Annotated in this window: 191 protein-coding genes, 2 tRNA genes, 2 pseudogenes and 1 other annotated feature (1 of these 196 running past the window's edge); of the genes and pseudogenes, 60 read left to right on the top strand and 135 right to left on the bottom strand. The window is 66.6% G+C overall.

The genetic code is table 11. The features are described from left to right. Positions 1–341 carry the end of an MFS transporter gene (locus tag H0X95_RS07415; RefSeq protein ID WP_006491594.1) on the top strand. Its footprint begins 898 nt before the window's first position, so only the last 341 of its 1,239 coding nucleotides appear in the window; its start codon lies off the left edge, out of view; it ends in the stop codon at positions 339–341. Positions 342–410: 69 nt separating this feature from the next. Here H0X95_RS07415 and H0X95_RS07410 read toward each other — a convergent pair whose 3' ends face one another. After that, positions 411–1,205, bottom strand: a complete 795-nt coding sequence (locus H0X95_RS07410) for a 5'-methylthioadenosine/adenosylhomocysteine nucleosidase (protein WP_374762762.1) — start codon at positions 1,203–1,205, stop codon at positions 411–413. Then, the gene (locus H0X95_RS07405; RefSeq protein WP_058901383.1) at positions 1,205–3,568 is read right to left on the bottom strand and encodes a UvrD-helicase domain-containing protein; all 2,364 of its coding nucleotides are present in this window, start codon (positions 3,566–3,568) and stop codon (positions 1,205–1,207) included. Before H0X95_RS07405 ends, H0X95_RS07410 begins: the two co-directional genes overlap by 1 nt. A 224-nt stretch (positions 3,569–3,792) precedes the next feature. Here H0X95_RS07405 and H0X95_RS07400 point away from each other — a divergent pair, with 224 nt between their 5' ends. Both H0X95_RS07400 and galU read left to right on the top strand, forming a co-directional pair. Next, complete coding sequence (locus H0X95_RS07400) at positions 3,793–6,660, top strand: valine--tRNA ligase (RefSeq protein ID WP_006497752.1); 2,868 nt, start codon at positions 3,793–3,795, stop codon at positions 6,658–6,660. 87 nt (positions 6,661–6,747) lie between these two features. Next, entirely contained in the window at positions 6,748–7,632 is an 885-nt protein-coding gene (gene galU / locus H0X95_RS07395; RefSeq protein ID WP_006490437.1) for a UTP--glucose-1-phosphate uridylyltransferase GalU, read from the top strand. A 52-nt stretch (positions 7,633–7,684) separates the two neighbouring features. Here the strand turns inward: galU and H0X95_RS07390 are convergent, their stop codons facing one another. The 7 genes from H0X95_RS07390 to H0X95_RS07360 form a co-directional block, all read right to left on the bottom strand. Beyond that, entirely contained in the window at positions 7,685–8,299 is a 615-nt protein-coding gene (locus H0X95_RS07390) for a DUF4136 domain-containing protein (protein WP_196446003.1), read from the bottom strand. A gap of 37 nt (positions 8,300–8,336) precedes the next feature. Beyond that, on the bottom strand, positions 8,337–10,724 hold the full coding sequence (locus H0X95_RS07385; RefSeq protein ID WP_196446002.1) for a CHASE2 domain-containing protein: 2,388 nt from the start codon (positions 10,722–10,724) through the stop codon (positions 8,337–8,339). Between the two features lie 10 nt (positions 10,725–10,734). After that, on the bottom strand, positions 10,735–12,096 hold the full coding sequence (locus H0X95_RS07380; RefSeq protein WP_058901381.1) for a FecR family protein: 1,362 nt from the start codon (positions 12,094–12,096) through the stop codon (positions 10,735–10,737). Then, on the bottom strand, positions 12,093–12,797 hold the full coding sequence (locus tag H0X95_RS07375) for a response regulator transcription factor (RefSeq protein ID WP_006490421.1): 705 nt from the start codon (positions 12,795–12,797) through the stop codon (positions 12,093–12,095). Before H0X95_RS07375 ends, H0X95_RS07380 begins: the two co-directional genes overlap by 4 nt. 267 nt (positions 12,798–13,064) lie before the next feature. Further along, a complete protein-coding gene (locus H0X95_RS07370; RefSeq protein ID WP_034200673.1) occupies positions 13,065–13,499 on the bottom strand; it encodes a hypothetical protein in 435 nt (144 codons plus the stop codon). Positions 13,500–13,726: 227 nt separating this feature from the next. After that, on the bottom strand, positions 13,727–13,954 hold the full coding sequence (locus H0X95_RS07365; protein WP_006402122.1) for a sulfurtransferase TusA family protein: 228 nt from the start codon (positions 13,952–13,954) through the stop codon (positions 13,727–13,729). 117 nt (positions 13,955–14,071) lie between these two features. Further along, positions 14,072–15,007, bottom strand: a complete 936-nt coding sequence (locus H0X95_RS07360; RefSeq protein ID WP_196446001.1) for a LysR family transcriptional regulator — start codon at positions 15,005–15,007, stop codon at positions 14,072–14,074. Between the two features lie 110 nt (positions 15,008–15,117). Here H0X95_RS07360 and H0X95_RS07355 point away from each other — a divergent pair, with 110 nt between their 5' ends. Continuing rightward, positions 15,118–16,638, top strand: coding sequence for a CoA-acylating methylmalonate-semialdehyde dehydrogenase (locus H0X95_RS07355; protein ID WP_006488924.1), 1,521 nt, complete (start codon positions 15,118–15,120; stop codon positions 16,636–16,638). A 57-nt stretch (positions 16,639–16,695) separates the two neighbouring features. Here the strand turns inward: H0X95_RS07355 and H0X95_RS07350 are convergent, their stop codons facing one another. From H0X95_RS07350 to H0X95_RS07315, 8 genes are all read right to left on the bottom strand, one after another. Then, a complete protein-coding gene (locus H0X95_RS07350) occupies positions 16,696–17,580 on the bottom strand; it encodes a MurR/RpiR family transcriptional regulator (RefSeq protein WP_196446000.1) in 885 nt (294 codons plus the stop codon). 294 nt (positions 17,581–17,874) lie between these two features. Further along, positions 17,875–19,047 (bottom strand): Gfo/Idh/MocA family protein, encoded by a 1,173-nt coding sequence (locus H0X95_RS07345; protein ID WP_006488917.1) that lies wholly within the window; start codon positions 19,045–19,047, stop codon positions 17,875–17,877. A gap of 32 nt (positions 19,048–19,079) precedes the next feature. After that, entirely contained in the window at positions 19,080–20,006 is a 927-nt protein-coding gene (locus H0X95_RS07340) for a TIM barrel protein (RefSeq protein WP_058901380.1), read from the bottom strand. 39 nt (positions 20,007–20,045) lie between these two features. Continuing rightward, complete coding sequence (locus H0X95_RS07335) at positions 20,046–21,059, bottom strand: Gfo/Idh/MocA family oxidoreductase (RefSeq protein WP_006497760.1); 1,014 nt, start codon at positions 21,057–21,059, stop codon at positions 20,046–20,048. A 74-nt stretch (positions 21,060–21,133) separates the two neighbouring features. Then, positions 21,134–22,045, bottom strand: a complete 912-nt coding sequence (locus tag H0X95_RS07330; protein ID WP_196445999.1) for a sugar phosphate isomerase/epimerase family protein — start codon at positions 22,043–22,045, stop codon at positions 21,134–21,136. Positions 22,046–22,088: 43 nt separating this feature from the next. Further along, positions 22,089–23,114, bottom strand: coding sequence for an ABC transporter permease (locus H0X95_RS07325; RefSeq protein WP_034200677.1), 1,026 nt, complete (start codon positions 23,112–23,114; stop codon positions 22,089–22,091). Positions 23,115–23,141: 27 nt separating this feature from the next. Continuing rightward, the gene (locus H0X95_RS07320) at positions 23,142–24,725 is read right to left on the bottom strand and encodes a sugar ABC transporter ATP-binding protein (RefSeq protein WP_012492539.1); all 1,584 of its coding nucleotides are present in this window, start codon (positions 24,723–24,725) and stop codon (positions 23,142–23,144) included. Between the two features lie 66 nt (positions 24,726–24,791). Next, positions 24,792–25,718: a sugar ABC transporter substrate-binding protein gene (locus H0X95_RS07315; RefSeq protein ID WP_012492538.1), complete on the bottom strand. Its 927-nt coding sequence runs from the start codon at positions 25,716–25,718 to the stop codon at positions 24,792–24,794. Positions 25,719–26,035: 317 nt separating this feature from the next. Here H0X95_RS07315 and H0X95_RS07310 point away from each other — a divergent pair, with 317 nt between their 5' ends. From H0X95_RS07310 to H0X95_RS07290, 5 genes are all read left to right on the top strand, one after another. Next, complete coding sequence (locus tag H0X95_RS07310) at positions 26,036–27,991, top strand: bifunctional 5-dehydro-2-deoxygluconokinase/5-dehydro-2-deoxyphosphogluconate aldolase (RefSeq protein ID WP_196445998.1); 1,956 nt, start codon at positions 26,036–26,038, stop codon at positions 27,989–27,991. A 46-nt stretch (positions 27,992–28,037) separates the two neighbouring features. Beyond that, the gene (gene iolD / locus H0X95_RS07305) at positions 28,038–29,921 is read left to right on the top strand and encodes a 3D-(3,5/4)-trihydroxycyclohexane-1,2-dione acylhydrolase (decyclizing) (protein ID WP_196445997.1); all 1,884 of its coding nucleotides are present in this window, start codon (positions 28,038–28,040) and stop codon (positions 29,919–29,921) included. A 59-nt stretch (positions 29,922–29,980) separates the two neighbouring features. Continuing rightward, positions 29,981–30,910, top strand: coding sequence for a myo-inosose-2 dehydratase (gene iolE, locus H0X95_RS07300; RefSeq protein ID WP_006481603.1), 930 nt, complete (start codon positions 29,981–29,983; stop codon positions 30,908–30,910). A 56-nt stretch (positions 30,911–30,966) separates the two neighbouring features. Continuing rightward, on the top strand, positions 30,967–31,785 hold the full coding sequence (iolB, locus tag H0X95_RS07295; RefSeq protein ID WP_060263238.1) for a 5-deoxy-glucuronate isomerase: 819 nt from the start codon (positions 30,967–30,969) through the stop codon (positions 31,783–31,785). Between the two features lie 122 nt (positions 31,786–31,907). Beyond that, a complete protein-coding gene (locus tag H0X95_RS07290; protein WP_006497766.1) occupies positions 31,908–32,402 on the top strand; it encodes a heme-degrading domain-containing protein in 495 nt (164 codons plus the stop codon). Positions 32,403–32,448: 46 nt separating this feature from the next. On the opposite strand, the gene H0X95_RS07285 is transcribed toward H0X95_RS07290, so the two are convergent. From H0X95_RS07285 to H0X95_RS07250, 8 genes are all read right to left on the bottom strand, one after another. Beyond that, positions 32,449–33,195 (bottom strand): SDR family NAD(P)-dependent oxidoreductase, encoded by a 747-nt coding sequence (locus H0X95_RS07285; RefSeq protein WP_006481604.1) that lies wholly within the window; start codon positions 33,193–33,195, stop codon positions 32,449–32,451. A 193-nt stretch (positions 33,196–33,388) separates the two neighbouring features. Beyond that, positions 33,389–34,093 carry an ABC transporter ATP-binding protein gene (locus H0X95_RS07280; RefSeq protein ID WP_194131257.1) on the bottom strand — a complete coding sequence of 235 codons (705 nt, stop codon included), beginning with the start codon at positions 34,091–34,093 and terminating at the stop codon, positions 33,389–33,391. Beyond that, positions 34,090–34,842, bottom strand: coding sequence for an ABC transporter ATP-binding protein (locus tag H0X95_RS07275; protein WP_058901375.1), 753 nt, complete (start codon positions 34,840–34,842; stop codon positions 34,090–34,092). The genes H0X95_RS07280 and H0X95_RS07275 overlap by 4 nt, the downstream gene beginning before the upstream one ends. Then, on the bottom strand, positions 34,839–36,068 hold the full coding sequence (locus H0X95_RS07270) for a branched-chain amino acid ABC transporter permease (protein ID WP_062910751.1): 1,230 nt from the start codon (positions 36,066–36,068) through the stop codon (positions 34,839–34,841). The genes H0X95_RS07275 and H0X95_RS07270 overlap by 4 nt, the downstream gene beginning before the upstream one ends. Next, positions 36,061–36,996, bottom strand: a complete 936-nt coding sequence (locus tag H0X95_RS07265) for a branched-chain amino acid ABC transporter permease (RefSeq protein ID WP_058901373.1) — start codon at positions 36,994–36,996, stop codon at positions 36,061–36,063. Before H0X95_RS07265 ends, H0X95_RS07270 begins: the two co-directional genes overlap by 8 nt. 9 nt (positions 36,997–37,005) lie before the next feature. Continuing rightward, a complete protein-coding gene (locus H0X95_RS07260; RefSeq protein WP_006485994.1) occupies positions 37,006–37,443 on the bottom strand; it encodes an acyl-CoA thioesterase in 438 nt (145 codons plus the stop codon). Positions 37,444–37,606: 163 nt separating this feature from the next. Further along, positions 37,607–38,143: an NUDIX domain-containing protein gene (locus H0X95_RS07255; RefSeq protein WP_006494058.1), complete on the bottom strand. Its 537-nt coding sequence runs from the start codon at positions 38,141–38,143 to the stop codon at positions 37,607–37,609. 112 nt (positions 38,144–38,255) lie between these two features. After that, positions 38,256–39,518 (bottom strand): YbfB/YjiJ family MFS transporter, encoded by a 1,263-nt coding sequence (locus H0X95_RS07250; protein ID WP_080331238.1) that lies wholly within the window; start codon positions 39,516–39,518, stop codon positions 38,256–38,258. 125 nt (positions 39,519–39,643) lie between these two features. Here H0X95_RS07250 and H0X95_RS07245 point away from each other — a divergent pair, with 125 nt between their 5' ends. Continuing rightward, a complete protein-coding gene (locus H0X95_RS07245; protein ID WP_006489674.1) occupies positions 39,644–40,558 on the top strand; it encodes a LysR family transcriptional regulator in 915 nt (304 codons plus the stop codon). A gap of 140 nt (positions 40,559–40,698) precedes the next feature. Here H0X95_RS07245 and alaS read toward each other — a convergent pair whose 3' ends face one another. Further along, the gene (alaS, locus tag H0X95_RS07240) at positions 40,699–43,323 is read right to left on the bottom strand and encodes an alanine--tRNA ligase (protein WP_006497726.1); all 2,625 of its coding nucleotides are present in this window, start codon (positions 43,321–43,323) and stop codon (positions 40,699–40,701) included. A gap of 243 nt (positions 43,324–43,566) precedes the next feature. Between alaS and H0X95_RS07235 the strand changes: the two genes are divergently transcribed. Further along, the gene (locus tag H0X95_RS07235; RefSeq protein WP_034200686.1) at positions 43,567–44,787 is read left to right on the top strand and encodes a CaiB/BaiF CoA transferase family protein; all 1,221 of its coding nucleotides are present in this window, start codon (positions 43,567–43,569) and stop codon (positions 44,785–44,787) included. Positions 44,788–44,820: 33 nt separating this feature from the next. Here H0X95_RS07235 and H0X95_RS07230 read toward each other — a convergent pair whose 3' ends face one another. Both H0X95_RS07230 and H0X95_RS07225 read right to left on the bottom strand, forming a co-directional pair. Further along, positions 44,821–45,369: an RBBP9/YdeN family alpha/beta hydrolase gene (locus tag H0X95_RS07230; protein ID WP_006489670.1), complete on the bottom strand. Its 549-nt coding sequence runs from the start codon at positions 45,367–45,369 to the stop codon at positions 44,821–44,823. A gap of 191 nt (positions 45,370–45,560) precedes the next feature. Then, complete coding sequence (locus H0X95_RS07225) at positions 45,561–45,770, bottom strand: ornithine acetyltransferase (RefSeq protein ID WP_006497729.1); 210 nt, start codon at positions 45,768–45,770, stop codon at positions 45,561–45,563. A gap of 253 nt (positions 45,771–46,023) precedes the next feature. Here H0X95_RS07225 and H0X95_RS07220 point away from each other — a divergent pair, with 253 nt between their 5' ends. After that, the gene (locus H0X95_RS07220) at positions 46,024–47,733 is read left to right on the top strand and encodes a glutamine--tRNA ligase/YqeY domain fusion protein (protein ID WP_006482253.1); all 1,710 of its coding nucleotides are present in this window, start codon (positions 46,024–46,026) and stop codon (positions 47,731–47,733) included. Between the two features lie 134 nt (positions 47,734–47,867). Here H0X95_RS07220 and H0X95_RS07215 read toward each other — a convergent pair whose 3' ends face one another. The 3 genes from H0X95_RS07215 to H0X95_RS07205 all read right to left on the bottom strand — a co-directional run bounded on the left by H0X95_RS07215 (position 47,868) and on the right by H0X95_RS07205 (position 50,195). Beyond that, the gene (locus tag H0X95_RS07215; RefSeq protein ID WP_034200688.1) at positions 47,868–48,341 is read right to left on the bottom strand and encodes an NUDIX hydrolase; all 474 of its coding nucleotides are present in this window, start codon (positions 48,339–48,341) and stop codon (positions 47,868–47,870) included. Between the two features lie 8 nt (positions 48,342–48,349). Next, positions 48,350–48,736 (bottom strand): hypothetical protein, encoded by a 387-nt coding sequence (locus H0X95_RS07210; RefSeq protein ID WP_006482251.1) that lies wholly within the window; start codon positions 48,734–48,736, stop codon positions 48,350–48,352. 109 nt (positions 48,737–48,845) lie between these two features. After that, entirely contained in the window at positions 48,846–50,195 is a 1,350-nt protein-coding gene (locus H0X95_RS07205; RefSeq protein WP_196445996.1) for a cytochrome-c peroxidase, read from the bottom strand. A gap of 222 nt (positions 50,196–50,417) precedes the next feature. Here H0X95_RS07205 and H0X95_RS07200 point away from each other — a divergent pair, with 222 nt between their 5' ends. Further along, a complete protein-coding gene (locus H0X95_RS07200; protein ID WP_006490385.1) occupies positions 50,418–52,004 on the top strand; it encodes an acid phosphatase in 1,587 nt (528 codons plus the stop codon). Between the two features lie 109 nt (positions 52,005–52,113). Here the strand turns inward: H0X95_RS07200 and H0X95_RS07195 are convergent, their stop codons facing one another. From H0X95_RS07195 to H0X95_RS07170, 6 genes are read right to left on the bottom strand one after another with little or no spacing between them, the layout of a single operon-like run. Next, positions 52,114–53,619: an alginate export family protein gene (locus tag H0X95_RS07195; protein WP_069352003.1), complete on the bottom strand. Its 1,506-nt coding sequence runs from the start codon at positions 53,617–53,619 to the stop codon at positions 52,114–52,116. Beyond that, positions 53,616–54,317 carry a YoaK family protein gene (locus H0X95_RS07190; RefSeq protein ID WP_006497734.1) on the bottom strand — a complete coding sequence of 234 codons (702 nt, stop codon included), beginning with the start codon at positions 54,315–54,317 and terminating at the stop codon, positions 53,616–53,618. The genes H0X95_RS07195 and H0X95_RS07190 overlap by 4 nt, the downstream gene beginning before the upstream one ends. Further along, a complete protein-coding gene (locus H0X95_RS07185) occupies positions 54,314–55,228 on the bottom strand; it encodes a glyoxalase (protein ID WP_196445995.1) in 915 nt (304 codons plus the stop codon). The genes H0X95_RS07190 and H0X95_RS07185 overlap by 4 nt, the downstream gene beginning before the upstream one ends. Before the next feature lie 26 nt (positions 55,229–55,254). Continuing rightward, a complete protein-coding gene (locus tag H0X95_RS07180; protein ID WP_196445994.1) occupies positions 55,255–55,716 on the bottom strand; it encodes a DoxX family protein in 462 nt (153 codons plus the stop codon). Between the two features lies 1 nt (position 55,717). Next, a complete protein-coding gene (locus H0X95_RS07175) occupies positions 55,718–57,610 on the bottom strand; it encodes an amidohydrolase (RefSeq protein WP_196445993.1) in 1,893 nt (630 codons plus the stop codon). Positions 57,611–57,628: 18 nt separating this feature from the next. Beyond that, positions 57,629–57,796, bottom strand: coding sequence for a DUF1427 family protein (locus H0X95_RS07170; RefSeq protein WP_006498993.1), 168 nt, complete (start codon positions 57,794–57,796; stop codon positions 57,629–57,631). 98 nt (positions 57,797–57,894) lie between these two features. Between H0X95_RS07170 and H0X95_RS07165 the strand changes: the two genes are divergently transcribed. Further along, entirely contained in the window at positions 57,895–58,818 is a 924-nt protein-coding gene (locus H0X95_RS07165; protein WP_006482668.1) for a LysR family transcriptional regulator, read from the top strand. 63 nt (positions 58,819–58,881) lie between these two features. Here the strand turns inward: H0X95_RS07165 and H0X95_RS07160 are convergent, their stop codons facing one another. Continuing rightward, positions 58,882–59,568: a hydrolase gene (locus H0X95_RS07160; RefSeq protein ID WP_006482670.1), complete on the bottom strand. Its 687-nt coding sequence runs from the start codon at positions 59,566–59,568 to the stop codon at positions 58,882–58,884. A gap of 275 nt (positions 59,569–59,843) precedes the next feature. Between H0X95_RS07160 and H0X95_RS07155 the strand changes: the two genes are divergently transcribed. The 4 genes from H0X95_RS07155 to H0X95_RS07140 are packed head-to-tail and all read left to right on the top strand — an operon-like array spanning position 59,844 to position 63,064. Continuing rightward, the gene (locus tag H0X95_RS07155) at positions 59,844–60,104 is read left to right on the top strand and encodes a XapX domain-containing protein (RefSeq protein ID WP_006482681.1); all 261 of its coding nucleotides are present in this window, start codon (positions 59,844–59,846) and stop codon (positions 60,102–60,104) included. A gap of 25 nt (positions 60,105–60,129) precedes the next feature. Continuing rightward, positions 60,130–61,710 (top strand): cation:proton antiporter, encoded by a 1,581-nt coding sequence (locus H0X95_RS07150; RefSeq protein WP_196445992.1) that lies wholly within the window; start codon positions 60,130–60,132, stop codon positions 61,708–61,710. A gap of 44 nt (positions 61,711–61,754) precedes the next feature. Continuing rightward, on the top strand, positions 61,755–62,147 hold the full coding sequence (locus H0X95_RS07145; protein WP_111442300.1) for an OsmC family protein: 393 nt from the start codon (positions 61,755–61,757) through the stop codon (positions 62,145–62,147). A gap of 32 nt (positions 62,148–62,179) precedes the next feature. Beyond that, positions 62,180–63,064: a pirin family protein gene (locus H0X95_RS07140; protein WP_112750285.1), complete on the top strand. Its 885-nt coding sequence runs from the start codon at positions 62,180–62,182 to the stop codon at positions 63,062–63,064. A gap of 55 nt (positions 63,065–63,119) precedes the next feature. Here H0X95_RS07140 and H0X95_RS07135 read toward each other — a convergent pair whose 3' ends face one another. The 13 genes from H0X95_RS07135 to H0X95_RS07075 all read right to left on the bottom strand — a co-directional run bounded on the left by H0X95_RS07135 (position 63,120) and on the right by H0X95_RS07075 (position 83,037). Further along, positions 63,120–63,317 (bottom strand): hypothetical protein, encoded by a 198-nt coding sequence (locus H0X95_RS07135; protein WP_006482672.1) that lies wholly within the window; start codon positions 63,315–63,317, stop codon positions 63,120–63,122. Then, the gene (gene bcsG / locus H0X95_RS07130) at positions 63,299–64,855 is read right to left on the bottom strand and encodes a cellulose biosynthesis protein BcsG (RefSeq protein ID WP_196445991.1); all 1,557 of its coding nucleotides are present in this window, start codon (positions 64,853–64,855) and stop codon (positions 63,299–63,301) included. The genes H0X95_RS07135 and bcsG overlap by 19 nt, the downstream gene beginning before the upstream one ends. 27 nt (positions 64,856–64,882) lie before the next feature. Continuing rightward, positions 64,883–67,420, bottom strand: coding sequence for a UDP-forming cellulose synthase catalytic subunit (gene bcsA, locus H0X95_RS07125; protein ID WP_196445990.1), 2,538 nt, complete (start codon positions 67,418–67,420; stop codon positions 64,883–64,885). After that, a complete protein-coding gene (gene bcsQ, locus H0X95_RS07120; protein ID WP_196445989.1) occupies positions 67,417–68,196 on the bottom strand; it encodes a cellulose biosynthesis protein BcsQ in 780 nt (259 codons plus the stop codon). Before bcsQ ends, bcsA begins: the two co-directional genes overlap by 4 nt. Further along, positions 68,193–68,426 (bottom strand): hypothetical protein, encoded by a 234-nt coding sequence (locus H0X95_RS07115; RefSeq protein ID WP_012492530.1) that lies wholly within the window; start codon positions 68,424–68,426, stop codon positions 68,193–68,195. Before H0X95_RS07115 ends, bcsQ begins: the two co-directional genes overlap by 4 nt. Then, positions 68,423–70,402 (bottom strand): cellulose biosynthesis protein BcsE, encoded by a 1,980-nt coding sequence (bcsE, locus tag H0X95_RS07110; protein ID WP_196445988.1) that lies wholly within the window; start codon positions 70,400–70,402, stop codon positions 68,423–68,425. The genes H0X95_RS07115 and bcsE overlap by 4 nt, the downstream gene beginning before the upstream one ends. Before the next feature lie 16 nt (positions 70,403–70,418). Beyond that, complete coding sequence (locus H0X95_RS07105; RefSeq protein WP_196445987.1) at positions 70,419–74,324, bottom strand: cellulose synthase subunit BcsC-related outer membrane protein; 3,906 nt, start codon at positions 74,322–74,324, stop codon at positions 70,419–70,421. Next, positions 74,309–75,538, bottom strand: coding sequence for a cellulose synthase complex periplasmic endoglucanase BcsZ (gene bcsZ, locus H0X95_RS07100; RefSeq protein WP_034195702.1), 1,230 nt, complete (start codon positions 75,536–75,538; stop codon positions 74,309–74,311). Before bcsZ ends, H0X95_RS07105 begins: the two co-directional genes overlap by 16 nt. Before the next feature lie 3 nt (positions 75,539–75,541). After that, positions 75,542–77,875: a cellulose biosynthesis cyclic di-GMP-binding regulatory protein BcsB gene (gene bcsB / locus H0X95_RS07095; RefSeq protein WP_196445986.1), complete on the bottom strand. Its 2,334-nt coding sequence runs from the start codon at positions 77,873–77,875 to the stop codon at positions 75,542–75,544. An 850-nt stretch (positions 77,876–78,725) separates the two neighbouring features. Further along, positions 78,726–79,178 (bottom strand): hypothetical protein, encoded by a 453-nt coding sequence (locus tag H0X95_RS07090; RefSeq protein ID WP_034200706.1) that lies wholly within the window; start codon positions 79,176–79,178, stop codon positions 78,726–78,728. Next, positions 79,178–80,587, bottom strand: a complete 1,410-nt coding sequence (locus tag H0X95_RS07085; protein WP_196445985.1) for a phosphatase PAP2/dual specificity phosphatase family protein — start codon at positions 80,585–80,587, stop codon at positions 79,178–79,180. The genes H0X95_RS07090 and H0X95_RS07085 overlap by 1 nt, the downstream gene beginning before the upstream one ends. Next, positions 80,584–82,353, bottom strand: a complete 1,770-nt coding sequence (locus H0X95_RS07080) for a bifunctional alpha/beta hydrolase/class I SAM-dependent methyltransferase (RefSeq protein WP_196445984.1) — start codon at positions 82,351–82,353, stop codon at positions 80,584–80,586. Before H0X95_RS07080 ends, H0X95_RS07085 begins: the two co-directional genes overlap by 4 nt. Positions 82,354–82,431: 78 nt before the next feature. After that, a complete protein-coding gene (locus tag H0X95_RS07075) occupies positions 82,432–83,037 on the bottom strand; it encodes a CDP-alcohol phosphatidyltransferase family protein (protein WP_006481852.1) in 606 nt (201 codons plus the stop codon). Positions 83,038–83,113: 76 nt separating this feature from the next. Between H0X95_RS07075 and H0X95_RS07070 the strand changes: the two genes are divergently transcribed. The 3 genes from H0X95_RS07070 to H0X95_RS07060 all read left to right on the top strand — a co-directional run bounded on the left by H0X95_RS07070 (position 83,114) and on the right by H0X95_RS07060 (position 85,103). After that, positions 83,114–83,401 carry a hypothetical protein gene (locus H0X95_RS07070; protein ID WP_153260034.1) on the top strand — a complete coding sequence of 96 codons (288 nt, stop codon included), beginning with the start codon at positions 83,114–83,116 and terminating at the stop codon, positions 83,399–83,401. Between the two features lie 102 nt (positions 83,402–83,503). Beyond that, positions 83,504–84,136 carry a lysophospholipid acyltransferase family protein gene (locus tag H0X95_RS07065; protein WP_006481857.1) on the top strand — a complete coding sequence of 211 codons (633 nt, stop codon included), beginning with the start codon at positions 83,504–83,506 and terminating at the stop codon, positions 84,134–84,136. 37 nt (positions 84,137–84,173) lie between these two features. Continuing rightward, positions 84,174–85,103 carry a phosphatidate cytidylyltransferase gene (locus tag H0X95_RS07060; protein WP_006481850.1) on the top strand — a complete coding sequence of 310 codons (930 nt, stop codon included), beginning with the start codon at positions 84,174–84,176 and terminating at the stop codon, positions 85,101–85,103. A 40-nt stretch (positions 85,104–85,143) separates the two neighbouring features. Here the strand turns inward: H0X95_RS07060 and H0X95_RS07055 are convergent, their stop codons facing one another. Beyond that, complete coding sequence (locus tag H0X95_RS07055; protein ID WP_006497539.1) at positions 85,144–85,968, bottom strand: hypothetical protein; 825 nt, start codon at positions 85,966–85,968, stop codon at positions 85,144–85,146. Positions 85,969–86,228: 260 nt separating this feature from the next. Here H0X95_RS07055 and H0X95_RS07050 point away from each other — a divergent pair, with 260 nt between their 5' ends. Beyond that, a complete protein-coding gene (locus H0X95_RS07050; protein WP_077191078.1) occupies positions 86,229–87,026 on the top strand; it encodes a helix-turn-helix transcriptional regulator in 798 nt (265 codons plus the stop codon). 387 nt (positions 87,027–87,413) lie between these two features. Continuing rightward, the gene (locus H0X95_RS07045) at positions 87,414–88,235 is read left to right on the top strand and encodes a carbon-nitrogen hydrolase family protein (RefSeq protein ID WP_080323700.1); all 822 of its coding nucleotides are present in this window, start codon (positions 87,414–87,416) and stop codon (positions 88,233–88,235) included. A gap of 33 nt (positions 88,236–88,268) precedes the next feature. On the opposite strand, the gene H0X95_RS07040 is transcribed toward H0X95_RS07045, so the two are convergent. From H0X95_RS07040 to H0X95_RS07030, 3 genes are read right to left on the bottom strand one after another with little or no spacing between them, the layout of a single operon-like run. Then, positions 88,269–88,580 carry an AtuA-related protein gene (locus tag H0X95_RS07040; RefSeq protein WP_006481849.1) on the bottom strand — a complete coding sequence of 104 codons (312 nt, stop codon included), beginning with the start codon at positions 88,578–88,580 and terminating at the stop codon, positions 88,269–88,271. Continuing rightward, positions 88,580–89,938, bottom strand: coding sequence for an acyclic terpene utilization AtuA family protein (locus H0X95_RS07035; protein WP_060263216.1), 1,359 nt, complete (start codon positions 89,936–89,938; stop codon positions 88,580–88,582). Before H0X95_RS07035 ends, H0X95_RS07040 begins: the two co-directional genes overlap by 1 nt. A gap of 39 nt (positions 89,939–89,977) precedes the next feature. Beyond that, entirely contained in the window at positions 89,978–91,276 is a 1,299-nt protein-coding gene (locus H0X95_RS07030; RefSeq protein ID WP_006497544.1) for a CitMHS family transporter, read from the bottom strand. Between the two features lie 97 nt (positions 91,277–91,373). Between H0X95_RS07030 and H0X95_RS07025 the strand changes: the two genes are divergently transcribed. Next, entirely contained in the window at positions 91,374–92,270 is an 897-nt protein-coding gene (locus H0X95_RS07025; protein ID WP_006497545.1) for a LysR family transcriptional regulator, read from the top strand. Between the two features lie 39 nt (positions 92,271–92,309). Here H0X95_RS07025 and H0X95_RS07020 read toward each other — a convergent pair whose 3' ends face one another. Together H0X95_RS07020 and H0X95_RS07015 are read right to left on the bottom strand one after the other, a co-directional pair. Beyond that, a complete protein-coding gene (locus H0X95_RS07020) occupies positions 92,310–92,894 on the bottom strand; it encodes a flavin reductase family protein (RefSeq protein WP_006481567.1) in 585 nt (194 codons plus the stop codon). A gap of 132 nt (positions 92,895–93,026) precedes the next feature. Further along, entirely contained in the window at positions 93,027–93,452 is a 426-nt protein-coding gene (locus H0X95_RS07015) for a VOC family protein (protein ID WP_006497547.1), read from the bottom strand. Between the two features lie 112 nt (positions 93,453–93,564). Between H0X95_RS07015 and H0X95_RS07010 the strand changes: the two genes are divergently transcribed. Beyond that, positions 93,565–94,455, top strand: coding sequence for a LysR family transcriptional regulator (locus tag H0X95_RS07010; protein ID WP_006481573.1), 891 nt, complete (start codon positions 93,565–93,567; stop codon positions 94,453–94,455). A 15-nt stretch (positions 94,456–94,470) separates the two neighbouring features. Here the strand turns inward: H0X95_RS07010 and H0X95_RS07005 are convergent, their stop codons facing one another. The 4 genes from H0X95_RS07005 to H0X95_RS06990 are packed head-to-tail and all read right to left on the bottom strand — an operon-like array spanning position 94,471 to position 99,394. After that, positions 94,471–95,220 (bottom strand): hypothetical protein, encoded by a 750-nt coding sequence (locus H0X95_RS07005; RefSeq protein ID WP_080323701.1) that lies wholly within the window; start codon positions 95,218–95,220, stop codon positions 94,471–94,473. Positions 95,221–95,275: 55 nt separating this feature from the next. After that, entirely contained in the window at positions 95,276–97,843 is a 2,568-nt protein-coding gene (locus H0X95_RS07000; protein ID WP_196445983.1) for a TonB-dependent siderophore receptor, read from the bottom strand. Between the two features lie 54 nt (positions 97,844–97,897). Then, positions 97,898–98,881, bottom strand: coding sequence for a FecR domain-containing protein (locus H0X95_RS06995; protein WP_077056255.1), 984 nt, complete (start codon positions 98,879–98,881; stop codon positions 97,898–97,900). Positions 98,882–98,884: 3 nt separating this feature from the next. Then, the gene (locus H0X95_RS06990; protein ID WP_077056254.1) at positions 98,885–99,394 is read right to left on the bottom strand and encodes a sigma-70 family RNA polymerase sigma factor; all 510 of its coding nucleotides are present in this window, start codon (positions 99,392–99,394) and stop codon (positions 98,885–98,887) included. Between the two features lie 487 nt (positions 99,395–99,881). Here H0X95_RS06990 and H0X95_RS06985 point away from each other — a divergent pair, with 487 nt between their 5' ends. From H0X95_RS06985 to H0X95_RS06975, 3 genes are all read left to right on the top strand, one after another. Next, positions 99,882–101,042 carry a porin gene (locus H0X95_RS06985; protein ID WP_034200718.1) on the top strand — a complete coding sequence of 387 codons (1,161 nt, stop codon included), beginning with the start codon at positions 99,882–99,884 and terminating at the stop codon, positions 101,040–101,042. A gap of 22 nt (positions 101,043–101,064) precedes the next feature. Further along, the gene (locus H0X95_RS06980; RefSeq protein ID WP_156908309.1) at positions 101,065–101,367 is read left to right on the top strand and encodes a hypothetical protein; all 303 of its coding nucleotides are present in this window, start codon (positions 101,065–101,067) and stop codon (positions 101,365–101,367) included. A gap of 87 nt (positions 101,368–101,454) precedes the next feature. Next, positions 101,455–102,684 carry a lytic transglycosylase domain-containing protein gene (locus tag H0X95_RS06975; RefSeq protein ID WP_006490616.1) on the top strand — a complete coding sequence of 410 codons (1,230 nt, stop codon included), beginning with the start codon at positions 101,455–101,457 and terminating at the stop codon, positions 102,682–102,684. A 65-nt stretch (positions 102,685–102,749) separates the two neighbouring features. On the opposite strand, the gene H0X95_RS06970 is transcribed toward H0X95_RS06975, so the two are convergent. From H0X95_RS06970 to H0X95_RS06915, 12 genes are all read right to left on the bottom strand, one after another. Then, positions 102,750–104,873 carry a phospholipase effector Tle1 domain-containing protein gene (locus H0X95_RS06970; RefSeq protein ID WP_048989005.1) on the bottom strand — a complete coding sequence of 708 codons (2,124 nt, stop codon included), beginning with the start codon at positions 104,871–104,873 and terminating at the stop codon, positions 102,750–102,752. Between the two features lie 5 nt (positions 104,874–104,878). Then, complete coding sequence (locus H0X95_RS06965; RefSeq protein WP_048989006.1) at positions 104,879–105,358, bottom strand: DUF3304 domain-containing protein; 480 nt, start codon at positions 105,356–105,358, stop codon at positions 104,879–104,881. 8 nt (positions 105,359–105,366) lie between these two features. After that, positions 105,367–105,741: a DUF805 domain-containing protein gene (locus tag H0X95_RS06960; RefSeq protein ID WP_006497556.1), complete on the bottom strand. Its 375-nt coding sequence runs from the start codon at positions 105,739–105,741 to the stop codon at positions 105,367–105,369. Then, the gene (locus H0X95_RS06955; RefSeq protein WP_206532957.1) at positions 105,738–106,628 is read right to left on the bottom strand and encodes a DUF4123 domain-containing protein; all 891 of its coding nucleotides are present in this window, start codon (positions 106,626–106,628) and stop codon (positions 105,738–105,740) included. The genes H0X95_RS06960 and H0X95_RS06955 overlap by 4 nt, the downstream gene beginning before the upstream one ends. Positions 106,629–106,633: 5 nt before the next feature. Next, positions 106,634–109,438 (bottom strand): type VI secretion system Vgr family protein, encoded by a 2,805-nt coding sequence (locus H0X95_RS06950; RefSeq protein ID WP_196445982.1) that lies wholly within the window; start codon positions 109,436–109,438, stop codon positions 106,634–106,636. A gap of 69 nt (positions 109,439–109,507) precedes the next feature. After that, positions 109,508–110,524, bottom strand: a complete 1,017-nt coding sequence (locus H0X95_RS06945) for a hypothetical protein (RefSeq protein ID WP_230205680.1) — start codon at positions 110,522–110,524, stop codon at positions 109,508–109,510. Position 110,525: 1 nt separating this feature from the next. Next, positions 110,526–111,431 carry a hypothetical protein gene (locus H0X95_RS06940; RefSeq protein ID WP_193759740.1) on the bottom strand — a complete coding sequence of 302 codons (906 nt, stop codon included), beginning with the start codon at positions 111,429–111,431 and terminating at the stop codon, positions 110,526–110,528. Positions 111,432–111,451: 20 nt separating this feature from the next. Beyond that, on the bottom strand, positions 111,452–115,132 hold the full coding sequence (locus H0X95_RS06935) for a type VI secretion system Vgr family protein (protein WP_196446011.1): 3,681 nt from the start codon (positions 115,130–115,132) through the stop codon (positions 111,452–111,454). A gap of 61 nt (positions 115,133–115,193) precedes the next feature. Then, complete coding sequence (locus tag H0X95_RS06930; protein ID WP_034200727.1) at positions 115,194–117,593, bottom strand: T6SS phospholipase effector Tle1-like catalytic domain-containing protein; 2,400 nt, start codon at positions 117,591–117,593, stop codon at positions 115,194–115,196. Beyond that, complete coding sequence (locus H0X95_RS06925) at positions 117,590–118,210, bottom strand: DUF3304 domain-containing protein (RefSeq protein ID WP_196445981.1); 621 nt, start codon at positions 118,208–118,210, stop codon at positions 117,590–117,592. The genes H0X95_RS06930 and H0X95_RS06925 overlap by 4 nt, the downstream gene beginning before the upstream one ends. Positions 118,211–118,294: 84 nt before the next feature. Then, a complete protein-coding gene (locus tag H0X95_RS06920; protein ID WP_034200729.1) occupies positions 118,295–119,149 on the bottom strand; it encodes a DUF4123 domain-containing protein in 855 nt (284 codons plus the stop codon). Positions 119,150–119,151: 2 nt separating this feature from the next. Continuing rightward, a complete protein-coding gene (locus H0X95_RS06915) occupies positions 119,152–121,947 on the bottom strand; it encodes a type VI secretion system Vgr family protein (RefSeq protein WP_080331228.1) in 2,796 nt (931 codons plus the stop codon). A 477-nt stretch (positions 121,948–122,424) separates the two neighbouring features. On the opposite strand from H0X95_RS06915, the gene H0X95_RS06910 reads away from it, so the two are divergent. Continuing rightward, positions 122,425–122,688 carry a PAAR domain-containing protein gene (locus H0X95_RS06910; RefSeq protein WP_006497567.1) on the top strand — a complete coding sequence of 88 codons (264 nt, stop codon included), beginning with the start codon at positions 122,425–122,427 and terminating at the stop codon, positions 122,686–122,688. A 36-nt stretch (positions 122,689–122,724) separates the two neighbouring features. After that, a complete protein-coding gene (locus tag H0X95_RS06905) occupies positions 122,725–124,122 on the top strand; it encodes a hypothetical protein (protein ID WP_196445980.1) in 1,398 nt (465 codons plus the stop codon). Positions 124,123–124,344: 222 nt separating this feature from the next. Here H0X95_RS06905 and H0X95_RS06900 read toward each other — a convergent pair whose 3' ends face one another. Next, complete coding sequence (locus H0X95_RS06900) at positions 124,345–124,680, bottom strand: hypothetical protein (RefSeq protein ID WP_012492516.1); 336 nt, start codon at positions 124,678–124,680, stop codon at positions 124,345–124,347. 273 nt (positions 124,681–124,953) lie between these two features. After that, a complete protein-coding gene (locus tag H0X95_RS06895) occupies positions 124,954–125,700 on the bottom strand; it encodes a MipA/OmpV family protein (protein ID WP_069351984.1) in 747 nt (248 codons plus the stop codon). A gap of 242 nt (positions 125,701–125,942) precedes the next feature. Here H0X95_RS06895 and H0X95_RS06890 point away from each other — a divergent pair, with 242 nt between their 5' ends. Together H0X95_RS06890 and H0X95_RS06885 are read left to right on the top strand one after the other, a co-directional pair. Then, positions 125,943–126,668 carry a response regulator gene (locus H0X95_RS06890; RefSeq protein ID WP_006490542.1) on the top strand — a complete coding sequence of 242 codons (726 nt, stop codon included), beginning with the start codon at positions 125,943–125,945 and terminating at the stop codon, positions 126,666–126,668. Continuing rightward, complete coding sequence (locus H0X95_RS06885; protein WP_196445979.1) at positions 126,669–128,054, top strand: ATP-binding protein; 1,386 nt, start codon at positions 126,669–126,671, stop codon at positions 128,052–128,054. A gap of 46 nt (positions 128,055–128,100) precedes the next feature. Here H0X95_RS06885 and H0X95_RS06880 read toward each other — a convergent pair whose 3' ends face one another. The 6 genes from H0X95_RS06880 to H0X95_RS06855 form a co-directional block, all read right to left on the bottom strand. Then, the gene (locus tag H0X95_RS06880; protein ID WP_196445978.1) at positions 128,101–129,141 is read right to left on the bottom strand and encodes a FecCD family ABC transporter permease; all 1,041 of its coding nucleotides are present in this window, start codon (positions 129,139–129,141) and stop codon (positions 128,101–128,103) included. Beyond that, positions 129,138–130,118 (bottom strand): ABC transporter substrate-binding protein, encoded by a 981-nt coding sequence (locus H0X95_RS06875; protein WP_006497573.1) that lies wholly within the window; start codon positions 130,116–130,118, stop codon positions 129,138–129,140. Before H0X95_RS06875 ends, H0X95_RS06880 begins: the two co-directional genes overlap by 4 nt. A 5-nt stretch (positions 130,119–130,123) precedes the next feature. Then, complete coding sequence (locus tag H0X95_RS06870; protein ID WP_043205766.1) at positions 130,124–130,909, bottom strand: ABC transporter ATP-binding protein; 786 nt, start codon at positions 130,907–130,909, stop codon at positions 130,124–130,126. Between the two features lie 11 nt (positions 130,910–130,920). Beyond that, entirely contained in the window at positions 130,921–133,011 is a 2,091-nt protein-coding gene (locus H0X95_RS06865) for a TonB-dependent receptor (RefSeq protein ID WP_196446010.1), read from the bottom strand. 258 nt (positions 133,012–133,269) lie between these two features. Then, positions 133,270–134,178: a SphA family protein gene (locus H0X95_RS06860; RefSeq protein WP_006497575.1), complete on the bottom strand. Its 909-nt coding sequence runs from the start codon at positions 134,176–134,178 to the stop codon at positions 133,270–133,272. 161 nt (positions 134,179–134,339) lie between these two features. Continuing rightward, positions 134,340–135,263, bottom strand: coding sequence for a LysR family transcriptional regulator (locus H0X95_RS06855; protein WP_006490514.1), 924 nt, complete (start codon positions 135,261–135,263; stop codon positions 134,340–134,342). Between the two features lie 119 nt (positions 135,264–135,382). On the opposite strand from H0X95_RS06855, the gene H0X95_RS06850 reads away from it, so the two are divergent. From H0X95_RS06850 to H0X95_RS06830, 5 genes are read left to right on the top strand one after another with little or no spacing between them, the layout of a single operon-like run. Further along, complete coding sequence (locus H0X95_RS06850; RefSeq protein WP_006490560.1) at positions 135,383–136,264, top strand: intradiol ring-cleavage dioxygenase; 882 nt, start codon at positions 135,383–135,385, stop codon at positions 136,262–136,264. Continuing rightward, positions 136,261–136,563 carry a Dabb family protein gene (locus tag H0X95_RS06845; RefSeq protein WP_034200735.1) on the top strand — a complete coding sequence of 101 codons (303 nt, stop codon included), beginning with the start codon at positions 136,261–136,263 and terminating at the stop codon, positions 136,561–136,563. The genes H0X95_RS06850 and H0X95_RS06845 overlap by 4 nt, the downstream gene beginning before the upstream one ends. A gap of 7 nt (positions 136,564–136,570) precedes the next feature. Then, the gene (locus H0X95_RS06840) at positions 136,571–137,638 is read left to right on the top strand and encodes a maleylacetate reductase (RefSeq protein ID WP_062884613.1); all 1,068 of its coding nucleotides are present in this window, start codon (positions 136,571–136,573) and stop codon (positions 137,636–137,638) included. 36 nt (positions 137,639–137,674) lie between these two features. Continuing rightward, the gene (gene mhpA / locus H0X95_RS06835) at positions 137,675–139,348 is read left to right on the top strand and encodes a bifunctional 3-(3-hydroxy-phenyl)propionate/3-hydroxycinnamic acid hydroxylase MhpA (protein ID WP_230878160.1); all 1,674 of its coding nucleotides are present in this window, start codon (positions 137,675–137,677) and stop codon (positions 139,346–139,348) included. Positions 139,349–139,361: 13 nt separating this feature from the next. Continuing rightward, positions 139,362–140,429 (top strand): alpha/beta hydrolase, encoded by a 1,068-nt coding sequence (locus tag H0X95_RS06830; RefSeq protein WP_034200738.1) that lies wholly within the window; start codon positions 139,362–139,364, stop codon positions 140,427–140,429. Between the two features lie 45 nt (positions 140,430–140,474). Here H0X95_RS06830 and H0X95_RS06825 read toward each other — a convergent pair whose 3' ends face one another. Then, positions 140,475–140,915 carry a nuclear transport factor 2 family protein gene (locus H0X95_RS06825; RefSeq protein ID WP_034200739.1) on the bottom strand — a complete coding sequence of 147 codons (441 nt, stop codon included), beginning with the start codon at positions 140,913–140,915 and terminating at the stop codon, positions 140,475–140,477. 47 nt (positions 140,916–140,962) lie between these two features. Beyond that, positions 140,963–142,987 (bottom strand): oxidoreductase, encoded by a 2,025-nt coding sequence (locus tag H0X95_RS06820; protein WP_196445977.1) that lies wholly within the window; start codon positions 142,985–142,987, stop codon positions 140,963–140,965. A 150-nt stretch (positions 142,988–143,137) separates the two neighbouring features. On the opposite strand from H0X95_RS06820, the gene H0X95_RS06815 reads away from it, so the two are divergent. After that, positions 143,138–143,719, top strand: a complete 582-nt coding sequence (locus tag H0X95_RS06815) for a PadR family transcriptional regulator (protein ID WP_058901335.1) — start codon at positions 143,138–143,140, stop codon at positions 143,717–143,719. 159 nt (positions 143,720–143,878) lie between these two features. On the opposite strand, the gene H0X95_RS06810 is transcribed toward H0X95_RS06815, so the two are convergent. The 7 genes from H0X95_RS06810 to wecB all read right to left on the bottom strand — a co-directional run bounded on the left by H0X95_RS06810 (position 143,879) and on the right by wecB (position 153,439). Next, positions 143,879–144,859: an NADPH:quinone oxidoreductase family protein gene (locus H0X95_RS06810; RefSeq protein ID WP_006490601.1), complete on the bottom strand. Its 981-nt coding sequence runs from the start codon at positions 144,857–144,859 to the stop codon at positions 143,879–143,881. Positions 144,860–144,998: 139 nt separating this feature from the next. Then, a complete protein-coding gene (locus H0X95_RS06805; protein ID WP_196445976.1) occupies positions 144,999–146,828 on the bottom strand; it encodes an acyl-CoA dehydrogenase in 1,830 nt (609 codons plus the stop codon). A gap of 109 nt (positions 146,829–146,937) precedes the next feature. Beyond that, a complete protein-coding gene (locus tag H0X95_RS06800) occupies positions 146,938–147,705 on the bottom strand; it encodes a class II aldolase/adducin family protein (RefSeq protein ID WP_006490608.1) in 768 nt (255 codons plus the stop codon). 73 nt (positions 147,706–147,778) lie between these two features. Further along, on the bottom strand, positions 147,779–150,103 hold the full coding sequence (locus tag H0X95_RS06795) for a xanthine dehydrogenase family protein molybdopterin-binding subunit (RefSeq protein ID WP_196445975.1): 2,325 nt from the start codon (positions 150,101–150,103) through the stop codon (positions 147,779–147,781). Next, a complete protein-coding gene (locus H0X95_RS06790) occupies positions 150,100–150,561 on the bottom strand; it encodes a (2Fe-2S)-binding protein (protein ID WP_196445974.1) in 462 nt (153 codons plus the stop codon). Before H0X95_RS06790 ends, H0X95_RS06795 begins: the two co-directional genes overlap by 4 nt. A 350-nt stretch (positions 150,562–150,911) precedes the next feature. Beyond that, positions 150,912–151,922: a zinc-binding dehydrogenase gene (locus H0X95_RS06785; protein ID WP_230878159.1), complete on the bottom strand. Its 1,011-nt coding sequence runs from the start codon at positions 151,920–151,922 to the stop codon at positions 150,912–150,914. Positions 151,923–152,221: 299 nt separating this feature from the next. Next, positions 152,222–153,439, bottom strand: a complete 1,218-nt coding sequence (gene wecB, locus H0X95_RS06780) for a non-hydrolyzing UDP-N-acetylglucosamine 2-epimerase (RefSeq protein WP_196445973.1) — start codon at positions 153,437–153,439, stop codon at positions 152,222–152,224. 1,178 nt (positions 153,440–154,617) lie between these two features. On the opposite strand from wecB, the gene H0X95_RS06775 reads away from it, so the two are divergent. The 7 genes from H0X95_RS06775 (at position 154,618) to glmS (ending at position 164,507) form a co-directional block, all read left to right on the top strand. After that, positions 154,618–156,180, top strand: a complete 1,563-nt coding sequence (locus tag H0X95_RS06775) for a glycosyltransferase family 2 protein (RefSeq protein ID WP_058901331.1) — start codon at positions 154,618–154,620, stop codon at positions 156,178–156,180. 3 nt (positions 156,181–156,183) lie between these two features. Further along, the gene (locus tag H0X95_RS06770; protein ID WP_062884618.1) at positions 156,184–157,179 is read left to right on the top strand and encodes a polymer-forming cytoskeletal protein; all 996 of its coding nucleotides are present in this window, start codon (positions 156,184–156,186) and stop codon (positions 157,177–157,179) included. Between the two features lie 10 nt (positions 157,180–157,189). Then, positions 157,190–158,203: a YaiO family outer membrane beta-barrel protein gene (locus tag H0X95_RS06765; RefSeq protein ID WP_006490613.1), complete on the top strand. Its 1,014-nt coding sequence runs from the start codon at positions 157,190–157,192 to the stop codon at positions 158,201–158,203. Between the two features lie 13 nt (positions 158,204–158,216). Beyond that, on the top strand, positions 158,217–158,987 hold the full coding sequence (locus tag H0X95_RS06760) for a hypothetical protein (RefSeq protein WP_048989024.1): 771 nt from the start codon (positions 158,217–158,219) through the stop codon (positions 158,985–158,987). 333 nt (positions 158,988–159,320) lie between these two features. Beyond that, positions 159,321–161,459, top strand: a complete 2,139-nt coding sequence (locus H0X95_RS06755; protein WP_059721271.1) for a polysaccharide deacetylase family protein — start codon at positions 159,321–159,323, stop codon at positions 161,457–161,459. A 92-nt stretch (positions 161,460–161,551) separates the two neighbouring features. Continuing rightward, on the top strand, positions 161,552–162,640 hold the full coding sequence (locus H0X95_RS06750) for a hypothetical protein (RefSeq protein ID WP_196445972.1): 1,089 nt from the start codon (positions 161,552–161,554) through the stop codon (positions 162,638–162,640). Positions 162,641–162,689: 49 nt separating this feature from the next. Next, complete coding sequence (glmS, locus tag H0X95_RS06745) at positions 162,690–164,507, top strand: glutamine--fructose-6-phosphate transaminase (isomerizing) (protein WP_006490513.1); 1,818 nt, start codon at positions 162,690–162,692, stop codon at positions 164,505–164,507. Between the two features lie 296 nt (positions 164,508–164,803). On the opposite strand, the gene H0X95_RS06740 is transcribed toward glmS, so the two are convergent. From H0X95_RS06740 to H0X95_RS06700, 10 genes and pseudogenes are all read right to left on the bottom strand, one after another. After that, on the bottom strand, positions 164,804–165,364 hold the full coding sequence (locus H0X95_RS06740; protein ID WP_006492112.1) for a hemerythrin domain-containing protein: 561 nt from the start codon (positions 165,362–165,364) through the stop codon (positions 164,804–164,806). A gap of 461 nt (positions 165,365–165,825) precedes the next feature. After that, a pseudogene (locus tag H0X95_RS36260) lies at positions 165,826–165,947 on the bottom strand (ABC transporter substrate-binding protein); the annotation flags it as partial. A 17-nt stretch (positions 165,948–165,964) separates the two neighbouring features. Beyond that, a complete protein-coding gene (locus H0X95_RS06735) occupies positions 165,965–166,807 on the bottom strand; it encodes a formate/nitrite transporter family protein (protein ID WP_196445971.1) in 843 nt (280 codons plus the stop codon). Positions 166,808–167,141: 334 nt separating this feature from the next. Then, complete coding sequence (locus H0X95_RS06730; RefSeq protein ID WP_084750149.1) at positions 167,142–168,497, bottom strand: nitrate regulatory protein; 1,356 nt, start codon at positions 168,495–168,497, stop codon at positions 167,142–167,144. A 127-nt stretch (positions 168,498–168,624) separates the two neighbouring features. Beyond that, positions 168,625–169,389, bottom strand: a pseudogene (locus H0X95_RS06725) (IS3 family transposase); the annotation flags it as partial. Continuing rightward, positions 169,068–169,184, bottom strand: a sequence feature (AL1L pseudoknot). Its footprint overlaps the pseudogene before it by 117 nt. 117 nt (positions 169,390–169,506) lie before the next feature. Beyond that, positions 169,507–170,097 (bottom strand): suppressor of fused domain protein, encoded by a 591-nt coding sequence (locus H0X95_RS06720; protein ID WP_230878158.1) that lies wholly within the window; start codon positions 170,095–170,097, stop codon positions 169,507–169,509. Positions 170,098–170,152: 55 nt separating this feature from the next. Beyond that, complete coding sequence (locus tag H0X95_RS06715; RefSeq protein WP_077056230.1) at positions 170,153–170,569, bottom strand: Imm70 family immunity protein; 417 nt, start codon at positions 170,567–170,569, stop codon at positions 170,153–170,155. Positions 170,570–170,572: 3 nt separating this feature from the next. Next, a complete protein-coding gene (locus tag H0X95_RS36160) occupies positions 170,573–172,315 on the bottom strand; it encodes a DUF4150 domain-containing protein (RefSeq protein ID WP_080331214.1) in 1,743 nt (580 codons plus the stop codon). Beyond that, positions 172,308–173,651, bottom strand: coding sequence for a DUF2169 family type VI secretion system accessory protein (locus H0X95_RS06705; protein ID WP_060263189.1), 1,344 nt, complete (start codon positions 173,649–173,651; stop codon positions 172,308–172,310). The genes H0X95_RS36160 and H0X95_RS06705 overlap by 8 nt, the downstream gene beginning before the upstream one ends. 11 nt (positions 173,652–173,662) lie before the next feature. Continuing rightward, positions 173,663–175,774, bottom strand: coding sequence for a type VI secretion system Vgr family protein (locus H0X95_RS06700; RefSeq protein ID WP_196433215.1), 2,112 nt, complete (start codon positions 175,772–175,774; stop codon positions 173,663–173,665). Positions 175,775–175,913: 139 nt separating this feature from the next. On the opposite strand from H0X95_RS06700, the gene tssF reads away from it, so the two are divergent. After that, entirely contained in the window at positions 175,914–177,791 is a 1,878-nt protein-coding gene (gene tssF / locus H0X95_RS06695; protein ID WP_062884624.1) for a type VI secretion system baseplate subunit TssF, read from the top strand. Between the two features lies 1 nt (position 177,792). Here the strand turns inward: tssF and H0X95_RS06690 are convergent, their stop codons facing one another. Continuing rightward, positions 177,793–178,365 (bottom strand): hypothetical protein, encoded by a 573-nt coding sequence (locus tag H0X95_RS06690; RefSeq protein WP_043205777.1) that lies wholly within the window; start codon positions 178,363–178,365, stop codon positions 177,793–177,795. A 24-nt stretch (positions 178,366–178,389) separates the two neighbouring features. Continuing rightward, the gene (locus tag H0X95_RS06685; protein ID WP_012492498.1) at positions 178,390–178,767 is read right to left on the bottom strand and encodes a DUF3592 domain-containing protein; all 378 of its coding nucleotides are present in this window, start codon (positions 178,765–178,767) and stop codon (positions 178,390–178,392) included. A gap of 747 nt (positions 178,768–179,514) precedes the next feature. On the opposite strand from H0X95_RS06685, the gene H0X95_RS06680 reads away from it, so the two are divergent. After that, positions 179,515–180,534, top strand: coding sequence for a site-specific integrase (locus tag H0X95_RS06680; protein WP_196445970.1), 1,020 nt, complete (start codon positions 179,515–179,517; stop codon positions 180,532–180,534). Between the two features lie 34 nt (positions 180,535–180,568). On the opposite strand, the gene H0X95_RS06675 is transcribed toward H0X95_RS06680, so the two are convergent. Next, positions 180,569–181,039 (bottom strand): hypothetical protein, encoded by a 471-nt coding sequence (locus tag H0X95_RS06675; RefSeq protein WP_196445969.1) that lies wholly within the window; start codon positions 181,037–181,039, stop codon positions 180,569–180,571. Positions 181,040–181,865: 826 nt separating this feature from the next. Beyond that, positions 181,866–182,135, bottom strand: coding sequence for a type II toxin-antitoxin system HicB family antitoxin (locus H0X95_RS06665; RefSeq protein ID WP_196445968.1), 270 nt, complete (start codon positions 182,133–182,135; stop codon positions 181,866–181,868). 1,123 nt (positions 182,136–183,258) lie between these two features. Here H0X95_RS06665 and H0X95_RS06660 point away from each other — a divergent pair. Further along, positions 183,259–185,334, top strand: coding sequence for a hypothetical protein (locus H0X95_RS06660; RefSeq protein ID WP_196445967.1), 2,076 nt, complete (start codon positions 183,259–183,261; stop codon positions 185,332–185,334). 447 nt (positions 185,335–185,781) lie between these two features. Then, on the top strand, positions 185,782–186,933 hold the full coding sequence (locus H0X95_RS06655; RefSeq protein WP_196445966.1) for a hypothetical protein: 1,152 nt from the start codon (positions 185,782–185,784) through the stop codon (positions 186,931–186,933). A 779-nt stretch (positions 186,934–187,712) separates the two neighbouring features. Here H0X95_RS06655 and H0X95_RS36255 read toward each other — a convergent pair. The 9 genes from H0X95_RS36255 to H0X95_RS06610 form a co-directional block, all read right to left on the bottom strand. Beyond that, the gene (locus tag H0X95_RS36255) at positions 187,713–187,946 is read right to left on the bottom strand and encodes an HNH endonuclease (RefSeq protein WP_330165495.1); all 234 of its coding nucleotides are present in this window, start codon (positions 187,944–187,946) and stop codon (positions 187,713–187,715) included. Positions 187,947–189,044: 1,098 nt separating this feature from the next. Then, positions 189,045–189,458 carry a hypothetical protein gene (locus H0X95_RS06645; protein ID WP_059594980.1) on the bottom strand — a complete coding sequence of 138 codons (414 nt, stop codon included), beginning with the start codon at positions 189,456–189,458 and terminating at the stop codon, positions 189,045–189,047. A gap of 301 nt (positions 189,459–189,759) precedes the next feature. Beyond that, positions 189,760–189,936 carry a hypothetical protein gene (locus tag H0X95_RS06640; RefSeq protein ID WP_154845220.1) on the bottom strand — a complete coding sequence of 59 codons (177 nt, stop codon included), beginning with the start codon at positions 189,934–189,936 and terminating at the stop codon, positions 189,760–189,762. 86 nt (positions 189,937–190,022) lie between these two features. Further along, on the bottom strand, positions 190,023–190,979 hold the full coding sequence (locus H0X95_RS06635; protein ID WP_196445964.1) for a hypothetical protein: 957 nt from the start codon (positions 190,977–190,979) through the stop codon (positions 190,023–190,025). Positions 190,980–191,066: 87 nt separating this feature from the next. Beyond that, complete coding sequence (locus tag H0X95_RS06630) at positions 191,067–193,691, bottom strand: phage tail length tape measure family protein (RefSeq protein WP_230878157.1); 2,625 nt, start codon at positions 193,689–193,691, stop codon at positions 191,067–191,069. A gap of 165 nt (positions 193,692–193,856) precedes the next feature. Beyond that, complete coding sequence (locus tag H0X95_RS06625; protein ID WP_230878156.1) at positions 193,857–194,120, bottom strand: hypothetical protein; 264 nt, start codon at positions 194,118–194,120, stop codon at positions 193,857–193,859. An 80-nt stretch (positions 194,121–194,200) separates the two neighbouring features. Further along, entirely contained in the window at positions 194,201–194,368 is a 168-nt protein-coding gene (locus H0X95_RS36380) for a ribbon-helix-helix protein, CopG family (protein WP_442859833.1), read from the bottom strand. Between the two features lie 140 nt (positions 194,369–194,508). Next, positions 194,509–194,814, bottom strand: a complete 306-nt coding sequence (locus tag H0X95_RS06615; protein WP_196446012.1) for a hypothetical protein — start codon at positions 194,812–194,814, stop codon at positions 194,509–194,511. A 674-nt stretch (positions 194,815–195,488) separates the two neighbouring features. After that, positions 195,489–195,896 (bottom strand): hypothetical protein, encoded by a 408-nt coding sequence (locus H0X95_RS06610; protein WP_196445962.1) that lies wholly within the window; start codon positions 195,894–195,896, stop codon positions 195,489–195,491. Between the two features lie 158 nt (positions 195,897–196,054). Here H0X95_RS06610 and H0X95_RS06605 point away from each other — a divergent pair, with 158 nt between their 5' ends. Next, entirely contained in the window at positions 196,055–196,576 is a 522-nt protein-coding gene (locus tag H0X95_RS06605; RefSeq protein ID WP_196445961.1) for a hypothetical protein, read from the top strand. 455 nt (positions 196,577–197,031) lie between these two features. Here H0X95_RS06605 and H0X95_RS06600 read toward each other — a convergent pair. Both H0X95_RS06600 and H0X95_RS06595 read right to left on the bottom strand, forming a co-directional pair. Beyond that, positions 197,032–197,108, bottom strand: a tRNA-Arg gene (locus H0X95_RS06600). Positions 197,109–197,288: 180 nt separating this feature from the next. Then, positions 197,289–198,119 carry an undecaprenyl-diphosphate phosphatase gene (locus tag H0X95_RS06595; protein WP_006490581.1) on the bottom strand — a complete coding sequence of 277 codons (831 nt, stop codon included), beginning with the start codon at positions 198,117–198,119 and terminating at the stop codon, positions 197,289–197,291. Positions 198,120–198,598: 479 nt separating this feature from the next. Between H0X95_RS06595 and H0X95_RS06590 the strand changes: the two genes are divergently transcribed. The 5 genes from H0X95_RS06590 (at position 198,599) to H0X95_RS06570 (ending at position 204,109) form a co-directional block, all read left to right on the top strand. Further along, positions 198,599–199,510 carry an aldose epimerase family protein gene (locus H0X95_RS06590; protein ID WP_062884628.1) on the top strand — a complete coding sequence of 304 codons (912 nt, stop codon included), beginning with the start codon at positions 198,599–198,601 and terminating at the stop codon, positions 199,508–199,510. Between the two features lie 132 nt (positions 199,511–199,642). Then, positions 199,643–200,335, top strand: a complete 693-nt coding sequence (locus H0X95_RS06585; protein WP_006490610.1) for a peptidoglycan DD-metalloendopeptidase family protein — start codon at positions 199,643–199,645, stop codon at positions 200,333–200,335. Between the two features lie 368 nt (positions 200,336–200,703). Continuing rightward, the gene (locus tag H0X95_RS06580; protein ID WP_196445960.1) at positions 200,704–202,323 is read left to right on the top strand and encodes an acyl-CoA synthetase; all 1,620 of its coding nucleotides are present in this window, start codon (positions 200,704–200,706) and stop codon (positions 202,321–202,323) included. Positions 202,324–202,395: 72 nt separating this feature from the next. Next, the gene (locus H0X95_RS06575; RefSeq protein WP_084750117.1) at positions 202,396–202,719 is read left to right on the top strand and encodes a DUF2288 domain-containing protein; all 324 of its coding nucleotides are present in this window, start codon (positions 202,396–202,398) and stop codon (positions 202,717–202,719) included. A gap of 10 nt (positions 202,720–202,729) precedes the next feature. Beyond that, on the top strand, positions 202,730–204,109 hold the full coding sequence (locus H0X95_RS06570; protein ID WP_080331317.1) for an MATE family efflux transporter: 1,380 nt from the start codon (positions 202,730–202,732) through the stop codon (positions 204,107–204,109). A gap of 19 nt (positions 204,110–204,128) precedes the next feature. Here H0X95_RS06570 and H0X95_RS06565 read toward each other — a convergent pair whose 3' ends face one another. Beyond that, on the bottom strand, positions 204,129–204,311 hold the full coding sequence (locus tag H0X95_RS06565) for a hypothetical protein (protein ID WP_006490588.1): 183 nt from the start codon (positions 204,309–204,311) through the stop codon (positions 204,129–204,131). Between the two features lie 136 nt (positions 204,312–204,447). Here H0X95_RS06565 and H0X95_RS06560 point away from each other — a divergent pair, with 136 nt between their 5' ends. After that, positions 204,448–204,618 carry a hypothetical protein gene (locus H0X95_RS06560; protein ID WP_006476323.1) on the top strand — a complete coding sequence of 57 codons (171 nt, stop codon included), beginning with the start codon at positions 204,448–204,450 and terminating at the stop codon, positions 204,616–204,618. Between the two features lie 207 nt (positions 204,619–204,825). Here the strand turns inward: H0X95_RS06560 and H0X95_RS06555 are convergent, their stop codons facing one another. Together H0X95_RS06555 and sixA are read right to left on the bottom strand one after the other, a co-directional pair. Further along, a complete protein-coding gene (locus tag H0X95_RS06555; RefSeq protein ID WP_006490555.1) occupies positions 204,826–205,632 on the bottom strand; it encodes a GNAT family N-acetyltransferase in 807 nt (268 codons plus the stop codon). 171 nt (positions 205,633–205,803) lie between these two features. Continuing rightward, positions 205,804–206,265, bottom strand: coding sequence for a phosphohistidine phosphatase SixA (sixA, locus tag H0X95_RS06550; RefSeq protein WP_062910843.1), 462 nt, complete (start codon positions 206,263–206,265; stop codon positions 205,804–205,806). 161 nt (positions 206,266–206,426) lie between these two features. Here sixA and H0X95_RS06545 point away from each other — a divergent pair. Continuing rightward, positions 206,427–206,503 (top strand) — tRNA-Pro (locus tag H0X95_RS06545). 217 nt (positions 206,504–206,720) lie between these two features. Next, complete coding sequence (locus tag H0X95_RS06540; protein WP_034200760.1) at positions 206,721–207,161, top strand: hypothetical protein; 441 nt, start codon at positions 206,721–206,723, stop codon at positions 207,159–207,161. Positions 207,162–207,267: 106 nt separating this feature from the next. On the opposite strand, the gene ppx is transcribed toward H0X95_RS06540, so the two are convergent. Further along, positions 207,268–208,782, bottom strand: a complete 1,515-nt coding sequence (gene ppx / locus H0X95_RS06535) for an exopolyphosphatase (RefSeq protein ID WP_006490522.1) — start codon at positions 208,780–208,782, stop codon at positions 207,268–207,270. Positions 208,783–209,061: 279 nt separating this feature from the next. Between ppx and ppk1 the strand changes: the two genes are divergently transcribed. Next, positions 209,062–211,125: a polyphosphate kinase 1 gene (gene ppk1, locus H0X95_RS06530; protein WP_006490552.1), complete on the top strand. Its 2,064-nt coding sequence runs from the start codon at positions 209,062–209,064 to the stop codon at positions 211,123–211,125. An 87-nt stretch (positions 211,126–211,212) separates the two neighbouring features. Here the strand turns inward: ppk1 and phoR are convergent, their stop codons facing one another. The 11 genes from phoR to H0X95_RS06475 all read right to left on the bottom strand — a co-directional run bounded on the left by phoR (position 211,213) and on the right by H0X95_RS06475 (position 223,437). Continuing rightward, positions 211,213–212,532 carry a phosphate regulon sensor histidine kinase PhoR gene (gene phoR, locus H0X95_RS06525; protein WP_006490622.1) on the bottom strand — a complete coding sequence of 440 codons (1,320 nt, stop codon included), beginning with the start codon at positions 212,530–212,532 and terminating at the stop codon, positions 211,213–211,215. 57 nt (positions 212,533–212,589) lie between these two features. Then, positions 212,590–213,291, bottom strand: coding sequence for a phosphate regulon transcriptional regulator PhoB (gene phoB, locus H0X95_RS06520; protein WP_006750313.1), 702 nt, complete (start codon positions 213,289–213,291; stop codon positions 212,590–212,592). Between the two features lie 31 nt (positions 213,292–213,322). Next, positions 213,323–214,027: a phosphate signaling complex protein PhoU gene (phoU, locus tag H0X95_RS06515; RefSeq protein ID WP_006490618.1), complete on the bottom strand. Its 705-nt coding sequence runs from the start codon at positions 214,025–214,027 to the stop codon at positions 213,323–213,325. Positions 214,028–214,045: 18 nt separating this feature from the next. Beyond that, positions 214,046–214,894 (bottom strand): phosphate ABC transporter ATP-binding protein PstB, encoded by an 849-nt coding sequence (pstB, locus tag H0X95_RS06510; RefSeq protein ID WP_006490515.1) that lies wholly within the window; start codon positions 214,892–214,894, stop codon positions 214,046–214,048. Between the two features lie 15 nt (positions 214,895–214,909). Beyond that, a complete protein-coding gene (pstA, locus tag H0X95_RS06505) occupies positions 214,910–215,803 on the bottom strand; it encodes a phosphate ABC transporter permease PstA (protein WP_034178403.1) in 894 nt (297 codons plus the stop codon). Continuing rightward, positions 215,800–216,786 carry a phosphate ABC transporter permease PstC gene (gene pstC, locus H0X95_RS06500; protein WP_006490596.1) on the bottom strand — a complete coding sequence of 329 codons (987 nt, stop codon included), beginning with the start codon at positions 216,784–216,786 and terminating at the stop codon, positions 215,800–215,802. Before pstC ends, pstA begins: the two co-directional genes overlap by 4 nt. A 94-nt stretch (positions 216,787–216,880) precedes the next feature. Next, a complete protein-coding gene (gene pstS, locus H0X95_RS06495; protein WP_006490565.1) occupies positions 216,881–217,915 on the bottom strand; it encodes a phosphate ABC transporter substrate-binding protein PstS in 1,035 nt (344 codons plus the stop codon). 441 nt (positions 217,916–218,356) lie between these two features. Next, entirely contained in the window at positions 218,357–219,712 is a 1,356-nt protein-coding gene (glmM, locus tag H0X95_RS06490) for a phosphoglucosamine mutase (RefSeq protein WP_006497611.1), read from the bottom strand. A gap of 27 nt (positions 219,713–219,739) precedes the next feature. Then, a complete protein-coding gene (gene folP / locus H0X95_RS06485) occupies positions 219,740–220,633 on the bottom strand; it encodes a dihydropteroate synthase (protein WP_442859832.1) in 894 nt (297 codons plus the stop codon). Positions 220,634–220,709: 76 nt separating this feature from the next. Further along, positions 220,710–222,608 (bottom strand): ATP-dependent zinc metalloprotease FtsH, encoded by a 1,899-nt coding sequence (gene ftsH, locus H0X95_RS06480; protein ID WP_006490511.1) that lies wholly within the window; start codon positions 222,606–222,608, stop codon positions 220,710–220,712. Positions 222,609–222,774: 166 nt separating this feature from the next. Next, positions 222,775–223,437: an RlmE family RNA methyltransferase gene (locus H0X95_RS06475; RefSeq protein WP_006497613.1), complete on the bottom strand. Its 663-nt coding sequence runs from the start codon at positions 223,435–223,437 to the stop codon at positions 222,775–222,777. A 193-nt stretch (positions 223,438–223,630) separates the two neighbouring features. Here H0X95_RS06475 and H0X95_RS06470 point away from each other — a divergent pair, with 193 nt between their 5' ends. Next, positions 223,631–224,158: a YhbY family RNA-binding protein gene (locus tag H0X95_RS06470; RefSeq protein WP_058901318.1), complete on the top strand. Its 528-nt coding sequence runs from the start codon at positions 223,631–223,633 to the stop codon at positions 224,156–224,158. Positions 224,159–224,226: 68 nt separating this feature from the next. On the opposite strand, the gene H0X95_RS06465 is transcribed toward H0X95_RS06470, so the two are convergent. The 5 genes from H0X95_RS06465 to carA all read right to left on the bottom strand — a co-directional run bounded on the left by H0X95_RS06465 (position 224,227) and on the right by carA (position 230,440). Beyond that, the gene (locus tag H0X95_RS06465) at positions 224,227–224,685 is read right to left on the bottom strand and encodes a DUF4149 domain-containing protein (protein WP_006497614.1); all 459 of its coding nucleotides are present in this window, start codon (positions 224,683–224,685) and stop codon (positions 224,227–224,229) included. 14 nt (positions 224,686–224,699) lie between these two features. Continuing rightward, entirely contained in the window at positions 224,700–225,176 is a 477-nt protein-coding gene (gene greA / locus H0X95_RS06460; protein WP_006476345.1) for a transcription elongation factor GreA, read from the bottom strand. A gap of 118 nt (positions 225,177–225,294) precedes the next feature. Beyond that, positions 225,295–228,549, bottom strand: a complete 3,255-nt coding sequence (gene carB, locus H0X95_RS06455) for a carbamoyl-phosphate synthase large subunit (RefSeq protein WP_006490587.1) — start codon at positions 228,547–228,549, stop codon at positions 225,295–225,297. A 49-nt stretch (positions 228,550–228,598) separates the two neighbouring features. Further along, positions 228,599–229,258 (bottom strand): leucine efflux protein LeuE, encoded by a 660-nt coding sequence (leuE, locus tag H0X95_RS06450; RefSeq protein ID WP_006490589.1) that lies wholly within the window; start codon positions 229,256–229,258, stop codon positions 228,599–228,601. Positions 229,259–229,294: 36 nt separating this feature from the next. Further along, on the bottom strand, positions 229,295–230,440 hold the full coding sequence (carA, locus tag H0X95_RS06445) for a glutamine-hydrolyzing carbamoyl-phosphate synthase small subunit (protein ID WP_006490550.1): 1,146 nt from the start codon (positions 230,438–230,440) through the stop codon (positions 229,295–229,297). Between the last annotated feature and the right edge of the window lie 246 nt (positions 230,441–230,686).

The following is a 230,686-nucleotide window of genomic DNA, read 5'->3' as shown; positions in this document are numbered from 1 at the left end:
TGTCGATCCTCGGCGTCGCGCCGTTCACGATGCTGCTGCCGTACGCGAACCTGTTCTGGACGAGCGTGCTGACCGTGATCATCGGCGTCGTGCTGGCGTCGGCGTTCGCCGCGATCCTCGTCTACGCGACGGAGCTGATGCCCGGCAAGGTGGGGATGGTCGCGGGCCTGTTCTTCGGCTTCGCGTTCGGCCTGGGCGGCGTCGGCGCGGCGGTGCTCGGCCAGCTCGCCGACGCGACCAGCATCCCGTTCGTCTACAAGGTGTGCTCGTTCCTGCCGCTGATCGGCGTGCTGACGGTGTTCCTGCCGAACCTCGAGAGCAGCGGGCGCAAGAAGGCGTGACGAACGACCAGCCGCGGCGTGCGCGCCGCGGCTGGTCGAACGGTACGAACGGAAAATTCGACGGCGGCTTCAGGCCGCCGTCGTCGCATGCAGCGTCAGGAAACGCTTGAGGATGCCGGACGAATAGCTGCTCGCGATCGCCGACAGGAAGTGCGAGAACGACTGCGTCGCGTGATCGTCGGCCGTATCGGAGATCGTGCGCACGAGCGCGAACGGCACGTCGTGTTCCGCGCACACCTGCGCGATCGCCGCGCCTTCCATTTCGACCGCGAGCGCGTCCGGCAACGCGTCGCGCAGCGCGACGACCTCCTGCTCGCTCGACACGAAGCGGTCGCCGCTGATGACGAGCCCCGCGTGCAGCGCCGCGCCGGCGAGCCCGAAGCGCTCGGCGAACTGCGCGCCCTCCTCCTCGACGAACAGCGCGCACGCGGCCGCCAAGCGGGCCGTCAGCGCCGCGTCGGTCGCGAAACGCGTGATGCCGAGCAGCGGCACCTCGTAACGCGGAAAGAGCGGCGACGCATCGAGATCGTGCTGCAGCAGCGTATCGGCCACGACGACGTCGCCGACCCGCACCGTGCGCGACACACCGCCCGCGACGCCGGTGAACACCACGCCCGACACGCCGAACACATGGATCAGCGCGCTGACCGTCGCGGCGGCCGCGACCTTGCCGACCCGCGCGAGCGTGACGACGCAGGCCGCGCCGTGCACGGTGCCGACGTGATAATCGCGGCGGCCGAGCGTGACCGTCTTCATCGCGCCGTCGGCGCGCATCGCGGCGATCAGGTCGCCGAGCTCCTCGGGCAGCGCGGCCAGGATGCCGAGCGGACGCGCGGCGGGCGTCACGATCATGTCGACGTCCATCATTCCACCGCCTGCAGTTTCGCGACCGCGAGCGCGAGCCATTTCTCGCCGTGGCGCTTGAACTTCACCTGCGCCTTCGCATCGGTGCCGTTGCCTTCGAGCGCGGTGACCGTGCCTTCGCCGAACTTGGTATGGAACACCTGCTGGCCGACCCGGAAGCCGGTGTCGGCCGCGCGCTGCTTGTCCGCGAACGCGGGCAGCGGCGCGGACACGGCCGCGTCGACGATCTGCTCGCGACTGCCGCCGCCCGGCCGCGCGAACCAGTCGCGCCCGTACCCGGCGTTGTCCGAACGTCCGCCCCAGCGCGAGCCGGCCTCGACCTTCGGCGTGAGCCACTTCAACACGTGCTCGGGCAACTCGTCGAAGAAGCGCGAGCGCACGTTGTAGCGGGTCTGGCCGTGCAGCATCCGGCTTTGCGCGAACGACAGGTAGAGCCGCTCCTTCGCGCGCGTGATCGCGACGTACATCAGCCGGCGCTCTTCCTCGAGGCCGTCCGATTCGAGCACGCTGTTCTCGTGCGGGAACAACCCTTCCTCGAGCCCCGTGATGAACACGGCCGAGAACTCGAGCCCCTTCGCCGCGTGCACCGTCATCAGTTGCACGGCGTCCTGGCCGGCCTGCGCCTGGTTGTCGCCGGCCTCCAGCGACGCATGCGACAGGAAGCCGGCGAGCGGCGTCATCGTGTCGGGGTTCTGTGCAGGGTCGGCGGGCGAGGCGGGATCGAGCACGTCGACCGACGGATCGTCCGTCGCGGTGCCGAGTTCGGGCGCCGCGATCGCCCCCGCGCGCAGCGGGATCGAGCGGGCCGGCGTGTCGAGCCCGTAACCTTCCTCGGCGATGAACGCGGTGGCCGCGTTCACGAGTTCCTGCAAGTTCTCGAGGCGATCCTGCCCTTCGCGCTCGCCCTGGTAGAAATCGGCGAGACCGCTCGCGCGTACGATGTGCTCGACGGTGTCGGGCAGGTTCATGTGCTGCGTGTCGGCGCGCATCTTCGCGATCAGGTTCGCGAACCCGCCGAGGCTCGTGCCGGCCTTGCCGGTCACGTACGGAATCGCCGCGGCCATCGAGCAGCCGTACAGGCGCGCGGCGTCGGCCAGTTGCTCGATCGAGCGCGCACCGATGCCGCGCGTCGGGAAATTCACGACGCGCGCGAATGCCGTGTCGTCGTTCGGATTGTCGATCAGGCGCAGGTACGCGAGCGCGTGCTTCACTTCCTGCCGCTCGAAAAAGCGCAGGCCGCCGTACACGCGGTACGGAATGCCCGACGACATCAGCGTGTGCTCGATCGAGCGCGACTGCGCGTTGCTGCGGTACAGGACGGCCACTTCGCTGCGCGCCATCCCGGTATTGATCAGCGAGCGGATCTCCTCGACGATCCAGCCGGCTTCCTGCGAATCCGTGCTGGCTTCGTACACGCGCACCGGTTCGCCGTGGCCGGCGTCGGTGCGCAGGTTCTTGCCGAGGCGGTGCGCGTTGTTCGAGATCAGCTGGTTCGCCGCGTCGAGGATGTTGCCGTGCGACCGGTAGTTCTGCTCGAGCTTGATCAGGTTGCGCACGCGGAATTCGTCTTCGAAGTCGCGCATGTTGCCGACGTTCGCGCCGCGGAACGCGTAGATCGACTGGTCGTCGTCGCCAACCGCGAAGATCGCGTTCTCGCCGCCCGCGAGCATCTTGAGCCACGCGTACTGCAGCTTGTTGGTGTCCTGGAACTCGTCGACGAGGATGTGCCGGAAGCGCGCCTGGTAGTGCGCGCGCAGCGGCGCGTTGTACGCGAGCAGTTCGTAGCAACGCAGCAGCAGCTCGGGGAAATCGACGACGCCTTCGCGCTGGCACTGCTGGTCGTACGCCTGGTACAGCTCGACGAACTTGCGGTTGAAGTTGTCGGTCGCGTCGACCTTGTCCGGGCGCAGCCCCTGCTCCTTCGCGTTGTTGATGAAGTACTGGACGTTCTTCGGCGGATACTTTTCGTCGTCGACGTTCGCCGCCTTCATCAGCCGCTTGATCGCGGACAGCTGGTCGGCCGTGTCGAGGATCTGGAAGGTCTGCGGCAGGCCGGCGTCGCGCCAGTGCGTACGCAGCATCCGGTTGCACAGGCCGTGGAACGTACCGATCCACATCCCGCGCGTGTCGATCGGCATCATCGCCGACAGGCGCGCCATCATCTCGCGCGCGGCCTTGTTCGTGAAGGTGACGGCGAGCACGGTGGGCGGCGACGCATAGCCCTGCTGGATCAGCCAAGCGATGCGCGTGATCAGCACGCGGGTCTTGCCGCTGCCCGCCCCTGCGAGGATCAGCGCCGGTTCGTTCGGCAACGTGACGGCGGCGAGTTGTTCGGGGTTCAGATTGGCGAGCAGATCGGGCATGGAGCGGCAGCTGGCGGGCGAGAAAAATGCGGACCCGACATTATAAGTCGGCCGCGCGATGCCGTTTCCGATCCGTCCGGTCGCAGGTCGCATGCGCGTTGCAGGCCGGTTGCGCACGCGTCCCGACAGGCCCGCGCCGGCAAGGCGATGGCTGGCCGATGGGCATCCATTTATAATTGTCAGATTCGGCATCCAATTCACGCATTTTTCGGCAGATTTCCAACATGAGCGACAACACGCTTGCGAAGAGCTTCGAGCCCCATACCATCGAGTCCCAATGGGGGCCGGAGTGGGAAAAACGCGGCTATGCCGCCCCGGCATTCGATCCGTCCCGCCCCGATTTCGCGATCCAGTTGCCGCCGCCGAACGTGACGGGCACGCTGCACATGGGCCACGCGTTCAACCAGACGATCATGGACGGCCTCGCCCGCTACCACCGGATGCTCGGCGAGAACACGCTGTGGGTGCCCGGCACCGACCACGCGGGGATCGCGACCCAGATCGTCGTCGAACGCCAGCTCGACGCGCAGGGCGTGTCGCGCCACGATCTCGGCCGCGAGAAGTTCGTCGAGCGCGTGTGGGAATGGAAGCAGAAATCCGGCTCGACGATCACCGACCAGGTGCGCCGCCTCGGCGCATCGACCGACTGGTCGCGCGAATACTTCACGATGGACGACAAGATGTCGGCCGCCGTGCGCGACGTGTTCGTCACGCTGTACGAACAAGGGCTGATCTACCGCGGCAAGCGCCTCGTCAACTGGGATCCGGTGCTGCTCACCGCCGTGTCGGACCTCGAAGTCGTCAGCGAAGAGGAAAACGGCCACCTGTGGCACATCCGCTACCCGCTCGTCGACGGCTCGGGCTCGCTGACCGTCGCCACCACGCGCCCCGAGACGATGCTCGGCGACGTCGCGCTGATGGTCCATCCGGAAGACGAACGCTACGCGCACCTGATCGGCCAACGCGTCACGCTGCCGCTGACCGGCCGCGAGATCCCGGTGATCGCCGACGACTACGTCGACCGCGAATTCGGCACGGGCGTCGTGAAGGTCACGCCCGCGCACGACTTCAACGACTACCAGGTCGGCGTGCGCCACAAGCTCGCACCGATCGAGATCCTGACGCTCGACGCGAAGATCAACGACAACGGCCCCGAGCAGTATCGCGGCCTCGACCGCTTCGACGCGCGCAAGGCGATCGTCGCCGACCTCGACGCGCAGGGCTTCCTCGACTCCGTGAAGCCGCACAAGCTGATGGTGCCGCGCGGCGACCGCACGGGCGTCGTGATCGAGCCGCTGCTGACCGACCAGTGGTTCGTCGCGATGACGAAGCCCGCGCCGGAAGGCACGTTCAATCCGGGCAAGTCGATCACCGAAGTATCGCTCGACGTGGTGCGCGACGGCCAGATCAAGTTCGTCCCGGAAAACTGGACGACCACCTACTACCAGTGGCTCGAGAACATCCAGGACTGGTGCATCTCGCGCCAGCTGTGGTGGGGCCACCAGATTCCCGCGTGGTACGGCGAGAACGGCGAGGTGTTCGTTGCGCGCAACGAGGAAGACGCGCGCGCGCAAGCCGCCGCGAAGGGTTACACGGGCGCGCTCAAGCGTGACGAAGACGTGCTCGACACGTGGTTCTCGTCGGCGCTCGTGCCGTTCTCGTCGCTCGGCTGGCCGAACGAAACGCCCGAACTGAAGCACTTCCTGCCGTCGTCGGTGCTCGTCACCGGCTTCGACATCATCTTCTTCTGGGTCGCCCGGATGGTGATGATGACCACGCACTTCACCGGCAAGGTGCCGTTCCATACCGTCTATATGCACGGCCTCGTGCGCGACGCGGAAGGCCAGAAGATGTCGAAGAGCAAGGGCAACACGCTCGACCCGATCGACATCGTCGACGGCATCGACCTCGAGTCGCTGGTCGCGAAGCGCACGACGGGCCTGATGAACCCGAAGCAGGCCGCGACCATCGAGAAGAAGACGCGCAAGGAATTCCCGGACGGCATCCCCGCGTTCGGCACCGACGCGCTGCGCTTCACGATGGCGTCGATGGCGACGCTCGGCCGCAACGTGAATTTCGACCTCGCGCGCTGCGAAGGCTATCGCAACTTCTGCAACAAGCTGTGGAACGCGACGCGCTTCGTGCTGATGAACTGCGAAGGCCACGACTGCGGCAACGACAAGCCGGAAGTGTGCGGCGCGGGCGACTGCGGCCCCGGCGGCTACCTCGACTTCTCCGCGGCCGACCGCTGGATCGTGTCGCTCTTGCAGCGCACCGAAGCCGACATCGCGAAGGGTTTCGCCGATTACCGCTTCGACAACATCGCGAGCAGCATCTACAAGTTCGTGTGGGACGAGTACTGCGACTGGTATCTCGAACTCGCGAAGGTGCAGATCCAGAACGGCACGCCGGAACAGCAGCGCGCCACCCGCCGCACGCTGCTGCGCGTGCTGGAAACGGTGCTGCGCCTCGCGCACCCGGTCATCCCGTTCATCACCGAAGCGCTCTGGCAGAAGGTCGCGCCGCTCGCCGGCCGCTATCCGCAGGGCAAGGCCGAAGGCGAAGCGTCGCTGATGACGCAGGCGTATCCGGTCGCGAACCTGCAGAAGCTCGACGAGGCGTCCGAGCAGTGGGCGGCCGACCTGAAGGCGATCGTCGACGCGTGCCGCAACCTGCGCGGCGAGATGAACCTGTCGCCGGCCACCAAGGTGCCGCTGCTCGCGGCGGGCGACGCCGAGCGCCTGCGCTCGTTCGCGCCGTACGTCCAGGCGCTCGCGCGCCTGTCGGAAGTACAGATCCTCGCGGACGAAGCGGCGCTCGACAAGGAAGCGCACGGCGCGCCGATCGCGATCGTCGGCCCGAACAAGCTGGTGCTGAAGGTGGAAATCGACGTCGCGGCCGAACGCGAGCGCCTGTCGAAGGAAATCACGCGCCTGACGGGCGAGATCGCGAAGTGCAACGCGAAGCTCGGCAACGAGGCTTTCGTCGCGAAAGCCCCGCCGGCCGTGGTCGAACAGGAGCAGAAACGCGTCGCGGAATTCCAGAGCACGCTCGAAAAACTGCGTGCGCAGCTCGATCGGTTGCCTGCGTAACAAACGGTAAGGTCGTTTGCGTTCACTATAATGCGGACGTGAACATAGACCGTCTGACAAGTCGATTACAGGAATAAAGGTTCGATCATGTTGAAAGTCACCAAGGCGGTATTCCCCGTTGCCGGTCTCGGCACGCGGTTCCTCCCGGCAACGAAGGCGAGCCCGAAGGAGATGCTGCCGGTCGTCGACAAGCCGCTGATCCAGTATGCGGTCGAGGAAGCGATCGCGGCGGGCATCACCGAGATGATCTTCGTCACCGGGCGCAGCAAGCGCGCGATCGAGGATCACTTCGACAAGTCGTACGAGATCGAGGCCGAACTCGAGGCGCGCGGCAAGGAAAAGCTGCTCGAACTGGTGCGCAGCATCAAGCCGAGCCACGTCGACTGCTTCTACGTGCGCCAGCCGGAGGCGCTCGGCCTCGGCCACGCGGTGCTGTGCGCGGAAAAGCTGGTTGCCGACAACCCGTTCGCGGTGATCCTCGCGGACGACCTGCTCGACGGCAACCCGCCGGTGATGAAGCAGATGGTCGACGTGTTCGACCACTATCACAGCTCGGTGATCGGCGTCGAAGAGATCCCGCCGTCGGAGACGAAGTCGTACGGCATCGTCGACGGCAAGGAATGGGAAGAGTCGATCGTCAAGATGTCGGCGATCGTCGAGAAGCCGGCGCCGGAAGTCGCGCCGTCGAACCTCGGCGTGGTCGGCCGCTACATCCTGAAGCCGCGGATTTTCGAGCACCTGCGCGCACTGAAGCCGGGCGCGGGCGGCGAGCTGCAGCTCACCGACGCGATCCAGGCGTTGCTCGCCGACGAACAGGTGCTGGCCTACAAGTATCAGGGCACGCGCTACGACTGCGGCAGCAAGCTCGGCTACCTGAAGGCGACGGTCGAATTCGCGCTGCGCCACCCGGAAGTCGGTGCGGAGTTCGAGACGTACCTGCGCACGCGCGACGGCGCTCAACCGACCGTCTGAACGCGGCAAGGGCGCGCCCCGGCGGGCCCGCCCTCACCTCACGGCCACCGCTTCAGCGCGCGTCGGCCGGCCTCACCGAGACGACGCCCGGCATGCCGCCCGCGTCGTCTTTTTTCGTCTTGACCAGCCAGCCGCTGCCGTCGCCGAACGGCACCTTCGCCAGCGCGCTCTTCACGAGCGCCGGCGCGGCCTGCTGCGTGCCCGGATCGCGGTCGCGCAGCGAGGCCGATACGCGATAGACGTCGGCGCCGGATTTCGCATCGACGAAACGCAGCGTCAGCACGTGGCGGTACACGCGCCCCATGAACGGCAGCGCGAGCGGCGCGGGCCCGTCGACCGTCACGCAGGCGCTGCTCGCCGCGCCGCACCGCTCGGCGATCGCCGCGACCGCCGCCGGCTGCGTCGCATACGCGATCGACAACCGGTAACGCGCGTCCTTGAGCGGCTGCGCATCGAAGCCGCGGCGCGCGAGCTCGTCGCGCACGAGCGTCTCGATCTGCCGGTACTCGGCATCGCCCGCCTGTGCGGCCGTCCGCACGAAATCGTAGCCGTGCGCACCGGATGCAAATGCATTCGGCTGCCCGACCGCGCTCACGCCGGTCGTCACGCCGGCGCAACCCGTCAACAGCGACGCCGCCAGCGCGGTCGCTGCCCATTGCTTTCTCATGACTTTCCCCAAATGCCTGCCGTCGCGCCCGGCCCTGTCAGGCGGACGGCTCGTCGATCGCGGGCAGCGACACCGTCACCGCGGTACCGACACCCACTTCGCTGTCGACCGACACGCTGCCCCCATAGCGCGTGACGACCGTCTTCACGAACGCCATGCCGAGCCCGGAACCCGAGATTTCGGGCCGCTCGCCGGCATGGAATCGCTTGAAACGCTCGAACAGATGCCGCTGATCTTCCGGCGCAATGCCGTACCCCTGATCGCGAATCGTACAGAACATCCGCTTCGATGCGTGCTCGACCGTCAGCGTACACGTGATCACCGTGTCGGACGGACTGTATTTGACCGCATTGTTCAGCAGGTTCACGAAGGCGCGCGTGATCAGCGAACGGTCCGCGCGCACCCAGCACATGTCGGTGCCCACGCCGGTCTCGACGCGGATGTGTTTCGCCTGCGCCTGCGGCCACACCTCGTCGCTCGCATCGATCAGCACGTCGACGAGGCTCGTCACCTCGAGCTGGTACGCCTGCGACTCGGCGCGCGCCAGCTGCACGAACTCGTCGGCGAGCGACAGCGCGCGGTGCGCATAGCGCTCGATCCGCGCGAGCAGCCCGCGCATCGCGTCGCTCTCGACGCGGTCGCGCTCGATCTCGACCAACGCGAGGATCGACGACTGCGGCGAGCGCATGTCGTGCGACAGCAGGTGCAGTGCTTCCTCGCGCTGCCGCTCGGCCGCGTGCAGCTCGGTCACGTCGACGAGGCCGGCAATCCAGCCGGTCACGCGCCCTTGCGCGTTGGTACACGCCGCGTAGCGTAGCAGATGGTCGAGCCCGTCGCGATCGCGCACCTCGATGCCGCGCGCCATCGCGTCGTGCTCGGCCTCGAGCGTCGGATCGAGCACGGCCGGCCAGTGCTCGCGGATCGCCGCGTCGTGCTCGGCGTTGCCGTCGACGGTCTTCATGAACGTCAGCTCGCCAAGCGCGGTGCGCAGCGGCCGCCCTTCCGGCAGCGGCAACGCGAGCCGCGACCCGTAGCGTTTCGCGGCATGGTTCGCGATCAGCACGGTGCCCGCGAGATCGGTCACGAAGATCGGCTCGGGCATGCTGTCGAGGCTGTCCCACACGAAGCGCTTCATGTCCTGCACGCGCTGCGCGGCCTGCGCCATCAGCGCCATCTGCCGCTCCAGCACGTCGCCGCCGACGCTGCGCGTACGCGGCGCCTCCGGCAGCAGGTGCGGTTCGTCGGCAAGCTTCTGCAGCTCGCGACGCAGGTACGACATCGTCATTTCGAGCCGCCGCCAGTTCCAGATCGGGTAGACGGCAATCAACCCGAAGATCGCCGGCGCCGGCGTGAGCCAGATGCGCGCCTCGAACAGCAGCACGAGGCTCGCGACGACGGCGAGCGCGGCCAGGCTCAGCGTCAGCAGCAGCGCGCGCCACGGCGACAGCATCAGGAAGCCGCCGAGCAACACGGCGAGCGGCAGCAGCGACGCGACGAACAGCCCCGCGCGCGACGCGGGCGAGATCGCGCTGCCGGTTGCCAGCATGTCGAGCACGTTCGCATGGATGTACACGCCGGCGAGCGGGCCGAACTCGCCGGACACCGGCGTCGCGAAGCGGTCGTACAGCCCCGACGCGGTCACGCCGACGACGACGATCTTGCCGCGCAGCGCGTCGGGCTTCACGCGCCCTTCGAGCACGTCGTCGAACGACAGCGTCGGATACGCGGGCGTATTGCGGCTGAACGGGATCAGGTAGCGGCCGTCGCCCGCCGCATCGCGCGACAGGTCGTGCGCGTTCGCGCCGGGCACGCCGCCGACCGGGTGCAGCCGGCCGGCCTGGATCGCCCGATAGACGGGCACCATCAGCTGCGGCCAGCGCACGCGCCCGTCGCTTTCGAACAGCGCGACGCTGCGCACGATGCCGTCGCGATCGACTTCGAGATTGATATGGCCGAGCCCCGTCGCGCGCGCGGCGAGCGCGGCGACCGGCGGATCGACCGAGCGCGTGCCGTCCGCCTGCTCGGGACTCAACAGCACCGGCAGGAAAGTCGGCACGCGGCTCATCGCATCCGCGAACGTGCGATCCTCCGGCGACGGTTCGGTAAACAGCACGTCGTAGACGACGGCGGCCGGCTGCGCGCGCGCGAGCGTGTCGAGCAGCCGTGCATGCACGTCGCGCGGCCACGGCCAGCGACCGAGCGCGGACACGCTCTGGTTGTCGATGTCGACGACGACCACGTCGGGCGACAGCGGCAGGCTGCGCAGCATCAGCAGCCGGTCGTAGATCAGCCCGTCGACGCTCGACGACAGGCGGCCGAGCGCGCACGCGAGAATCACCGCGATCCCGAGACAGCCGATCGCGATCCATTCGATCAGGAAGCGGCGGCCGAGGCGCCGCCGCGGAGAAACGGAGTCGGGTTTCATGCGCCGCGGGTCAGCGCGACAACGTGAACGCGCTGACCGGACTGGTCTTCTCGTAGAACTTGCCGCCTTCGAATTCCTCGACGGTCACGGCCCAGAAATAGTCGCCCGGCGGCAGGTGCGCGACGGTGATCTGGCGCGCGTGCAGGCCGACTTGGTCGACGACCGGCGCGCTCAGGTCCTTCGAGCGCGACAGCACGAACCGGTAACGCGCCCCCTTGCCCGAACCGTTCGGCGACCAGCGGAACTCGTAACCGCCCGCGCCTTGCGACGCGCTCGCGTCGAGCCCCATCACGCGGCGCTCGAACGCATAGGTGCGCGGCAGCCCTTCGAGGCCGTTCGCATCGATCGCGGCGATCCGCACGAAGTAATTCCCGTTCGGCACGTCGCGGAACACCGCACGCGGCGAATCGGTGCGCGTTTCGCGGAACAGGTCGAGCAGCCCCGCGTCGTGCGCGAGCTGCACGCGATACGCTTGCGCCTGCGGGAGCGGCGCGACGTCGAATGCGACATCGGGCTCGTCCTGCACCTTGTCGGGATGCGCGAGCGAGGGCGCGCCCAGCAGCTGGACGGGCGCACCGACCGCGCCGGACGACGTCGCGACGCTGCCGAAGTTCGCATGCACGAGGGTCGCGCCGGCCGGCTGCCGGCCGCCCGCGACGCCGACGGTGCCGTCGAGCACTTCGACGCGCGTCGCCGCATTGCCGGCCGCGTCGTAGTTCACGCGAAAACGCGTGCCGCGCACGCCGGCCACGACCGACGGCGAGCGGATCTGGAAGCGGTCGTCGCGCTTCTTCAGGTGGGTGACTTCGCTGTCGACCGAGCCGCGCGTGAGTTCGAACTCGCGATCGAGCGTGCCGGTCAGCACCGTGCGGCGCAGCGACTTCAGGTCGAGCTGGCTGTCGGGCGGCAGGCTCATGTGCGTGCCGTCGGTCAGCTCGATCGTCACGAAGCCGTTCGGGCCGGTGCGCACGCGGTCGCCTTCGGCGAGCGTCGCATCGTTCGCGAGCGGCGCGAAAGCCGCGCCGGACGCGCGCTCGGCCGTGCCCTGCACCGCGATCACGCGTGCGGTGAGCTTTTCCTTGCGCAGCCGCGCGACCGGCAGCTTCAGCGCGACGCCGGGCTGCAGGTGCTTCGGCGCCGGCACGCCGTTGATCTGCTGGAGCAGTTGCCAGTCGTCCGCGCCCTGCAGGTAGCGCGCGGCGACGTCGTACAGCGTGTCGCCCGCCTGCGTGCGATAGACGACCATCTTGCCCGCGGCGGCGGGCGGCTGCGCCGCGGCCTGCTGCGCGGTGAACGCCAACGCGACCGCGCAGGCGGCGCGCAGCGCCGCCGTGCGCACACTCGCCGTGCGCTGCGTGATTCGCATGGTCACTCCGGTTCCCCCTGGCCGACCCGCTCGAGCCGGTAGCCGTACCCATAGATCGGCGCCAGACGGTAGCCGTTTTCGGGCCGTAGGCCGAGCTTGGTACGCAGCATCGAAATATGCGTGTCCATCGTGCGCGACGGAATGTCGGTCGCCTGCTTCCACACGAGGTCAAGAATGTGCGCGCGCGACAGCGGCCGGTCGAGATGCTGGAACAGCAGCAGCGCGAGCTCGAATTCCTTTTGCGTGAGGCTCACGGCCTTGTCGCCGACGTACGCCTGCTTCAGGTTCACGTCGAAACGGAACTGGTCGAATTCGCGGACGGTCGCCTCGGCGTTGACCGGATACGCGCGGCGCAGCAGCGAACCGATGCGCGCGCGCAGGATCGGGCCCGACACGGGCTTGACCACGTAATCGTCGGCGCCGGCGTTGAGGATCTGCGTGATCCCCGCCTCGTCGTCGCGGCTCGTCATGAAGATGATCGGCAGGCTGTGCTCGGTTTGATTGGCGCGCACCCACTTGAGCACTTCCTCGCCGGACATGTCGGGCACGTTCCAGTCGAGCACCAGCAGATCGAACGTCTCGCGCTGCAGGCGCTTCTTCAGGGCCTTGCCTTCCTTGAACGCATAGCACGTATGGCCAACGGCCGTCAGCGTTTGACTGACGAAATCCGTCTGGGCCGGATCGTCATCCAGTACAGCAATTCTCATAGCACCCCGCAAATCGAAGTCGATTCGTCCATCCGGCTCCCGCGCCTGCCCCGGCCGCGCAGCCTGCGCGCGGCGTCCGGATACCGGCCGGCGAGCCGTCGTTCGCCGCTTGCGCCACCTGCGCAAACCGGCGACCCCGGTCAAATATCTCAAAAACGGGGCACGGACGAACCGGCGATTTCATCATAGTAGTATGAAATTCGCCAAGAAATTGCGCGGACTATCGCCCTTTCTTCGAATAATCCTTTCTGTTGCGCAACCGGGCGCCTATTCGGCGCCCGCGATGCCGGCCACCGGCTCGGCAAAATCGTCGATCGGCATGCGTGGCGACGGCGACTCCGACAGCGGCGGTTGCGCAAGCATCCGCTGCAGCTGGTCGCGCACCCGCTCCCAGGCATGGGCCGCATAGTCGGGCTGGCCTGCCGCCCATGCCTGCGCCAGATCGAACACGCGTTCGATCGTCGCACCGCAGTAGGTCAGGCCGGAGCCGTCGTCCCGCGCGGCGTCGCGCAGCCGTTCGTCGAGCCATTCGGCCAGCCACGGCATCTCGGCCGCGGCCGAATCCGCATACGCCTCCAGCGCGGCACGCGCGTGGCGGTCCTGTTGCGGATCGAGCTCGATCCGGCTCAATTCCGAGGTGCGCACGGGCGCAATGCTTTCCGCTCCGGACGGACTTCGAAGGGTCCCTGGTCTGAAGGACATGTCCTCTCCCCGTTGTACGACGGTAGCGTCAGGCATGGCCCCCGTGCCCGCCGTACGACGTACCGTGGCCGGCGCCTCCGCTGGGAGCGGACGACCGGCCGGGTCAGTATACGCAGCCGGTCACGCAACGAGGTTTAAGAATTGTCAGAGAGGGGCGCCCGGCTAGGGGCGCCCGGTCAAGCGCGCCGGCCAGGAGCCCGGCGCGGCGGGACGTGCGACGCGCGCCGTCAGCGGCGACGCATCAGGAACACGAAGGTCTTGTCCTGGGTCGTCGATTCGACGATCTCGTTGCCCGTCTGCTTCGCGAACGCGGCGAAATCGCGCTGCGAGCCCGGATCGGTCGCGAGCACCTTGAGGATCTGCCCGCTTTCCATATCGGCAAGCGCTTTCTTGGCACGCAGGATCGGCAACGGGCAATTGAGCCCGCGCGCGTCCACTTCCTTGTGAATCTGCATCGGCTGTCGACCTTCGAATGACGCGCCACACACGGCGCGGGAGGAAGCCGCGATTTTACCGCAGCGCCGCGGCGCCTGCCCGGCCCGCCCACGGCCGGGCGCCCGCCGGCGCCCGGCTCACGCGCCGGAAAAGCCGCCCGCGAGCCGTTCGCGCAGATGCCGCACGAGCGCGCGCACCGCGCTCGGCACGACCGGGCTGTACGGGCGGATCGCGAAAATGTGGTCGCCGAACGCGCCCGACGGCCGCCAGCCGTCGAGCAGCGCGACGAGCCGGCCGGCGTCGAGATCGCGCCGCGCGCTGAAGTCCGGCAGCAGCGCGATGCCGAGCCCGCCGAGCGCGGCCTCGCGCATCGCCTCGCTGTTGTTCGCTGCGAAACTGCCGCGCACCGGCACGCTCACGCGCTGGCGCCGGCGGCCGTCCGGCTCGAAGCTCCACGCGGCCGGCTCGTTGTCGCGCAGGTAGCACAGGCAGCTGTGATCGACGAGTTCGCTCGGGTGGCGCGGCGCGCCGCGCGCGTCGAGATAGTCGCGGCTCGCGACCAGCAGCGAACGCGTGTCGCACAGCTTCCATGCGACGTGGGTCTGCGGTGCGGTGGTCGTATGGCGGATCGCGAGGTCGAAGCCCTCCTGCGTCAGCGAATGCAGGCGGTCCGACAGGTCGAGCTCGATCTGTACGCCCGGATGCTGGCGCAGGAAATCGGGCAGGTGCGGCACGACCTGCTGGCGGCCAAGCGCGACCGGCGCCGTCACGCGCAGCAGCCCGCGCGGCTCGCCGGCGAGATCCTTCACGCGCGCGAAGTGCTGGCCGATCGACTCGAACGCGTCGCGCGTGCTGTCGACGAGCGTCTGGCCCGCGTCGGTGAGCCGCACGCTGCGCGTGGTGCGGCGCACGAGCGGCACGCCGGCCGCCTTTTCGAGATCGGCGATGCGCTGGCTCATCGCGGCCTTGCTGATGCCGAGCCGCTGCGCGGCAGCGGTGAAACTGCCGGCCGCGGCCAGCACCGTCAGTGAATGGATATGCGGCCAGAGCGCCTGGACATTTTGCTGATTCATCCACTGATTATTCAGAATTCTGAACAGTGAATCAAGTTTCGCGGTCTTCTCGCGCCCTGCCGCTTTGCCTAGACTAGGTTCCGTCCACCCCCTATTCCCAGGAGACACGCATGACCACGGTTCCCGCCTATACGTCCGACGCCGACGTCGGCCACTACCTCGACGGCGCGCCCGTCGCCGGCCGCAGCGGCCGCTTCCAGGACGTCTTCAATCCCGCGCTCGGTCGCGCGGTGCGCCGCGTCGCGCTCGCCGGCAACGACGAGGTCGAACGGGCCGTCGCGTCGGCCCGTGCCGCGTTCCCGGCCTGGGCCGACACGCCGCCGATCCGCCGCGCGCGCGTGCTGCACCGCTTCCTGCAGCTGATGAACGAGCACCGCGACACGCTCGCGGCGATCATCACCGCCGAGCACGGCAAGGTGTTCTCGGACGCGCAGGGTGAAGTCGCACGCGGCATCGACATCATCGAATTCGCGTGCGGCGTGCCGCAACTGCTGAAAGGCGACTTCACCGACCAGGTCAGCACCGGCATCGACAACTGGACGATGCGCCAGCCGCTCGGCGTCGTCGCGGGCATCACGCCGTTCAACTTCCCGTGCATGGTGCCGTGCTGGATGTTCCCGGTCGCGCTCGCGACGGGCAACACGTTCGTGCTGAAGCCGAGCGAGCGCGACCCGTCGGCCGCGCTGTTCATCGCCGACCTGCTCACGCAGGCAGGCCTGCCCGCCGGCGTGTTCAACGTCGTGCAGGGCGACAAGGGCGCGGTCGATGCCCTCCTCGACCACCCGGACGTGCAGGCCGTCAGCTTCGTCGGCTCGACGCCGATCGCGGCCTACGTGCAGCAGCGCGCGGTGCAGTCGGGCAAGCGCGTGCAGGCGCTCGGCGGCGCGAAGAACCACCTCGTCGTGATGCCCGATGCGAACATCGACCAGGCGGTCGACGCGCTGATCGGCGCCGCGTACGGCTCGGCCGGCGAGCGCTGCATGGCGATCAGCATCGCGGTGCTGGTCGGCGACGTGGCCGACAAGATCGTGCCGGCCGTCGCCGAGCGCGCGCGCAAGCTGGTGATCGGCGACGGAATGTCGCCGGAAGTCGAGATGGGCCCGATCGTCACCGGCGAAGCGTTGAAGCGCATCGAAGGCTATATCGAGCAAGGCGTGAACGAAGGTGCGCAACTGGTGGTCGACGGCCGCGGGCTGCGCGTGCCGGGCCGCGAGGCAGGCTTCTTCACCGGCGGCACGCTGTTCGATCACGTGAAACCCGACATGCGGATCTACAAGGAAGAGATCTTCGGGCCGGTGCTCGGCTGTGTGCGCGTGAAGGATTTCGGCGAAGCGGTCGACCTGATCAACGCGCACGAGTTCGGCAACGGCGTGTCGTGCTTCACGAGCGACGGCGGGATCGCGCGCGAATTCGCGCGGCGCATCCAGGTGGGGATGGTCGGCATCAACGTGCCGATTCCGGTGCCGATGGCATGGCACGGCTTCGGCGGCTGGAAGAAGAGCCTGTTCGGCGACATGCACGCGTACGGCGAGGAAGGCGTGCGCTTCTACACGCGCCAGAAGTCGGTGATGCAGCGCTGGTCGTCGAGCATCGGCAAGGGCGCCGAATTCGCGATGCCGACCGCGAAGTAAGCCGGCCGGAGCGCCCTCCGCCGCTGCGTTCGGCGGGCGGCGCACCGCCAGCCGGGATCAACCGGCCTTCGTGCCGTGCGCGCCGTCGGCGGTCGGCAGGTACGACAGCTCGAGCCGGTACGCGAGCGCGACGAACAGGCTCTGCGCGAGGCCCATCGTGGCCGTCAGTGCACGAAAACCGAACGTCGCGCTGTCCTGCACCATCAGCGTCACTTCCGCCTCCCGCGCGAGCGGGCTCATCCGGCTGTCGGTGATCGCGATCAACCGCGCGCCGCGCTGCGCGGCCTGCTGCGCGACCTGCACGGTCTCGTCCGCATACGGCATGAACGAGATCGCGATCATCACGTCGCCCTCGCGCACCGAGCGGATCTGGCCGAGATGCATGCTGCCGAGCGCGCTGAACAGCCCGATCCGCTTGTCCGTGTGCTGCAGCGCATAGTCGAGATACACGGCGATCGGGAACGCGCGCCGCGACCCGGCGATCCAGATCGCCTGCGTATCGGCGAGCAGGTCGACGGCCTGCGCGAGCGCCTGCGAATCGAGCGTCTGCCGCAACTGCTGCATCCCGGCAATGCTGCCCTTGATGAATTCGTCGGCGATCTGTTCGGGCTGCAGGCTCGACGAGCCGGCCTCGATCACGTCGCGCAGCCGCAGGTTGTACGCGCGCCCCGGCGCGATCTGCTGCGCGAGCCCTTCGCGGAACAGCCGCTGCATCTCGGAGAACCCGGAGAAGCCGAAGTGCTTCGCGAAGCGCACGACGGCCGACGGCTGCACGCCGCAGGCCTCCGCGAGCGACTGGATGCCTTCCAGCCCAAGCTGGTCCCGATGCGTTTCCACGTGGCGCGCAATCACCTTCAGGCGATTGCTGAGGCTGTCGTACTCCTGCGTCAGGTGCTGCAGGAACGCCTCGACGGTGGCGGGAGGTTTCTCGGATGAACTCATCGGATAGCGCGAAGTTGACGGCCCCGGTGCGCGCGCGTGGCTGGCCGGCACGGCCCGGGGCTCGACTGGATACATGCATGAAGGGCGAATTTAATCACGTTTGCGGCACGGCCCGCGCCGCCTGCTCGCTCCCACGCGCTCGATCATCACTTGCACACGCTCCACGGCAAGACTGAAAACGATTGTCCAACGCGCTCGCGGCGTCGTAAAGATTAGGGCGTCTACCGAGGCCGGCGGTCGCGAACAAACGCGACCAAACGCGACGACGCGCGGCGCAGCCGGCCCGCCCCCGTTTCAACGATAGTCGACCCACACGCTGCCCGCATCGGCCGAACGCACGCAATTCTCGACCCACCGTACGCCCTCGACACCGGCGTGCACGTCCGGAATACGGATGGCCTTCACCGCCGCCATGTCGCCGCGATCGGCCGCGTCCATTGCGAGCGCGAAGCGCGCGTAGAGGTTCGACCAGGCCTCGAACAACCCTTCCGGATGCCCGGCGCCGATGCGGTCTTCGCGCAATGCGTGCGGATGGAGGTACGGCATCCCGCGATCGAGCACCTGCGCGGGCTGCCCCTGGATTTCGTAGCGCAACTGGTTCGGATGCTCGTCCCACCATTCGATGCTCGCCTTCGAGCCGATCACGCGCACCTTCTGCCCGTGCATCGAGCCGGCATTCACCGCGCTCGACCATACGTAGCCGATCGCGCCGGTGTCGTATTCCATGATCGTGAACGCGTTGTCCTCGAGCGGCGCGCGGCTCTTCACGAAGCTCTGCCGCGAACACATCAGCCGCCGGATCTTCAGTGCCGGCGCCATCACCTCGGAGATGTACAGCGGATGCGTGCCGATGTCGCCGAGCACGTAGCTCGGGCCCGCGAACTTCGGATCGACGCGCCAGCGCGCGGCCGCGCTCGCGGCCTCGACGCCCTCGCTGTGGAAGCCGTGCGCGAACTGCATCTGCACGATGCGGATCTCGCCGAGATCGCCGCGCGCGATCATCTCGCGCGCCTGTTCGATCATCTGGTGTCCGGAATAGCCGTACGCGACGCCGACGATCCGGTTCTTCTCGACCGACAGACGCTGCAGCGCCTCGGCCTCTTCGGTCGTGAAGCACAGCGGCTTCTCGCAGACCACGTGCAGCCCCGCGTTCAGCGCGGCGCGGCAGATCTCGAAGTGCGTGTTGTTCGGCGTCGCGATCGACACCGCACGAATGCCGTCGGGGCGACGCGCCTCGGCGTCGAACATCGTCGCGTAGTCGGGATAGCAGCGCTCGGCCGCGACACCGAGCTTCACGCCGAACTGGCGGCCGCGCTCGGGATCGAGGTCGAATGCGCCGGCGACCAGCTGGAAGCTGCCGTCGCGCAGCGCGGCCGACCGGTGGCTGTAGCCGATCTGGCTGCCGAGACCGCCGCCGACCATGCCCCAGCGAATCGAATGGCCAAGCAGAATCTGTCCGTCAATCATGATGGTGGTGTTCCTGGTGCGGGTTCAGGGGATCATGCAAAACCGGCCGACGCGAGAAACGCGCGGCTCGCGGCGACGTCGCGCAGGCTCGTGCCGGCGTTGCGCGGGTCGCGCTCCTGTTCGATCGTGATGTAGCCCGCGTAGCCGATGTCGACGAGCGCCTGGCGGATCGCCGGGTAGTCGAGCACGCCGGTGCCGATCGGGCACATCACGCCGCGCGCGCAGGCCGCGAAGAACGCGATGTGCTCGCCCATCACCGCGTCGTATACGGCCGCGTCGATATCCTTGAAGTGCACGTAGTCGAGCCGTGCCGCATGGCGGCGCAACCACGTTTCGGGGTCCATGCCCGAGTAATACAGGTGGCCGGTGTCGAGACACAGGCCCGCCGTGTCGGCCGGCATATCGGCGACGATCCGGTCGATCTCGTCCGCGAACTCGATGTAGCCACCCGCATGCGGATGGATCACCGCGCGCACGCCGAACTCGTCGCGCGCGATCGTCGCGATCTGCCGGATATGGTCGACCATCCGCGCCCAGCGCTCGGCGGACAGCCGCGGCGCGCGATCGCCGTGGCCGGCCGCGTAGTCGCGTTCCTCGTGGCCCCAGTCCATCACGACCAGGTATGGCGCCGCGTAGCGCTGGCCGTCCTGCGTCGGCAGCTTCGGCAGTTGCGTGATCAGCGCGCAGATGTCGCGCGTCTGGCGCAGCAGGTTCGGCAGGTTCTCCGGCGACACGAGATCGTCGAAGATCGTGCCGGCCGTGATGCTCAGGCGTTGCCGTTCGAGCTCCGCGCTCACCGCGTCGAGATCGAGCGGGATGTAGCCGTACGGCCCGAGCTCGATGCCCGAGTAGCCGGCCTGCGCGGCCTCGGCAAGCACGTGCCGCCACGGCGGCAGGTGCGGGTTCTTCACGTCGTCGACGCCCCAGCAGCAGGGCGCGCAGCCAATCTTCATCGTCATGTCGGTCGGTCCGGCAAGTAAGCGGCGCGCAGCCGCGGGTCAGCCGCGATAGAACGCGGGACGCTCGGCCATCGCGATCGGCTCGACCGCGCCGCTCTGCTGGGCCCGCACGCACGCGTCGGCCGCGACCGCCGCCGCGTAGCCGTCCCACGCGGACGGCCCGGTCAGCGCGCCCTGCCGCACACCGTCGATGAACGCCTGCAACTCGACGTCGTACGACGCGATGAAGCGCTCCTTCCAGTCGGTCATGATCTCGACCGACTGCCGCGCCGCATGCTTGAGCCCGACGGCGGGCGGATCGGGCAGCTTCGCGATGCCCTGCTCGCCGACCACCTCGCACTGGATGTCGTAGCCGTACTGGCAGTTCACGAAGATCTCGACGTCGATGCGCACGCCGCTCGCGGTCTCCAGCAGCACGATCTGCGGATCGGCGAGATGCGCGCTCGCATGGCGCGTCTTCTTCGGATAGACGACCTGCGCGCTCGTGTAGTCCTCGCCGAGCAGCCAGCGCAGCACGTCGAGTTCGTGGATCAGCGTGTCGGTGATCGCCATGTCGGTCGTGTAGCGCTCGCCGACCGACTGGTTGCGGTGCGCGCAATGCAGCATCAGCGGCGCGCCGATCTGGCCGCTGTCGATCACGCGCTTGAGCGCGCGATAGCCTTCGTCGTACGGCCGCATGAAGCCGACCTGCACGAGCCGCTTGCCGTGCGCGACTTCCGCTTCGACGATCCGCATGCAGCCGTCGGCCGTGACGGCCAGCGGCTTCTCGCAGAACACCGGCTTGCCGTGCGCGATCGCGTCGAGCACGAACGCTTCGTGCGTCGGCCCCCACGACGTGACGAGCACGGCCTGCACGTCGGCGGCCGCGACCACTTCGTGGCCGTCGCCGTAGATCTCGGCGTCGAGCCCGTACTTCGTCACCGCATCGCGCGCCTGCTGCGGATCGATGTCGTTGACGGCCACGACGCGCGCGCCGGACAGCGTGCGGGTCAGTCTGCGGATGTGGTCCTGGCCGATCGCGCCGCAGCCGATCACGCCGATTTGCAAGGTCATGCAGTTCTCTCCAGTCGTTCGTTCATCAGCGACGCGGCCCGTGCCGCGCCGGTCAGTCATCGGTCATCAGCCGTTCAGCGCGCGGTGCGATCGAAATGGCGATCGACGTAGCGCTGGATCGCGTCGCGCATGTAGCGCGACGACGCTTCCGCGCGGTCTTCCCACGCGAACACGCACGACGACATCACGCCGTCGAAACCGGCCGCGCCGAGCGCGCGGAAAAACACGTCCCAGTCGATCTCGCCCTGCCCGATGTCGAGATGCTGGTGCACGCGGATCTGGTTCGAGCCGGGCGGGTTCACGATGTAGCGCAGCTGGCTGCTCTTGCGGTGGTCGAACGTGTCGGCCACGCGCACGTGCGCGAGGATCGGCGCGGCCTGCGCGATCATCGCGGCCATGTCGTCGCCGTAGTAGAACGTGTGCGGCGCGATGTACGACAGCTTCAGCGACGGCGAACCGAGGTTCGTGACGATGTCGATCGCCGGCTGCAACTGCTCGATCCAGTCCTCCGGATGCGGCTCGACCGACAGCACGATGCGTTCGCGCTCGAAGATCGGCAGCAGCTCGTCCATCGAGCGGAACCACGCGGCCTCGCACAGCTCCTTCGGGTTCGCGCCCGGCCGCTCGCCGACCGAGCGCTCGGGCGACGCGCCGCGCCCGAACTCCGACACCATCAGCGGGCACTCCATCTCGACTGCCACCTCGATCGCCTTCTTCCAGCAGCGCACCGACCATTGCCGCTCGTCGTCGAACGGGCTTGCCCAGCGGTACATCGGCTGCAGCGACGCGAGGCCGACGCCGCTCGCGCGCAGCGCCTGGCGGAACGCGGCCATGCGTTCCCGCGTCGCACGCGGCATCACCCACCAGTCGAGAAAGTCGCTGCGCGGCGACAGCTCGATCTGGTCGTAGCCGAGCTCGGCCACCGCGTGCGGCAGCCGGTCGAGCGGCAGATGGCGAATCATGTAGGGGTCCAGCGCGATCTTCATCGGGTGTCCTATGCGAAGTCTGATTTTGGGATCACGCGCGCGCTCAACGGCGCGACTTCTTGTTGCGGTACTGGTCGGCGATCACGGCCGCGACGATGATCGCGCCCTTCACCATCTCCTGGTAGTACGCGTCGATGCGGATGAACGTGAAGCCCGACGTCATCACGCCGAGGATCAGCACGCCGATCACGGTGCCCGTCACGCGGCCGAGGCCGCCCGACAGCGACGTGCCGCCGATCACGACGGCCGCGATCGCATCGAGCTCGTACATCACGCCCATGCCCGACTGGCCGGAGATCGCGCGCGCGGCCGTCACCGTGCCGGCGATCCCGCTCAGCAGGCCCGCGATCGCATAGACGAACACCAGGTGCCGCGTGACGTTGATGCCCGACACGACGGCCGCATGGCGGTTCGCGCCGATCGCATAGGTGTACTTGCCGAAGCGCGTATAGCGCAGCACGACGTGGAAGATCGCGGCGATCACGAGAAAGATGATCACCGGGTTGGCGCCCGCGCCGATCGCCGCGAACTGGTCGGTCAGCATCGACACCGGCATCCCGTTGGTGAACCACTTCGCGAAGCCGCGCGCGGCGACCATCGTGCCGAGCGTCGCGATGAACGGCGGGATGCCCGTCATCGCGATCAGCGAGCCGTTCAGCAGGCCGACCAGCAGCCCGACGCACACGCCGGCCAGCACCGGCCAGATGATCGGCAAGTCGGTGAGGTGCGGAAACACCGCGCGCGGGAAGTCGGACACCTGCGCGAGGCTCGCCGACACGACGGCCGCCGCCGCGACGACCGACCCCGACGACAGGTCGATCCCGCTGGTGATGATCACGAGGTTCACGCCGACCGCGATGATGCCGATCACGGCCATCTGCAGCACGATGATCTCGAGCCGCTCGGTATTGAACAGGAAGCTCTGGCCGACGACGATCCAGCCGACGATCTCGAAGAACAGGCTGATGCCGACCAGTACGAGGAAGATGCTCAGTTCGGGCGGCCACTTCGTATGCCGCGACTTGAGTGTCATGGTCTGCGCATCCGCGACCGGGTTCAGGTTGCCCATTTCAGTTGTCTCCAATCTTGTTTCGGCTCAGCGCGACGCGAGATCCATGATGCGGACCTGGTCGGCGTCCTTGCGATCGACGATGCCGGTCATGCGCCCTTCGTGCATCACCATCACGCGATCGCTCATCCCGAGCACTTCCGGCATTTCCGACGAGATCATCAGCACCGCGACGCCCTTGCCCGCGAGCGCGCTGACGAGCCGGTGAATCTCGGCCTTCGCGCCGACGTCGATGCCGCGGGTCGGTTCGTCGAGAATCAGGATGCGCGGCTGCGTGAGCAGCCACCGGCCGATCAGCACCTTCTGCTGGTTGCCGCCCGACAGGTTCTGGATTTCCTCGTGCAGCCCGGGCGATTTCACGCGCAGCATCCGGCTCATTTCCTCGCAGTCGCGCTTCAACTGCGCCTGCTGCACGAAATTGAACTTCACGTAGCGGTGGCTGAGCACCGCCGCTTCCATGTTCGCGAGCAGGTCGAGATTCAGGAAGCAGCCGGAATCCTTGCGGTCCTCGGTGAGGAACGCCATCCCGTGCTTCATCGCCTGCGCGGGCGTCGCGATCCGCACCGGCTTGCCGTCGATGCGGATTTCGCCCGAGGTGGCCGGCACGACGCCGAACAGCGCCTCCGCGACGTTCGAGCGCCCCGAGCCGACGAGGCCGGCGACGCCGAGAATTTCGCCCGCGCGCAGCTCGAAGCTCACGTCGCGGAACACGCCGTCGACGCAGAGATCCTTCACCGACAGCACGACGTCGCCGATCGGCACGTCCTCCTTCGGGAACATCTGCGTGATCTCGCGCCCGACCATCATGCGGATGATGTCGTCGCGCGTGACGTCGCTCGACGCATGCGTGCCGATGTACTTGCCGTCGCGGAACACCGAGAACTCGTCGGCGATCTCGAACAGCTCGTTCATCTTGTGCGTGATGTAGACGATGCCCTTGCCCTGCTCGCGCAGCTGGCGAATGATCCGGAACAGGTGCGTGACTTCCTTGTCGGTCAGCGCGGAGGTCGGCTCGTCCATGATCAGCACGTCCGAGTCGAACGACACGGCCTTCGCGATCTCGACCATCTGGCGGCTCGCGACCGTCAGCGTGCGCACGTCGGTTTCCGGATCGATGTCGATCGACAGCCGCTCGAACAGCGCGGCCGTGCGGCGGCGCAGCTCGGCGTGATCGATCAGGCCGAAGCGGTTCTTCGGTTCGCGGCGGATCCAGATGTTCTCCGCGACCGTCATGTACGGCATCAGGTTGAGTTCCTGATGGATCATCGCGATCCCGCGGTCGAGCGCGTCGAGCGGGCCGTTCAGCACGACCGGTTCGCCGTTGATCAGGATTTCGCCCTGGTCGGGCGTGTAGACGCCCGCGATGATCTTCATCAGCGTGGACTTGCCGGCGCCGTTCTCGCCCATCAGCGCATGAACGGTGCCGCGGCGCACGCGGAACTGCACGCCGTCGAGCGCGACGACGCCGGGAAAGGACTTGCCGACCCCGCGCACCTCGAGCACGCAGTCGGCCGCGGAAGGCGGCGGCGAACCGGACGCGCCGGCCGCCCCGGACGAAGCCGCCGGGGCGTCGCCGGCGGCCATCGGGCGCGCGATCCTGGCTGTAAACATGGACGTTCCTCGACAAGTCGCGCGAACCCGGCGTACCGGGCCCGCGCAGTTCAACGGAAAAACCGGTCAGTGCTTCGCGTACTGGTTCATGTTGTCGGGCGTCACGAGCTCGAACGGCACGTTCACGTAGCGATCGACGGGCTGCTTCTTCGCGAGCTTGAGCGCCGCGGCCACCGCCTGCGCGCCCTGCCCGGTCGCGTTCTGGTACACCGACACCTTCAGCTCGCCGGCCTTCATCGCGGCAAGCCCGTCCGGCGTCGCGTCGATGCCGGCGACGACGGTCTTCGGCGTGAGCTTGCGCGCGGCCTTCAGCGCGTTGATCGCGCCGATCGCCATTTCGTCGTTGTTCGACACGATCGCGTCGAACTTGGTCCCGGAGCTCAGCCAGTTCATCGTGATGTCCTGGCCCTGCGTGCGGCTCCACTTGCCTTCGCGCTTGTCGACGATCTTCATGCCCGCGCAATCCTTCGTCGCGATCACGTCCTCGATGTCCTTGGTGCGGGCGCGCGCCGATTCGTTGGACAGCTCGCCCATCAGCACGAGGATGTCGCCCTTGCCGCCGAGCAGCTTGCACACCTGGCGCGCCTGCAGCGTGCCCGACTGCTTTTCGTCGGAGGCGACGACCGCGACGCCGGCCGGCAGCTTGTCGAAATCGACCGGCTTGCGGTTCACGTAGACGAGCGGGATCTTCGCGGCGGTCACCATCTTCGTGATCTTCGGCGTCGCGTCGGTATCGACCGCGTTCACGATGATCGCGTCGACCTTCTGCGCGATCATGTTCTGGACCTGGCTCAACTGCTTGCCGACGTCGTTGCCGCCGTCCTCGATCTGCACCGTCGCGCCGTCCTTCTTCGCCGAATCGGCGATGCTGTTGCGCAGGATGGTCAGGAATGTGTCGTCGAACGATGCCATCGTCACGCCGATCTTCTCGGCATGCGCGAGCGGCGCAGCCAGGATCGCGGCGGCCGCGACGGCCATCAGCTTGGTCTTCATGATCAATCTGTCTCCTCATCTCCGGGGGGCGGAAGACGGCGCGTTGCGCGCCGCCGGGCCGAGTCCGATCGGGTCCGATCGGGACTGAAGCATCCGGATGAAACTGTAGATCACTTCCTCGAAAATTTGGAAATTTATTTCTACGTGATTTCACCTAGGGAACTGGATTTCCAAAAAGTCTAGACTCCGTTCCGTAGCCCGAATCCCGGCGACAGGCAGCCTCGCGTCGTGCAGCACCTGCTGCGGACAGCCGTCGCCGGATCGGTCCCCTAATCTGCCGGCAGCGCCGAACGCCGGCCGCGAGCGTGACACGTGATATGAGCCTGCTGAACTTTCCGAGTGACCGCCCCATCGATCTCGCCTGCCTCGGCCGCGTGGCCGTGGATCTCTATGCGCAGCAGTACGGCAGCCGCCTCGAGGACGCGCGCAGCTTCCAGATGTATCTCGGCGGCTCGTCGGGCAACGTCGCGTTCGGCGTCGCGCGGCTCGGGCTGAAGACCGCGATGATTTCGCGCGTCGGCGACGAGCAGATGGGCCGCTTCCTGCGCGAGACGCTCGAGCGCGAAGGCTGCGACACGAGCCAGTTGCAGACCGACCGCGAGCGCCTCACCGCGCTGGTGCTGCTCGGGCTGAGGGATCGCGATACGTTTCCGCTGCTGTTCGTGCGCGAGAACTGCGCGGACATGGCCGTGCGCGCCGACGAGATCCGCGAGGACTTCATCGCCGGTTGCCGCGCGCTCGCGATCACCGGCACGCATCTGTCGACGCCGGGTACGCGCGAGGCGTCGCTGACCGCGTTGACGTATGCGCGCAGCCACGGCACGGTGCGCATCCTCGACATCGACTACCGGCCGGTGCTGTGGGGACTGACCGCACGCGGCGCCGGCGAAAACCGCTACGTGCCCGACGCGCAGGTGACGCGGCAGTTGCAGCAGGTGCTCGGCGAATTCGACCTGCTGGTCGGCACGGAGGAAGAATTCCTGATCGCGGGCGGCGTACCGCACGACCTGGTCGGGTCGTTGCAGGCGGTGCGCGCGATCACGAACGCGACGCTGGTCGTCAAGCGCGGTGCGCTCGGCTGTTGCGTGATCGAAGGCGACATTCCGGCCAGCATCGACGCTGCGCCGACCTTTCTCGGCGAGCGCGTCGAGGTGCTCAACGTGCTCGGCGCGGGCGACGCATTCCTGTCGGGCCTGCTGTCGGGGCTGCTGCGCGGGCGCGACTGGGCCGAATCGACGCGCATCGCGAACGCGTGCGGCGCGATCGTCGTGTCGCGCCACGCGTGCTCGGCCGCGATGCCGACGCCGGCCGAACTCGCGCACTGGTTCGACGGCAGCCGCAATCCGGTAGTCGATGCCGACCGCACGCTCGCGCACCTGCATCGCGTGACGGTGCCGCGCCGCGACTGGGACGACCTGTGCGTGATGGCGTTCGACCATCGCAGCCAGTTCTACGAGCTCGCGGTGCAGGCCGGCGCGGACGAAGCGCGGATCAAGACGCTGAAGCGCCTGCTCGTGCGCGCGGTCGAACAGGTCGAGCGCGATCGCGGCATCGCCGGCCACGTCGGCGTGCTGATCGACGGCGGCGCGTACGGCAGCGACGCGCTCGCGTCGGCCACCGGGCGCGGCTGGTGGGTCGGCCGTCCGGTCGAGCTGCCGGGCTCGCGCCCGCTGCGGTTCGACGACACGCGCTCGGTCGGCTCGTCGCTCACGCACTGGCCGACCGAACAGGTCGTGAAGTGCCTGGTTCACTATCACCCCGACGACCCCGTCGACCTGCGTGTCGAGCAGGAGCAGCGCGTGCTGGAACTGTGGGAAGCCACGCGTGCGAGCGGCAACGAGCTGCTGCTGGAAATGATTCCGCCGCGCGCGGTCACGCCGGCCGGCACCGAGGACGACGCGGTGCTGCGCACGGTCGCGCGCTTCTACAACCTCGGCGTGAAACCCGAATGGTGGAAGCTCACGCCGCTCACCGCCGACGGCTGGACGCGGCTCGCCGCGCTGATCGCCGAGCGCGACCCGCATTGCCGCGGCGCGGTGATCCTCGGGCTGAACCAGCCGCTGCAATACCTCGTCGACAGCTTCCGCTCGGCGACCAACCCGATCGTCAAGGGCTTCATGGTCGGCCGCACGCTGTGGGCCGATGCGTCGCTGAACTGGTTCGCGGGCCGGATCGACGATCAGGCGCTGATCGACGAAGTGGCCGGCAATTTCGCGCAACTGGTCGACGCGTGGCTCGGCCGCCGGGCCGCCGCCCGCGCCGCCGCGGCCTGATGCCTCCGTTCGTGACGACCACCCGACTTCTCTCTATCGACCGACGATGACCACCACCGTAAGACTGACCGTCAGCCAGGCGCTCGTGCGCTACCTGGCCGCCCTGCGCGCCGAAGTCGTCCAGCCCGACGGCCGCACCGAGATCCTGCCGTACTGCGGCGGCGTATTCGCGATCTTCGGCCACGGCAACGTGGCCGGGCTCGGCGAAGCGCTGCACGCGGAGAAGGACCGGCTGCCGACGTTTCGCGCGCACAACGAACAAGGAATGGCCAACGCGGCCGTCGCGTTCGCGAAGGCGAATTTCCGCCAGCGGATGATGGCCGCGACGTCGAGCATCGGCCCCGGCGCGACCAACATGCTGACCTCGGCCGCGCTCGCGCACGTCGGCCGCCTGCCGCTGCTGCTGCTGCCCGGCGACGTGTTCGTGTCGCGGCTGCCCGACCCCGTGTTGCAGCAGGTCGAGGATTTCGAACAGGGCGACGTCAGCGCGAACGACTGCTTCCGGCCCGTGACACGCTACTTCGACCGCATCACGTCGCCCGAGCAACTGCTCGTCGCGCTGCCGCGCGCGATCCAGGTGATGACCGATCCCGCGCAGTGCGGCCCCGTCTGTCTCGCGCTGCCGCAGGACGTGCAGACCTTCGCGTACGACTGGCCCGAGGCGTTCTTCGCGCCGCCGCTGATCCGGATGCGCCGGCCGCCGGCCGACGCGCTCGAGCTCGCCGATGCGCTCGACGTGCTGAAGGCCGCGAAGAAGCCGCTGATCGTCGCCGGCGGCGGCGTGCTGTACAGCCAGGCGTGGGACGCGCTGCGCGCGTTCGCCGACACGCATGGCGTACCGGTCGCCGAATCGCAGGCCGGCAAGGGCAGCCTCGCGTGGGATCACCCGCTGAACCTCGGCTCGATCGGCGTGACGGGCTCGCCCGCCGCGAACCGCGCGGCCGCGCAGGCCGACGTCGTGTTCGCGGTCGGCACGCGGCTGCAGGATTTCACGACCGGTTCGCACGCGCTCTACGGCGACGCGACGCTGCTGAGCCTGAACGTGCAGCCGTTCGACGCGGGCAAGAAACGCGGCCGGCAACTGGTGGCCGATGCGCGCACGGGCCTCGGCCAATTGTCGGCCGCGCTGGCCGGCTGGCGCGCCGACCCGGCGTGGATCGCCGCGAGCCGCGACCAGGCCGCCGCGTGGAACGCGCGCGTGACGGAGCTGACCACGCGGATTCCGACGGACACGCTGCCGTACGACGCGGAAGTGATCGGCGCGGTGCGCGACTCCGCGGCCGACGCGGGCCTCGACAGCGCGCGCGACGATCTCGTCGTGTGCGCGGCCGGCACGCTGCCGGCGGAGTTGCACAAGCTGTGGCGCAGCGGCGTGCCGGGCAACTACCACATGGATTACGCGTATTCGTGCATGGGCTACGAAGTCGCGGGCGGCCTCGGCGCGAAGCTCGCGCGGCCCGAGCGCGAAGTGATCGTGATCGTCGGCGACGGCTCGTACATGATGCTCAACGCCGAACTCGCGACCTCCGTGATGCTCGGCCGCAAGCTGATCGTCGTGATCCTCGACAACCGCGGCTACGGCTGCATCGAGCGGCTGCAACTGAATTGCGGCGGCGCGAGCTTCAACAACATGCTCGACGACTGCGTGCCCGAAGGCGGCGAACGCTCGACGATCGACTTCGCGATGCACGCGCGCGCGATGGGCGCCGAAGCCGTGCACGTGCGCGACATCGGCGAATTGCGCGACGAAATGAAACGCGCCCGCGCGGCGAAGAAGAGCCAGGTGCTCGTGATCGACACCACGCACCGTCGCACGACCGACGACGGCGGCGCATGGTGGGAAGTCGCGGTGCCGCAGGTGTCCGAACGCGCGGGCGTCGTGGACGCACACCGCGCGTATCTCGACGCGAAAACCCGCCAGCGACGCTGAGCCGCCCCCTTTCCATCGGCCGCGCCGAGACAACAACATTCGAATCAAGGAAGCACGTCATGAGCTGGAACGTCCGCATCGGTATCAACCCCCTGTCGTGGATGAACGACGACCTGCCGTCGCTCGGCGGCGAGACGCCGCTCGAAACGGCGCTGAAGGAAGGCGCCGAAATCGGCTATGCGGGCTTCGAGCTCGGCAACAAGTTTCCGAAGACCGGCCCCGAACTGAAGGCGAAACTCGCCGAATTCGGGCTCGTATGCGTGTCGGGCTGGTATTCGGGCTTCCTCGCGGAGCTCGCGCCGGGCATGACCGACGCCGATGCGGTCGCCGCCGAAATCGAGCGCTGCCGCGCGCACATGACGAAGCTGCAGTACAACGACGTGACGGTGGTCGTGTACGGCGAGTGCGCGGGCACGATCCAGGGCAGCATCGACACGCCGGTCGCGAAGCGGCCGCGTTTCGTCGACGACGCAGCGTGGCGGCGCTATGCGGCGCGCCTCGATGCGTTCGGCGCGCACCTGCTCGACACGTACGGGATCCGGCTTGCCTACCATCACCACATGGGCGCGTACGTCGAATCGCCGGACGACGTCGACCGGTTGATGGCGCTGACCGATCCGGCGAAGGTGTTCCTGCTGTTCGACACCGGCCACGCGTATTTCGGCGGCGCGGCCGACCCGGTCGCACTGCTGAAGAAGCACGTATCGCGCGTGGCGCACGTGCATTGCAAGGACGTGCGGCCGCAGGTGGTCAACCAGGCGCGCAACGACGGCTGGAGCTTCCTGAACGGCGTGATCAACGGCACCTTCACGGTGCCGGGCGACGGCGCGCTCGACTACGACGCGACGCTGCGCACGCTGAAGGACGCCGGCTACGAAGGCTGGCTCGTCGTCGAGGCCGAACAGGACCCGGCCGTCGCGCCGAGCTACGCGTATGCGAAGAAGGGCTACGAGTCGCTGCGCGCGATCGTCGACCGGTTGAGCGCGTGAGCCCGCACGAAGGCGCGTGAGCGCTCGAGCCCCACCCTATTGCGGAGACCCCTTTCATGACGATTTCTCCCCTGCTGGTCAAGGCATCCGCCGACCGCGAAATCTGCAACGTCACGCCCGAATCGGCCGGCTGGCAGCACGTCGGCTTTCGCGCGCTGCGTCTGAAGGCCGGCGACACCGAAACGCTCGACACCGGCACCCGCGAACTGTGCGTCGTGGTGCTCACGGGCACGGTGCGCGCGGACGTCGACGGCGCAACCTACGATGCGCTCGGCAAGCGCGACAGCGTGTTCGAGGACGTGTCGCCGGACGCGCTGTACGTGCCGGGCGGCAAGACCGTCACGCTGGTCGCGACGCGCGATGCGGAAGTCGCGCTGTGCACCGCGCCGTACGCGAGCGGCGACAAGCCGGTACGGCGCCTCGACGGCGAGCGGATGCGCCGCTCGGTACGCGGCCAGGGCACCAACACGCGCTACGTCTGCGACATCCTGATGGGCGACAATCCGGCCGCCGACCGGCTGCTGGTCGTCGAAGTCGTCACGCCGGCCAGCCATTCGAGCAGCTATCCGCCGCACAAGCACGACCGTGACGCGGCCCCCGACGAAACCTCGCTCGAGGAAACCTACTATCACCGGATCGATCCGCCGCAGGGTTTCGCGTTCCAGCGCGTGTACACCGACGACCGCAGCCTCGACGAGGCATGCGCGGTCGAGAACCACGACGTCGTGATGGTGCCGCGCGGTTACCACCCGGTCGTCGCGCCTCACGGCTACAACCTGTACTACCTGAACGTGATGGCGGGCCCCAGCCGCGCATGGGCGTTCAAGAACGATCCCGCGCACGAGTGGATGCTCGATGCGACGCCGAAACGCTGAAGCGTTGAAGCGCTGAAGTGCCGAAACACCGAAGCACTGAACGAAACACGGGCCCGCGCGCGGCCCGTGACGATGCGACGCCCGGCGCGCGCGGACAGCGCCGGCAACGCTACGGAGCCGCCATGGTGACGCCCCCCTTTCGCCTCGAACCCCACGCCTTCGACGACGATGCGTCGAATCCGGCGCTGCCGCACTTCAACGCGGCCGCCGCGCGCCGCATGGGAGAAATCGCGGTCAACCTCGCGTCGCGACGCGGGCTGCCGATCGCGGTCAGCATCGTCGGCGAGCAGGCGCCGCTGTTCTACTGCGCGCTCGACGGCAGCGACGCGCACGACAGCGACGCGATCCGCCGCCGGCAGAACACGGTGCTGCGGTTCGGCCAGAGTTCGCTCGCGGTCGGCGCGCGCTTTCGGCGGGCCGGCTGGTCGCTGCGGTCGCAGGGCCTGTCGGACGACGACTACGCGCTCGACGGCGGCGGCGTGCCGTTGCGGATCGCCGGCGCCGGCATCGTCGGCGCGATGACGATCGCGGGGCTCGGCTCCGAAGCCGATCACGCGCTCGTCGTCGAATGTTTGCGGTGGCACGTCGGCGCGAATGCGCTGGCGATGAGCGCGTAGCGGCGCGAACGGCGCCCACCCACCGTTCGCGCGGTACCGCGGACGATCAGTTCAACCCGCCGCTCACGACGAGGTGCTCGCCAGTCATCCAGCGCGCATCGTCCGACGCGAGGAACACGGCGACCGACGCGATGTCGTTCGGCTCGCCGAGGCGGCCGAGCGGCGTCTGGCCGAGCACCTGCGCCTCCAGATCGGAGCCGATGATGCCCGCGCTGTGCGTGCCCTCGGTCACGATCATCCCCGGGTTGATCGCGTTCACGCGGATCTTGCGCGGGCCGAGTTCGAGCGCGAGCACGCCGGTGATCGCGTCGACCGCGCCCTTCGTGCCGCTGTACACGGCGCTGGCCGGCGGCGTGATGCTGGTCACGACCGAACTGATGTTGATGATGCTCGCGCCTTCGCCGAGATGCTTGACGGCCGCCTGCGTGGTCAGCAGCACGCCGAACACGTTCGTGTCGAACTGCCGGCGATAGTGTTCCTCGGTGATCGCTTCGATCGGCGCGAATTCGTACACGCCCGAATTGTTGACGAGCACGTCGAGACGGCCATACGTTTCGATCGCCGTATCGACGATGCGTTGCGCGTCGGCGGCCTTCGACACGTCGCCGCCGACCGCGACCGCGCGGCCGCCCGCTTCGGTGATCGCGCTGACGACCGCGTCCGCGCCTGCCTTGCTGCTCGCGTAGTTGACGACGACCGCCGCGCCTTCGTCGGCCAGTGCCTTCGCGATTGCCGCGCCGATGCCCTTCGATGCGCCCGTGACGATCGCGACCTTGCCTGCCAGCTTGCTCATGATTTCATTCTCCAGTCCGAAGACGTTCGATGGATGGTGCCGGTTGCCGCAGCGAGGCGGTGATGCGTCGTTGCATCGTTGCGTCGTGATGGCGACCGGCCTGACTGGCAATGTACTTGTGCGGCACCGCAGCGATAAAGCGGCTTGAAGCGAATTGACTGGCGGAGTTTGCCGAACAATCGATCGGGCGTCGTCAGCCGGCGCTCAGCCATGCGTGGGCGACTTCGCCGCCCAGCCCGTCGAGCGCGCCGTCGTAGACGATCCGTCCCCGCCCCATCACCGCCACGCGCCGCGCGAGCCGCGGCGCGAGCTGCAACCGCTGCTCGATCAGCACGATCGCGACGCCGTCGGCCTGCAGCGCGGCAAGGCACGCGCCGACTTCATCGACCGCGAGCGGCGCGAGTCCTTCGGCCGGCTCGTCGACGATCAGCACGCGCGGGCGGCCGGCGAGCGCGCGCACCAGCGCGAGCACCTGCTGCTCGCCGCCCGACAACCGCCCCGCCTTCACGTCCGCGCGTGCGGCCAGCAGCGCAAACCGGTCGAACAGGCGGTCGAGCGCCGCGCGTTCGGCCGTGCCGCGCGCGCCGCGCAAACCGAGCCGCAGGTTGTCGCGCACGGTCAGCAGCGGGAACACGTCGCGGCTTTCAGCCACGTAAGCGACGCCGCGCCGCGCGATTTCGAACGTGCGCGCGCCCGTGCATTCGGCGCCGGCGATGCGCACCGAGCCGGCCGTGCGTACGAGCCCCATCACGGCCTTCGCGAGCGTCGAACGCCCCGAGCCGTTGCGACCGAGCAGCGCGAGCGTCTCGCCCGGCGCGAGCGCGAGATCGACGCCGTCGAGCACGGGCTGCGCCCCGTACCACGCGCGCAGCCCGCGAATGTCGAGCACGGCGCTCATGTCGCGCCCTCGCCCAGGTACGCGGCCCGCACGCGCGAATCGGCGCGGATCGCGTCGGGCGCGCCGGTCGCGACCACCGCGCCGCGCACGAGCACCGTGATGCGTTCGGCGAACCCGAACACCGCGTCCATGTCGTGCTCGATCATCAGCACCGTGCGGCCCTGCGTCGTCGCGCGGATCAGCGCGATCATCCGCGCCGCCTGCGCGCGGCTCATGCCGGCCGTCGGCTCGTCGAGCAGCAGCGTACGCGCGCCGCTTGCAAGCGCGATCCCGAGATCGAGCGCGCGCTGCTCCGCATAACTCAGTTCGCCGGCCGGCGTGTCGCGCCGCGCGTCGAGGCCGACGTCGTGCAGCACGCGCGCGGCCGCGAGATCGATCGACGCCGATTCGCGCAGCCGGTTCCACCAGCGCCGCCGTTCGGCCGGCGCATGCAGCGCCGCGCAGCGCAGATTGTCGAATACGGTCAGCCGCGCGAACGCGCTCGTCTGCTGGAAACTGCGGCCGATGCCGAGGCGGCTCGCGACGACCGGCCCGCGTCCGCGCAGCTCGACGCCGTGCAGCACGACACGCCCGCGCGTCGGCCGCGTCGCCCCGGCGATCACGCCGAACAGCGTCGACTTGCCTGCGCCGTTCGGCCCGATCAGCGCGTGACGCTCGCCGGCCGCGATGCTCAAATCCACACCGTCGAGCACCGTCTGCGCGCCGAAGCGCTGCACGACGCCGTGAAGCGCGATCGCGTTGCCGTTCATCGCGCGTCCTCCCGCGGAGTCGCTGCCGCGTCATGCGCGAGCCGCGCGCGCCAGCCCCACAGCAGTGTGCCGATGCCGGCCGCCGAGCATGCGACGGCCCAGCCGACCGGCGTATCGGCATCGATGCCCCACGCACCGAACGCGAGGCCCGTGCCGTCGTCCTGCGCGAACCGCCACGCATAGCCGAGCTCGGCCGCGCAGACGATCGCGACGCCCCAGAACGCGCACGCGCCGACGCCGCACAGCACGCGCCACCGCTCGGCCGCCGGCGCGCCGCGGCGCAGCGCATGCGCGAGCGTTTGCGCAATGCCGGCGATCCCGCCCGGCGCGGCCACGACGACCGCGACGAACAACACGCCGAGATACAGCGCCCACGCGCGCGACACGCCCGCGACGACGATACTCAGCGCGGTCAGCACGGCCGCGCCGACCGCGGGCCCGAAGAATGCGCCGGTGCCGCCGATCACCGCGGCGATCAGCACGGTCGCCGAGCGCGCCATCGACACGCTGTCGGGCGTCGCGATTTCGACGTCGATCAGCGTCAGCGTGCCGGCGATGCCGGCGAAGAACGATGCGCAGGTCACCATCGCGAGCCGCACGCGGCGCGGATCGGTGCCGAGCGCCGCGACGCGCGCCGGGTTGTCGCGCACCGCGTTCGCGAGCCGCGCGAGCGGCGTGCGCGTCAACGCATGCATCGCGCACGCCGACACGACGCACCACGCGGCGATCACCGCATACGCGTGCGCCGGCGCGCCGAAATAGCCGTTGCCCCACGACGCGCCGCTCGCCCGGTCGATCGGCACGCCGCCGAGGCCGCCGAACCACGCGGGCACGCTCCACGCGGCCGCCGCGACGCATTCGCCGAGCCCGAGCGTGATCATCGCGAACGCGGTGCCGGAGCGGCGCGTCGCCAGCAGCCCGGCGACGAACCCGAAGCCCGCGCCGGCCGCGCCGCCGACGAGCGGCAACAGCGGCAGCGGGCCGCCGACGCGATTGAACCAGTGGGCGGCCGCGAACGCGCCGAGGCCCGCGAACGCCGCATGCCCGAACGACAGCAGCCCGGTCGTGCCGAGCTGCAGGTTGTACGACAGCGCGAGCACGACGAGCGCGGCCGTCTGCGCGAGATAGCCGAGCACCGCGCCGTGCGGCCACAGCCACGCGGGCAGCGCGACGCACGCGGCGAACAGCGCCCAGCGCGCGGATCCGGCCAATGCGCGGCTATGCATCGACACGCTCGCCGAACAACCCGCGCGGTCGCGCGACCAGCACCGCGACGAGCAGCAGGTACGGCACCAGCGGCGCCAGTTGCGCGATCGACACGGCGGCGACGCTATCCGGCAGCGCGATGCCCGTCCATTGCACGAGGTCGCGCAGCGACGTGTCGCTCGCCGCCGCGAAGGTCTGCGCGAAACCGACCGCGAGCGACGCGACGAACGCACCGCCGAGCGAGCCGAGCCCGCCGATCACGACCACCGCGAACACGACCGACCCGACGGTTTCGGCCAGCGCGGGCTCGATTACCGCGAGCGGCGCACCGATCACGCCGGCCAGCGCCGCGAGCGCGGTGCCCGCGCCGAACAGCGCCGTCATCACGCGCGGCACGTCGTAGCCGAGCGCCTCGACGGCCGCGCGATGCGTGAGCGCCGCGCGCACGACGAGCCCGATACGCGACGCACGCAGCAGCACGCCGAGCGCGACCAGCATCGTCGTGGACATCGCCATCATGAACAGCCGGTAGCGCGGCAACGCGAGACCGAACACGGTCACCGGCGCGCCGTCGAACAGCGGCGGCACGGGCGCCGGCAGCGGCGCGAGGCCCCACGCGAGTTTCGCGCCCTCGCCGATCAGGTACGCGAGACCGAAGGTCAGCAGCAGTTCGCTCGTATGGCCGCGCGCCTGCACACGGCGCAGCAGCGCGCGTTCGCAGCCGGCGCCGAGCAGCCCGACCGCGAGCGGCGCGAGCACGAGCGCGGACCAGAAGCCCGCCCAGGCCGCGATGCCGTAGCCGACGTACGCACCGAGCATGTAGAAGCTCGCATGCGCGAAGTTGAGCACGCCCTGCACGCTGAAGATCAGCGTGAGGCCGGCCGACAGCAGGAACAGCAGCAAGCCGTAGCTGAGGCCGTTGAAGGCCTGGAGCGCGAACGCGTGCACCGCGTGGCGTCAGGCGGCGAGCGGTTCGAGCGCGGCGCGCAGCGCGTCGGGCAGCGGCACCGGACGGCGCGTGCCGCGATCGACGTACACGTGCACGAAGTGCCCCTGCGCGGCGGGTGACGCATCGCCCTGCGCGAACAGCCCGACTTCGTAGCGCACGCTCGACGTGCCGAGCTTCACGACGCGCAGCCCCGCGTCGACCGCTTGCGGGAACACGAGCGGCGCGAAGTAGTTGCACTGCGTCTCGACGACCAGCCCGATCGTCTGCCCGTGCTCGACGTCGAGCACGCCCGCGCGGATCAGGTACTCGTTCACGACGGTGTCGAAGTAGCTGTAGTAGACGACGTTGTTCACGTGCCCGTAAACGTCGTTGTCCATCCAGCGGGTCGTGATCGGCAGGAAGTGGCGATAGGCGTCGCGCGGACGCGGCTGTGGCTTGTCGGACATGGCGATGGCGGTCAGGACGATGGAAGCGAAGGGAACGATGGGGATGACGACGGCGAAGACGACGCGTGGCGGCCGCACGACGCGGCGCGCCGGCCGGCGACGAAGCGCCGCGTCGCGATCGCGCGCGCCGCGGCGGATGAAACCCTGCGGGCAGGCCGGCCCGTCACTGCCCCGGCCGGTCGACGAATTCGAAATCGAGGCCGCGCGCGCGCATCCAGTCGGCGAGCGCGACGCCCGTGCCGGCGCGCCACGGGCGCAGCAGCGGCGGATCGACGAGCTTGTACTCGAGCAGTTCCGGCGACAACGACACCGTGCCCGACGCCCGCACGTGGTACGCGATGATCAGTTCGTTCTTGCGGATGAATTCGTACACGCCGACGAGCGATACCTGCTCGGCCTTGAGCGCGGTTTCCTCGAACACCTCGCGCGCGATGCCGTCCTCGGGCGTCTCGCCGTTTTCGAGAAAGCCGGTGATCAGCGCGAACATCCCTTCGGGCCACGCCGCGTTGCGCGCGAGCAGGATCTTGCCGTCGAGTTCGACGATCGCGGCGACGACCGGCAGCGGGTTGTTCCAGTGCACGTAGCCGCACGACTCGTCGGGGCACGCCTGGCGAACGCGGCCGCCCTCATGGTCGGGATCGGCCCGCTCGGTGAGCGGGCTCGCGCAGCGCGGGCAAAAACGGTAGTCGGCGGTGGTCATCGATGGGAATCTGGCGGGCGCCGGACGGCCGCCTGCCGGCTGCCCGCGCACCCGCTCGGCGCGGGAAAGGCTTCATTCTAGCGAGTTTGCCCGCGCCGGAGACGATCCGGCCCTACCCGCGCCGGGATGATCGGCGCCCGCGCGCGGCGGTCGCCGCGAAGCCGGCGGCGCCGATCAGCAGCGCGGCCACCGCGACCCACAGCGCGGGCGTAAACGACCCGAAGCGCGCGGCCAGCGGCGCCGCGACGAGCGGCCCGAGGATCTGCCCGACGCCATACGAGGCGGTCGCGTAACCCATCAGCCCGGCCGCGCGCTCGCCGCGCAGGCGCCGCGCCTCGCGCATCGCGAACAGCGTGATCGCGGTGAACGGCAGGCCGAGCAACGCGCTGCCGATCGAGAAGCCGGCCGCGTTCGGCCACACGATCCCGGCCGCAATGCCGAGCGCCTGCGTCGCGCAGCCGGCCGCCAGCAGCAGCCGGTTGTCCCAGTGGCCAGGTAGCCGCGCGGCGGTGATCGCGCCGACGATCAGCGCCGCGCCGAACATCGGCCAGAACAGGTCGGGCCACGGCGAACCGGCCGGCAGCGCGGCGCGCGCGATCACCGGCAGGAACGTCGCGGTGATGATGTAGCCGAAGCCCGGTGCGCCGTACAGCACGACGAGCCACGCGGCGTCCGCGCGACGGCTTCGCGGGGCGGCCCGCGCCGCCGGGGCGACCGGCGCACCGGTGGGCGCGGCAGCGGTCGACGTTGGCTGCGCGTGCGCCACGGCCGGCGCTGCACCGAACGTGCGCCAGATCGCGACCGACAGGACGGCCGACAACGCCGCGAAACCCAGCCAGCCCACCGCCGCATGCTGGCCGGCCAGCGCACTGCCGATCAGCCCCGTCACCACGATGCCGACGCCCGGCCCCGCGTAGATCACCCCGCTCCATTCGGGCGCAGCCAGCTCGGCCAGACGCCGCAACCCCCATTGCGACATGAACACGAACGTCCATGCGCTGACGACGCCCGCGACGAAACGCACGACGAGCCACGCCGGCAGCCAGTGACCGATGCCCATCGCGGCGGTCAGCAGCACGGTCGCCGCGAGCCCGAAGCGCACCATCCGCGCCGGCGCGACGTGCAGCGCCGCGCAACTGGCCGCGCCGACGAAGTAGCCCGCATAGTTTGCGGACGCAAGCCAGCCGCCGGCTTTCAGGCCGATCGAGCCGTCCGCGAGCATCAGCGGCAACAGCGGCGTGAACGCGAAACGGCCGACGCCGAGCACGACGGCGAGCCCGACCATGCAGGCGAGCGCGGCCGCGCGGGCGCGGCGGTCGGCCTGGTCGGACGAAGGCACGCGGGCGGCGGCAGGCGGAGCATCGAAGCGGGACATGGCGGCATGGGCCGGCGCTTCGCGCGCGCCAGCCGGATCGGAAATCGGAATGGGTCCATCCTAGCTTGACCAACCATTCTCGAAAAATGAATAATTAAGAATCGACTCATCCCTCGGAGAGAATCATGGACCTGGCGGCGCTGGCGATTTTCCGGGCGGTCGTGCGCGAGAACGGCGTGACGCGCGCGGCGGCCAAGCTCAATCGCGTGCAGTCGAACGTCACGACGCGCATCAAGCAGCTGGAGGAGGAACTCGGCGCGGCGCTGTTCGTGCGCGACGGCCGCCGACTCGTGCTGACGCCGGCCGGGCAAACGCTGCTGCCGTACGCGGAGCGCCTGCTCGCGCTCGCCGACGAGGCGCGCGACGCGGTGCGCGAGGACACGCCGCGCGGGCGGCTGCGGCTCGGCACGATGGAAAGCACGGCCGCGAGCCGGCTGCCGACCATCCTCGCGCGCTATCACCACGCGTGGCCCGACGTGTCGCTCGAATTGCTGACGGGCACGACGGGCTGGCTGATCGACCGCGTGCGCGACTTCGAGGTCGACGCCGCGCTGTTCGCGCGCCCGCCCGAGCCGGACATGCTGCCCGACACGTTCGAGACCGTGCCGATCTTCCGCGAGGATCTCGTGCTGCTCACGCCGCGCGGCCATCCGCCGGTGCGCACGCCACGCGACGTGATCCTACCGACGCTGATCGCGTTCGAGCGCGGCTGCACGTATCGCAAGTACGTCGAGCAGTGGTACGCGGCGCACGGCGTGAAGCCGGCCCGCGTGCTCGAGCTCGGCTCGTATCACGCGATCGTCGCGTGCGTCGCGGCCGGCGCGGGCATCGCGGTCGCGCCGCGTTCGGTGCTCGATCTGCAGCCCGAGACCGGCAACATCGCCGCGCACAGGATTCCCGAACTCGAAGGGATCGACACGCTGCTCGCGTGGCGGCGGGGCTATGCGTCGGCGGCGCTCGCCGCGCTGCGCGATGCGCTCACCGACACCGCGCGGCAGCCCGGCGACGTGACGAAGCCGACGGTGACCGTACCGGCCTGACCCGTGCCCGCGCGTCGCCGCATCGATCGACACGCCTCGACCGCACAAACGAAACGACCCGACCGGCGCCTGCCGATCGGGTCGTTTTTCGATTCACGCGATGCCGTCGGGGCGACGGCATCGCATCGGTCGTGCAACGATCAGAGCCGCTCTTCGACCCAGCCCTTCACGCCGGCCAGCGCGCCCGGCAGGTTCGCCGGCTCGGTGCCGCCTGCCTGCGCCATGTCCGGACGGCCGCCGCCCTTGCCGCCGACCTGCTGCGCGACGAAGTTCACGAGCTCGCCGGCCTTGACCTTCTTGCTCGCGTCCGGCGTGACGCCCGCGATCAGGCTGACCTTGCCGCCTTCGACGGCCGCCAGCACGATCGCCGCGCTCTTCAGCTTGTCCTTCAGCTTGTCGACCGTTTCGCGCAGCGTCTTCGCGTCGGCACCGTCGAGCGTCGCGGCCAGCACGTACACGCCGCCGATCTCGACGGCCTGCTGCGCGAGCTCGTCGCCCTGGCTCGACGCGAGCTTCGACTTCAGCGCGCCCAGTTCCTTCTCGAGCGACTTCACCTGGTCCTGCACCTGCGCGATGCGCTGCGTGAGTTCCGACGGCTGCGCCTTCAGCGCCGCGGCCGCTTCGTTCACGCGTGCGTCGAGTTCCTGCACATAGCGCACCGCGTTGTCGCCGGTGATCGCCTCGACCCGGCGGATGCCGGCCGCGACGCCGCCTTCGACGACGATCTTGAACAGGCCGATGTCGCCGGTGCGGTGCACGTGCGTGCCGCCGCACAGTTCGCGCGAGAAGCCGAGGTCGAGCACGCGCACTTCGTCGCCGTACTTCTCGCCGAACAGCGCCATCGCGCCGCCCTTCACCGCTTCGTCGTACGGCATCACGCGCACGATGCCCGGCGCGTTCGCCAGGATCTCGTTGTTGACGATCTGCTCGACGCGACGGATTTCGTCGTCGGTCATCGGTGCGTTGTGCGCGAAGTCGAAGCGGGTCTTTTCCGCGTCGACGAGCGAACCCTTCTGCTGCACGTGTGCGCCGAGCACTTCGCGCAGCGCCTTGTGCATCAGGTGGGTGGCCGAGTGGTTGCGCTGCGTGCGCGCGCGGCGCTGCGCGTCGATTTCCGCGCGCAGCACGTCGCCGACCTTCAGCGTGCCCTGCTCCAGCGTGCCGTGATGGCCGATCACGTCGGCCTGCACCTTCAGCGTGTCGGCCACCGCGAAGCGCGTCGCGGCGTTCGCGAGCACGCCCTGGTCGCCGACCTGACCGCCCGATTCCGCGTAGAACGGTGTGTGGTCGAGCACGACGACCGCATCCTGGCCGGCCTTCACTTCGTTGACGGCCGAGCCGTCGACGTACAGCGCGACGACCTTCGCGTCGTCGAACGCGATTTCCTCGTAACCGTGGAAGGTGGTCTTCGCGCCCGAGTATTCGAGGCCCTGCGTGGCCTTGAACTTGCCGGCCGCGCGCGCCTGCTCGCGCTGACGCGCCATCGCGTCGTCGAACGCCGGCTCGTCGACCGTCATCCCGCGCTCACGGCACACGTCGGCCGTCAGGTCCAGCGGGAAGCCGTAGGTATCGTGCAGCTTGAACGCGAGTTCGCCGTCGAGCACCTTGCCGCCCTTCGCGTCGACGTCGGCCAGCGCGGCCTCGAGGATCGACATGCCGTGCTCGATCGTCTCGAAGAAGCGCTCCTCTTCCTGGCGCAGCACGTCGGTCACGCGCTGTTCGGCTTCCTTCAGCTCCGGGTAGGCGGTGCCCATCTCGGCGACGAGGTCGGCCACCAGCTTGTGGAAGAACGCGCCCTTGCGGCCCAGCTTGTAGCCGTGGCGGATCGCGCGGCGCACGATCCGGCGCAGCACGTAGCCGCGGCCTTCGTTGCCGGGGATCACGCCGTCGACGATCAGGAACGAGCACGCGCGGATGTGATCGGCGATCACCTTCAGCGAGTTGTTCGTGAGGTCGCTGATCTCGGTCACGCGCGCGGCGGCCTTGATCAGGTTCTGGAACAGGTCGATCTCGTAGTTGCTGTGCACGTGCTGCAGCACCGCGGCGAGACGCTCGAGGCCCATGCCGGTGTCGACCGACTGCTTCGGCAGGCGCGTCATGTTGCCCTGCGCGTCGCGGTTGAACTGCATGAACACGAGGTTCCAGATCTCGATGTAGCGGTCGCCGTCTTCCTCAGGCGACCCCGGCGGCCCGCCCCACACGTCCGGGCCGTGGTCGTAGAAGATCTCGGTACACGGACCGCACGGGCCGGTGTCGCCCATCGTCCAGAAGTTGTCCGATGCGTAGCGCGCGCCCTTGTTGTCGCCGATCCGGATGATCCGCTCGGTCGGCACGCCGACTTCCTTCGCCCAGATGTCGTATGCCTCGTCGTCTTCCTGGTAGACGGTGACCCAAAGTTTTTCCTTCGGCAGCTGGTAGACCGTGGTCAGCAGCTCCCACGCGAACTTGATCGCGTCGTGCTTGAAGTAGTCGCCGAACGAGAAGTTGCCGAGCATCTCGAAGAACGTGTGGTGGCGCGCCGTGTAGCCGACGTTCTCGAGGTCGTTGTGCTTGCCGCCCGCGCGCACGCTGCGCTGCGCCGTCGTGGCGCGCGAGTACGGGCGCGGGTCCGTGCCGAGGAAGACGTCCTTGAACTGGACCATGCCCGAGTTCGTGAACATCAGCGTGGGGTCGTTACCGGGCACGAGGCTCGACGAGCGGACGATCGTGTGGCCCTTCGATTCGAAGAATTTGAGGAATTTCTCGCGGATTTCGGCAGCTTTCATGGCGTGCGGGGACAGTCTGGCAAAGACGGCTTCAAACGCCGGCGCCCCAGGCGGGGCGCGCGGCGGCATGGATTCGGAAACGATCGATTATACGATACAGACCGCCCGCCCAAGCGGCGGCGGCCCGCTGCGCCGGACGACCGGCCTGGGCCACCCGCGCGGCCGATTCGCCTTAAGATGCTCGGCATGCCAATCGGCCTTGCCCGGCAAGGCAGGCCAGCCATGAAAGGAGACGATTCGACGATGGGTGCCCTGAGCCATATCCGCGTGCTGGACCTCACCCGCGTGCTCGCGGGCCCGTGGTGCGCGCAGACCCTTGCCGATTTCGGCGCGGACGTGATCAAGGTCGAGCGCCCGGGCGCCGGCGACGACACGCGCCACTGGGGGCCGCCGTACCTGAAGGACGCGGACGGCGCGGATACCGCCGAGGCCGCGTACTACCTCGCGGCGAACCGCAACAAGCGCTCGGTGACGATCGACATCGCGACGCCCGAGGGCCAGCGGATCGTGCGCGAGCTCGCCGCGCAGAGCGACGTCGTGCTCGAGAACTACAAGGTCGGTCAGTTGAAGAAATACGGGCTCGACTACGACGCGCTGCGCGCGGTGAAGCCCGATCTCGTCTACTGCTCGGTCACCGGCTTCGGCCAGACCGGCCCGTACGCGCACCGCGCGGGCTACGACTTCATCGTGCAGGGGATCGGCGGCTTCATGAGCATCACCGGCGAGCGCGACGGCGAGCCGGGCGGCGGCCCGCAGAAGGCCGGCGTCGCGATCGCCGATCTCGCGACCGGCCTCTATTCGACGATCGCCGTGCTCGCCGCGCTCGCGCACCGCGACCGCACGGGCGAAGGCCAGTACATCGACATGGCGCTGCTCGACGTGCAGGTCGCGCTGCTGGCGAACATGAACACCAACTTCCTCGCGAGCGGCAAGCCGCCGGTGCGCTGGGGCAACGCGCATCCGAACATCGTGCCGTACCAGACGTTCCAGACGAGCGACGGCTGGATCATCGTCGCGGTCGGCAACGACGGGCAGTTCCGCAAGTTCGTCGAAGCCGGCGGCCGGCCCGAGCTGGCCGACGACGAGCGCTTCGCGACGAACCCGTCGCGCGTGCGCCATCGCGACACGCTGGTGCCGATCCTCGCGGAAATGGTGAAGGCGCGCGGCAAGGCCGACTGGATCGGCGCACTCGAAGCGGCCGGCGTGCCGTGCGGGCCGATCAACGATCTCGACGAGGTGTTCGACAACGAGCAGGTGGTCGCGCGCGGGATGCAGGTAGCGCTGCCGCACCCGTGCGGCGCGGACGTGAAGCTCGTGCGCAACCCGATCCGGATGAGCGCGACGCCGCCGGACGCACGCACCGCCCCGCCGCTGCTCGGCGCGCAGACGGAAGAGGTGCTGCGCGACATGCTCGGCTACGACGACGAGCGAATTGCCGCGCTGAAGGCGAAACAGGCGATCTGACGCGTCAGGCTCGCGCGGCGGCGAACGGCCCGGCTAGCGCGCGAGCGCGTCGAGCCAGCCGCGTGCGGCCGGCCAGTCGCCGAGCCCGCTGTCGGCGTTGATGTGGCCGCGCGGGCCGATGTCGCGGAACGCGCTGCCCCACGCATGCGCGCAGCCGCGTGCGAACGCGAGCGAACCGTACGGATCGTCGCTGCTCGCGACGACGCAGGTCGGAAACGGCAATCGCTCGTGCGGCACCGGGCCGAAGCCGTGCGCGTCGACCGGGAACGCCGGCCCCGCGGGATCGGGCAATGCGACGAGCAGCGCGCCGCGCACTTTCGCGAGCGCGGCCGGGCGTGCGTAGCGGGTCGCCCACCAAGCGGTGGTCAGCGTACCGAGGCTGTGGCCGGCGATCAGCACGGGCCCGCGCGCGGCTTCGACCGCCCGGTCGAGCGCGAGACACCAGCCGTTGCGGAACGCACGGTCCCAGTCGGGCATCGCGACCCGCGAGAAGCGCGCGTCGGCGCGCTCCCAACGGCTCTGCCAGTGAAGCGGGCCCGAATTGGCGTAGCCCGGCAAGACGAAAACGACGGAGTCGGTCATGGAAGGGTTGGTCGACGAATGGAATCGTGTTGTAGCGTCGACGCAGTGTCGCACACCCGCCTCTCCCTGATGGTGCCTGTCGAAATCCGGGGGATGTGCGTGACGTTCGTGCGGGTCGTGATGCACTCAGGGAGGCGTCACGACCGGCCGGCATGCGTGGCGCCCGCGTCGCGGGCGCCTGCCGGCGGGGATCAGCGGACGCCGGCGCCGACCAGGCCGCCTGCCGCCGCGCCGGCCACCGTGCCGACCGGGCCGCCCGTGATCAGGTAGCCGAGCGCGCCGCCCGCGGCCGCGCCGATCCCGGCATTGCGTTGCGTATGCGTCATCGCGCATGCGCCGAGTTGCGACAGGGCCGCGACGATCACCGCGGTACGAACGAGAAAAGTGGTCTTCTTCATCATGATTATTGGCTTCCTCCCGCCACGCAAAAATTGCGAATGGCGGCATTGAATCGGTAAAGCCATCATAGGAAAACCCGAACGGCGCCGGCAATCCGATTTACGTCGTGTTACAGCCGACACACACTCGATATATTGCGGTACGCATCGCGAACGGACGGCGCCGGACCGGCAGGCCGCGCGGGACGGACCCCGGTCAGGTAGAATTACAGGATTAAACCGGCGCGACGCGCCGACACAACCTGACGCCAACCGCATGAGCACCGAACGCAACGACGCCCCCGCGGCTTCCAATTTCATCCGTAACATCATCGACGACGACAACCGCACCGGCAAATGGGGCGGCCGCGTCGAGACGCGCTTCCCGCCCGAGCCGAACGGCTATCTGCACATCGGTCACGCGAAGAGCATCTGCCTGAACTTCAGCGTCGCGCGCGACTACGGCGGCGTGTGCCACCTGCGCTTCGACGACACGAACCCGGAAAAGGAAAGCGTCGAATACGTCGACTCGATCGTCGACGCGGTGCGCTGGCTCGGCTTCGACTGGCGCAAGGACGCGGTGGATCATCAGTATTTCGCGAGCGACTACTACGACAAGCTGTACGAGTTCGCCGAGCTGCTGATCAAGCGCGGCAAGGCGTACGTCGACAGCCAGAGCGCCGACGAAATGCGCGCGAACCGCGGCTCGCTGACCGAAGGCGGCAAGCCGTCGCCGTTCCGCGAGCGCACGCCGGAAGAGAACCTCGACCTGTTCCGCCGGATGAAGGCCGGCGAGTTCAAGGAAGGCGAGCACGTGCTGCGCGCGAAGATCGACATGGCGTCGCCGAACATGAACATGCGCGACCCGGTGATCTACCGGATCCGCTACGCGCACCACTACCGCACCGGCGACGCATGGTGCGTGTATCCGATGTACGACTACACGCACTGCATCTCGGATGCGCTCGAAGGCATCACGCATTCGCTGTGCACGCTCGAATTCGAGGATCACCGCCCGCTGTACGACTGGGTGCTGAACGAACTCGCGGAAGCCGGCGTGTTCACGCGCCCGCTGCCGCAACAGATCGAATTCTCGCGGCTGAACCTCACGTACGCGATCACCAGCAAGCGCAAGCTGCTGCAACTCGTCACCGAAGGCCACGTCGACGGCTGGGACGACCCGCGGATGCCGACGATCGTCGGCGTGCGCCGCCGCGGCTTCACGCCGGAGAGCATCCACCTGTTCTGCGAGCGGATCGGCGTGACGAAGATCGATTCGTGGATCGACATGAGCATCTTCGAAGGCGCGCTGCGCGACGACCTCGACGACAAGGCGGCGCGCACGGTCGCGGTGCTCGATCCGCTGAAGCTCGTGATCGACAACTATCCGGAAGACCTCGAGGAAGCGTGCACGGCGCCCGTGCATCCGCACCATCCGGACCGCGGCGTGCGCACGTTCCCGATCTCGCGCGAACTGTGGATCGAGCGCGAGGATTTCGTCGAAAACCCGCCGAAGGGCTATTTCCGCCTGTTCCCGGGCAACAAGGTCCGCCTGCGCTACGGCTACGTGATCGAATGCACGGGCTTCGACAAGGACGCCGACGGCAACGTGACGGCCGTGCACTGCAACTACTTCCCGGACAGCAAGTCGGGCACCGAAGGCGCGAACACGTACAAGGTAAAGGGCAACATCCACTGGGTCAGCGCGAAGCACGCGCAGCCGGCCGAAGTGCGGATCTACGACCGCCTGTTCAAGGAGCCGCACCCGGACGCGGGCGGCGCGAACTTCCTCGAGGCGCTGAACCCCGATTCGAAGAAGATCGTGCAGGCGTACCTCGAGCCGGGCAACGGCGACGTCGCGCCGGAAACGCGCCTGCAGTTCGAGCGCCACGGCTACTTCGTTGCAGACCGTGTCGATTCGAAGCCGGGCAAGCCGGTGTTCAACCGGATCGTCGGGCTGCGCGACAGCTGGGGCAAGCCGGCCTGACGGCCTGCTCCGCGCGGTAGCGCGCGGCTCGCAAGCCGCCGCTGCCTCGGCATGAAAAAACCGGCCCTGGAGCCGGTTTTTTCATGGGCGCGGGCCGAAGAACGGCAGGCGAAAACGGAAGCCGCGGCGCCCGTTCACGCGCCCGACAACCGCCGATGCAAGTCCGCCAGCGACAGCTTCGTGCGAAACAGCCGCGCGAGACTGCGGCTCGCATAGGTGTCGATGTCGCCCGGCACGGTCCAGCGGTACGCGTCCATCTCGGGAATCATCGAGCCGTCGCGACGGCTCGGAAACAGCGACGTGCACGTGCAGTGCGCGGGATCGATTTCGCCGTCGGCCACCTGCACCGCGAACAGGTGCAGGTCCTTGTCGTGCCGGTACGCGAAGCGGCCGAGATCGAGCAACCGCGCCGGCGCGAACGCGATGCCGGTTTCCTCCAGCAGTTCGCGCAGCGCGGCGTCGGCCGGCGTCTCGCCCGGTTCGCCCTGCCCCTTCGGGATGTCCCAGTGCGTGGTGTCCGTCGCATGCGCGAGGAACACGCGACCGGCCGCATCGAGGATCACGACGCCGCACGATACCGTGCGCGGCGCGCCGCCCCGCTTCGTCATGCGCGTGCTCAGCGCTTCTGCAGCTGCCACTTGCCCGCGGCCGTCTTGCAATAGACGGGCTTGAGCGTCATCGTCTGGCCCTTCGCGGTGATTTCGGTCGCGACTTCGCGGCAGGTCTTGCCGTCCGCCTCGGTCGTGCTCGGCGTGAGCTTCGCGTCGATCTGCGTGCCGCGGCCGCTGCTCTGCCACGTCGTGGTTTCGCCGTCCTTGCCTTCGTCGCGCGCCTGCACGACTGCCTTGGAAAGCGACGCGCGGTCGGTCTTGCTGAAATAGCTGATCGGCGTGTCGTTCAGGAAGTTCAGGTTGTTCTGCGCGTGGGCGGGCAGCATCGCGGCTGCGCACGCGGCGCCGGCCAGCACGCGCGTGACGACGGAAAGGGATGCACGCATCGACATGTTTTTCTCCTTGGATGTTCGATCGAAAGGCGCGGTGCATGCCGGCGAACCGGCACGCACCGCGCCCGTCAGCGAGCGAGCATAGCATGCGTGCTGCGATGAAGGCCTTCTAGGGCTTGGCGGCGACGGCCGTTTGCTGATATCCGTCAGTCAGCGTGCCCAGGAACGCGATCACGTCCTTGATCTCGGCCGTATTCAGCGCCGGCTGGTCGCCGCGCTTGCGGTCGAACGGCGCTTCGCGGTTGATGTTCGGCCAGTAGCGCTTCGGCAGGTCGTCGTAGATCTGCACCTTGCCGTGCACGACCGGGTAGAACTTCTCCGGATGGATGTCGCGTTCGACGTAGAAGCGCATCACGTCCTCGAGCGAGTGATACACGCCGTTGTGGAAGAACGTCTTGCGCAGCGCGACGTTGCGCAGCGACGGCGTGCGGAACAGCCCGCAGAATTCGTCGCGCCCCTTCAGGTCGGTGCGTTCGGGACCGCAGGCGCCGAGATCGTAAAAGCGCGGGTCGCGATTGACCGGCAGCGCGCGGTTGCGCGGCACCGCGATCGCGATCAGCCCGAAATCGCTGAACTGCGGCGGGCCGCCTTCGAGCGTGCGCTGGCTGATGTGGCAGCTCGCGCAATTGCCCTTCTTCTCGTCGTTGAACAGCTGCAGCCCGTGCAACTCGGCGGGTGTGAGCTGCGCGTGGCCGGCCAGATATGCGTCGTATTTGCTCGTGTACGGATCGAACAGCGCCGGCTGCTGCTGGAATGCATCGAGCGCGCGCAGCACCGCATCGAACGTCGCCCGGTCGTCGCCGAGTACCTGGTCGCCGAACGCCTTGCGGAACGCGTCGGCATACGGCGCGGCGCGGACCGCCTTCGCGACTCGCGCAGGCGAGCTGCTCATCTCGAACGGCGACAGGAGCGGAATGCGCGCCTGCGCATCGCGCGTATCGACGCGGCCGTCCCAGGTCAGCCCACCGGTCGGACCCGCGTCGACGCTTTCGTCACCTTCGTCCGGCGAATCGTGGAAGTGCTCGCTGAACGGCGGGATGCCGCGCAGGTACTTCAGCGACGGCACCGCGCGAAAGCCGGTACGGTGCATGTCGTCGCCGCCCAACTGCACCGACAGCGCGTTCGGCGGCCCGAACGCATGCTCGGCGCTATGGCACGACGCGCAAGCGAGCTTGCCGGACCCGGACAGCGACGGATCGAAGAACAGCTGCTTGCCGAGCGCCGTCATCTGCTTCACGCCCTCGAACACCTGCGCGCGCGTCTGCGGCTGGCGAGCCGGCGCGACCGCCGGGGCGGCCGGAGCAGCCTGCGCCGCCGGGACGACGGACGCGGCCGACGCGGTCGTGCCGGGCTGCGCGTCGCAACCGACGAGCGCGGCGAGCGCGCCAGCCACCGCGAGCGTCGCCGCGGCGGGGACCAGCGACCGCGCGAACGCGAAGGATTTCAGAAAGGTGTGCATCGTCGTTGTTCTGGTAGCGGTGGGCAATCGGCCGGAGCTTATGTCAGTTCCGTGACCGTTGGATGACGTTCAACCGACAGTCAATTGAAAGCGTCCCTACACCCGGCTGTCAAATCGGTTCCAGATAATGCGCGCAGCCGGGCGGTACCGCGAGGTTCGCGCGCCGGCCCTCCGCCACCCGGTTCCCACACGCGACCAACGACGAATGAGAGAGAACATCGCATGAAGAAGCACGCCTGGATTCGCTACACGCCGATCGCCCTTGCGGCCGCGCTCAGCCTGACCGCCTGCGGCGGCGACGACGTGACGCAGCAGGGCCTGTCGGCCGTCAAGAACGTCGTCGTGATCTACGCGGAAAACCGCAGCTTCGACAACCTGTACGGCAACTTCCCGGGCGCGAACGGTCTGCAGAACGCGACGGCCGCGAATTCGGTGCAGAAGGACCGCGACGGCTCGACGATGGCGACGCTGCCGAAGATCTGGGGCGGCCTGACCGCGACCGGCATCACGCCGGCGGTGACCGAGGCGATGACGGCGAACCTGCCGAACGCGCCGTTCGCGATCGACGATCCGAACGGCTTCAACCAGTCGATGAGCATCGCGACGCGCGACATCGTGCACCGCTTCTACCAGGACCAGATGCAGATCAACGGCGGCAAGAACGACATGTACGCCGCATGGACCGACGCGGGCGGCCTGACGATGGGCCACTACACGGCCGATCCGTCGAAGCTGCCGCTGTGGAAGATCGCGCAGCAGTACGTGCTCGCCGACAACTTCTTCATGGGCGCGTTCGGCGGCTCGTTCCTGAACCACCAGTACCTGATCTGCGCGTGCGCGCCGTACTACCCGAACGCCGACAAGAGCCCGGCGGCCGGCAAGATCGCCGTGCTGAACGCCGACGGCAAGTCGCTGAAGGTCGCGACGAACTCGCCGGCTTCCGCGCTGAGCGGGCCGCCGAAGTTCGTCAACGACGGCGCGCTGACGCCGGACTTCTACGGCATCAACACGATGCAGCCGGCGTATCAGCCGAGCGGCAACAAGGCGGCCGCGGGCGGCGATCCGCTGCTGGCCGACCCGGCCAATCCGTCGACGATGCCGCCGCAGACGGCGACCAACATCGGCGACCTGATGACCAACGCGGGCGTGTCGTGGGCGTGGTATGGCGGCGCGTGGGGCCAGGCGCTGCAGGCGAGCCAGAACGGCACATCGAACGTGATCTACGGCGCCGACCTGTCGACGCCGAACTTCCAGCCGCACCACCAACCGTTCAACTATTTCGCGAACCAGGCGCCGGGCACCGCGAGCCGCGCGCAGCACCTGCTCGACGGTGGCGCGAACGGCGCGGAGTTCATCAAGGCAATCGACGCGGGCACGCTGCCGCAGGTCGCGTTCTACAAGCCGCAAGGCAACCTGAACGAGCATCCGGGTTACACGGACGTCACGTCCGGCGACCAGCACATCGCCGATGTGATCGCGCACCTGCAGGCCAGCCCGCAGTGGAAGAACATGGTCGTGGTCGTCACGTACGACGAAAACGGCGGCTTCTGGGATCACGCCGCGCCGCCGACCGCCGACCGCTGGGGCCCGGGCACCCGCATTCCGGCACTGATCGTGTCGCCGTTCGCGAAGAAGGGCTTCGTCGACCACACGCAGTACGACACGGGTTCGATCCTGCGCTTCATCACGCGCCGCTTCTCGCTGCCGCGCCTCGCCGGCCTGCAGCAACGCGACGACGCGCTGAAGGCGAACGGCGCCCAGCCGATGGGCGACCTGACGAACGCGCTCGCGCTGTCGCCGAACCTGTAATCGCATCGCGGTCACCGCGAACGAGCCGGCGGCGATGCCGGCTCCGAACGAACGAAGGGCGGCCTTCTGGCCGCCCTTGTTCATGGGTCCGCGTGACTGCGCGCTTGCCTTACCAGCCGTACTTCAGCTCGACGCCGACGTAGTCGGCGTTGTGCCCGCCCGCCTGCCGGATCGCATCGCCGACCTGGAAATGCACGGCCTCGAGCGCGCCGATCAGGTTCGCGGCGATCGTCCAGTCCGCACGCAGCTGCACGTACATCCCCGTCCACAACCCGCCCTTGCCCGCGGTACCCGGCACGACCGCATTGCCCTGCTGGTAGACGGCGTCGCCGGTCGTCTCGCGCCACTGGAAGCCGAGCGCGCCGAGCAGCGACAGGTTCGGCGACGGCTTCAGCGTCACGGACGGCTTCACGTGGATCAGGTTCGAGTAGCCGGTGTAGCCGGCGAGCGTGAAGTAGTAGCCGTTCGGAAACAGCGGATTGAACGTGCCGATCCGGCCATCGCGCGGATGCCGGTCGCCCGACGCCGCGTCGACCTGCAGCGCGATGCGCGGCGACCACGGCGCGTCGAGCCGGTAGCCGGCGATCGAACCGACGGCCCATGCGGCGATCGTGTCGTTGCCGACCGTGCCCGTCTGCAGCATCGTTTCGAGGTCCCAGTCGAAGCGGCCGTGCGTGCCCGTGTAGCGGACGTCCCACACGTCGCGATGCTCGGGGCCGCTCGCGTCGAGGAAACGCCCGTGGCCGCGGTTGTAGCGCGACCAGTAGCCGGACAGATCGCCCGGCCCGACCGACTGCCGCTCGAAGCGCACGCCGCTGAACGTGAGATCGCGATTCGACACGTCGTCGAACGTGGACACGGTACGGTTCTGCACCGGCTGCGTCGCATACGCGATGAAGCGCCACTTCCGATACTCGTAGTCGACCCACACCGCATCGAACGCCTGCCGCACGTTCGGGCCGTCGCGCGCGGCGATGAAGCGCTGCAAGTCGAACGCCATCTCCTGACGGCCGACGCGGAACTTCAGCGTGCCGCCGCCGAGCGCGCCCGTGTAGGTCGCGAACGCCTGTTCGAGATCGAGCGGATTGCGGTCGACCGGCGCGATCGTGTTCTTGCCGAACGCGCGCGCATCCTGCAACTGCACGAAGAACTGCCAGTGCCGGCCGAGATGCGCATCGGCATGCACTTCGACGCGCTGGATCAGGTACGTATCCGATTGCGCGGCGCCGATGCCGAACAGCGGCGCGTCGTTGGTTTCGAGCCGCTCGCGCAGGTTCACGCCGAGCGACAGATAGGAGGACGGATCGTTGCCGAGCGCAATGGCTTTCAGCCCGTCGAGCGGCGCGCGCGGCACACAGGGATTCGCGAGCACCGACCAGTCTTCCTGCCAGCGGTTGAACAGGACTGCGGGACGCTTGGCCGGGCACGTCGATGCGCTGGTGGCCGCGGGCGCCGAGGCCGATGACGCGCTCGATGTCGGCGTCGACGCCGACGCGGCTGCCGTTTCCGCGAACGCCGCGTCGGCGCCCGAGAGCATCAATCCCGCGACGATCGACACGCGCGCGGCCCGCTCGAAGTGGCGGCCGCGGCGCCCGCTTCGCCGACGCTCGATCATGCGGGCTCCCGCGGGGTCGTGCCGGCCGCTGGCGACGCCGCCCCCAGCGCCAGCGCCGCCAGCGCACCGACGGGCGCGAGCAATGCAAGAAACCCGACGGCGCGAAACCCGAGCGCGCCGCATGCCGCGCCGAGCGCGAACGCGACGATCGCCGGCAGCATCTTCGCGAAGCGCGCCCGCGCCGTCGCACGCGCGCTGTCCGCCGTGCCGGGCGACAGCATGTCGACGGCATCGAGGATCGCCTGCGTCACGTTGCCCGTCATCACCGTGTTCGGCACGCCGCCCGCGCGCGCGATCACGCGCGGATGCGCATTCTGCACGCCCATCGCGAACGTGCCGACGATGCCGGCCACGAGCGCCGGCAGGCTGTCCGGTTGCGTGACGGGCGTCGCCCACACGCCGGCCGCGCAGAACCCGAGCAGCAGCACGGCCTGCACCGCGTGCAGCATGCGCGTGCCCTGCCAGGCCGGCCGCGCGGCCATCGACCGCGCGATCAGGCTGCTCGCGATCACGCCGCACACGAACGCAGGAAACACGCTGAGCTTCAGCACGACGCCCTGGCCGAAGCCCGCGATGCCCGCGCCGATCAGCACGAAGTTGCCGGTGACGTGCGCGGTGAACAGCCCGAACAGCGCGACGAAGCTCAGCGTGTCGACGAAGCCGGCCACCGCGGCAAGGATCGTATCCTCGTGCTTCATCGCGCCGCGCTCGCGTGGATCTCGGCGACGTAGCCGCCCGGAAACTGCACGAGCGCCGCGTCGCGGCCGTCCGACGTGAAGGCCGGCACGAGCACCGTCACGCCCGCGGCCTGTGCCTGCTTCAGCGTCGCGGCGAGATCGGCCACTTCGTAGCCGGTCATCTCGCGGCCGAACGGGTAAGGCAGGTGACCATCGGTCGCGAGCACGGTCATCTTGCCGAAGCCCGATTCGATGCGAATGCGGCGGTACGTGTCGTTCGGCCGGCCGATTTCGATGCCCGGCGCCTTCAGGTCGTCGGACACCACCTTGCCCTTCGAGAACTTGACGAAATCGTGCACGAACTTGCGTACGCTCTGCGGCGACACGTACACGCGATTCTCGGGGATGGTCTGCAACGCGTCGTAGTGCGGCGCCTGGGTATGCCAGTAGAGCTGCATCTTCACGTCGCCCGCCCACGCGATGATCGCGTCGCGGCCGATCGGATCGGGGAACGTGTCGACGATCACGTCGGCGCCGTGCTCGCGCGCGGATTTCACCGCGACGTCCATGTCGGTCACGAGATAGCCGGTGCGTTCCGCGCAGAACGGATACGGGATCGGCGTCTTGAAGCCGAATACCGAGATCGTGCCGACCGGCGTCAGCACCAGCTGCGACATCGTCTGGCTCGGCGTCGGCGTGACCTGGAACACGCCCTGCTTCGACTTCGTGCCGCCGAACGTCGCGACGAAGCTGTCGGTGAAGCGGTCGAAGTCTTCCGGCGCGACGCACACGTGGGTCGTGTCGTACTGCGGACCGACCGCCACCGTCGGCGCGACCGCCGGCGGCACCGGCGGTTTCGCGAACGCCGCCGGCGCACCGGCAAGGCCGCCCGCGCACATCGCGGCGAGCAGCACTGAACGAATCGTTTTCATGAAAGGCTTTCCTGGTTGTTGCATCGTCATCGATTGGAGCGGCCATCATCGGCCGCGTGCGGTGCATCGGCGAGCCGGGTCGCGAGCACGAGTGCCGCGATCAGCCCGAGATGCTCGAAAAAGCTGTTGAGCGCCATGAAATGCTCGGTGCCCGTCCGGTTCCAGAAATCGTTGGCCACGGCCATCGCGACCAGCGTCAGCATGCCGAGGCTGCCGGCGCCGAGCCACGTGAAGCGGTTGAACACCACGCACAGCGAGCCGGCGATCTCGACCGCGATCGCCAGCGCCGCCCACAGCGCAGCCGGCTGCAGGCCGAAATGCGCCTGCTCCGCCACCGCGCCGTGAAAGTCGAGCGCCTTCGCGACGCCGCCGATCAGATACGCGGACACCAGCGCGAGCCGCGCGAGCGGCAGCACCCCCGGCTGCGCGAGCAGCGCGCGGACCCACGCCGGATTGCCGGCGCCGCCGCGGTGGGTCGGGGCCGCCATGTCAGACCGCCCAGCACGAACAGCCGAACGCACCCCAGAAGCCCTTCGCGTCCGACGTCGGCAACGCGCGGCCCCATGCGCCCGCATGCGCATGCCCGTGCACGTTGCACGCGCTCGAACAGCCGCACGCCGCGGCGGCCGCTGCCGCGCGCTGCAACGGCGCGCCGTTGCGCTGCGTCGCGCCCCAGCCGCCATAGCCGCCGTACTCGCGCACCGGCGACCAGTCGGGCATCGCCGGCGGAATCGGCGCGTCGTGCGACGCGAACGGCCCCGCGCCCCACACGATCTTGCCGCCGACCACCGTCAGCAACGCGCTCGTGCCGACGATATCGTCCTCCGCGCAGGTGAAGAAATCGCGATCGGGGACCATCAGGTCGGCCAGTTGCCCGACCGCGATGCGCCCTTTCTTGCCCTCTTCGTTCGAGAACCACGTCACGTATTCGGTCCACATCCGCAGCGCGGTTTCGCGATCGAGCAGGTTGCGCTGCGGATACATTCTGAGGCCACCGACCGTCTTGCCCGTCACGAGCCACGCGAGCGACACCCACGGGTTGTACGACGCGACACGCGTCGCGTCGGTGCCGGCCGACACCTTCAGCCCCTTGTCGAGCATCTTCGCGACGGGCGGCGTCGCCTCGGCGGCGCGCGCGCCGTAACGTTCCACGAAGTATTCGCCCTGGTACGCCATCCGGTGCTGCACCGCGATACCGCCGCCGAGCGCGGCGATCCGGTCCATCGATTGCTCGGAGATCGTTTCCGCGTGATCGAAGAACCAGTTCAGCCCTTCGAGCGGGATGTCTTCGTTGACCTTCTCGAACACGTCGAGCGCGCGGCTGATCGTTTCGTCGTAGGTTGCGTGCATGCGCCAGGGCCAGCGGTTCTGCGCGAGCACACGCACGACGCCTTCGAGATCGTCTTCCATCTGCGCGGGCAGGTCCGGGCGCGCGACGCGGAAGTCTTCGAAGTCGGCCGCGGAAAACACCAGCATCTCGCCCGCGCCGTTGTGACGGAAATAGTCGGTGCCGTCGTGATACGTGACGCTCCTGGTCCAGTTCACGAAGTCTTCCTTCTCGGCATTCGGCTTCTGCGTGAACAGGTTGTACGCGATCCGCACCGTCATCTCGCCCGTGTCGTGCAGCTTGCGGATCACTTCGTAGTCATCGGGATAATTCTGCGAACCGCCGCCCGCGTCGATCACGCCCGTCACGCCCAGCCGGTTCAGCTCGCGCATGAAGTGGCGCGTCGAGTTGTACTGATACTCGAACGGCAGCTTCGGGCCTTTCGCGAGTGTCGCGTAGAGGATCGTCGCGTTCGGGTTCGCGAGCAGCAGGCCGGTGGGGTTGCCCGCGTCGTCGCGCAGGATCGTGCCGCCCGGCGGCTCCGGCGTGTCCTTCGTGTAGCCGACCACCCGCAGCGCGGCCGCGTTCAGCAGCGCGCGGTCGTACAGGTGCAGGATGAACACCGGCGTGTCGGGTGCGACTGCATTGAGTTCGGCGATCGTCGGCAGCCGCTTCTCGGCGAACTGGTGCTCGGTGAAGCCGCCGACCACACGCACCCACTGCGGCGCGGGCGTGATCGCGACCTGGCGCTTGAGCATCTCCATCGCGACCGCGAGCGACCGCACGCCGTCCCAGCGCAGCTCCAGGTTGTAATTCAGGCCACCGCGAATCACGTGCGTATGGTTGTCGATCAGGCCCGGCAGCACGGTGCGGCCGTCGAGGTCGACGACCTTCGTCGCACGGCCCGCGAGCGGCACGATCTCCGCATTGCCGCCGACCGCGACGAAGCGGCCGTCCTTGATCGCGACGGCGGTCGCGACCGGGTTCGCACGATCGAGCGTCGTGATGCGCCCGTTGTGCAGGATCAGATCGGGTTGGGTATCGGTTGCGCTCATGAAATGTCCTCGATGCGGTCAGAAGCCGAGCCAGTGACGAACCGGCGCGATGGCCTGCGCGCCGGCCAGCATGCCGGCGAGGCCCACCAGCGCGATCAGCGGCGGTGCCGGCGAGCGCACCCTGATCACGCTGTACACGACGCCGATCAGCACGCCGGCGCCCAATGAAATTAGATAAGATTCCATAACGTTTTTTCTCCCGGCCGGATTAGAATCACCGGCATCGCGAGGCCGCCTGCGCGGCGCATCGCATCCGTTTCGCTTCCCTGCCATTCACGCCGACCATGCAACACCTTCCTGATCTCGAAGCCTGGGCCATCTTTGCGCGCGTCGCGGAGACCGGTTCGTTCGCGAAAGCCGCCGACCTGCTCGGCGTATCGCAACCCACCGTGTCGAAGGCGATCGCGCGCCTCGAAAAACGCCTCGGCGCGATGCTGCTGTACCGCACGTCGCGCAAGCTGTCGCTCACGCCGACCGGCGAACTGCTGCGCGACCGCGCGATCCGCCTGCTCGCCGATGCGGAGCTGATCGAGAACGAAGCGTCCGCGCAGGCGCTCGAGCCGCACGGCCTCGTGCGCGTGAATGCGCCGATGTCGTTCGGGCTGCGCCATCTGTCGCCGGTGCTGCCCGCGTTTCTCGAACGCTATCCGCGCGTCGACATCGATCTCGTGCTCACCGATCACATCGTCGACATCGTGTCGGGCGGCTTCGACGTCGCGATCCGCATCGCCGAGCTGAACGATTCGACGCTGCGTTCGCGCCGCCTCTGCGCGGTGCGCCGGCCGCTCGTCGCATCGCCCGCGTATCTCGACCGGCGCGGCCGCCCCACGCATCCGCGCGACATCGAACAGCACGTGTGCCTCACGTACACCAACTTGCCGACCCCCGAGCACTGGCGCTTCCGCCATCCGGCGTCGGGCGACGAAGTCGGCGTGTCCGTCCACGGGCGCATCCGCACCAACAACGCGGACGTGATCCTCCCCGCGCTCGTCGGCGGTCACGGCCTGGCGCTGCAGCCCGAGTTCCTCGTGTGGGACGCGATGCAGCGCGGCGAGCTCGAGGAAGTGATGAGCGACTGGAAGATCGCGGACATCAACGTGAACCTCGTCACGCCGCCCGGCATGCTGCGCGCCGCGCGCGTGACGGTGCTGCTCGACTTCCTCGCGGAACGCTTCGCGCACGCGCCGTGGGCGCTGCCCGCCGCCTGAACGCGTGATGAGCGGTGGCAGGCGCTCGCCGCCTCCGGCGCGGCGAGCGCGGCCGCCGGCCCGTTACTTCGCGGGCACGGCCGGAATCGACTCGTGCGGCGTCGCGGTGCGCTGCGGCGCCTTGTGGACCATCGTGTACGCGTAGTCGACGCCCATCCCGTATGCGCCCGAGTGCTCCTTCGCGATCGCCATCACGGCGTCGTACGTGTCGCGGCGCGCCCAGTCGCGCTGCCACTCGAGCAGGACCTGCTGCCACGTGACCGGCACCACGCCGGCCTGCACCATGCGCTGCATCGCGAAATCGTGCGCGGCCTGCGACGTGCCGCCCGACGCGTCGGCGACCATGTAGATCTCGTAGTCGCCCTCGAGCATCGCGCACAGCGCGAACGTCGTATTGCAGACCTCGGTCCACAGCCCCGACACGATCACCTTCTTGCGACCGTTCGCGGCGAGCGCGTCGCGCACCTTCTGGTCGTCCCACGAATTCATCGACGTCCGTTCGAGCGTCTTCTGGTTCGGGAACACGTCGAGCAGCTCGGGATAGGTGTGGCCCGAGAAGCTGTCGCTTTCGACCGTCGTGATCGTGGTCGGGATGTCGAAGACCTTCGCGGCCTTCGCGAGCCCGACGACGTTGTTCTTCAGCGTCTGGCGATCGATCGACTGCACGCCGAACGCCATCTGCGGCTGCTGGTCGATGAAGATCAGCTGGCTGTTGTGCGGTGTCAGTACTTCAAGCTTCGGGTTGCTCATGGCGAATGAGGTCCTGTGAACGGAAAAAGGGGGGCCTGCCTCGACCGTGAAAACGGGAGGAGCCTGGTGTGCGTCGACGCCGGATCGTCATCCGGGCCGAAATATTTAAGCCGCAAACGCACGGCGCGAACACCCAAGAAATGGAATCGATCCGATTCCTGAACGAATGCCCGTTCGGGGCTGCCCGCCCTTTTTTTCTTCACGCAAACCCGCTACGCTTTCAAGTTCTTGACGGCATGCACCGCGCCGCCCGTCGGCCCTCACGGAAGCTCACCATGAAACCGTATTTCCTGTCGCTGATCGCCGGCCTCCTCGCGGGCGTCATCTACGGCGCACTCGGCGTGAATTCGCCGGCGCCGCCGCTCATCGCGCTCACCGGCCTGCTCGGCATGCTGGCCGGCGAACAGATCCTGCCCGTCGCGCGCCGGATGTTGTCCGGCCATCGGCTGAACACCGCATGGCGCGACGCACAGTGCAGCCAGCACATGTTCGGCGCGCTGCCGGGCGGCGCCGCGAACGACCGCAAGCCTTCGTGATCCACCCCATCGCCGCCGGCCGCGCATGACCAACGTCGAGCTGTTCCATTACCTGCTGCTGTTGATCTGCGGCGCGGGCGCCCTCACCTGGCTCGCCGAGCGGATTTCGATTCCGCCGGCCGTCGTGCTGCTGCTCGGCGGCTGCGTGGTCGCCGTCGCGGGCAAGCGCGTGCCCGACATGGACCCGGCACTGCTGCTCGCGGCCGTGCTGCCGCCGCTGTTGATGTCGAGCGGGTTCTACACCGCGTGGAAGGAATTCCGGCAGGAACTCGCGTCGATCGCGTCGCTCGCGCTCGGCGCCGTGGCGTTCACGACCGTCGCGGTCGCGCTCGCCGTGCATGCGGCGAATCCCGCGCTGCCGTGGGCCGCGTGCTTCACGCTCGGCGCGATCGTGTCGCCGCCCGACGCGGTCGCCGCGAAGGCAATCCTGCAACGCCACCCGCTGCCCGCGCGGCTCGTCGCGGTGCTCGAGGGCGAAAGTCTCGTCAACGATGCGTCGGGCCTGCTGCTGTACCAGATGGCCGTGTCGGCCGCGCTCGCCGTGTCGATCACGGCGGCCAGTGCCACCGGCCTGTTCTTCTCGCTCACGCTGATCGGCATCGCGGTCGGCCTCGCGTGCGGCCACGCGATGTGCTGGGTGCTGCCGCGCCTGCGCGATCCGATGCTCGGCATCGTCGTGACGTTCGCGATGGCATGGGGCAGCTACGGGATCGCGGAAGCCGTCGACGGCTCGGGCGTGCTGTCGGTCGTCACCTGCGGGCTCGTGCTCGGCGTGCGCCAGCATCGGGTGTTCAACGCCGACATGCGGATCAAGGCGAAGGCGACGTGGGAGGCGATCGTGTTCGTGCTCGACGCGCTCGTGTTCATCCTGATCGGCCTCGCGCTGCATGCGATCCTCGCACGCGTGAACCACGAAGGCGCGGTGCTGATGGCCGGCCTGCGGGTCGCGCTGCCGGCGACGGCCGCCGCGATCGGTGCGCGCGTCGTGTGGGTGTTCGTCGCGATGTGGCTGCCGGGCCGCCTGCGTGCGCGGCGCGCGGGCCACACGCCGTGGTCGTGGCGCGAAGCCGTCGTGCTCGGCTGGTCGGGCATGCGCGGCGTCGTGAGCCTCGCGGCCGCGATCGCGCTGCCGGCCAACTTCCCCGGCCGCGACCTGATCCTGTTCAGTACCTTCCTGCTGATCATCGCAACGCTCGTCGTGCAGGGCGGCACGCTCGCGCCGCTCATTCGCGTGCTGAAGCTGCGCCCGGCCGCGCGCCACACGATGTCCGAACATGCGGTGCGCGCGCACACGTTCGGCGCGGCGCTCGCCGCACTCGATACGCTCGGGCAGCACGGCTCGGCGCTCGAGCAGCCGTCGCTCGACCGCCTGCTCGCCGAATACCGCAACCGCGTCACGTTCAACGAACGCGCGCACCGGCAAGGCGCCGAACCGGCCGGCGTGCGCGCCCGCATGCTGCGCGTCGAACTCGAGCTCGTCGGCATATCGCGCCGCGCGCTGCTCGACCTGCATCGCGACGGCAAGGTCGACGACGCGGTACTGCACCGCATAGAATCGGAACTCGATTTCGAGGAGCTGCGGCTGCAGCGCCTGCTCGAACCGTAACGTCCGGCCTGCCCGGCCCGTCCCCTTTCCCACCTGGAACCGCAATGAGCGAACTGTCCGTCGAAGCGAGCATCGGCTCGGTCGATTACCTCGTCCACTTCACCGACGGCGTCCATCAGTGGCGCGCCGACGAACCCGCGTCGCTCGGCGGCGGCGATGCGGCGCCGACGCCCGTCGCGCTGCTGCTGTCGAGCCTCGGTGCCTGCACCGCGATCACGCTGAAGATGTATGCGCAACGAAAGGGCTGGCCGCTCGCCGAAGTGCACGTGAAGCTCGCGCACGAATCGGGCAGCGCAGGCAGCACGATCGTGCGCCGCATCACGCTCGACGGCGACCTGACCGACGAGCAGCGCGAACGCCTGCTGCAGATCGCGAACGCGTGCCCGGTCCACAAGATCCTCACGCATCCGATCGCGATCGACACGGCGATCGCCTGATCGCTGCCCGCCACCGTCACGAGATTCCCGTCATGTCCGCCTCGATCAAGACCCTGCTCACGCCGCGCGAAAGCGACATCGGCAACCTCGTCGTGCGCCGCGTGCTGCCCGCGCGCGCCGCGCGCCTCGTCGGCCCGTTCATCTTCTTCGACGAAATGGGGCCCGCGGTGCTGCCGGCCGGCCGCGGCATCGACGTGCTGCCGCATCCGCACATCGGGCTCGCGACCGTCACCTACCTGTTCGACGGCTCGCTGATGCATCACGACAGCCTCGGCTTCCGGCAGAAGATCGTGCCGGGCGACGTGAACTGGATGACGGCCGGCCGCGGCATCGTGCATTCGGAGCGCTCGCCCGACGAGGATCGGCCGCGCGAGCAGCCGGTACACGGCATCCAGACCTGGGTCGCGCTGCCGGTCGAGCATGAAGACACCGCGCCCGCGTTCGTCCACCACGCGGCCGACACGCTGCCGTCGTTCACGCGCGACGGCGCGACCGTGCGCGTGATCGCGGGCACCGCGTTCGGACTCGCGTCGCCGGTCGCCGTGTTCTCGCCCACGCTTTATGCGGTTGCGGAATTCGCGTCGGGCGGGCAGCTCGCGCTCGATGCGGAGCACGACGAACGCGGCGTATATCTCGTCGACGGCGACCTCACCGTCGACGGCACGCCGCTCGCCCCGGCGACGATGGCCGTGCTCGAACCGGGCGCGACCGTCGCGCTCGCGAGCGCGCACGGCGCACGCGCGATGCTGCTCGGCGGCGCCCACCTGCCGGGCGAGCGGTTCATCGAATGGAATTTCGTGTCGAGCGAACGCGCGAAGATCGACGCGGCGCGTGCCGCATGGGCCGATCAGACGTTCGGCAAGGTGCAGGGCGAAGAAGGCGAATGGACGCGCCAGCCGGAACGCCGAACGCAGTAAGCGGCGCGCCCCGCCCCACCGACGACGGCCGGCCGCCACGCCGGCCGTCGTGCGTTTACCGCTTCAGTCCCATCAGCTTCGCGAGCGTCGGCCAGCGATCGAGCGACGCATCGAACGCGCGGCGCGCCTGTTCGTCTACATAGCGTTCGGGATCGAGCGCGGGCAGATGCCGCGCGAGGCCGATCACGTCGTTCGGTTGCGACAGGCGCTCGTCGTCGCCTTCGCCGGCGATCGTTACTGTTCGTCGATCCATACGCCATCCGGAGTTTTCACCGCGTAACCTGCGGCCGTCTGCATCGTCACCGTGCCCTCGTTCTCGCCGATCATCCGCGTGCGCGGCAAATCGGCCGCGTATTGCGCGAGCGTCGCGCCCGGCTTGAACGGGCTGTTCGACACGAGGTTCGACAGCAACTGCGCGAGCGCGAGGAAGCTGGTCGGCTGCTCGATCACGGTCGTCGCGCCGTGGTTGCCGGCGAAGCCGACGAGCCGCACGCCGACCGGCCCGTGCACGATGCGCGGCGTCGGAATCTCGCGCAGGCCCGCGACCTGGTTCTTGTCGCCGCGCAACGCGGCGCCGTGCTCGGGCACGAACACGATCACCGCGCGGCGGCCCGATTGCGCGATCAGGTCGGCGAGACGATCGAAATCGGTCATCATTTTCGTCGCGCGCTGCGGATACGAGTCGATGCTCGTCAGCGCGCTGCCGACGACGCGGTTGCCGTCGTGCAGGCTGATCGTGTTGTAGTACAGCGCGACCGGCCCCGGCACCGCCGCACGCTGCGCGTACCAGTTCGCGAGCGTCGCGTAGTCGTCCTTGATCGCCGAGCCGTCGAACGCGTGCATCGCGACGGGCGCGGCCGCGTTCGAGATCATCGGCGCATCGGCCACGCCGATGTTGTCGTGGATCACCTGCAGGAAGTTGTCGAAATGGCCGTCGTGGTTCAGCAGCGACTGCACGGTGTAGCCGGCGCCCGCCAGTTGCGAGAACAGGTGGCACTGCGGCGGCGCGCTCTTGTACAGGTCCGCATGCGCCTCCTGCCCGCAGCTCGCGCGCAGCACGCGGATCGCCGCCGGGCCGCTGTAGCTCGCGGCCGTGCTGAAGTTCGTGAACAGGTAGTCGAAGTGGCTCAGCATCGGGTGGTTGCGCACCTTCGCCGCATCGAGGTCGTCCCACGACAGCGAGCAGATGTGCAACACGATCACGTCGAACTGCGCGGCCGGATCGCTGCCGAGATGGCCGAACGCGACCTGCCGCTGCGACTCCTGCGCGCGGAACGTCGCGAGCGCCGCGTTGTGGTCCTCGGGCTGGTCGACGCGCGTGGCGCCCGCCACGTTCGCCTGCGGCTGGGCCGGCGCGACGACGCGCGCCATCAGCCCGCTGCCGGCCTGCCACAGCGGCATCACGATCAGCACGGCCAGCACGAACGTCGCGACGCGCAGCCAGCGATTGACGATGAAATAGACGATCAGCACGCCGACGATCGTCAGCGCCAGCACCGGCGGCAACAGACGCGGCAGCAGTTCCATCCAGTAGTCGAGGCGGAACGTGCTGACTTCGCGCGCGGCCTCCGCGAGACGAGCGAGCGGCGGCGCATGCAGCTCGCGCGCGAGCAGCGGCACCGCGATCGCGATCGCCACGACCTGCCGGACGATGCGCCACGCACGCGCGCGCAGCGGCGCGCTCGCCGCCAGCGCCACCGCGAATGCGAGGTTCGCGAGCCAGAACGGCTGCAGGTGCCCGGTCGCGAACAGCGCGAACTTCAGGATGAAATACAGATTCCAGAACGTCATCTAACCCACTCCATGATGCGCGCCGCGTCAGTCGCGCGCGCGATCGAGCTTCGGCGCGAGCATCGTCTGCACGCCGCGCGCCGCACCCTTCCACATTCGTACGTAACCGTCCAGCCCGATCCGCAGCACTTCCTTGAGCCCGCCGAGCGGCGTGTCGGGCCGCGCGCCTTCATGCCAGTCGAGCCACGCATCGGCGCGGCCGAACGTGCATTGCACGAGCTGGCGTTCCTGTTCGAGCGTCAGTTCGTCGAAGCTCACGCCGACATGGGTCGACGTCACGCGCGTCACGCGCACCGGGAACGGGAACGCGCGGTCGCCGCGCGTCACGCACACCGTCAGCGTGTCGCCGACGGCGAGCGGCAGCCCGGGCACCGCTTCGAGCCCGAGGCCGCCGGTCGAGTAGTCGCTCGTGAAGCACGCGGCGGTCGAGCCGTCGGCGAGCAGCAGCATCGCCGGCACGCGCATCGCGATCCGGTGCGTGACGCGCACCTGCCTGGTCTCGCGCGCGACGGCCAGCGCCGCGCCGAGCATCGCGAGGTTGTACACGGTCCAGCCGAGCGTGATCAGGATCGTCGACGCCTCGTCGCCCTGGTCGGCCACGAGCCGCCACAGGCCGGCGGCGATCGCGAGCACGTTCAGCGCGAACAGCACGAGATACGGCTTCGACGTCGACCAGTCGACGTAGCCTTCGTCGATCTTGCCGCCCTTGTCGGTCACGTTGAACTTGCCGTGCTTCGGGCTGAAGAACGCGACGGTGGTCGGCAGCGCGATGTACCACGCGAGCACCGATTCGTAGACCTCGGCCCAGAACGAATGCCGGTAGCGGCCCTGCATCCGCGAGTTCGCGATGTTCGCAAGCACGAGATACGGGATCACGTAGCTGGCGAGCGCCAGCGACGACGCGTTGATGAAGTACAGGTGGAAGAACAGGTACGCGAGCGGGATCGTCAGGAACACCAGCCGCGGAATCCCGTAGAAGAAATGCAGCATCGCGTTGCCGTAGCAGATCCGCTGGATCAGGCCGAGCCCGCGCCCGAGGAACGGGTTGTCGATGCGGAAGATCTGCGCCATCCCGCGCGCCCAGCGCGTGCGCTGCTTCACGTGGCCCGCGAGGCTTTCGGTCGCGAGGCCGGCCGCCTGCACGGTCGGCAGGTACGCCGACGTATAGCCGCGCCGGTGCAGCTTGAGCGCCGTATGCGCATCCTCGGTCACGGTCTCGACCGCGACGCCGCCGACCTCCTCCAGCGCGCTGCGCTTGAGCACCGCGCACGAGCCGCAGAAGAACGTCGCGTTCCACAGGTCGTTGCCGGACTGCACGAGGCCGTAGAACAGGTTGCCTTCGTTCGGGATCTCGCGGAACGTGCCGAGGTTGCGCTCGAACGGATCGGGCGAGAAGAAATGGTGCGGCGTCTGCACGAGCGCGCACTTCGGGTCGCGCAGGAACACGCCCATCGTCGTCTGCAGGAACGAGCGCGTCGGCACGTGATCGCAGTCGAAGATCGCGATGTACTCGCCGCGCGTCTTCGGCAGTGCGCGGTTGATGTTGCCGGCCTTCGCGTGAAGGTTGTCGTCGCGCGTCAGGTAATCGATGCCGGCCTCGGCCGCGAATGCCGCGAATTCCGGACGGCGGCCGTCGTCGAGCAGGTATACGCGCAGTTTCGCGCTCGGCCAGTCGATGCTCTGCGCGGCGAACACGGTCGGCTTCACGACCGACAGCGGCTCGTTGTAGGTCGGGATATAGACGTCGACGGTCGGCCAGTTGTCCGGATCGTCGGGCAGCGGCACGATCGGCCGGTCGAGCGGCCACGCGGTCTGCACGAAGCCGAGCAGCAGGATCATCCACGTATAGGCTTCGGCGCCATACAGCAGGTAACCGGCGACGGCTTCGACCGGGCTGCGGAAGTCGAGCGTCTGGGTCGTGCGCCACCACACGTAGCGCACCGCCGCGAGCAGCGCGAGCGACGCGAGCGCAAGGGTCGGCAAATGGCCCGGCAGGCGGCGCAGCGCGAGCGCGAGCACCGCGACGATCGCGAAGAACGCGAACTGCGCGCCGGGCATCAGCGGCGACATCCCGGCCGCGGCCCACAGCACCGCGCCGGCCACCAGCAGCAGCGGCGCGAGCCAGCGGCGCCGGCCGACGCCGTTCGCGCGCGCATCGAGCCAGCCGCCCCAGCGCGCCCACGGCAGACGCTCGAGCATCGCGTTGATGCGCCGGCCGAGCGCGCGCCCGGCCACGTAGACGGGCACCACGAACGTGTCGAACCACGCGAGCGGATCGCGCGCGGGACGGCCGTCGGCCACGCGCGGCGCGCGCACGATCGCGCGCCACAGCCATTCGCGCACGCTGAGCGGCTGCAGCACGCCCCAGTCGTGCGCGAGCCGCAGGAACGCGACACGCACCCAGCGGCGTACGTGATCGGGCCGGCCAGGCGGCGGCGCGTGGAAAAACAGCCGCACGAGCCAGTCCACCCGCGTGCGTTCCGCCGGCAGCCCGATGCCGCGCGCGCACCAGTCGGCCACGCGCCGGCCGAACGCACGCAGTCGCGCGCCGAACGCGGCCTTCATCGCCCCGCTCCGGTATGGCCCGCGACGGCCGCCGCGAGCCACGTGTCGACCCAGTTCGCGACGCCGTTCAGGTCGTGCGACGCCTGCGAATACGGCGCGTCGTCGAAGATCCAGCTGCCGCGCGCGAGCGCCTCGGGCACGGCCGCGTCGACGTGGATGCGCTGCTCGAGCATCGACGCCGGCCCCGCGACCGCACGCAGCATCGCCAGCGCGTCGCGCTGCATGTCGCGCGCCGGGTTCAGCCGGTTCACGACGATCTGCAGTTCGCCGCGGCCGGCCCGCAACGCGCCGAGCCGCGCGGCCGTCGTCGCGCACGCGACCGGCTCCGGCGGCACGACGACGAGCGTCAGGTCCGCGCAACGGATCGCCTGCGCGGCCTGCGGCGACGGATAACGGGCGGTGTCGACCAGCACGACGCCATCGGCCGGCAGCGCGATCTCGTCGAGCGCGCGCGGCAGCCACGCCGGATCGGCCACGAGCCGCGCATCGCACGCGGCGGCCTCCGCCGCATCGACTTGCCCGTACGGCACGAACAGCACGCCGTCTGCGTTGCGCCACGTGTGCGCGTGCCACGGTTCGGCGCCGCCCAGCAGGCTGTGCGCGAGACCGTGTTCGGCCAGCGTATCGACGCCGAGCGTCGCGCCCATCAGGTTCTGTGCATCGAATTCGACGGCGACGACCGGCCGGCCGCGGCGCGCGAGCAGTACCGCGAGCGCGGCGGCGAGCGTCGTGCGGCCCGCGCCGCCCGTCGTCGAGGTGAGGGCGATCGTTTTCATCGTGGCGCCTTGCTGTCGCGCTCGTTGAGTTCGCCGCCTTCGTTGCCGGCGCCCGGCAGCAGGCGGCCGCGCAGCGCGACCGGCACGAGTGCGCACGGCACCGCGTCGCGGCGGTCGATGCCGCGCGGCGCGTGGAAGCCGCGGCCGACGCCGAGGTGCTGCGCGACGATCCATACCGGCACCGCGATCACGATACCGACGATGAAGCCGATGACGAGTTCGGCGATCATGCGTCCTCCTGCTTGCGCAGCGGCATCGCGCTGCGGACGGCGCCGCGCGCACGCGCGGCGGGAATGACGGGGTCCGGCGTCGACGCGACGCCGGCCTCGACGGCGGCGGGCGTGGCCTGCTGCGGCACGCCCATCGCGTCGAGCACGACCAGGGTATCGATCGCGTCGATCGCGGCGCTCACCTCGCTCGCGTCGGGCAACGCCGCACCGGGCTCGGCGGGCGCGGTCGATGCGCGCGCGGCGCCCGCCGGCTGCGGCGCCGCGAACAGGTCGCTGTAGTCGGCGATCGGCGCGCGCCGGTTCGCGGCCTTCAGCGTCTCGAGCTCGGTATCGATGCTGCCCTGCCCGAGGCACACGACGCGGTCGGACAGCGTATCGACCGGCACGTCGAAAATCCGCGCGAGCGCATCGTCGGCGTCGACCGGCTCGCACGCGAACAGGAACACGAACAGGTGCGCCGCATCGGCCGTCACGACGTCGCCCGCGCGACGCGGCCGGCAGTGCCGCAACGCATCGACGTGCGACACGCCCGGCAACAGCGTGAGCTTCGCGAGCGTATGCGGCAGCGCGAGCACCGCGCCGCGATCGAGCACCGCGCGAATCCGCTGGCAGAACGCGCCGACCGGCAGATAGCCGAGCACCGAATCGCCGAGCGCGGCCGCGAGCGCCGCGCGATAGTCGGCCGCGACGGGCCGCGCGTAGAGCTGGCCGCGCAGCGCATGCACGGCGGCCTGCATCCGCGAGACGGGCAAGTCGCGCGCGACGACCCGGTTCGCGCCGACGCTCAGCACGAGCACCTCGAACTGGTGGCGCAGCACCTCGCCGCGCTCGACGACCGCGATCTTCAGCGCGCCGCCGCACTGCCGGCGCAGCGCGTGCACGTCCGCGCACAGCGCTTCGAGTTGCGCATGCGAGCGGAACACGAGTACCGCGGTCGCGGCCTGCGCGCTCGCGCACGCGGCGACGACGGCCGCATTGTCGTCGACGATCTCCCAGCCGTCCGGCACGCGGCTCGCGCCGTCGACCACCGCGCGGCTGACCACCACGCGATCCTCGTCACTCGCGAGCTTCATCCGGCGCGCCGGTTCGGTCGCGCCGCCGTCGACGCTCGCCGACAGCCGGCCGCTCGGCGCGAAGCGCAGCGGCCGCACCTCGCCGGCCGCGAGCGTGTCGCCCGCGCGCCAGAAATCGACGATCCACAGCAGCTCGCCATGCGTGCGCTGCAACTGCGCGACGCCCGAGCAGATGCCGTGAAAGCCGCTACGCGGCGTGCGATCGGCATCGCGCACGAGCGGCGCATCGTCGGCGCGCGCGTCGCCGCCCGCGCGGGTCGCTTCGGGGTCGAGCAGCAGCACGAGCGCGATCCGGCGCGTGCGGCACCAGTCGGCCAGCGCGTGCGCTTCGTCCGCGAGCGCGACCGGATCGTCCCAGCTGAACCAGCGCTGCGCGCCTTCGACGAAATACAGCGAACGGGCATGCAGCCCGTAGCGCTTCATCGCGCGCAAGCCGCCGGTCAGCCGCGCGAACGGGCCCGGTGCCGCGCGACGCGGCGTGCCGCCGGCCGCACCGGCATCCACACCGTCGTCGGCCGGCCCGGCCGCCGGCGGCATCGCCAATACGTTCAGGTTGCGCGGCCAGCCGGCCGGCTGCGCGCCGCCCGCGAAGCCGAGCGAGGCCATCTGCGCGGCGACGCGCGCCGGATCGCGCGCCAGCACGACCGTGACGTCGCGCGTGCGCGCCTGGCGCGCGCTTTCCCACACGAGCGCATCGCAGCCCGGCGTGCCGGCGGCCGCGTAGATCGCATACAGGCCGCCGGCTTCCAGTTGCGTCCAGGTATCGGGCAGGCCGTCGATCGCGAGCCGGCTCAACGCGCCGGCGCGGCCGCCCGCCAGCCCCATGCGCAACGACGCGCGCAGGCGATCGACCAGGCTGGTGGCGCCGGGCGCGAGGCGGATGGCATCGAATTCCGTAGTCACGGCGTTCCCCTAGTCCCTAGTAATCCGAATAAAGCCGCACCGGCGTCGGCGTGACGAGCCAGCTGCGCGGCGCGCGCGCATCGAACGCATAGCGCAGGTACACGAGCGCCGAGCTCGGCGCATAGTCGTGCGACCGGTCGATGTGCAACTGCGCGCCGACGCTCAGGTGCGGGTTCACGCGATACTCGACGATGCCGTTCACGCCGTAAGAAAACGACACGCCGCGCGTCGAGCTGCCCGCATAGACGAACCCGGCCGCCACCTGCGCGGCGCGCTGGTCCGAGAACGTCGGGTAATACAGCGAATCCTTTTCGTAGCTGTTCGAGATCCCGCCGGTAACGGTCAGGTCCCACGACAGCGCATCGCGCCGCCCCGCCCATTCGATCGGCACGCCGAGCGACAGGTAGCGCTGCGGGCTGTAGTAGCCGCCCTGCCCGTACGTGTAGTAACGCAGGTTCTGCGCGTAGTGCCACGCATTGCCGACGAGCCCCGTGCTGAGCTTCATCGTCGCGCGCTCGTACACGGGCACCGTGAAGCCGGTGCGCAGCGTGACTTCCGCGTTGCGTTCGACGTTGCGGCCGGACAGCACGCCCGCGCCGAGCTCCGCGAACAGGTTCGTGCGGCCGACGTCGACCGACGCACGCAGGTTCACGCCGTCGCGGCGCACGCCGCCCCACACCGCGCCGGTCCACGGGTCGCGCATCCCCGCGTACGACAGCACGCTGCTCGTTTCCGGCCTTCGCGACGCATTCACCGAGAAGCTCGCGGGGCCCGCGTCGAAGCGATAGCGCACGCCGCCGACCAGGTAATGCACGGGGAAGCCGAGCGGCGACGTGCCGAGATCGACGCGCCACGCGTCCGACAGATAGCCGGCGCCGAGCGCGACGCCCGTCGTCGACTGGTGCAGCGAACCCGGCGGATTCGCGAGCAGCGCGGCGGCCGGCTGATTCAGCTGGAATGGCGGCGGCAACCCGTTTTGCGCGCGGAGCGCCGCGTAGGTGCCGAACGTCTTCAGCGAATAGGCGTCCGGATTGCTCGTGTCGAGCGTGCCCGGGTCGAGATGCACGGTGTCGATCTGCGCGAACACGTGCCCGTCGTAACGGACCGGCATCTGCATATAGATCGGCACCTGCTGCGCGCGATACGACGAGATGCCTTCGTCGCCCGATTTGTACGCGGGTATCCAGCCGGTCTCGATCTCGGGATTGCGCCGCTGCTGCAGATCCGCGAACGCGGCCTGCGCGGGCGTCAACCCGTCGCGGCCCGGGCTCACGCCCGTCGCGCGCTCCTGCGACTGCGACAGCCGGTACAGCGACGCCGCGTCGTCATAGCGCCCCTGCGCCTCGGCCACGCGTCCGGCCGCGACCGTCACGTCGGCGCGCGCCGGATACGCGGCCTGCAGCCGGTCGGTGACCTGCGCGGCTTCGTCCGGGCGGCGCAGCGCGTTCAGGCGGCGCACGGCCGACAGTTGCGTGTCGACGTCGTCGTCCGGCGTGCGCGCCAGCACGGCCTGCACGCGCGCGCGTGCGGCGGCACGGTTGCCGCTGTCCTCGTCGATTCTGGCGAGCGCGAGCTGCACATCGGCATCGTCCGGCGTGCGCGCCACGACCGGCGCGAGCGCATCGCGCGCGGCATCGTAATGGCCCTGCGCGCGTTCGAGATCGGCGAGTTCGAGCGCGTAACGCTTGTCCGCCCGGCCGGCCGGGCTCGCGCGGTCGAGCAGCGTGCGCGCCTGTGCGTAGTCCTGTCGCGCGATCGCGTCGTCGGTCTGCCGCAGCACGAGCCGCAGCGACTGATCCTCGAGCCGCGCGGTCTGCGCGGGCGTCAGCGACGAGTCGCGGCGCAGCGTGTCGAGCCACGCGGCGAGTGCGTCGTCGCGCCCCGCGCGGCCGAGCAGGTCGCCGTAGCGCAGCCGCACGTCCGCGTCGGCTTCGCGCGGATGCGCGGCGATCCAGTCGCGCAGCGGCGCGAGGCCGCGCTCGGGTTCGCCCGCGTCGATCCACTGCGCGCCGATCGCGGCGAGCATGTCGGGATCGTCCGGTGCGCTCGCCTGCGCGTGCGCGAGCGTGGCGGCAAATGCCGCGCGGTCGCCGCGTGCATGCGCGCTGCGTGCGTCGGCCAGCGCGCTTTCGGCATCGAGCTTGCGCGCCAGTGCGCGCATCCCGTCCGAACGGTGCGCGTCGTCGACCGGCGCCAACACGGCTTGAGCGCCCGCGACATCGTCGAGCGAGTTGCGGTACAGCGCGTTCGCGTAGCGCATCTCGGGCGTATCGCGCTGCGCGAGCCCGTCGTCCATCACCGTGCGGCCGAGCTGCGGCAGCCCCATGTCGCGATAGAGGCGCGCGAGCGCGAAGCGCGTCCACGGCGCGTCGGGCGCCGCGCGCACGGCCGCCTCGTAGCGCTGCGCGGCCGGCCCGCGTGCGCCCTTGTCGGCCAGCGCGCGCGCCTCGTTCGCGAGCAGGTCGCCGCGCAGGCCGTCGAGCGCGCGGCGATCGTCGGCGCCCGTCACGCGCCCTTGGAGCGCGTCGAGCAACGGGCCGATCCGGTCCGCGCGGCCGGTGTTTTCGTACAGCGTGGCCGTGTCGCGCACGGCCGACAGGCTCGGCGAACGCGCGGCCAGCAAGCCGCGCAGCAACGGCTCCGCCTGCGCCCAGTCGCGCTGCGCGAGCAGCGCATCGGCGAGCTGCAACTTCGCGTCCGGGTTGTCCGGCTGCATCGCGAGCGCCGCCCGCGCGGCGCGCTCGGCCTCCTTCGGGCGCCCCGCACTGGCCGCTTCACGGCCTTGGGCGAGCACCCCCCAGAACTGCGCGGTACGCGCGAGGCTTTGCCATTTGCCGCGCTGGTCGGTCGCACGCGTCGCGGCCCGCGCGAACAGCACGCGCGCTTCGTCGTGCCGCCCCTCGCGCAGCCGCAGCAGGCCGAGCCCGCCCAGCGCATCGGCGTCGTCCGCCCGCGCCCGCGCGGCGCGCGCGAGCAGCGGATCGGCGGCGGCCAGATCGCCGCGCGCGAGTGCCTGCAGCCCGCGCTGTTGCGCGATGTAGTCGGGATCGCGTTCGAGCCGGCGCCGCGCGTCGCGCTGCCGATCGAGGCCGGCGGCGCGGTCGCGGAATTCGGTGTCGTCCGGCGCGAGCGCGAGATACGCGTGCAGCGCGTCGAGATACGCGGGATCGCTGCCGGCCGATTGCAGCACGCGCCGCCACAGCGCCATCGCTTCCGTGTGGTCCGCGTCGTTGCGCTGCGCGAGCGACGCGGCGATCCGGTTCGCTTCCGCGCGCGTGTCGTCGCGCTGGTTCAACAGCCGCGCGAGCGCGACCGATGCGCTCGTGTCGCCCGGATCGGCCGCGATCGCGCGGCGCAGTGCGGCGATCGCCGGCTCACGCCCGCCCGGCGCATTGGACACGATCTGGTAATACTCGGCGCCGAGCGCGCCCGCCGGTGCGCCGTTCGGAAACAGCGCGACGATCCGCCGTGCCGCCTCGTCGGCACGGCCGCTGCGCGCGAGCAGCCGAATCTGCGCCATCTCGCCGCGCCCGCTCGTCGCGACCCGGTATTCGTCGGCCACCCGCCGCGTGGCCGGCACATTCGGCGACTGCGCCTGCAGCCGCGCCAGCGACGCCTGCGCGCCTTTCGCATCGCCCAACCGCAGCAGCACGCGCACCTGTTCGGCCAGCAGCTCGGGATCCCCCGGCGCAATCAGCAGGCCCTTGCGCAGCGCATCGCGCGCGAGATCGTCGCGATGCTTGATGCCCCACATCCGCGCGGTGTCGAGTTCGCGCCGCGCATCGGCGGCGGCCGAGGTCGACGGTGTCGCCGAAGTCGCGGAGTTCGCGATCGCCGGGCCCGACGCCGCCGCGCACACCGACGACGCGAGCCATGCGAATCCCGCGACGTGCGGCGCGGCGCACTTCAGCGGGCGGCGCACGAACGGTCTCCCCAGCGGGTGTCGAGCGTGCCGTCCGCCCCGAACCGGTAGCGGCCGTCGCGCCAGCCGAGGCCGAACAGCGTCAGCACGCTGGTGTAGTAGCCGGGCGCCGACTGGCGCGCGAGCGTATCGACGCGGGCCGCCTGTGCATCCGCGAGCGCGTGCTGGCCGCGCGCGTCGAGAAACGGCACGGCCGCCGCGGAGAAGCCGCCGTTGCCGTCGTTCGGCCCCGCGACGCCCGTCGTCGTATCGACCCGCTCCGGCGGCGCGCCGTGCGCGGCGATGGCATCGGCGAACGGCGCGAACTTCGCGAGCAGCGGCGCGGCGAGCGGATCGGCACGGTCGAGCATGCCGGCCCACAGGTACACGCGGATCGCGTTGTACGCGCTCTGCGCATGCGTGTCCGGATCGGGCCCGAAACCCTTGCCCGCGCGATACAGCGCCCAGTCCGGCGAGAACCCCTTCGGCGCGGTGTCGAGCAGCACGCGCCCGGTACTGGACGCCAGCGCGGCCCAGCGACGGTCGTCGGGCAGCCGCGCGCCGAGCGCGCGAATCACCTGCGGCGGCGAATAGCTCGGGTTCACGCGCCATTGGCCGTCGGCCAGCTTGAACCCGGTCGGCCCCGGCAGCAGCGTGAGGCCGAGGCCCGGCACGGTCGCCGTCTCGGCGTCGAGCACGCGCTTCGCGAGCAGCGCGCCGCGGGCCGTATAGCTGCGCTCGCGCCACAGCCGTCCGGCCTCGACGAGTGCATACGCGATCCACAGGTCGGCGTCCGACGCAGGGTTCGCGTCGAGCACGCGCCACGCGCCGTCGGGCGCGCGGCCCCACAGCCACGCAGGCAGGTGCGCGCTCAGGTCGCCCTGCGCGAGGTTGTTCTCGGTCCATGCGAGGATCGTGTCGAACATGCGCCGGTCGTTCGCGACCAGCGCGAAGAACAGTCCATACGCCTGCCCCTCCGATACCGTGCGCGAATCGGCCGAGCCGACGTCGATCACGCGGCCGTCGGCCGAGATGAAATCGCGCTTGAACGCGTCCCAGCGCGGCCACGCCACGCTGCATCCGGCGCCGGCCGCGTCGGCCGCGCCAGTCCCGGCGGCGTGCGCGCGCGTGGCCATGCCGGCCGCCGCGCACGTCACCGCCAGCGCCAGCGCGAACGTCGCGCCGACACGCCGCGCCGGCCGCGTTGCCCGTCGCTTCGTCATTGCCCGCGCCATCCGTTACATCCCCCGTCGACGCGCGGCGATGCGCTGCAGCACGCTGAACACGCCGAGCGCGAGCAGCAGCCCCGCGACGACGCCGACCGCGCCGAGCACGACCGGATGCCGCGCCGCCTCCGTCCACACGCGCGCATACCACGGCACGAAGCCGACCACGTAAGGCTCGCCGACCCGCAGGCTGTCGACCTGCCCCGGCCGCACCAGTGCGAGGTCGCCCTGCAGTTGCGACACGAGCCCGGCGTTCTCGAACACGTCGAGCAGATCGCCGAGGCGCGCCTGGTCGGTCGCCGTCAGCGCGACGACGCTGCGGCCGCGGCTGCCCGGCAGCTCGAAACCGGCGAGCGCCGCGAGCGGGCCCGTCTGTTCGATGTGCGCGCCGCCGTCGGCGAGGCCCACGCCGTTGCGCCAGCGCTCCTTCACCGTGAACGCGACGCGCGTCGCGCCGCCGCCGGCGCCGCCCTGCTCGCCGATCGCGAGCGGCAGCGCCGCGCGCCAGTGCGCGAGCAGCGGCGACGCCGGCGAGCCGTCGATCACGAGCAGATCCTTGTGCCCGGACAGCGCGGCGACGTCGCCGGGCCGCGCAACTTGCACGCGCAGCGCCGGGAAGCCGGTCCATTCGCCCATGTGGCCGAGCATCGTCAGGTAGGCCTCGAGTTCCTGCGGCGACGGCCGCTCGGGCAGCACGATGGCCGTCTGCGACAGGTCGGCGAAGCGCGTGAACGGGAAGCCGCTGTTCGCGAAGAACGCGAGGTTCGGCAATTGCGCGTAATGAACGAAGTGCGAGAAGTCGATCGTCGAATCCGGATCGATCGCCGCGCGCTGCGGCTCGGTGGCCGTGCTCGAACACAGGCCCGTCTTCTGCGAATCGAGCGAGAAGCGGAACTGCAGCTGGTTGCCGCTGCCGACGCGGAACGCGGGAATGTCGACGTCGCTCGTCACGCGCCCTTCCGGCACCGACAGCAGCGGCAGCTGCATGCGGCCGTGCGCGTCTTCGGCGTGGGCCGGCCCGAGCCGGTACGACTTCACGAGCTGATCGTTGATCTCGACCGCGAGCGTCGAGTTGTCCTGCACGGTCGGCGCCGTGTAGCGGTAGCGCAGCGTGATCGGCACGCCCGCGCCGTTCCACGAATGCAGATCGGCCGGCACGCGCAGGTTCAGCCGGATCGCGTCGGGCGTCGTGCCGCGCACTTCGAGCTGGCGCGGATCGTCGACGAGCTCGCGGAACGCGATCGGCCGGTTCACCGGCAGCCAGCGCGGTGCGTCGTACGGCTTGCGCGGCGCGCCCAGATCGACGTGCGCGACCGACGCCGCCGGCCCCGACAATGCCGCGCGGCCCAGCACGAGCGTCGCGACCGCGTCGTCGACCTCGGCCGCCGTGCGGCCCGTGACGACCAGCAGCTTGCGCCCCGGCGCGGCCGGGTTGTCGGCGACCGCGAGCAGCGGGCCGTTGACGGGTGGGAGCGCGAGACCGGCCGGCAGCGTCGCGGCCGTGCCGACCACGACGGCCTGGTCGTCGGCCGGCAACGCGGCCGACACCGGGAAACGCGCATGCCGGTAGTCGGCCAGCGCGCCGAACCACGACGCGAGCACGCCCGCACTGCGCAGCGTCGCCGAATCGGCCGTCGCCGGCAGCACGAACGGCAGCCGCACGCGGCCGTTGTCGCGCCGGTCGAAGAACGGTGCGGGCAGCAGCGCGAGATCATTCGGCAGGCGCACCGGCGATTCGTCGAGGATCAGCTCGCTCGTCGGGCTCACGTCGGCCCACAGCGCCGAGTTCGACGGATCCTCGCAATGGTCGAGCGTGTAGTGCGCGATCAGGCGCAGGCCGATCTGGTTGAAATCGGAGAAGTAGCGCGGATCGATCGGGATCTCTTGCGTCACCGTGCGGCCCGCACGCGCGGCGTCGAACGGGACGGTCGCGACCACCTCGCCGTTCACCGACACCTTCAGGTGCGACAGCGGAAAGACCAGCGACGGCGAATATGCGTAGGTCAGGCGCAACCGCGCGCCGGTGATCACGCGGTCGAGCCGCACGCCGGCGTTGATCGTGCGCGCGTCGTCGGCGCCGCGCAGGCGCAGCGGATCGAACGCGCCGAGCGACGCGAACGGCACATGCACGGTCGTCGCCGGCAGGCCGGCGGCCGGCGCGCTGGCCGCCGCCGGCGCGGCCACGGGCCCCGCGGCGGGCGCGACATCGGACGCCGCCGCGTGACCGGCAGCGGCCGTCGAAGCGGCGGCCGGCACCGCCGGCATCGGCGCGGCCGACTGCGCGGCCGCATGGAAAGCGCCGGTCATCGCGGTCGCGAGGACGAACAGCGACACGGCCGGCTTCATGCACCGCTCCGCTTCGTCACGATGGTCCCGTCCTTCTGCGCGTCGAAAGCGACGCGCGCAAAGCAGCTATGCCCGTAAGTGCACATCCCCTCTGCTTCCCCTCATTCATGGCCTGATTGCATTTATCGGAACGACGCGGCGGATTCTTCAATGATCGGTTCGCCGCGCGGCGGCGCGCCTGGCACCGGCGGCCGCCCATTCGTCACACTATCTCAAAAATAGAACAGAACTTACCGTGATTCGCGACTGAGAAGCGAAAAAAATCTCAATTCGGTCGGAAATGCTGCGCAGGAAGAGTGAATGGCAAGAATTGCGCCGTTGCTGCCGGATGGCCGGAACGGCGTCGTTCCGACGCACGGCGGCCGGCCGGGGCACCGGTGGCGGCCCGTTGCAGGCCGCCCGGAACGCGCTGCCGCGAGCGGCGCGTATGCTACCGCAAGCGCGCGTCGCGCGACGTATTTTCTTCGTGAAAAACTGACCTGGATCAATTCGTCGACGCCGCCATCCGCCACCGGGGCGGGCAGCGGCGCGACGCAGGTCGAAATCGCGAAATCCGAGGCCGGCCCCTGCGAGCACGCTGGCGCAGGGCCGGTTGCCGTCGATCGCGCGCGCTCCGGCTGCGTCCGCCCCCGGCCTCCGCGATGACGCGCATGCGCGACGCACGCGGCCCGCGCGCGGCCGGTCGGCACATCGGTCGAACGACAGGGGCGCTACGGCCGGCTATCCGCACCGGCGGTGTGAAACGGTCGGCCAACGGCGCCCATACGAAGAACGTACCCACCGCGCATCCGAACCAGACGCTGCAGGAAACCCATCGAACACGATCGCGGCGCACCGGCACCGCCCCTCGCTAACCGATCGGCGACACCGCGATCGCGATCCCGACGACGAGCCACTGCACGATCGCCACCAGCACGGCGGCCCGGCACAGCCCGACCGCGCCGCGCACGCGCGCGTCGAGCGTGCGCCCGGCCTTCGCCGCGTCGATCCAGCCCAGATCGGCGAGCGCGCGATCGAGCGCCGCGAGCCCATCGTCGACCGCCCCGTCGTCGCCCACCGTCCGCGCCAGCGCGGCAAACAACCGCCGGTCGATCTCGATACGAACCGCGTACCACAGCGCCGCGATCCCCGCCCCCGCGCTGACGGCGGCCAGCAGCACGCGGGCGAGCGTCGCCGGCGCCCAGCCCGCCGCGATCCAGCCACCCGCGCCGGCCGCGGCGAGCGCGGCCACGAGCGCCCATGCGCCCGCGTCGAGCGCGCCGCGCGCGGCGGCAATCCTGAACGGCGCCGACGGATCGCGCATCACACGCGCCCCGCATCGCGACGGCGATCGATCCACTGCTGCAGCACGGCCACGCCGTCATCCGACCACACCGCGTGCGGCCGGACCGCGCGCACCGCGGCCAGCGCGTCGCGCGCATCGGCCAGCCCGCGCCGCGCGGCGAGCCACGCGGCCGCGCACAGCACGCTGCGGCCATAGCCGAGCGCGCAGCAGACCAGTACGTCGCGCCCCTCGCCGTGCAGGCGTTCGAGCGCCGCGACGGCCTGCGCGAGCTGCGCCGCGGTCGGGGCGACGAGATCGAGCTGCGGCACCGACGCATACGCGAGCGCTGCATCGGCCGCCGCCCAGCGCGGCATCTCGGCGGTCAGGTCGACCAGCGCGGTGAAGCCGTCGCGCCGGATGTCGCGCGTCGTCGGCGTCCGGCCGATCGACACACGCTCGTCGATCCGCACCGGCGCCGGCTGCCGGAACGTCCACAGCCGCGAATTGACGAACGCGCCGGCGATCGTCGGCGCGAGCAGCCAGCCGATGAAGACCGGCAACCGTCCGTGCGCATCCTTCTGGAACGCGCCGGGCGCGCCACGTCGATAAGCCCATGCGACGCAGGCGAGCGCCAGCGCGACCCACCCTGCCGCCAGCGCCCAGCCCGGCGCGCGCGGCACGCACGCCAGCGCCGCGAGTGCGACCAGTGCGGCGCCGCACGCGTAGCGGCGCGCGAGCGCGCGGCCGGCCGCGGATGGCGACGCCTCGGCGCCCGGCAGTCGGCCCGCGGCATCGCGCAACGGAAACAGGAACAGTGCGAGACAGCCGACGGCCGCCCCGGTCGGCACGTCGATCGCGTGATGCTGGTAGGTCGTCAGCACCGACACGCCGATCGCCGCGAACCACAGATGCAGCACGACGCGGGCGAACGTGCCGCGCAGATGCTTCGCATAGACGGCCCACAGCACGACCAGCAACCCGATATGCAACGACGGCGCCTGGTTGAACGGCTTGTCGAAACCCATCAGCAGCGTGAACAGCGCACCGGCCACGCCGCCCGCGTCGGGTCGCTCGAAGCCGAAGCGCAGCGGCCACGCGATGAAACACGCGACCGACACCAGCTGCACGGTCAGCAGCCGCTTCACGTGATCGAGCAGATCGTCGCGGCGCGTCCAGAAGAAGAACGACAGCGCATACAGCAGGTCGATCGACCAGTACGGCACGATCGTCCACGGCACGAACGGGATCGCCTGCTCCCAGCCGAACGCGAAGGTCGGCACCGCGGCGCGGCACGCCGCGAGCCAGTTCGCGAAGCCGTAGGTCGAGAAGAACACCGCGCCCATCGCCGCGAGCCAGCCGAAGCGCAGCACAAACGACGCGTCGCGCGCGCCGGCCGCCGGCTCGGTCAGCCCGTCGCCCGCACCCGCGCCGCCGCCGAGCGCGCTCATGACGCGTCGACCCGCCGCGCGAGGCTCACCGTGAAGATGCCCATCTCGTCGATCCGCTGGTCGAGCTTGCGGAAGCCCGCCCGCGCGACGAGCTCGTCCATTTCGGCCTGCGAACGGCGTCGCATCACCCAGGTCGATTCGCCGCGGTGGTTGTTCAGCGCGCGGGCGATGAATTCGAGCTGCGGATGCCACGGCTGCCCCGTATAGACGAGATAGCCGCCCGGCGGCACGGCCTGCGCGAGCCCGCGCAGCGAACGCTCGATCAGCGCGTTCTCGCCGAACAGCTCGTACAGGCCCGACACGATCGCGAGCGTCGGCCGCGGCTCGAGCGTCGCGAGCGACGCCTCGTCGAACGCGTCGCCGCGCTCGAAGCGCGCGATCGGCTCGAGGCCGCGCTGCGCGATCAGCACGCGCCCGGCTTCGACGTTCGGCGGGCTGTAGTCGCGCAGCGTGATGTCGTCGGGCGCCGCGCCGTCGCGCTCGGCGGCCATTGCGATCGCGTCGAGCACGTAGCGCCCGTGGCCGGCCGCGATGTCGACGATCCGCACCGGCGAGCCGTGCCCGCGCAGGCGGCCGATCGCCGCGCCGATCAGTTCCTGCAGATGCACCTTGCGCTGGCGGATGCCGACCCAGCCGGGCGAATCGAGATACGTGCGGTCGATCAGCGCGCCGACGCCGAGCCGCCCCTGCGCGCGGTTGCGGTACACGTAGTCGAGCGTCGAGCCCGAATCGAAGCCGAGCCGCAGCCCGAGCGCGATGCCGTCCGACAGCGCGCCGCCGGCTTTCAGGCCGGCGCGCGTGAGCGCCCAGTACGCCCGCGCGAACACGTTGGCCGGCGGCCGGCCGAGCGCCGCATATTCGTCGTGGAACGCGCCGCGCCGGTCGGCATCGACGAGCGACACGCGCGGGCTCGGCGCATCGAATTCGCGCAGCACGAATGCGCGCAGCGGCGCGAGCGCCTGCGCACGGTCGCGCTCGCCGAGCGTGTCGTGATAGAAGCCCGGCAGCACGATGCGCTCCTTGCGCGCCGAGCCGAGCCGTTCGAAGAAGCGGTCCTGCGGGCCGCGATGCACGACCCAGTCGGCGCCCGAAATCAGCAGTTGCGTGGGCACGGTGATCGCGGCCGCGTCGGCGACGATCCGCTGCGCGGTATCGTGCAGGTCGAGCAGCATGTTGACCGCGATCGGCCGCGTGATCAGCGGATCGGACGCGTAGCTCGCGATTCGCTCGGGATCGTGCGTGAGGAATTTCGGTTTCACGTAGCTGTTCACGTAGAACAGCCCGCGCAGCTTGTGCATCAGTCGCAGCCCGGGCCGCGCGAACGGCACGTAGAGCTTGATGTGGAACGCCGGCGACGCGACGACCAGCGCGCGGATCGGCGGCGCGTAGTCGTGCGCCCAGGTCGCCGCGAGCACCGCGCCGACGCTCTGGCCGACCACGGCCATCTCCTCGATCGCGATGCCGTGCGTGTCGCGGATATGCTCGACGAAGGTCTGCAGGTCGCGCACCGACGCGGCCGCGCTCGGGCTGTAGCCGCGCGCGCCCGGCGAGCGGCCGTGGCCGCGTGCGTCCCATGCAAAAAAGGCGAACTCCGGCAGGTCGAGCTCGTCGACGAGGTGCGCGACGCGCGCCGAATGTTCGTGGCCGCGGTGCAGCAGCACGATGGCGCCGCGGCAGCGCGCGCCTGTGGCAGGCCAGTGACGATAGAACAGCGTTTCGCCGTCGTGCGTGATGAAGTCGGCCTCACGGGCCGTGCGTGCGCTCATGCGATCTCTCTCGTTTCGTTATTCGAATGTGTGCGGCGCCGCCCTCCGGCGCCGGTCCGGCTTTCGCGTCGGCTGCCGTCAGCCGCCCGCTTCGGCGATGCCGGCCTGGACGCGCCGCACCACCGTCACGATCGACAGCACGATCAGCAGCCGCCACAGCCACGCGGCGACGCTGCCGACCGGCAAACCGAAGCCGATCCACAGCGCGAACGCGCCGAGTGCCAGCGCCCGGTCGCTCTTGCCGAACGGGCCGTCGTAGCGGCGCGTCGCGCCGACGAGCGGGCCGATCAGCCCCGCGCATTCGACGATCACCGCCGTCAGCGCGAACAGCCAGACGTCCGCCGGAGCGAACGCGGGAATGGCGAGGAACGGCAGCACCAGCGCGACATCGGACACGATGTCGCCCAGCTCGTTCAGGTACGCGCCGAGCGTGCTCTTCTGCCCGTGCTCGCGCGCGAGCATCCCGTCGATCGCATTGAGCGCCATCCGCGCGAACAGCCACAGCGGAATCAGCAGGAACAGCGCGCGGGCGAACACGCCGAGCCCGGCGAGCGCGCCGACGACGATCGAGCCGCCGGCCGCGAACAGCGTGACCTGGTTGGCCGTGACGCCGCGTTCGGCGAGCGAATTCGCGAACGGGCGCAGACGATTCTGGAATTTGGGTTTGAGTGCGTAGAGGCTCATCGTTTCGTATTCGTTTTATTCGTGCGGCACGGTCGGATGCATTTCCCGCCGCGATGCCCCGGGCGGCGAAACGGCCTTGGCCGGCCTGGCTGGAACGGCCCTCATCGTCGCCGAGCCGCCCCGATGCGTCAAGCATGCGGCCGGCCGGCCGCGCGGCGCCAATCTGGCGTTTTTTGGCGAAACTCGCGATAATCCGCTGGCCCGAGCGCAGCGAGATCGATTCGAACTGCAGACGGGCACTCGTGCAACAGCCGATTATCACGCCGCCGACCGGCGCATTCGCCGCGACGCAACAGCGTGCGACGGCGAATCGTCCGATTATCGCGGACCTGCGACAGGCAGCCACGAATTTGAAAAAATTTAAACAAGAGCCGTCCGGCGCGCATCCTGCCGCGCCGGCATTCCGGGGTTCCGCCCGCCGCGCATGCGCAGCGGGCCGGGCATGCACGCAGGAGGCAGCGCGCCGATGAACATCCTCAACGTCTGGCAGCGCGATTTCCTGCTGTCCATCGTGCGGCTCGTCGCCGGCGCGTATCCGGTCTGGCATCAGGCGCCGCCGTCCCCGACGCAGAAGATCTACTTCTCGAACCATACGAGCCACATCGACACGCTCGCGATCCTCGCCGCGCTGCCGCGCGACGTGCGTGCGGTCGTGCGGCCGGTCGCCGCGCGCGATTACTGGGACAGCAGCGACCTGAAGCGCCACATCGCGCAGAAGCTGCTGAACGTCGTGCTGATCGACCGTCATCGCGAATCCGGGGGCGACCCGCTCGATCCGGTGCGCGACGCGCTGCGGCAGGGTCACTCGATCATCATCTTCCCGGAAGGCACGCGCGGCGCCGACGTATTGCCGCAGCCGTTCAAGAGCGGGCTGTTCCATCTCGCGACCGAGTTCCCGGACGTGGCGCTCGCGCCCGTCTATCTCGAGAACCTGCAGCGCATCATGCCGAAGGGCGCGATCTGGCCCGTGCCGCTGATCTGCAAGGTGCATTTCGGCGCGAACGAAGCGCTCGGCGCTCAGGAAGACAAGCCGACGTTCCTCGCCCGCATGCGCGACGCGGTCATCGCGCTCGCGCCGCCGCAGCGGCCCGCCGGCTGAACGCGGCGCCCCCTTCTTCCTTTTCCGGACATCAACCATGCGAACCCTCTTCTGGGAACTGGTCGCGGGCGTCACGGGCGTGCTCGTCGTCGCGACCGTGATCGGCGCGATCCTCGGCGCGCGCAGCGGCGGCACGAGCGCGACCATCGTCAACCTGAACCAGCGCATCCGCGCGTGGTGGGCGATGATCGCGATCATGGCCGTCGCGATCGGCCTCGGCAACAACGTCACGTATCTGGTGTTCGCGCTGCTGTCGTACCTGACGCTGCGCGAATTCATCACGCTCACGCCGACCACCGCGAGCGACCACACGACGCTCTTCATCGCGTTCTTCGTCGCGATCCCCGTGCAGTACCTGCTACTCGGCATCAACTGGTACGGGATGTACTCGATCTTCGTGCCGGTGCACCTGTTCTTCGCGATGTCGCTCGTGTCGGCGCTCACGCAGGACACGCGCGAATTCCTGAGCCGCAACGCGAAGATCAACTGGGCGCTGATGGTGTGCGTGTACGGGCTGAGCCACGCGCCGGCCGTGCTGATTCTCGACATCCCGCGCTACGCCGGGCAGAACGCGCTGCTGCTGTTCTTCTTCCTGTTCGTCGTGCAGATCAGCGACGTGCTGCAATACGTGGTCGGCAAGCTGTTCGGACGCCGCAAGATCGCGCCGCAGCTGTCGCCGTCGAAGACGATCGAGGGCTTCGTCGGCGGCGGCCTGCTGGCCACGCTGTGCGGCGCCTCGCTGTATCGCGTGACGCCGTTCAGCTTCGGCGCGGCGTTCGGGATCTCGCTCGCGATCGTGATCGCGGGCTTCGTCGGCGGGCTCGTGCTGTCGGCCGTCAAGCGTTCGCTCGGCACGAAGGACTGGGGCTCGATGATCGCCGGCCACGGCGGGATGCTCGATCGCGTCGATTCGATCTGCTTCGCCGCGCCGGTGTTCTTCCACCTCGTGCGCTATCTGTACGTGTGAGGCGCGGGCGGCGCCATGCCGCCCGTGCCTGCGAGAAGCATCAGTATCCTTCGCGCAATGCCTTCGGCACGACGTAGCGGCCCCGTGCCGCGTCGAACTTCACCGTATGGCGCGCGTGGATGGCCTTGCCGCCGCGCGTGCCCGTTTCCGTGACCGTCAGCGGATAGACGTCGCCGGCGCCGGTCAGGTCCGGCGCGATCTCGAAGCGCCGTTCCTCGCAACGCGCCCGCGCATTCGCACATTCGCTCGATTCGGCATTGTCGAGCGCCTCGTCGATGCGCGCCGCCGCCAGCACCAGCGCATTGCCGTACGGCAGCCAGATCGACCGGAAGGTTTGCGTATAGCCTTGCCGCATGTCCCCTTCGCCGATGACGAACCCGAACAGGTGCGGCCCGAGCCGCTCGATGCGCACCGTGCCGGGCTCGCCGCGCTGGCCCGACGCGATCTGCGTCTTCTTCACGATCGGCTCGAGCGTCTTGCCGCCGGCCGTCGGCTTCAGCACGTACAAATCGATCGCGCCGGTCGAAGCGTCCGAATCCATGCCCGGCATTCCGTTCTGTACCGCAGCCTCGGTCTCGCCGCACATCGCGAGCAGCGTGCGCGGGCCGTCCGCGGTCGCGACGCGCAGCGAACCGCACGGCGCATAGATGAAATCGTCGCCGTCTGCCTGCCAACCCTTGCGGTCGGCACGCCAGTTGCCGTACGTGTCGTGGACGAAGGTCTTCAACGAACGGTCAAGCCGGACCGGCTCGGCCGCATGAACGGGCGACGGCGCGGAGAGCGCCGTGAGTACCGCGAGTGCGCCAAGTGCGGCGAGCGAAGCCGCGAGCGGCTCGAGACGTGTGTTCCGGTGCGGGACGGTCATGACGAGGTTCGTTCTGGTCGGAAAGAAACGTTGCGGAAAGTTGCAAGTGTGCACGATCACGGTTGCCGTGGCGCGATGCCGGTGCCGCGCACCGGCCACGCCGCACGGCCTCGCCAATCGCGTCGGCCGGCGTTACGATCTCGTTCTTCACTCCAGGCTCCGTACGATGCGCGCGGGAATCGGCCGGCGAGGCCGTCGCGTCCACGCACGGCGCGGCGCCGCACGCGCCGTACGGCCGCCCCCCCGACATGGACACCCGCATGAACCTGACCTTGCAGGACGTCGCCTGGCACCGCTCGGTCGGGCGGCTCATCGAGACGCTCGACCAGCCCGGTTTCTGGCTGTCGCTGATCCGGCTGATCGAGGAATACGTCGCGGTCGACAGCTGGGTCGCGCTGACGTTCGGCGACGGCCGCCCGCAGGTGTTCGCCGAATGCGCGTACGAAGGCGGCGGCCCCGATCCGCTGTTCCGCGACTACGTGCAGGGACTGTACCTGCTGGACCCGTTCTACATCGCGAACCGCGACGCGCCGACGAGCGGCCTGTTCCGGCTGTCCGACGTCGCGCCCGAGTGCTTTCGCGACACCGAGTACTACACGCGCTATTTCACGCACAACGTCGTCGAGGACGAGGTGCAGTTCAACGTCGTGCTCCATGACACGCGCACGCTGTGCCTGTCGCTCGGCAGCAAGCGGCGCTTCAGCCCCGAACACGTGGCACTGCTCGACCTGGTACGGCCGTGGGTCGCCGCGCTGATGCGCCAGCGCCTCGCATACGAGCCCATGCTGGCCGAACCGGCTCCGTCGCGCCGGCCCGGCGCCGATGCCGGGAACGGCTTCGAGCACGCGATGGCACGGCTCGGCACGCCGCTCACCGCGCGCGAGCTCGACGTGATCCGGCTGATCCTGAGCGGACGCTCGAACAAGGAAGTCGCGAGCAAGCTGGACATCTCGGCCGAAACGGTCAAGGTGCACCGGCGCAACATCTACGCGAAGCTCGCGATCAATTCGCAGTCTGAACTGTTTGCGCTGTTCCTGAAGGCGCAGACCGATACGTGACGATCGGGCGGCGTGACGCGTTCGCGGCCCGCATTGCGCCCCTCCCGTACCGCCGATACGCGCTATCGGCTGCGCCTTCTGTGCAAACGAACGGCACGCCCCTATCCTTGCGCGATCCGATCCGGTCTGCCCGTTCGACACGAAACGGGCGGCAGACGCTGGCCTGGGTTCTGATGGCACCTCCTCGTCAGTCAGGACCTGTTCGCCGACCCTTTCCGAAGGGTCGGCGTTTTTTTCATGGCTGCCCGCACGTCGTTCACGAGATCAATACCCCCAACGGGTTAGCACGTCGGCGGGATGGGCAACGACAGGGTTCGGCGCATACTAGGACCTCGTTCCAACCGCTCCGCCGCCTGTCGCGACGGGCCACTGCCCCCGAAACCACCCATGAAGCTGAAGCTCGACATCGTGCAGCTCGCCGGCCGCGACGGCGACACGCCCACCAACCTGCGGCGCACGCTCGAAGCGATCGCAACCTGCGCCCCCGGCACCGACCTCGTGATGTTCCCGGAAGCGCAGCTCACCGGCTTCCTCGATCCGTCGAATCTCGCCGAAGTCGCCGAGCCGCTCGACGGCCCGAGCGTCGGTGCGGTGATCGCGGCCGCCCGCGCGCGCGACGTCGCGGTCGTGGTCGGGCTGATCGAGAACGATGGCGGCCGCTTCTACAACACGACCGTGTTCGTCACGCCGAACGGCATCGCGCTGCGCTACCGCAAGACGCACCTGTGGGTCGGCGAGCACGGCGTCGTGCTGCCCGGCGACCGCTACGCGACGGTCGAATGGCGCGGCGTGCGGATCGGCCTGCTGATCTGCTACGACAGCGAATTCCCGGAAACCGGCCGCGCGCTCGCCGCGCTCGGCGCGCATCTGATCCTCGTGACCGACGGCAACATGGAGCCGTACCGCAACGTCCACCGCACGTCGGTGACGGCGCGCGCGATGGAGAACCAGGTGTTCGCGGCGGTCGCCAACCGCGTCGGCGGCGGCAGCCACGACGTCGTGTTCGCCGGCGGCAGCCTCGCGGTCGACCCGTTCGGCAACCTGATCTTCGAAGCCGGCAACACCGAATCGCGGCACGCGATCGAACTCGATTTCGATCAGCTCGCCGCGTCGCGGGCGGTGTACGACTATCGTCGGGATCAGCGCCTGCAGATCGCCGGCGAGCGCATCGCGCACGCGGACGGCCGTCGCGAACTGCTGATTCCGTAAGCGCCCTGCCGCGTCCGGGCCGCGACGCCGTCGTCACGCCGGATCGGGCACCTCGATCGCGAGCAGCGCCGAACTGACCGACTTGCCGTGCGCGTCGAGCGCGAGCGAGCGCGTCACGCCGCCGCCGAGCGCATCGCGCAGCACGAAGTTGAACGCGCCGAGCGCCGGCAGTTCGTAGCGCACGACGTCGCCGTGCACGATGCCCGCGAGCCATCCCTTCACCGTTTCCGCATCCAGATGCATGCGCAGATGGTCGTAATGACGCGGATCGCGGCAGATGATCGACACGTTCAGCGTATTGCCCTTGTCGCCGGTGCGCGCATGCGCGAGTTCACGCAGTTGCATCAGGCCTCCATGAATGAAAACGACGGCGTCACGGCCGCGCGCGGCAGCAGCACCGACTGCACGGCGATCACCTCGCGCGTCGACTTGAACGCGCCGCCGCCGCCGGCCGGTCCGTTCGTATAGAGCGTCTCGACTTCGTTGCCGATCCGCGCGGCTTCGGCGGCGTTCGCCGCGCGGCCGGCCACCCGCACGCGCACCTCGGCCGGCTCGCCGCGCACGGCCGGCGTCGCGTCGCCATACAGCGCATCGACGCCGATCAGGTCGAAGCGCAGCTCGCTCGCCGCGACGCCGGTCAGCGCGAGCCGCTCTCGAACGATGTCGAGCGCCAGACGCGCCCGGGCGAGCGCGCCGGGGCCGCCGTACGAGATCTGGCCTTCGCCGATCCAGCCGTCGACATACGCGACCGACACCTTCAGCGTATCGGGCCGCGCGGTGCCGCGCCCGCCCGTCACGCGCACGCGATCGGCCGCTTCCTCGGCGACCGCCACGCGCGTGAAATCGGCCACGACGTCGGGTTGCAGATACCGTGCCGGGTCGTGAATCTCGTAGAGCAGCTGTTCCTTGCAGGTCGCCGCGCTCACGCGGCCGCCCGCATGCGGCACCTTCGTGATCACGACCGCGCCGTCGGCCGCGACCTCGCCGATCGGGAACCCGAGCCGCGCCAGATTCGGCACGTCCTTGTAGCCGGGATCGGCGAAATAGCCGCCCGTCACCTGCCCCGCGCATTCGAGCAGATGGCCGACGACGGTCGCCTGCCCGAGCCGGTCCCAGTCGTCCATCCGCCAGCCGAACGCATGGATCAGCGGCGCGGCGAACAGCGACGGATCGGCGACGCGCCCGGTCAGCACGACGTCCGCGCCGGCCGCGAGTGCGTCGACGATCGGCGCGGCGCCCAGATACGCGTTCGCGGACACGATGCGGTCGCGATACGCGGCGACTGCGTCGCCCGATTCCTCGAAGCGGAACGCCCCGCGCAGCACGACGTCGAGCACGTCGTCGCCTTCGACCGCCGCGACTTTCAGCCCCGCGATGCCGAGCGACTGCGCGATCTGCGCGGTACGCCGTGCGGCCGCGCGCGGGTTCGCCGCGCCCATGTTCGACACGATGCGCACGCGCCGGGCCGCCGCGACCGGCAGCACCGCGTGCATCCGCGCATCGAGCAGCGGATCGTAGCCGAGCGCCGGGTCGTTGCGCCGCGCCTGCTGCGCGATCGCGATCGTGCGCTCGGCCAGGCATTCGAAGACCAGGTAGTCGAGCTGCCCGTGTTCGGCCAGTTCGACTGCGGGCTCGATCCGGTCGCCCGAGTAGCCGGCGCCCGCGCCGATGCGCACGCGCCGTTCAGGTTGCTTTGCTGTCATGTCCGTACCGTCGTCCGGCGAAACGCCCGCCGGGAAGAATCAAAAGACGCCGAGCACGACGCACGCGATCGTCATCACGATCGACGCGCCGAACAACAGCGGAAACGTGAATTTCTGATGCTCGGCCAGCTCGATCCCGCACAGGCCGACGACGAGGAACGTCGCGGGCGTGAGCGGGCTGACCGGAAAGCCCGTCGTCATCTGGCCGAGCAACGCCGCCTGTCCGACCTGCACGGCCGGCACGCCGAGCTGGCCGGCCACTTCCGCGATCACGGGCAGCACGCCGAAGTAGAACGAATCGGGATCGAACAGCATGCTGAGCGGCATCGACGCGAGGCCGAGCGCCACCGGAATGTGGCCGGCCATCGACGGCGGCACGAAGCCGACCGCCGCCTGCGCCATCGCCTTCAGCATCCCGCTGCCCTGCATGATGCCGGTGAACACGCCGGCCGCGAGCAGGATGCCGGCCATCATCAGCGCGGCACGCGCATGCGCGTCAATGCGCTTTCGCTGCATGTCGACGTCGGGGTAATTCACCATCAGCGCGATGCACAGCCCGACCATGAACATGATCGCGGGCGGAATCTTCTCGCCCATCACGACCATCGTGCCGAGCACGACGAGCGTCAGCACGAGGTTGAACCAGAACAGGTGCGGCCGGCGCAACGCCTGCTCGTCGGCCGTCAGTTCGCGCTTGGGCAGCGGAATCGACGCGTCGTCGCGCGACAGGCCGAGCCGCTTCTCCTCGCGCCGCCCGAGCCAGTACGCGACGCCGAACACGAACACGAGCCCGATCGCCTGCACCGGAATCAGCGGATTGAACAGCGCCGACACCGGCAGGTGCAGCGACGCGGACGCCCGGATCATCGGCCCGGTCCACGGCAGGAAGTTGATGCCGGCGGCCATCGACACGGCGGCGGCCAGCACGCGCCGGTCCATCTTCAGCCGGTCGTACAGCGGCAGCACGGCCGGAATCGTCACGAGAAAGCAGACGGCGCCCGAGCCGTCGAGGTGAATCAGCAGCGCGAGCAGCGTCGTGCCCATCACGATGCGCGTCGGCCGCGTGCCGACCGCGCGCAGGATCCGGTCGATGATCGGGTCGAGCGTGCCGGCGTCGGTGATCGTCCCAAAATAGAGGATCGCGAACACGAACATCCCGACCACGGGCGCGAGCCCCTTCAGCCCGTCGATGACGAACTTGCTGGTGTGCAGCCCGAAGCCGCCGAGCAGCGATGCGGCGATCGGCACGACGATCAGCGCGACGAGCGGCGACATCCGCTTCGACAGAATCGCGGCCAGCAGCACGACGATCGTGCCAAGCCCGAGTAACGGCAGCATCCGTGTCTCCTACCTTGTCTTTTGTTGGAGACGAGCGTAAGGTCGGCGCAGCGATAGCACAATTGAAATGATTTGATCGCAGCAATCACGAATCGTTATGGATCTGAATCTCCGCGACATTCGCGCGTTCGTCACCGTCGCGCACGCCGGCAACTTCACGCGCGCCGCCGCGCGGCTGCATCTGTCGCAGCCGGCGCTGACCGTGCAGATCCGCCGGCTCGAGGACATCGTCGGCGCGCGCCTGTTCGACCGCAACAGTCGCAGCGTCGCGCTCACGCAGACCGGGCGCGAGTTGCTGCCGCTGTTGCAGCGCTCGCTCGACGACATGGAACGCGTGCTGCGCGATGCGCGCGCGCTTGGCGAAGGCACGAGCGGCACGGTGCGGCTCGCGTGCCTGCCGACCTTCGCGTCCAGCGTGCTGCCGGAGCTGATCCAGTCGTTCCGGCGCGACGTGCCGCGCGCGGGCTTCGAGATCCGCGACGGCGTCGCGAGCCTCGTCACCGCGCTGGTGCGCAACGAGGAAGCCGATCTCGGGCTGACCGGCGGCGATACGTTCGATGCGTCGCTGGAGGTGCTGTATGCGGGCGCCGACCGGCTCGTCGCCGTGTGCCCGAAAAATCATCCGCTCGCGCGCAAGCGCCGCGTCGCCACCGCCGACGTCGCCGGCGTGCCGCTCGTGCTCACCGCGCAGGGCACGAGCGTGCGCAGCGTCGTCGATGCCGCGCTGCAAGCGGCCGGCTGCACGCCCGACATCGCGTGCGAGCCGACCTACATGATGACGGCCGTCGCGATGGTGCGCGGCGGCCTCGGCGTGACGATCCTGCCCGCGACCGCCCGCGAGGTGCGCGCCGAACCCGACCTGGTCGCGAAGCCGATCGACGATCCGGCGTTCGTGCGGCCGATCGCGCTCGTCGCGAAGCGCGGGCGCACACTGCCGCGTGTCGCGCAGGCGTTCGCCGACCTCATGCTGGCGGAATTGAAAAAGCGCGCGTAAGCCGCGCGCCCCGAGGCAGGAAAGGTCGTCGTCCGGCGCTTACTGCGCGTCCGGATCGACGTGCAGCGATTCGCCGATCGCATAGAAATTGCCGCCCGCGATGTAGTGCAGGCTGCGCAGCGCGGGATCGGCCGACTCGAAATACCAGTGGCCGTCGCGGAACACGCGCGTGTCGGACCACGCAGCCACCACCTCGCCGATGAACAGGTCGTAGGTCTGCTGGTTGTGCGGCTCCGGAATCAGCCTGCATGCGAGCCAGCCCGAGCAGCCGGCGACGAACGGCAGGTCGTGGCCGTCGACGTCGAACAGCGTGACGCCCGCTTCGCGCAGCTTGTCGGGGCGCTCCGCGAGGCTGTGGCTGCCGACCGCATGCGTGAGTTGCAGTTGCGCGGCTGTCGGCACCTGGATCACGAACGTGCCGCTGCGCTCGACGAGCTCGCGCGTCTTCGCGGATTTGTCGAGCACGACCGTCAGCTTCGGCGGCAGGAAGTCGAGCGCGCACGCCCACGCGGCGGCCATCACGTTGTCGACGCCGTCGTGGCGGGCCGACACGAGCACGGTCGGGCCGTGATTGAGGAGACGGTAGGCCTTGTTCAGCGCCACCGGCGCGATGTGACTGTCCATACGGGTTCCTTGGAAAACGATGCGCACGGACCCATACCGTGCGGCGCGGTGCCGGCCGTCGCATCTGCGCGCGGCCGGGCCGAAGGCCGCATTCTCGCACCCAACGTCAATCGGCGCTGGCGCCGCCGCCGGTCACTTCGCGAACAACTGCCCGATGTCGCGAAACGCCTTGAATTCGAGTGCATTGCCGCACGGATCGAACAGGAACATCGTCGCCTGTTCGCCGACCTGCCCCTGGAACCGCACGTACGGCTCGATCACGAACGTCACGCCGAACCCGCGCAGCCGCTCGGCCAGCGCTTCCCAGCTCGGCCAGTCGAGCACGATCCCGAAATGCGGCACCGGCACGTCGTGGCCGTCGACCGCATTCGTATGCGCGCCTTCCTGCGACGCCGTTTTCGGATGCTCGTGAATCACGAGCTGATGCCCGTAAAAGTTGAAATCGACCCACTGCGCACTCGAGCGCCCCTCTTCCAGCCCGAACACGCGGCCGTAGAAATCGCGCGCGGCCGGCAGGTCGTAGACGGGAATCGCCAGGTGAAACGGGGAAAGACTCATGATGGCCTCGTGAAGAAACGCTCGCGTGGCGCGAGGACGGCATCATGGTAGACAAGGCCGAGCAAAAATTAAATCAATATATAGTTTTGCGATTCACAAATGGAATCGATAAATGATCCGCGAACTGAAAACCCTCGTCGCCGTCGCCCGGGAAGGCACCTTCGCCGCGGCCGGCAATCGTATCGGGCTCACGCAGGCGGCCGTCAGCGCGCAGATGCAGCGCCTCGAGGCCGAGCTCGGCTTCGCGCTGTTCGACCGGCAAGGGCGCTCGGCGCGGCTCAACGAGCGCGGCCATCACGTGCTCGACCAGGCGCAGGCGCTGATCGGCCTGTACGAGAACCTCAGCTCGACCGCACCCGGCTCGCCTGCCGCCGTGCGCGTGACGATCGGCGCGATCGCGTCGGTGCAGAGCGCGCTGCTGCCGGCCGCGCTGGCCGACTTCCATCGCCGGCACCCCGCGTGCCGCACGCGCGTGATCCCGGGGCTGTCGATCGAGCTGGTCAACCGGGTCGACGCGGGCGAGCTCGACATGGCCGCGATCATCCGCCCGCCGTTCGCGCTGCAGAGCGACCTGCACTGGACGACGCTCGCGCAGGAACCGTTCCGGCTGATCGTGCCGCGCGGCGCGAAGGGCAAGGACTGGGCCGCGCTGCTCGCGAACGAGCCGTTCGTGCGCTACGACCGCGCGTCGTTCGGCGGTCGCCAGGTCGACCGCTTTCTGCGCAAGATGCACATCGCGGTGCGTGACACCTGCGAACTCGACGAGCTCGACGCGATCGTCAAGCTGGTCGAGCACGGCGTCGGCGTCGCGATCGTGCCGCAAACCGCCGTGTATCGCCGCTGGCCGGCCGGCGTGCGCGCGATCGACCTCGGGCATCACACGTTCCATCGCGACATCGGGCTCGTGCATCGCGCGCGGCGCACGATGTCGGAACCCGCGCAAACGCTCGCGCAACTGATCGAGGCGGCATCGCGGCGGCGCGCGCCGCGGCCGGCCGCGTGATCGACACGTGGCGGCTCAGCGCCGCCCAGCCGCCCAGTCCACCGCCGCGTCGAACAGCGCGACGCCAGCCGGCGACAGGTTCGTGAACGTGTCGTTGTCGAGAAAGAACATCACGCGACGCGCCGGCGCGAGCGTTTCGTAGTCCATCGTCGCGCCCTTCTCGTACGCGAAGATCGCGGCCTTGTCGGGCTGCCCGTACACGGTCGCGATCGTGATCGCGCCGAGCCCCGGCTTGCCCCAGCTCATCGGCGCCTGCTTGCCGTACGCGTTCGTCGCGCCGGCCGGCAGCCCGGCCGCGATCGGATGCGGTGCATTGACGAGCCACAGGTAGCGCTCCTTGCCCGTTTCGCCGAAGTCCACGTCGTGCCGCTTGCCCGTCATCGCGAGATCGTCGAGCAGGTCGTTTTCCCACGTCACGAGCGGCTTGTCGAGCGTGCGCCAGCCGGGCCGCACGTTCTTCGACGAGACCGTCGACGAGATCACGACCAGATCGGCGTCGCGCGCCGCATCGGGCGTGGCCGCCTCGTCGATCAGGCGCACCGTGTAACCGCGTTCGCCGAGATGCTGGCCGATGCGTTCGTCGACCTTCAGGTTCGGGCCGTGCAGTTGCACGAGCATCGCGACGCGCGTCACGGCCGGCGGCGCATCGGCGGCGAATGCGGGCGCCGATACGCCGGCGGCGAGGCCCGCGCCCAGCGCAAGCACCGAGCCCGCGATCGCGCGCAACAGGCGGCGGCGCGCGCTGTTCTTCATCTTCAGCTTCATCTGAATCTTCTCCGAAGCCGCGCGCCGACGTCACGGCCGCGCGGCGATTGCATGGTCAGAACTGCAGCGTGGTCAGCAGCGACACCTGGCGCGCGTCGCCGACCGCGACGAAATAGCGGTTCGCGCTCGACGGGTAGTACGTGCGGTTGAACAGGTTCTTCACGTTGAGCTGGAACGACAGCTTCTGCTTGCCGATCCGCGTGTCGTAGGTCGCGAACGCATCGGCGAGCACGTACGACGGCAGCGTGAAGCTGTTCGCCGAATCGCCGGGGCGCGCACCTACGTAACGCACGTCCGCGCCGAGGCGCAGGTCGTCGCCGCCCGCCACCGTGCCGAAGTCGTAGACCGCCGCGAACGACGCGGTGTGACGCGCGACGTTCCACAGCTGGTTGCCCGCGTACAGCGGATCCTCGGTCGTCTTCGCGTCGATGTACGCGTAGCTCGCGATCACGTTCACGCGTTCGCCGAGCTTGCCGGAGACGTCGAGCTCGACGCCGCGCGAGCGCGCCTTGCCCGACGTGCGCCAGTCGGTCAGCTTCGTCGCGTCGTTGTACTGCGACACCAGCACGTTCTTCTTGTCGATGTTGAACAGCGCGAGCGTGCCGGTTATCCCGCCGGCCAAGTCGAGCTTGCCGCCCACTTCCCACGCGGTCGCTTCCTCGGGCGGCGTCGCGCCGTCGATGATGTAGCCCGTCATCGGCGCGATCGACGACGACGGCTTCAGCGATTGCGAATAGCTGCCGTACAGCGAGAACGAATCGGTCCACTTGTAGACGACGCCCGCGCGCGGCAACCACTTCGAGCCGCTGAGATCGGTGTTCGCGGTAAATGGCCGGCCGCGCCCCGCGACCTGGTTGTACGTGATGTAGCGGATGCCGCCCGACACGATCCACTTATCGGTCAGGTGGACGGTGTCCTGGAAGAATGCGGACGCATCGTGCAGCGTGTCGGTCTGGTCGCTGTCGCTCGCGGACACCGTGCTCGACGGCGGCAGCAGCCCGTACACCGGGTCGACATAGCTGAACGGCGTCTTCACGGCCTGGCGCAGCATGTCCTTGCGATAGATGCGGCGGTATTCGGTATCGAAGCCGACCTGCACGTCGTGCCGCATCCCCGCGAGCGACAGCTTGCCGGTCACGTAGCCGATCCCGTAGCTGTCGGTGCTGAGCGACCCGTGCGTCGCATCGTTGCTGCGCGTCATCGTGCCCTTCACCGGATCGACGCCGGTCGTGCGCAACTGGTTCGCATCGTAGGTCTCGCGGTTGTAGCTGTAGCCGGCATGCGCGCTCCAGTCCGCGTTGAACTGGTGATCGACGCTCAGTTGCGCGAGATGCGATTCGCCGTCCATGTTGTTGAACGGCTCGTCTATGCGCCGCCGCGCGGGAATGTCGAGCGGCGCATTGGTGCGCGGATCGAGCGCGGTGCCGCGATCGAACGGCGAATGGAACTTGCGGTACTGGTACGACACCGCGACCTGCGTATCGCGGCCGTACCACGCGAGCGACGGTGCGACGAAGGTCTGCCGGTACTCGCCGAAGTTGCGCCAGTACTGCTCGTTCGACTGGTCGACGATCAGCCGGTACGCGAGCCGCGAATCGCCTACCGGCCCGGTCGAGTCGAACGTCGCGCTGCCGCCGTTCTTGCCGTGCCCGAACGTCGACGCGCCGAGCGAGATCGCGTTGTAGCGCGTGAGCTGCGGCTGCTTGGTAACGACGTTGACGATGCCGCCCGGGTCCATCAGCCCGTACAGCAGCGACGTCGGCCCCTTCAGCACCTCGACGCTGTCGGTCGCCGCGTTGAACGCGCGGCCCTGCACGAGCGGCATGCCGTTCTGCATGATCGAGCCGTCGCGGTTGCCGCCGAAGCCGCGTTTCATGATCGTGTCCTGCGTGCCCGCGAGCGTGTTGCCCTGCGTGATGCCGCTCACGTTGCCGAGCGCGTCGTCGAGATTGCGCGGCCGCTGGTCGCGCAGCACCTGCGCGGGCACGATGTTGACGGCCTGCGCGGTGTCGAGCAGCGGAATGTCCGAGCGCAGTACGCCGGCCTCCTTCGGCGCGCGATAGTTTTCGGCGCGCAATGCGCTGGAGCGCACGTTGATCGTCGGCAACTCGGCGGCCGGCGCGGCGCCGGCCGCGACAGGCCCGGCCGCCGAACCGTCGGCGCGCATCAGCGTGTAGCCGCCGCCCGGTTGGCGCAGCGCGACGAGCCCCGTGCCGGCCAGCAGGCGATCGAACGCGCCGTCGACGTCGAACCGGCCGTGCACGCCGCCGCTCGTCAGGCCCGCCGTCAGCTCGGCCGGAAACGCGAGCAGGATGCCCGCGTCGCGGCCGAACCGGTTCAGCACCGCTTCGAGCGGGCCGGCCGGAATGTCGAACGCGCGGCGCGACGCGCGCTGCGCCGCGGGCGCCGCATCGGCGTCGGTGTCGGCCAGCGCGGGCAGCGGCAGCAGTGCCGACAGCAGGACCGCGCCGGCGAGCCGGCGGGCAAGACGGCCCGGCGCGGCCGGGCGCGACGCGCGCGGCAGATGACGGGCGGGCGCCGGACGGCGCCGATACGGGAGACGGATGGAAGCCATGATCGGAGAGTCGGTGGACGATGGGCCAGTGCTGCTTTCATGACCCATGTCACGCGAACATCGAGAAACAGCTCAGGTCGGCGAAAAAATTTTCCGGCGCGCTCACGAACGGGCCGGCACGACGGTCGCCCAGTAACGCGTCAGGTAGTGGACGTCGATCGGCAGCGTCGCCGCCAGCGTATCGAGCACGCGCTGCGGATCGTCGAGCGGATAGGTGCCCGACACGCGCAGCTCGGCCACGGCCGGATCGCAGCGCAGGCTGCCGCGGCGATGGCGGTCGAGCTCGGCGACGAGATCGGCCAGCCGCATGCGCGACGCGACGAGCATGCCGTTCGTCCATGCGGCGGCATACGGATCGAGCGGCGCCGGCGCGTCGATCGCATCGCGCGTGAAATCCGCGCCCTCCCCGGCCGCGATCACGCGCATGCCGGCCGACGCATCGACCGGCTGCACCTGGACGGCGCCGGCGAACACCTCGACGCGCGTCGCGCCGTCGCGCTGCCGCACCGCGAAGCGCGTGCCGAGCGGCCGCAGCTCGCCTTGCGCGGTCTCGACGACGAGCGGCCGCGCGGGCAGACGATCGTCGTGGCCGCTGGTCACCATGATCGTGCCGCGCAGCAGGCGCAGGCGGCGCGCCGCATCGTCGAAGCGCACGTCGAGCGCCGTGTCGGTATCGAGCACGACGACCGTGCGATCCGCGAGCGTCACCGTGCGCCGCTCGCCGACCGCCGTGCGCAGGTCGGCCGGCCAGATCGCCGCGCGCCGCGCGGGTTCGGCCATCCATGCGGCGCCGCCCGCGAACAGCAGCACGGCCAGCGCCTTCGCGGCCGCGCGGCGGCCTGCCCGCTTCGGCAACAGCGCCGCGTGCGCGGCCTGCGCATCGAGCCCGGCCGCCAGCCGGCCGAACCGGCCCTGCATCGCTTCGATGTGACGCCACGCCGCGTCGTGCGCCGGATCTTCCGCGCGCCAGCGCGCGAGCGCGGCGACGAATGCGTCGTCGGTACGGCCGGATTGCCGGTCGACCCACCATTCGACCGCGCGACGTGCAACGTGCGGCGGCACCGCCGGCGCTCCCGGGGCGGCCATCGGTCAGGCCGCCATCGCGAAAAAGCACTGCGTGCCGGCCTTCACGAGATAGCGCTTCACCGTCGCGAGCGATACGCCGAGTTCGCGCGCGATCTCGGCCTGCGTGAGCCCGTCGAGCTGCGCGAGCAGGAACGCGCGCTTCGCCGCGAGCGGCAGGCCGTCGAGCAGCCGGTCGATCTCGAGCAGCGTCTCGACGACGACGGCCCGCTCTTCCGGCGACGGCGCCACTGCTTCCGGGCGCTGCGCGAGCACGTCGAGATACGCGCGCTCGATCTGCTCGCGCCGCCAGTGGTTGCTCAGCACCCGCTGCGCGACGGTCGTCAGGAACGCGCGCGGCTCGTCGGCGCCGATCGGCTCGTCGCGCGCGAGCAAGCGTACGAACGTGTCATGCGCGAGGTCGGCGGCGCGGTGCGCGCACCCGAGCTTGCGGGCCAGCCAGCCGCGCAACCACGCGTGGTGGTCGGCATAGAGGGCGTCGATTTCTCGATGGAGGGACAGCTTGTCAGCGGACATGGCCGGGTTCCGGGGTGCGCGAGCATCAACCACTTTGTAAATGAGAATGATTATTATATACAAAAGTGAGATAGCGACCCCGGTTTCGGCACGAGGGTGACGCCGACGCCGCGACGCCTGGCGCAACCGCGATACCGCCGCCGGATGCGAACCGCCCGTTCGGTTATCACATTCGCTCCGGCCGGGCCAATTCGATTCGTTAAATAGTAATTTGACGGATCGATAACAATATTGGGATTGCGGTAAATCGCCCGACAATCACGCCGAATTATCACGGCACACGCAAAATGCAATGAAAAACCGATGGAATGACAACCCATTGATACGCGTCTATCAATAATGCAAATCCCTCAATGGTGAATTTCCAGGAACGTCCCTGTCTGCATCAGACCACAACGAAGAATTTCATTTTTGCCGTTTTAGTGCGGCTCTGTAGTCTCCTGCCATTCCGGATCACGAACCCACACCAATGCGCCAAGGAGATGACATGAAACGCACGACCCTCTCGCTGATTTCGCTCGCGTCGTTCGCGGCGATGCCCGTCGCGCATGCGCAGTCGAGCGTCACGCTGTATGGCGTGATCGACACGTCGATCACCTATGTGAACCATGAACAAGGCAAGGACAACGCGTGGATGCTCGGTAACAGCAGCGCGGGCAACCTCGCCGGCAGCCGCTGGGGCGTGAAAGGCACCGAGGATCTCGGCGGCGGGCTGAAGGCGCTGTTCCAGCTGGAGAACGGCTTCGATCCGAGCAACGGCCGGCAGGGTCAGGGCGGCCGCCTGTTCGGCCGGCAAGCGTTCGTCGGCCTGACGAGCGACCGCTACGGCACGCTCACGTTCGGCCGCCAGTACGACCCGCTCGTCGATCTCGTGCAGGGCATCACCGCCGACAACTATCTGGGCAGCGTGTTCGCGACGCCGGGCGACGTCGACAACTACGACAACAGCTTCCGCGTCGACAACGCGGTGAAGTACACGTCGGCCGTCTATTCGGGCCTGCAGTTCTCGGCGATGTATTCGTTCGGCGGCATCGCCGGCAGCACCGGCGCCGCGCAGTCGTACTCGGCCGCCGTGTCGTACAACAACGGGCCGTTCAGCGTCGCCGGCGGCTACTTTCACGCGACCAACAGCCCCGCGTCGGGCGGCCTGCGCACCGGCTGGACCAGCTCGTCGGACGGCACGTTCGACGGCCCGATCAACAACGGCTACGCGAGCGCGCACTCGATCGGCATCGGCCGCATCGCGGGCCAGTACGTCGCCGGCCCGTTCACGTTCGGCCTCGGCTACAGCAACGCGCAGTACCGCCGCGACGCCAGCTCGGTGTTCGGCTCGAACGAGCACTACAACACCGGGCAAGGCTTCGTGAACTACCAGGCGACGAATGCGCTGCTCGTCGGCGTCGGTTACAGCTACACGCGCTCGGGCGGCGACACGTCGGCAACCTATCACCAGGTCTCGGCCGGCGCCGACTACAGCCTGTCGAAGCGCACCGACGTCTACCTGACCGCCGCGTACCAGCACGCCAGCGGCCAGACCGGCGACGGCAAGGGCGGCTCGATGGCCGCGCAGGCGTCGATCGGTTCGTACGGCTATGCGGGCACGAGCTCGCAAACGATGGTCAACCTCGGCCTGCGTCACCGCTTCTGATCGCGCATCGCGATACCGGGAAATGGCTGGCCGCGCGCCGCGCGGCCGGTCGACTTCGGATTTCTCAGACGGCGGCTTCGGCCGCCAATTTTTTGTCGCTTTCTTTCGCTTCGGTGAACGGCCGACAAGCGATTTTCCCTTTCGCTCGCTCGATCTCCGGTTTCATCGCGCGAGTGACGTAATACGTCAGGTTTGGGACGCCACCATTGCAACGCTATTTGCGCAAATGCCGGCCGTTTTTACCGATCACGCATCGCCGCGGGCCGTGATCCGGCGCGATAAAAATGCGCGGCGAACGCGCCGGCAAATGCAAAGGAAAGTTTGACGCGAGCCATTTGCCCGCCCGCTATGGCACACTTCGCGTCTGCGTAATTTCCTTGCACCGGGCGGCCGGATTCCGCCCCAACCTGCCATGCCGCGTCATACTACTCGCCCGCTCAGCCGCGACACGCTGACCCTCGCCTCGACGATCGCGCTGTCGTGCGCGCTCTGCGGCGTCGCGCGGGCCGATTGCCTGGACGACGCGGCCGCGTTCCAGCACGTGAGCGTCAGCCTGATGCGCGGCATCGCGCAAGTCGAATCGGGGATGAATCCGAACGCGGTGAACACGAATACCAACGGCACGGTCGACATCGGGCTGATGCAGATCAACAGCACGTGGCTGCCGACGCTGGCGCGCGAAGGCATCACGCGGGAAAGCCTGTTCGATGCGTGCACGAACGCGTACGTCGGCGCGTGGATCCTGTCGCAGAACATCCGCCAGCTCGGCCCCAACTGGAACGCGATCGGCGCGTACAACTCCGCGTCGCCCGACAAGCGCCTCGCGTATGCGCGCAAGGTCTATGATGCAATCCGGACCATGCCGGATTCGCCGGATACTCCCATGCCCATCCTGCCACCGTCCTTTACGCCGCCGCAACAGGCGCAGACATACAACCCGTTCGCGAGCCTGAGCGTGTCGGCGCCGCCCGTCACGCGTGCGCGCACCGTATCGCCGGCCCCGCCGCCCCCGCCGCAGGGCGGCCCCGCCGGTCCGGCCGGCACGTACAACTTCGGCTGGACGGTCACCGGCGCCGACCAGGCCAAGCCGACCCAGGTGTTCGACGACGGCGCGCGAATCTATGTGCAGTTCAGCGACATGAAGCACGTGCCGGCGATCTTCACCGAGACGTCGGCCGGGCGCGTGCTGATGTCGTGGGAGCTGCAGTTTCCGTATGCCGTCGTGACGCGTCCCGCGCAAACGTTAATCTTCCAGCTCGGGCCGTTCGAAGCGCGCGCGCAGCGCGGCGCGGCAGCCGCGGGCATGACCGCGCAGGCCGGAACGGCGGGTGCGGCGACAGCCGGCGCATCGGCATCGGCATCGGCATCGAAGAAGTCGGCCGGTACGGCGGCGAATACGACGACGAACGCGGCAGCCAATACGGCCGCGAAACGCACGGCCTCGGCCGATGCGCTGTGGTACGTGAATACGCCGTCGACGTCGGGCACCGCGACGGCGTCGCCGTCGACCGCGAATGTTCCGGCCACGCTGCCGACGGCCGTCACGTCGAACACGCCGCCGCCCGCGCCGGCCCAAGCACCGGCCGCGGCCGCGCAGCCGTCGCGTGTCAGCGCGGATGCGCTGTGGTACATCTCGAAGTAGCGCGCGGGCCCGGCTGCCTTTAGGCAGCCGGCGTCGGCGAGCGGCGGACTGCCGGACGATCGGGCCTATCGAACGGCCGTCGTGCCGGACGGTGCCGATACGGTCGATACCAGCGACTGATACATGTCTGCGACGCGGTCCAGGAACGACTTGTCGGGTGCGGTCGCGATTTTCTGCATCGCCCTCGTGTTCAGGTAGTTCTTGATCGACACGAGGTGGCTCCACACCGCCTCGACATCGCTCTCGGCCATGCTGTCGTGCACGTGCTTCACGAACAGCGGATACATCGCCTCCACCTGGGGCAGGCGCTCGCCCGGATTGTTCCAGAGCCAGAACAGCGCCTGCGCCTGCGGATCGGTGTTGAATATCGACGGTGGCAACTCGCCGCCGAGCTGCTTCATTGCCTGCTTGCCATCGAACCCATATCCCGGGCGCGTACCGTGCTGCTTCTGGAAATCGATCTCGCGCACCAGCTTCTCGTAACGTCCGTACGCTAGCGGATTGGCCGCGCCGCCGAGCCAGCCCGGCTTGCGCTGCGCCGCGGCCGCGCGATTCTCGGCCTGGTCGTACCACATGCGCAGCCACTGGATATACACGACCATGTGGCCCTTGAGTTCGCCCTGGATGTCCTTCGGCAGATCGGTCACGACGATCGGGCGTGGCGGCGCCGGATCGGGCACGCGGCAACCGTCCGTCATGTCAGGCACGGGCTTCGGATTGAGGAAATCGAGCGGCCCGATCGACTGCTTGAGCGTCGCCGACGGATAGCCGATACCTGTGCCCAGCGGCGTGAGCGGCGGAATCTCGCGTGTCGTCGCCACGAGCTTCTTGACTGCCAGCCGGTAGTCGAGCTGGAAATTCTGGATCTCGGGCGGCGCGACGATCTGCTGATACAGCGCACCGTCCTCGTTGGCCAGCGCGGTCAGGCTGGGCATCGGAATGCCGGCGCCGTACGCGCGGTGGTACATCATCTCGAGCGGCACGCGCGCCAGCTTGTCGGAAATGCCGTCCTCGCCTTCGATCGCGCCGCCGCCCACGTCCACCTGCGCGCCGGGAAACAGGCGCTCCTGCCGCCGACCGCGCATGTCGGACGGGTCGACGCCGAGCATCGTCAGCGGCTTGTACACGCGCAGTTCGTGGGCGGCCGCGTAGTGCACGCATTTCTCGATGTCCGGCGACAGGATCAGGTCCGACGACACCGCGTTGCTCAGCGGGATGTAGCCCGTCAGCAGGTTGTCGTCGAAGCGGTTCGTCACGCAATCGAACAGCCCCATGAACTTGATCTTGACCGAAACGCCATCGTATTTCCCCCCCTTGGCCACCTCGTCGAGCAATTGCCTGGCAAAGGCGAGCGCAAGGCCGCCGCCCATGTCGTAGCCGAAGATCGCGACATGGATCTTGTTCACCGTGCCGGCTTGCTTCGCGCCGGCCACCGCCGCCTTGAAATCCTCTACCGCCGCCTTCAGGCGCGTATCCACGCCCGTATTGAATAGCGCGGCGCCCAGCTTCGTATCGCGCGTGAGCTGGAACGACTCGGCCGCCGCGCCCAGCGATTCCTTGCCGACCTCCTTCAGCACGGTTTTCGGAATCCGGTACGGATACTTGACGACATCGCGCCAGAAGCCCTTCCATTCGTGCCGCAGATAGCGCAGCGCACGATTCTTTTCCGACCCGGGCCGCTCGATCGCGCGCTCGATCCGCTTGCGCGCGTCGCCCAAGCCGTCTTTCGTCTTGCCGACCAGCGTGTCGAACGTGTCGCTCACGCGATTTCCGAACGTAGGATCACTGATCTTTCCACTCTGCTTCCACGCGTCCTCGGCGGCCTTCTGCGCCTTTTCCTTGACCTTGTCGACCGTCTGCTCCTTGAGCTTGTCGCCGGCTTTCTCGCTGACCGTATCCGTCGCCTTGTCCTTCAGGACCTCGCGCAGCACACCGGCCTCGGGGTCGAAATCCGCGCCGAGTCCCGGATAGTAGAAGCGCCGCATGTTCTTGTTCTTCTTGTCGTACGCGGCGTTGAACAGCTTCAGGATATTGGTTCGCGGACCGTCCTTCTCGCCGAAGCCGAATCCGTCGAAATAGAAGCTGACCCACAGCATGTGTTCGCATGCGGGACACATTTGCTCGGCCTCCGCCTTGACGCGGTCCGTCTCTGCGGAGACGGCGTCCTTCTTCAGATTGATTTCGGCCATGGCACTTACTTCTCCTGCGTCGGCTTGAGTTCAGGCGCGTTCATGTCGTCGACCCACTGCAGCTCGGCCGTGCCGTTCTTGCGGAAATACACACGCAGATAGCGCGACGTCGGCGATTCCGGCTGTGGAATGGTCACGTCGATCGTCTTGCGCTCGGGCTGGATGCCGCGCTGAATGTCGTCCAGCGGCTGCGCAAATTCCCAGAACAGCTTCACCTTCTGTCCCGGCGTTACCTTGCAACCACAGGCAAAGCCGCCGCCGCCGCCGAATGCCTCGCCGTCCTCGCGCGCCGACGGATTGCCGAAGCATCCCGACTTGTGCTCGTTGTCGAGCCAGAATTCGTGGAGCTTGCGCCCGTACTCGTTGTACCCGGTGACGCACACGTTATGCGGCTCCGCCGATACGTCGACACCGTGCTTGCTGCATGCGGCAAGCACGCCAAGCCCGACCAGCGCCACAACGTGCATCCCTGCTCTGAATTTCATCGATACCCTCACAAACTTGCGTCGTTGTTGCCTGCATCCGGCGATGGCGGACCGAACCGGTTGCGCGCGTCGTCCCCGCGATAGAACCCGTTCATCGCAATGGTGATGAACGCGCCTCCGACCGGGATCGCATGAAGAAGCGTCCACCATCCGGACTTGCCGATGTCGTGCCAGCGCCGCACCGACACCGCGACGAGCATCCAGATCATCACGATCGCGAATGCCCAGCCGACGACATCGACGAACGTCGCGATACGTTGCGCTGCAGGCAGGTCGGCGAGCACGTCGAACACGGAGCCCGCAATCAGCCACGGCACGGTCACGCCCCACCACTCGATGCGCCCGGCCCGGCCGCGGAACGAAAACAGGGCGGCCGCGTTCATTGCCGCGCCTCCTGTTTCGTCTCGGCATTCGCGGCATCGATCTCGATCAGGCGATCGAGCAATGCGTCGCACAACGCGTCGTGATCATGCCGATACGCAGCAATGCACTCGGCAACGACGCGCTCGTCGTCGAGCTCCACGTGGCCGACCATCGCCAGTGTCGCACCGATCCGGTAGGCAAGGCGGTCGTCACCCAATCCCTGCGCATCCAGCACGCCGATCAGACGACGCATGCGCGCGTAAGTATCGAACGGATCCGCGTCGACGGGGATCCGGCCGTTGCGTCGCAATTCGGCGAGCACGGCGTCCGGCCGGCTGCCGCGCCGCAAAGCGTCGAGCTCGCGTGCATCCACGCATGCGTAGAAGATTCGTTCGTGCCGGCGCGGATGTCGCACCGTACCGACGGTGCCATCGCGACGCACCCAGGTCCATGACACGCACGGCGACAACAGCGCCTGATAACGCGACTCGGACAGCGCGCCCGCCAGTGTCTGAAACACCGCCGCGTCGTAGAACCGCAGCAGTCCGTCGCGATCGTCGGGCAGCGTCACGCGCGTCCTGACGCCGAGTTTCGGCACGAGTTCATCGAGCGGATAGACGCTGACCAGCGACAGAAACGCGAACGGCCGCCGCGCGAGCTGCCGTTCGAGCAACGCCGGCACGTGCGGTGCACGATAGTCGCACACCAGCGCACAGACCTCCGGATTGCTCGCCTCGGGCTGGCCAGCCAGCACGTTGTGAACCTGTCCCGCCGCAATCAACTCGCGCCAGGGCGCCGCGTTGATCGGCAACTGCGACGCATCGGCCAACAGGTAGCGATGGGCATCCGGAAACGCTGCATGCTCGGCGGCCGCCGTCGTTTCCCATGTCTGGAGCAGCGCAGTCATCGTCGTCACCCGCGCGTGGCGATCGCTTCGTGGCGATGCGCGAGATCCCGCATGCATTCGACACATGCGGGCTTGTTCATCGACGGCAACTGGACGTTCGCGGATCGCGGGCCAGTCAGCGTGTGCTGGGCCGCATGGAACGTCGCTTTGCCCGGCGCGCCGATCACGATGTCGTTGCCTTCCATCTTCAGGAACGCGTTGGCCGCCGTCAGCAGCAGCCGCTTCGGCGACTGCAGCGCGACACTTGCCTTCGCGCTCGATACAGTCACCGCACGCTGCGCACTGGCGTCGAGCGTGCCGCCGTTCTGCGCCTGCACGGTGACGGCGCCCGTCGCAGCATGAAGCGCGATCCCGGCCGCCGGCACGGGACGGCTGCCGCCCGGGGTGCCGTGCGTGTATAGCGCGATGCCTTCCTTCGCGACGATGCTCGACTTGCCCTGGACCGTGACCTGCACGTCGCGTCCGGCGCTCAGTACGGTTTGCGTGCCCGACGTCCACACGTGGCTTTGCGCCGTCAGCGCGGCGACGCCGGCCGCGCCGTGCGCGACGAGATGCGGATGCTGCCACGCAACCGCACCGCCGCCGGCACCGCCCGCGCCACTGCCTTCGCGCGTTGCGCCGAGCGACACCTGGCTTTGCTGCAGGCCCTCGATCGCCACGAGCGGCGATGTCGTGTCGCCGACAGACGCGACACCATCGGGCTGCGCCGTGCTCGCGCCCGGCTCCGCACCCTGCTTGCGCGCGAATTTCGCGAGCCCCTGCAGCATCTCGCGTTGCTGCGCGAGCACCTGGCTCGCTGCACTCGCGTCCATCTGGTTCACGCCGGGCGCCGTGCTGATCAACAAGCCGGCGCCGGCGCGCAGCGCGGCGGCTGCCTGCGTCGACAGTTCGGCGCCGTAGCCGCGATCGGCCAGACGCCGGTTGTCCTGCACCTGCTTGATGTGCCCGAGCGTCAGGCCGCTGCCGTGATCGGTCGTATAAAGGCGCGCACTCGACTGCCCAGCCGTATCGTCAAGCATGAATTGTCGCGAGCCACCCGCGCCGGTCTGACTCGCATTCAGGTCCTGCGTCTTGAACCCGGTCAGCACGGCTGCGTGGTCGTTGCCGGCAAACCAGGCCGCCGCATTGGCCGTGCTGCCGCTCGGGCCGCCCGCCAGCGCATTGTGCTGCGCGTCCGCGTTGCCTTGCCCGTTGTACAGCGCGGCGACCGCGACCGGCCGGTCGGGCTGGCCTTCCAGCCATTCGGTCCAGACTTCCTGACCGACGCGTGGCACGCTCACGCCGCCCCAGTTGTCGCCGCCGACCGATGTCACCATGCGCGTCCAGGTGCCCGCGCCACGATCGGCCGGCGCGTTCGCCGCGCGCGGATGTTCGTCGCGACTCGCGGAATTCTGCCCGCGCTGCGCATGATGCTGGATCCGGATCCGGTGATCGCGTTCGGTATGAACCGGATCGCCCGCGCCAACCACGATGCTCGTCTGGGCGCCCGGCATCACCGCGACCGGATGCACGCGTGCGCCATGCCCGCTCGGCGCCAACGGCCGGTAAGCCTGGTCGAACGGCAGCGCGGCGAAGCGGTTCCGGTACACCTCGTCGCCGTCTACCAGCGCGCCGCCGGCGTGCGTCGTGGCGTCGAATGCCGCGTGCAGCGCCTGCGCGTCGTCCTGCTCGCCGGGCGCGATATCGAGTCCCGGCGGAATCGCGCCGAGCCGTTGCGCGATCGCGCCGTGCACGTCGGCGCTCACGTTCGCACGCGCGTCGTGCTCGACGCGCAGGCACACGAACGCGCGCGATGGATCGAGCGACGGATGCCGCGACATCGCGAAACGCAGCCCGGGCCGCAAATCGCGACGCGTGCCGCTGCCTTCGGTTTGCAGCGCCGGCACACGCTGCGCGTCGAGTTGCTGCTGCGCGCGCTGGTCGCCGATCGCGGCGGTCTGGAACGCGTACGGGCCTGCGACATCGCGATCCTCGCCCGGCGCGACCGCACCGCTCGCACGCACGCTGGACGGACGGGTCGACAGGCTTCGGTGATCCCAGCTTGCGCGTGCGACGCTGCCGATGCGCCAGCGGCGCGCATTCACGAATTGCCGAATGCCACCGCGCGGGTCGCCGTCGCTCGTCTGATGGAAACCGATGACTTCGGGTTCAGCCGGGGCGAAACGCTGGTTCGTATCGGCCAGCACGAGCGTGTGTTTGCCCAGGTCAGTCGAGTGCGCGTCGCCCTGGTGTTCGAACCAGTAGAAGATGCCCTCTTCCGCCCACAATCGTTCGAGAAACGCGAAATCCGATTCGCCGGCCTGTGCGGTCAGGCTGCGGTTCGCATATTTCGCCGGGTCGGCCAGCGCCCAGCGCCATGCCGGCGCGATCGCGCCACGCGCATAGTGCGCAAAGATCTGCTCGCTGATCTCGACCACGCTCGCGTTCACGAAGTTGTAGCTGTCGACGCGCTGATGCAGCAGCGCGAGCCACGGTTCGACGACGAGCCGCACACGCGCGAGCCCGCCGTTGTAGCCGACGCGTTCCGCGGCCGTCACATGGCCGTGGAACGGGCGTCGTGCGCCCTGCCCGTCCGCGACCTGCCATTCGATGAGGACCGACGCGCCGATCAGTTTGTCGAGCGGCAGGTCGGGCCGCTCGGTCAGCGCGGTGAGCTGAAACCGGAAGCCGCCGCGATCGAGCGACTCCCATCCTTGCAGGCTCTCGGCGACAAGCTTGTCCGCGCCGAGCGGCGTGGTCAGCCACAGAAACCGGTCATGCTGCGACCAGCCGCGGAAGAATGCCTGGATGAGATCGGATTGGGTCGACATGATGTTTGGCTCGGGGTTCGCTGGGAACGGTGTTTCTGATCAAGGCTTTCGGGATGCCCGAAGCCCGCATTAACGCTCGGTCAGTTCGACGGCCGGCAGCAGGTCCATCTGCGTAAACACCTTGCCCTTCATTTCGTCGGGCGACTCAATGTTGAAGTTGGCTGTGCCTACGAACCGGTACGTGCCCGAATGAATCCGTTGCGCGGACGAACCCGGATCGAATGTGAGCGCCGTGTAGGGCACGAGGAATGTGACCTTTACCGGCACTCCTGGTTTGACTGCAATCGTCGACGCATAAGGTCGGGAAGCGGCGCTCAGATACTTCTCATCCAGCCGGACCTCGAAGCCGACGCCGGAGTCGCTAAGCCCGCCGATCTGGACGTATTGCACGGTCGGGAGGGCAAGTAGCGGCGACCAATTCTCGACACCGTCAATGACAACGTCCTGTACGCCATCATTCTCGAACACGAGGTCAACCACCAGATTTCCCGACTCGGAATGCACTGCAAACACCGGATGCAGATTGATTTCCGGCGTGCCGTGGTCAAGCAGATCCTGCGCAAGGTCATAAAGAAACGCCAGCTTGCCGCTGATTTCGTCGCTGGATCGATACTGAAGGTCGCCCTGATAACGCCTTCCATTCAGATCGAACGAATACGCGAGGACCGATCCAATATTGCGGCCCGGCACCGAGGTGATCTCGTGATTGGCCAGCATCCGCTTCACCTGATCGATCTCCGTTCGATAGTGCCCGCTGAGCTTCGCCGAGTATTTTCCGACGCCCATATACTTCGCCGGCGGCATGATGTCCAGCTCTCGTCCGCGCGAATAGTAGGCAACGCGATCGCCGTCGAACGCGAAAGCCAGTGGAGGCGATGGTGCGATCTGGCCGGGGCTGCTCCGTATTTCGAAGTAGCCTCGGCCCGCTTCTGCCAAGGCGGCTTCCGTCACGCCGAACAGAAACACCGCCGCCAGAAAATATGGCGCACGTCGCCCGATTCCGCCCGTACGGCTTCCCGCTCGACGAACAACTTTTCGCTTCCCGATCATCGGTATCGCGCGTAGCGTGCGTTCAGTCCGGATCATGTCACTCCCGCGTCAAACCGATCGACGGCACCGGGTCCGTCCACGTCAAGAACCTGCCGGACATCTCGTCCGGTTTGTCGACATTGCCCTGCATGCGCCCGACAAAATCGTAGGTGCCTGTTTCCATGCGCTGAATGGGAGAGTCGCTGTCGAACGACAAAGCATCGTAGGGAACCGCGAACCCGAGCCGGGTCACGTCACCCGGCCTGACGGTGATCTCCCTGGCATAGCGGCGCGACGCGTCGATTAGATACTTGCTCCCCAGGCGGACCTTGAAGTCGGCACCTGCGCTGTTGCTTCCCCTCACTTCGACGTATTGCCGAGTCGGGATCGCAAGATTGTCCGTCCAGGTATCCGGACCATCGATGATGACCTCGTGCCGGCCCTCGTTCCGGAATTCGACTTCGACCAGCAAACGATTCGAGTCGGAACGAATCGACAACGCCGGATGAAGATTGATCTCGGGCTTTCCATGGCTCAGCAGTTCCTTCGCGAGCGAATACAATGCGATGATTTTGTCCTGTACCGGCTTTTCCGCCTGGTAGTTGAACGCACCTTCGTAGTGGTGTCCATCCATGTCGAACGAATAGGACAAAACCGGTCCCGCATTGACCGCGTCCCGGACCGCCGCATCGCGTTGGCTCAGCACGTGCCGGATTTCCGCGAGCTGCCCGGCATAGGCGTCGCTCGATTCGACCGTATATTTCCCGATGCCCAGATAGCGGCCCTGCGAACTGTGATCGAGATCCCTTCCGCGCGAATAGTAGGAAAGCGTCTTGCCGTCATCCTTGATCACCATCGTCGGCGCGGGATTGGTCTGTCCGGACCCGCTGCGGATTTCGAAATAGCCGCGCTCGTTTTTCGCAGACGCCATGTCCGTCACTCCAAGAATCAATGTCATCGCCATCAGGACCCGTGTAAAGCGCATCATTTCAGGACTTCCCACTCGATATTGGTTTTCTTCTGGAACCAATCGCGAAATCCGTACATGTAGTACTTCGGAATCTCGGGATTCGGCAGAAACATCCCCTCGCCCATCAGATTCGTCGAAGACGTACGCTGCCAATTATCCTGGAGCTGCGGCATCGCGACGTCGACGAGTTTCTGTGCATTGATATAGGCGCCGTAGACGGCCCCTTGATTCTCGAAGTACTCGTCCGGCCACCCATAGTGGTGTCCTGCCTCGTGAATAATGGCGTTTTGCGTAGCCTCACGCGTTGCCTTCTTCTTCACGGGATCCCACGTGACCTGCACCTCGCCCCAGTTCTCCGAATTTGCCCGCGCCTCCATCGGGTACAGACTGATGGTGCTGTGAAACCGTCCGGTCGTCGTGACGAATTCGATCTCCTGCTTCAACTTCACCTTGCAGGTGCAGTTCTTGCCGAGTGGGCATTTCTTCGGCTGCATGTAGTAGTGGTTTCGGTTCAGGCCGTTTTCGATCCGCCGCTTGAAACCCGCGAGATCGGCCGAACTCGCGGGCCGCTCGACCTTCTGCCAGACGACCTCGTCATCCCCCGGCCCATCGCCGTCGTACGGTATCGAAACCGGCTTACCGGTTTTCCTGTCCACCAGCAACCGGCCATTCGTATACTCATGCTGATCCACGAGCACGACCCGAAGGCGAACCGTTGCGGTCAACGTGGCCGTTGCCGGCGTGTATTCGATGTCGTACATGCCGGTCGACCCGGAAAAGCGAAGCAGAATCGGATGCTGATCTTCGAGCACTGCACGGCCGTTCGCGTCAGTCTGATAGTAGTCGACAAGTCCCATATCCGGCCGATATTCAAGCTGCTTGAGCGGCGGCACATGAAGATTGCATGGGGCGATCGACGCGGCGGGGCCGCTCTTCGGTAGTCCCTCGAGTTCGTCCGACACCGGCACGGGAGCCGAATGTCCGAGTTGCGGCTCCCGCGACAACGTGGAGCCTGCTGAGCCAGGACCAACTGACACAGCCGGCTGAGCGGGGAGTGTCCGGGTCGAGATCGGCTGGCTCGATGCACTCTCGAACGTCTGCGCCGCGAGCGCGGCGCCACCCGCTCCCGATGCCGTCGCACCGACGATCGAACTCGCCGCCAGCGCCTGCACGAGAAAGTCGCACGGATCGCCTTGCGGCAACACCGGCAGCGCCGGCAGCTTCACGCTCGTCGCCCGCGGCCCCGGGAACGGATGCCCGCCCGCCTTCACCGCGAATTGCCCCGGCGTCTCGACGACGATATCGCCACCCTTCAACGTGATCCGGTTCGGCCCCTGCTGCAGCACGATCGCGTCCTGCGCGAGCACGTCGACGCGCTCGTCGGTCGACGTCACGCGCACGGTCTGGTCCGCGAGAATCTCCATCGTCGACGCATGCGCCTCGACGCTCACCGGCCCTTCGCCCGCGATTGCCTTGAGCCCGCCCGCCACGCTGTACAAGCTCATCGCATCGCCCGTCGCCGCGGCCACGGTGGCACCGGCGCCCACATGCGCATCGCCTTGCGACGTCAGATGAACGTGCTGCGCCGCATACGACACCGCACTCTCCGGCGTCGTCACCACGATGTTCTCCGGCGACTCCATCAGCACCACGGGCGTCGCGAATCGCTCGACGGGATCGCCGCCGTCGCGCTGCGTCCCGGTCGGCTTGGTCGCGCTCTGACCATCCACGCTGCCCGCGTACTTGCCGTCCTGCGCAGGATCGATCGCCTTGAGGAAATCAGTCTGCGCCTTGTTCGCGCTCAGGCCGACCGCCTGCGCACCGGTCGCCGCCGTGTCGAGTTCCTGCGCCGTTTTCGCCGCGTCCTTCAATTGCTCCACGCGTTCGGCGACATCCATCTGCGTCGACGCGCCGAGCCGGCGCGCAGTACTCGACATCAGCACGCCCGCGCCGGCCCGCACGACACCCCATCCCTGCGTCGCCAGTTCGAAGCCTTCACCGCGATAGGCGCCGCGCATCGTGCCCTGCTGGTCGATCAGATAGCCCTGCGCGAGGCGCGTGTCGGCAGTCGAATTGCTCAGCTCGTGACGCAATTGTCCGGCCGCATCGTCCATTACCCAGCGACTGCCGGGTTGCCCATCGAGGGCTTGCGTCTGCAGGCCCGTCAGTGTTCCTGAATGATTCGCGTCGCTGCCTTCGCCCGCGGAGAACGGCGGACGCACACGCCCGCCGTATACCTGGCCGAGCACGACCGGCGCATCGATGTTGCCCGACTCGAAGCCGACCACCACTTCCGCCCCCACGCGCGGTACAAACGCATGACCGAAATTCGGCCCGGCCGCCTGTTCGGCGACGCGAACCAGAATGCCCGAACGGTGATCGCCCGGCGCGTGGCCGGTCGGATTGGACCGGCTTGCCGTATCCGTCAACCCGCCCGGCAGCGGCGCGACACCGCGCATCCACGGAAACTGGATGCGGACCTGGTGATCGCGCGTGCTGCTGACGCGCCCACCCGGCTCACCGACGACGATCGCAGTCTGCACCCCGTACACCGTCGGCCGGTCGCGGAACGGCGGCACGATCGGCGTGCCCTCCGGCACCGCGACGAAGCGGTTGCGATACAGCCCCTTGTCGAGCTCGCCGCGTCCGAACAGCTGGCCGATCTGCGCGCCGAGGTTGTTGACGGCCTCGTGCTCGATCGACAGCGGTACGAATCGCACGGTGCCGCCCAGATAGTCGTTCAGCGTATGGACCTTGCCGGTCTCGAGCGTGCGCGACGACCCGCCGCCACGGTAGACCCGTTTCGCGAGCTGCAGCGCGTCGAGACGCTGTTCGGCGTAACGCTGCGCATCGCCGCTCGTGTCGAAGCGGCCTGCGCGCTGGCCGTCGTAGATCTCCCGCACCGGCAGCAACGGCGCGTCGGCATCGGCGGGCTGTTGCGCATGGCCGGCAAGCGCATGAAGTTCGCTGGCTTTCCAGCTCGTCGCCACCACGCGATCCGGCACCAGCTGACGCCGATCGGAGAATTGCGTCATCACGCCGTCCGGATCGCCGACGTCCTGCGCATTGAATGCGATGGCGCTGCCGTCGGGCAGCCGCGCATGGCGGTCGAACACAACGACGGTATGGTCGCCCGACGGCGCCTTCCCCGCGTCCTGTCCGTGCTCGATGCGAAACGACAACCCGGCCTCGGACAACTGCCGCGACACGAAATCGAGATCGGTTTCGCGATACTGGCCGCGCAAGCGAAACGATCGCAGCGGCTCGACGAGTTCATAGCGCCAGTGCGCTTCCGGATAGTCGCCGAACACACGCTCGCAGATCCCCTCGGCATCGAGGTCGACGAAATAGAGGCAATTGCGGCGCAGCTTCAGCAGCGCGAGCCACGATTCCATCGTGAGCCGATAGCGCGTGAACTCGCCGTCGCTCTCCGCATAAGCGGCATGCGTGACGTAGCCGTTCCAGCATCGTTCGCCCGCCGCCGTCGCGAGACGCAGCCGCACGGCGCTGCCGATCAGCGGCGCGAGATCGAGAAACGGCTCGCTCGACAGCACGTCGATCTCGAACCGGAACGATTCGCTGATCCCTTCACGACCGTGAAAGCGCTCTACGACGAATGCGTCCGGCATCGCGGTATCGATCTGGATATGACGGGTCGCTTGCCCGTACCCCGTTAATGCGGCAACTAGATCCATGTCGTTTCTCGGCAATCGCGCGCGAATGCGTGTCGCGCCGGCTGGTTCGTATCCAATCGGTTCATCGGAACAGCTTGCTCATGTCGACGTTGCGCTGCATCTGCTGACGCATCGCCTCCATGTCTTCCTGCACGCTCGGCACATGGGGCGCGTCCCAGCGCACGCCGTTCACGTAGACGGTGCGCCAGCGCAGGTAGCCCCAGACGAACGAAAACTCGCGCCCTGAATCCTGCAGCGCGAGACCACCGGTGACTTTCGGGTCGGTCAGCACGGCGCTGTCGGTCGGCGCAGTGGCATCCCGGGCCGCGCGGGCTTTCTGTGCAGCCTGCTGCGCGGCGTCGTAACGTTTCAGGATGCCGGCCTGCTGCGCGGTCAGCGGCGAACGCGGTTCGGGCTCCGACGCGACGTTGGCGGCCGGCCCGAGCCCGAGCGCACCCGCCCCCATCATCTGCATGATCTGCGACGGTCCCGGCACGCCAAGTTGCTGGCGCTTCTTCCACTCGGCGTGCTTGCGCTCGAACTCGGCCTGGCGCGTTTTCAGCGCTTTGATCTGGTTGTGGTTCCACACGTCGTCGTCGTCGCCCAGCGGCTTGAACCATGCGCGCGAGTCATGCATGAAGTTGTCGTACAGCGCGCTGATCGGCGCTTCCGGCGGCCCCATGTTCCAGTCGCCGCGCACCTCGAGCCACTGCTTCCATTTCTCTTCGAGCTGCAGCTGGAAGAAATCCTCGGCGCGCTTGGCGCTCGCGCGCACGAGCGGGCCCACGAATGGAATCGCGGACTGCAGGCCCGCGGCGATCGGCAGGACGGCCGGCGAAATGACGGCCGCCGCCTTCGGGTTCTGGGTGATCTTCCGGCTGACCGTGTTGCCCGCGTACCGGCTCACGGTCGGTCCGCCTTCTTTCTCGCATTCGAGCAGGTCGCGCCATTCGAGCCGCAGTTCCTCGTTCGCGCTGTCGAGATCGACGGCATCCTGCGGATAGGCAGCCTTGGCGGCGAGAAACGACGGTTGCGAACGCAAATTGTCGAGCCGCATCTTGCGCCAGCGCAGGTAAAGCCCGTAGTGCGCGCGCATCAGGCCCGGCGTGCCGTGCTCCTTCGCGTAGTAATAGTCGGCGCTCGTGCTCACATAGGCGGAAAAGGCGCGCTTGAGCGCGGGAGAAATCGCGAATGCCGCCGCGGCTTCGGCAGCGACACCGGGCCCCTTGATATCGAGTGGAACACCGGCCTTGCGCGCTTCGCGATACATGTCGAGCAGCGGCACCTGCGACAGCTTGTCCGCGTCGCCGGTGCCGCGCCCCTGCTCGCCTGGCCCGTAACCGCCGCCGACATCCGAATGCACGCCCGGATAGACGATTTCTTCGTGCCCGTCCCGCGACGCATCGATCAGGTCGAGCGGGAACGATCCGCGCGGCTCGTGGGCGGCGACCATATGGACGCAGCGGCGCACGTAGCGCGGCACGCCCATCAGTTCCTTGCGCCCCCAGCCGCCGTGCCCGTCGAACAGCGTCGCGGCCGTGCTTTGCGCGATGCCGACCGACGCGACCGTATCGAAGATGCCGAGAAAGTCGTAAGACACGGGCACGCCGCACAGGCTGAAATCGGGGTCCAGCGCATCGGCCAGCCAGTTCGAGAACGTGCGGGCCTCGGCCGCCCCGCGCGAAAAACCGAACACGTACAGCCGAATGCGCTGCAGTTTCGGCTTGCCCTTCACCAGCAGATCGCCGACGCGCGCCTTCAGCTGCGCGCACCGGGCCCGCAATGCGACGCGGCGTTTCTCGTCCCATGCGCGCATCGTCGCGGTCCAGTTTGCCGTATCGACTTCGCCCTTGAGCTGCGCCCAGATCGTGTCGCGATCCCAGGTCAGTTCGATCCCGTTCTGCTCGGCGGCCATCAGCTTGAGCGCACCGACGCTCGAACTGCCGCGCGCGTTGATGTCGCCGAGACTGCCCGGCTTGGGCGGAGTGCCGCCGAGATCGATGCCCTTGAAATTCAGGTCGACGCTGACGGCCTTCGCGAGTTCCTTGTCGCTCTTGCCGAGCGCCGCGGACAGCGAATTGCCGAACGCGTGCGCATGCACGACGTTGTGGATCTGCAGCAGCGCCCAGTTGATGCGCCCCTCGCCGGCCCATCCCGTCGCCGCGCCGGCCGCGGCCTGCAGTCCGACGCCCTGGTCGCCGATCTCGTCGACGAACGGCGTGCCGACGCCGGCCACGTAAATGGCACTGTGATACTTGTCGCGCGGAAACACGTCGAACAGCCGCGCGACGTTGCTGTGCTTGCCGCCCGTGCGATCGCGATCGGCGTTGTTGCGCGTGCCGTCGAAGAAGATGCCGACATGCAGCGTCTTGCAGCAACTCATCCCGTCGTCGTCGTGCAGCCGACGCATGATCGCGTCCTGCTCCTCCCGGGTGACGACGCCGACGTCAGGCCGGTCGGCGCTCGCGAAGCGGAAACTCATTGCATGATCCTCTTGTCGGGATTCGGGCACTGCGGGTCGCTGTTGCGCAACGTGAAGTTCCCCGGGCACGCTTCATCGGGCGCCTGGAGATTTTCGGGGAAGCCCCGGTAGCCGGGCATCCACTGAGACGCATAGACCTTGATTCGATCGTGCGGAAAGAACAGGACCCACAGGAAGCCGTCCGAGAATGTGTCGTAGCGCTCAACCGGTACGACCCGGCTCGCAAGCGCCTTCGGATCCTTCCTGTACAGGTTGTCGTCCCGCCACTGCAGGTTGACGGTCAGTCCCGGATGCCATTGTTTCGGCAACGCGACGCAGCAGATGATCGCGCCGCCGCCACTGCCGATGCGCGCCGGCACCATCCCGCCCCAGGTGCCGTCGACGTAGAACGCGCCGATCGGAACGTCGGTGTAGTTGAGGGCATTCAGCTTCAGCCCCATCGTGCCGGATGCGGCCGCCGCACCTGCGCCGCTCGACGCGCCGCCCGACGCCCCGGCCGCAGTCGACGCGGCAGGCGACACGTCGGTCGCACGCGAGCATCCGGCCGTCCCGAGCAGGATGGCCATGAACATCAGCAGCCGAGCGACAAACGTCGTGGAACCGGCATTCAAACTCATCTTTTCATCCTCTTGTCCGACGCCGTGCGGCGTGGATCGCTATCAACCACGTGCGCTGTCGCATGCACGCAAACCCGTGTCGCTCTATGCGGACGACGTCGCCGGCGCGAGCTCCGTCACCAGATACCCGGCTGCCACGAGCGCATCGAGCGCGGCTCGCGACGCCGCCGCAGGGGGACCGTCGTGCCGCGCCCACGCCGCACTCACACACGCATGGGCTTGCGACGGCGTGGCCACCAGACGGCCGAAACTCTCCGGACGCTGGCGAACATGAAAAATCAGCGTGTCGATCTTCGCGGCCTGTCGAAGCCATTCGATCTGTTCGTCGTCGAGCACGTAGGGCTCGCCGCTGCGCCCGGCGTCCGCTTCATCGCCGGCCGCCTCGTCCACGGTGTCGAAATCGAGCGGGACGAGCGCGCCGGTGCGATCGAACACATGCCACGCGTCGATGCCATTCGTGAAGCGGCGGCGCTGTGCGGGCGTCAGCGCCGCGAGCCACGCGGGCAGGCAACGCGTATCGGCGAGACGCACCAGAAATGCTTCGCCGTCGGATGCCGCACTCGCCTCCATCTGTCCGCGCAGATGCGCGGCGAGCGCGGCCGTATCGCGCGCGCCATGCAGCAGGCTCACCATCGGTCGTCCGGACGTCTCGCGCAGCACGGTCTCCAGCATCGCCCGGCGCACCGCCGCGTCCGCCGGCAGCGGTACGAGGCACGGCGAAATCGCCAGCAAGTCGTCGCCGTCGTACACCCCTTCGTACAACACGACGGCATCGTTGCGCTCGACCGCGGGCATCCGGTCACGCAACGCCGGCGCGAAACTCATGTCGAGCAGCAGGTGCCAACGGCCGTCGGCCGGCACGCGCTCGAAGAGCGCATTCAGCCGGTCCGGCGTGTCGTCGGGATAGCGGTCGATCCAGTCGGTCGTTTCGATCGTCATGCTCAGATCGCCTTGCCCGCGAGTGCGCTGCCCGACTGCATCGCGTGCAGCAGGCATTCGACACAGACCTTTTCGGGAAACTGCGGCAACGGCGTATTCAGTTGAGCGGGCCCCACGAATGCATGCTGCGCGGCATACACGACGAATTTTCCCGGGCAACCGAACGTGACGTCGCCACCTTCGATCGTCACGTGCGCCCCTCCGCTCACCGCGAGATGCACGGTCTTCTTCGCGGCGATCTCGACGTCCGCGCTCGCGGACGCGAGCGTCAGATCGTCGCGCGCGTGCAGGCCCAGCACATCGCGCTGCGCCTGCAGCGTCAGTCCGTCCTTGCCGGCGATCATGCCGATGCCGACACGCTCCGCATGGCTCGCGCCGGCCAGCCAGCCGATGCCTTGCCCGCTGTGAATGCGCAGCTGCTGCGCAGCGGCGAGATTGAAGTCGCCACCGCTGCCGAGCGACAGCGTTTCGCCGGCCGCCCATTGCAGGGCCTGGCCGGCAACCAGCCCGTGCCCGCCCCGTGCCTCGATGCCGAGCACGGCGTCGCCCGTGTGCGGCAGTGCGTTGCCGGTCGACCGCTGGGCGGCGTCGGCCGACGCCTGCGTGTAGCCGTTCGCGCCGACCGTCGTCGCGAAGCTCTGCGCAAGCGCATCCAGCGGCGCGGCGCTGCCGTTCAACGACGACTGGCCCGCCTGCTCCACGCCGCGCTGTGCGGCGAACGGCAGCGTCCCATGCGTATCGGCCGTCTGGTCGAATCGCCGAACCAATGCGGTGTGCCGCGCGAGCAGCGCCTGCAGCGCGGACGCATCGCCCGCCGGCTGGGCGGCGCCGGCAGGCGCGTAGCTCGACACCAGCAGGCCGCGCGTCGCACGCATTGCACCGTACGCATCCGAGCGCAATTCGACGCCCTGGCCACGAAAACTGCCGAGATAGTTGTCCGCCTGATGGCGCAGATGACCGAGGTTCAGTTGCGTGGCCGCGTGCGTAGTCGCCATCTGCAGGCGTCCCATGCCGTCCGAATCATCGGCGACGAGCTGGTTGTGGCCATGCCCGTCGAAACCCTGGCTCTTGAAGCCCGACAGCGCGCCGGCGTGATTGTGACGATCGGTGCCGCCGCCGGCGCCATGCCACGCGGGGCTCAGCCCGCTTGCCAGATTGCCCTGCGCACTCGGCGCATGATCGCCCGCCTGCGTGTAGATCGACGCGTCGAGCGGCTTGCCGGCCGCCCCGCCCGGCGACGGCGACTCGCCGCCTTCGCCGCGGCCATTGAACAGGCCGCCGAGCACGATCGGCCGGTGGATCAGCCCATGGTGAAACTGCACGAGGACTTCATGACCGATGCGCGGCAGCTGCTGAAGGCCGTGCCCGTCGCTCGCGAGCCGTTGTATGGCGCGCGTCGGATACGTACCCGCATCGTCTTGCGCCTGCCAGTGGAAACGAACGCGCAACCGCCCCTGCGCATCGGCGTGCACGGGCCCCGTCGAACCGGGCCGCGCGTCGCCTGCCGGCCCGACGACGATCGCCGTCTGCGCACCCAGCGCCGTCGGAACCGGATTGAGTCGCTGCCCGGTTCCGTCGGCCAGCGTGGGCCGCCAGACCTGCGTTCGCGGCACCGCATCGAACCGGTTTGCATAACCGCCGATCTTCGCTTGCCGGACCACGCGCGGATCGAGCGCCGCCGCCGGCAACGGCCCGAGTTGCCGTTCGATGGCCTCCATGACGGTCGCCGGCAGATTGTTGATCCCGACGTGCTCGACGCGCGTCAGCAGAAAATCCTCGGGCGCCGCGGCGCCGCGCACGGGCTGCCAGCCGGCATCGACGAGTTTCAGCGCGCGTCCTGCGCGCGCCGTGCGCAGCGTGCCGTAGCCGGTCCAGAAACTGGCGCGCGACACGATCGCATCGGCCTGGCGCCGTACCGTATCTTCCGCTTCGCGCAAGCTGTCGAACGCCTCCGGCCCGACGTCGTCGTAGAGTTCGCGCGCGCCCGCCGGCCGGCCGAGCGTCGTACTCGCGGTAGTCGCCCGGTTCACGCGATAATCGCTGCTGATGAGTGTGATGCGATCGGCCGTCAGCGACAGCGACTGCCCGATCCCGAGGATCACGTCGTCGGCGCCGGTCGCCGTCCCGCTCGAGCGGCGCGGCACCCCGCCGCGTCGCGCGGACGTATCGTCCTCGGCCAGTTGCGCGCTGTCGTCGAAGACCAGCATCGTATGCCCGGCAGGCGCGTCCTCGTCTTCGACGAAGCAGAACCCGAGGCCAGCCTCGGCCAGCAGATGCTGCACGAATTCGTAGTGCGTATGGGTTCGGTACTGCACGCGATACGCAGTAGGGCCCAGCGCATCGAGCCGCCGGCCAGCATCCGGCGTGAGGCGCCACCGCGCGATCCCGGCGTACGGCGCGAACACCGTGTCGAGCACGTCGGCAAGCGTCTGGTTCACAAAGGTTCGCTCGTCGCGCGCATGCGCGAGTGCGGCGAGCCACGGCACCATCCGGAGATGGTAGCGAGCGAGGCCTGCGTCGTAGCCCCTGCACTCGGCCTCGGCGACGAGGCCGCTGCGCAGCGTCGTCGTGCCGTTCGCGAGCGTGGTGCGAATCGCGACACGCTGCCCGAGCATCGCGTCGAGATCCAGTGCAGGATCCGTCGACAGCGCATCGACGCTCCATTCAAAGAGATCGGAGAGCGATTCGCGGCCGGTCCAGCGCTCGATTTGAAATGCCGCAAGCGCGCCCGATCCGTCCAGCGAATACAGGCGATTGAATGCGCCAAAAAGAGACGCAAATTCCGTGATGACGCTCATGCGATCCCGCTCTCTCAGGATTTGACGTTTTTAAATAGATATTGCTGCGACGAACACGGGATGATGCACGATTGCCGGCATCGCGCGATCGACATGCCGATCCGGCGGGAAATGCGCGGGCTCCCCCGCAACACCGCCCGCTGTCTGGCTGTACGCACGCCAATCGGATCAGATGATGCGACCCCTATTGAAGCTTACTATTTTAGATTACGTCGCGGGGCTTCGCCATAAGCAAACAGACCCGGATTTAAAAATGCCGGCCTTGACGTGCGGCCATCACGCACGATAATGACGGCCTTCGGCTCGAAAGCTACATTACGGCTCAATTGAAACAGGCAATTATTGCCGAAAGGTAATAAATACCCGATTCAGCCGAAATCGATTCGAAAAACGTTGCCGATGACGCGCGCGCCCTCCCGCACCGGCCGGCGAAGCCGCGCTGCATCGTCGATGATTCCAGCCAGGAGGCCTATCCGGATGACCCAACCCTTCATCGTCCTCGGGGACAAGCACAGCCATGGCGGCACCGTGACAAGCGCGTCCACGCTGTCGTCGGTCGACGGCCGCGGCATCGCGCGCCGCAACGACACGGTGACGTGTCCGATCCATGGCCCGAATTACATCGTCGACGGCGACGACACAATGATCGTGCAGGGCGAAGGCGTCGCGCGCGACGGCTACAAGACGGCCTGCGGCGCCGTACTGGTCGCGAGCCGGACGGCGGGCAGCGACGGCAACTGATACACGACGCCGCAAGTCGTGGGGGAATCGACGGAAATGATCACGCGATTGCGCAAGACGGCATTCGTCGCCGCGCTGTTCGTCGCGGTGTGGATCGCCGTGTTCGTCTGGTGGAAAACGACCCGGCATGCCCCCACCGCCAGGGAGTTGCTGCTGTGCGGGCTCGTGCTGCCGGCGGCCCTCGCCGTCTGCGCGGCATGGCTGCGCCGGGCGCTCGGCCCGCATCCGGCGCTCGCGGCCGTCGCACCGCCGAGTTCGTCCGCATCGACGGACGCCGCTGCCACGCAAGATCCGACGTCGCACACGTGGTCGGCCCTGCTGCTCGACAGCAGCGTGAGGCTGCCGACGGGGGCGACGACGGCAGACATCGATGCGGCGGCCCGGGAAGAGCGTTCCGTCGCGCTTCATCCCGAACTGCAACGCCTGGACGGAACCGGCGTATTCGCGAGCACGGTCGACTCGGTGTCGCTCGACCGGCTCGATACCAGCCTGCTTGCAACCGACGCGCGGGAAACGCTGCAGGACGAGCATTGGCGCGGGCTGCTGCTGGCCGCCGATGCACTCGACGAATTGCGCGAGCGTCATGCCGTGTTGTCCGGCGCGGCCGCCGACGCGCCGCCGCTCAGGCTCCATCTGCTGATGCCGGAGCGCTGGCGACCGGTCGCCGCCACGCTCGCCGCATGGCTCGATGCGCACGCGGCGCGGGAAGCCGTCGCACCGGGCATCGTCCGTGCGCAATTGCGCACGGTCGCCGATCCCGTACAAGCATGGGCGGTCGTCGACGAACTGATCCAGGCGTTGCACCTGCAACCGTCCGGCGAACTGCACGTCGTCCTCGCGTTCGATTCCACCGCCAGTCAGGACGCAGTCGACGCGCTGGATCGCGCAGGCCGGCTCTACGGTCGCGATCGGCCGAACGGCATGATGCCCGGTGAAGGCGCATGTGCATTGCTGCTCGGCCATCCCGACACACCGCATGCGATGTCCGTCCCGTCGATCCACCGGCTCGCGGCCGCGCGCCGCGCGGTTTCCGCCGATCACGGCAAGGCCGAAGCGACGACACTCGAACAGTTGCTGGCGGCGACGCGTACGCGCTTGTCGACGTTACGTCCCGATCTGTCGGCACCCGGATTCGTCACCGACGCCGATCAACGCAGCAGTCGCCGCACCGAAGTCGTGACGGTCAGCGAGCAGATCTGGGGCGATGATGCCGCCGAGCGCAGCCGCCACCTCGGGCTCGCCAACGGGGCGGGCGGCGCGGCGCTCGCGCTCGCTGCACTGGCCGTCGCCGCCGATCACGCGACAGAGGAAGGGCAAGCGGTATTGGCGGCATCGGTCAGCGACCCGCTCGCACGTGGCGTGATGCTCGTCACGCCGGCGATGACGGTCGACACCACGGCATCGGTGCCGCAATCCGGAACGGTCGCGGCGTGACATGACGCGCCGGTCAGCGCGGCGCGTCACGCGTCGTGCGAGCCCCGGTCGACGACGGTATCGAGGCGCCTGACCGCCGCGGACACCTATGCCGCTACCCGCGGCGATGAATCGCGACGCGTGCGGCCGACCGATCGGCCGCGCGCGACGTGCATGCCGGCGATAGCCGCACTCGCAAAAGCGACATCGGCCGCAACCGATTTTCGTCGGCGGCTGAATCCGTCACCCTCGCCGCACCCAGATCACTTTCCCGTCGCGAATGCCGAGATTGCGACGCTCCTCCCGGTAATCCATCGTACCCGGCAACGACTTGCCGTCGCGCTCGAGCACGCGCCACAGGCAGCCGTCGAGCAGCGCGGTCGCATCGGCTTCGGTCTTGCCGACCAGCGCATCGTCGGGCGCGGCATCCGCCTTGCATACCTGCGCGGCGCCCGGCTGCAAAGGGGCCCTGGCCGCGCCGCCGGCGGTGGCGTTGGGGTGTTTCGTGTCCATGTCCGCACATCCTGCAAAGGTTGCGCTCGCAACGAGTGCAACGAGCATCGCGATCGTGTTCTTCATCGGTTTCTCCCTGTCGCGGCCCGGCGGTCCCTGTGCGGCATTCGTGCACGACCGGGCGTCGCATGCGTGATCGGTTCCGCACGCCGCCGGCCGTTTCCTGACGAAGCCGGCCGGCGAATGGCGGCCTTTCGCGACCCGGCCGAGCCGGCTCGGCGCACCTGCGTCGCAGGCCCGGCCTGACGCCGAACCCGCCCGCATGTTACCGCACGCGGTTCGCGGCGACGGCGCGACGCCGAGGGTTCGTGTGCGCGCTGCGCACACCGGGCCATCCGCTCAGAACTTGTACGTCACGCCCGCGATGCCGTAATAGTTATTGCGCGACTGGACGATCGGGCTGTCGCCCGCGCGACCGAGCAGCCGCGTCACGCCGCCGGTCGCGAGCACCGACCAGTGCCGCGACAGCGACCAGGTCCACGCGACCGCCATCGCGGCGCTGTCGATTCCGCCGCTCACCGAATACGGCCGGAACCGGCTCGTCATCGACTGTGCGTCGGTCACGCCGTAGAAAGTCTGCATGTAGCGTCCCGAGCCCGCGTGCACGGTGCCCGTCACGACGATCTCGTGCTGCGACGTCTTGAGCACCGGCACCGCGAGATCCACGTGCCCCGACACACCGCGCGACGTGTGCGTGACGGGCGTATCGATCGTGACGCTCAGCTCCGCCGCATCGAAAAGCGTCACCCCGGCACGCACGCCGACGAGCACCGAGCCCGGAATCCGGCCCATCCCCTTCAGGTAGTCGGAGCCCGGCAGGTCGAAGCGGTTCTCGTCCGCGCGGCCCGCGTCGTAGCTCACCGCCGCCGACACGAACGCCCCGTGCGGCAGGTTCAGCCGATAACCGGCGCCCTCCGTGCTGTCGATGAAGAAGCCGTTGCCGAACGTGGCGGAAAACGACGGCGCAACGACGCCGCGATACTGGTTGCTGCCCGGGTAGCGCGGTGCGAACCCGCCGCCGAGCGACAACGAATACTGGTTTTCCGCGTGAGCGGCGGCGGCGAGGGTCAGGCCGGCGAGCGGCATGCAATAGCGGTAGCGGCGAAGTAATGGGCGCACAATATTGAGATAAGAGTGACGAAGCCCGCAGTCTAGGTGCCGCCCCGCGCCGAGACTGTCCTGAATGTGCGGCGAATCTGTGCTCAATTGTGTTCGATTGTTCGAGATTGTCGCCCCGCTGCCCCGGCCGCCGGTCCGCCGGATAGAATTCGCGTGCCGCGCCGCGCATCGGCCTGCGTGTGAGCTGGCGCGTGCATCCTGAGGAGACCATGAACGAAGTTCCGCTCAAATACCGTGTGCTGCTGATCGAGGACGACGATCGCCTCGCGCAGCTCGTCCGCGAATACCTCGACGGCTATGAATTCGCGGTGACGGTCGTGCGGCGCGGCGACCTCGCCGTCGCGGCGGTGCGCGAGCATCAGCCGGCCCTCGTGATACTCGACCTGATGCTGCCGAATCTCGACGGCATGGAAGTCTGCCGCCGCATCCGCGCGTTCACCAACGTCCCCGTGCTGATCCTGACCGCGCGTGCAGACGTGTACGACCAGGTCGCCGGGCTCGAGACGGGCGCCGACGACTACGTGACGAAGCCGATCGAGCCGCGCGTGCTGGTCGCCCGTGCCCGCGCGCTGTTGCGTCGCGCGCAGCCGGCCGCGGCGGACACGCCCGCAGTCGCGCCCGACGCGCTGGTATTCGGTGAACTCACGATCTCGCCGCCGAACCGCACCGTCACGTGGCGCGGCGAGCCGGTCGAGTTGAAGACCGCCGAATTCAACCTGCTGCTGATCCTCGCGCGCGCGGCCGGCACCGTGCTGAGCCGCGACGACATCCTGAAGCAGTTGCGCGGGATCGAATTCGACGGGCTCGACCGCTCGGTCGATTCCGGCATCTCGAAGCTGCGCCGCCGCTTCGAGGATGCGTCGTCGGAGCCGCACAAGATCAAGACGATCTGGGGTCGCGGCTACCTGTTCAGCCCTTCTGCGTGGGACGAATAAATGCTGCGCCCGTTGCTCCGGTTGTACCTCGTCGTGATCCTGTTCGTCGGCGCGTCGATCATCTTCATCCAGTTGTCGTTCGACCGGATCTTCTACGAGCGCGGCGCGCAGGCGCAGCGCGACTCGCTGACGACCTACTCGTTCGTGCTGAACGATTACCTCGAACGCCATCCGGGCGCGCAGCGCGAGCTCGCCTTGCGCGAATTGGCGCTGCACGGCCGCGAAGGATTCGGCTTCATGTCGATGGCCGGCGCGCGTGCGCAGCTGAGCGGCGCGCCGCTGCGCGATCTCGATGCCGGCAAAATCGCGATCAGCTACAACGGCAAGGATTACTACATGCCGCTCGCGGACGGCTCGGTGCTGCATGCGCGCCCGATCGAGGCGCCGGACCTCGACATCCGCATCTATGCGTACATGCTGCTCGCGCTCGCGACGCTGTTCGCGGTGGTGCTGTGGATTCACTATCACTGGCGCGACATTCGCCGGCTGCAGGACGCCGCGCGCGCATTCGGCGCCGGTACGCTGTCGACGCGCGTGAAGCTGTCGGGAAAATCGAACATCTACGAGCTGTCGCAGCAGTTCAACGACATGGCCGCGCGCATCGAGGCATCGATCAAGCAGCAGCGTGAAATGATGCACGGCATCTCGCATGAACTGAAAACGCCGCTCGCCCGGCTCGAATTCGGCCTCACGCTGCTCGCCGATCCCGACGAAACGGGCCGGATGCGCGAGCGTCGCGACGCGCTGCGGCGCGACGTGCGCGAACTCGACGAGCTCGTCACCGAGTTGCTGACGATCGGCCGGCTCGAACAGGGGGCGAGCGAACTCGCGCCGATGGAAGTCGTCGTCGACGCGCTGATCGACAGCGTCGCCGGCAACGTCGCGGACGACATCGCCGATCGCGGCATCGCGCTCGACGTGTCGACGCTCGACGCACCCGCGACCCACGTCTGCGACCCGAAGCTCGTCGCCCGCGCCCTGCTGAACCTGATCCGCAACGGCGCCCGCTATGCGTCGCGCAAGGTATTGCTGGCCGCCACCCGCGACCGGTCCGGCGCCCTCGTGCTGAGCGTCGACGACGACGGCCCCGGCATTCCGGCCGCCGAACGCGCCCGCGTGTTCGAGCCGTTCCAGCGGCTGGACTCGAGCCGCGACCGGCAGACCGGCGGCTTCGGGCTCGGGCTCGCGATCGTACGGCGCGTCGCGCAGGTACACGGCGGCGACGTGCGGCTCGAGGATTCGCCGCTCGGCGGCGCGCGCTTCGTGATCACGCTCCCCGCGCGTGCGCTGCCGGACAGTCTCTTCGACGTCGCGCAGCACGTGGAAAGCACGCATGTCGATGCGCGCCGCCGCAGCGGCACGGGCACGGTCGTCCCGCTGCGATGAAACAGGCGGCGGGTGTCCACCCGCCGCTGCCTGCCCGCCCCTTCGCTCAGCGCCGGCGCAACAGCGCGACGAAGAACAGGCTGCCGAACAGTGCGGTCACGATGCCGATCGGCAGATCCTCCGGCGCCGCGAGCGTGCGCGCGGCGACATCGGCCCACACGAGCAGGATCGCGCCGGCCAGCGCGGCGACCGACAGCAGCCGGCCGTGCTCGGCCCCGACGACGCGACGGCACAGATGCGGCGTCACGAGCCCGACGAAGCCGATCGCGCCGCTCACCGCGACCATCGCGCCCGTCGCGAACGACGCGACGACGAACACCTCGCGCCGCATCCGCGCGCTCGGCACGCCGAGCGACGCGGCGGCGACATCGCCCGACATCAGCGCATTCAGTTCGCGTCGACGCGCATAGAGCGCGCCGCCGGCGAGCACCGCGCACACGGCCGGCACCGGCAGCAGATCCCAGCGCGCGAGCCCGACGCCGCCGAGCATCCAGAACAGCACCGACGACGCGGCGCGCTGGTCGCCGAGATACAGCAGCAGATTGCCGAACGCGGCCATCATGAACGACACCGACACGCCCGCGAGCAGCAGCCGGTCCGATTCGAGCCGGCCGCCGCGGTAAGCGAGCGCGACCACGCAGCCGGTCGCCGCGAGCGCACCCGCGAACGCGGCGACCGACAGCGTGAACGGGCCGAACGCCGCGCCGGCCACCACCGTGACCGCGATCGCGCCGAGCATCGCGCCCGCGCTCACGCCGAGCAGGTGCGGATCGGCCAGGCGGTTCGCGGTCGCCGCCTGCAACGCGACGCCGACCGTCGCCAGCGTCGCGCCGACGAGCGCCGCCAGCAGCGCACGCGGCATCCGGATCAGCCATACGATGCTGTCGTCGCCCGATACCGCCGCGAACGCGTCGGCACCACCGAACGCCGACGCGGCGTGCGCGGCGACGATTCGTACGGCATCCGGCATCGCAATCGGCGCCGGACCGAACGCGGCCGACACGACGATCGACACGACCAACAGCACGGCCAGCATCGGCAGCACCACGCGCATGCGGGGCCGCGCCACCTGCCCGCGCACGCTCATCGTGCCGCGCCGGCGAATGCGGCCGGATACAGCGCGCGGGCGAGCGTCTCGACGGCCGCGACGTTCTCGGGGCCCGGCGTCGCCGCATCGTACGGAATCACAACGAAGCGCCGGTCGCGAATCGCGGCCACGCGCGCGAGCGCCGGCTGGCTCGACAGGAACTGCTGCTTCTGCGCGGCCGTGACCGCCGAATAGTCGACGATCACGATCACCTGCGGATCGCGCGCGACCACGCTTTCCCAACTCACCTGCGTCCAGCTGCGCGGCAGGTCGTCCATCACGTTGCGCGCGCCCGCCGCCGTGAGCAGCGCGGTCGGCATCGCGAGCCCGCCTGCCGTCATCGGCTTGTCGGTGCCGCTGTCGTACACGAACACGCGCAGCGGCGCCGGGCGCCCGATCGCGCGCGACACCGCCGCAAGCCGCGCGCGCATTCCGGCGACGACCTGCGCGGCGCGCGCATCGACGCCGAAGATACGGCCGAGATTGTTCAGGTCGCGGAACACGTCGTCGAACGACGCGGCCGACTGCTTCATCACGTGCGAACACGATTCGGTCAGTTCGTACGTGCGAATGCCGAACGGCGCGAGCGTCGCGGGCGTGACCGGCCCGCCGACGTGCATTCCGTAGTTCCAGCCCGCGAGATAGAAGTCGGCGCGCGCGGCGGCCAGCACTTCCAGCGACGGATACTGGCTCGCCAGTTCGGGCACGCCCCGCAACGCGTCACGCACGCGCGCGGTGCCCGTCTTCCAGCCGCCGATGCCCGTATAGCCGACGAGTCGATCCTTCAGGCCGAGCACGAGCATCATCTCGGTCAGGTTCACGTCGTTGCTCACCGCGCGCGTCGGCGCACGCTCGAACGTCACGTCGCGATCGCAACTGCGCACGGTCACGGGATAGGCCCCCGCATGACCGGCCGCGCAGCCGAGCACGGCAGCGGCAACCAGCCGGCGGGAGATGGAGGACAAGGCAGCAAGCATGGCGGTCATTCCGGATGAAGCGGCGTGATGCGCGGCCGGCCCGTGACGGGGTGGCGATCGACGAGCGCGGCGACGCCGAACACGTCGCGCAGCAGCGCTTCGGTCAGCACGTCGTCCGGCGCGCCGGACGCGACGACGCGGCCATGCGCGAGCACATGGAGCCGGTCGCAGTACGCGGCCGCGAGATTGAGGTCATGAATCGTCGCGAGCGTCGCGATGCCGAGGCGGCGCACGCGCGCGAGCAGTTCGAGCTGATGACGCAGGTCGAGATGGTTGGTCGGTTCGTCGAGCAACAGCAGTTCGGGCTGCTGCGCGAGCGCGCGGGCCAGCAGCGCGCGCTGCTTCTCGCCGCCCGACAGCGACGCGAAACGTTGCGCGCGACGCTCGACGAGACCGACATCGTGCAGCGCGGCGTCGACGATCCGGCGATCGTCGGCCGACTCCGCATCGAACGGCCGCTTGTGCGGCGTGCGGCCCATGCCGACCAGTTCGTCGACCGTCAGCCCGAAATCGTCCGGCGTTTCCTGCTGCAGCACCGCGATGCGCTGCGCGACCGCACGCGGCCGCATGCGCCACACGTCCTGCGTGTCGAGCGCGACGCGGCCGGCGTCGGGCCGCGCGTAGCGGAACACGCAGCGCAGCAGGCTCGTCTTGCCGCTGCCGTTCGGGCCGACCAGCCCGACGAACTCGCCGTCGGCGACCGTCAGCGTCACCGCATCGAGGACGTCGGGCGCGCCGCCGGGCGACCAGCGCACGCGTTCGATGTCGAGCATGTGGGTCACGGAGCGCATGTCGTGCCGCTTCAGAAGCGCATCGTCGCGACGAGCTCCGCCGAGCGCGACGGGCCGAGCAGCCATTGCTCGCCGCCGTTCGACGTCGTCACCGCGTACGTGCGGTTCGCGAGATTGCGCAGATACAGCGCGAGTTCGGTGCGCGACGTCGGCTGCCAGCGCAGCGACGCATCGAACACCGTATACGACGGCACCTGCACGCGATTCGCGTCGTCGCCGTAGGTCGCGCCGACGTAACGCACGCCCGCGTTCGCTTGCCAGCGCTCGGCGAACGCCCAGCCGACCCACAGGTTCGCGGTCTGCTGCGGCACGCCGGACGGCACGTTGCCGGCTCGCGACACCGTCGCGCCGCCAACCGTCTGGTTGAATGCGTCGTAGCGCGCACGCAGCAGCGCGACGTTCGCATCGATCGTCCAGCCGTGCGGCAGCCGCGCGCCGCCGGTCAGCTCGACGCCGCGCGACGACTGCCGGCCGACCTGCTGGCGCAGCGCCGGATTGAACGGGTCGGTGCTGAGCAGGTTGCGCTTCGTGATGTCGTACACCGCGACCGTCCAGTACGCGCGACCGTCGAGCAGCGTCTGCTTGAGCCCGGCTTCCCACTGTGCGCCGGTCGCAAGCCGGTCGTTCATCTGCGACGCGGACAGCGTCACGAGCGAGCCGACGCCCTCCGCGCCCGTCGTGTACTGCGCATACGCGCTGAACGTCGGCGCGATGTCGAACACGAAACCGGTGCGCCAGCCGATGTTCGCGAACCGCTTGTCCAAGCCCGCGCCGGTCGCCGCCTGCTCGCGGCTGAACGCGATGTGGTCGTAGCGCAGGCCGCTCACCCACGCGAGCCGCGGCAGCACCTCGAGCCGGTTCTCCGCGAATACCGCGGCCTGCCGCGCGCGCGTGCTGAACTGCGGCACGGTCGGGTCGGGGCTCGTGAAGACGCCGGGATCGAAGCCGTGCACGGGTACCGTCGTTTCGCCGCCGTACGGCGAATTGTTGGTACCGCTGAACGTGGTCTGGCTGAATTCCGTGCCGACGACGAAACGGTTCGCCCGGCCGAACAGCATCCCGTCGAAGCGTGCGCTGAGCCGGTCGCCGATCTGCCGCTGGTGGTGACCGATGTCGAGATAGTCGCCGCGCGTGACGCGCGCGGTCGCCGGGTCGAGCACGTACGATTCGGCGTTGCGCCAGTGGCGGTTGGACGTCAGATAGTAAAGCTGGTTGTCGATCGTCACGCCGGCCGTGGGCCGGTAGCTGGCCGACAGGCGCGTCCATTGGTCGTAGTAGGAAATCGTCGCGTCGCCGACCGTGTAGTTCAGCTTGCGCAGCGACGGATCGAGCACGCCGTTCGGCGCGGGCACGCCATAGTACGTCGCCGGCATCTGGCGCCCGTAGTCGTAGTCGAGCGTCAGCGTAAGCCGCGGGCTCACGTCGAATGTCAGCGCGCCGCCGATCGCCGTCGTATGCGTATCGGCCCGCTCGGCGAGACCGTTCGCGCGCGCATCGCTCGCGTAAAAGCGGTACGACAGCCGCGGGCCGAGCGCGCCCGTCGTATCGAACGCGAAGCGCTTCGCGCCGTCCGGACCGACGCCGACCTGCAGCGTCGTCTCGCGCGTGCGCTGCGGCCGCTTCGGCACCACGTTCACGACCCCGCCGATCGCCCCTTCGCCGTACAGCACCGATGCCGGGCCGCGCAGCACCTCGATGCGCGCGACCGACCACGTGTCGAACGGAAACGTGATCGTGCCGGCCGCCGGCATCAGCCGCACGCCGTCGAGCAGCGTCATCACCGACTCCTGTCCGCTGAAGCCGCGCACGCTCAGCGCGGTGCCGCCGGTGCCCGGCGCGATCGCACTCGCAAAGCCGGCCGTGCGCGTGACCGCGTCGAGCACCGTGCGATCGCCGCGCGCCTCGATCGTATCGGCCGTGACGGTTTCGACGCTCGCGGGCGTGTCGAGGCTCGCGAGCCCGAGCCGCGAGCCCGTTTCGAGCGGTTGCGTCAGCGGGTCGGCCGACGCGGACGATGCGGTGACGTTGATCGCCGGCAGCGCGTGCCGGTCGTCCTGCGCCGAGGCGGCGGCTTCGGCGGCCAGCGCGCCGGTGGTGGCCATCGCGCAGCCCAGCAAGGTCGTGCAACTGCGTGCCGCGCGTGCGCGCCAGGCGCCCGTGTTCCGGCGCGGCGCGGCATGGCGCCGCTCCCCGCGCGCCGGGGTATGTCCGGTTCTCGTCACGTCGTATCGATCTTCGTTGGTGTCGTCGCACGCGGCCGGCCCGGCAACCCGGCCGGCCGGCGACGAAAACGTCAGATGATACAATATATCAACTTGATCCGTCAGGGTTTCGACAGCCTGGGTTCACGCCCCGCGCGTCTACAGCGGGAAACTGAACTGCACCCACAGCTTGTCGCCCTGCGGCCGGTTGCGCACCGCGAACTCGTGCTGGTACTTCACGACCACGCCCGACGCCGGCCCCCACATGACGCGCAACTGCGGACCGATCGCGACCGTTTGCCCGCGAAAGCCGTCCGCGCCGACCTTCACGCCGTCCTGCGTATCGTCCGTGAACTGCTTCAGGAACGTGCCCTGCACGCCGACCTGCACGCGCCGGTCGAGCGAATAGCCGATCAGGTAGTCGAGCACGGCGAGTGCGCCCGAGTGATAGCGCGTCGCGTGGTTCGGCGAATTCAGCTCCAGCAGCGTGGTCGTCGAAATCTCCCAGTCGCGGCCCGGAAACCACGTCGTGCTGAGATACGGCAGGAACGCATAGGTGTTCAGCCCCGGGTTCGCGATCCGGTTCACCGCATACGCGCCGGTCGGCACCGCGAACGACGGCGAGAAGAAGGCGAAGAACGTCTGCGACGCACTCGCGTAGTCGATCATGAACGGCTCGAGGATCACATCGCCCAGCGACATGCGGTTGCCGGTGCCGCCGGGCGTCGACAGATGCAGGCGCACGATCGGCACGATCGCGCTGCTCGACAGCGAGAACGGCCCGAGCGTCGCGCCCCAGGTGTGGACGACTCGCGGCGTCTCGGCGACCACGCTCAGGTGAAATCCCGGCACCGCGCCGCCGCCGTCCGGTCCGGCAAAGCGGTTCGCCGTGTAGTAAAGCGAATAGTTGAAGTACTGCGTGTGGCCGGGCGGCGGCAGCAGACCGTTCAGCACCGTGTTGACGCCAAACGGATAGCTGATCTGCCCGCTCTCGGCAGCCGACGCCGGAACGTGCACGGCTCCGGCGATCAGGAGTGCCAACGGCACCCGTCGCAATGCGTATTTCATGTCGTCTCCAGACCGATTGTTATCGTGTAATCGCGAGCCGGGCACCGCCGGCCCGGGGAGACGCAATGTAAAACGCACGACAGCGGCGAAAAAGACGACGATCGGGAGAACAGTTCTCCGTCACACGGAGAAATGCGCGACGGCGCGGCGCCCGCGGGTACTCAGCGGCCGACTTCCTTCCATTTGCGCGCGAGTCCGAGTCGTTCGAAACGCTCGATCAGGAACTCGGTGAAGACGCGGATCTTCGCCGGCTGGTGTCGGCGGCTCTGGTACGCGATATTGACGGTGAGCGCGGGCAGTTGCCAGTCGGTCAGCACGGGCACCAGCTTCCCGGCGACGATATCGTCGTGAATGATGTAAAGCGGCTGGATCAGGATGCCGAGCCCGGCGAGCGCCGCCGCGCGGATCACCTGCCCTTCGTTCGCATCGAGCACGCTCTTGATCGTGACCGACTGCTTCTTCGCACCATGGCGGAAATGCAGCACGTACGGATCGTTCGCGAGGTTGTAGACGAGCAGCCGGTGATCGCCCAGCGCGTCGGGCGTCGCCGGCGCGCCGTGTTTCGCCAGATACCCGGGCGACGCGGCCAGCACGCGCCGTGTCTCGGCGAGCTTGCGCACGGTGATGCCCGAATCCGCTTCGTGTTCGCGCGTGCGGATCGCCACGTCGATGCCGGCCTCGATGAAATCCGGGTAACGGTTCGCCGCGACGATCTGCACGTTCAGGTTCGGGTAGCGCCGGTGAAATTCGGGCAGCGCGGGCGCGATGTAGATCGACGCGAACGACACCGACGCGGTCACGCGCAGCGTACCGGCCGGAATGACGCTCGCTTCGTTGACGGCCGCGTCCGCTTCCGACAGCTCGTTCAGGATCGCGACACAACGCCGGTGGTACTCGTGCCCGGCGTCGGTCAGCCACAGCCGGCGCGTGGTCCGCTCGACGAGCCGGGCGCCCAGCCGCTCTTCCAGCGCGTTCAGGCAGCGGCTCGCCGCCGCGCTCGACATGCCGAGCCGCTCGGCGGCCTTCGACAGGCTGCCGAGCTCCGCCACCTGTACGAAAAACTCGATCTGCGTCCACTTGTCCATGCGTTCGATTCTTCCACCTGGCGGAGAACAAAACTCCTCCAAACCCACTTTTTTACGATTCGGGGAGGAATTAATGTTACGTCAACGCGCCATCGAACGACATCAGGAGACAAACCCCAATGCGCAATCTCAACGAAGACACCATCACGCAGGCCGTGATCGCGTCGCTCTCCGGCTGTCGCGACGAGCGGCTGCGCACGGTGATGACGAGCCTCGTCCAGCACCTGCATTCGTTCGCCCGCGAAACGAAGCTCACCGAGGCCGAGTGGCAGGCCGCGATCGGCTTCCTGACGGCCGTCGGCCGCATCACCGACGACAAGCGCCAGGAGTTCATCCTGCTGTCCGACGTGCTCGGGCTGTCGACGCTCGTGACCGCGCAGAACCATGCAAAGCCGGCCGGCTGCACGGAGGCGACCGTGTTCGGGCCGTTCTACGTCGACGGCAGCCCCGAATTCGGGATGTTCGACGACATCGCGAACGGCGCATGCGGCGAGCCGTGCTTCGTGTCAGGCCAGGTACGCGGCATCGACGGCACGCCGGTCGCGCATGCGTCGCTGGAAGTGTGGCAAGCCGACGAGGACGGCCACTACGACGTGCAGTTGCCTGGCGACGACGGGTCGGTCACGCATCGCGCGCGCGGCCGGCTGCGCAGCGGCGCCGACGGCCGCTATGCGTTCCGCTCGATCCTCGCCGAGCCGTATCCGATTCCGCACGACGGCCCCGTCGGCGCGATGCTCGATGCGCTCGGCCGCCATCCGTGGCGCCCCGCCCACCTGCATTTCATGATCGAAGCGCGCGGCTACGAAACGCTGATCACGCACGTGTTCCGCGACGGCGACCGCTATCTCGACTCCGATGCGGTGTTCGGCGTGCGTTCGACGCTGGTCGCCGACTGGGTCCGGCATGCGCCCGGCATCGCGCCCGACGGCTCGCGCATGGACACGCCGTTCTACACGCTCGACTACGACTTCGTGCTGAATCGCGCGGAGCGTGCCGCATGATCCGGCACGTCGTGATGTGGAAGGTTGCCGGCGCAACCGACCACGAACGCAGCGTCGCGCGCACCACCGTGAAGACGGCCTTCGAAAGCTTGCGCGGCCGGATTCCGGGCATGACGCACCTCGAGATCGGCGCGGATTTCAGCGCGGCCGATTACGCATGCGACCTGATCCTCGTCGCCGAATTCGAGTCGCGCGAAGCGCTCGACGGCTATGCGACGCATCCCGAACACGCCCGCGTGCGCAACGCGCTGACCGGGCTGCGCATCGCGCGCCACCAGGTCGACTACGCAACGGAGTAACGAGCACATGGACTTCCTCTACCAGGCGCGCGCCGCCCGCGTGATCTTCGGCGCGGGCAGCCTCGCGCATCTCGAACGCGAAGTGCCGGCACTCGGCGCGCAGCGCGCGATCGTGCTGTGCACGCCGGAGCAGCGCGACCTCGCCGAGCACATCGTCGAGCGGCTCGGTGCGCGCGCCGCCGGGCTGTACGACCGCGCGACGATGCACGTGCCGATGGAGATCGCCCGCGATGCGCAGGCGTTCGCCCGCTCCCGCGACGCCGATTGCGCGGTCGCGATCGGCGGCGGCTCGACGATCGGCCTCGGCAAGGCCATCGCGCTCGAAAGCGGCCTGCCGATCCTCGCGATCCCGACGACCTACGCCGGCAGCGAAATGACGCCGATCTACGGTCTCACCGAAGGCGGCATGAAGCGTACGGGCAACGACGCGCGCGTGCTGCCGAAGACGGTGATCTACGATCCCGCGCTCACGGTCACGCTGCCGGTCGAACTGTCGGTGACGAGCGGCCTCAACGCGATCGCGCATGCGGCGGAAGGGCTCTACGCGAACAACGCGAATCCGGTCATGAGCCTCGTGGCCGAGGAAGGCATTCGCGCGCTGGCGCGCGGCCTGCCCGGCGTGCGCCGCGACCCGGCCGATCTCGACGCGCGCGGCCAGGCGCTCTACGGCGCGTGGCTGTGCGGGATGGTGCTCGGCAACGTCGGCATGGCGCTGCACCACAAGCTCTGCCATACGCTCGGCGGCAGCTTCGATCTGCCGCACGCACCGACCCACACGGTCGTGCTGCCGCATGCGCTCGCATACAACGCGGCGCACGCGCCGGACGCGATGCAGCGGATCGCCCGCGCGATCGGCACGGACGACGCCGCGCGCGGCCTCTACGCGCTGGCACGCGACAACGGCGCGCCGATCTCATTGAAGGCGATCGGCATGCGGGAAGCCGACCTCGACCGCGCCGCCGACCTCGCGGCCGCGAATCCGTACTGGAACCCGCGCCCGATCGAACGCGACGGCCTGCGCGCGCTGCTGCAGGATGCGTTCGACGGCAACCTGCCCGGCTCGACGCTACGCTGAGCGCGAACACACGACAAACCAACAAACGAAACCGTCATGGAGACAACCCGCATGCATACCGAATCGAGCGCGCACGGCGAGCGCACCGTCGAACCCTGTGACGTCGCGATCGTCGGCTACGGCCCGACCGGCCTCGTCGCCGCATCGATGCTCGGCCGCGCCGGCCATCGCGTGATCGTCCTCGAACGCTGGCCGACGCCGTACGGCCTGCCGCGCCTCACGCACATCGACGGCGAAACCGCGCGGATCGTGCAGGCCAGCGCCGACGTCGATCACGCGCTGCGCAACGCGAAGGCGGTCGACACCTACCACTACCGCGACGCGAACGGCGACCTGCTGCTCGAACTGAACTGGACCGGCCGCGCGTGCGGCTATCCCGCGCACATCTCGATCTACCAGCCCGATATCGAGGATGCGATCGATGCACGCGCGAGCACGTTCCGCAACGTGACGATCCTGCGCGGCTGGGAAGTCGACACGCTGCAACAGGACGACGACGGCGTGACGCTCACCGCGCATCCGTGGCGCGGCGGCCAGGACGCGCAATGGACCGGCCAGCCGCGCACGATCCGCGCACGCTACCTGATCGGCGCGGACGGCGCGAACAGCTTCGTGCGCCGCACGCTCGGCATCGAGCGGTCCGATTTCGGCTACAACGAGCGCTGGCTCAATCTCGACTCGGAGAACAAGCGCGATCTCGGCGATGGCTGCGCGCGCACGACGATCTACTGCGACCCGGCCCGCGCGTACATGCACATGCCGATCGGCACGAAGCGCACGCGTTTCGAGCTGCGCGTGCTGCCGAACGAATCGACGGCCGACTGGGAAACCGAAGCGGCCGGCTGGAAGTGGCTCGACGATCACTACGGTTACGGACCGGACGACCTGACGCTGCTGCGCCACGTCGTCTACACGTTCGAAACGCGCATGGCCGAACGCTGGCGCGCCGGCCGCGTGCTGCTCGCCGGCGACGCCGCGCACACGATGATGCCGTACATGGGACAAGGCGCGTGCTCCGGCATGCGCGACGGCATCAACCTCGCATGGAAGCTGGATCTCGTGCTGACCGGGCGCGCGCATGCCGATCTGCTCGACACCTACGAAGCCGAGCGCCGCCCGCACGTGAGCGCGATCACGCAGATGTCGCTGTTCCTCGGGCAGATCGTCAACGAGGACGATCCGCGCAAGGTCGCCGAGCGCGACGCGGCGTTCCGCTCCGGTGCCATGCCGCCGATGCCGCCGTTCCCGAAGCTCGAGCACGGCATCGTGCACGCCGAAGCCGACGGTACGCTGCTGCCGACGACCGGCGCGCCGGCGCCGCAAGGGCGCGTCCGCCGCGGCGCGGCCGAAGGCCGCTTCGACGACGTGGTCGGCCAGGGTTTTCAGCTCGTCACGCGCGAGCACCCCGCCCGCCATCTCGACGACGCGCAGCGCGCGTTCCTCGCGCAACTCGGTTGCCACGTTGCCGTGCTGGCCGATGACGTCTGCGCGCCGGATGCGGTGATCGACGTCGACGGCGAACAGCACGCGTTCCTGCAGGCGCACGGCATCGCCGCGTACATCAAGCGGCCCGATTTCATCGTGTTCGGTTCGGTGGCCGACCTGCGCGGCCTCGGCGCACTCGTCGACGCCCTGCGCGACACGCTGCACTGGTCGCCCCGTTCCACCACGCCGGCCGCGGTGTCGGCCCCAACCGCCCACGTTTCGTGAAGGAGACGCACGCATGACGACCGAACTGTCACCGTTCGCGCTGTCGCTGCAACGCGCGATGCCCGTCACGCGCCTGCTCGATTGCGGAATGGACTACGCGGACGCCGTGGCGCTGCACGCACGCACGTCGGCCGGCGAACCATGGGACGTCGCGGCCGAAGCGCTGGCGGACGCGCAGCTCGCGCGCGCCACCCAGGCGGCGGACGCCGGCCACCTCGTCACGGCCGCCGACGCGCAGGCAATGGCCATCGCCGATCTGCTGTTCGCGCAGATGGCGTTCAATCACGACGTGCCGCGCAAGCGCGCGCTGTATGCGCGGCTCGTCGACGCGTCGTACGGCCTCGCGCGCTGGTCCGACAAACGGATCGAACGCGTCGAAGTGCCGTTCGGCGATGCGCGCCTGATCGGCTGGCTGGTTCGTCCGACGACGGAGCCCATCCGCGGCACCGTGATCGTGTTCGGCGGCCAGAGCGGCTGGGGCTTCGCGTACTGGCCGATCGCCCGCGCGCTCGCCGCGCGCGGCGTCGCGACGCTGCTTGCCGAAGGGCCCGGCCAGGGCGAGACGCGGCTCGAACAGCGGATCTTCGTCGACGTCGACACGCGCGCCGCGTACCGACGCTTCGTCGATCACGTCGCCGCGCGCGTGCCCGGGCCGATCGGTATCTGGGGCAACAGCATCGGCGGGTTGTGGGCGGCGTCGACCGCCGCATCCGACGCACGGATCGCGGCCTGTTGCGTAAACGGCGCGCTCGCGGCACCCACGCTGCTGCCGTTCCGCACGTTCGTCGAACAGGCGGCGGCGATGCTCGGCAACGACGATCCCGAGGCGGTGTCGGCGAACTTCGCGCGCATGCGCTTTTCGTCCGAACGCGACCGCATCGCATGCCCGCTGCTGGTGCTGCATGGCGGCGCGGACCCGCTGATCCGGCTCGACGATCAGCAGCCGTTTCTCGATGCGGCGACGTCCGGCGACGCGACGCTCAGGGTCTGGCCGGACGGCGAGCATACGATCTACAACCACGCATCCGAGCGCACCGCGTTCGCGTGCGACTGGTTCGTCGAGCGGCTCGCGCGGGCGTGACGACATGCGGCGGCGGACCGGGCTGCACGGCAGCCGCCGCACCGCTCAACCGCCGGTCTTGAATGCCGGCAACTGCTGCCCGAGCCGCGCGCCCATTTCCGCGCCGAGCGCCTGCAGCGCATTGAACGGCCGGACCATGACCTCGAATTCGACGATCCGGCCGTCGTCGTCGAAGCGGATCATGTCGATCCCCTTCAGCGCCTTGTCGCCGACGGTCGCACCGAACTCCAGCACGACGCTCTTGCCGTCGTCGGTCACGAACTGGCGGTGATACGTGAAGTTGTCGAGGATCGTGATCACCGTGCGCAGCGCCATCAGCAACGCGGGCGCCGGCCCGTACGGCTTGAACGCCATCGGCGAACGGAACACGGCGTCCAGATGGACGATCGATTCCAGCGCGCCGAAATCCTTGCGCTCGACCATCGCGTGCCACGCGTCGAGCGATTTCGCGACGGCGGGATGAACATTCAGCGGCGGGTGCGTCATCGCAATCTCCAGTAACGTTGTTGGACGGGGGAAGAAACGAATCGGTATCAAAGGGTCGCGGCCAGCGTCGTGCCCTGGTGAATCGCGCGCTTCGCATCGAGTTCGGCGGCCTCGTATGCGCCGCCGATCAGATGCACGCGGCATCCGGCTGCCTGCAGCTGTTCCGCCAGCTCGCGCGACGGCTCCTGCCCCGCGCAGATCACCACGTTGTCCACCGGCAGCGTCCGTTCGACGCCGTCGATCGTCACGTGAAAGCCGTCATCGTCGATGCGCCGGTACGTGACCGACGACGACATCCCCACGCCGCGCGCCTTCAGCGCCGTGCGGTGAATCCAGCCGGTGGTCTTGCCGAGCCCGTCGCCGACTTTCGACGCCTTGCGCTGCAGCAGGTGCACTTCCCGCGCGGCCGGTTCGGGCCGCGCGGCGCCCAGCCCGCCGGCATTCGCATACGATCGATCGACGCCCCATTCGCTGAAGAACCGGTCCGCGTCGCCATGCTCGCCGCGATCGCGATGAACGAGATATTCCGCGACGTCGAAGCCGATACCGCCCGCGCCGACGATCGCGACGGAGTTGCCGACGGCCTTGTCGTCGCGCAGCACGTCGAGATAGCCGAGCGCCTTCGGATGACCGACACCGTCGATCGGCGGCGTGCGCGGCACGATGCCGGTCGCGATCACCACTTCGTCGAATTCACCCTGCAACAGCATCTCGGCCGTCGCACGCGTATCGACGTGCAGCGCGATGCCGCGCAGTTCGATCTGCCGGCGGAAATAGCGCAGCGTCTCGTTGAACTCCTCCTTGCCGGGCACCTTCCTCGCGAGATTGAACTGACCGCCGATCTCGGCGCCCGCTTCGTACAGCGTGACCGCGTGACCGCGCTCGGCCACCGTGACCGCGAAGCCAAGGCCCGCCGGCCCGGCGCCGACCACCGCGATCCGCTTGCGGCGCGGCGCGGGCGCGATCACGAGCTCGGTTTCATGACACGCACGTGGATTCACGAGACACGACGTGATCCTGCCGCTGAACGTATGGTCGAGGCACGCCTGGTTGCAGCCGATGCACGTGTTGATTTCGTCCGCGCGCCCTTCCCGCGCCTTGCGGACGAATTCGGCATCGGCGAGGAACGGCCGCGCCATCGACACCATGTCGCAATAGCCGTCGGCGAGCAGTTGCTCGGCGACTTCCGGGGTATTGATCCGGTTGGTCGCGACGAGCGGAATGCCGATCTTGCCCATCAGTTGCCGCGTCACCCACGCATACGCGGCGCGCGGCACCTTGGTCGCGATGGTCGGGATGCGCGCCTCGTGCCAGCCGATGCCGGTATTGAGGATCGTCGCGCCGGCCGCCTCGATCGCCCGCGCGAGCCGGATCACCTCGTCGAGCGTGGAGCCGCCTTCAACGAGATCGAGCATCGACAGCCGATAGATGACGATGAAGTTCGCTCCCACACGCTCGCGCACGCGCCGCACGATCTCGACCGCGAAGCGGATGCGGTTGTCGTACGCGCCGCCCCACGCATCGTCGCGATGGTTCGTGCGCGCGGCGATGAATTCATTGATCAGGTAGCCCTCGGAGCCCATGATCTCGACCCCGTCGTAGCCCGCATGCTGCGCGAGCGCCGCGCATCGCACGAAATCGGCGATCGTCTCGTCGACCTCGTCGCTCGTCAACGCATGCGGCGTGAACGGGTTGATCGGCGCCTTCAGCGCGCTCGGCGCCGCGAGCGCCGGGTGATACGCATAACGCCCGAAATGCAGGATCTGCAACGCGATGCGGCCGCCCTCCGCCTGCACCGCGCGCGTCACGACGCGATGCCGTTCGGCGTCCGCTTCGGTCGTCAGCATCGCGCCGCCGGGCGCCGGACGGCCGCGCTCGTTCGGCGCGAAGCCGCCCGTGACGATCAGGCCAGCCTCGCCGCGCGCGCGCTCCGCATAGAACGCGGCCATCCGCTCGAAGCCGTTCGGCGCTTCCTCCAGGCCGACGTGCATCGACCCCATCAACACGCGGTTCCTGAGTGACGTGAAGCCGAGTTCGAGCGGAGTCGTCAAATGCGGATAACGGGAAGCCATCGGGTGTCTCCATGTTTATGCAACAAGTTGCATTGATGGTAGCCCGCCACCTTTGTTTATGCAACATGTTGCATAAACATGCGTTCACCATTTGTGCTGCGGCCCCGATATGGCAAGATGCGGTTCATTCCGCCGCTGCCTCGATCCGACATGTCCCTGCCGCACGCGCTTCTCACCGCCCTCGCCGAACGCCCCGGTTCGGGGTCCGAGCTCGCCGACCGTTTCGATCGCTCGATCGGCTACTTCTGGCAGGCGACGCACCAGCAGATCTATCGCGAACTCGGGCGTCTCGAGGAAATGGGCTGGATCGAATCGCTGCCCGCCGAGTCCGGTCGCGGCCGCAAGCGCGCGTACCGGATCCTGCCGGCCGGCAAGAAGGAATTGCGCCGCTGGATCGCCGAACCGGAAGATCCGACGCCGCTGCGCGAGGCGCTGATGGTGCGTCTGCGCGCGGAAGCCGTGCTCGGGCCGGCCGGCCTCGAGCACGAGATCCGGCGGCGCATCGCGCTTCATCAGGAAAAGCTGGATCTGTATCTGCAGATCGAGGCGCGCGACTTTGCGACGGCCGGCGATCCGGCGGCCGGCGATCCGGCGGCTGGCGCTCCGGCGGCCGGCGATTCACGCACGAAGCGGCTGCAGCATCTGGTGCTGCAGGCCGGCATCGCGAACGAGCGGTTCTGGGTCGAGTTTTCGCAGCATGCGCTCGAGACGCTGCGCCTGCCGAAGGACTGAAGCCGCTGACGCAGGACGGGCGGCGTTCGTTTCAGCGCCGCGCGGCACCGCGTGCTCGCCTGCATAGTCCGGCGTGGTGGCAGCGGGTCGCGCCGCCCTTCGCCGTCATGAAGAAGCGGCCGCGCGGCCTGCATGGCGTCGCCGCGCGGCGAAACCGGATCACGCGTCCGGAAAAATCACGACCTTGCCCTTCACCTGCCGGTTCGCCATCCGCGCGATCGCGTCGGCCGCGCCGGCCAGCGACACGCGCTCGGTGATCGCGGGCCGCACCTTGCCGGCCGCGAACCATTCGGCGAGCAGCCGCATGTTCGCGGCATGCTGCGCCGGGTCGCGCCGCACCGCATCGCCCCAGAACACGCCGAGAATGTCGCGCTCCTTCAGCAGCGCGAGGTTCAGCGCGATCTTCGGGATCTCGCCGGCCGCGAAGCCGACCACGAGGAACCGGCCGCGCCATGCGGTCGCACGCAGCGCCGCTTCGCTGCTGGCGCCGCCCACCGGATCGTAGACGACGTCGGCGCCGCGCCCGCCGGTCAGCTCGTCGACGCGGCGGCGCAGGTCTTCGGTCGCATAGTCGATCGTCTCGTCGGCGCCGGCTTCACGGCACAGCGCGAGCTTGTCCGCGCTCGACGCCGCCGCGATCACGCGCGCACCGAGCGCTTTCGCGATCTCGATCGCGGCGATCCCGACGCCGCCCGCCGCGCCCAGCACGAGCAGCGTCTCGCCCGCCTGCAGGCGCGCACGCTGCTGCAACGCGTGCAGCGACGTGCCGTACGCGAGCACGAGCGCCGCGCCCTGCTCGAACGTCATCCCCGGCGGCAGCGCGGCGAGCTGGTGCGCGTCGGCCACGCAGTATTCCGCGAACCCGCCGTGCCCGGTGAACGCCATCACCGAATCGCCGGGCCGCCACGCGGTGACGCCATCGCCGACCGCGTCGATCACGCCGGCAAACTCGGCGCCCGGCGAGAACGGCAGCGCCGGTTTCACCTGATACAGCCCCTGGACGATCAGCGCGTCGGGGAAATTGAGCGATGCCGCCTTCACCTGGATCCGGACCTGCCCGGCCGCCGGTTCGGGAATCGCGACATCTTCGATACGCAAGCGGTCGATCGGGCCGAATGCGGTACACAACAGGGCTTTCATGCGCTTCTCTCCTTGCCCGGCGTGGCCGGGCATCGGTATGGTCCGCGGGCGCCCCCGCGCGGCCGGTTCACGACGCGCGCGCGATGGCCGTCGGCATCCGCGCGCTCGTCGATATTCCGGAATGTCGTTGAAGCCACGTTCAGAACCACGCGTCGCGCATGTCGAGCGTGGTCGTGTCGACGCTCGACAGCAGGTCGAGCTGTGCATCCACCTTCGGCAGTTCCCAGCGGAAGAAGTAGCGGGCCGCCGCGCGCTTGCCGTCGTGGAAATCGCCGTCGTGCCCGTGCGCGGCGAGCGTCACGTCGAGCCACAGCCAGGCGACGACGAGATGGCCGAACGCTTCGAGATACACGCTCGCGTTCGCGAGCCGCGTCTGCGGATCGCCGATCGCGCTCAACTGGCGTGTCACGTCGCCCAGCCGCGCCCAGCGCCGGGCCAATGCCTCGGCCTGCTCGCGCATGCCGGCATCCAGCGCTCGCGCACGCTCGACGGTCGCGCCGATCCGTGCATCGAGCGCGCGCAGCGACGCGCCGTCGTCCTGGCTCACCTTGCGGCCCAGCAGATCGAGCGCCTGGATGCCGTGCGTGCCTTCGTGAATCGGATTCAGGCGGTTGTCGCGATAGAGCCGTTCGACCGCGTAGTCGCGCGTATAGCCGTAACCGCCGTGCACCTGGATCGCGAGATCGTTCGCGGCAACGCACCACTGCGACGGCCAGCTTTTCGCGATCGGCGTCAGGATGTCGAGCAGGCGCGCGGCATCGGCGCGCACCGCCGCATCGTCGTGCGCGCGCGCTTCGTCGACAAGTTTCGCGCAGTACAGGATCAACGCGAGCCCGCCTTCGACGTAAGCCTTCTGCGCGAGCAGCATGCGCCGCACGTCCGGATGATCGACGATCGGCGCCTGCGGCGCGGCCGCATCCTTGCCGGCCGGCCCGAGCGGGCGCCCTTGCGGACGGTTGCGCGCATAGTCGAGCGCGTGCAGATAACCGGTGTAGCCGAGCGCCACCGCACCCGCGCCGACGCCGATGCGCGCCTCGTTCATCATGTGGAACATGTAGGCCAGCCCATGATTCGGCTGGCCGACCAGATAACCGATCGCGCCCGCACGCCCTGCCGGACGGTAACGCGTCCCTTCGCCGAAATTCAGCAGGCAGTTGGTCGTGCCGCGATAGCCCATCTTGTGGTTCAGCCCGGCGAGCACGACGTCGTTGTGCTCGCCGTTCGCATCGCCATCGGCGCCCGTCAGGAACTTCGGCACGATGAACAGCGAGATGCCGCGCGTGCCGGGTTGCAACCGACCATGTTCGTCGGGAATCTTCGCGAGCACGAGGTGGACGATGTTCTCCGCCAGCTCGTGCTCGCCGCCGGATATCCACATCTTGTTGCCGGTCAGCCGGTAGCGCGGGCCGAGCGGCGAATCGCATTCGAAATCGGCGCGCGTCGCGATGTCGGACAGCGACGAGCCGGCTTGCGGCTCGGACAGGCACATCGTGCCGAGGAAACGCCCTTCCAGCTCGGGGCGCGCGAACGCGTCGATCTGCGCGGCGCTGCCGTGCGCGACGAGCAGGTTCGCATTGGCGACGGTCAGGAACGGATACGCGGCCGTCGCGATGTTCGCGGCCTGGAAGAACAGGAACGACGCGGCTTCGACCAGCTTCGGCAAGCGCATGCCGCCGAGCGCTTCGTCATGCCCCGCGGCGATCAGCCCGGCGTCCGCGAACGCGCGCACGGCCGGTTCGACTTCCGGGATCAGCGTCACGCGTTCGCCGTCGAACCGCGGCTCGTCGCGATCGCCGCGCGCCGCATGCGGCGCGAACAGGTCTTCGGCGATCCGCTCGCTGGTGTCGAGCACCGCGTCGAAGGTCTCGCGACTATGCTCCGCGTAACGCGGCAGCGCGACGAGCGCTTCGGCGTCGAGCCAGTCGTACAGCAGGAACGCGAGATCGCGTCGCGACATCAACAGGCTCATCGTGCTGCCTCCCGGGGTGCCGGCCGTGTCAGCCGAATGAAGGGTTGCGTGGCTCCAAGTGCTGGCAGGAATTTAGCACGGTCGTTCGCAAACGACAACGACGAACACGCTAGTCCGCGTAGCCGGGATCGCGCCGATCGAGCCGGCGCAGCAGCCCGGGCCAGACGAGCGCCCCGGCGCCCATCCCGCGCGTGACCGCGGCGATCTGCTGTTTGATGCCGTCGAGAATCGGCTGCGCGATTGGCAGCAGCGCCGAGCCGCCCGCCTGCGCGCGGACCTGGATCATGCAGGCCGCTTCGAAGAAGTACATCGCGACGAACGCATCGGCCGGCGTCGCACCGACGGTCAGCAGCCCGTGATTGCGCAGCATCAGGTTCGTATTGCTGCCGAGGTCGCGCACGAGGCGCGCCTTCTCGCCCTCGTCGAGCGCGATGCCCTCGTAGTCGTGATAGCCGAGCGACGCGAGCACGCCGAGCGACTGCTGTGACAGCGGCAGCAAGCCCGCTTCCTGCGCCGAGACGGCCACACCGTTGATCGAATGCGTATGCATCACGCATTGGGCATCGTCGCGGGCCGCATGCACCGCGCTGTGGATCGTGAAGCCGGCCGGGTTGATCTCGTACGGCGATTCGGACACCTTGCGGCCGTCGAGATCCACCTTGACCAGCGACGACGCCGTGATCTCGTCGAACATCATCCCGTACGGGTTGATCAGGAAGTGGTGCTCCGGGCCGGGCACGCGCGCGGAAATATGGGTGAACACGAGATCGTCCCAGCCGAACAGCGCGGTGAGGCGATACGCGGCCGCCAGGTTGACGCGCGCCTCCCATTCGGCGGGGGAAACCGTCTGCTTCACACTGACATCGGATGAGGCCACGTCACACTCCTTGTTCAAGGGGTCGATGCAAACCGGGCCGCACGATGCGGCCCGGCGCGGGACAGAGGTTGCGTCAACCAGCCTGCGGTTTCGCGAGCTGATCGGCCACCGGCAGGCTGCGGATTCGCGTGCCGGTCGCCGCGAAGATCGCGTTGGTCAGCGCCGGCGCGACGGGCGGCAGGCCCGGTTCACCGACCCCGCCGAGCGGCGTCGCGAAGTCGTCGGGCGCCACCAGATGCACGCGGATTTCACGCGGCGCCTCGTTCATTCTCAACACCTGGAAGCCGTTGAAGTTGCTCTGCTCCGGGTGGCCGTCCTTGAACGTGATCTCGCCGTGCAGCGCAATGCCGAGCCCCATCACCACCGCGCCCTCGAGCTGCGAGCGCACCCGTTCCGGATTGACCTGCGGCCCGCAGTCGATCGCGATGTCGACGCGCGGCACCGAGATCTTGCCGTCCGCGTCGACCTGCACCTCGCACACCGCGGCCGTGTACGACACGAAGCTGCGATGCGCGGCGATCCCGAGCCCATGCCCGTTCGGCAGCGTGCGGCCCCAGCCGGCTTCGCGCGCGACCGTCTCGACCACGCGTCGCAGCCGCCCCGTATCGACCGGATACAGCGCGGGATCCTCGCCGTAGTTCACGTTCTTCACCGTGATGTGCGGCTCGAAACGCCGAGCGGGCCCGATCAGCTCGAGCAGGAAATCCTTCGGATCGCGGCCGGCCGCGTGCGCAAGCTCCGACACGAAACTCTGGATGCCGAACGCATGCGGGATGTTGTACACCGAGCGGAACCAGCCGATCCTCGTGTGCGCTTCCGCGGCCGGATTCTCGAGCCGCACGTTCGGAATCGCGAACGGCAGATCCGCGATGCCTTGCGCGAGCTCGCCCGGCTGCTCGTGCACGACGCCGGCCCGGAACGTCGACTGGATCGACGGCGCGACCGTGCGATGCTGCCACGCGACCACCTTCCCCGATGCATCGATCCCGCCGTCGAACGCTTCGAGCGACACCGCGTGGAAGTAGTCGTGCGCGATGTCGTCCTCGCGCGTGAAGGTCAGCTTCACGGGCGCGCCGACCGCCTTCGACAGCAGCGCGGCTTCCACCACGTAGTCGGGCTTCGACTTGCGGCCGAAGCCGCCGCCCAGCAGCGTCACGTTGACCGTCACGCGCTCCGCCGGCAAGCCGAGCGCCTTCGCGAGCTCGTCGCGCGTGGTCTGCGGCGCCTGCGTGCAGGTCCATACCTCGCAGCGGCCGTCGGCCACGCGCGCGACGGCCGCGGGCGGCTCCATCGTCGCGTGCGCGAGATGCGGGACGTAGTAGGTCGCGCGTACGCGTTTCGCGGCGCCGGCGAGTGCGGCCGCCACGTCGCCGTCGTTGCGGATCACGTCGCCCGGCTGCGCGGCAGCCGCTTCGAGCGTCTTGCGATATTCGGTCGAGTCGTAGCCCGCGTTGGGTCCGTGCTTCCAGTCGATCTTCAACTGCGCGCGCGCCTGGATGGCCGTCCACGTATCGCGCGCGATGACGGCCACGCCGCCGAGCGGCTGGAAGCCGGATGGCAGCGGCGTCGCCGCCAGTTGCACGACCTTGACGACGCCCGGCAGCTTCCCGGCGGCCGACGCGTCGAACGACGCCACCGTATCGCCGTAGGCCGGCGGCCGCGCGACGACCGCATACAGCATGCCGTCGAGCCGCGTATCGATTCCGTACTGCGCCCGGCCGCCGACGATGTCGCGTCCGTCGATCAGCGCCGTCTTGCCCTTGCCGATATAGCGGAATTCGGCCGGCGCCTTCAACGGCACGCTTTTCGTATCGGGCACCGGCAGCGCGGCCGCCTTCGCGGCCAGTTCGCCGAAGCCGAGCTTGCGCCCGCTCTTCGAGTCGACGACCTCGTGCACCGTCACCTTCACCTGGCGCACGTCGACGCCCCATTCGCCGGCGGCTGCCTGCGCGAGCATCGTGCGCGCGGCCGCCCCGGCACGGCGCAGCGCGGCGAAGCTCTGGCGCAGGCTGCGCGACCCGTCGGTGTTCTGGTTGCCGTAGCGCGGCTCGTCGCCGACCGCTTGCGCGACCTTCACGCGCGCCCAGTCCGCGCCCAGTTCGTCGGCCACCACGAGCGCCACGCTCGTGCGCACGCCCTGCCCCATCTCGGAGCGGATGCAGGTCACCGTGACGGTGCCGTCCGGTGCGATCGCAACGAACAGGTTCGGATCGTCGCGCAAGCCGTGCGGCATCCCGGCACCGCCATACTGCGGATTCGCGCTGATGGGCGGCTGCACCGGCGCGGCCGCCCGAGCGAGCGACGGCACGCCGAACGCGAGCAGCAGCCCGCCGGACGCGAAGCCGAACAGCAGCGCGCGGCGGCTTTCGTTGTGGACGGAGAGTTCGGGCGCGCTCATGCGGCACCTCCGCGGCGCACGGCCAGCCGGATCGCGGCACGAATGCGCGTATAGGTGCCGCAGCGGCAGATGTTGCCGGACATCGCATCGTCGATGTCGGCGTCGGTCGGATGGGGATTGGTCTTCAGCAGCGACGCGGCCTGCATGATCTGCCCGGACTGGCAGTAACCGCATTGCGCGACGTTCAGTTCCTGCCACGCCTGCTGCAGCGGATGCGTGAGATCCGCCCACAGCCCCTCGATCGTCGTCACGCGCTTGCCCGACGCCGCCGCGACGGGCGTGATGCACGCGCGGATCGCCACGCCGTCGAGATGCACGGTGCACGCACCGCACAGCGCCATCCCGCAGCCGAACTTGGTGCCGGTGTGGCCGAGCACATCGCGCAGATACCAGAGCAACGGCATGTCGGGATTGCCGTCGAAGTGCTGCTCGCTACCGTTGACGGTCAGCGTGATCATCGTTCACCTCCTGGTTGCGATGCCCGCCGGGCAGGCATCGAGTGGGGATTCGAACGGCGCGGCGCACATTCCGAACGACCAGGCAGGCGTGGCGCCGTTTCGTCGACCGTGTCGCGTGCAGGCACGGCCGGGCGGATGCTGCGAACGATGCCGTCGGCCGGTTGCCCGCGCAACCTTTCGACGCCATTCCGGCCAGCCGCTCGTCCGCATGAATCGCCGTCCGCATTATCGAGCCATTTCGGATTTGATGTCGGATCGGCGCGGTTCGAGCGTTTCAGGCAAACGGCACGGGAATTCGGCCGGAAACGGCATGCGTCGCCGGCCGATCGCGCCACGCGCCGACCGCTCCTTCAGTCGACCAGCACCACCGGCTTGCCCGAGAACCGCCGCTCCCGCAGCCCTTCCAGTTGCGCCGGCAACTTCCCGAAGTCGCCGGTGACGCGTGCTTCGGGTTGCATCCGGCCGTTCGCGATACCGGCGAGCAGCATGCTGCCCGCCGCGGTCGTCTCGAGCCACGCCGCATCGTCGCCATAGGTGTGCAACGCATTCAGCGCGACTTCATGAAGCGACGCGCTCGACGTGAACGGCGGTAGCGGCGGCGTGTCGAAGCGCCCCTGGATGCACACGATATGCCCGTTCGCGGCCACGGCAGGTGCCCAGCAGGCCGCATGCCGCGCATCGACGCTGTCAAACACCGCATAGAAACGCCGGGCCAGTTCGGGCATCGCGCCGATCGTTGCATCGACGGGACCCGGCAGGCAATGGCTTGCCCCGCGCTCGCGCAGGCGCTCCCAATGTCGTTCGTGGCTCGATACCGACACCACGAACCCGCGAGCGGCGGCGATCTGCACCAGGTAGTTGCCGACCGCGCCGCCTGCACCGCTCACGAGGATTTCCCTCGCCGCGCGGCACGGCACCTTCTCGAGCGCCTGCCATGCGGTCAGCGCCGGGCACGGAACGCTCGCCGCCGTTTCGAAATCGAGCGTGTCGGGCACCGTCAGCAGCACGCCGGCCGCAACCGGTGTGTATTCCGCGAAACTCCCGTGCTCGCCGAGCGCCTGATGATAGGCGACGCGGCGACCCAGCAGGTGGCGCATCGCGTCGTCCGCGGCCGCGACCACCGTGCCCGCGCCATCGACGCCGGGCACATGGCCGGGGCGCCAGTTCACGAGCGCGCCGCCGAGCACTTTCCAGTCGACCGGATTGAGGCCGATCGCGTGATTGCGGACCAGCACCTGGCCGGGTTTCAGTCCCGGCATTTCCCGTTGTTCGAGACGCAACTGCGCGGGATGCCCGCTGCCTTGCCAGGTCCACGCGCGATAGCGGGCCGGCAACGAGGCTTGATGAGTGGATTGAGTCATGGGGGAATGGCAGGGTGTGACACACGACGGGCGCTCGGCGATCGCGTGCAAGTGCAAGGAGCCCGCATCGGATTTCGTCGCGTCGATGCGATTTCCGGAAGATGCGGGTGGGATATCCGCTGAAGTATCCGTGCGCGGCGCCGTTTCGCGAAAGAGGCTTCCCGCGAAAACACTTTTGAATGCATCGGGAAAATGGGTTCCGGGTCGCGCACAGGCAAGCATCCGGCCGACCTCGCGGCCGGACCGGATGCTTGACGCCTGCGTCGAACGCGCCGGAAGGCGCTACCGCGCGCCCTTCCTCACGGCGACCGCAATGCCTGCAATCCGAGCGTGAGCGCGTTGAACGGCATTTCCGCAGCGCCCATCGAGAAACTCGTCGTCTTCGTCGGCACGCCGGGCGTGCGCATCAGCGCGTGAACGATCCGCTCGCTCGCATGGCCGTCACCGTACGGATTGCTCGCGCGCGACATTTCCTCGTAAGCGCTCTCGCTGTCGAACAGACGCGACGCCTCCCATACGATCCTGTCCTGATCGGTGCCGACGAGCCGCGCGGTGCCGGCCTGAATCGCCTCGGGCCGCTCGGTCGTCTCGCGCGTGACCAGCACCGGCTTGCCGAGCGCCGGCCCTTCTTCCTGAATGCCGCCCGAATCCGTGATGATGAAATAGGCGCGCGACATCAGGAAGACGAACGAAAGATATTCCTGCGGCTCGATCAGGTAGATATTGGGGACGTCGCCGAGCCGCGCGCGCGCCGGTTCCCTCACGTTCGGATTCAGGTGCAGTGGATAGACGAACTGCGCATCGCGATAGCGGTTCGCCAGCGTGCACAGGGCGTCGCAGAAATGCCGGAACGGTTCGCCGAAACTTTCGCGGCGATGGCCGGTGATCAGCACGACGCGTCGCGACGGTTCGAGAAACGGGAAGTACGCGGCGACCTTGTCCGACAGCGCGGTGGTGCGATCCAGCATGCGCTTGACCTCGTGCAACGCGTCGATCACGGTATTGCCGGTCAGCGAGACCGCGCCGCCCGGCACGCCTTCGCTCAGCAGGTTGTCGCGCGCCTGCCCGGTCGGGGCGAAATGCCAGGACGACACCGCATCGGTCACGCGGCGATTCAGTTCCTCCGGCCACGGCGACCAGATGTCGCCGCTGCGCAAGCCGGCCTCCACGTGCCCGACCGGCAGATAGCGATAGAACGCCGCGAGGCTGACCGCGAGCGTGGTCGTCGTATCGCCGTGCACCAGCACGACGTCCGGCCGCAGTTCGTCGAAGACCATGCCGATCGCCTGGAGAATGCCGGTCGTCACGTCGGTCAGCGTCTGGCTTTGCCGCATCAGGTTGAGATCGTAGTCGGGCTTGATGTCGAACAGCGTCAGCACCTGGTCGAGCATTTCGCGATGCTGCGCGGTCACGCATACGCGGGCGTCGACATCCGCTTGCGCCTTCAATGCGCGCACCAGCGGCGCCATCTTGATGGCCTCCGGCCGGGTCCCGAACACAAGCAAGATCTTCTTCATCGTTGTCCTCGTTTAGCCACTGCGCGCCTGGCGATCCTGCACGTGGCGCGAAGCATGTATTCGGGCGGCGCATCGCGTACTCGCACGCGCTCGACACGCGGCGATGCTGCGGGGCGAGCGCGCCACCTCGTCCGCGCGGTCCGGGCCGCGCGAATCGTCGTACTACCGGCGTCCCGTTGCACTGGATCGATCACGTCATGAGCGGTTCCTCGCTGTGTCGAGCATTACGTCCTCCCACTACAGCAATATTCAAACCAGCGGGCCCGCATCCCGGCCCGCTTCGCTCAGCGGCCGTCGCGTGCGGACGGCGTGTTGCGGAATGTTTCACAACTGCTACGGGCGCTCGCCTCGCCGGATCGACACGACAACGATAAACAGCCGGACGCTCAACCGATCCGTCTGACGACGTCGTCCGACGAATCGTGCACGCATGTCGAACCACCGAGACGCAGCGAATCTGCGGCATCTTTCGACGCGCGTTGCGTCATCTCGATTCGCCACTTTCGTCTGTGCACTGTGCGGCGCGCACGCGAGCGTCGGCCACCTACGCACGCGCAGGATTTCTCCGACACGCGACGGCGCTTGCGTCACACGAATCGGTGCGCGGGAAATGTTGCGTATGTGTAACGCGGCCAAAAACCGGAAAATACATCGGAGTCCGGTCTATTTGTCTCACATGAAACCGGCGTCGGTTTCGATCACCACACCAACGCGCGTGCGACGAATGAAGCGCGACGATCAGTCATGCAAGCTTCACCCGGCAAGGCGCCACCGATGGATGCGAAGCCCCCCGCCGTGCGAGGTGCTCTACGCACGCAACCGACCGTATGGGGTCGAATGCGACGCGTGCACACTGATTCGTCAGTGAATCAAAACCCGCCGCCCGCGCGACTTCCGCATTCGCTTCCTTCGCGTCGATCCTTGCTGCGCGCGGCATCCCGACAGATGGCTCACGCCTTGCTTAATGTCAGACAGGTGCGTCCCGAAGCACTCGCACGGCAGCAGACAGACGGGGACGCCAAAGCAACGAAGCCGGGAGGCGACGCGACGCGTTCGTCCGGGGCGACCGACAATCGCCCGCCACGACCCACGCGCCACGGCTTCCCATTGACGTCCGCGCGATCCACGGAGCGCCTTCAGCTCTCATCGGTCGTCGTCGCGGGCACGGGGACCAGGACATGAAGAAAACGCGGGCGGCGTCACTCTGCGAACAAGGCATCCTGCTGCTGATCGTGCTTGCCTGCTCGCTGATCGTCCGCGACACCGCATCGCAGGCGATCGCCGAACCGGTCCGGTTCGGCGTGCCCGCCGTCAACGCCGCCAACGCGGCAAACACCGGGCTCGCAATGGAACGCACCGCGCTCGACAGCGTGACGTTCTCGCTCGCCGCACCGGCCTCGCCCGATCCGGATGCGTCGCTCGAACCGCCGCCGGCCGGCACGCCGAGCATCACGTTCGATCCCGAGCTGCTGCTGATGCCGTGCGTGGCGTACCTGTGGCTGTTCACGCTGTTGACGTGCGGGTATGCCGCGCGGCACTACCTGTTCAGCCTCGACCGCCTGTTCAAGCCGCAGCACGCGCCCTACCGCGCGATGACCCACGGCGATTGGCCGCGGCTCACGGTCTTCGTCGCCGCCCACAACGAGGAAACCGTCATCGTCGATTGCCTGATGGCGCTGCTGGCCACGACCTACCCGCGCGACCGGCTGACGATCATCCCGGTCAACGACCGCTCGACCGACAACACGCGCGTGCTGATCGACGAAGTCCGCGCACTCGCGCCCGAACTGATCCAGCCGTTTCATCGCGAGACCGGCAAGCCGGGCAAGGCAGCCGCGCTGAAGGATGCGCTGCGCTTCATCCGCGGCGACATCATGGTGGTATTCGACGCCGACTACCTGCCGCGGCCGGGGTTGCTGAAGGAACTCGTCGCGCCGTTCTTCGATCCGGAAGTCGGCGCGGTGATGGGCCGCGTCGTGCCGCAGAACGCGGACAGCAACCTGCTCGCGCGGCTGCTCGATCTCGAGCGCGCGGGCGGCTACCAGGTCAACCAGCAAGCCCGCAACAATCTCGACCTGGTGCCGCAGTACGGCGGCACGGTCGGCGGCATCCGCAAGGGTGCGCTCGACGCCGTGGGCGGCTGGTGCGACGACACGCTCGCCGAAGATACCGACATGACCTACCGCCTGCTGCTGAGCGACTGGCGCACGGTCTATCTGAACCACGCCGAATGCTATGAGGAAGTACCGGAGCGCTGGGCCGTCCGCGCCCGGCAACTGACGCGCTGGGCGAAGGGGCACAACCAGACGATGTTGCGCTACCTGTTGCCGGTGCTGCGCAATCCGCTGATCTCGCGGCGCTGCCGGCTCGACGGCGCCCTGCTGCTCGGCGTGTTCACGATGCCCGCGCTGCTCGCGATCGCGTGGAGCGCCGCGCTCGCGCTCTACCTGTTCAACGGCGTCAATTCGACCGCGCTCGGCCTGCTCCTGTCGCTGTTCGCGCTGTTCTCGTTCAGCACCTTCGGCAACTTCGGCGTGTTCTTCGAGATCGTCGTCGCCGCGCGGCTCGACGGCCGCGCGACGCGCCTGCGGCTCGTACCGGTCAACGTCGTCGGCTTTTGCGTGACGATTGCGGCGGTCGTCGCCGCGCTATGGGGGCTCGCGCTCGACGCCGCGTTCCGCCGCGAACTGAAATGGGACAAGACCGAGCGTTTTCGCCGGCAATTGAAACCGGAGCGATGAGCGATGACGACCTTCAATGTGATGGTGCCGGTGGCCGGCGTGCTCACCCTGCCGTTCCTGCCGATGCTGCACGAACTGATCCGGCGCAGCGACGTCGCAGCATTGCCGATCGGCGACGGGCCATTCGTCGATCAGGCGCTGCTGGCCGCGCGCTGGCACGACGCGCTGCGCGCGCACGCGGCCGGCACGCCGTCGGCGGATGCGGCCGCCACACCGCCGTGGCAAGCGCTCGGCCTGGCCGTGCAGCATGCGGACGCGATCCACGTCGCACGGGACACACATCGCGACGACGTGCTTTACGCCGATCGCACGATCACGCTCGACGACGGCGCGCGGGCCGCGTACGCGTTCGCCGACGAGCGCATCGACATTCGTGCCGGCGCGACGATCGGCACGCTCGCGCATGCACCGCTGATCGACGTCGACGGCGCGGTACTGCGCGGCGTCGTGGTCGGCGACACGGTGCATCTGCACGGCGCCGGCGGCTTCGCGTGCCTGTATGGCGAGCCGCTCGTGTTCGGCGCGGCGCCCGGCGCGCGGCCCGCGGACCCGCAGGCCGCCCCGCGCCGCGCGATCTCGCTGACCCGCCACTTCGCGTCGCTGCCGCATCGCTTCCTGCACGGCCGTTACCTGGTGCCGTGCGACGTCCGCCTGCCCGCGCACACGGTCGTGCAAGGCAACCTGATCGTCGAAGGCACGCTCGTACTCGGCGAAGGCTGCGTGCTGCGCGGCAGCGTCAAGGCGCATCGCGTCGAGCTCGAACGCCACGCGTTGCTGCATGGCGCGGTATTCGCGCGCGACGATGTGTTGCTCGCCCACGCGAGCTGCATCGACGGCGTCGTGTCGGCCGGCGGCCTGCTGCGGCTGACGGGGGCGCGCATCGGCGTCGCCGGTCATCCGGTCAGCGCGTGCGCGCGCGACGTCTCGGTCGTCAATCATGCCTGCGTGCATGGCGATCTCGTCGCGTGGCGCAGCGGCTGGTTCCACACATCCCGTTAAGGAGCGCCTCATGTCCGATCGCCCCAGCCATCGCGGCCCGCGCGTGCCGGTTGCCACCCTCGCGATGCTGTGCGGCGTCGCCTTCGGCGCGCCCGCGGCGCTGGCGGAGCAGCCGGACGATGCCGCCGCCGTGCCCGCCGTGCAGCCCCCGGACCCCGCGACCGTCATCACGCCACGGATGCGCGACGAATCGATGTTCGTGCGCGTGGACGCCGAAGGCCTGCCGGACGGCGTGCCGCTCGCCGAGTTCACGCCCGAGGATACGAACCGGCCACCGCTGCCCGACGCCATCGTCACACATGCGCAGGCGCCGCAGGAATCGCACACCGAACTGTCGCTCGGCTATTCGAGCGCGCACCTGACGCACGGCTATGGCGACTGGTACGGCGTGCATCTGCGCGGCGTCTATCAGGACGGCGTGCGCACCGTGCTCGGCGAACTGGCGCAATTGCACCGCTTCGGCGAGAACACGCAGCTCGGCGCGCTGACCTACGTGCAGAACCTCGGGCCCGACTGGTTCGGTGGAATCGGCTTTTCCGGCACCACGTCGGGCACGATCCTGCCGAGCGCGCGCGTCGACCTGTCGCTCAACCGCAAGCTATTGTCCGATCGTTCGCTGGTCGTGTCGCTGGGCGCCGGCTACGCATGGAACCGCAGCGGCCACCGCGATCAGCTCTATCACGCCGGCGTGATCTGGTATGCATTGCCGAAGTGGATTTTCGAGGCGGGCGCGAACTATACGGTCGATTCACCGGGCTCGGTCAAGGCACCTGCGTACTACGGCGCCGTCACCTACGGCGAAGTCGGCAAGAGCGTGATCGTGCTGCGCGGCGGGTTCGGCCGCGAAGCGTATCAGGTCACCGGGTCCGGCTCGCAGATCGCGGATTTCCGCAGCCACGAGATCACCGCGAAATGGCGCTACTGGTTCACGCGCAAGTGGGGCACGCAACTCGAATTCGACTATTACCACAACCCGTACTACTCACGGATCGGCGGCGAGCTCAGCGTGTTCTATCGCTGGTGAGCGGGCGGACGCCATGCCCACGCATCCCGTCCGTCCTCCCGTCGACCGTTCGCTGCGCACCCACGCGTACCCGCAGCGCTGGCTGTCGTCGATCGCGCTGCTGACACCCGCGCTGTACGCGTCGCTGTGGTTCGGACTGCCGCTGGCGTGGCGCTACTGGCGCGCGGTCATGGCATGGGGCGCGCAGCAGATCGATCCGGCGCTGCACGTGATCGTGCTCGGTTATCCACCCGACGCGCCACGCGTGCCGCTGCTGTCGATCGACGTCGCGGCCCGCCTGCCGGGCGGCACGCTGCTGCTGGCCACCGCCGCGCTGTGCGCGATCGGCTTCGCCGCCTCGTTCGTCCGTCGGACACGCTGGCTGCCTGTTGCATATCTGTTACGTATCGCGAGCTTCACCCAGCTGCTGATTTGCGCGTACTTCTGGCTCGCGCCCGACACGTTCCCGTATGTGCCGCCACTGCATCTGCGCGACATGTTCGTGCTGCACGGCGCGGCGATCGCGCTGATCCCGCTGGTGATGGCCGCGCTGTACTACCCGCTCGATTTCTCGCTGCTGCAAAAGGCCGTCGCATCGCTGCTGGTGCTCGGCTACTTCGTGTTCGCGCTGCCGTTCGTGATGCTGCTGCACGCGACGATCATCCATCACGGCTCGCTGCTGTTCTTGCCGTTCTGCTATTTCCTGCTCGGCGGGCCGCTGCTGATCGGCCTGCTGGTCACGCTCTATACCTACTGCGCAAGCTGGCCCGGCGCACTGACGCGCGATCGCGATTCCGTCTGCTGATAGCGCGTTCGAACGCGCCGTATCAGCGATGAAACGATTCCGCCGTGTTTCCGGACGCACCGCCCGGCCCGCATCGCAAGAAGCCAGCAGTACCGGGCCTCCTGCGCCAATGGCACGTTGTTCGCTTCTTCCAATGCGTCGCATCGAGTCCTCTCATCGGCGAAGACAGCATGGCACACCGGCGCATTCGCGCGTTCCGGCCGCTGTCGGCACGCACCGCTCGATACCCGACGAACCGGACAGCCGCACACGTCTACGGGGCTGGATTGGTCGACCTGGCGGCACGCGCATCACGGCTGCCGCACGCCCCATTCCTTGAGCGAGGAGCACACCATGTTGGCAAAGTCAGGCAAGTTCTTGCGGATCCTGTTCGCGCTGTTCGCGCTCGCGTTCGCATTCGGTCCGGGCGGCGTTCGGGCGGCCACCAACCAGCTTCTCCTGTTGGTGCCCGATACGCTGACACTGCCCGATTCGCGCGTGTCCGCCTGGCTCGACAGCGCGCAGGAGGAAGGGCTGCAGATCAAGGTGATGACCGACAGCCAGTTCATGGCGGCCGGCGCGTCGCTGTCGCAGTATCCGGGCCTGATCCTGCCCGATCAGGTGCATACGACGGCCGACGACACGCTCGTGACCGCGATTCAGAACTACGCACTGAACGGCGGCAAGGTGATGCTCGTCTACGATTTCGGCGTGCTGAATTCGGCCGGCTTCTACGTCAGCCCGAAATCGCGCTTCAGCAGCATGGCCGGTGTGGACTACGTGCTGTATGACCAATACGGCGGCAACATGATCGGCCTCGGCAACGTGACCGGCATGAGCAGCTGGCTGCGCACGCTCCAGGTGCCGCCCGGCAAGTCGATGGCGTGGACCACGACGTCGTCGACCACCACGACCGCGACGGCGCTCGCATCGCCCAGCACCGCCGGCACGTCGACGAGTTCGACGTCGGGCAGCACGCTGTTTCTGGCCGCCAGCCCGTCGAATCCGGGCGGCCTCGCCAATTACAACCACGGGGCCTGGTTCCAGTACGCGACGCCGCCTACGGGCAGCGGCGTGCTGAGCCAGACGCCGCCGAAGCTGACCGGCACCGTGACCGGCAAGCTGAAGAAGACCACGACGTATACCGCCAACTCGCTCCTGAGCACGTCGACCGGCAAGACGGCCAACACGCTCGCGTCGACGCTGGCCACCACCACCGACACGCTCGAAGGCATCTCCGGCTACGTGTACGGCTTCCTCACCTATCCGAGTTTCGTCACGCAGGGCACGTACACCGGCACGACGATCCTGACCTCGCCGACCTTCGGCCTCGTGTCCGGCTACAACACGTACGGCAACGGCGGCGTGCTGTTCGTCAACCTGCCGCTCGCCTACCTCGACGGCCAGACCGACGGCATGCTGATTCACGGCTACCTGCATTATTTCGGCACGCAGATGCTGAACCTGCCGTCGCTGTCGCCGCTGCCGAAGGCGATGGCCGGCCTCGTGTTCAACTGGCACTTCTGCGCGGGCGACCAGATCCAGCCGGCACTGCAATTGAAGAGCCTCGGCGTGTGGAACAACGGGCCGTTCTCGCTCGTGATCACTGCGGGCCCCGATGAAGCGGCCTTCGGCGACGGCAACGGCATCAACCTCGCGAACAACCCGACCGCGCAGAATCTCCTCAGGTATTTCGTGACCAAGGGCCATCGCGTCGGCAGCCACGGCGGCTGGATTCACGATTACTGGGGGGCGAATGCGAGCGAAACGAACGCAAGTACGTTCACGCAGTACCTCGTGATGAACCACCAGGCCGTCCAGGCCGCGACCGGTCAGCCGGACGTCGAGTACGCGGCACCGGAAGGCAATACCCCGACCTGGTCGGTCAACTGGCTCGAAAGCAATGGCTTCAATGGCTACTACTTCACCGGCCACACCGGCTCGGCACCGACCCGCGCCTACCGCAACGGCGCGTTGCTGAACCCGGGCCTGTGGGCTTACCCCGTGATGCCGTTCGGCAAGTACGCGACGTTCGAGGAGTTCCAGCAATACGCGGTGCCGACTGCCGACGTGAACAACTGGTACGCGTCGCTGATGAACTTCGTCGTCGCGAACCGCACGAGCCGGCTGATCTATGCGCACCCGCTCGGCGCATCGTCCTACACGTCGACGCTGTCCGCGATCTTCTCGCAAGCCAATACGCTGAAACTGACGGGTCAGTTCAAGTGGTACACGATGACCGACATCACGACCTTCGATCGTGCACGCCTGAACGTCACATGGTCGGCCACCGACACGGGCAGCGGCTGGGCGTTCGCCGCCAGCCATCCGACCAGCCTCGCGAACATGACGTGGCTGCTGCCGAAGAAGGGATTCGCACTGCCGATCATCACGCAAGGCTTCGGCAGCGTCGTCATCACCGACTCGACGTACTGGCTCGTGACCGCGAACAGCGGCACCAGTCTCAAGTTCACCAGCGCCAAGGTGCACTGAGTTACGACATCGACACCCCCGTCGGCGCGCGACGCGGCCAACGCCGCGCCCGGCGGGATTTGCGCAGGACCATCGCGCAGGAGCCCCCCATCATGAACCGGCCCGCGCTTTTCCCGGCCGCACGCGCACGCGTGGCGGCCACCGCCCGGCTATGCCGCCTGTGGCGCGTCGCCTGCTGTGTCGCCGCGTGCGGCATCGCGCTGCAGGCGAGCGCCGCGGAACTTCAGCTCAACGGACTCTATCAACGCCCCGACGGGGCGATCACCGTGCGCCTGAACGGCGCCGGCATCGATCCTTATTTCGCGGCGAAGGCACTGCTCGGCGCCGAGGATGCCGGGCTCGACGCACATCGGGCCGCGCTCGCATGGATCGCGTGGCTGCTGCCGCGCCAGCGTCCGGACGGCGGTTTCGATCGCTACTGCGTGAAGAGCGGCCAGTACAGCTCATGCGCCGAAGCCGACGCCGACGATGCGATGATGGCGACCTGGATCGAACTGCTCGCCCGCTTCGCGCCGCCCGAGGGCCTGCCCGCCGCATGGGAACTCAGCCTCGATCGCGCGGCCGCGCATCTGGACGCGCTGCTCAGCAAGCCCGCAGGCGTCTATCAGATCTCGTCGACGCTGCACGTCGCGCTGCTGATGGACAACGTCGAGGTGCACAGCGCGTTCCAGGCGCTCGCCGCGTATTACGTCCGGCATGCCGACGCTGCCCGCGCCGGCCCGTGGACTCAGCGCGCCGACCGGCTCGCGTCCGCGATCCTGAAGGTGTTCTGGCGCGGCACACAGTCCGGCTTTCGCGCGAGCACGCAGCGCATCAGCGACACGACGTTCTATCCGGCGAAAGTCGCGCAGGTCTTTCCGCTCCTGTCCGGCATTCAGGTTCCCCAACAATCGAACGAGACGATCTACGCGCAGTGGATGCAGAAGTACGGCAAGACCTGGCTGCAACTCGCCGGCTCCGACTATCCGTGGGGCTTGATCGCACTCGTCGCATTCAAGATGAACGACTGGAACACGGTCGCGTGCTGGCATGCGCGATCGGGCCCGTACCGGCACGGCGCACACTGGAACGTACTGGAGGAGGCGCTTTACCTGGCATTCGAAAGCCGGATGGCCGACCCGGTCGCGCCCGCTCAATGCGGCTTCACGACGGCGGCGACAACGGAGACCGCGTCACGCTGATCCACGCGTGCGCACGGTCCGGGGCAATCTACAGGGAAGGAGACGTGTCATGTGTGGCATCGTCGGCGCGGTCGCGCAACGGGATATCGTCCCGATTCTGATCGAAGGTTTGCGCCGCCTTGAATATCGCGGCTACGATTCATGCGGAGTGGCGACGGTCGTCAACGGCCAGGCACGCCGCGAGCGCAGCATGTCGCGCGTCGCCGATCTCGACGCGCACGTGCGCAGCGCCGGCCTGACCGGCAGCACCGGCATCGCGCACACGCGCTGGGCAACCCACGGCGCGCCGGCAACCTGCAACGCGCATCCGATCTTTTCGCGCGACGAGATCGCGCTGGTGCACAACGGCATCATCGAGAATCACGAAACGTTGCGCAAGCAACTAGCCGACGAACACTACGAGTTCGACGGCCAGACCGACACCGAGGTGGTCGCGCACCTGATCCACAGCAAGTATCGCGGCGACCTGCTCGCCGCCGTACGCGACGCGACCTCGCAGCTGCACGGCGCGTATGCGATCGCGGTGTTCAGCAAGCACGAGCCGCAACGGCTGATCGGCGCACGCGCCGGCTCGCCGCTCGTCGTCGGCGTGAAGGACGGCGAATGCTATCTCGCGTCGGATGCGCTCGCGCTCGCCGGCATCACCGACCGCTTCATCTTTCTCGAGGAAGGCGACATCGTCGAGCTGACGCCGGGCGGCGTGCGGGTGCTCGATCGCAGCGGCGCACCGATCGAACGCGCGATACAGACCGTCTCGTCCGCGCAGGGCGTGGTCGAACTCGGGCCATACCGGCATTTCATGCAGAAGGAAATCTTCGAGCAGCCACAGGCCGTGGCCGCGACCATTCCCGATGCCGGGCTGTTCGACCCGGCCGTATTCGGCCCGGACGCCGCGCGCGCGTTCGAGCAGATCGACAACGTGCTGATCCTCGCGTGCGGCACGAGCCATTACTCGGGCCTGACTGCACGCCGCTGGCTCGAGACGATCGCGCGCATCCCCGCGCAGGTCGAGATTGCGAGCGAATACCGTTACAGCGACGCGCTCGCGATGCCGAATACGCTGGTGGTCAGCGTGTCGCAATCCGGCGAGACCGCCGACACGCTCGCCGCGCTCAAGTACGCGCAGGCGCTCGGTCACATCGACACGCTGGCGATCTGCAACGTGCCGACCAGCGCGATGATGCGCCAGACCGGCCTGCGCTTCCTGACGCGCGCCGGCCCTGAAATCGGCGTCGCGTCGACCAAGGCGTTCACGACGCAGCTCGTCGCGCTGTTCATTCTCGCCGTCACGCTCGGACGGCTGCGCGGCTACGTCGACGACGCGCAGCTCGCGCGTTATACGACGCAATTGCGGCGCCTGCCTGGCGCGCTCGAGGACGTGCTCGGGCTGGAGCCGCAGATCGAGCGCTGGGCGGCGGAATTCTCGCAGCACGAAAACGCGCTCTTTCTCGGGCGCGGGCTGCACTACCCGATCGCGCTCGAAGGCGCGCTGAAGCTGAAGGAGATTTCATATATCCACGCGGAAGCGTATCCGGCGGGCGAGTTGAAACACGGGCCGCTCGCGCTCGTCACGCATACGATGCCGGTTGCCACGATCGCGCCGAACGATGCGCTGCTCGAAAAGCTCAAGTCGAACATGCAGGAAGTGCGGGCGCGCGGCGGGCAGCTTTACGTGTTCGCGGATGCCGATACGCGGATCGACAACGGCGAAGGCGTGTCGGTATTGCGGATGCCGGATTATTACGGGCTGCTGTCGCCGATTCTGCACGTCGTGCCGTTGCAGTTGCTCGCGTATCACGCGGCGTGCTTGCGCGGCGCGGATATCGACAAGCCGAGGAATCTGGCGAAATCGGTGACGGTGGAGTGATTCGTTTGCGCAATCCGGCGCGAAGCCGCGAAGATCACAAACTGGCCCGCCCTACACGATTCGAACGTGTAACCCACGGGTTAGAAGAACGCACGGCGTCACACTGATCGAGATGGATCGACCTCGCCTTGCGAGTTGGCATCGAAACCGGCAGCGGCTTCAGGGTCCGTCGACTGGCACCGAACGCAGGAATCCTCGCTGCGGGTTCAGCCTATCTGCAGCGACATCCCGCACCGCGTACGCTTCAGACATTGCCCGTGCCCGCGCGACACGGCACGGGTCCTTTTCGCTGGCAACTACTGAAATATCCGGGTCATCGGCCAAGTCCGGTCGCCCGCGTCTTTCGGTAGTCGGGCCTCCAGCTGCGCCTTTCGTTCGGCGAGCTTGAGTCCAAGTCCGACAAGGTCGAGTCCCGATGAGCGCAGTTCGGGAAAGAGCTCCGTCTCCTCTTCCTTGATGTGATGCCGGACGTTTTCCATCAGCACCGCGAAAGTGGCATCAAACCCTTCCATACCAGGCTTGAGGGTTTCGAATTTCTCGATGAGCGTCTTCACGAGAAAGTGCTCGACGTAGGCTTTGTCGACATCCTTTTGGGGGCCGCCGGACAGCGCATCGTGCGCAGCGGGGTAAAGAATCTGTTCCTCAATCATCGCGTGGACGGTCAATTTTTCGCAGGCGCGCCTAACGAGCGCGTGCTTGGCATCGAGGTCCTCGTCGGCGGTTTTTTCAAAGATCGTGAACAGCTTTTCGACCGCACGATGGTCAGACTCAAGTAGCGCGATAGCGCCGGTCGCTGACGGAGTGTCAGCTTCATCGCGGTCATGCTTGTGGCGCTGCGTCTCGTTCGTGTTCGCCATGGCTGGCCTCTGTCTAAAGGTGGATAACGGCCAGCCACTGGAGCAAAACTTGCACCTGCTCCCGAAAACGGGGCGGACGCCGCACTCGTCAAGGCAAGGTTTGATCCATGCTCAACGGTTACGGCGCCACAGGGCGGGTCGCATCGTGGCAAGAATCGGAAAAGTCAGGCGGTTCCCGGCCATGGAGCAGAGACGTTCCGCCTTGGGCATCAACCACGAAATGGCACGCTCGGCACATCCCTACGCGGGTTGTAACGTTGAGCGCATTTTTGTGAGTGTCTCGACAGCCGCCCGCTGCATAGCCCCAAAGAAAGTCGTCACCGTTTGCGAAGTTACGTTGTCACTTCGCCGGGTGATGTCGACACCACGCGCGACCAGGTGACGCGTCTAGCTGGCGCCTCCACGAGTCGCTCGCCGAACCACTCGCGGCGCGCCGGCCGCTCACGCTGCAGGGCGATTGTCCGGCGCGCGGCAACACTCGTCGGCGTGACCGTGATCGCGTCGTAGATCAACCCCGGCGCATCCGCCGACGTGAAGCTCGCCCGCCCCCGGTGCGTTTCCGCGCGTCGCCGGCGTTCGGTTGCGGCTTGCGCAGCGCGATCAGGCCTTGCGCGCGACGACACCCACCGGCGAAACGGGCGCGCGTTTCGGTGCGGTCTTGTAGTGCGTGCTGTACAGCGCCGCGCCGACGAACACCAGCCCGCCGACCAGGTTGCCGAGTACCGTCGGGATCTCGTTCCACAGCAGATAGTCGACGATCGTGAAGTGGGCGCCGAGCATCAGGCCGGACGGGAACAGGAACATGTTCACGACCGAGTGCTCGAAGCCCATGTAGAAGAACACGAGGATCGGCATCCACATCGCGATCACCTTGCCGGGTACGGACGTCGACATCATCGGGGCGACCACGCCGGTCGACACCATCCAGTTGCACATCACGCCGCGCACGAACAGCGTGAGCATACCGGCGGCGCCGTGCGCCGCATAACCCAGCGTGCGTGCTTCGCCGATGCCGCCGATCTTCTGTCCGATTGCGTTCGGCGCTTCCGAGAAGCCGAATGTGAAGATGATCGCCATGAACAGCGCGACCGTCAGCGCGCCCGCGAAATTGCCGAAGAACACGAGCGTCCAGTTGCGGAACACGCCACCCCAGGTCGCGCCGGGCCGGCGATCGATCACCGCGAGCGGCGCGAGCGTGAAGACGCCGGTGAGCAGGTCGAAGCCCAGCAGGTACAGCATGCAGAATCCCACCGGAAACAGCAGCGAACCGGCCAGCGCGTTGCCGGTGTTGATGGTGATGCTGACCGCGAAGGCGGCTGCGAGCGCGAGGATCGCGCCCGCCATGTACGCGCGAATCAGCGTATCGCGGGTCGACATCGACAGCTTCGATTCACCGGCATCGACCATCCTGGTGACGAATTCGTTGGGTGTGAGGTAGGCCATGGTATGCGCTCGCAAAGTTGGACGGGCAAAAAAAAACGCGCCAGGCACTCGCTCGACATGCGAGTGCCTGGCGCGGACGCTGTTATCCACGTGATCGGCCGCCACGGTTCGACATGGCGTGATCGTCAGGCCGCCATTAGCCCGACGAGCGAGATGTTTGCAACTTTCATACCAGTGGCGGGGATATCGCGATGCAAGCCGGCCGGACGCGAGATGCCGGAGGGAAAGGCCGCAGCCGAACGCAGCGAATCGCACTCGCGCGGTGCGAACTGCACTTCGTGCACGCGCTTCGGGCGCCGCCGTGGTGCGTGAAGCGCGGTGCGGTGCGTTCCGGTCAGGTCGTGCCGTCGTCGTGCGGTGTCTCCGGCGCGCTTCGCTGCATACGACGTCGCACGGAAGTCTGCGCGTGCTCGTCGACGAATCGCTCGGGCGACGTCAGCGCGTCTTCCGCGATATCGGCAAGCGGCCGATTGCCGTCCATCGACGCCTTCTGCAGCATCCGATACGCTTCGTCCTCCCGCAGGCTGAAGCGCGTCATCAGCGTATTTTTCGCGCACTGCACGAGCTTTCGCTCGTAGAGCGCTCGACGTGCCGCGTCGAGCTCGACCTCCGCGCCGGCCAGTCGCGCCGATTGCGCCTCCAGCAGGGATTTCAGGCTGGCGAGCGTCCCCGGGTCGGAGCCGGAGAGACGTCCCGGCAGCTCGTGAACCGCCGCGCGCGCCGACAACGGATCGCCGGCAAAGAACTGGGCGAGCGCCTGGATATGCGGGGGCGGATTGTTTCGCAACTGCGCCATCAGGCGCTCGGAGTCGCGCAGCGTTCGGTGCGCGTCGTCGATTCGCGCGTCGCACGTTTCCTGCACCTGCAGCGTCAGTGCAATCTGAAGGTGCCAGAGATCATCGATGCGGGCGCTCGCGGCGTCGAACCATGCTTCGCTCAGGCCGGCATCGAGCGCATCGCCGGCGTGCACCGTGCACAGTACGCGGCGCAGCTTCTCGAGCGCCGCCATGTGCGGCTCCGTCAGGCGGGTTTCCCACCATGCGTTTTGCGCCGTGCTTGCGAAGCTCGCGAAGACTTCGAGACTGCGCTCCTGCGCGGCTATCAGATACAGCAGGCGCTGCTGCTGGTCCGCCGAAAACGAGCCCGCCGCAAACATGTGCGCACCGACGGCGCGTTCCTGTCCCGCTTCTTCCTTGCCCTCGACGACATGGACGAGGGCAATCAGCATGCGCGACACCGACGGATCCGCCCCGCTATCGGCAAACTGGAAAATCAGCTCTACCAGGCCGCCGATCACGGTACTGAAAGCCTGGACCGAATCCGGCGCCGACAGCGCAAGATGGTCGATCTGTTCGCGCAGCACATCCAGCGATTCCAGGTCGAGCAGCACCCAGGCGATCAGCGACAGCAGGCGCGACGTCGAGCCGCGTGCGGGCGTCAGCTCCCGATCCAGGCGCTCGCGCAACTGCGCGACGAGCGGCGCCGATTCGCCGCGCGAAGCCGCGTGTTCGGCGACAAAGCGCTTCCCGCTCGACGCCAGATAGATGCTGGTGGCGCCGCGCTCGCGCTGCAGCGCATGGATCAGGCGGCCGAGCAGGTCGACCAATTCGATCTGCTCGGCCAGCTGGCGCAGCGACGCGATTTCCTGCTGCTTGGCGAGCAGCGCGAATTGCAGGGCAGTGGCGGGCATGGTGAATACTGACCGTAGACAGGGACTCGGTTCAGTGTAGTGCGGACAATATTCGTTATTTTTACGCGTTGGATGTCAAGATTCGTGACGAAGGCGCGGTCCGCAACAAGGCGATCTATCTGGCGCCGTCCGTGGTCATCGACGAACTGACGCGCCAGCCAACAATACGGCGGGCGAATACGTCGATCACGAACGCGACGTAAAGCCAGCCTTGCCACGTCGAAGCGTACGTGAAGTCCGACACCCAGAGCTGATTCGGCCGCTGCGCGTTGAATTGCCGGTTGACCCGGTCAAGCGGGCGCGGTGCGCTCTTGTCGGCGATCGTGGTGCGAATCCGTTTGCCGCGAACCTCACCACGCAGACCTTGCAGCTTCATCAGCCGACCGACCGTGCAGCGCGCGACCACAATGCCCTCGCGGTTCATCTGCTTCCAGACCTTCGGCACGCCATAGACTGCATGTTGGCCTGCCAGACACGCCTGATCTCGGGTTGCAGAATCTCATCGCGTTTCGCGCGGGCGCTGCGTCTGGACGGATCGCGAAGCTGTGCCGCATGGCATCGGCAGCCCGACGGGGCGCTCCGCAAGACCTTGCAGATCGGCTCGCCCCCGAAGGTGTCGCGATGCTGATCGACGAACGCCGTCAGGACTTGAAACGGCGGTCGAGTTCCGCCTGGGCAAAAAACGCGCTCGCAACCTTGCGAATCTCGTTGGCACGACGCAGTTCCTTGACCTCGCGCTCCAGGGCCTTCAGCCGTTCGCGTTCGTCAGTGGTCACGCCATCGCGCTCCCCTGGTCAACCTGATCACGCTTGATCCATTCGTGCAGCGTCTGCGGCGTACACCCAATCATCGGCGCAATCGACTCGACCGCTGCCCACATCGCCGGATGTTCGGCGGCGAAGCGCAGGCGTTAGGTTGCCCAGACAGATGAGTCGTAGCTGCGCAGATGCTGAGCTCCGTCGACTGGACGCGCGAACCGGCCCAAACGGCTTTGCAGGCAAACGTAGCTTTACTTCAACGAAGATCGATACAAGTCAAATACATCTACATCCGCTTGTTCAAGCAAATCTTCAAATTCACTATCCCCGCGCGTGCGGAGGATCTCAAGTTCTGCATCAGAAATAGGGATTCCTTGCAACCAATTGACTTTCTCTCCGCTCTCCAAGTCAAGTTGCTTGAAATGCCCGTCATTCCACAGAAACGGTGCTGTCAGATACAGATGTGGGACTAACGTGTCGCTGTAGCATTCCGCGACATACCCTTCCAGCACGCCCCCTGGCATCACCGCCCACCGTGATCGCATTAGCGCAAAAGCAGCAAACGCAAGCACATTTGGCCAGTGCTCAATATCAGCGGGCATTGCACCACACAACTCAACACGAGTCCCTAACTCCGTCTCGCCGCCAAGAGCAGTCTCAAAGAGACCTATCGTGCTGTAAGACACGAGATCGGGGTCAGGCGAGTCCGCGACTGAGAGTACGTCGACCGCCATGGGCAAGTCATCGTGCAGATATTCCAGCACCTTGGGCATGCCGTCGAACACCGACAAGGCGTGCCGCCCCACAGCTTTTCGGCCAGCAGAAATTGGGCCTTTTGTCATGTCACGATTCGAGATGAGCGCTCACGGTTGAAGCACGATGCGTAAACGAGATAGACTAAATCTCTTCAATCACAACATCCGCTTTATTCTTCAGCGCATCATCAAAAGCTTCAATCAACAGATCAAACAAATCGCGCCCCGTACTAGATACAAAGTAATTACCCATCGAAGTAATATCTGAACTAATATCCGCCCCCCAAGGAGGTTGCTTGGTTCGATCTTCATAATCCCATATTACCGAAGAGGGCGGAAAATTATTCAACTCTTCACGAATTTTCTTCAACTCCTCTAGCGCCTGCCCAACGTGCTCCGCTGGCACACGCCCCTCATAAAACTCTTTCGATATAACGGGAAACTTGGTTCCCGGACCGTTGGACTCCAAGAGCCCCCAGATTGTGGAAAAGAACGAGTTAAAAAAGCTCGATGCTCCGACCTCGTCAACTATCGATCCGACTCGTACGCCAACTGACATGTGCTACCTCAATATGGTAATGTTACTTGGCTGAATTATACCGTTACTGCGCGTGGAGATTGACTGAATAACGTTTTGCAGCTCACCACGACTGACTACTTGACCACGAATATCTACAAAAAGCGATTGGACGGTATCCGGAGGCAATTGTTGCGCACGATAGATCGCCTGATTCGATACGTTATCGATCAATCGTTCCTGGCCTGCGGGCGTCTCAATATTGTAGTTCTTCACTTCAACGCTCGAACCATCTTTATACCAGTCAGGACGTGTGCTTCCTTTGGTGCCATAGGGAACCTCTTTCCCGTCCTTGAAGGACCTTTGTTCTTTGTATCCTTGCCCGAGTTTCTTCCCTACATCCTTCTCACTCTGCCTCCAAGACGGCCTCTTAGGCTTGGCTTGGACTTTCAGTCCATCTCCCGCAGGTTTTGCGTTGGCCTCCCCTGCGGCTTTCGCTGCATCAGCGGTCGCCTCGGTTGTCTCGCCTCCCTTCGCCGCCGCACCTCCAATGTCAGAGGCCTTGCCTGCTTGGCCAGCCGCCTCGGCAACCTCGCCAGTCTTCCCAGCCGCGTTCGCAACCTCTCCCGTTTTTCCCGCGACATTTGCAACGTCAGCAAGCTCGCCTGCCTTTCCGGCAACATTCACCGCCTCGCCAACCTTGCCTGCCACATTCCCCGCTTCGCCGACCTTGCCGGCAGCACCAACACCACCAACAAACAATCCGCCGATGTCGACCGCGCCGCGCCCCAGCGCCTCACCATAGTTGCCCTGGCTCCACGCCTCCATATACGGCTTGGTGATGCCATCGACGATCGCGCCAGGATGATCGTAGATCGCCTGCGCCGTCTTTCCGGCTGAGTCCAACGTCTGCGAGTACCCGTGGTAGTCGTATAACCCTGTCAGATCAGACAGACCCTCAGCAGCCTGCGACACTGGCGATAGCTTGGCCGCTCCGACCGCCAGCCCGCCCAAGCCCTTCGCCATGTCCCACACCGCGCCGCCGGCCCCCTTGAAGAACCCGCCAACTTGATGCATGACGCCCTTCTCGGGTGGCGGATTCGCATCCCCCACGACGTTCCCGCTCGCATCCACCGAGCTACCCGGCGCGGGCGCAGTTACGTAAGTGCCCGTACAGTTGCCGGAGTTCATCGTGCACGGGTCACCGTCACGAATAACGGGATGGCCACCCGCGCGAACCGTCGTGCTTCCCTTCGTCGGCTTGGTCTCGCCTCCCACCGTGCCGGAACGTACCCCATCGGCTGAGCCCGCTTCGTCGCCCGTACATGTCGGGACCACGCTCTGATCGAGCACGTACGCCGGCTTGCCGTTGAATCGCACGCTCGGCACGACGCCCGACGACCCGCTCAGATCCGACACGACCTGATAGGGTACCGGTGGTGTCGAGCTGCCCATCGGAGTCTTGCACACATCGGGCGTGCTACTCACGGCCTTGAAGCTGCCGTCCTGCCTCGACGCAATCCGATTGCCCTTGGAGAAGTGATCGGACGGCTGCGCCTGATCCTGCGGCTTATAGACGCCCGTTTCAAAGCGCCTCTGGACTGACTTCCCCGCTTCATCGAATATATCGCGCAGGTCCGGGCGATCGCTCCACGGATTCGGCGTATTCCACAAAGAGTCGAGATTTTTTACTGCGTCACGAGCCTGCTCCACACTCTGGATGTTGAAATGCTCCCGAAAAACGTCACCCGCATCTCCGGTGATGGTGACCGTTAGTGGTTCAGCCATGCCGCACCTCCGCCGGATCGACCGCGTTACCCGACGATGTCGCGGCAAGCCGCTCCAGCCCCGCCCGGTCGACAAACCTTGCCTCGAAGCGCTGCGCACGCACTGATTTCATCAGCGTTGCGCGCCACGCCAACGTCACCACGGGGTTCGCTGCGTCCGACACATCAACTGACAACGTATCGAGCAGCAGCGGCGCGAACTTGAGCGACTGGTCGGTGTAGACCCATCCCATCGGTAGATGGCCTGGCAAGGCGATGCGCAGGATCGTATTGCCCCGCTCGCCGACGGTCGATCCGGGCGTGCCAACTGGAACAAGATTCGTCAGCACGATCGTCTCGTCACCCTTCAGGTGCGGCACCTGCATCTGTGGGTGCGCGCCATTCCAGTACCTGAACTGAAAATCGTCCGGCAAGCCCGGATGGCGCTCAGCGAGCCACTGGTCATCGTACGTGCCAGCAAGCTCACGCCTCGATTTCCACGCCTTCCCGACGATACCGACGCCAGCCGGATGCAGCGACGGAGGCGCCTGCCCATTCACAGCTGCGAGCCACGCTTGTATCGAGATGGGTTCGCTGCTGGCTTCGATCTGCGGAGCAGCGACCCGCTGCAGCTTCGTCGCATCAAGGAACCAACGTTCAGCAAATCCCAGACCGATCGGATTGTTTTCGCAGGCCGTATGCGCCACCGGGACGTTATCTTGATCGGGATGCGCAGCCTGCTGCTTGTCATCGAGCCGAGATGCCTTCGGCACACGTTTCGCAGCCGGATCCTGCGCGTCGATCCGACACTGCCCGCCCCATGCGTATTCGTAACGCATAGGCAGCGCTGCGATTGGCTCAGGCGGCGTCAACCACCAGTCGATGGGACGCACGATGCCGAGCGAGGCGATCTTCACGAGTCGGTTCATGCTTCGACCAAACGTCGATCGTCGAGCAAAGTACCTTGGGCCGGTCACGAACAACCTACGATCTAGCAGGACTTTCGTCGTCGGCACACCCGTGTCGTTGTTGGATCGCATGGGTGCCGACACAATTCGAATGCCCGCTGCGAATCGCGGCAACGATCGCCCCTGCGGCGCATAGGCCGTCCCGTTGATGAGTACATCGCAAAGCGGTTTATACGGCGCGAGATCGCTTTCCTCTGCCACGCTGGACTGATTCGGCTCGCCGTGGAAACGATCTGATGTCGCGAGCGGTCTCTGCTCCTGCGCAAGCATCAACACGCCGTCTCGCAGCTCGAAAGTCTGGCGCAAGACAACGGTATGGAACGATGCGCCGTCCGGCGCAAACGACTCGAACGCCAATGCAGGAAAAGGCGTGTGATTGGAGAACTCCATCGCCGCTCCCGTCAATTGACGTCAACATCCTTGCCGTTGATCTGCACCGGCCCTGAGCCCTCGATTAGCAGTTGCGTGCCGCGCAGCGTGATGTGTCCGTTGCTCTCCATAATGAGCACCGAGCTACCGGTCTTGAGCTCGATACGGTCGCCAGCCGTGATCGTGTACGTCTTGCCGACCATCGTGGTCTTCGACAGGCCGACTTCTTCAGCGCTAGCCAGCCCCGCCGATGTGTTCACTGCGCCGGCCACTGTCACCTGATAGCCGCCGCCCACGGTCAGTGCTTTTGCAAGCCCCACCGTCTCCGTCGACGTCAGCGCAATCAGGAGATTCTCCATCCCTTGGATGGTCTCATTCCGGTTGCCACCGACCGTCAGCGTCTCGTTGTTACCAACGGTCTCGGTGCGATCCACCCCAACGTGAATCGTCTCGTTGTTGTCGACCGTTTCCGTACGATCGTGGCCGACGTGCACCGTCTCATCGTGATCGATGTTCTTGGTGCGGTCGTTACCTACCCAATGCGATTCATCGTGCTCGACCTCGATGCGCTGATCCTTCTCGGCGTGTAGCCACACCTCTTCCTCGCCCTTCTTGTCCTCGAAGCGAATCGCATTGGCCGTATTGACGTTACCGGTCTTGGTCGAGCGCGTCAGAATCCCGCTCTGTGTCGCGTTGGCTGGCAACGCCCACGGCGGCATGTTCTGCGAGTTGTAAACGCGCGACGTCACGAGGGGACGGTCCGGATTTCCATCAAGGAAACTCACGACCACCTCATCCCCGATTCGCGGGATCTGAATCATCCCGAAACCGCTACCCGCCCACGGCTGGCTCACGCGCACCCAGCAGGAACTCCCTTGGTCACGTTTGCCGAGACGATCCCAGTGGAACTGCACCTTCACCCGGCCGAGACTATCCGTATAAATCTCCTCGCCTTTCGGACCCACGACGATTGCCGTCTGCGGCCCGACGATCGTCGGACGCTCGCCCTCGAATGCCGGACGGTACGGAATTTTCTTGCGAATGCAGGTGAAGCTGCATGAATACGCAGAAGTCCCCTCGCCAGGCTCGTAGTTGTTCGTGCCTGTGTGCGACACAGTCAGCAACAGGAATTGCCGGTCTTCCTGTTTGGTACTGGCGTGATCGTAGTGGTCGTCCAGCTCGAAGTATCGGCACGGCATCATCCGCCGGCCCGTCGTCACCCCGACGAACGTTTTGCTGTGTGCAGCCAGCGCTTCCGTCCGGAAGCGCGCGAGCTCTTCGCCCCGATCACTGTCAGCGAAACCATGCTCGCCGAGGTAGTCGTAGATCTCGTAGGACGGTACGTCGCCTTGATTGACTTCCGTGCCGCCCGACACGAATCGCCGGGCATGAGGAATTTTGTAGTCGAACGTTTTCAGTCCGACCGTGTCCGGTGCAAGCTGACGCTGTGCTTGAAATGACGTGATGACGGCGAGATTGTCCATCGCCTCGCCCTGATTGTATTGCAGCGATGGACTGCGCCCGTCGATCGGCTTCGCGGTCACCGAGTTATCGGCGATGATCAGCTTGTGCCCATCCTTCGCATGCTCGAAGTAATAGAACAAGCCATCCTCTCGCATCAGCCGTTCGACGAAAGCAAGATCCGTCTCACGGTACTGCGTGCAATAGCTGCGATTCTGCGTTCCTTTCGACAGACGGAACTCAAACGATGCCAGCTTGCCGTACTCGCGAAACACGCGGGAAAGAATCGCCTCCGTATTCTCTTCCTGAAAGATCCGAATGTCCTGTCGGCGAGAAAGCATCCAGAGCCACGGCAGGATCGTTGCGCTGTACATCGCAAAACCGCCATCGGTATCCAGATGCGAAAACGCCGCGACGTATCCGTGGAAGTAACGCTCTTCCGAGCTGGCGAGCGCATCGGTCAACTGCAACGTGATTGTCACAGGTTGGCCGATCAACTTCTTCAGCTCGATATTCTTGTCTTGCGACGCGAGCCGGACATGCATCTCGAAATTCTGAGATAACCCCTCGGTACAATGGAAATCGACAAGCACGAGATCCGATCGACCTTTCAATGGCGTTTCAATCGTAAACAGGCGATTGCTCTGGAGCCGGAAGAAGCTCGCAATTTCGGACATTTGCATATATAGCCTCGGAATCTCTCAGCAGAGGGGCAATTTTTTGTCGGCGCGGCCATTTTAATATGCCTGCGCGCCATTTTGACTAGATGTCGGCTCCGGAAAACAGGGACCGATTATCGCGGATTATTGAATATTGCAGCGAATGGACCATCTGCTGTCACATTACGAACGTGAAGTCGGATTGCTTGCACGCAGTCTGGCGGACTTTGCTCGACGCTTTCCGAAGATTGCAGCACGCCTGGGCATGTCTGGTGGCCACGTCGAAGACCTGCACGTCGACCGAATGGTACAGACGTTCGCGCTGCTAGCGGCTCGTGTCGATGCGAAGCTTGATGACGATTACCCGCAATTCACCGAGGCACTTCTCGAAATTGCCTATCCGCAGTATCTGCGCACGGTCCCGTCATGCGCGGTTGCCTCGTTCGACCCATCGGTTCTGTTCGGTCAGCTTACCGAACCGCTGACGATAGCGCGCGGCACGATGCTGGACGCCAATGCCGCACCGTGCCGCTTCCGTACACTCTACGACGTCACGTTATCGCCGTTGCGTATCTACTCGGCACGCTATTCATCAGCGACGCTCGCGCCAGCAGCGGCGCGCATCCCGACAGAAGTGACGGGGATCATTTCGATTACCTTTACAAGCGAATCCGCGTCGCAAGCATTCGATGACGCCATTCCGTCCACCCCAGTGCGGGTACATCTGTCCGGAGAGCGGCCGCTCGTCGCCGCGCTTTCCGATACGCTGTTGCTTCGTGCATCGGCCGCCTACGTGGAGGTGGACGAAAGCGGACGCTGGACCCGCTTGTCGAAAGCCCCCATTGAGGCGGCCGGCTTTGCCGATGACGAGCGATTGTTGCCGAACCAAGACGATACAAGCGCACAATCGTTCAGGCATCTGATCGAGTATTTTGCCTTCCCCGAGAAGTTTGATTTCGTCGACATCGACCTGGGTCGAATGCGTCGCGCCGCGCGCGCCGAAGCAGCTCGACGACTGACGCTTCACGTCGCCGTGCAAGGCACCGCCCATGATTCCGGCACCGCTCAGATCCTGGCAACGCTGAACACCAGCACGTTCCGATTGTTTTGCACACCGGTCGTCAACCTGTTCGAACGCGCGGCAACGCCTATCCAGCTAACCAGTCACGATGCCACCTATCCGATCACGCCGACCCCGTTGGCAACCGGCATTCCGCTGAGCGTCTACTCGGTTGAGGCCGTGTATCTGGGCGAGCGTACGAAGTCGGGCGAAGACAAGGCCGCCATCGCTTCACATGCGGCACCGCGCACGCAGGTGTGGCCGTATCGTGCATTCAGTCACGCGCGGCCCATGGATTCGTCCGCCATCTATTGGCTGGCCTACCGAGATCCGGAGGCCATGCCGGACGGCGCGCTGGCGGAATCGCAACTGGCGTTGGTCGACTTAAAGGGTCAAACCGCTCATCCGCGACACCCTCAGGTCGATGTCGATGTCCTGGCAACCAACGGAGCAATGCCGTCCCGGTTGCCGATCGGGGCCCCCGATAGCGATCTTCTGTACGAGGGTTCGGCATTGGCGTGCCCGATCATGCTGCTCTCCCGCCCCACCTTGCCGGCTGCCTTGCCGCGGGGCGGTGCACTTTGGCGCGTCCTGTCGGCACTGGCGCCGCATCCGCTCGACCTGACGCGGACCGGACTACCCGCGCTGAAGGAGTTTCTCCGTTTCCATGCTCCGCGTTCCAGCGTGGTTGCCCAACGCTGCATCGACGCGATCGCATCTCTCGACTGCAAACCAGCGATCAGGTGGATGTCTCTCGACAATCACTTCCCGTCATTTGTTCGCGGTGTGGAGATCCTGCTTTCGTTCTCCGAGGCGGCGACACGAGATGTCAGCCTGCATCGGTTCTCGGCTGTCATGGACCGATTCTTCGGCCCGTACGCTCAGTCAAACAGCTACGTTCAACTCGTCGTGTTGTCGGCCGAGAGCGGCAAGGAGCTGTTGCGATGCGCGCCACGCCCTGGGACACAACCGCTGGTATAGGTCAGTGGAGATAGCCAGCCAGAATCCCCCCACCCACACCAGCTTGAAAGCCAGCCGTTCGACCGTGCATATATAGCAGCGCCGGAGCATTCGCAACGGCGTCCGCCAAAATCATCGACATGGCCGGGCTTGTCAAGCCCAACGCAAGCATTGCCGGATTGATGCCCAACAGCATCACAGTCGCTCCCTGTGCGACAACCACCCCACCGTAACCGTCGAGATAAACGGTTCCGCCTTGCAAATCCGACCGCGTAAGTTCACTGCCCTTGAATGCACTGGTCATGTAAACGGTCCCATGACTCGGGAAATCATACGTCGAGCCAGCAGCACTTGCATCATGGCTACCGAAGTTCGGCAATTTCAATTCTGGGATTGTGAACCTCGGCAATTTGATTTTCGGAATCCTGGCGCCCCAGCCGTAACCAATACCCACACCACCGTAGTAGAAGCTTTGCGAATGTTTCTGTGGATCAGTGAGAATGATATTCCCCCCCGTCGCAACTACGATGTCAACGCTCACCCCACCGCCCGCGCCAGTGTCATATTTCCACTTGCTCTTTCGAAGATACGACATACGCCCTCTCTCTTCTGCTTCTCGTTATGTTCGTGACGGCAGATTCATAATCCCGCACACGATTGCAACCGCACCCATGAAGGCAAAAACAATCGTCGAATCCCAGATCGCGGCGAAGACATTCATCGTTGCGCTGCCATCAGGATCGTCGGCCTGGTACCGCACCTCGACTCGCTGACCGAGCTCCACTTTCGTGACAATCCCGCCTTGCGGATACGAAATCTGCTGTCCTGTCTTGGTGGTGAATTGAATCTCGGGATGGTATCCGCCAGCATTGAGCTTAACGACGAGGCCCGGTACCACAATCGATGTTCGAAGAAATTCTCTAGTCGACTGTGCGCTGATTGCAGCAGCGACAAGAAGGCCCACCCCAATCACAATGGCACTGATGCCCTTAAACATGACGCCCTCGTTTACATTCCCTACAATTATTCGGGTGCTCCATGCTGATCGTATCAGCCTGCCAAATTCTAAAACATCCTCACCTGGACGCCAGACTGTCCGGCTGGTGCGCTATCAGGCCTTCGGCAAGTGGCGCGCTTGCGAATGGTCTCCGAGATCGAGGATGGGTTGTGTTCATTTCGGGAGCCGTAAGTTGGTTTGGAATTGGGCAAGCAGCGCTCCACTACAAATCGTGGCAAGTGGTGCCCTTCGCCTGCCTAACCGGTATCGGCCTTGCGATGTGCATAGCCGTATTTAGGCCAGACCCAAGACGGGACACTGTGTTTTATGGCATCCGACGTGACGCCCGGAAATCGTTCTGGCAGCGAAAGCGCAATGACATCCTCGCTAAATTGATAGCGGCCGTCATGGGCGCAGTACAGGGCGTTGGAGGAACACTGCTAACCCAAGCGCTCAACAGATGATGACGCGGCCTCCGGCAAAGTATCGGGCGGTCATCGGGTGGAATTCATTCACACTCCATTCACACCGAACGGCGAAGGGAGCCAACTTGACAGCAGTCGCTCGCGTGACTAAGTGACTGAATAAGCGAAGAATCCTGGCCCGCCCTACACGATTCGAACGTGTGACCTACGGCTTAGAAGGCCGTTGCTCTTGGGCGGCAAACCCTTGTCGGGCTTGCCTTCTATCCAACTGAGACCAATCTAGTCACACTCCAGTCACACCGGCGACCTCCTTGGAGGCCGTATGGCGACCGTAAGCAAGCGCGAAAATGGATGGATGTGCCAAGTTCGCAAAAAGGGCTACCCTGCCACGTCAAAGAAGTTCGCGACCAAGATCGAAGCCCTCGCATGGGGCCGCATGATCGAATCGGAGATGGACCGGGGACTATTCGCGAGCCGTGACGATGCCGAGCGAACGACCCTCGCGGATCTACTCGACCGGTACACCCGCGACATATCCCCGACCAAACGCAGCGGCGGCAGCGACAAAGGGCGCGCGGGGAAGCTCAAGAAGCAACTTGGCGCGTACAAGCTGACCGCACTAACCGCATCCCATCTCGTCGGCTACCGAGATGCACGACTCAAAGAGGTGTCGCCGCAAACTGTCGTTCATGAGTTGAATCTCGTGAATCGCGTACTGACATTGGCAACACGTGAATGGGGCATCGTCCTGCCCAGCGGCGTACCCAAGGTCGTCAAGCCTCGGAAACCACAAGGCCGTAACCGCAGACTGCACCCGGACGAGATACAGGCAATCATCGACGCCACGGAATCTCCGGACCTACGAGACTTCATCCAGCTTGCCGTAGCGACCGGGATGCGCCGAGGTGAGTTGGCGTCGCTGCGTTGGGAGAACATCGACCTCGATCAACGCACCGCACACCTACCGGTGACGAAAACGGATACGCCGCGCACCGTCCCGCTCTCCAGTGTCGCCGCAGCCGTGCTACAGGCCCGCAAAGGCACTGGACATGCCGTTCCCTTCGCCGTCACTGCAGATGCCCTTACGCGAGCGTTCTGCCGCGCCGTACAGAGGGCTCGTAAACTCTATGAATCGACGTGCGGCATCCTTGACCGCCCTGCTACCCCGAACTGGCTTATCGGTATCCGTCTGCACGACCTCCGGCACGAAGCCACAAGCCGTTTATTCGAGAAAGGTCTCAACCCGATGGAAGTCGCTAGCATCACGGGTCATAAAACGTTGAGCATGCTCCAACGCTACACCCATCTCCGCGCCGAAGATTTGGCGAAGAAGCTGGGCTAACCGTCCGGGTTTCCGGTCATCCTCGAAACCGGAATTATTGTGCATCACCGCCCTGCCCGGAGAATGGATTGAACTTCGGGTCCTCAATTCTTCGAGAAATTACCCACAGGTCAGTCAGCTTATTGCATTCGCCTATCACGCGCATCAAATGGGCACGCGCCTCTCTTGCAGCGACCACTTTCGTCCAAATGGCATGCCCTTGTTCAAGCTGAGAGCGAAGTTCCCGCATCCGCTCCAGACCTGATTGGTTGACGTCCTGGAGAGCCTTATCTGTTGTCGGATCATAAGGCTTCGGCCCAAGCTTGCGTCGCGCACGCACATAAGATTCCTCAAGTGGTTGCATCATCTTAGCCAACTCATCGAAGCGTGCGTGAAGCACCTTTTGCTCATGCTCCAACTTCTGAAATTCTGCGTACGTCAGCCGGGGCTGCTCCCGGAGCGCGTCCACGGCCTTTCGTAGCTTCTTCGGATCGAACAACGAGAAGTTGATGGCATCTTGATCCACTTCGCTTGCCCCTGACGAGAATGAGGAGCAGCCACTTTACACCGCACATATGATCCAGTTCGAGTCCGGAAACAGGCACCGAACCGGCACCGCCTATTTTAGTCGTACTCCTTCACAACTGGAGCAAACCATCGCAGAATGGCCGCTCCACGCCGACCAGGAGTGACCTATGCCTAGGGTGAGAACGCATCAATTGCCGGAATCGCGACACCAGCCTCAAGTGATCCGAGAAATAGTCCGGCAAGGACCGGGAATCTCTGAGATTGACGCATTTCGGATCGCATCAAAGGCCGTAGAGATTTACGCTACTCGCCACCCACGGCCGCTCCACGTTACCTATACCCAAGCTGCGGAAATGCTGGGTATCAGCCGCCATACAGTGAAAAAGCGAATGGTGTTCTACCGCGTCAAGCTGAACAAGTTCGGCATGATCCCCATCGAGGAGATAGACCGGATGCTGGCCGTGACCGACTAATCCGCCGGAACTTCGTACGGGTCACTATCCCACGATGAGCGGTAGGCCCGTCCCGATCACCGTCACAGCGGCGCTCAGGCCAACCGATACAGCCGTCCACAGAGCCGCACGTCGATTTAGCTCGGCACTTTCGCTGCTTGCTTCGAGAATTCCAGCAATCCAACCCGAATTGGAGGCTGAACCAGCGCCGGGAGGCTCAATCCCGCCACACTTTTCCCATATCGGCCTTACGTATAGCTTGCTCGACAGATACCAGAGACGCGCGGCGTAGACTCCTGTGAACGCAGGGAACAAGGTAAGCCAACCGACAATTGCCAGCATCTTCATAACCGGTACCTTGCTGATTGAGGGTTAGGCCCGCCGAGGAAACTCAACCTCGACATTCGCCCAGACCGCTCCGGCGTAGTCGGGGTTCGCAGAGAGTTCTTCCACGGTCGAACAGGTGAAGTGCGCCCCCTCTCCAAGCGCGAGCAAAGTCTCAACGTGACTTGCGATTGCAACCTTCGTGTTCTCGATGGCCTCGCCCATGGTCTCGCCCCATGAGTGCACACCAGGAATGTCCGGTACGGTCACGCCGTAGACGGTCCCGTGGTCCTTATGGATTGCTATAGGAAACTCCACAGCCACCTCCAGAAGTATTGGGCCGCCGCAACGTTAACGAATACAGACGTGTCAAGGCCGCCCCTTATTTCTAAGAGGCGGCCGGAGGTTCACCACGCATAAGCGTGATTTACCAGGAGCCTAAGACTACACAGGCTCGTTAGATTTAATTGACTAAGCGCCTCACAGTGCTAGACTGAGGGCGTAGTACAGCACTCACAGCAGCGATTTAGGCCAATGCAACCACGCAAGCCACAGGTAATGAACTGCGAGTGACGTGTATGCCATCGACGGCTCAAGAAAGATCTTCATTGAAGTTCCTAAGCAGGGTTTGAAGGATGCCGCAACCTCCCGCCAGAGGTTGCGGCATTTTTTCATATGGGTCCCGTACTACATGGGTCCATGAATTCATCCTAAACCCTTTCTTATTTTTTTTCACGAACTCCTCGTATGAAGTTCGTCATTCCCGACAACACAGCTTGGACACGGTATTTCGACGTTCTAAAATTGAACGCCCGTTAGCAGTTCCGCAGCACGGCTGCGCTGTAGTCTCCGCCCTGCATTGCCCGCCGCTACTAGGTCAGTACCGAACCACACACCTTCCAAAGAGCGTTCGCGTCGCTGCGCGTGGCTGGCCGTTACAAATCTTTTTCGCCGCGCCCTTACGGAGAATCCCGTATGCGTTTTCGCTGCGTCACCTCGCCTATCGACGCGAACGTGCTGCGCTCTAGTCGATGAAGTCCCGGCACACCGTCAATACAGCCTTGATCTCGCCGTGACTACAGGCACTGTCGCGCCCGACGGGAAGCAACTAGCTGTTGCGTGATTCGGAGGCTACCTTGACGCTCCCGTTTAGGAGGCTCCGCAGCGCAATCACTTCCTCGACCATCCGGCCCTAGAAGTGGTGGCGGCCCTGCTGTCCGCAACCGGCCATGAAGATACACTCGCTCGACGACATTTCGTTGAATCTCGACGCGGCCGGATCATCTGCCCTACAACCATTCTGTAGTCGCCCGCAAGACGATAGAATAGCCTGTGCCGAGCAGATGAGCGCTTTCACAATATTGCTTCGTGATACGAGTTGCGCCTAATCAATGCGCGCTCTTATGCATTGCGATAGCAACGGCGCCGTTTCAATAACAATGTGATACAAGAATTGACCATCCGGGGAAATATGGGAAATTTTATAGACCGCGTCCGCAATGATGAAATCGATGGGCCGCTTCGTCGAAAATTCACGCCAGCGAAGTGGAGAAAGTCCTTTGAATCTGCGGCACCGCACGACAAAGCAGATAGACGTGTCTACGAGGCAGCACTGGTTATCCATACGAAGCTCGAAAATATTCGATCTCGCTTAAAATTATCCTCCTCCCCCGCCCTAAGCGCATCCGAAAAGCTACGTGCATATGTGGCCGCGGCAAACTATAACTTCCTTGTCGCCAATACAAAAACACATGAGGCATTTCGAGAGTTTGGAGAAGAGCTTGCGGCGACCCCGCGCGGCAGAACCAAGATAGAAGATATTTTCTCCCAGATTAGGTTGAAACTCCCCGGCGGGTTCGACTATTCACCAGATGAAATCGTCGAGAGCATCGTTGACGGAATTGAGGTTCCGATTAAGTTTGCTCTAACAGATTCCCCAGATTTATCGGGCAATCCCCGTATGGCACAGGTTACGTGGAGTGATATCGTGCTTGAACTCAACCTCGGCATCATGTTCCGTCACGCCGAAGATCTATGGGACGATTGCCTCTGGAACAGCTACTTTGTCATCGGATCTGGTACTGAAAAATATTTTGCTCCCGACCAGATTGATGTCAAACGTGGCCATGCGCTGGGTATCGTGAGAAGAATGACTCTGGCTGCTAATTATTCTATTATCGCGAGTAGGCAACATGACGAAATGATAGCAAGAGGCATTCAGCCGCGCATAAGAGACATCATTTCTGTTAAGAAAGAAGGAAGGCGTCAAGTGGTTAAGGTGTCGAAGATCGGCGACCCTACGTCCGATGTCCAAGAGGAACTATTCATACTTCGAGGCCTCGCAAATGAACCTTATTATTCAGATTTTCTCGAGACTCCTCTACCAAACTTAGAAGGCGTGACACTAGCTGACGTGCTTGATGCTTGGGTCGTACTGTCACGCATAGCGATCGTGCAACTTGACGGAATAGCAAAAAAACATGAGGAAACAACAAACATGGACGTACCGCCTCAAACATGGCTTCCCGGATACTTGCCGGTCCTTCAGACCGACGCATTAATTCAGGCTCTATCCATCGCAGCCGACATTCAGCCTGCAGCCGGACGATTGCTCGTCGATTTTTTCACGTATCGCGGCAACAAAGGACAGGAGATCTGGGCTGCACCGCTCATTCCAGTCGGGCCTCGTGCCGTAGCTCCCGTATTTGCAGCTATCGTTTCACCGAATCTTAGGCGTTTAGTCGACATTTGGATGCGCCTGGGTGGTATCGATCTAGAAGTTCGCGGTCCGGCATTTGAGCAGCATCTGAGAAACGTTTTACAAACAGGAATTACCAAATCACCGATCTTGCGAACGAGCGCAATATCGATTCCGGGGAGCTATACATTTTCCCCGAGTGCGGGGCGGAGTGAAGAAATCGATCTGCTTTTCTCCATCGGATCAACGGTATTCATTGGGGAAGCGAAGTGCATACTTGAGCCAACAGAAACAAAAGGATTGTTTAATCATCGTCGCACAGTGCTAGGCGCCGCAGAGCAGGTGCGACGGAAAGCGCGCTGCATAGATAACAATCGAGAAGAATTCATCAAGGATGTCAATCGATTCGGGATCAAGCTGCCCAATGATTTCCGCATTTTCCCACTCATTGTTGTCAGCACGTCCACACACGTTGGAGTACCTGCAGATGGTATCGCAGTTATCGATGAATATATTTTTTCTAAGTTCTTCGAGGGTCAATTGGAGCACGCCGCTGTTGGCGGACCTCACCTTGCAATACAAAAAATAATCAAAGATATTTTCTACACCGACGTCGACGACGCCGAATCCAAGGCGTCAATATATTTTAATTCGCCTCCTCAACTACAACACCTGATTAATGGTCTTTGCGCGCGGATTGTTCCTCTTCACGCGATTGGGGAGAATGATTGGGAAGGCTACATCTTGACAATAGACTGCAATCCACATCAGCAAGAAGAGTCAAAACATAATACCCCGCAAACCGATCAAATTTGTTAACAAGGAGCCCTCGTCATCTGTTATACGGAACGCATTGATGCTAGTAACTGCAATGCCGCATGTAAATATTTCCTACCAGTGTTACAGTGAACTGCCGCCTAACACTGGTCAAATGGTGCGAACGGGTCAGCAGCCGCCGGAGGATTGCGATGAATTTTTGCACACGACGGACGGAAAGGTGGCTCGGACAAAACCACATTTAAACGCCAACAGACGAAATGAAATCTACGCGATAATTACAGATGATCGATTAACACATCATCGCACTCGCCAACCGAACCACAAAACAACGGGAACAAGATGGATAGTATTATAGACATTGATGTATTGTCGCTCCAGTGCCGGTCCGATAATTCTCGACAATACATCGAGGAGGCCATCCGATGCTATCGAGCAGGCGCGTATCGAGCCGCAATCGTAAGCACATGGGTCGCAGTAGCATTCGATTTGATCGATAAAATAAGAGAACTATCGTTCAATGGAAACAACAGCGCAAATGATCTAAACAATCAATTCAACGTGTATATACAGCAAATCGATGAAGGCAATGAACAGGGGACGAGAAGCGCCCTAGAATTTGAAAGAGAAATCCTCTCAATTTGTAGAGATAAATTCGAATTCTTCGATGTTCATCAGTACACTGACCTCGAGCGACTCCGAGATGATCGCCATCGCTGCGCACACCCCTCATTTCAACGCACTGGCCACCCTTATCAACCGAGTGCCGAACAGGCCCGGCTGCACATTCGGAACGCAGTAACACATGTCTTATCATTGCCACCGGTGCACGGTCGTGCGGCGATTGACGCGCTGGTTGAGCTTATTAAATCTCAATATTTTCCAGCCGACGACGACAGGGCGGAAATACGGCTTCGAGAGTCCCCGATTGGCCGCCCTACAACTGCACTTATTCGTGGATTTGTTGATAAATTGATTTTTGGATTTGTTACACGCGACGACCCTCTATTCGGGGCATGGCAAGTGGGAACTGCTTTGCGAGCCTTATTTCGAATGTTCCCCGCAGAAGTTGAAATTAGATCAAAGAAACAAATTCAATCCGCGCTCCAAAAAGTTCCAGACTCCGATTTATCGTACGCAGTTGCTCTATTGACCAATGTAACTTGGGTATGGGATGGATTAGATAAACCCACCAAAGATAAAGTCATAATTTTCATCAATAACTGCCCAACCACCGATATAGTCGGGGGACTACGCCAACTTCACCAAATTCCCGCATTACAACCTTCGGTACTTGTACGCGCCAACTCATTATCAAAAGATGAACTAGCGACCGCAATTGCCTCCGGCGCAGGAGAAATCGCAATTCCGCGGGCTATCCAGCTTCTTTCTGAAACGAGAAGCTGGGGAGATTCAAATGACATAATTATGCGACTTATCATGCCGTCATTTCCGCGCATGAACAAGCAAGACATAAAGAGAATAATATATCTCCCACGTGACACGGGCGCGGACCTTCATGGGGCACACGCGTACTCCACACTCGTGGAAAAAATATCGTCTGCCGCAGTATTCGAAAATGAAGAATTAAAATTCATGTTAAATGACAGTGGGGCCGGATATTTACCGCAGGCGAAATAGAATCCAATGGAGCCTCCAACCCAGTGGAAAGCTAACAGCCCCTGTATTCGATAACGAAAACTAGGTACCGGCCGCCATCTTTTTGCGGTCGGTTTCTAGGCCAGCCAAGGGTTTCCGGTCGATTGCTTATAGTAAATACATTCGCTAGGCAGCGGATCTCGCCGTCCAACCAGTCCTACCGCTGAATATTCCGGGCCATGCATAGAACACGGCGGCCTCCTCCAATACTTCTCGCGGAGTCAGCCGCCGATGCTTTTGGAAAAGACTTCCGAGCGCCTGCTCCTGGGCAATCACTCCGGCCGCAGCAATCTCTCCGACCAAATCGATATGTCGGTGCATGGCACGGGACATCCGAGCCACACGACCTTTCCGGTTGATATAGGCTCTGAGCAAATCCTCAAGAGGCTGAACGAAGGAGCCACGACAGTTCCTCATCTTAAGCAGAAACACGCATAGATCCCGCGCCCTCTTACCCAGTTGCAAATTCAGCACCACAAGCTGCTCGATCAACCTCAGACTTTGATTCGATGGCACCGGGTATCGCCGGATGAACATATCTCGCTTCTTGATAATCTCGCCGGTGTCGAGATCAACATATGACTTGACCGACAACCTCGTTACCGGGCGGTTACTCTTTTTCCATCCTGCAGCCCTGAGCGACAGAGCAGGAACACGTACAGCGGTGACTTCCGGCCACCACGGCACGAACCGAGTAGATTGGTCGCTGTCTCGGTCGTGATCAGCATACTTGCCAGTCAATCGGTGTACCTACTGCCCACTCAAGCCCAACCTTCCGGGATTCCGTCCAAACCAACCCGCCTCCGCACCCTGTATCCTTGGTCTGCATTGGTCTTGTCGTCATGACATTCCTTGCAGAGCAGTTGCAGATTCTCATCCTCGTTCGAGCCACCTTGAGCAAGGGGCTTGATGTGATCCACAACTCCAGCCCGTACGGCAATTCCACAGGCCCGGCAGCAGTACCCATCCCGCTTACGGATTCGCTTTCGAATCACACCCCATGCGCCTCCGGACAGATCATCAATCCGGACTGCATTCCCTGCCGCAGCTACACGGGCTTTCTGCTTGGCCGTTAGAGACCGGTTGCTGATCGACACGCAGAACGGGCACGTCCATTGCAGCCCTGTAGGTTTCCATTCCGGGTGCTTCGAACAATCACTCAATAAAACATCTCCTTTGATCAGAAGCCCATAGACGGGCTGATTGATTCAGGTATGCCCCAGCCCTTCGCAGCCTCGCAACACGCCCACAGTGAGGCCGAAACGGCCGCTTGTGGTATCTGGAGCAGAGCACTGAGGTAGCTTGGGACGGGGGGATAGGAAAAATGCAGAGGGCAAAAGCTACGGCGCCGACCGGTCAGTGTCGAAATATCGCTAACTGCAAAAATTTCCGCCGATAACGCGGACTCGCCCTACGATCTAGGCACTGGTCCCAGCCGCATTGGAATCTCCGGCGTGAATCTGCATACTGTTGCCGCCCACTACTGGCCCTACACCTATCTTGCCGTGGGGTTCGCTGTGTTCGTATATGTGAGGCTTCGCGGCGGCACCATCTCAGGCGGTTGGGTCAACCAAGGTTCGGGGCCAGCGCTCTATAGCGGTGGATTCTTCCAAACGCTTTTCGCATGTGTGCTGCTCTGGCTCCCAGTGCTGTTGATTCAGTGCCTGCCGAACTCCATAAGGCGGCGGCTCGCTGGCGGTCTCTTTGCGGCCATATGCGCAATCATGCTCCTCTGGCCCGTGGCCGTAGTCGGCGTCATACTCCTACGCAGATTCCAAGGTAAGTAGGCGTTGTGCGCGCGTACGCGCATGAGGCTGTGACCGGCCGAAATGCCCTGTAGCTACATGCCCCTATCCTCCCCAGCCGCTTCGGCCACAGGTGCAAATGGAGAGGCAATTCCAAACGCTTTCGTAATCCAGAGTCCTCGCCTATTCCGAAGCATTCCGACCTCCCGCATCTCATCGACAGTGAGGCAACGTCGTTGCGCCGATAGGTACCGACCATCCAGCCCGACACGCCCGTATTCACCGGCGCGATGCATGTCGAAGGCTCGCGAGGAGCGGAATCGCTCCCCACACGTCGGGCAGATATTGTTATCGTTGGACTGCCGCACGCCGCGCCTCATACTGGTCCTGCATGGCGCGAGCCCTCGCCAACCATTGACGGCTCGACGCAAGCGCGGCTGCCTCCTCCTTCGGCCTACGCCGCTTGAGACTCACAAGACGTTTGTACTCCTGTAACGCGTCCTGCCCTTCACGGACGGCCATCTGAGCTACACCGAGCGAATGACCGAGTTCGCCACGGGCGCAAGCTACGCCGCGCAAAATCCTGTCGTCCATAGCTTGCGGCGACGTTGCGCGCAACGTACCCAAATTCCGCCCGTACAGACGTTCCAGCAACGCCGTACGGACTGCTTCTGTATTCATCGGGACGCGTTTCCCGCGAAAGAACATGTCGGCCCGCACACCGACGCGACGGGCGGCCTCCAGCAATTGACGGCGGCTCATGCGTCGGTATCGTCCGACGTGATGACCATCTCCGCTACTGCGTCGGCGGGCAAGCCCAGACGCTTCGCGAGTCCTCGCAAGCGTCGCTCCGTGGGTCCGAACACCCCGACTCGATACTCCCGATCGCGGGGCGTGCCCAAGTCAAGACCCGGCCGATACGACGGCGAGGACTCGAACGCGTCGCGCATCTTGTCCGCCTTCGCCCGAAAGTACCGCGATGCGCCCATACCTGCACTACGCGCCTCCGTATGCAGCCGTGCGAGCGCCGCCACGCTAACCATAAAGGTACTGTCTCGGCGATTCATTCCCGCTCCGCCTCGTCAAGCTCCATACGAATAAGTCGCATCTTCGCCGCTGCCGCGATGAAGTCATTGCGGGCCATCTCGATAGCGAGACGCCGATTGTCCGTGTTTGCTGCCCCGACCAGGGCTTTAAGCTGATGGGGCTGCATATGACCCACCAGGAGTTCGTACTCCATCGTTTTCCTTATGTTAATGAAGATGTCTTTCAAGCTATGTGGACGGCGATATACGGCCCTATTCTTCTTTCCTAGAAGTTTCCGGGTTACTGCAACGTAACTTCGACCGCCGCGCCGTCTACGAAGTCCCAATCTGCATACTGTTGAGCCTTGACCGCAACTTGATCGGTTGTGAACAGGTCGACATAAATTTGAGAAGGAACCCCCGACCCATCATCAACGTTAAAGTGGCCCGCACCGGCCGACTCGATTTCAACGTCTCCGATGTATGTCAGCACACGGCTGGCGTCAACGATGAAAAGCTTGTCTTGCGGCACACCGTACGACGTAACCACAGGGAGGCCGCCGTATTCACCACCACTGGCTGTAATTTTCATTTCCGTAGGACTGCGCAGCGAAATCGCCGTGCGCGGATTGACAAGAACACTCGAAGTCGTGAGATCGCCCGCAAACATTTCGATACCGTCGGCAAACGTTGATGCCTGCACTGCCATCGACGCCAAACCAGCGGGAGCCGTGTCATCCCGTCCTTGGCGACCAACGAAATAGGTATCAAGGCCGCGACTCAACGCCCGTTGCAACTGCGCAGAAATTACCCCTTCCGCAGCGTCGCCCGCCATACGGAAAAGTTCGCGGGACATAATTGCTACGAGGCCCACTTTCCGTTTGTCCACAAGGTGAGTGGTAAACGCCCCTCGATACGCGGGGAGCATCATATACTCGCCCACGAACCGCGCGGCAATTTGCGAAGTCTCTGCGTTCACCCGACAAATTGCCGGGACTTTCAACAGTCCTTTAAGTTGTCCGAGAATCGACTGGCTAAACACCGCATGCACAAATTGTTCACGGCTCAACGAGCCTGCCGTAAGCGCCCCTGCCGCGTCCGACCCAGCAAGCATCGGGTTAGTGAGAGCCTTGACAACTTGCGTTGCACCGGCGGAGACGCCCCAGCGCGACTCAGCATAGCGCGCGGCAGCCTCCGTAGGCCCAGCTACAACGTTTGCGATAACCGAGCGGATGAAAGTATTATTCGTTTTAGTCATGTCGTAGTCCTTAATTGTTAGTAGTTGATGCCGGAAAGGTCAAGAGCGAACCCGCGCCGGCTTCGACGGATTCGCGGTACTGGTCAGTTACAGCAGGCCGTTACGGATTTGGTACCCAAAGCCCCCTTGCTCGGTCATTCGCTTGTGCAATTGGATATCTACTAGACCCTGCATCTTTTGGGTAAGCTCTTTGAGGTCTGCCTCCGTCAAACCGCCGCCTCCGTTCAGATTGACGGTGAAGTGGGGCCGCTCATTGCTAACCGCCGATGCTGCCGGAGAGGGCGCGAGAGTTGCAGCGATGCCGCCAGTTGCGAAGTGCGCCATGTGGCCCGAGTTGATGGCCTCAAGAAGGCTTCGGTACTTCTTCGTAGACGCAGCATTGATGACGAATTCCCCGTTCGAGAGCATCGCGGGAATGCTGTCACTGGTTGTTGTGCCTGGGCCAGCAATGGGGCCGCCGCCCGCGCGATGCAGCACGGGGCCGCCCTCGCTAAAGAATGAGCCGAACGAACTGCCAATACTCTGGATCGCGAACACTTCGGCTTGGCGTAACGCGATCTTGGCGAGGTCGCCCATAACGCTCGCCGTGAACTTCTTGAAGTTACCCTCGCCGCTCGTAATGAACTGCTCCAAAGCGCTCTGCGAATCCTGCCACGCAGTTACAAGGGCAGTCCGGGCAAGCTCTGCGTTGGTCATGGCGTCACCGCCGAGAGACAATAGACCGTCCTTCATCTGAGCCTCGAAGCTGTTACGCCGCGCCTCCTCACGGGCAAAGAATCGTTCCATTCCCGCGCTGCGCTCCGCGAGATATGCCTGTTCCGCCCGGAGTTTCTCCGCGTATTGCTTCATATCCGAGGTAGGATCAAGCGCGTATTGTTCGACCAACTGTCGCACGCGCTGTTGATACTGCTGTTGCAACGCGTACCGCGCGTCGAATTCGGCCTTGGCCCGTGCGGTCATGTTGCGGGTAGCGTCCTGATATTGGTACGCATCCTCCTGCTGCGTATTCATCTGGCCCAGGCCCATGACGTACCGGCGCACATCAATGTCACGTCGCTGCGACAGACCCGCCAACGTATCGTGCAAACTCGAATCCAAGCCCTTGCGTTGAAGCTGGAGTTTTTCAACTGCTGCCGCCGCTTCCGTGTAGGCTCGCTTGTCTGACGAAGAGCGAAGCGCTTCGGCACGTCTATTCGCGAGTGCAATTTGATCGTCCAGTGCAGATTTTTGCAGATCGGTAAGCTTGCGGTAGTACGTCTCCGCGTCGATCACGCCTAGCTGTCGCTGGGCCTGTAGCTGCTTCTCCGCCTGCTGTTCGATAATCTGCCGAATCGCCAAACCTGTCTGTGTCTCTGCGTTCAAAGCCGCGATTGCAGAGCCGCCGCTTCCGCGCTTCCTAGTCGGAGTGATATGTTCGGTATCGAAGGCAATCATCTGCTTTCGCTGGGCCTCCAACTGCGCCCGTACGGAATCTGTCATCTTCCCCTGCTTCGTCAGCAGCGAAATGCGCGTGTCGATAATCTCGTTGTCACGCTTGACTGCATCGCTAAGGCGTTGTTGCGCGGACTTCGTGCGCTCGTACTCCGCCGTTACAGATCGAAGCGAATCGCCCAGTGCTGCCTTATTTGCTGCCTCCCGCGCCGTTGCCTCTTGGCTCTCTCGGTTCGCGTCAACGATCTTCTGTTGCGCGGCGATCAGCGGACCGTAATCCGTGTAGTCCCCAGGTGTCCGGCCATTAAGCTGTGCAGCCTGCTTGGACTTGAGGTCGTTCAGGATGTCGAGGTCTGTAGATTTGGCGGCCAACGCACGCGTATAACGCCCCCAGGCGGCGGTAACGTTATCCCAGAATCCCGCCTGATGCTCCGTGCTGGTCTTGGTCTCGCGTTCAATATCGGCCAACTGCTGCTGGATGAGAATCTTGAACGCTTCGTGCTTTTGGCCCGTCTTTTCAAGAGACTCGATAAACGCCATGTTGGCATCTGACATCGAGTGGTGCGTGCGTTGATACTCCTCCGCCGCTCTCTTAACCTCGTCCTGCTGCTTCAGGAGCGATTCCACGGTCTTATCGAATGCCTCGCCCGATGACTTCGACATCGCCAATGCCACCGCCCCGACCTGCGGGAAGATATCGGCGGTAACGCGCCCTGTTGCCACAAGTTGATTAAGACCGTCTGTCGCTGCGTTGATGCCAACACCGAATCTCTTGGACAAGTCCTCAGCAAGTCCCTGGATAGATTCCCGTGTCTGCTGCGCGTACCCGCTCGTAGCGTTCATCGCATCGTGGAACGCCCGCGCTTGCGCGGTTGCGGCAGAAATGCCCTTGTAGAAGGCGTAGGCCGCCCCGCCTGCCGCCGCAAGCCCCAACGCTAACGGATGCGTTGCATACTTCATCGCGTCAACCTGCTCCGCCATCACCATCATGGACCCGGCGAAGTTCTTCCAACTACCAGTTGCGGCTTCGTGTGCGAGGACCATCATTTCACGCCGCGCACCAACACTGTTTAGGTTGAGTTCGTGCGTTTTCTTCGAAGCTTCCGCGATGGACGCTGCCTGTGCAGAGAACGCCTGAGTAACACCGAGCGCCGCCGCGCGCTGATTGAGGATTTCAAGCCGCGTCTTACCTGCTGTTTGTTGCAGCCGGTCATACGCGTCAGAAAGGCTCTTTGCGGCGCGTGCACTGAGGTTATAGCCGTTACTCGCGGATTCCTGCATCGCACGCTGCACAGCCTCCTGCTTCCGCCTTGCTTCGTCTAGTGACGCGTTTAGCTGCGCATTTGCGGCACGGAGTTGGCCGATACCGGCCTGTGCGCCAGATGCGTCTACCGAATACCGAACGGTGACGTTGTTGTTTGAACCTGCTATGCGACCTCCTTAATGTTAATACACGCCGACGACACACCAGCCGCTTACCGGCGTGAGGAATCCGTCGTTTGTGGTGCTGTAGTGCCAACTGATACCCCGAGAATCAATCTCGAAGATCGGAACTGGGGCATTCATACTGATGTGCTTGAACAGAAAGTCCGGCATGAAAGACCAAAAGGGTTCACCCGCCGATAAATTCACGTCGTGGCGTCCCGGCTGACCGTCCCCATATCCAAGCGGATGCCCGTTTGCGTCGCGGGCTTGCGGGATTTCAAACATATCGACAATTCGAGCGCATCGCGTAGTACCGTCCAGGACGATCCGGCCAGAGGCGTCCCAGAGTTGAAGCCCTATGCCGCTCAATGGGGGACGTCCTGGCCGTGTTCGAGGTAGTGCGTTAGCGCACGCCGGATGACTTCCGAGACGTCTACATCGTTGTCAACTGCACGAAGTCGGATAGCCCGCCGCATCTCCGGCTGTACCTTGAATGAGATTACACGCGCCTCTCCAGACTGCGCGCATTTCATACGAGACTGCATCCCGGTTGATTCAAGCATAGTCTTCCTTATGGGTAATACCAACGGTCAAATAAAAGCGATCGGCTGCCATACCATCGCAGCATTACCGATCCACACGCACAAACAAATGAGCAACAGTACTCCGTGCTTCATGCAGCCTCCCGCGTTTCGTCACCTGCATTCAAAGCAGCATCCAGCGCGGCATATTTCGCCTCAAGCTCGTCAAGTTCTTTTGCGATGGTCAGCATACGGTCCTCCATATCCGACGACATACACATCGCGACCTCGAACGAGGACATGCGGTCTACGTCCTTGCCAGCGAACACCTTACGGGCGTCCACCTTCTTTCGATCAGGGGCAGCAATCCACCCGTGTTCCCCACAAAGGCCACCGTGTGAGAAGGCGATGCGTGCGCGGACAAGTTGCGTGTGTGCTGATAGATGCATGTTGCTCATTTGATGGAGGCCTTATTAATTAAGAGATAGGAATTCACACAGACAAGTCGAGATTAGACCTAGACGCCCGATCCTTCACCGCCGCTGCACGACGCGCCGCGCGGTTCAGTCCGGGAGAGTGTGGGTTGATGCATGCTGCTGCTTGCTGCTTTGGAATGGACGACGACATAACGCGTGTCGGCTTGCATTTCATCACCTGCTTCTGCTGCATTCGCACCTCATGACTTGAAGAAGTTGGCTAAGGCGGCTATCGGAAAACGCCTTAACAAACCTCTCGATTTGCTCCCAAGGTGTTACCAAGGGATGTTTCTGGCCCACGCGCCGATATCCAGCCAACGCTTACGTCCAGGAGAGACGCCCTTCCGTCGCCTCCCTGCATCTTCAATCCCCTTACCGGGGCTGCTCTCGGATGCCGCCGACGCCTTATACGAGTTACGCTCGTCTGGCCCGTCGTTAGCCTTGTCGTTACTGTCAGGAGACCCCGGCCCCATCCCTCACCCTCCGTCCCGCGTCAGGAGGCACAACTATGTACATGCAAAAACCACTACGCAGACTCCGAAATAAGCCGGAATGAACACCGCCCTCATTCCGGCATAACCGCAATCATATACAACACAAAACCACTACGCAACGCTTTTCTGCAGTAGACAGCACAGCCCGCCCAGGACCACGCACTATTTCCGAACGAATGTTCGCGTCGCCTTGTCCTCATCGTCCGTCGGAAGCTCCGTCAGCACCCGATTCCCGTGTCCGTCTGTATCGACTCTGACTGTCTTGATAACCCGCGCCTCGACAATAGCTTGCGCATCTCCGGAGTCGACAAGGTAGCTTGCGGCTTCCTTTTGCTCGTCATCCCTCAGTTCCGTATGGGTACCAGCCGCAGCTTTAGCCGCCCGCTGAATGACGTCTCGCTTGCTTTCCACATATTCGCAAACCAGATCACGCAGTTCCTCCGATACCTTTACCCCCGCAAACACTCGCAGAATCTGAAGGTCTCGGATCACCTCCTTCGGCAAACGGAGTTGGTACGCCTGCATATTCTCACGTTGGCTGCGAACTGATGATTTAGGGTCGTATTTCATGCGTGCTCCAAAGTTCCAATCACAAAGTTCCAATCATTGTAACCCACTACGCATAGCTACCTCATACTGGACAGAAACACAGGTTTCTGCAAATCTACCTGTTGCCTTGCAGAAACATTCTGCTATGATCAGAATCATTGATGTAGGGAGGTCTGCAAATGGACATTCTTGAGAAGGCCCGCGCTCGGCGTGATTCGCTACAGAAGCAGCGGGAGCAACTTATGGAGACGGTTGACAGGATCAACGCGGAATTGGGCGATCTCGCACAGTTCTTCAAGATTGCGGAGCGCCTCCAAGACATCTCGGTCATAAGCGGCAGCGCACAGTTGATGCCGGCATGGCCGCACGCTGCCGACGTCGCGATAAAGACACTGGGCGCGCTGGCACAAGGAAACAAGTCTCAAATGATCGCACGACAAGCGATGGAGATCATCAAGCAGCACGGCCCTCAGACTGCCCGCGGCGTCCTAAAACTGATGGATGAGAACGGCTTAGGTGAGTTGGTGAGCCCGGACAAAGACATAAACGCCAGAATTTCGTACGTATCCTCGGTGCTTAGTAAAGATGAGCGCTTTGCCTCTGACCGAGAAAAAGGCGGCTACGTGCTGGTGGAGCAGAAACAAAAAGACCCTCAAGGGCAAATCCTTGAGGGTCCGAGCAGTATTGACGATCTGCTGTGATAAATGGGGCCATCGTTGGGTACGACGCGGGAGACTTTGGACCTACCGTGCGCCGGTTCGATTCCGACTGGCTCCACCAGTTTTCTCAACCACCCATAGGAGGAGCATGATGCCCCCGCCATAGTCAATCTCGCTGAGAAAACTCACAACAAGGAGTTGGCGAACTCCATCAGCTAGCGATTACAACTTGGGGCTTTGACCCTGGCCGGTCAGAGCCCTCTTTTTATGCGCTGTCAAGGCTACCGAAGCAGATTTTTCTGCGCAAGCTTCTGTAGCGTCCCTTTACATCTCGATAGCTAAAGGTGTCCGACCGTTGAGTTCTGCAAGTGCAGGAACAGCACTTGGCGAAGTTTGGCGATAGAATCCAGTCACACCCCAGTCACACTGAAACGTGATTGGGCCTTGAATCCGCCGGATTCGATCTGGATGTAACTCGTTGATCTTTCAGATATTTCTGGCCCGCCCTACACGATTCGAACGTGTGACCTACGGCTTAGAAGGCCGTTGCTCTATCCAACTGAGCTAAGGGCGGTTAAAGAGAAAAGACACGGTCTGACACGGGCCGCATTCGGCATCGGGTTTGAGTCACGAAGCAGCAGCGACGCCGCCCCAAACAACTCGAAACCCCGAAACAAAACGGGCCCGGCACGAAGCCGAGCCCGAAATTATACCCGATCATCGCGCCAGATCACGGAGACCGGCGCTCGCAGCATCAAACCGGCTGCGGATGCAGCATGAACCAGCCGAGGCAGAACACGCCGGCGATCACGCAATACACGCCGAACGACGCGAGCCGGCCGCGCCCCTCGAAATAGCGCATCAGGAATCGCACGCTCAGGTACGCGGCGATCGCCGTCAGCACGCCGCCGAGCAGCGCATCGGCGAGCTGGTCGCGCGCATGGAACAGCTTCGGCAATTCGAGCACGCCCGCGGCAAAGATGATCGGCGTGCCGAGCAGGAACGAGAATTCCGCCGCCTTCTCCGCCGTCAGCCCGGCCGCGTTGCCGGCGATCATCGTCAGCCCGCTGCGCGAGAAGCCCGGAATCAGCGCGCCGATCTGCGCGAGGCCCACGAAGAACGCCTGCTTGAACGTCATCTTCTCGGGCGGTTGATGGGCGCGGCTGCGCTGGATGCGATCGCCGAGCCACAGCAACACGCCGTTGACGATCAACGCAATCGCGACGATCCGCAGATCATGAAACACGCGCTCGATGCGCTTTTCCAGCAGCAGGCCGACGATGCCGGTCGGGATCGTACCGATGATCAGCGCCCACATCAGGTGCCCGTCGTCGTTCTTGCGGCCGCCGAGCTGCGCGAAGAAACCGCCGATCAGTGCGATCCAGCGCGCGCGGAAGTACCACAGCAGCGCCAGCGCGGTGCCGAGGTGGAGCGCGACGAGGAAGGGCAGCAGTTGCGGCGCATGCTTGTCGATGTGCATGCCGAACAGCGCCGGCACGAGCAGCGTATGGCCGAGGCTGCTGACGGGGAAGAGTTCGGTGACGCCCTGCAGGACGCTCAGGAATACCAGAAACCAGAGGCTCACGCGTCGGTCCTTTTAGTAAAGATTAAGCGGGAAGGAAGGCGGACGACGCGATGCGCGTCCTGAAAAACGCGCCCCGATTATGCCGAGCCAGGATTACTGCGCCAAGGCATTTGGCAGGATATTGCGGCAATGCACACAAACACTTGCAATTTGTAATCGCGCAGAAAGCAAAAAGCCCGCCATTTGCATGGCGGGCTTGTCCACTTCGGCAGGAATTGCCGTCAGCGGCCGAGCTGATAGAAAAATAATACCGTGCTGCCGGTAAACATGCCGAACAGTGCGATACCCATTGCCATTGCCAGATCCATGGCCCCCTCCACGAAGTGTCATGACCCGGCAACATCACCGGTTTAGAGGCATTATCCAGACCGTCGACAGTGTTAAAAACTCGCAATTTCCCGAGAAGGGTTTTCCCCGAGCGGTCGCGGCCCGATAATGGAACGCACGTTGCTCCCCTCACCCGCCCAACCCGATTCGCCATGCCGATCTTCCAGCAACACGACATTCACGAACTTCACGCCGGCCCGTCGCTCGTCCGGGTCGCCCCGCAATTCGGTGGCCGCCTGCTGTCCTGGCACGTCGATGGCGAACCGGTGATCTTCTGGCCGGAAACCGCCGACTGGAGCAACCTCGCCCGCGTGCGCGGCGGCAATCCGCTGCTGTTCCCGTTCCTCGGCCGCCACCGCGTCGACGGCGAACTCGGCCGCTGGCGCGACGCCGCCGGCGTGGTTCGCGACCTGCCGATGCACGGTTTCGCGCGCGATCTGCCGTTCGACGCGCAGCCGTCGGCCGACGGCGCCGCGTTGTCGATGACGCTCGACGCGAACGACACGCTGCGCGCGAGCTATCCGTTCGATTTCCGGTTCGAAACGACCTACCGCCTGGCGGACGCCCATACGCTGGAAGTCGCGCTGACGACGACCAATCGCGGCGACACGCCGCTGCCCTACTACGCCGGCCACCATTTCTATTTCGCGCTGCCGCACGGCGAGCGGGCCGACACCCGCCTCGAGTTGCCACCGACCCGCCGTTGCCACCAGCGCGCGGACGGCTCGATCAGCCCGCTCGAACCGGGCGAGGTCCGTTACCGCCTCGACGATCCGGAGATCCTCGACCGCTTCCACTGCCTCGACGGCGAGCCGTCCGCACCGGTGCGCATCGTGATGCCGGGCCGCCGCCGCACGATCGAGATCGCACTCGACGTGCCGGGCTCGATCCCGTGGTACGCGGTCACGACGTGGACCGAAAAGCCGGATTCGGACTTCTATTGCGTCGAGCCGTGGCTCGGCCTGCCCGATGCGATCCACAACGGCCGCGGCCTGCGCATGCTCGCGCCGGGCGCGACTGAAACGGCCACGCTGCGGATCCGTGTCGCCCCGCTCGCCGGCTGATTCGACACGCACCGAACCGGGGCACGGCGGCCCCGGTAGCGACCGAAACTGCGGTGCGCGGGTCGAACCCGTTAAAATCGGACGTTTTGTGTTGCCTGCCGCGTCACGCGCGGCAGGGTTTTGCGAGGTTCAATGTTCGGAACAACAACGAAGCGACTCTTCGCAGCCGCCTGCGCCGCCCTGCTCGTCGCGTGCGGCTCCGCGCCCGTCGGCCCCGGGTTCTATCGCGTCGAGCGTGGCGACACGCTCTACAAGATCGCGCGCGACAACCGCACGTCGGTACAGAGCATCGTGCGCTGGAACCAGATGACGAACCCCGATGCGATCGAAGTCGGCCAGGTGCTGCGCGTCGCGCCGCCGCCCGGCACGACCACCGCATCGACCACCGGCACCGGCAGCGCGGGCCGCGCACGCCCGGCCCCTTCCGCGCCGGTCGAATCGGCCGTGAAGCCGGCCACGAGCATTGCGCTGATCTGGCCGGCGGCCGGCAACGTGGTACGCACGTTCGACGGCTCGAAATCGAAGGGCATCGACATCGCGAATTCGCCGGGCACGCCGGTCGTCGCGGCCGCGCCGGGTGTCGTCGTCTATGCCGGTAACGGGCTGCGCGGCTACGGCAATCTGATCATCCTGAAGCACAACGCCGATTACCTGACGGCCTACGCGCACAACCGCGCGCTGCTGGTGAAGGAAGGCCAATCGGTCACGCAAGGGCAATCGATCGCCGAGATGGGCAACAGCGACAGCGATCGTGTCGCGCTGCATTTCGAGCTGCGCTATGGCGGCCGCTCGATCGATCCGTCACGCTACCTGCCGGCGCGTTGAGCGCACGACAGACGGCGCGCGATGCCGGCACGCATCGCGTGCCGTCGCGGCGAAAACGGAAAAAAGTCGCGTCAGCGCTTGCGCAGACGTCCGGTGACACGGCCGGACAACGGATCGACATGACGAGCAAACGCCACCAGCACACCGATTCCGATCAGGCTGAACCCCGCAGCTATCAGAAGCAAATCCATGGTCACACCACTGTTTTGTCTTGATCTTATGCGTCATTGTGAAATCGTGCACTGAGGCTCGCCTACTGGACGAGTCCGAACATTCCCTATCAGCAAACACCATTGTGGATTCGTCTGCGTGAAATCCTGATGTAAGCCGCTCACCGGACGCCCCGCTCGACATCAGGAGACCACGCGATGCTGCCCGCCGCCGACCGCTACGATCACCTCCTCGCCCGCTTCCGGTGGGACCTTCCGGCGCGCTACAACATCGGCGTGGACGTGTGCGACAAATGGGCCGACGGCAGCGGACGCCTCGCGCTGATCCACGAAACGGCGCAAGGCGACGTTTCGCGCCTCACGTTCGACGACCTGAGGAATGCTTCTAACCGGCTCGCGAACAGCTTCGCGCGTGCCGGCCTGCGGCGCGGCGACCGGATCGGCATCTTTCTCGCGCAAGGGCCCGAAACGGCCATCGCGCACCTCGCCGCGTACAAATTCGGCGCGATCGCGGTACCGCTCTTCACGCTGTTCGGCGTCGACGCGCTCGAGTACCGGCTCGCGAACAGCGAGGCAGCCGCGCTCGTCACCGACGCGGCCGGCTACGCGAAGATCGCGCCGCTGCGCGCGCAACTGCCGGCGCTGCATACCGTCTACTGCATCGGCGACGATGCGCCCGACGTGCCGGGCGTGTGGCGCTACGACGCGGCGCTCGCCGCCGAAGCGCCGGATTTCGTGCCGGTGGATACGGCCGCCGACGATCCGGCCGTGATCATCTACACGTCCGGCACGACCGGCAAGCCGAAGGGCGCGCTGCATGCGCATCGCGTGCTGCTCGGCCACCTGCCCGGCGTCGAGATGTCGCAGCAGTGCTTCCCGCGCGACGCGCGCCTGTTCTGGACGCCCGCCGACTGGGCATGGATCGGCGGGCTGCTCGACGTGCTGCTGCCGTCATGGCATCACGGCGTGCCGGTGCTCGCGCACCGCTTCGAGAAATTCGACGGCGACGCGGCATTCGCGCTGATGGCGCGGCACGGCGTCACTCACGCGTTCCTGCCGCCCACCGCGCTGAAGCTGATGCGCGCGGTCACGGCGCCACGCGAACGTTACGCGCTGTCGCTGAAATCGGTCGCGAGCGGCGGCGAATCGCTGGGCACCGAACTGACGGCGTGGGGCCGCGACGCGCTCGGCGTGACGATCAACGAGTTCTACGGGCAAACCGAGTGCAACATGGTGCTGTCGTCATGCGCGGCGCTGTTCGATGCGCAGCCCGGCGCGATCGGCAAGGCGGTGCCCGGTCATGCGGTCGCGATCGTCGATGCGGACGGCACGCCGCTGCCGCCCGGCGTCGAAGGCCGCATCGCGGTGCGCCGCCCCGACCCGGTGATGTTTCTCGAATACTGGCGCAACCCCGACGCGACGCGCGACAAGTTCGCGGGCGACTACCTGCTCACCGGCGATACGGGCACGATCGACGCCGACGGCTTCGTGCGCTTCGTCGGCCGCGACGACGACGTGATCACAAGCGCCGGTTACCGGATCGGCCCCGGCCCGATCGAGGACTGCCTGCTCACGCATCCGGCGGTGCGGATGGCGGCCGTCGTCGGCGTGCCCGACGCGACGCGTACCGAGATCGTCAAGGCATTCGTCGTGCTGAACCCCGGCCACGTCGGCGACGCAGCGCTCGTCAGCACACTGCAGGCCCACGTGCGCACGCGGCTCGCCGCGCACGAGTATCCGCGCGCGATCGCGTTCGTCGACAGCCTGCCGATGACCGCGACCGGCAAGATCGTGCGGCGCGCGCTGCGCGACGCGTGAGCGCACTGTCCCCGCTCGGCCCGCCCGGCCGGATGGTTTATAGTGGCGCCACGCAGTCTTTCCAAGAAACCGATGTCCTCTGATCAACACGCCGCCGCGGGCGCGTCGCACAGCCCGCTCTACGCCAAACTCCTCGGCGAAACCGCCAAGATCGACTGGTGCGATCTCGAGCGCTTCTTCGCGCAGGGCAAGCTGCTGTCCGTTGCGCGCGACCTCGATCTCGTCAGCGTCGCGGAAGCGGTCGCCAGCGACGACACCGAACAGGTCACGCGCTGGCTGTCGTCCGGCCTCGTCGCGCCCATGCCGGCCGAGACCGCCGCCGACTACGCGGCGCGCAATCCGGAGCTGTGGGCGGTCGTCGTCTCGCCGTGGGTCTGCGTGCAGGAACGCGCCTGACGCGTCCACCATGTCCGAATCCGCCTTACCGCACGGGGCCGGTAGCGCGTCGGCCGCCGTCACGCATCGGCGCGTCCTCGCGCTCGCGTTCCCGATCGTCCTCGCGAACCTGACGCAACCGATCCTCGGCGCCGTCGACACGGCCGTCGCCGGCCACCTCGACGGCGCGCAATATCTCGGCGGCGTCGCGCTCGGCGGGCTGTTCTTCAATTTCGTGTTCTGGGGCTTCGGCTTCCTGCGGATGGGGACGACCGGCCTCGTCGCGCAGGCGCATGGCGCCGGCGACGCCGCCGGGATCCGCCTGAACCTGCTGCGCGCGCTGATCGTCGCATTCGCGCTCGGCGCCGCGGTGCTTGCGCTGCAGGTGCCGCTGCTGTCGTTCGCGCTGTCCGCGCTCGGCGGCAGCGAGGCCGTCCGCGCGACGGCGCTCGGGTACAGCCACGCACGGATCTGGAGCGCCCCGTTCGCGCTCGCGAACTACGTGGTGCTCGGCTACCTGCTCGGCATGCAGCGCGTCCGACTCGCGCTCGTCGCGCAGGTGTTCATCAATGCGGTGAACATCGGTGCCGTGCTGCTCTATGTGTATGGTTTCGGCTGGGGGATCGCCGGCATCGGCGCCGCGACCGCCACCGCGGACGCGTGCGGCTTCGCGCTCGGTGCATGGATGCTGTGGCGGCTGCGGCCGCGCGGCCTCGCACCGCTCGCGGTACGCGCGCTTGCCGACCGTGCGGCGCTCAAGCGGCTGATCGCGCTCAATCGCGACATCTTCCTGCGCACGCTGTGCCTGCTCGGCGCCTTCGGATGGTTCGCGCATCTCGGCGCACAACAAGGCGACGCGACGCTCGCCGCGAATGCGCTCTTGCTGAATTTCCAGACCTTCATGGCGTACGGCCTCGACGGCTTCGCGCATGCGGCCGAGGCGCTCGTCGGCGCGGCGGCCGGCGCGCGCGATCGCCGCGCATTCCGGCAAGCCGTGCGCGTCACGCTGTTCTGGTCGGCACTCGGCGCGCTGCTGTTCGCGCTCGTTTATTGGGCCGCAGGCGGCTGGATCGTCGCGCGCCTGACCGATCAGGCCGAGATCCGCGCCGTCGCACTGCGCTACCTGCCGTGGGCCGCGATCTCGCCGATCGTGTCGGTCTGGGGTTTCCTGCTCGACGGCGTGTTCATCGGCGCCACGCAGACGCAATCGCTGATGCGCGCGATGGTCGCGTCGTTGTCGATCTTCGTCGCGGCCACGCTCGCCGCCGTCGGCACGTTCGGCAATCACGGCCTGTGGTTCGCGCTGCTGCTGTTCATGGCGGCGCGCGGCGCGACGCTCGCGCGCTATCTGCCGGCGCTGTTGCGGCGAGTCGGCGCCGACCCGCAGGCCACATCGGCAGCCCGCGCGTGACAGCGGCCCCGGCCGACCGTTACTGCGACTGCACGGGTTTCGGCGACGGCGCGTCGAGCATCGACGGCGGCGTCATGTCGGTCGGCACGCCGTGATAGTCGGCCGGATCTTCCGGCGGGTGGCCGCGGCGCGCTTGACGGGGATCGCTGCTGCAAGCGGCAAGGAGGGATGCGGCCAGCACGGCCAGCACGAAACGAGTCATCAGGTAGGGCTCCGGAAAACGGCGCGCCGAACGCACGCCGAGACCGCGCCGAGTCTAGCGGAAATCGGGTTTCGGGGTTGCGCCGCGCATGTCCTACTATGTACGCATGGCGCTGTGCCGTTGAAAGGAGGCTGCCATGTCGTCTGAAGAAATTGCGGGCCTGATCGGCCTGTTCATCGGTCTGATGGTGCTCGTCGCGCTGTCGTACTTCGAGTCGCGCGAATACAAGCGCAGCCATGAAGGCGAAGGGATGATCCACCACTGGATGGCGGAACACCACCTGCTCGACTGGCGGCGCAAGCACTGAGCGCGTCGCTGCCGTCCGGCCCGTCCCCGGGGCCGGCGCGAACGTGCCGCTCGGCGGCACGGTGATCGCCGCATGTCGCCGAAATTATCGGGGCCCGATACACACACATCGACCGGATACACGAACGCCGTCGCGTGACGTCTGCCACGCGACGGCGTTCGCTTGCGCGCAGCGCGCCCTCAGAGGGCGCGATGCGATTCGGACCGCTCAGCCCAGGAAGTGGCGGGCGTAGCGCGCGTTGATGTCCGACAGGCGGAACAGCGTCAGGAAATCCGCGCAGTTGAAGTCGGGATCCCAGGCCGGTGCGCCGCAAATCTTCGCGCCAAGACGCAGATAACCCTTGATCAGCGGCGGCGGCGCAACGACGGTGCCCGTCTGCAGTTCGTCGACCGGCAGGGCCGTGTGCGGGAACGCGCGATACTCGGGCGCAGTCAGTGAGCCGGCCGACAGCGACTGGTACAGGTTCGCCGCGTAGTGGCCGCCGTCGGCCATCGACACGCTCGCGCAGCCGAGCATCGTCTCGTAGCCGTTCTGCATCATGTACGCGCCCAGCCCGCCCCACAGCGCCATGATGACGGCGCCGCTGCGATAGTCGCTGTGCACGCACGAGCGGCCGACCTCGACCATCTTGCCGCGCAGGTGCGTGAGGCGCGACAGGTCGAATTCGCCTTCGGCGTACAGGCGGCCGACCCGCGCCGCCTGGTGCGGCGGCAGCACGCGGTACGTGCCGACGACTTTCAGCGTGTCGAGATCGCGGACCAGCAGGTGGTCGCAATACGCGTCGAACGGATCGACGTCGAGACCGGACGGGCCGCTGACCTGCGCGCCCATCTCTTCGGCGAACACGCTGAAGCGCAGGCGCTGGGCTTCGCGCAATTCGTCTTCCGTGCGCGCCCATGCGGCGCGCAGGCGATACTCGGATGTGACGGTTTCACTGGCGCGCGGCAGGTGGCGCCGCGACGTGTCGAGGGGCAGCGAGGCAAAGGGGAGCGTAGGCGTCGGCAGTTCTCGCATTAGGCTTTCCTGATCGTAAGGAATAGGACGACATGCCCGCCAATGTAGTAATCGGCCGTGACCGTTATGTGGCACGACCGTGTCCTTTCAATGACGTGTCGCCGAATTGACTTTAGCAGAAAGCTTGCGAAACCGTATGATCAATCCCTTCAAACCTATTCAGACGGGGCTTTACACCAGTTCGGGCGTCAGTACCGCCCGCAGCACGGCCTGCCGGTTGCCGTCGCGCGTGCGGCTCGCCAGCCACACGATTCCGCCCTTCTTGACGCTCCAGCTGTCGTCGCTGCCGGCGACCAGCTGCGCGGCGACGCTGCCGAGCGTCGGCTGGTGGCCGACGATCACGACCGTCGGCGCGATGCCTTCCGGCCAGCCGGCCGCCGTCAGCACGTCGTCGACGCCGCCGCCCGGCGCGAGCGCGTCGACGGTCCGGTACTGGTCGGTCAGCGCCTCCACGGTCTGCACGGTGCGCGCCGCCGGGCTCGCGAGAATCACGGTATTCGTCTCGAGCCGCCCGCGCAGCCATTTGGCCATCGCCTGCGCGTCCTTGCGGCCGCGCACGGTCAACTGGCGCGCGAGATCGCTCGTTGCGTAATCTTCGGCTTCGGCGTGACGCCACAGGATCAGGTTCATCATGATGTTCTCCTTGCTTCGGCGAGCGCCCGCGCGCGCATGCGTACGGGCCGGCCGATCGTCCCGTGAATTGTCGCAAATCGCGGACCGCTCGCCGCCGCGGCATTTACCCGCATATCGTGATTGACCGAATCGGCCATTCGACGTTATTATCTTTGGCTCGTCGGAGCGTAGCGCAGCCTGGTAGCGCATCTGATTTGGGATCAGAGGGTCGAAGGTTCGAATCCTTTCGCTCCGACCACAGGAATCAAGGGGTTACGGTTGAACACCGTAGCCCCTTTTCCGTTTACGGGCGCTTTTTACCGGCCCTGGAATCGCCTACCCATTTCCCGCAGCGCGCGGCGGCCCGGGTACGGGCCCGCCACCACGTCGATGCGCCCGCGCATCCGCCGTCAAGCCCGCGCACGAAACTTGCTGGAACACGCGATAATACGTGTGAAACAACCCGGCAACCGCGCATGAAAAACAACGTTCTCAAGCCAGCCCTCTGCGCGTCGCTGCTCATGCTCGCGACCACCGCCGCCGGCACCGCGTCGGCGAAAGCGCTCGACGACGCGCTCGACTGCCATTCGACCGGCCACAAGTTCGTCGCACCGTTGCTCGCCGCCGGCGACATCCAGTCGGAGCCGATGCACGTCGAATCGAACTCGGTCAATGCGTTCCGCACGAACCACCCGCTGACGGCCTACGGCTTCGGCGTCTATGTCGTGCTCGGCTACCAGGCGAACGACCCGATCTTCCGTCCGGGCGACGGCACGCCGATCGGCGACTGGGCCTACGGCGTCGTCGTACGCGGCACGAAGGGCTCGGTCGAGGAAGCCGTGCGCAAGGCCGGCAGCGACGCCACCGTCAAGCAGGCATTCCCGTTCCTGACCGCGATCGTCTGCTCGTCGGACTGAGCGGGCCGCCAGCACGAGCGTGCGGCCGCGCCGAACGGATGGCGCAGCATACCGCCCACCCGGCTCGTGGCATCCCGAAACACCTTCCGGGCCCGCTATCGCCCCGTCACGCGCCGGTATACACCACGCGATACGGGATACCGACCTTCTCCCACTCCGCCGCCTCCTGGCTGAGGCTGTAGTCGGTCAACGGGTTCTGCTCGACCCACGCGTTCGGCAGGCGCACCTCATAACCGCCCTTCTTCATCTGCGAGACGGAAATATCGGGGAGCCCCGCATCGGTCCGGCGCCGGCACAGCAGCGCCGCGAGCCGCAGGCAGAACAGCAGCGGCCACTCGACCTCACGCGACTGCGACAGCTTGCCGAGCTTGCCCGCATGGCCGAGCACGAGCGCGGCGAGCCGGGCCTGGTCGGTGCGCGAAAAACCCGGCATGTCCGCATTGCTCGCGATATAGGCCGAATGCTTGTGATACGCGCTGTGCGAGATCGACAGGCCGATCTCGTGCAACGCAGCCGCCCAGCCGAGGAACATCCGCCCTTCCTCGCGCGCTTCCTCGTCGTCTTCCTCGAGCTCGTCGTAGAAACGCGCCGCGAGCGCCCCGATCCGCTCGGCCTGCGCGCGATCGACGCCGTAGCGGCGCGTGAAACCCTCGACGGTCACCGCACGCATGTCCTCGTGCTGCGTCCGGCCGAGCAGGTCGTACAGCACGCCGAGGCGCAGCGCGCCGTCGGTCGTGTCGACGTAGTCGACGCCGAGTTCCTCGAACACCGCCAGCATGATCGCTAGGCCACCCGCGAGCACCGGCACGCGGTCGGGCTTCAGCGCGATCAGCTTCAGCCGGTTGACGTTCTCCGACTTGATCAGCGCGCGCTTCAGCCGCTCGAGCCCGCCGCGCGAAATGCCGTGCGTGATGCCCGGATCGTTGAAGCCGTTCGCCTCGACGAGTTCCGCGAGCGCGCGCGCGGTGCCGGACGAGCCGATCGCCTGGTCCCAGCCGGCCTTCTTGTACTCGCTCGAAATAATCTGGATCTCGCGCTTGGCCGCGAGTTCGGCCTGCCGCATCGTGTACTCGTCGACGTTGCCGGCCGGGAAGAACGTGCGGCTATGGCTCACGCAGCCGATATAGAGGCTCTCCATCACGATCGGCGTGTAGTGCGAGCCGATGATGAATTCGGTCGAGCCGCCGCCGATGTCGACGACGAGCCGCTTGCCGGCGCTCGCCGGCACCGAGTGCGCGGCGCCCGCATAGATGAGGCGCGCCTCTTCGCGGCCCGCGATCACTTCGATCGGGAACCCGAGCGCCGCCTCGGCCTCGCCGAGAAATTCCGCGGCGTTCTTCGCGACACGCAGCGTGTTGGTCGCCACCGCGCGCACATGATCGGGATGAAAATCGCGCAGGCGCTCGCCGAACCGCTTGAGCGCCTCCCAGCCACGCTCCTGCGACGCGCGGTCGAGCATCTTGTCGCTCGACAGGCCCGCGGCCAGCCGGACCGGCTCGCGCAGCGCGTCGACCGGATAGATCTGGCTGCCTGCCGGCGTTTCCTCGACGCGCCCGACGATCAGCCGGAAGCTGTTCGAGCCGAGATCCACGGCAGCCAGCAAGTGGGGAGTTGTAACCATCAGAAGGGGGCTCCGTGCGCGTTCTTCCGCGGCAGCCGTTCCGGCAACCGAGGGCGATCAATCAAAGGCGACATTTTAAGCGTGGAACGCTTGCCGTTGCCACGCTTCACGGGCATGCACACTGCTCGATTCCATATAGCCGAAACATTTATGCGACGAAAGGGTTACGGCGTAGAATTTCCCGATATAAAACCATTATTGTCATCAGCACGTCATCGTACCGTGAGAGTTTCCGAGCGTCCTTTCGAATCATCGCCTGAATTACCCCCTACTCTGCCGATGTCCGTCCGTTACCCGCTTCTCAATCGTGAACTCGGCATCCTCGGTTTCAACGAGCGCGTGCTGGCCCAGGCGGCCGATCCGCAAGTCCCGTTGCTCGAGCGCCTGCGCTTCATCTGCATCACCAGCAGCAACCTCGACGAATTCTTCGAAGTCCGGATGGCCGGCCTGCAGGAGCAGATCCGCGACAACCCCGGCGCGCTGACGCCCGACGGCATGTCGTTACAGCACGCTTACGATCTCGTCGTCGAACGCGCGCAGCGGCTCGTCCATCGACAGTACACGATGCTGCACGAAACCGTGCTGCCCGCGCTCGAACAGGAAGGCATCTACTTCCACGCGAGCGACACGTGGAACGACGAGCAGCTCGAATGGGCGCGACACTACTTCCTCGACGAGCTGCTGCCCGTGCTGACGCCGATCGGCCTCGATCCGGCGCACCCGTTCCCGCGCGTGCTGAACAAGAGCCTGAACTTCGTCGTCGAGCTCGAAGGCCGCGACGCGTTCGGCCGCCAGGCCGTGATGGGCATCGTGCAGGCGCCGCGCGCGCTGCCGCGCGTGGTGCGCATGCCGCACGCGCTGTCGGGTTTCGAGCACGGCTTCGTGCTGCTGAGCTCGTTCATGCAGCGCTTCGTCGGCGAACTGTTCCCGCAACTCGTCGTGAAGAGCTGCAACCAGTTCCGCATCACGCGCAACAGCGAGCTGTTCGTCGACGAAGACGAAATCACCAACCTGCGTGTCGCGCTGCAGGGCGAGCTGCCCGCGCGCCACCTCGGCAACGCGGTACGCCTCGAAGTATCGGCGGACACGCCGCTGCACATCGTGCGACGCCTGCTCGAGGAAAGCGAACTCGGCGACAAGGACTGCTATCGCGTGGCCGGGTCCGTGAACCTCGTGCGCCTGATGCAGATTCCCGATCTCGTCGATCGACCCGACCTGAAGTTCACGCCGTTCACCGCGTCGACTCCCGCGGCAATCGCCAACGCGCCGACGATGTTCGATGCGATCGACGCCGGCGACCTCCTGCTGCACCACCCGTACGAGAGCTTCCAGCCGGTGCTCGAGCTGCTGCAGCAGGCCGCGAAGGATCCGAGCGTCGTCGCGATCAAGCAGACGATCTACCGCACCGGCACCGACTCGCCGCTGATGGACGCGCTGATGGAAGCCGCGCGCAACGGCAAGGAAGTGACCGTCGTCGTCGAGCTGCTCGCGCGCTTCGACGAGGAAACCAACATCAACTGGGCGTCGCAGCTCGAAGCCGTCGGCGCGCATGTCGTGTACGGCGTGGTCGGCCACAAGTGCCACGCGAAGATGATGCTGATCGTGCGGCGCGTCGTGCAGGCCGGCAAGGCATCGCTGCGCCGCTACGTGCACCTCGGCACCGGCAACTACCATCCGCGCACCGCGCGCCTCTACACCGACTTCGGGCTGATGACGGCTGACCAGAAGATCTGCGAGGACGTTCATCACGTGTTCCAGCAACTGACCGGCATCGGCGGCGAACTGACGCTGCACGAGCTGTGGCAGTCGCCGTTCACGCTGCATCCGCGCATCATCGATTCGATTCGCGCGGAGATCGACAACGCGCAGGCCGGCAAGCGCGCGCGCATCGTCGCGAAAATGAACGCGCTGCTCGAGCCATCGGTGATCGCTGCGTTGTACGAAGCGTCGCAGGCCGGCGTCAAGGTCGACCTGATCGTGCGCGGCGTCTGCGCGCTGAAGCCCGGCGTGCCGGGGCTGTCGGAAAACATCACGGTGCGCTCGATCGTCGGCCGCTTCCTCGAACACCACCGGATCTACTATTTCCACGCAGGCGGCGCCGAGGACGTCTACCTGTCGAGTGCCGACTGGATGGACCGCAACCTGTTCCGCCGCGTCGAAGTCGCGTTCCCGATCCGCGATCGCAAGCTCAAGCGGCGCGTGATCGCCGAGGGGCTGTCGGTGTGCCTCGGCGACAACCAGTCGGCATGGCAGATGCACAGCGACGGCCACTATCGCCGGCGCCGCGCGGGCAAGACGATTCGCAACGCGCAACTCGGGCTGCTCGCGAAGTTCTGTTCGTGAGCCGTCGGTGCGATGCGGGCGACGTACCGCATCGCCATGAAAAAAGCAGCCCGCGGGCTGCTTTTTTAACGCCGGAACGCGACGCGATCATGCTTCGTAGGCGGCCGGCCGGATCGCGATGATGCGCGAGCCCGGGAACCGCGCGGTGAACGTACTGCCGCGCCCTTCCTCGCTCTGCACGTACAGATGCGCATCGTGCCGCTGCAGCACGTGCTTGACGATCGCGAGGCCGAGGCCCGTGCCGCCCGTGTCGCGCGAACGGCTGCGATCGACGCGGTAGAAGCGTTCGGTGAGCCGCGGCAGGTCGGCGGCCGGAATCCCGAAGCCGCTGTCCGTGACGGAAAACACGCCCTGCGCGCCCTCGCGCCGCCACGACACGACGATCTTGCCGCCGTCCGGCGTATAGCGGATCGCGTTCGTGACGAGATTCGCGAACGCGCTGAACAATTCCGTCTGCGCACCGGTGACACCGAGCGTCTCGTCGATCGAGAACGCGATGTCGTGATGCCCGCTCGACAGCGTCTGCGCATCCTCCTTCAGATGGTCGAACACCGCACGCATGTCGATCGCGTGATCGACCGGCGGCTTGCTCTCGCCTTCCAGCTTCGCGAGCACCAGCAGGTCGGTCACGATGTGCCGCATCCGCGACGCCTGCTGCTCCATCATGTCGAGATAGCGCGCGCGGTCCTCCTCGTTCAGCGGCAGCTCGCGCATCGTCTCCAGGAAGCCCGACAGCACGGTGAGCGGCGTCTTCAGCTCGTGCGACACATTCGCGACGAAGTCACGCCGCATCGCGTCGGTACGCTCGAGCTCGGTGATGTCCTGCGTGAGCAGCAGCTTGCGGTTCTCGCCGTACGGAAACACCTGCACGGCCAGCACGTTCTGCCGCGAGTCGCCCATGCCGCGCATCAACAGCGTCTCGTCGTAATGCTGCGCGTTCAGGTAGCGGACGAAATCGGGATGGCGCACCAGGTTCGTGATGTGCTGGCGCAGGTCGCGCTTCGCATCGAGGCCGAAATGGACTTCGGCGATCGCGTTGCACCACTCGATCTGGTCGTGGTCGTCGAGCATCGCGACGCCGTTCGGCGACGCCTGGATCGCCTGGATGAAGCGCGAATGCTGCTGTTCGACCTGCCGCACCTGCGCATGCCACTGTTTCGCGAGCTTGTGCAGCCGGTAGTAGATCTCGCCCCAGATGCCCGGCGCGCTCGGCACTTCGCCGTAGACCGGCGCATCGAGCAGGCGCCACAGACGCTGCGTATGGAAGGTGCTGAAAAAGCCCTGCGCGACCAGCATCACGACCACGAACACGAGGCCCGCGGTCGGGCCGGCGAAGACGCCGACCAATACGCCGATCAGCACGAGCAGCACGAGCGACACCAGGAAGCGCGCCCAGATGATGTTCATGATTCAGCGTCCGAAAGAAGGAACGGCATGCCGCGGCACACGGCATGCCCGGATACGTTACGCGTGCTTGGCGAGGCGGTAGCCGCTGCCGCGCACGGTTTCGATCATCGCATCGCAGCCGGCCGGTTTCAAGGCCGCGCGCAATCGTTTGATGTGCACGTCGACGGTACGCTCCTCGACGAACACGTGGTCGCCCCACACCTGGTCGAGCAGTTGCGTGCGGCTGTGCACGCGCTCCGGATGCGTCATGAAGAAATGCAGCAGGCGGAACTCGGTCGGGCCGAGATCGAGCTTGATCTCGCTGCCGTCGCCGTGCGCGGCGACGCGATGCGTGGCCGGGTCGAGGCGCAGCCCGTTGATCGACACGACGTCCTCGGTCAGCTGCGGCGCGCGGCGGCGCAGCACGGCCTTGATCCGCGCCATCAGTTCCTTCGGCGAGAACGGCTTCGTCACGTAGTCGTCCGCACCGATTTCGAGGCCGAGCACCTTGTCCTGCTCGTCGCCGCGGGCGGTGAGCATGATGATCGGGATGTGTTTGGTCCGTTCGTTGTTGCGCAGGTCGCGCGCGAACGCGATGCCGGACTTGCCCGGCAGCATCCAGTCGAGCAGCACGAGATCGGGCAGCACGTCGCTGATCAGGTTCTGCGCCTGTTCGGCGTTGTACGCACGGATCGGGCAGTGACCGGCGTGCTGGAGATTCACCGAGATCAGTTCGGAAATCGCGGGCTCATCTTCAACGACGAGAATGTTGCTGGGCATCGGCACCTCTGTTCTTCCTGTACGGAGTCGATTAACTGTTGGCTTCGCGATCGAGCGTGTCGCGCGGCTGGTGCCGCACGTCGGTGCCCTTCACGATGTAGATGATGAATTCGGCGATGTTCTTCGCGTGGTCGCCGATCCGTTCGATCGCCTTCGCGATGAACAGGTATTCGAGGCCGACCGAGATCGTGCGCGGGTCTTCCTGCATGTACGACACGAGCTTGCGCACGAACGCGCGGAATTCCTGGTCGATTTCCTTGTCGTCCTTGACGATCTGCGCGGCGGCCACCGTATCGAGGCGCGCGAACGCATCGAGCGCGCGGCGCAGGATCGTCACGGCCATCTCGCCCGACACCTTGATCTCGGCGATGTTGACCGCGCGCGCGGCCGGCTCGTCGATCAGGCGGCGCACGCGCTTCGCGATCTTCTCCGCTTCGTCGCCGGCACGCTCGAGGTTCGTAATCGTTTTCGAGATCGACATCAAAAGACGCAGGTCACGCGCGGCAGGCTGTCTCCGCGCGATGATGTTGCCGCATTCCTGGTCGATGTCCACTTCCATCGCGTTCAGCGTTTCCTCGGCCGCGATCACCTTCTCGGCGCGCTCGCGATCGAATTCGTTCAGCGCGTGCATCGCGCCGACGATCTGCGACTCCACGAGTCCGCCCATTTCCAGTACTTTCGACGACACGGCATTCAGGTCCGCGTCGAACTGGCTCGACAGATGTTTATCCGACATGACTGTTGTTCTCCGTCATCAGCCGAAGCGGCCGGTGATGTAGTCTTCCGTTTCCTTGCGCACCGGCTTGATGAAGATCTTTTCGGTTTCGCCGAACTCGATCAGCTCGCCCAGGTACATGTAGGCCGTGTAATCCGAGCAGCGTGCGGCCTGCTGCATGTTGTGCGTGACGATCACGACCGTGTAGTCGCTCTTCAGCTCCGCGATCAGCTCCTCGATGCGGCCGGTCGAGATCGGGTCGAGCGCCGAGCACGGCTCGTCGAGCAGCAGCACTTCCGGACGGATCGCGATGCCGCGCGCGATGCACAGACGCTGCTGCTGGCCGCCCGACAGCCCGTAGCCGCTCTGGCCCAGCTTGTCCTTCACTTCGTTCCACAGCGCGGCCTTCGTGAGCGCCCACTCGACGCGGTCGTCCATTTCCGAGCGCGTGAGCTTTTCGAACATCTTCACGCCGAACGCGATGTTGTCGTAGATCGACATCGGGAACGGGGTCGGCTTCTGGAACACCATGCCGATCCGTGCGCGCAGCAGCGAGATGTCGCGCTTCGTCGTCAGCAGGTTCTCGCCGTCCATCAGGATTTCGCCTTCGGCGCGCTGCTCCGGATAGAGCGCGAACATCTTGTTGAACGTGCGCAGCAGCGTCGACTTGCCGCAGCCCGACGGGCCGATGAACGCCGTCACCTTCCCTTCGGGAATGCGCAGGTTGATGTTCTTCAGCGCGTGGAACTTGTTGTAGAAGAAGTTGAGGTTGTTGACCTCGATCTTCGCGTTCAGCGGCGCGAGCGGACGGCCGTGCGCCGCGTCTTGCGTGCCGGCGGGCGCAGCGGTGCGCTCGACGGGATTCAGGTGGCTTTCTGCCATATTCATCGGATTGCTCCGCCGTTACTTTTTCGAGAAGATCGAGCGCGCCAGGACGTTCAGTCCGAGCACCCCGAGCGTAATCAGGAACACGCCCGCCCATGCGAGCGACTGCCATTCCGCGAACGGGCTCATCGCGAACTTGTAGATCGTGACCGGCAGGTTCGCCATCGGCTGACTCATGTCGACCGAGAAGAACTGGTTCGACAGCGCGGTGAACAGCAGCGGCGCCGTTTCGCCGGCGATCCGCGCGACCGCGAGCAGCACGCCCGTCACGATCCCGCCGACCGACGCGCGCAGCGTGATCTTCAGCACCATGCGCCACTTCGGCGTGCCGAGCGCGACGGCCGCTTCGCGCAGCGCGTTCGGCACGAGCTTGAGCATGTTCTCGGTCGTGCGGATCACGATCGGAATCTGCAGCAGCGCGAGCGCGATCACGCCGGCCCAGCCCGAGAAACGCCCCGACTTCGCGACGACGATCGCGTACACGAACAGGCCGATGACGATCGACGGCGCCGACAGCAGGATGTCGTTGATGAAGCGGATCGTGCTGGCGAGCAGGTTCTTCTGGCCGTATTCGGCGAGATAGACGCCCGCGAGGATGCCGATCGGCGTGCCGACCAGCGTGCCGAAGCCGCACAGCAGCAGGCTGCCGACGATCGCGTTCGCGAGACCGCCGCCTTCCGTGTTCGGGGCCGGCGTCGACTCGGTGAACAGTTGCAGCGACAGGCCGCCGACGCCGAGGTGCACGGTCGTGTAGAGAATCCACACGAGCCACAGCAGGCCGAAAGCCATCGCGCCGAGCGACGCGGTGAGCGCGATCGCGTTGACGACCTTGCGCTGGCGCTGCAGACGATTGCGCATCGCGTCGAGCACGGCGCCGTCCGGCCCCGGGAAATTCATGATGGGCTCGCTCATTTCTTGCCCTCTCCCTTCTCGAGACGAAGCAGCAGCAGTTTGGAGATGGACAGCACGATGAACGTGATCACGAACAGGATCAGGCCAAGCTCCATCAGCGCCGACGTATGCAGGCCCGGCTGCGCTTCCGCGAATTCGTTCGCGAGCGCCGACGTGATGCTGTTGCCCGGCGCGAACAGCGACACGCTGTCGAGCAGGTTCGTGTTGCCGATCACGAACGTCACGGCCATCGTTTCGCCGAGCGCGCGGCCGAGGCCGAGCATCACGCCGCCGATCACGCCGGTCTTCGTGTAGGGCAGCACGACCTTCCACATCACTTCCCAGGTCGTGCAGCCGATCCCGTATGCCGATTCCTTCAGCAGCACCGGCGTGACTTCGAACACGTCGCGCATCACCGATGCGATGTACGGGATGATCATGATCGCGAGGATCACGCCGGCCGCGAGGATGCCGATGCCGATCGGCGGGCCGGACGTCAGCGGGCCGAGCACCCACACGTCCTTGAACAGGCGGCCGAGCGGCTTCTGGAAGTATTCGGCGAAGATCGGCGCGAACACGAGCAGGCCCCACATGCCATACACGATCGACGGGATCGCGGCGAGCAGCTCGATCGCGATGCCGAGCGGACGGCGCAGCCACACGGGCGCCAGCTCGGTGAGGAACAGTGCGATGCCGAAACTGACCGGCACCGCGATGACGAGTGCAATGATCGACGTCACGATGGTGCCGTAGATCGGCACGAGTGCGCCGTACACATCCGAGTTCGGATCCCACTCGGATTGCCACAGGAAGCCGATGCCGAACTTCTGGATGGTCGGCATCGACGCAATGATCAGGGAAACGATGATCCCGCCCAGCAGCAGCAGGGTCACGATCGCGGCGAGCCGTGCGAGGCCGCCGAACAGGACATCCCCGAGACGGCTCGGCGCGCGCTGCTGCGCACTGTCGGGCGATCGGGAGGACGTGTATGAAATATCAGACATGGGTGCCTGCTTTTGATCGCCGGGCGCCGTGACGCCCGGCTTTACCGCACACACTGCCCGACCGGCACGGCCGGGCAGCGAACCGCTGGATGGCTTACTCGGCGGCGACCGGCTTGCCCGAAGCGTCCGTCACCTTCGTCTTCCACTGCTTGCGGATTTCCGTCTCGACCGTCGCCGGCAGCGAGATGTAGTCGAGGCTGTCGGCAGCCTTCTCGCCGTTCTTGAACGCCCAGCTGAAGAACTTCAGCGTTTCCGCGCCCTGCTCCGGCTTGTCCTGCTTCGCGTGCAGCAGCACGAACGTCGCACCGACGACCGGCCATGCTTCCTTGCCCGGCTGGTTCGTCAGGATCTGGTAGAACGACTTCGACCAGTTCGCGCCGGCTGCCGCGGCCTTGAACGTTTCCGTCTTCGGCTCGACCACCGTGCCCGTCGAATTCTTCAGGGCCGTGTAGGTCATGTTGTTCTTCTTCGCGTACGCCCACTCGACGTAGCCGATCGCACCCGGCAGGCGCTGCACGAAGGCCGCGACGCCGTCGTTGCCCTTGCCGCCCGTGCCCGTCGGCCAGTTGACCGTCGTGCCTTCGCCGATCTTCGACTTCCACTCGTCGTTGACCTTCGACAGGTAGTTCGTCCAGATGAAGCTCGTGCCCGAACCGTCAGCGCGGCGGACCACGGCGATGTCCGTATCCGGCAGCTTGACCTTCGGGTTCAGCGCGGCGATCGCCGGGTCGTTCCACTTCTTGATCTTGCCGAGGTAGATGTCGCCGAGCACCGGGCCCGACAGCGTCAGTTCGCCGGCCTTCACGCCCGGCACGTTGACGACCGGCACCACGCCGCCGACCACCGTCGGGAACTGGAACAGGCCTTCCTTCGCGAGCTCTTCATCCTTCAGCGGTGCGTCCGAACCGGCAAAATCGACCGTCTTCGCGACGATCTGCTTCAGGCCGCCCGACGAGCCGATGCCCTGGTAGTTGACCTTCGAACCGCCGGACTGCTGGTAGTCCGCGGCCCATTTCGTATAGATCGGCATCGCGAACGTGCTGCCTGCGCCCGTGATGTCGGCAGCGTGGGCGGCGACGGCGAAAAGCGCGCCAGCCAGGCCGGCAATCGCGGTTTGCATCAATTTCATGAGACCTCCAGTGTGTGAGCGGATGACTACGGCACCGCGAAGGTTAGGGGCTGCTCATGACGGTAATGTGACAATCGATGAAACTGGCGTGACAGTAACATGACTGGTTGAAAGGGAGTATCGGGTGGCGCGTCGGGGCGCCGCAGCGGCGCTGGCGGCAAGAATTGCCTGCCTCGGAGGGGCGGGGTGAACGCCCGTTTTCAAGGGCGTGCGCGCGCATCGTAGCGCAGGGTCGGCCGGAGGGGGAGCCCGGTCCGGCGGCAGGCGTGATTCCGGGGTCGGATGCCTGAATTGATCGGAAGAATGCGTTTGGCGAAGGACCCTTCTATTAGGTGTCGCAAACCTTTGCGTCCGACAAAACCGCGGCGCCCGAGGGCGCCGCATGCACATTCACCGAAAACGGGCGCGCAAGCGGCCGGGCCGCCGCGCGCCCTGTCCCGGTCAGGTCGTCGCCGCCCGCACCGCGTCGGCGATCGTCTCCGCATGGCGCACCGCGTCGGCCGCCTGCTGCGCCTCGACCATCACGCGCAGCACGGGCTCCGTGCCCGATGCGCGGATCAGCACGCGGCCGCTGCCGGCAAGCGCGGCTTCGGCTGCGTCGATCGCCGCGCGAATCGACGCGCTGCCCTTCCAGTCGGCGCCCGGCTTCATCCGCACGTTGATCAGCTTCTGCGGGAACAGCGTGACGCCGTCGAGCATCTGCGCGAGCGTACGGCCGCTGCGCTTCAGCGCGGCCAGCACCAGCAGCGCCGACACGATGCCGTCGCCGGTCGAATGCCGGTCGAGCGACAGGATGTGGCCCGACCCTTCCGCGCCGAGCTGCCAGCCATGCTCGCGCAACTGCTCGAGCACGTAGCGGTCGCCAACCGCCGCACGGACGAACTTCACGCCCTCGCGCTGCAGCGCGACTTCGACGGCGAGGTTGGTCATCAGCGTGCCGACCGCGCCTTCGACCTTGCCGTCGGTGACGATGCGGTCCTTCACCAGCACGTAGAGCAGCTCGTCGCCGTTGTACAGGCGGCCGGCCGCGTCGACGACCTGCAGGCGATCGGCGTCGCCGTCGAGCGCGATGCCGAGATCGGCGTGGTTCGCCCGCACCGCGCGCACCAGCGCGTCCGGCGCGGTCGCGCCGACGCCGTCGTTGATGTTGAAGCCGTTCGGCGCGACGCCGATCGGAATGACGTCCGCGCCGAGTTCGTGGAACACGTGCGGCGCGATCTGGTACGCGGCGCCGTGTGCGCAATCGATCACGAGCTTCAGTCCGCGCAGGTTGAACGCGGCCGGGAACGTGCTCTTGCAGAATTCGATGTAGCGGCCGGCTGCGTCGTCGAGGCGGCGCGCCTTGCCGAGCCCGTCGGACGCCGCGCATTCGAGCGGCTTGTCGAGCCACGCTTCGATCGCGGCTTCGGTGTCGTCCGGCAGCTTGTTGCCGTCAGCCGAGAAAAACTTAATCCCGTTGTCGTGATACGGGTTGTGCGACGCGCTGATCACGACACCGGCCGACAGGCGCAGCGCACGCGTCAGGTACGCGACGCCGGGGGTCGGCATCGGGCCGGCCAGCATCACGTCGACGCCGGCTGCCGAGAAGCCGGCCTCGAGCGCGGCTTCGAGCATGTAGCCCGACACGCGCGTGTCCTTGCCGATCAGCACGGTCGGACGCGAGCCTGCCGCGACGTCGGCCGAGCCGGCCAGTACCTTGCCGGCCGCATAACCGAGACGCAATACGAAATCCGGCGTGATGGGCGCGTCGCCCACCGTGCCGCGAATACCGTCCGTGCCGAAATATCGACGTCCCATGGGGTCCTTCCTCCTTCGTTTTCTGACTTATCGTTGCCGCGCGGCTGCGCGCACGGCGTTCCAGACTCTGAGTGCATCGACCGTCGCCGCGACATCGTGCACGCGCACGATCGCGGCGCCACGCTCGACAGCGCACAACGCGGCCGCCACGCTCGCCGCGACGCGCTCGAGCGGCGGCTTGCCGTCGATCACCGCGCCGAGCATCGACTTGCGCGACATGCCCGCGAGAATCGGGTAGGCGCGCCCGTCGGGCCGCGCGGGCGCCGTGTCCGGCAACGCGGCCAGCAGCACATAGTTGTCGTCGACGACCGCCTTGCCGAACCCGAAGCCGGGATCGACGCAGATGCGCTCCGCCGCCACGCCGGCGTCGCGCAACGCCTGCGCGCGCGCGGCGAGAAAATCGCGCACGTCGGTCACGACGTCGCCGTAGTCGGGCTCGCCGACCTGCATCGTCTGCGGCTCGCCGAGCATGTGCATCGCGCACAGGCCGCTGTTGCCGTCGCGCACCGCGTCGATCGCGCCCGGTTGGCGGAACCCCCAGATGTCGTTGATCAGGTCCGCGCCGGCGGCCAGCGCCGCGCGCATCACGGCCGGCTTGTAGGTATCGATCGACAGCGGCACGTTCAGCGGCCGCAGCGCCTCCACGAGCGGGATCACGCGCGCGAGCTCTTCGTCGAGCGGCACGGGCGGCGCACCGGGGCGCGTCGATTCGCCGCCGATATCGAGCAGGTCGGCGCCTTCGGCAATCATCCGCTCGGCCCGGCGCAGCGCATCGTCGCGCGCGAGGAAGCGGCCGCCGTCGGAGAACGAATCGGGCGTGGCGTTGAGGATGCCCATCACGAGCGGGCGTTCGAACGTCAGTTCGAAGCGGCCGCACTGGAGCGGCGCGGGAAGGAACGGGGACACTGCGGAGTCGGACACGAGCAACGGATGTGGATGAATGCAAAACGGGCCGGTGTGAAGCCACACCAGCCCGTGAACGGCGTTAAAGCGGAGATTATGCCGCCGGCGTGGCCGGCGCCGGCGCGTTGCCGGGTTTCACCTCGGCGCTGCTGCCGCCGCCCGACGAATCGCCGCCGACAGCCGGCGAACTCTTCGGCGAGCGCGGCGGACGGCCTTCCATGATGTCGTTGATCTGATCGGCGTCGATCGTCTCCCACTCCATCAGTGCGGCCGTCATCGCTTCGACCTTGTCGCGGTTCTCTTCGAGCAGGCGGCGCGCGAGGCCGTACTGTTCGTCGAGCACGCGGCGGATTTCCGAGTCGACCTTCTGCTGCGTCGCTTCCGAGATCGTGCGCGTGAAGCCCCGGCCAAACGGCGACGCATCGTTCTCGTCGTCGACATAGACCATCGGCCCGAGCGCGTCGGTCATGCCGAACCGGGCGACCATTGCACGCGCCGTCTGCGTGGCCTTGTTGAAGTCGTCCGATGCGCCGGTGCTGACCAGGTTCATGAACAGCTCTTCGGCCACCCGGCCACCGAACAGGATCGCGAGGCGGTCCAGCAGGTAATCCTTCGAATACGTCTCGTTGTCATGCTCCGGCAACTGCCACGTGACGCCCAGCGCGCGACCGCGCGGGATGATCGTGACCTTGTGCACCGGGTCGGCCTTCGGCAGCAGCTTCGCGATCACCGCGTGGCCCGACTCGTGATAGGCGGTTGCGCGCTTCGCTTCCTCGCGGATCACGGCCGACTTGCGCTCCGGACCCATGAAGATCTTGTCCTTCGCGTCCTCGAAGTCCTGCATCTCGACGATGCGCTTGCCACGACGTGCGGCGAACAGCGCGGCCTCGTTCACGAGGTTCGCGAGATCGGCGCCCGAGAAGCCCGGCGTGCCGCGTGCGATGACTGCCGCGTCGACGTCGTTCGCGATCGGCACCTTGCGCAGGTGCACGCGCATGATTTGCTCGCGGCCGCGGATATCCGGCAGGCCGACATAGACCTGGCGGTCGAAACGGCCCGGACGCAGCAGCGCCTTGTCGAGCACGTCGGAACGGTTGGTGGCGGCGATCACGATCACGCCGGAATTCGCCTCGAAGCCGTCCATCTCGACGAGCATCTGGTTCAGCGTCTGCTCGCGCTCGTCGTTGCCGCCGCCCATGCCGGCGCCGCGATGACGGCCGACCGCGTCGATTTCGTCGATGAACACGATGCACGGCGCATGCTTCTTCGCCTGCTCGAACATGTCGCGCACACGGGCCGCGCCGACACCGACGAACATTTCGACGAAGTCCGAACCCGAGATGCTGAAGAACGGCACCTTCGCTTCACCCGCGATCGCGCGGGCAAGCAGCGTCTTGCCGGTACCCGGAGGGCCGACCAGCAGCACGCCGCGCGGAATGCGACCGCCCAGTTTCTGGAATTTCTGCGGATCGCGCAGGAAGTCGACGAGCTCGGACACTTCTTCCTTCGCTTCGTCGCAGCCCGCGACGTCGGAGAAGTTCACCGCGTTGTTGTTTTCGTCGATCAGCCGCGCACGCGATTTCCCGAACGAGAATGCGCCGCCTTTGCCGCCCCCCTGCATCTGCCTCATCATGTAGAACCAGAACACGATGATCAGGATCGTCGGCCCGAGGTAGTACAGCGCGGACATCAGCGCGTTCGGCTCGTCGTCAGCCTTGCCGCTGACCTGCACGCCGTACTTCATCAGATCGCCGACCATCCAGATGTCGCCGGGCGACACGATCTGGTATTTCTGGCCATCAGCCGGAGTGACGGTGAGGTTGCGCCCCTGAACGATGACGTTCTTGACCTTGCCGTTCTTGGCGTCGTCCATGAACTGCGAATAGGACACGCCTTCCTGGACGCGGGGCTTGTCGAACTGCTTGAACACCGTAAACAGCACCAGTGCGATCACCAGCCACACCGCTGCCTTCGAAAACATATTGTTGTTCAAAGCACCACTCCTTCACTCGTAGACGAGCGCCTACATTTTCCTTGCGGCGCCCCTCGGTCATTCTAATCCAGTCCGACCACCCCCGCCATAAGCATTGACAACCGGGGCGATAGCGCTTCGCTTGTCTGGCAAGGGCCGGAGCCCGTTTGCGGCACCGCACTCCGCATCAGCGCGGATGCTTCAGCTGCCGACCCAAAATGAACGTTTCGGACGATTTGTCGCGGGATGCCTTGGGCTTGCGCGGCGCGACAACCTTAAACTGCTGTTTGAATTTCTCGACGATCTGGCTGTAGCCGCTGCCGTGAAAGCACTTCACGAGCAGCGCACCGTCCGGCTTCAGATGGTTCTGCGCGAATTCGAGCGCCAGATCGCAGAGATGCTCGATGCGCGCCGCGTCCGCCGAGGCCACGCCAGAGAGGTTGGGGGCCATGTCGGAAATAACAAGGTCCACCGCGCGGCCTTCGAGCACTTCTTCGAGCTGGTGAAGGACCTCGTCCTCGCGGAAATCGCCCTGCAGGAAGTGGACGTCGGCGATCGGCTCCATCGGCAGGATGTCGAGCGCAACGATCGTGCCGTCGATGCCGCCTTCGCGCTCCGCGTCGCGCTTCTTGCCCTGCGCGAGCTTGTTGCGGGCATACTGGCTCCAGCTGCCCGGCGTGGCGCCGAGATCGACGATCACCTGGCCCGGACGGATCAGCTTGTCCTGCTCGTCGATTTCCTTCAGCTTGTACGCGGCGCGCGCGCGATAGCCCTCCCGCTGCGCCATTTTGACGTACGGGTCGTTGATGTGGTCGTGCAGCCAGTGCTGGTTGAAGCGGTTTTTTGCCATTCGAGAGAGAGATTGCTGCCAATTGCTTCGTGAAGCCGCGCTTTTAGCGGATAATACGCGTCTTCTTCGCGCGGCTGCGGCCCCTTTTCAGGCCCAAGCCGCGATTTTACGTGGTTTCGGCGCACGGCTGACGCGGTAACGTCCCGCGATCGCTTTTCAGCCAGCGCGCCCTTATTTAGATTTCGACATTTCCATGCCCGCCCTTTCGCTTTCTCCCGCCGAGCGCTCCGCGCTGCGCTCCCAGGCCCATGCGCTCAAGCCCGTCGTGCTGATCGGCGCCGAAGGGCTGACCGACGCCGTGCTGAAGGAAATCAAGGTGCACCTCGATGCGCACCAGCTGATCAAGATCCGCGTGTTCGGCGACGAGCGCGACACGCGCATCGCAATCTACGACGAGATCTGCGACCGCCTGAACGCGGCGCCGATTCAACACATCGGCAAGCTGCTGGTGATCTGGAAGCCCGAGGCCGTGGTTGCGGCGCCGGCCCGCGGCCGTCGTGCCGGTGCGCTGCCGAGCGCGGCAGAAGCCGCGGACGACAAGAAAGGCCGTGCACCGCGCACCGTCAAGGTCGTCAAGGTGTCGCCGAACGCGAGCCCCGTGCGCCGTCCGCGGCCGGTCAAGGTCACGGTGCGCGGCAACGAACGCGTGACGGCAGGCGGTACCGTGAAGCGCGCGAAAAAGCGCCAGGCCAGCACCAAGCGGCCGTTCCAGGACAAGTAACGCGCCGGTGCGGCACGGATTGCCGTGCCGCCCTGCCCCGTCGTTGCGCAACGCGCAGCGACGGGCGTTCAGGCGTCGCGCGCCGGCAGACGCCAGATCAGCATCAGCCCCAGCACGCTTTCGACGAGATAGAACACGCTCGAGACGCCGTGCAGCATCCCGAAGCGGCTCGCATACGGCGAATTCGCGATATCGGTGCCCGCATCCATCGCGGCCACGCGCAGCGCGTTCATGAACGGCTGCAGCGCAAAATACCCGACCAGCACGCATACGACCATCGCGGCGACGATCCAGCGCACGCGGCGATACTCGCTGCTGCCGCGCCGCACCTGCTGATTCGACAGCGCGAGCAGCAGTACGCCGCACACGACGCCGAGGATCGCCTCGATACGGAACAGCTGGGCGGCGACCGAACCGGCCGTCATCCGCTCCAGCGTCTTGAACAATACGGGCGCGACCGCATACCCGATCGTCAGCAGGCTGCCGACCCACACGGCCGACAGCAGACGGAACACGCGATGCGGCATCACGTCGCCCCGCTTCAGATGTAGCTGACCGAGATGATTTCGTACTCGCGCACGCCGCTCGGCGCCTGCACGGCCGCGACGTCGCCTTCGGACTTGCCGATCAGCGCACGCGCGATCGGCGAGCTGACCGAGATCAGGCCGTGATCGATATCGGCTTCGTCGTCGCCGACGATCTGGTACTTGACGGTGTCGCCCGACTCGAGATCCTCGAGTTCGACCGTCGCGGCGAACACCACGCGGCCATCGGCGTCGAGCACCGTGGGATCGATGATTTGCGCGGCGGACAGCTTGGATTCGAGTTCCGCGATGCGGCCCTCGATAAAGCCCTGCTTTTCCTTCGCTGCGTCGTATTCGGCGTTTTCGGACAGATCGCCCTGTGCGCGGGCCTCCGCGATCGCGTTGATCACGGCCGGCCGCTCGACGGACTTGAGGCGCTGCAATTCATCGCGCAGTTGCTCTGCGCCACGCTTTGTCAACGGAATGGTGCTCATAAACGGCTCAATCGCTAAAAACGGCTATAAAAAAAATCACCGCGATTAAGCGCGCTTCCGATGCACTGGAAACACCGCCTAATCGCGGCACGTGTTGCTTCGACAGGTAACTGACCGCTTAGTTTAGGCGAGCGTGAAGACCTTGTAAATCATAGACTTCCAGATCCTTCAGGTAGCGCAGGCCTTCGACCGCCGCGCGCGCGCCCGACATCGTCGTGTAGTACGTGACCTTGTGCGCCTGCGCGCTCATGCGGATCGAGCGCGAATCGGCGATCGCCTGGCGCGTCTCGTCGACCGTCGTGAACACGAGTGCGATCTCGCCGTTCTTGATCATGTCGACGATGTGCGGACGGCCGTCCTTCACCTTGTTCACGACCTTCACCGGCACGCCGGCCGCTTCGATCGCGGCTGCCGTCCCCTTGGTCGCGACGATCGGGTAGCCGAGGTCGTGCAGCATGCGCGCGACTTCGACGGCCTTCGGCTTGTCCGCGTCCATCACGGTCAGCAGCACCGTGCCCGACTCCGGCAGGCGCGAACCGGCCGCGAGCTGCGACTTGAACAGCGCTTCGCCGAACGTCTGGCCGACGCCCATCACCTCGCCGGTCGAGCGCATTTCGGGCCCGAGGACCGGATCGACGGTCGGGAACTTGACGAACGGGAACACAGCTTCCTTCACGCTGAAGTACGGCGGCTCGACTTCCTTCGTCACGCCCTGCTGCGCGAGCTTCTGGCCGACCATCGCGCGCGCCGCGATCTTCGCGAGCGGCAGGCTGGTCGCCTTCGACACGTACGGCACCGTGCGCGACGCGCGCGGGTTCACTTCCAGCACGTAGATGATGTCCTGCTTCGAGCCGTCCGCCTGCGGCACCTGCTGGATCGCGAACTGCACGTTCATCAGGCCGACCACGTTCAGCGCCTTCGCCATCGCGCCCGTCTGGCGCTTCAGCTCGGCCACGGTTTCCTTCGACAGCGAGTACGGCGGCAGCGAGCATGCCGAGTCGCCCGAGTGAACGCCCGCCTGCTCGATGTGCTCCATCACGCCGCCGATGAACACCGCTTCGCCGTCGCAGATGCAGTCGACGTCGCACTCGATCGCATCGTTCAGGAAGCGGTCGAGCAGCACCGGCGAATCGTTCGACACCTTCACGGCCTCGCGCATGTAGCGCTCGAGGTCGCGCGGCTCGTGGACGATTTCCATCGCGCGGCCGCCGAGCACGTACGACGGGCGCACGACCAGCGGATAGCCGATTTCGTCGGCCAGCGCGAGCGCTTCGTCTTCGGCGCGGGCGGTACGGTTCGGCGGCTGGCGCAGGCCGAGGTCCTGCAGCAGCTTCTGGAAGCGTTCGCGGTCTTCGGCCGCGTCGATCATGTCCGGCGACGTGCCGACGATCGGCACGCCGTGCGCCTCGAGGTCGAGCGCGAGCTTCAGCGGCGTCTGGCCGCCGTACTGGACGATCACGCCGACCGGCTTTTCCTTGTCGACGATCTCGAGCACGTCCTCGAGCGTCAGCGGCTCGAAGTACAGGCGGTCGGACGTGTCGTAGTCGGTCGACACCGTTTCCGGGTTGCAGTTGACCATGATCGTTTCGTAGCCGTCCTCGCGCATCGCGAGCGCCGCGTGCACGCAGCAGTAGTCGAACTCGATGCCCTGGCCGATCCGGTTCGGGCCGCCGCCCAGCACCATGATCTTCTTGTTCGTGGTCGGCTGCGCCTCGCACTCTTCCTCGTAGGTCGAGTACATGTAGGCGGTTTTCGTCGCGAACTCGGCCGCGCACGTGTCGACACGCTTGTAGACCGGGCGCACGTTCAGTTCGACGCGACGCTTGCGGACGTCTTCCGGCGTCGCGCCGAGCAGCTTCGCGAGGCGGCGGTCGGAGAAGCCGCTCTGCTTCAGGTAGCGCAGCTCGTCGAACGTCAGCGACGCGAGCGTGCGGCCCGACAGCGCCTTTTCCTTCAGGATGATCTGCTCGATCTGCTCGAGGAACCACGGGTCGATCGCGGTTTCCGCGAAGATTTCCTCGGCCGTCATGCCGATGCGGAACGCATCGCCGACGTACCAGATGCGGTCCGGGCCCGGCTCGTGGATCTCGATCGCGATCTCGTCGCGGTTGGTCGACTTCTCGTCGAGGCCGTCGACCCCGACCTCGAGGCCGCGCAGCGCCTTCTGGAACGATTCCTGGAACGTGCGGCCGATCGCCATCACTTCGCCGACCGACTTCATCTGCGTGGTCAGGCGCGAATCGGCTTCGCGGAACTTCTCGAACGCGAAACGCGGGATCTTCGTGACGACGTAGTCGATCGTCGGTTCGAACGACGCCGGCGTCTGGCCGCCGGTGATTTCGTTCTTCAGCTCGTCGAGCGTGTAGCCGACCGCCAGCTTCGCGGCGACCTTCGCGATCGGGAAGCCGGTGGCCTTCGACGCGAGCGCCGACGAACGCGACACGCGCGGGTTCATCTCGATGACGACCATGCGGCCGTCCTTCGGGTTGATCGAGAACTGCACGTTCGAGCCGCCCGTGTCGACGCCGATCTCGCGCAGCACCGCGAGCGATGCGTTACGCAGGATCTGGTATTCCTTGTCGGTGAGCGTCTGCGCCGGCGCGACCGTGATCGAGTCGCCGGTGTGCACGCCCATCGGGTCGAGGTTTTCGATCGAGCAGACGATGATGCAGTTGTCGGCGCGGTCGCGCACGACTTCCATCTCGTATTCCTTCCAGCCGAGCAGCGACTCTTCGATCAGCAGCTCGCGCGTGGGCGACAGGTCGAGACCGCGCTTGCAGATCTCCTCGAACTCTTCGCGGTTGTACGCGATGCCGCCGCCCGAGCCGCCGAGCGTGAACGACGGACGGATCACGACCGGGTAGCCGCTGCCGCCGGTGGCCGCCATGATCTCGGCGTGCACCTTGGTCGCTTCTTCCATCGAGTGCGCGATGCCCGACTTCGCGGAGCCGAGACCGATCTTGGTCATCGCGTCCTTGAACTTCTGGCGGTCTTCAGCCTTGTCGATCGCTTCCGGAGACGCGCCGATCAGTTCGACGCCGAACTTCTCGAGCACGCCGTGGTGGTGCAGGTCGAGCGCGCAGTTCAGCGCGGTCTGGCCGCCCATCGTCGGCAGGATCGCGTCCGGGCGCTCCTTCTCGATGATGCGTGCGACGACTTCCCACGTGATCGGCTCGATGTAGGTCACGTCGGCCGTGTTCGGGTCGGTCATGATCGTCGCCGGGTTGCTGTTGACGAGAACGACCTTGTAGCCCTCCTCACGCAACGCCTTGCAAGCCTGCGCGCCCGAATAGTCGAACTCGCACGCCTGGCCGATGATGATCGGGCCGGCGCCGATGATGAGGATGCTCTTGATGTCTGTGCGTTTTGGCATGGCTTGTGAATTCAATAAGTAATCGTTGTCGTGGGTCGGCCGGCGGCGCTCAGCTCATGGTCGCGAGCGCCAGCTTCACCGAGAAACCGATGAACAGGCCGCCCACGCTGCTCGCCGCGCCTGCCGCGAGCTTGCGGCGGCGGCGGAAATGCTCGGCGAGCCGCGCGCCCGCGAAGATCAGCGTGCTCAGGTACAGGAAGCTCGCGCATTGCGCGATCGCCCCGAGCACGACGAACGACAGCGCGGGATGCGGAAATGCCGGGTCGACGAACTGGATGAAGAACGAGATGAAGAACAGGATCGCCTTCGGATTCAGCAGGCTCACGATCAGCGCCTTGCGGAACGGACGTTCGCCGTCCACCGCCTGCGGCGCATCGACCGGTGCATCGCCGCGCGCGCGCAGCTTGCTCCACGCGCTGCGCAGCATCCCGGTGCCGATGTACAGCAGGTACGCGGCGCCGCCGTACTTGACGACGGAGAACAGCAGCGGGTTCGCCTTCAGCAGCGACGCGACGCCCGCGGCGGACAGCACCATCAGCACCGTATCGCCGACGAACACGCCGCAGGCCGCGCGGTAGCCGGCCTTCACGCCGCGCTGCGCGGCGAGCGACAGCACGTACATCGAGTTCGGCCCCGGCAGCAGGATGATGAAGATCACGCCGAACACGTAGGTCCAGATATCCGTGATGCCGAGTGCGTGGCCGAACATGATGTGAATCTCCCGTCCTTCGGTTGCGTCAGTGACTTAGGCGTTGCGCTGCTTCGCCGCATCCATCAGCGCGGTGAAACGGTCGAACAGGTAGCCGATGTCGTGCGGGCCGGGCGACGCTTCCGGGTGGCCCTGGAAGCAGAACGCCGGCTTGTCGGTCAGCTCGAAACCCTGCAGCGTGCCGTCGAACAGCGACACGTGGGTCACGCGCGCATTGGCCGGCAGCGAATCGGCGTCCACCGCGAAGCCGTGGTTCTGCGACGTGATCACGACCCGGCCGTCGCCGAGGTCCTTCACCGGATGGTTCGCGCCGTGGTGGCCCGTCTTCATCTTGAGCGTCTTCGCGCCGACCGCGAGGCCCATGATCTGGTGGCCGAGGCAGATGCCGAAGGTCGGCACGCCGCGTTCGATGAATGCCTTCGTGGCCGCGATCGCGTAATCGCACGGCTCCGGATCGCCGGGGCCGTTCGACAGGAACACGCCGTCCGGATTCAGCGCGAGCGCATCTTCCGCGCTCGCCTGCGCCGGCAGCACCGTCACATGGCAGCCGCGCTCGGCCAGCATGCGCAGGATGTTGTACTTGACGCCGAAGTCGTACGCGACGACGCGGTACTTCGGCGCTTCCTGCATGCCGTAGCCGCCTTCGAGACGCCATTCCGTCTGCTTCCACTCGAACGGCTTGGTAGTCGACACGACCTTCGCGAGATCCATGCCGGCGAGGCCCGGGAACGAGCGCGCCAGCTCGATCGCCTTCGCTTCGTCGTCGGAGCCCGTCAGGATGCAGCCGTTCTGCGCGCCCTTGTCGCGCAGGATGCGGGTCAGCTTGCGGGTATCGATGCCGGCGATCGCGACGACGCCTTCGTCGCGCAGGTAGTCGCCGAGCGTGCGGTCCATGCGGAAGTTCGATGCGAGCGTCGGCAGATCGCGGATGATCAGGCCGGCGGCATGGACTTTCGTGGCTTCGACGTCCTCGGCGTTGACGCCGACGTTGCCGATATGCGGATAGGTGAGCGTGACGATCTGGCGCGAGTAGCTCGGATCAGTCAGGATTTCCTGATAGCCGGTGATCGCGGTATTGAACACGACTTCGCCGATCGTATGGCCTTCGGCCCCGATCGAATAACCACGAAAGACCGTGCCGTCGGCGAGTGCAAGCAAGGCGGGAGAAAAAGACGGCAACACGGGAGGCTCCTTGGGGAACACCCTGCTGCCGACCTGTTTACCCTGCCGCGCGAGCGCCGCGCTGCGTGGGCGCGCGTGGTCGCTAGCTGGACGCGGCCTGCGTTGTCGAGACGCGAACCCGGCGCGTGGCGCACGAGGCTTCGCGGCATCGCCCGGCAGGCGGCGTGCGGCGGATGAACGGGATGAATGAGGTAGGCGCTAGGGTGCGAGGTTGATCAGCACAAACTTTCAAATTATAGCCTGAAA

The sequence above is a fragment of the Burkholderia sp. 9779_493 genome (assembly GCF_015712215.1).
Classification (GTDB): domain Bacteria; phylum Pseudomonadota; class Gammaproteobacteria; order Burkholderiales; family Burkholderiaceae; genus Burkholderia; species Burkholderia cenocepacia.
The sequence above is the reverse complement of the archived record's forward strand: the minus strand, read 5'-3'. Positions and strand labels throughout refer to the sequence as shown.

Bases quoted from the DNA above. Each gene is read 5' to 3' on its own strand.
- H0X95_RS07410 (WP_374762762.1), bottom strand. From the start codon at position 1,205: ATGGACGTCGACATGATCGTGACGCCCGCCGCGCGTCCGCTCGGCATC.
- H0X95_RS07405 (WP_058901383.1), bottom strand. From the start codon at position 3,568: ATGCCCGATCTGCTCGCCAATCTGAACCCCGAACAACTCGCCGCCGTC.
- H0X95_RS07400 (WP_006497752.1), top strand. From the start codon at position 3,793: ATGAGCGACAACACGCTTGCGAAGAGCTTCGAGCCCCATACCATCGAG.
- galU (WP_006490437.1), top strand. From the start codon at position 6,748: ATGTTGAAAGTCACCAAGGCGGTATTCCCCGTTGCCGGTCTCGGCACG.
- H0X95_RS07390 (WP_196446003.1), bottom strand. From the start codon at position 8,299: ATGAGAAAGCAATGGGCAGCGACCGCGCTGGCGGCGTCGCTGTTGACG.
- H0X95_RS07385 (WP_196446002.1), bottom strand. From the start codon at position 10,724: ATGAAACCCGACTCCGTTTCTCCGCGGCGGCGCCTCGGCCGCCGCTTC.
- H0X95_RS07375 (WP_006490421.1), bottom strand. From the start codon at position 12,797: ATGAGAATTGCTGTACTGGATGACGATCCGGCCCAGACGGATTTCGTC.
- H0X95_RS07370 (WP_034200673.1), bottom strand. From the start codon at position 13,499: ATGTCCTTCAGACCAGGGACCCTTCGAAGTCCGTCCGGAGCGGAAAGC.
- H0X95_RS07365 (WP_006402122.1), bottom strand. From the start codon at position 13,954: ATGCAGATTCACAAGGAAGTGGACGCGCGCGGGCTCAATTGCCCGTTG.
- H0X95_RS07360 (WP_196446001.1), bottom strand. From the start codon at position 15,007: ATGAATCAGCAAAATGTCCAGGCGCTCTGGCCGCATATCCATTCACTG.
- H0X95_RS07355 (WP_006488924.1), top strand. From the start codon at position 15,118: ATGACCACGGTTCCCGCCTATACGTCCGACGCCGACGTCGGCCACTAC.
- H0X95_RS07350 (WP_196446000.1), bottom strand. From the start codon at position 17,580: ATGAGTTCATCCGAGAAACCTCCCGCCACCGTCGAGGCGTTCCTGCAG.
- H0X95_RS07345 (WP_006488917.1), bottom strand. From the start codon at position 19,047: ATGATTGACGGACAGATTCTGCTTGGCCATTCGATTCGCTGGGGCATG.
- H0X95_RS07340 (WP_058901380.1), bottom strand. From the start codon at position 20,006: ATGACGATGAAGATTGGCTGCGCGCCCTGCTGCTGGGGCGTCGACGAC.
- H0X95_RS07335 (WP_006497760.1), bottom strand. From the start codon at position 21,059: ATGACCTTGCAAATCGGCGTGATCGGCTGCGGCGCGATCGGCCAGGAC.
- H0X95_RS07330 (WP_196445999.1), bottom strand. From the start codon at position 22,045: ATGAAGATCGCGCTGGACCCCTACATGATTCGCCATCTGCCGCTCGAC.
- H0X95_RS07325 (WP_034200677.1), bottom strand. From the start codon at position 23,114: ATGGGCAACCTGAACCCGGTCGCGGATGCGCAGACCATGACACTCAAG.
- H0X95_RS07320 (WP_012492539.1), bottom strand. From the start codon at position 24,725: ATGTTTACAGCCAGGATCGCGCGCCCGATGGCCGCCGGCGACGCCCCG.
- H0X95_RS07315 (WP_012492538.1), bottom strand. From the start codon at position 25,718: ATGAAGACCAAGCTGATGGCCGTCGCGGCCGCCGCGATCCTGGCTGCG.
- H0X95_RS07310 (WP_196445998.1), top strand. From the start codon at position 26,036: ATGAGCCTGCTGAACTTTCCGAGTGACCGCCCCATCGATCTCGCCTGC.
- iolD (WP_196445997.1), top strand. From the start codon at position 28,038: ATGACCACCACCGTAAGACTGACCGTCAGCCAGGCGCTCGTGCGCTAC.
- iolE (WP_006481603.1), top strand. From the start codon at position 29,981: ATGAGCTGGAACGTCCGCATCGGTATCAACCCCCTGTCGTGGATGAAC.
- iolB (WP_060263238.1), top strand. From the start codon at position 30,967: ATGACGATTTCTCCCCTGCTGGTCAAGGCATCCGCCGACCGCGAAATC.
- H0X95_RS07290 (WP_006497766.1), top strand. From the start codon at position 31,908: ATGGTGACGCCCCCCTTTCGCCTCGAACCCCACGCCTTCGACGACGAT.
- H0X95_RS07285 (WP_006481604.1), bottom strand. From the start codon at position 33,195: ATGAGCAAGCTGGCAGGCAAGGTCGCGATCGTCACGGGCGCATCGAAG.
- H0X95_RS07280 (WP_194131257.1), bottom strand. From the start codon at position 34,093: ATGAGCGCCGTGCTCGACATTCGCGGGCTGCGCGCGTGGTACGGGGCG.
- H0X95_RS07275 (WP_058901375.1), bottom strand. From the start codon at position 34,842: ATGAACGGCAACGCGATCGCGCTTCACGGCGTCGTGCAGCGCTTCGGC.
- H0X95_RS07270 (WP_062910751.1), bottom strand. From the start codon at position 36,068: ATGCATAGCCGCGCATTGGCCGGATCCGCGCGCTGGGCGCTGTTCGCC.
- H0X95_RS07260 (WP_006485994.1), bottom strand. From the start codon at position 37,443: ATGTCCGACAAGCCACAGCCGCGTCCGCGCGACGCCTATCGCCACTTC.
- H0X95_RS07255 (WP_006494058.1), bottom strand. From the start codon at position 38,143: ATGACCACCGCCGACTACCGTTTTTGCCCGCGCTGCGCGAGCCCGCTC.
- H0X95_RS07250 (WP_080331238.1), bottom strand. From the start codon at position 39,518: ATGTCCCGCTTCGATGCTCCGCCTGCCGCCGCCCGCGTGCCTTCGTCC.
- H0X95_RS07245 (WP_006489674.1), top strand. From the start codon at position 39,644: ATGGACCTGGCGGCGCTGGCGATTTTCCGGGCGGTCGTGCGCGAGAAC.
- alaS (WP_006497726.1), bottom strand. From the start codon at position 43,323: ATGAAAGCTGCCGAAATCCGCGAGAAATTCCTCAAATTCTTCGAATCG.
- H0X95_RS07235 (WP_034200686.1), top strand. From the start codon at position 43,567: ATGGGTGCCCTGAGCCATATCCGCGTGCTGGACCTCACCCGCGTGCTC.
- H0X95_RS07230 (WP_006489670.1), bottom strand. From the start codon at position 45,369: ATGACCGACTCCGTCGTTTTCGTCTTGCCGGGCTACGCCAATTCGGGC.
- H0X95_RS07225 (WP_006497729.1), bottom strand. From the start codon at position 45,770: ATGATGAAGAAGACCACTTTTCTCGTTCGTACCGCGGTGATCGTCGCG.
- H0X95_RS07220 (WP_006482253.1), top strand. From the start codon at position 46,024: ATGAGCACCGAACGCAACGACGCCCCCGCGGCTTCCAATTTCATCCGT.
- H0X95_RS07215 (WP_034200688.1), bottom strand. From the start codon at position 48,341: ATGACGAAGCGGGGCGGCGCGCCGCGCACGGTATCGTGCGGCGTCGTG.
- H0X95_RS07210 (WP_006482251.1), bottom strand. From the start codon at position 48,736: ATGTCGATGCGTGCATCCCTTTCCGTCGTCACGCGCGTGCTGGCCGGC.
- H0X95_RS07205 (WP_196445996.1), bottom strand. From the start codon at position 50,195: ATGCACACCTTTCTGAAATCCTTCGCGTTCGCGCGGTCGCTGGTCCCC.
- H0X95_RS07200 (WP_006490385.1), top strand. From the start codon at position 50,418: ATGAAGAAGCACGCCTGGATTCGCTACACGCCGATCGCCCTTGCGGCC.
- H0X95_RS07195 (WP_069352003.1), bottom strand. From the start codon at position 53,619: ATGATCGAGCGTCGGCGAAGCGGGCGCCGCGGCCGCCACTTCGAGCGG.
- H0X95_RS07190 (WP_006497734.1), bottom strand. From the start codon at position 54,317: ATGAAGCACGAGGATACGATCCTTGCCGCGGTGGCCGGCTTCGTCGAC.
- H0X95_RS07185 (WP_196445995.1), bottom strand. From the start codon at position 55,228: ATGAAAACGATTCGTTCAGTGCTGCTCGCCGCGATGTGCGCGGGCGGC.
- H0X95_RS07180 (WP_196445994.1), bottom strand. From the start codon at position 55,716: ATGGCGGCCCCGACCCACCGCGGCGGCGCCGGCAATCCGGCGTGGGTC.
- H0X95_RS07175 (WP_196445993.1), bottom strand. From the start codon at position 57,610: ATGAGCGCAACCGATACCCAACCCGATCTGATCCTGCACAACGGGCGC.
- H0X95_RS07170 (WP_006498993.1), bottom strand. From the start codon at position 57,796: ATGGAATCTTATCTAATTTCATTGGGCGCCGGCGTGCTGATCGGCGTC.
- H0X95_RS07165 (WP_006482668.1), top strand. From the start codon at position 57,895: ATGCAACACCTTCCTGATCTCGAAGCCTGGGCCATCTTTGCGCGCGTC.
- H0X95_RS07160 (WP_006482670.1), bottom strand. From the start codon at position 59,568: ATGAGCAACCCGAAGCTTGAAGTACTGACACCGCACAACAGCCAGCTG.
- H0X95_RS07155 (WP_006482681.1), top strand. From the start codon at position 59,844: ATGAAACCGTATTTCCTGTCGCTGATCGCCGGCCTCCTCGCGGGCGTC.
- H0X95_RS07150 (WP_196445992.1), top strand. From the start codon at position 60,130: ATGACCAACGTCGAGCTGTTCCATTACCTGCTGCTGTTGATCTGCGGC.
- H0X95_RS07145 (WP_111442300.1), top strand. From the start codon at position 61,755: ATGAGCGAACTGTCCGTCGAAGCGAGCATCGGCTCGGTCGATTACCTC.
- H0X95_RS07140 (WP_112750285.1), top strand. From the start codon at position 62,180: ATGTCCGCCTCGATCAAGACCCTGCTCACGCCGCGCGAAAGCGACATC.
- H0X95_RS07135 (WP_006482672.1), bottom strand. From the start codon at position 63,317: ATGGATCGACGAACAGTAACGATCGCCGGCGAAGGCGACGACGAGCGC.
- bcsG (WP_196445991.1), bottom strand. From the start codon at position 64,855: ATGACGTTCTGGAATCTGTATTTCATCCTGAAGTTCGCGCTGTTCGCG.
- bcsA (WP_196445990.1), bottom strand. From the start codon at position 67,420: ATGAAGGCCGCGTTCGGCGCGCGACTGCGTGCGTTCGGCCGGCGCGTG.
- bcsQ (WP_196445989.1), bottom strand. From the start codon at position 68,196: ATGAAAACGATCGCCCTCACCTCGACGACGGGCGGCGCGGGCCGCACG.
- H0X95_RS07115 (WP_012492530.1), bottom strand. From the start codon at position 68,426: ATGATCGCCGAACTCGTCATCGGCTTCATCGTCGGTATCGTGATCGCG.
- bcsZ (WP_034195702.1), bottom strand. From the start codon at position 75,538: ATGGCGCGGGCAATGACGAAGCGACGGGCAACGCGGCCGGCGCGGCGT.
- bcsB (WP_196445986.1), bottom strand. From the start codon at position 77,875: ATGAAGCCGGCCGTGTCGCTGTTCGTCCTCGCGACCGCGATGACCGGC.
- H0X95_RS07090 (WP_034200706.1), bottom strand. From the start codon at position 79,178: ATGCGCGATCCGTCGGCGCCGTTCAGGATTGCCGCCGCGCGCGGCGCG.
- H0X95_RS07085 (WP_196445985.1), bottom strand. From the start codon at position 80,587: ATGAGCGCGCTCGGCGGCGGCGCGGGTGCGGGCGACGGGCTGACCGAG.
- H0X95_RS07080 (WP_196445984.1), bottom strand. From the start codon at position 82,353: ATGAGCGCACGCACGGCCCGTGAGGCCGACTTCATCACGCACGACGGC.
- H0X95_RS07075 (WP_006481852.1), bottom strand. From the start codon at position 83,037: ATGAGCCTCTACGCACTCAAACCCAAATTCCAGAATCGTCTGCGCCCG.
- H0X95_RS07065 (WP_006481857.1), top strand. From the start codon at position 83,504: ATGAACATCCTCAACGTCTGGCAGCGCGATTTCCTGCTGTCCATCGTG.
- H0X95_RS07060 (WP_006481850.1), top strand. From the start codon at position 84,174: ATGCGAACCCTCTTCTGGGAACTGGTCGCGGGCGTCACGGGCGTGCTC.
- H0X95_RS07055 (WP_006497539.1), bottom strand. From the start codon at position 85,968: ATGACCGTCCCGCACCGGAACACACGTCTCGAGCCGCTCGCGGCTTCG.
- H0X95_RS07050 (WP_077191078.1), top strand. From the start codon at position 86,229: ATGAACCTGACCTTGCAGGACGTCGCCTGGCACCGCTCGGTCGGGCGG.
- H0X95_RS07045 (WP_080323700.1), top strand. From the start codon at position 87,414: ATGAAGCTGAAGCTCGACATCGTGCAGCTCGCCGGCCGCGACGGCGAC.
- H0X95_RS07040 (WP_006481849.1), bottom strand. From the start codon at position 88,580: ATGCAACTGCGTGAACTCGCGCATGCGCGCACCGGCGACAAGGGCAAT.
- H0X95_RS07035 (WP_060263216.1), bottom strand. From the start codon at position 89,938: ATGACAGCAAAGCAACCTGAACGGCGCGTGCGCATCGGCGCGGGCGCC.
- H0X95_RS07030 (WP_006497544.1), bottom strand. From the start codon at position 91,276: ATGCTGCCGTTACTCGGGCTTGGCACGATCGTCGTGCTGCTGGCCGCG.
- H0X95_RS07025 (WP_006497545.1), top strand. From the start codon at position 91,374: ATGGATCTGAATCTCCGCGACATTCGCGCGTTCGTCACCGTCGCGCAC.
- H0X95_RS07020 (WP_006481567.1), bottom strand. From the start codon at position 92,894: ATGGACAGTCACATCGCGCCGGTGGCGCTGAACAAGGCCTACCGTCTC.
- H0X95_RS07015 (WP_006497547.1), bottom strand. From the start codon at position 93,452: ATGAGTCTTTCCCCGTTTCACCTGGCGATTCCCGTCTACGACCTGCCG.
- H0X95_RS07010 (WP_006481573.1), top strand. From the start codon at position 93,565: ATGATCCGCGAACTGAAAACCCTCGTCGCCGTCGCCCGGGAAGGCACC.
- H0X95_RS07005 (WP_080323701.1), bottom strand. From the start codon at position 95,220: ATGAAGCTGAAGATGAAGAACAGCGCGCGCCGCCGCCTGTTGCGCGCG.
- H0X95_RS07000 (WP_196445983.1), bottom strand. From the start codon at position 97,843: ATGGGTCATGAAAGCAGCACTGGCCCATCGTCCACCGACTCTCCGATC.
- H0X95_RS06995 (WP_077056255.1), bottom strand. From the start codon at position 98,881: ATGGCCGCCCCGGGAGCGCCGGCGGTGCCGCCGCACGTTGCACGTCGC.
- H0X95_RS06990 (WP_077056254.1), bottom strand. From the start codon at position 99,394: ATGTCCGCTGACAAGCTGTCCCTCCATCGAGAAATCGACGCCCTCTAT.
- H0X95_RS06985 (WP_034200718.1), top strand. From the start codon at position 99,882: ATGAAACGCACGACCCTCTCGCTGATTTCGCTCGCGTCGTTCGCGGCG.
- H0X95_RS06980 (WP_156908309.1), top strand. From the start codon at position 101,065: ATGGCTGGCCGCGCGCCGCGCGGCCGGTCGACTTCGGATTTCTCAGAC.
- H0X95_RS06975 (WP_006490616.1), top strand. From the start codon at position 101,455: ATGCCGCGTCATACTACTCGCCCGCTCAGCCGCGACACGCTGACCCTC.
- H0X95_RS06970 (WP_048989005.1), bottom strand. From the start codon at position 104,873: ATGGCCGAAATCAATCTGAAGAAGGACGCCGTCTCCGCAGAGACGGAC.
- H0X95_RS06965 (WP_048989006.1), bottom strand. From the start codon at position 105,358: ATGAAATTCAGAGCAGGGATGCACGTTGTGGCGCTGGTCGGGCTTGGC.
- H0X95_RS06960 (WP_006497556.1), bottom strand. From the start codon at position 105,741: ATGAACGCGGCCGCCCTGTTTTCGTTCCGCGGCCGGGCCGGGCGCATC.
- H0X95_RS06955 (WP_206532957.1), bottom strand. From the start codon at position 106,628: ATGACTGCGCTGCTCCAGACATGGGAAACGACGGCGGCCGCCGAGCAT.
- H0X95_RS06950 (WP_196445982.1), bottom strand. From the start codon at position 109,438: ATGTCGACCCAATCCGATCTCATCCAGGCATTCTTCCGCGGCTGGTCG.
- H0X95_RS06945 (WP_230205680.1), bottom strand. From the start codon at position 110,524: ATGATCCGGACTGAACGCACGCTACGCGCGATACCGATGATCGGGAAG.
- H0X95_RS06940 (WP_193759740.1), bottom strand. From the start codon at position 111,431: ATGGCGATGACATTGATTCTTGGAGTGACGGACATGGCGTCTGCGAAA.
- H0X95_RS06935 (WP_196446011.1), bottom strand. From the start codon at position 115,132: ATGGATCTAGTTGCCGCATTAACGGGGTACGGGCAAGCGACCCGTCAT.
- H0X95_RS06930 (WP_034200727.1), bottom strand. From the start codon at position 117,593: ATGAGTTTCCGCTTCGCGAGCGCCGACCGGCCTGACGTCGGCGTCGTC.
- H0X95_RS06925 (WP_196445981.1), bottom strand. From the start codon at position 118,210: ATGAGTTTGAATGCCGGTTCCACGACGTTTGTCGCTCGGCTGCTGATG.
- H0X95_RS06920 (WP_034200729.1), bottom strand. From the start codon at position 119,149: ATGACGATCGAAACGACCGACTGGATCGACCGCTATCCCGACGACACG.
- H0X95_RS06915 (WP_080331228.1), bottom strand. From the start codon at position 121,947: ATGAGCGTCATCACGGAATTTGCGTCTCTTTTTGGCGCATTCAATCGC.
- H0X95_RS06910 (WP_006497567.1), top strand. From the start codon at position 122,425: ATGACCCAACCCTTCATCGTCCTCGGGGACAAGCACAGCCATGGCGGC.
- H0X95_RS06905 (WP_196445980.1), top strand. From the start codon at position 122,725: ATGATCACGCGATTGCGCAAGACGGCATTCGTCGCCGCGCTGTTCGTC.
- H0X95_RS06900 (WP_012492516.1), bottom strand. From the start codon at position 124,680: ATGAAGAACACGATCGCGATGCTCGTTGCACTCGTTGCGAGCGCAACC.
- H0X95_RS06895 (WP_069351984.1), bottom strand. From the start codon at position 125,700: ATGCCGCTCGCCGGCCTGACCCTCGCCGCCGCCGCTCACGCGGAAAAC.
- H0X95_RS06890 (WP_006490542.1), top strand. From the start codon at position 125,943: ATGAACGAAGTTCCGCTCAAATACCGTGTGCTGCTGATCGAGGACGAC.
- H0X95_RS06885 (WP_196445979.1), top strand. From the start codon at position 126,669: ATGCTGCGCCCGTTGCTCCGGTTGTACCTCGTCGTGATCCTGTTCGTC.
- H0X95_RS06880 (WP_196445978.1), bottom strand. From the start codon at position 129,141: ATGAGCGTGCGCGGGCAGGTGGCGCGGCCCCGCATGCGCGTGGTGCTG.
- H0X95_RS06875 (WP_006497573.1), bottom strand. From the start codon at position 130,118: ATGCTTGCTGCCTTGTCCTCCATCTCCCGCCGGCTGGTTGCCGCTGCC.
- H0X95_RS06870 (WP_043205766.1), bottom strand. From the start codon at position 130,909: ATGCGCTCCGTGACCCACATGCTCGACATCGAACGCGTGCGCTGGTCG.
- H0X95_RS06865 (WP_196446010.1), bottom strand. From the start codon at position 133,011: ATGGCCACCACCGGCGCGCTGGCCGCCGAAGCCGCCGCCTCGGCGCAG.
- H0X95_RS06860 (WP_006497575.1), bottom strand. From the start codon at position 134,178: ATGAAATACGCATTGCGACGGGTGCCGTTGGCACTCCTGATCGCCGGA.
- H0X95_RS06855 (WP_006490514.1), bottom strand. From the start codon at position 135,263: ATGGACAAGTGGACGCAGATCGAGTTTTTCGTACAGGTGGCGGAGCTC.
- H0X95_RS06850 (WP_006490560.1), top strand. From the start codon at position 135,383: ATGCGCAATCTCAACGAAGACACCATCACGCAGGCCGTGATCGCGTCG.
- H0X95_RS06845 (WP_034200735.1), top strand. From the start codon at position 136,261: ATGATCCGGCACGTCGTGATGTGGAAGGTTGCCGGCGCAACCGACCAC.
- H0X95_RS06840 (WP_062884613.1), top strand. From the start codon at position 136,571: ATGGACTTCCTCTACCAGGCGCGCGCCGCCCGCGTGATCTTCGGCGCG.
- mhpA (WP_230878160.1), top strand. From the start codon at position 137,675: ATGGAGACAACCCGCATGCATACCGAATCGAGCGCGCACGGCGAGCGC.
- H0X95_RS06830 (WP_034200738.1), top strand. From the start codon at position 139,362: ATGACGACCGAACTGTCACCGTTCGCGCTGTCGCTGCAACGCGCGATG.
- H0X95_RS06825 (WP_034200739.1), bottom strand. From the start codon at position 140,915: ATGACGCACCCGCCGCTGAATGTTCATCCCGCCGTCGCGAAATCGCTC.
- H0X95_RS06820 (WP_196445977.1), bottom strand. From the start codon at position 142,987: ATGGCTTCCCGTTATCCGCATTTGACGACTCCGCTCGAACTCGGCTTC.
- H0X95_RS06815 (WP_058901335.1), top strand. From the start codon at position 143,138: ATGTCCCTGCCGCACGCGCTTCTCACCGCCCTCGCCGAACGCCCCGGT.
- H0X95_RS06810 (WP_006490601.1), bottom strand. From the start codon at position 144,859: ATGAAAGCCCTGTTGTGTACCGCATTCGGCCCGATCGACCGCTTGCGT.
- H0X95_RS06805 (WP_196445976.1), bottom strand. From the start codon at position 146,828: ATGAGCCTGTTGATGTCGCGACGCGATCTCGCGTTCCTGCTGTACGAC.
- H0X95_RS06795 (WP_196445975.1), bottom strand. From the start codon at position 150,103: ATGAGCGCGCCCGAACTCTCCGTCCACAACGAAAGCCGCCGCGCGCTG.
- H0X95_RS06790 (WP_196445974.1), bottom strand. From the start codon at position 150,561: ATGATCACGCTGACCGTCAACGGTAGCGAGCAGCACTTCGACGGCAAT.
- H0X95_RS06785 (WP_230878159.1), bottom strand. From the start codon at position 151,922: ATGACTCAATCCACTCATCAAGCCTCGTTGCCGGCCCGCTATCGCGCG.
- wecB (WP_196445973.1), bottom strand. From the start codon at position 153,439: ATGAAGAAGATCTTGCTTGTGTTCGGGACCCGGCCGGAGGCCATCAAG.
- H0X95_RS06775 (WP_058901331.1), top strand. From the start codon at position 154,618: ATGAAGAAAACGCGGGCGGCGTCACTCTGCGAACAAGGCATCCTGCTG.
- H0X95_RS06770 (WP_062884618.1), top strand. From the start codon at position 156,184: ATGACGACCTTCAATGTGATGGTGCCGGTGGCCGGCGTGCTCACCCTG.
- H0X95_RS06765 (WP_006490613.1), top strand. From the start codon at position 157,190: ATGTCCGATCGCCCCAGCCATCGCGGCCCGCGCGTGCCGGTTGCCACC.
- H0X95_RS06760 (WP_048989024.1), top strand. From the start codon at position 158,217: ATGCCCACGCATCCCGTCCGTCCTCCCGTCGACCGTTCGCTGCGCACC.
- H0X95_RS06755 (WP_059721271.1), top strand. From the start codon at position 159,321: ATGTTGGCAAAGTCAGGCAAGTTCTTGCGGATCCTGTTCGCGCTGTTC.
- H0X95_RS06750 (WP_196445972.1), top strand. From the start codon at position 161,552: ATGAACCGGCCCGCGCTTTTCCCGGCCGCACGCGCACGCGTGGCGGCC.
- glmS (WP_006490513.1), top strand. From the start codon at position 162,690: ATGTGTGGCATCGTCGGCGCGGTCGCGCAACGGGATATCGTCCCGATT.
- H0X95_RS06740 (WP_006492112.1), bottom strand. From the start codon at position 165,364: ATGGCGAACACGAACGAGACGCAGCGCCACAAGCATGACCGCGATGAA.
- H0X95_RS06735 (WP_196445971.1), bottom strand. From the start codon at position 166,807: ATGGCCTACCTCACACCCAACGAATTCGTCACCAGGATGGTCGATGCC.
- H0X95_RS06730 (WP_084750149.1), bottom strand. From the start codon at position 168,497: ATGCCCGCCACTGCCCTGCAATTCGCGCTGCTCGCCAAGCAGCAGGAA.
- H0X95_RS06720 (WP_230878158.1), bottom strand. From the start codon at position 170,097: ATGACAAAAGGCCCAATTTCTGCTGGCCGAAAAGCTGTGGGGCGGCAC.
- H0X95_RS06715 (WP_077056230.1), bottom strand. From the start codon at position 170,569: ATGTCAGTTGGCGTACGAGTCGGATCGATAGTTGACGAGGTCGGAGCA.
- H0X95_RS36160 (WP_080331214.1), bottom strand. From the start codon at position 172,315: ATGGCTGAACCACTAACGGTCACCATCACCGGAGATGCGGGTGACGTT.
- H0X95_RS06705 (WP_060263189.1), bottom strand. From the start codon at position 173,651: ATGGAGTTCTCCAATCACACGCCTTTTCCTGCATTGGCGTTCGAGTCG.
- H0X95_RS06700 (WP_196433215.1), bottom strand. From the start codon at position 175,774: ATGCAAATGTCCGAAATTGCGAGCTTCTTCCGGCTCCAGAGCAATCGC.
- tssF (WP_062884624.1), top strand. From the start codon at position 175,914: ATGGACCATCTGCTGTCACATTACGAACGTGAAGTCGGATTGCTTGCA.
- H0X95_RS06690 (WP_043205777.1), bottom strand. From the start codon at position 178,365: ATGTCGTATCTTCGAAAGAGCAAGTGGAAATATGACACTGGCGCGGGC.
- H0X95_RS06685 (WP_012492498.1), bottom strand. From the start codon at position 178,767: ATGTTTAAGGGCATCAGTGCCATTGTGATTGGGGTGGGCCTTCTTGTC.
- H0X95_RS06680 (WP_196445970.1), top strand. From the start codon at position 179,515: ATGGCGACCGTAAGCAAGCGCGAAAATGGATGGATGTGCCAAGTTCGC.
- H0X95_RS06645 (WP_059594980.1), bottom strand. From the start codon at position 189,458: ATGAGCCGCCGTCAATTGCTGGAGGCCGCCCGTCGCGTCGGTGTGCGG.
- H0X95_RS06640 (WP_154845220.1), bottom strand. From the start codon at position 189,936: ATGGAGTACGAACTCCTGGTGGGTCATATGCAGCCCCATCAGCTTAAA.
- H0X95_RS06635 (WP_196445964.1), bottom strand. From the start codon at position 190,979: ATGACTAAAACGAATAATACTTTCATCCGCTCGGTTATCGCAAACGTT.
- H0X95_RS06630 (WP_230878157.1), bottom strand. From the start codon at position 193,691: ATGCAGGAATCCGCGAGTAACGGCTATAACCTCAGTGCACGCGCCGCA.
- H0X95_RS06625 (WP_230878156.1), bottom strand. From the start codon at position 194,120: ATGTTTGAAATCCCGCAAGCCCGCGACGCAAACGGGCATCCGCTTGGA.
- H0X95_RS36380 (WP_442859833.1), bottom strand. From the start codon at position 194,368: ATGAAATGCGCGCAGTCTGGAGAGGCGCGTGTAATCTCATTCAAGGTA.
- H0X95_RS06615 (WP_196446012.1), bottom strand. From the start codon at position 194,814: ATGAGCAACATGCATCTATCAGCACACACGCAACTTGTCCGCGCACGC.
- H0X95_RS06610 (WP_196445962.1), bottom strand. From the start codon at position 195,896: ATGAAATACGACCCTAAATCATCAGTTCGCAGCCAACGTGAGAATATG.
- H0X95_RS06605 (WP_196445961.1), top strand. From the start codon at position 196,055: ATGGACATTCTTGAGAAGGCCCGCGCTCGGCGTGATTCGCTACAGAAG.
- H0X95_RS06590 (WP_062884628.1), top strand. From the start codon at position 198,599: ATGCCGATCTTCCAGCAACACGACATTCACGAACTTCACGCCGGCCCG.
- H0X95_RS06585 (WP_006490610.1), top strand. From the start codon at position 199,643: ATGTTCGGAACAACAACGAAGCGACTCTTCGCAGCCGCCTGCGCCGCC.
- H0X95_RS06580 (WP_196445960.1), top strand. From the start codon at position 200,704: ATGCTGCCCGCCGCCGACCGCTACGATCACCTCCTCGCCCGCTTCCGG.
- H0X95_RS06575 (WP_084750117.1), top strand. From the start codon at position 202,396: ATGTCCTCTGATCAACACGCCGCCGCGGGCGCGTCGCACAGCCCGCTC.
- H0X95_RS06570 (WP_080331317.1), top strand. From the start codon at position 202,730: ATGTCCGAATCCGCCTTACCGCACGGGGCCGGTAGCGCGTCGGCCGCC.
- H0X95_RS06565 (WP_006490588.1), bottom strand. From the start codon at position 204,311: ATGACTCGTTTCGTGCTGGCCGTGCTGGCCGCATCCCTCCTTGCCGCT.
- H0X95_RS06560 (WP_006476323.1), top strand. From the start codon at position 204,448: ATGTCGTCTGAAGAAATTGCGGGCCTGATCGGCCTGTTCATCGGTCTG.
- H0X95_RS06555 (WP_006490555.1), bottom strand. From the start codon at position 205,632: ATGCGAGAACTGCCGACGCCTACGCTCCCCTTTGCCTCGCTGCCCCTC.
- sixA (WP_062910843.1), bottom strand. From the start codon at position 206,265: ATGATGAACCTGATCCTGTGGCGTCACGCCGAAGCCGAAGATTACGCA.
- H0X95_RS06540 (WP_034200760.1), top strand. From the start codon at position 206,721: ATGAAAAACAACGTTCTCAAGCCAGCCCTCTGCGCGTCGCTGCTCATG.
- ppx (WP_006490522.1), bottom strand. From the start codon at position 208,782: ATGGTTACAACTCCCCACTTGCTGGCTGCCGTGGATCTCGGCTCGAAC.
- ppk1 (WP_006490552.1), top strand. From the start codon at position 209,062: ATGTCCGTCCGTTACCCGCTTCTCAATCGTGAACTCGGCATCCTCGGT.
- phoR (WP_006490622.1), bottom strand. From the start codon at position 212,532: ATGAACATCATCTGGGCGCGCTTCCTGGTGTCGCTCGTGCTGCTCGTG.
- phoB (WP_006750313.1), bottom strand. From the start codon at position 213,291: ATGCCCAGCAACATTCTCGTCGTTGAAGATGAGCCCGCGATTTCCGAA.
- phoU (WP_006490618.1), bottom strand. From the start codon at position 214,027: ATGTCGGATAAACATCTGTCGAGCCAGTTCGACGCGGACCTGAATGCC.
- pstB (WP_006490515.1), bottom strand. From the start codon at position 214,894: ATGAATATGGCAGAAAGCCACCTGAATCCCGTCGAGCGCACCGCTGCG.
- pstA (WP_034178403.1), bottom strand. From the start codon at position 215,803: ATGAGCGAGCCCATCATGAATTTCCCGGGGCCGGACGGCGCCGTGCTC.
- pstC (WP_006490596.1), bottom strand. From the start codon at position 216,786: ATGTCTGATATTTCATACACGTCCTCCCGATCGCCCGACAGTGCGCAG.
- pstS (WP_006490565.1), bottom strand. From the start codon at position 217,915: ATGAAATTGATGCAAACCGCGATTGCCGGCCTGGCTGGCGCGCTTTTC.
- glmM (WP_006497611.1), bottom strand. From the start codon at position 219,712: ATGGGACGTCGATATTTCGGCACGGACGGTATTCGCGGCACGGTGGGC.
- H0X95_RS06475 (WP_006497613.1), bottom strand. From the start codon at position 223,437: ATGGCAAAAAACCGCTTCAACCAGCACTGGCTGCACGACCACATCAAC.
- H0X95_RS06470 (WP_058901318.1), top strand. From the start codon at position 223,631: ATGCCCGCCCTTTCGCTTTCTCCCGCCGAGCGCTCCGCGCTGCGCTCC.
- H0X95_RS06465 (WP_006497614.1), bottom strand. From the start codon at position 224,685: ATGCCGCATCGCGTGTTCCGTCTGCTGTCGGCCGTGTGGGTCGGCAGC.
- greA (WP_006476345.1), bottom strand. From the start codon at position 225,176: ATGAGCACCATTCCGTTGACAAAGCGTGGCGCAGAGCAACTGCGCGAT.
- carB (WP_006490587.1), bottom strand. From the start codon at position 228,549: ATGCCAAAACGCACAGACATCAAGAGCATCCTCATCATCGGCGCCGGC.
- leuE (WP_006490589.1), bottom strand. From the start codon at position 229,258: ATGTTCGGCCACGCACTCGGCATCACGGATATCTGGACCTACGTGTTC.